The sequence below is a fragment of the Arthrobacter sp. zg-Y1219 genome (genome assembly GCF_030125545.1).
Lineage (GTDB): Bacteria > Actinomycetota > Actinomycetes > Actinomycetales > Micrococcaceae > Arthrobacter_B.
In genome coordinates this window covers 109,878-337,587 of record NZ_JASKLY010000013.1, presented here as the reverse complement: position 1 = coordinate 337,587, position 227,710 = coordinate 109,878, and the positions used below count along the sequence as shown (strand labels likewise).

The following is a 227,710-nucleotide window of genomic DNA, read 5'->3' as shown; positions in this document are numbered from 1 at the left end:
CTCGGTCAGGCCTTCTCCAACGTCGGGAAGGTGGAACGTTCTCTCAGTCATGGCTTCTCAATCTTCGTGTGCGGCAAGCTTCATGGATGGGCCTTCCGGCCGGCTGCCCGATCCGTCAGCGCAGGGAACGGGCTAAAAGGCGAAGGAGCGGTCCAGGGCATCCATCAGTTTGTCGATGTCCGGCAGGTAGTGCTCTTCGACCTTGGCCACGGGATAGGGCATGTGGAACCCGCCGACGCGGATGACCGGCGCCTCCAGCGACAGGAACGCGCGCTCGGTGACGCGGGCTGCAATCTCGCCGCCGATGCCGCCGAAGGTGGGGGCCTCGTGGGTCACAATCAGCCGGCCGGTCTTGCGGACCGACTCCGTTACGGTGTCGAAGTCGATGGGGGAAATCGAGCGCAGGTCCACCACTTCGACGCTCCGCCCGTCTTCCTCGGCGGCCTTCGCGGCGGCCAGGGCCACCGGCACCAGCGGTCCGTAAGCCACGATTGTGGCGTCGGTTCCCTTCCGCAGCACATGGGCAGCGAAGGGGTCTCCGGTGGGCTGTTCGGTGTCCACGTCGCCCTTGAGCCAGTAGCGCCGCTTCGGTTCGAAAACGATCACCGGATCCTGGCACGTCATGGCCTGCTGAATCATCCAGTAGGCGTCCTGCGGGTTCGACGGCGTCAGGATGCGCAGTCCCGCAGTGTGCGCAAACAGTGCTTCGGGGGATTCGGAGTGGTGTTCAATGGAACCGATTCCGCCGCCGTAGGGAATGCGGATGACCACCGGGGCACTGAGGGCGCCTTCGCTGCGCGAGTGCATCTTGGCCAACTGGGTGGTGATCTGGTTGAACCCCGGGAAGACGAACCCGTCGAACTGGATTTCACAGACCGGTCGGTAGCCGCGCAGCGCGAGTCCGATGGCGGTGCCGATGATGCCCGATTCCGCCAACGGCGTGTCCATGACCCTGCTGGCGCCGAAATCCGCCTTCAGCCCTTCGGTGACACGGTACACGCCTCCGAGGTCGCCAATGTCTTCGCCCATGAGCAGGGACTTTGGGTTGGCCGCGAGACCGGCACGCAGCCCGGCGTTGATGGCCTTGGCCATGGTCATGGTGCTCATGCGGTGGGCTCCTGGGAGTCGGCGAAGCCGGCCTCGTACCGGCGGTGGAAGTCCAGTTCCTCCTGGATCAGCGGGTGCGCTTCGGCATACACATCGGTGAAGGCGTCTTCGAATCCGGGTGCCTGCATGGCCAGGACGTCCTCGCGGAGCTTGTCGGCCATCGCCTGTCCGTCCTTGGCCAGCGTGTCGAAGAAGGCATCATCGGCAAGGCCCGCCGCGCGCAGGTGCTTCTCCAGCCTGGTCAGCGGATCGCGCGAAACCCAGGCTTCCTCATCGGCGCTGAGCCGGTACTTGGTGGGGTCATCGGCGGTCGTGTGGGCGCTCATCCGGTAGGTGAAGGCCTCGATCAGCACCGGCCCCTTTCCGGAGCGGGCGTGTTCCAGCGCCCAGCGGGTCACCGCGTGGACAGCGACGACGTCGTTGCCGTCCACGCGGATGCCGGGGAAACCGTAGCCCTTGGCGCGGTTGGCGAGCGGAATCCTGGACTGCACTTCAGTGGGCACCGAAATGGCCCAGTGGTTGTTCTGGCAGAAGAAGACGACAGGGGCGTCATACGAGGCGGCGAAGACCATGGCCTCATGGACATCGCCCTCGGAGCTGGCGCCGTCACCGAAGTAGGCCACTGTGGCTGCCTCGGGGAGCTGCGGTTCCGCTGCCTGGTCCCGGGCCATTCCCATCGCGTAGCCGACGGCGTGCGGCACCTGTGCGGCCAGGACCAGGGTGTAGAGGTGGAAATTGGCCTCGCTGGGGTTCCAGCCGCCGTGCGAAATGCCGCGGAAACGGCGCAGCAGGTGGGACAGTTCCAGGCCGCGGGTCAGCGCGACGCCGTGCTCGCGGTAGGTCGGGAACACATAGTCCTGGGGCTGCAGAGCGCGGCCCGATCCGATCTGCGCACCTTCCTGCCCGGTCATGGGCACCCACATCACGAGTTCGCCCTGCCGCTGGAGCGCCGTGGCTTCCTGGTCAAAGCGGCGAATCGTGAACATGTCCCGATACAGCCCGCGCAGCTCCTCAGCGCCCAGCTCGGCGGCATAGGCGCCGTAGCTGCTGTCGTCCAGCCACTCCCCTTCGGGGGTCAGCAGCTGCACCATGCCGGTGCCGTCGGCAGGGCCGGCGGCGGTCGGTGCAGCGGTGTCCGGGGCGGCGGTGCCGCTCTGGCCACGGCTGGTTACCGGGGCGCCGCCGGCGCTCGAGCCGGCGCCCACGGCGCCGCCGGCGCCGCCGGGCAGGCGGGAGCCATCACCGGCTGCCGTTCGGGCAGGCGAGTGTTTGAGGTCCATGCTTACTCCTCGCCGGGACAGCCACCTGGCCGACCCGTGCTAGATATATGCCCGCCGGGGAATAGATCACCCCGGGGAGCATATATGCGGAACTTACTTCCCTCAGCCTAACGAGCGCACAGGCCCGGACCGCACTTAGGACACGCTAGGAAACGCGTGGTCCCTTTGTATAGGTCGCACAGAGATCCAAGAATCGCGTATTGGCTTCCTCCTCACCGACGGTGACCCGAACCCCTTCCGTGCCGAAAGCCCGGACGGCGATGGCCCTCTGCTCCGCCAACGCTGCAAACTCGGGGGTATTGTCGCCGAGTGCCAGCCAGACAAAGTTTCCCTGCGCGTCCGGAATCCGCCACCCGAGCGCCCTGAGCCCGTTGACCACGCGTGCCCGCTCTTTCACCAGTTCTTGTATTCTTTCCACAAGTTCCCCGTGGTGCCGCAGCGACGTGACCGCTGCGGTTTCGGCGAGCTGGGAGACGGCAAACGGCACGGCAGCCACCCGCAGGTATTGCGTGATCGGCGGGTGTGAGACCGAGTACCCGACCCGAAGTCCGGCCAGTCCCGCCCCCTTCGAGAAGGTCCGCAGCACCACCACGTTGGGGTGCCGGCGGTACATGTCAATGCCGTTCACCGCCTCGGGGTCGCGGACGAAGTCCTCGTAGGCTTCATCGATCACGACAATCACGTCGGAAGGCACCTTGGACAGGAACTCCTCCACCTGGCGGGCCGTCAGTGCCGGGCCGGTGGGGTTGTTGGGAGTGCAAAGCAGGACCACGCGGGTCCGCGGAGTGACGGCGGCGGCCATCGCCTCGAGATCATGCGTGCCGTCCTCCCGGAGCGGCACCTGGACGCTCTCGGCGCCGGACAGCCCCACGCTGATGGGATACGCCTCAAAGGAACGCCACGGGTAGATGACCTGGTCCTGCACGCCGTTTTCGTCTTGGCCGGCGAAGGTGGCCAGCAGCTGGTTCAGTGCACCAAGGCTTCCGCCGCCGGTGACGATGTCATCAGCCGGGACGTCCAGGAAAGAGGCCAGCTCGGTGCGCAGAGCGGTGGAGAGCGGATCCGGGTAGCGGTTAATGTCCTGCCGGCCGCTGATCGCCTCCAGGACCGCCGGAAGCGGAGGAAAGGGGTTTTCGTTGGAGGAGAGCTTGTAACTTTCCAGTCCGTCGATGACGGCCGGCGGCTTTCCGGCCGTGTAGCGGGGCAGAGCACCCATTACGCTGCGGGGACGGATCTCCGGGGCCGGAACGTCAGCTGCGTTGGTGTCATTCTCGGTAGTCGTCATCCCTCAACCCTAATAGCGTCCGCTTCCCGGCAGAGGCACGGCCGCGGCGTATGACACCACGACGCCACACAGGACCGCGGCCGGCCAGAACGGCAAACGCGGCGGACGGTGTGCCAGCATGTAGGCATGCGCTTTCTGATTCGGATCCTCATCAACGCCCTGGCAGTGTGGGTGGCAGGCCTGCTGCTGCCCGGCATCGCGGTCATCGAAACCGGCGGCGCCCTGACCGGCGATCCCACTGTCGATCTGGTGCTCGCCTACCTTTTCATCGGGTTGCTCTTCGGCCTCGTCAATGCCCTGATCCGTCCGGTCGTCAAGCTGCTGTCGCTGCCGCTGACCATCCTGACCCTGGGCCTCTTCACGATCGTCATCAATGCGGGGATGCTCATGCTCACCTCCTGGCTGAGCAGCTATACGCCGGTGGAACTGGCAGTGGACTCCTTCTTCTGGACGGGCATCCTGGCCTCGATCATTGTCAGCGTGGTGTCCCTGGTGGCGGGCTCACTGACCGGGACCCGCCGGTAACCAGCTTCCCGGCGGCGCGGCTGGACCCACCGGCATCGGCAGCGGCGACACCGGTTTCGGCAGGGGCGGGACCGTTCCTTGCCGGGGCGGGGGCAGCGCCGGGACCGTTCCCTGCCGGGGCGGCCGCTGCGCAGGAGATTGGGAAGCCGGTTTCCTGGAGAGCTTGAACAGGCCCCGCGTGGCAATGGTTCCGGGCGCGATGACCTCGGCCAGGTGCACCAGTGACTCCTTCAGCGAAGGATCACTGCTGGCGTCCGCCTGTGCGGCAAGGTCCAGGTAGACATCGAGCTGATGCGCCGGACCCAGGCCGCCGTCGTCTCCCTCGGGCACCGGCGCAGTGCCCGTGACGGTGATGCGATCGGGGGTATCGGGGTTTGATGCCCCGTCGGCGCCGGTGGCCCAATCCTCGGCATGCTCCAAATGCAACGCCCTGACGCCCGCGGGAAGGTCCCGGCCCCCGCGCGGCGCGGCCGCAGTCAAAACCATTTCCATGGTGAACTCTCCGTCCTGCGCCAGTCGCGCAGCGATGTTGACCGCATGAATTCCGCCCTCGCTGTAGCCCGTCAGAATGACTGAATCCCCGGGTGATGCTCCGGACTGCCGCAGGGCTTGGGCAACGGCTTCGGCCACATACCGGCTGTCCCCGCCCATGCCTTCGACGTTCCCGAGACTATCGAACGGATTCGATATACCCGGTGCTGGATCGTCCTGCGTTCCGGGCAGCGTGACGATCTGCAGCCGCTGACCGCCGCGGACAACCGTGAGAATTTCGATGACGCCGGCGTCCTCCTCCTCCAGGAGGCGGACGCGTTCCAGGAGACTCCGGGCGGTGCCGCCCAGCCGGACCTTCCCGTGGTTTCCGGCCTGTTTGCTGACGGCGATCGGTCCGAGGAACCCGTGGCGGCTGAGCCTGGACTCCAGCTTTTCGGCGGCGCCCTCCGTGTCCGGAAGCATCAGTTCGCTGACTATCCGATCCGGGTATCCCCAGCCGTTGTGGCCCCATAGGTACAACGCCAGCCCCAGGGCGGGGACGCCGCGCTGAAGGGCTTTGAGCTCCTTTTCCACCCGTCCTTCAACCCCGAGATAGTTCTCGCCGGCTTTCCGAAGGCGCCGCGCCGCATCCTCCAGTTCCTCGATGCCCCGGAGGAGACCTTGAACTGCTGCATCCACCGCATCTGCAGCTCGGGCTGCCGCCTCAGGCAACGCGCTGAGCCCGCGCAATCGAAAGCAGAGATCCGTGCCGCGGAACCGCAGGTCCTGCAGCCGTTCGGAGGTGTCCTCCAGCTTTCCTCCGGTTGCTTCGAGCTCGCGGTATTCCACGGCAAGCCCCCTGGACCCGCCCTTGACTATGGGACCGCCGGGATCCTCGGTCGATGCGAGCGCCGGGGCCTTCATTTAGCTGTCCCCCGCGTTCAGCAGCCGCAGTTCGCCCGCATACCGGACGAGCACTTCCGCAGCGGCTTCAAAATCGCGTACGGTTGTGGCCATGCGGCGCACGCACCCGTGCAGAAATTCCGCGAACTCGTCGGCAGCTTCGGAGCGCCATTCCATCCTCTGCAGCTGTGGAAGGTCCCGTTCCAGCGACTCCAGCTCCTCAATCGCGGCCTGCACATATTCGGCTCCGGCTTCTGCTTCCGACATACCCGGCGGATTGTCCCCGTAGACCGGATCCATTTGTTTCCCCTATCCCGACTGCTTGCTCCGTTCCCTGCGCCTCTGTTCTCCCACGTAACCGCACGGGCCAGTGCCGTCCTCGGATCAGTTGTGGATAAAAGCGCGCAGAGGCGGCCGCAGGCGCCGCAGTGGAGGACAGGTCAGCGGACGCACAGCAGCGAAGCTTGAGCAGCTCTCATTGATGAGGAAACAGTGGGAAACACGGACGGGAGCCCGGCTGCCGCGACGCGGCCGGACTCCCGTTTCCGGTGGGGACCGGCCGCGCGGGCCGGTACTCCCGATGCTCCTCAGACCGTCGTTGCTTCTGTCTGGGCTCACCTACTGCTCGAAGGTGGCGGTGAGCACTCCCCTGCCGAGCGTGTGGCCGTACAGGTTGAACGCCAAGAAGGCCGGGGTGGCGTTCTCGGGGAGTCCGAGCGATTCCACATCCAGTGCATGAACCGCTATGTAGTACGTGTGCACTCCGTTTCCGGGAGGAGGAGCGGCACCCAGGAACTGCTTGAGGGAGAGATCGTTGGCCAGCTGCCAGGCGCCGTCGGGCAGGCCGGCTCCCGTTGGCGAGCCGGCACCGGTCTCCAACTCGTTAACCGCGGCGGGGATGTCGGCCACGGCCCAGTGCCAAAACCCGGATCCCGTCGGCGCTTTGGGGTCGTAGACCGTGACGGCGTAGCTCTTGGTGCCCTCCGGGGCTCCGCTCCACGACAATTGGGGCGAGACATCAGCGCCGCCGGCGCCGAGGATGCCGCTGCGCTGAGGAACCGGCCATTCTCCGCCGTCGTCGACATCGGCGGACGTCACGGAGAATTCCGCAACCCCCGGGAGATCGGCAAAGGGATCACGCGGTTCGGTCATTGTTGCTGCCATGATTGCTCCTAAATGAATTGCTGGTGCATTTGGTCGACGATGTATTCCGCCTGCCGCGTCGCCAGGGCAACGATCGTCAGGGTCGGATTGGCCGCCGCGCCGGTGGTGAACACGGAACCGTCCGAGACAAAGAGATTGCTGATTTCATGGGACTGCCCGAAGGCATTGACCACGCCGTCCTCGGGGCGTGAGCTCATTCGGGCCGTGCCGAGGTTGTGGGTCGAGGGGTACGGCGGGGTGTGCGTGGTGTCATCCGAGCCGACGGCCGAGTACAGCAGGTCCGCCTGCTGGTAGGCGTGTTGCCGCATGGCCACGTCATTGGGATGGTCGTCGAAATGCACGTTGGGGACCGGCAGCCCGAGCGGATCCGTGACCGCACTGTTCAGTGTGATCCGGTTGGATTCCTGCGGCATGTCCTCCCCAACAATCCACATTCCGGCGGTGTTCAGGTACTCCGCCATCACATGGGCAAACGTCGGTCCCCAGGTACCCGGATCCACGAAGCTGGCGAGGAAGGCCGGTCCGAGGGAGAGCGTTTCCATGTAGTAGCCGCCGGAAAAACCCCGGCCGGTGTCATGCCGTGATTCATCCGCGATGATCCCGGCCATGGTCTCTCCGCGGTACATCCGGACCGGCTGGTCGAAGCGTGCGTAGACGGATCCGGTGGTGTGGCGCATGTAATTGCGCCCGACCTGGCCGGAATAGTTGCTGAGGCCGTCCGGATGCCTGGAATCGGCGGACATGAGCAGCAGCCGCGGCGTTTCGATGGCGTTGCCGGCCACGCACACGGCCCGGGCCAGCTGGCGCTGCACCTGGCCGTCGGCGTCGATGTAGATGACCCCGTCCGCCTTTCCGAACGCATCCACGGTGATCTGCACGGCCTGCGAGTTCGGCCGCAGGTCCAGCAGCCCGGTTTTTTCCGCCTTGGGGATCTCGCTCACCAGGGTGGACCACTTGGACTTGTTTTTGTCTCCCTGGAAGTTGAAGCCGTCCTGGATGCTGGCGGGCCGGCCGTCGTAGGGTTCGGCATTGGTGGCGTAGGGGCCGGTGGCGTAATGCCGGTACCCGATCTTCTCGGCGCCGTTGGCAAAGACCTTGTAGTTGTTGTTGGCCGGAAGGGCCGGCCGCCCATGGCGGTGCGTGCTGCCCATCTTTTTTTCGGCCGCGTCATAGTACGGCTCAAGATCCGCCAGGGATATCGGCCAGTCTTCGAGGTTGGCCCCCTCGATCCGGCCGTAGGTGGAGCGTGCCGTGAACTCGTGAGCCTTGAACCGCGGTGTGGCGCCGGACCAGTGCGTGGTGCTGCCGCCCACTGCCTTGACGATCCAGGCCGGAAGGTTTGGGAAGTCGCGGGCCACCCGCCAGCTGCCGCTGGTGGTCCGGGGATCCAGCCAGGCCATCTGGTTGAAGGCCTCCCATTCATTGTTGACGTAGTCCTCGTTGAGGATGTGGCCGCCGGCCTCCAACGCCACCACCGGCACCCCGGACTTCGTCAGCTCATACAGGACCGTGCCCCCGCCCGCGCCGGTGCCGATAACCACCACTGCAGATTTGTCGTCAAACTCGATCTTGGCCACTATTCGCCCCTTGCTTCACGCCGGGCGAAGCCCGAACTGGGTCCAACACCTGACAGTTCATCCGGACCCGCCGCTGCGGCGGCAGCCGGAACGGCACCGCCGCCGGCCGCTTGGCCGGCGGCCGCGGGACGGGCTGACGCGACCGGCACCGCGGCCACGCGGTAGGGCAGGGGGCCCTGGTCCGGCACCTGTTCCTCCGACTCGTCGATCCGGGGCTCCGGGAGCCAGTCCAGGTCGTTGAAGCCCCGATGCAGATAGCCGCCCTGGTCAAAGGACGATCCCTCGTAGCCCAGCGCTTCCCAGACTTCGGGATCATCGTAGAAGTTCAGCACCGTGGTCCGCCGGATGAATCCGAAAAACACCGAGTCTTCGATGCGGCGCAGGACGCTCATCGCCTCCTCATCGGAGAGGTCGATGAAGCGGTGCTCGTCAGCGGCGGCGTTTAGGGTGGCCAGCCCCTGGACGAGCTCGATGCGGAACCAGGTGGAGGCGGCGGCTTCGGCAGCGATTTTCGCAGCCGTCCGGGCGTACGGCCCGTCCGGGAACCCGGGATGCGGGAACGCTACCCGGAGGATCCGGATGAGCGTGGACTGGGCCTCCTCCGACAGCTGCGTGGCGTTGAGGGATGGATACTTGGCTGGAAGTTTCATCGGATCTCCTTCGATCAAATGAGTCAAATGCGTTGAAAATCTGGGAACAGATGCCGTGCAAGCTAGTAGATGTTGCTGGGGCGGACCATGCCTTCGGCCAGGTCGCCGAATCCCGGGGCGTAGATCTCCCCCGGATGGTTCAGGACCTCCTCCACCACGAGGGTCTCCGTGGTCAGCAGCAGCGCGGCAATGGACGCGGCGCTCTGCAGGGCCGAACGGGTGACCTTGAGCGGGTCGATCACGCCGGCTGCAAACATGTCCCCGTATTCGCCGGTCATGGCGTTGAAGCCGGTGCCTACGCTCGATTCCTGCACCGTCTTCACCGCCTCTTCACCGTCGTACCCGGCGTTGATGGCGATCCACCGCAGGGGTTCCTCCAGGGCGCTGTGCACAATGTCCCTGCCGATTCCGGCGTCCCCGGCCAGGTTGAGCCCGGCCAGCGCGGGCTGCGCCTGCACCAGCGCGGTGCCGCCCCCGGCCACGATGCCTTCCTCCACCGCCGCCCGGGTGGCGGAGAGTGAGTCTTCGACCCGGTGCTGCTTTTCCTTCAGTTCGACGTCGGTCGCGGCACCGACCCGGATCACGGCCACGCTGCCGGAGAGCCGCGCGATCCGCAGCTGGAGATTGTCCTGGTCGTGATCGTTTTCCGCCCGGGCCAGCTCCCGTTCAATCTGCTGGATGCGGGCGGTTACCTCCTCCTCGGCCCCCGCCCCGCCGACTATCGTGGTGGAATGCTCGGTCACGGTGATCCGCCGCGCCCGGCCAAGGTGCTCAATCCGCACGTTTTCCAGCTTCACGCCGGAATCGGTGCTGACCACGGTGCCGCCCATGACGGCCGCAAGGTCCTCCAGCTCAGCGACCCGGCGGTGACCGAAACCGGGTGCCCGCACGACAGCGGACCGGAACGTGTCATGGACGTTGTTGGTCACCAGCATGCTCAGCGCCGGTCCGTCCATGTTTTCGCAGAGAATCAGCAGCGGCTTGTTGGAGCGCTGGACCTGCTCCAGCACCGGCATCAGGGTTTGGACCGTGGTGATCTTCTGATTGGTCAGCAGGACGTAGGCGTCGTCCAGTACGGCCTCCATGCGGTTCTTGTCCGTGACGAAATACGGGGAGATGTAGCCGTGGTCAAACTCGACGCCGTCCACAAAGCTCAGCCCGAGCCCGAACTGCGGCCACTCCTCCACGGTCACCACCCCGGAGATCCCGACCTGGGCCATGGCGCTGGCCAGGACGTTGCCGATCTCCGGGTCGTTGTTGGCCGAGATGGTGGCAACCTGGCGCAGGTCCTCCTCCCCCGCCACCTTGCGGCTGCGCGCACCAAGGAGCTCGACGACGGCGGCCACCGACGTCTCGATGCCGCGCTTGATCTGCATCGGGTTGGCGCCGTCGTTCACTGCGGCCAGGCCCTCGCGGACCAGGGCCTGCGCGAGCACGGTGGCGGTGGTGGTGCCGTCCCCGGCGACGCCGTTGGTCTTGGTGGCCACCTCCTTGACCAGCTGCGCGCCCATGTTCGAGAACGGGTTGCGCAGCTGGATTTCCTTGGCGATGGTCACGCCGTCGTTGGTGATGGTGGGAGGGCCCGTCAGTTTTTCCAGCATCGCGTTGCGCCCCTTGGGGCCCAGCGTTACCTTGACCGCGTCGGCAAGGGCGTTGACGCCCTCCTCCAGCAGCCGACGGGCTTCCGCATTGAATTTCAGGTCTTTTGCCATGTAGCACGCACCTTCTGTAGTTCGATGACTTCCCGTTGCTCGGTACCTTGGTTGGGCCGTTGTCGCGGCTGCGGATGAATGGGCGGGTTGGCGCTGTGGGCTTACGGGACCAGGATGGCCCTGCCGCGGACCCTCCCCTGGTCCAGGTCAGTCAGCGCCGTGTCGAATTCCGTCAGCGGATAAGTGGAGGTGTGCAGGGTGACCTTTCCGTCCGCCGCCAGGGACATCAGTTCCACGAGGTCGTTGTAGGAGCCGACCAGGTTGCCAATGAAGTTGATTTCGCTGGAAATGATGTCGATCGTGGGCACCTCCAACCGGCCGCCGTAGCCGATCACGAAATAGCTCCCCGCCTGGCGGAGCATCGCGATGCCATCCTCGATGGCACCGCCCTCCCCGACGAAGTCCAGCACCACCTCGGCGCCTTCTCCGCCGGTCAGAGCCAGCAAGGCGTCGACCTGCCCGCCGTCGGCCACCACGGTGTGCCGGGCACCCAGATCCTTGGCCAGCTCCAGGGCCTCCGGGGAACGGTCCACGACGATCATTTCCGCTGCGGACAAAGCCGCCAGGACTTGAATGCCGATGTGGCCGAGCCCGCCGGCTCCGATGATGACGGCCCGATGGCCGGGCCTCAGGATCCGGGCTGCCTTGGCCACCGCGTGGTACGCGGTGAGGCCCGCGTCGGCGAGGGCTGCCACGTCCGCCGGCTGGAGGGACGGATCGAGTTTGACCACGGAACGGGCCGTCGTCTTGAGATACTCGGCGTAGCCGCCGTCGGAATCGATGCCCGGGAATTTGGAGTTGGCGCAGTGCACGTCGTCCCCGGCCCGGCAGGCCCGGCACAGGCCGCAGGTCGCCAGCGGATGCAGGATGACCGGGTCTCCGGGGGCGATGTTAGTGACGGCGCTGCCCACCTCCTCGACCCAGCCCGCGTTCTCGTGGCCGATGGTGTACGGCAGCTGCACACCGGATTTTTCCTCCCACTGGCCCTCGATGATGTGAAGGTCAGTCCGGCATACGCCCGCGCCGCCCACTCTGACAATCACGTCCATCGGCCCGTCGACCGTGGGGCGCGGCACCTCCACCAGTTCCGGCTTGGAGTTGTAGAGCCCCAGCTGCACGGCTTTCACGGCTGGACCGGCATCAGGTCAAAGCCGATGTACTCGGCTGCCTCTTCGGGGTTGGCGAAGAGCATGGTGCGGTCATCGAAATGCACCATGCGCCCGTAGTGCGTGGACATGATTTCCTCGAAATCCGTCTGGTCGAAATCCTGGCCGAGCTCTTCTCCGATCTCGGCGAAATCGAACGTCAGGGTCTCGGTGCTGTCGACCCGGATCATGGAGGGAAATTCCACCAGCTTCACCCCGGGCTTGCGGCCCATGACCTCGGCAACGACATATCCGTTCTGGTTGTTCATGAGGGTGACACCGCACATGTTCGAGGATCCGGCGCCAGATCCAAATACCATTTCGTTCATCAGTTCAGCTCCTTCGGTACGTCGATTCCGAGGTCCTTCAACAACAGGGTGCGGAGGCCGTCCTTTGCCGCCTCGAATGATTCAGCGAACGGCATCACGCGTTCCAGCGGCTGGGACCAGATGGGCTGAAGGTCCTGTGCCGCCTTCAGGCTTCGGGGCACCCAGACCGCCAGCCACTCGGACAGCTTCGCTTTGTTGGCTTCACCGTGCGCTTCATCGCGCACCAGCATGGCGAACAGCGCCCTGGTGTAGGCCTGGTCGCGGCTGTAGTCGTGTTCCCCGGAGCCCACCAGGCTGGGGGTGACGTAGTCACCGTTGCGGGCAGCGATCTGCATGACCAGGTGGCTCCGGAACAGCACGCCGACGAGCTGCTCGTAAACCACGTTGGTGGCGAAGACTGCCTCGGCCCAGTCGCTGGCGGCGGTCAGGAGCTCGACGTTTTCCCGGACACCCTGCCAGACCGGATCGGTCTGCCACACCTCCCGGTGCACGTCGCCGTTGAACCCCTCGACCACCTCGCTCAGGTCAAGGTTGTACAGCGCCAGGTCCTGGGCGAAACGCAGCTTGTGAGCACTGTTGACGGCCACGGCGGTGTTGATCATGTTGGTGGGGCCCGAGCGCTGGACGGCGGTGAACACATGCAGCCCCAGACCGTGCTCTGCGTGCATCCACGCACCGAGGTTCCGTTCCACGAACCGGGTCCAGGCCGGCGTCCAGCTGTCATAGGCCTTGGCCAGCTGGGCGTTGGCCAGGTTCTGCTGCACCTGGCGGACCACATTGGCATTGTTGCGGAAAATGGTCTGTTCCCACTCGCCGTTCGGATCCCGGAACTGGTGCCAGTCACTGGATTTCAGCGCGGTCCATTCCTTGGGATAACCCCCGGGGCCGTCACGGAATCCGTAGATCCAGCCCTGATAAAGGTGTCGTTCCGGATCAGGCTGCACGTCGAGAGTGACGTCTTCATACATGGTGGCCCGCAGCTTTTCGGGAGTGAAATAGCTGTACGACCGGCTGGTGGAGCTCGGGAATTCCAGCGCGCCGGCTTCGGCGTCAGTGAATTGCGGCTTGGGAAAGCTGCGCTCCGGATTTTCGGGCTTGGCCGCTGTGGGTGTGCTCATGGTGATGCTCGCTTTCCTCAGTCTTGCGGAACCGTGGTTGTGAATTTGTCGAAGAAGACCTGCTCGCGCGGGACATTTTGGCTGTCCAGGAAGGCCATGGCGGCGTCGACCATGGGAGTCGGCCCGCACAGGTACAGGTCGGTCCCGGTCAGGTCAGCTTCGCGGCGTTCGAGGACGTCGGTGACCCGGCCGACTTCGACCGCCATCCCCAGGTTGGTCCCGTCCGCCGCACCGCCGTCGGAGAGGCAGGGAATGAACGTGAAGTCAGCGAGCTGGTTGCCCAGCTCGCTGATCTCGGCCAGATAAAAAAGATCCGCGGCGGCGCGGGCGCCAAAGTAGAAATGCACCGGCCGTGGATTCTGCGTCTTCGCCAAATGGCGCAGCAGGGACAGGATCGGCGCCAGCCCGGCGCCGCGGCCCACGCAGACGATGGGGCGCTCCGATTTGTCCCTGATGGTGAAGGATCCGTAGGGGCCGGCCAGGTCGAGTTTGTCGCCGACCTTCAGCTCGGACTCCAGCAGGGCGGAGAACCTTCCGCCCGGATACCTCTTAATGATGAATTCGAGCTCCGGACCGTCGTCGGGAGTCATTGCCATGGAGAAGGAGCGGTGCTCCGGCGTGCCGGGGATCACCAGGTCCGCGTACTGGCCCGGTTTGAACTGGAACCGCGCGGATCCGGCCGGCAGCAGCTTCAGCGACACGATGTCAGCCGTCAGCGCAGTGATCGCCGTGACGGAGGTGGTCAGATTCTGCAGGGGAACCGCGTTGCGCAGCTCGTCCTCGTCAAAATTGATCAGTTCAACTTCGCAGTCACTGTAAACATGCGTCTTGCAGAGCAGGACGTACCCTTCCTCGCTTTCCGACTCGGCCAGCGCGAAAGTGGAATACCGGTCCATCTGGACATCGCCGTCGAGCAGGAAGGACTTGCAGGCGGAGCATTGGCCTTCCCGGCAACCGTGCATCAGGGAAACCCCCTGCCGGAACGCCGCATCCAGGACGGTTTCGTCCTCGTCGACGTCGATCTCAAGTTCAACCGGTTCGAAGCGGACTTTGTGGTTCCTGCCCATTCTTTCTCCTAGCAAGTGTCTTTCTCCCGGCCAATGCGGACGGTGGCGGTGGCCTTGGCCGGCCGGCTGGCCCGGAAGCGGCGCCAGGCGCGTGCAATAACGCCGCTTCCGGGTGATCAAGGGGGTTCTTACCCCGTGGCCGCGAAGCGGCCTCCCGGTCCGCCTGCCTTGTAGGCCGCAATGTGGGCCTCCCTCTCCGAGTCGGACATTTCGTTCAAGGTCACGTTGGGGCTGGGGAAGGGGATGCCCTTGAAGTCGTCGAGTGTCCACAGCTTCTTGGGATCATCAAGGTCGAGGTGCGGTTGCGCGATGAGGGTCTTGCCGTCGTCGCGCACGTAGCCGAGCTTCTTGATGATGTGGGAAACCTCCTCGTTGTGGTTGAGGGTCTCCCATTCCCGGTCTCCGGTGAGCCGGCCCATGTTCGGCGTCGGCCTGCCCTCGTACTCGGGCCGGAAGGCCTTGATGTCGGTCCAGGCGCAGGTTTCGGAACAGTAGGTCCGCCACTGTCCGTCGACCTTTTCCGTCACCATGTCCTCGCGGATCAGGCACGGCACCATGCACGTCCAGCACCGGTGCGGGTACTGGTAGTCGACGTCTTCGAAGGCGATGGCCTTGTGCCCGCCCGGATAGCGCAGCCGGTTGTAGTTTTCCCACCATTTGCCGTACTTGCTGTACCAGCCGGGATACTTCTCCTCGAACCACTCGAAGTCCTGGTCAGTCATCGGATCGATCCGCCAGTAGTTCACCGGCCAGCCGGTGGCGAAGAACTGCGCCACCTCGTGGACGTATCCCTTGTTGACGATGCGGTTCCAGGCCTCTTCGACCAGGTCATGCGGGATTTTCAGGCCGTACTTTTCCAGCGGCAGCAGATAGCTGCGGTAATAGTCGTCGTAGATCCAGCGCCGCCACATTTCGGCGTAGCTGTCCCGGTCCTTCCGGCGGTCCTTGGTGCCGTACTCAATGAACGTGCCGATCGCGGCGTCGACGACGCAGTGGTTGTTCCACCAGGCGTACCGCAGGTCGCGTTCGAGCAGCACCCGGTTGTCCTCATCGGCCAGGGCCATCAGCAGGATGGAGTAGCCGTTGGAGATGTGCCGTGACTCGTCGGACTGGACCGAGTGGAAGACCGTCGGCAGCAGGTAGTCGCCGTTGGCTGCGGCTTCCGCAGGCATGGCGACGAACAAGGTGTTGGTGAACGCTGTTTCGGCCACCACCGTCAGGTAGATGTTGGCCGCGGTGATGGCATCACCGGTGATGAAGCCCTCACCGAACTGGCGGCCGATGGTGCCGGCGTAGTTGTTGGCGAAGGCCTTCTCGCTGATGTCGAACCCTGCCGGGTCGATGTAGTGGTTCATGTACAGCTTTTTCAGGTTCATCTGGATCGTGGAGTGGCGGACCTCGTCGATCATCTGGACGGCCAGCCCGTTGTGCAGGTCCGGATTCGGAACGGCGTCAATGGCCATGGGCATGGCCCGGGCTGCCGAGATCTCCGGGAACGGAATGATGGACAGGAAGAGCTTCTGCCACTCCATCCAGCGCTCCTGCACCTGGCGGAACATGTTGCCGCGGATCGCGCCGTCCATGGCGCCGTACACGCGGTTGTCCTTCTCCTCCTCCATCGGGAAGTAGGAGCGCAGGATCTGCTTCAGCGGATCCTTCTTGGGGGATTTGGTGAAGTTGTAATCGGTGCCAAATCGGGTTGCCGGCGTGGCGAAGGTCGGTTCCCACGACAACTCGCTGATCTTCTTGTGAGCCTTGCTCAAGCTTTGCCTGCTCAACGCTGCCTCCTTGTTAGGGCTGGGGCACCCGCGGGGCCGTCATGGACCCGCGGGTCGGAGGCGGTCCGAAGTGCCGAAGCATCGGTGGCGCATCGGTTGGGTGCCGATTCGATTCGGCCGGCCCGCCTCTGTGATCCAATGACACCGGAACCGGGCTGGGGACGGCGTCTCATTTTGAGATGGGCTTCCGGAGCCGCGCCCGGTAAGCTCCAGAAACGAAGGCGGCCCTCGGCGCGCCCAAACGGACCTGGGGGAGGTCTTTCGGTACTGCAGACTTCAATGCTGAAGGCGGTGTGGCGATGGGATCCCGGCCAACGGGCGCCAGCGAGCGCCAGCTGCATGAGGCAAGAGAACGATTCCTAACGGCTCAGGCGGCGGAGGCGGAAGCCGCGGTGCGGGAACCGATCCGGCAGTCCTGGCTTAGGTCCCGCGCGCTGACGGTGCATCCCCACCGGGCGGAATCCCAATTCATCCGCGAACCCAACACCGAAGCCACGCTGATCCGGGCGGCCGCCCCGATTCTGGCGCAGCTGGCGGAAAACCTCGCCGCCGAACCCGTGGCAGTGATCCTGACAACCGCCGACGGCGTGATCACCCAGCGGATAACGGCTGACCGGACAATCAAGGCAGCCATGGACGATGTCCGGCTGGCCCGGGGGTACAGCTACTCGGAACAGTTTGTCGGCACCAACGGCATTGGCACTGCCGTGGAAATGCGAATGCCGGCCCTGGTGCTGGGCCGGGAACACTACACGGATGATCTGGCGGCCCTGTCCTGTGCCGGCGTGCCGATTCTCCATCCGGTGTCCGGGAAGCTGCTGGGCGTCCTCGACCTCACCACCTGGGCGGCCAACGGCGGCAGTCTCCTCATGACCCTGGCCAAAACCGCGGCCCGGCACATCCAGGACCGGATCCTGAGCCAGGCCCTAGAAGCGGAGACCGCCCCGTTCAACGGTTTCCTGCGAGCATCCAGGCGGACATCGCAGGCAATCCTGGCTCTTGGCGGCGATCAGGTGCTGATGAACCGGAAGCTGCGGTCCTCCCTGGACGGACAGGATCTGGCCTCGCTGGCGGAGTACGCCCTGGAGTCCACGGATCCGGCCGGCCGGAACTTCATTGTGCCGCTGCCCAGCGGGCGGACCGTCCGGCTGTCAACGGAGCCGCCGGATCACGACAGCACAAGCACCGTGTTCACCGTCCAGCTGCTGGAGCCGGCCCGCGCTGCCGCGGCAGGACATCCCGGCCGGCAGACCCTGCCCGGGCTCGTGGGCAGGAGCCCGTCCTGGCGCCGGAGCCAGCAGGAGGTTGACCGCTGCTACCGGGACGGCGGCTGGTTCCTGGTTGCCGGGGAACCCGGCAGCGGCCGCGCCGCACTGCTCCGCTCGGTGGCTGCGCAGTTCCCTTCGGCCGCCCGCTTGGAGGTCCTGGGTCCGGGAGGGCACCGGACCAAGGAGGAATACCTCAATGCCGTGGCGGCGGCGGTGGAGGAGGAGAACTTCGAGCTGCTGCTTCGGGACGTTAATACCCTCCCGACCGAGCTGGTGGAGCCGTTGTCCGGCCTGCTGCAGTCCGCGGAGGGCAGGGGGCGGCTGATGGCAACCGTCGACAGCACCGTGGATGATCCGGATTTCGAGGTCAGCATTCAACCGTTTTTCAAGCACACGGTGGCGGTTTCCGCGCTCCGCCACCGGATCGAGGATCTGGATGAGCTGGTGCCTCATCTGCTCGGCAAGGCGGCGCAGCAGCCCGGCAAGGGGCCCGGTGTCACGCTTTCGCCGGAGGCCCTGCAGCACCTGGCCAAATTCAACTGGCCCGGCAACGTGGCGCAGCTGCGGGGAATCCTCCGCGATGTGACGTTGCGGCAGCGCTCCGGTGTGGCCGGGACTGACCAGCTGCCGGCCGAGGTGCGGGCCCTGAGCAAATACCGCCTCTCACCGTTGGAGGCGCTGCAGCGCGACGCGATTGTGCGGGCGCTGGAGGAGAACGACGGCAATATGACCCGGGCCGCGGCGGCGCTGGGCATGTCCCGCGCCACCATTTACCGGCGCAAACGCTCGTATGGCATCAGGTGACCCGCAAGTCACACAGCAGGGAGCGCGGCCGAGCCGTGAAAGAATTGCGGCATGGCTGACTCCGCTGCTTCCCGCGTCCCTCTTGCTTCCGTCACTCCCGCCATTGCGCTCGGTCCGTTGGACGGCCGTTACCGCGGCGTCACGGCCCCGCTGGTGGACTACCTGTCCGAGGCCGCGCTGAACCGCGACCGCACGCACGTCGAAGTCGAGTGGCTGATCCACCTCACGTCCAATGCTGTGCTTCCCGGCACTTCCCCGCTGAGCGCCGAGCAGCAGGCGCAGCTGCGCGAAATCGTCTCCGGTTTCGACGGCAACTCGATAGCCGAACTGGGTGAAATCGAGCAGGTCACGGTTCACGACGTCAAGGCCGTGGAGTACTACATCGGCCGCCGCCTGGCAGCCATCGGCATCGAAAACCTGACCTCGCTGGTGCACTTCGGCTGCACCTCTGAGGACATCAACAACCTCTCCTACGCCCTGGGCGTCAAGGGCGCCGTGGAGAATGTCTGGCTTCCCGCCGCGCACGACCTGGTCGACCGGATCACAGTCATGGCCGAGGAAACCCGCGCCGTGCCGATGCTCTCCCGGACGCACGGCCAGCCCGCCACCCCCACCACTCTGGGCAAGGAACTGGCCGTGACGGCCCACCGGCTGTCCCGGCAGCTGCGCCGCATTGAGAAGACCGAATACCTGGGCAAAATCAACGGCGCCACCGGCACCTACGCGGCACACTACGCTTCGGTGCCCGACGCCGACTGGCAGCAGGTGGCGCGCAGCTTCGTCGAGGGCCTGGGCCTGCACTGGAATCCGCTGACCACGCAGATCGAATCCCACGACTGGCAGGCCGAGCTGTACGCCGACATGGCCCGGTTCAACCGGATCCTGCACAACTTCTGCACCGACGTGTGGAGCTACATCTCCATCGGCTACTTCAAGCAGATCCCGGTGGCCGGCGCCACGGGTTCCTCCACCATGCCGCACAAGGTCAACCCGATCCGCTTCGAAAACGCCGAAGCCAACCTGGAGATCTCCAACGGCCTGCTGGACACTCTGGCGTCCACCCTGGTGACTTCCCGCTGGCAGCGCGACCTCACGGATTCCTCCTCACAGCGCAACATCGGCGTGGCGTTCGGCCACTCGGTGCTCGCCATCTCCAACGTGGCCAAGGGCCTGGAGCGCCTGGACGTGGCCGACGACGTCCTGGCCGCGGACCTGGACACCAACTGGGAGGTGCTCGGCGAAGCCATCCAGATGGTCATGCGCGCCGAGGCCATCGCCGGCGCCCCCGGCATGGAAAACCCGTACGAACGCCTCAAGGACCTGACCCGCGGGCAGCGCGTGGACGCCGAGCGGATGCGCGAATTCGTCTCCGGCCTGGGCCTGCCGGCCGACGCCGAAGCGCGCCTGCTGGACCTGACCCCGGCCAAGTACATCGGAATCGCCGACTCGCTGGTGGACCACGTCACCAAGTAGCCCTCTAAGCACGACGACGGCGGGAGGTCGGGTTTCGCAACCCGGCCTCCCGCCGTCGTCGTTTTACGGTCCGCCGCCGTTAGTGTTGGCCCATGACCGGTTTCCCGCAGCTGCTCCACACGGTTTTGGACACTACCGATTGCGCTTCGTAGCCCGAAGCGGACACGAGGCCCGCATTTGGGCAGTGGCCCGTTCACAGGCAGACTGGGCGTCATGGGGTTCACGACAAAGATTCAGCGATACCTCGGCGTGGAGCCGGTAAAGGTACTCGACCAGTATGAGAAAGCATTACGCGCAGCACATTTAACGTGCCGGAGGTGCGGGGCTTTTGTCGCAGCTGAGCACCAGATGTTGCACAACAACTGGCACGCGGCCCACGACGGGTAGGGGGCTGATGCCCCTACCCGATTCGGGGTACCGGGTTCCTAGTCCGCAGCGGCCAGCTGCCCGCAGGCGCCGTCGATCTCCTTGCCGCGGGTATCGCGCAGCGTGGTGGGGATGCCGGCATCGATGAGGTGGTTGATGAAGTCGCGGGTCACGTGCGGCTCCGGCGAGGTCCAGATGGAACCCGGCGTGGGGTTCAGTGGAATCGGATTCACGTGCACCCAGCCGCGGCCGCGGGCGTTGAGCTTCTTCGCCAGCAGATCGGCGCGCCACGGATGGTCGTTCATGTCCTTGATCAGCGCATATTCGATGGACACGCGGCGGCCGGTGACGCGGTAGTAGTTGTACGCGGCGTCCAGGGCCTCGTCCACCTTCCAGCGGCTGTTGACCGGAATCAGTTCATCGCGCAGCTCATCATCGGGGGCGTGCAGGCTCAGCGCGAAGGTGACCGGGATGTTCTCTTCGGCCAGCTTGTTGATGGCCGGCACCAGGCCCACGGTGGACACGGTGATGTGCCGGGCGCTCATGCCCAGGCCTTCGGGAACGTCCGCTGCCATGCGGTGCACGGCGTTCATCACGCGCTTGTAGTTGGCCAGCGGCTCGCCCATGCCCATGAAGACAATGTTGGTGACGCGCTCGGCGTCGTGCCCGCCGTCGCGGCGCTTGCCGCCCAGGCCGCCCTCCTTGATCACGCGGTTGGCCTGGACAATCTGGTCCAGGATTTCCGCGGTGGACATGTTCCGGGTCAGGCCGGCCTGGCCGGTGGCGCAGAACGGGCAGTTCATGCCGCAGCCGCACTGGCTGGACACGCACAGGGTGATGCGGCCGGGGTAGCGCATCAGCACCGACTCCACGAGGGAACCGTCGAAGAGACGCCAGAGGAACTTGATGGTGTCGCCGTTGTCGGTGGTCAGGCGCTTGACCTCGGTCAGCAGCGTCGGGAACATCTCCTGCACCAGGTCATCGCGGCGCTCCTTGGGGAGGTCGCTCATGGTTTCCGGGTCCGTGGTGTAGTGCTGGAAGTAGTGCACCGAGAGCTGCTTGGCGCGGAACGCGGGCAGGCCCAGCTCCTTGAGCTTCGCCTGGCGCTCGGGCAGGGTCAGGTCGGCCAGGTGCACCGGCGGCTGCGACACACGCGGGGACTTGAACTGCAGCAGCGGGCGGCCGTCCGGTTCCTTGGCCTGTTCCCAGCCCTCGGTGGCAGGGCGGACCTGCGCCTTCCGCGCCTGCAGCTGCGCCTTGGAGGTGCCGACCGGCTTGGACGGGGTTGCGGGGGAAGTATCGAGGGAAGTCATCCCTTCCATTTTTGCACGCATCCGCTATCTCTGCTTCCTGTTAGCCAACTGGCCACAGCACTGAAACACGGTTGAAACCGCCGGCGCCTAAGTTGGGGGAAAGCCCGCTCGGGTGCCCGCACAGGAGGTCTCACATGCTTGCCGACCAACCACCGCACCTCACCATCCGGGAAGTTCCCTGGACCAACCCGGTGGGTGCCGATTTGCGCGCGGCCCAGCAGTCGGAGCTGGACTTCCGGTTTGGCAGCGCGGACCGCGAGCCCTCACCTCCCACCGCGGAGGACACGGCCGTGTTCCTGGTGGCCTATGAAAAGAGCTCCGGACAGCCGCTGGGGTGCGGCGGGCTGCGAAGGATCGGCGACACCACGGCGGAGGTCAAACGGATTTACGTCCTGCCCTATGCCCGCGGCTCCGGGGTTGCCACGGCCATCCTCACCGCACTGGAGTACCGGGCCCGGGCCGCAGGCTACGACGTCATCACTGCCGAAGCAGGATCAGCACAGCCGGACGGGCGCCGGTTCTACCAGCACGGCGGATACACCGTGGTGCCCAACTTCGGTCCGTACGCCGGACGGGAGGACTCGGTCTGCTTTGCCAAGACCATCGGTCCGGTCCGCGTGAAAACGTGGGCCGGATATCAGTAGTCGGTGCGGCGTTCCGCGGCGTTCCAGGCGTCGAAGGGTGCCATGGCCGGACTGCCCTCAACAGCCAGCTGCTCCACGGGGAGGGTCCGGCGGCCGGTCGGGGTCTCGAAGTACTCATAGAAGGCGGCGTCGTCGAACCCTGCGCCGGCGGCATCGTGCCGGTCGGCGGCGAACACCACCCGGCCCACGCGGGCCCAGAGCGACGCCGCAAGGCACATCGGGCAGGGTTCGCAGCTGGTGTAGAGAACCGCTCCGCTGAGGTCGAAGGTGCCCAGCGCCGCACAGGCATTGCGGATGGCACTCACTTCCGCGTGTGCGGTCGGGTCGTTGGCCGCGGTGACCCGGTTGACGCCCTCAAACGCCTGGCCGTCCGCGGTGACGATAACTGCCCCGAACGGGCCGCCGCTGTCGGCAACGTTGGCGGTGGCCAGGCTGACCGCCCGGCTGAGGAATTCGGCTTCGCTGGTAATCATGGGCGTCTCCTTGGAGCTTCGATTCCGGCGGCGCCCCGGAGGGAGCGGTTTGCCGGAACAATCGGAAGGGTCTGCCAGGTAGATAACGCACGCAGGCGCCCGCCTTCGGCAGCATGACACTAGCACCAATCCGCGGACGGCCGAAGCCGTGTTCGCCCTCCGGGGCGGGGATTGCCAGTGCCTGCCGCCGAATGGCAATCTGAACAGCGTTGGACATTCTGTGTCGCAGGCCTCGCGCCGCCCCGGTGTGGAGGTGGAACAGCCGCCCAGGAGGTCGACACCCTGCCGGCCAGCTGCCTGGGCACGCAACGGAGAATCAGATGCACTGGCCACGGCGGACAGTGCAAGGGATGGAGACGCAGCATGGCGACAGGTACCGAGACCCCTGCAACGGCGCAGCACGCGGCGGACCAGCAGGATGCCATCCGGGTTCAGGGTGCCCGCGGCAACAACCTTAAAGACATCAGCATCGAGATCCCGAAGCGCCGCCTCACCGCCTTCACCGGCGTCTCCGGATCCGGCAAGAGTTCGCTGGTCTTCGGAACCATTGCGGCGGAATCCCAGCGGCTGATCAACGAGACCTACAGCGCCTTTGTGCAGGGCTTCATGCCGAACCTGGCCCGTCCGGACGTGGACCGGCTCGAGGGCCTGACCACGGCGATCATCGTTGACCAGGAGCGGATGGGCGCCAATCCCCGCTCCACGGTGGGCACCGCCACGGACGCCAACGCCATGCTGCGCATCGTTTTCAGCCGGCTCGGGGAGCCCCGCATCGGCTCCCCCAACGCCTACTCCTTCAACGTGCCCTCGGTGAAGGCCAGCGGCGCCATCACGGTTGAGCGCGGCGGCAAGACCAAGGCCGAAAAGGCAACGTTCAACCGGCTCGGCGGCATGTGCCCGCGCTGCGAGGGCATGGGCTCGGTCACCGACTTCGACTTGTCAGCGCTGTACGACGACGACAAGACGCTGAGTGAGGGCGCCCTCACGATCCCCGGCTACAGCATGGACGGCTGGTACGGGCGGATCTACACCGGCACCGGCTTCCTCGATCCGGACAAACCGATAGCCAAATTCACCAAGCGGGAACTGCACGACCTGCTGTACAAGGAGCCCACCAAGATCAAGGTCGAGGGCATCAACATCACCTACGAAGGCCTGATACCGAAGATCCAGAAGTCGATGCTCGCCAAGGACCCGGAGGCGATGCAGCCGCACATCCGCGCCTTCGTGGAGCGCGCCATCACCTTCACCACCTGCCCCGAGTGCGCGGGCACCCGGCTCAGCCCGGAGGCCCGCTCCTCGAAGATCAACGGCAAGAGCATTGCCGACGCCTGCTCGATGCAGATCACCGACCTGGCCGAGTGGGTCCGCGGCCTGGAGGAGCCGTCGGTGGCGCCCCTGCTGGCCGGGCTCCAGCACCTGCTGGACTCGTTTGCCGCCATCGGGCTCGGCTACCTGAGCCTGGACCGGCCCTCGGGCACCCTCTCGGGCGGTGAATCCCAGCGCACCAAGATGATCCGGCACCTCGGCTCCTCCCTCACCGACGTCACGTATGTGTTTGACGAGCCGACGATCGGCCTGCATCCGCACGACATTGAACGGATGAACGGACTGCTCCTGCAGCTGCGCGACAAGGGCAACACGGTGCTCGTCGTCGAGCACAAACCCGAGACCATCGCCATTGCCGACCACGTGATCGACCTGGGTCCCGGGGCCGGCATCGACGGCGGTGCCGTGTGCTTCCAGGGCACCGTGGAAGACCTGCGGACCAGCGGAACCATCACCGGGCGGCACCTCGACGACCGGGCGCGGCTGAAGGACACGGTCCGGTCACCCTCCGGCACTCTGGAGGTCCGCGGCGCCGCAACAAACAACCTGCAGGACGTCGACGTCGACCTGCCCCTTGGCGTGTTCTGCGTGCTCACGGGCGTGGCCGGCTCCGGAAAGAGCTCCCTCATCCATGGCTCGGTGGCGCGGCGGGACGGCGTGGTGGTGATCGACCAGGGCGCGATCAAGGGTTCCCGGCGCAGCAACCCGGCCACGTACACCGGAATGCTGGAGCCGATCCGCAAGGCGTTCGCCAAGGCCAACGGGGTCAAGCCGGCGCTGTTCAGTTCCAATTCGGAGGGCGCCTGCCCGGCCTGCAACGGAGCCGGCGTGATCTTCACGGATCTGGGCGTCATGGCCACCGTGGAGTCCACCTGCGAGGAGTGCGAGGGCCGGCGGTTCCAGGCCGCGGTGCTGGAATACACCCTGGGCGGGCGGAACATCGCCGAGGTGCTGGGAATGTCGGTGACGGAGGCCGAGGCGTTTTTCGCCGGCGCCGCCGCGGGCGCCGCCGGCAAGGGGACCGCCGAAGAGCTGACCGACGGCTCCGCCCTGCCGGCCGCCCACAAGATCCTGGGCCGGCTGGCCGACGTCGGGCTCGGTTACCTTCACCTTGGCCAGCCGCTCACCACGCTGTCCGGCGGCGAGCGGCAGCGCCTGAAGCTGGCCACGCAAATGGCCGAAAAGGGCGGCGTCTACGTCCTGGACGAACCCACCACGGGACTGCACCTGGCCGATGTGGCGCAGCTGCTGGGGCTTCTGGACCGGCTGGTGGACTCCGGCAAGTCGGTCATTGTCATCGAGCACCATCAGGCAGTGATGGCGCACGCCGACTGGATCATCGACCTGGGTCCGGGGGCAGGGCACGACGGCGGCCGGATCGTTTTCGAGGGCACCCCGGCGGACCTGGTGGCCGGCCGCTCCACGCTGACCGGCGAGCATCTCGCCGCATACGTGGGCGCCTGACCGGCTATCCGGCGGGCTGCACGCAGATGGTGTCCATGGTCAGGGTCACCGCACCCTCGCCCGCGGCGGCGGTCAGCGTGACCTGAATGCCGCCGGCTTCCTTGAGGGATCCCACGTGGGTGCCGCCGCAGGGAATGGAAACCGTCCCGTCGGGCAGGTCCACGCTCCACCGCCGCAGGTCGGTCAGCCGATCGCCGTCGCACTCAATGCGCACGTCGGCTCCGCTGGCGGTCCAGTCGGCCAGGGTCGCGTTGATGCCCGCTTCCACGGCGGGCAGGTCCTCCAGCACCTCCGGCGAAAAGCCCTTGCGGCGCAGCGACTTTCCGAGCCGGTACACGTCGGTGGAGCCGTGTTCGGTGATCGTGGAGGTTTCGATCGCCAGGGCGTCAAAGTTGGGGTTCCCGGCGGCGTCGGGCAGGACCTCCTTCTTCCAGGCACCGGCCAGCTGCCGGTTCAGTGCCAGCGAGGCCAAGTGGCAGGCGGTGTGCCCGGCGGAGAGCGCGGCCCGGTACGCGGAGTCCACCTCGACCTGCACGGAGTCGCCCTCCTGCACCGAGGCATCCCCGGGCAGCACATGGGCAACGGTGAAAACCCATCCCTCGGTGCCCTTCTTCACCGGAATATCGGCGCCGAGGCAGAGCGCTGTTCCGTCGGTGGCGGCGACGACGGCGTCCAGCACGTCATGCGCGGTGCCGGCGGCGGTCCTCAGCACCGCCCGGTCGGCCCCCTGGTCGGGCCAGCCGGCATCCACCGGATGGACGGCGGTGGTGTCCAGCAGGACGGCCCGGGTGCCGTCGGCCAGATCCTGGACATGCAGGACCGTGCCGGCGGATTCCACGGCGCCGGAGGGATAAGTGACTGTTGCATCTACGGTGGGAAGGCTCACAAGGCCACCTTACCGAGGAAAATCGGGCCCGCATCGTGACGGCCGTCACTGGATTCTTCATCCGGGCTGACATGGGGGTACAGTTCTAAGTACGACGCGGGGTGGAGCAGTTCGGTAGCTCGCTGGGCTCATAACCCAGAGGTCGCAAGTTCAAATCTTGCCCCCGCAACCAAGAAGATGGTCCTGACCGGTGAAAACCGGTCGGGGCCGTTTTTGTTTAACCCCGCCCTCTTTCTCCGAAGTTACCCGGAACATGGTTGTCTCCCTGCATGGCCTCCGGTAGGTTTCAGCACCAATGGCATTAGGCAGAGGGCGGCCGGCACATGGAAGCTGAAATAACCCTGCAGGTGGACGGCGCTGAACGGACACTGAGGGTTGACACCCGCACCACAGTGCTGGACGCGCTGAGGGACAGGCTCGGGGTGACCTCCCCCAAGAAGGGCTGCGACCACGGCCAGTGCGGCGCCTGCACGGTGCTGCTCGACGGGCGGCGCACCAATTCCTGCCTCACCCTCGCGGTGGCGCACGACGGCGCTGAGGTCGTCACTGCCGAAGGCCTGGCCGGCGGCACCCCGGACGGCGGACTGCACCCCATCCAGCGTGCCTTCCTGGATCAGGACGCCTTCCAGTGCGGCTACTGCACCCCCGGACAGATCTGCTCCGCTGCAGGGGCCATCGAAGAGGCGGCCGCCGGCCACCCTTCCACGGCAACCGCCAACCTGCAGACCGACGGCGCCGTCGACCTCACCGACGCCGAAATCCGTGAGCGGCTGAGCGGCAACCTCTGCCGCTGCGGTGCCTACGTGAACATCGTTGCAGCCGTACGCCAGGCCGCCGAAGCCGCCCAGGACCGGCCATGATCCCTTTCGAATACCGGCGCGCCGACGACGCCGCGTCCGCCGTCGCGCTGGTCAGCGGCAACCCGAACGCCGCGTTCCTGGCCGGCGGCACCAACCTCGTGGACCGGATGAAGCTGGGTGTGGACAACCCGGGCATGCTGGTGGATGTCAGCAGGCTCCCGCTGGACGCCGTGGCTGTCCTCGAGGACGGCAGGGTGCGAATCGGCACGAATGTGCGCAACGCGGATCTGGCGGCCAACGCGGTGATCCGCCGCCGTTATCCGGTCCTGGCGCAGGCGTTGCTCTCCGGGGCGTCCGGCCAGCTGCGGAACATGGCCACGACCGGAGGAAACCTGCTCCAACGCACCCGCTGCGTGTATTTCCAGGATCCCAGTACGCCATGCAACAAGCGCGAGCCCGGCACGGGCTGCTCCGCCGTGGGCGGCTACACCCGCTACCACGCCATCCTCGGCGCCTCGGAACACTGTGTCGCCACCCACCCCTCCGACATGGCCGTGGCGCTGGCCGCGCTCGATGCGGCGGTGGTGGTGCTGGGAAGCGACGGCGAGCGGACCATAGAGGTCAGCGAATTCCACCGACTGCCCGGCGACGAGCCGGAGAAGGACACCGTCCTTGGCCACGGGGAGCTGGTCACCGCCGTTGAGCTGCCCCCGGCGCCGCAGCGGTCCGCCTACCGCAAGGTCCGGGACCGCGCGTCGTACGCCTTTGCCCTGGTGTCGGTGGCCGTTGCGCTGGAGTTGGAAGACGACGACGCCGTCACGCCGGTGATCCGTGACCTGCGGATCGCCCTGGGCGGCGTGGCCCACAAGCCATGGCGGGCGCTGCAGGCCGAGGCCGTGCTGCGCGGAGCCCCTGCTACCGAAGAGAATTTCCGCGCCGCAGCCGATGCCGAACTGGCCGCCGCCGAACCGCTGCACGATAACGGCTTCAAACTGCCGATGACTCGAAATGCCCTGGCCGCGGTCCTGAGGGAGCTGACCGGCGCACCGGCCCCGGAGGCGGCAGCAGCGGGGACCGATCACCCCGAGGGGCCCGAGGGCCCCGTGGACGCCGGCTGGGAAGAGATGGGCTCATGAGCAGACTGCTGCCGACTTCGGCCATCGGAGAATCCCTTGAGCGGCTTGACGGTGAGCTTAAGGTTACGGGGCGGGCCCCCTATGCCTATGAACAGCCGGTGAAAGACCCCGTTCACCTCTATCCGGTGCTTTCCACCATTGCCCGGGGCCGGGTGGAACGGGTGGAAACCGCGGCAGCCGAGGCCGTCGACGGCGTGCTGACCATCCTTACCTCGGAAACCGCGCCGCGCCTGGCGGATACATCCGACCGGGAACTGGCCGTCCTTCAGGATCCCGGCGTGGGCTATCGGGGCTGCATTGTCGCCGCAGTGCTGGCCGAAACCCCGGAGATTGCCCGGGAAGCAGCAGCAATGGTGTCAGTGAAATATGCCGAAGAGCCCTTCAACGCAGAACTGCGCAGCGACGACCCGGCACTCTATGCACCAGAGGAACTGAACGCCGGCACGCCTACGGACAGCAGCCAGGGCAATGTGGACGCCGCCTTGGAAACCGCTGTCCTTACTGTTGATGCCACCTATTCCACCCCTGCCGAGCACAACAACCCGCTGGAACCGCACACTACGGTGGCCCAGTGGGACGGACGGATCCTGACCCTGTGGGATTCCACCCAGGGCGTGCATTCGGTGAAGGACACGCTGGCACAAGTACTGGGGCTGGAGCAGGACCAGATCCGGGTCATCGCTCCGCATGTGGGCGGCGGATTCGGTTCCAAGGGAATGCCTCATGTGCACGTGGTGATGGCTGCCCTGGCCGCACAGTGCACCGACGGACGTCCGGTGAAGTTTCCGGTCAGCCGACAGCAGATGTATTCGCTCACCAGCCACCGCACCCCCACCGTTGCGCACATCCGGCTGGGCGCCGCCGACGACGGCCGCCTCACGGCGATGTCCATGGATATCCACGAGCACACCTCCAGGATCAAGGAATTCGCGGAGCAGACACCGGCACCGTTCCGGATGATGTATGCCTGTCCCAACCGCCGCACCACCACCCGCCTGGCTCCGCTGGATATCCCCGTGCCGTCCTGGATGCGCGCGCCGGGTGAGTGCCCGGGCATGTTCGGGCCGGAGGTGGCCATGGATGAACTGGCCGCCGCGGCAGGCTTGGATCCCCTCGAGCTGCGCCGGCGGAACGAGCCGGACGTCGATCCGGAAACCGGCAATCCGTTTTCCAGCCGACATCTGCTGGAATGCTTCGATCTCGGGGCCGAGCGGTTCGGCTGGGAGAACAGGGTCACCCGCCCCCGCTCGGTGGTGGAGGACGGCTGGCTGGTGGGCATGGGCACGGCCAGTGCGGTATATCCGTTTATGCGCCAGCCCGCCAACACCGCCCGAATCGGCTACGAGCAGGACGGAATCTATTCCGTGCAGATCGGTGCCGCGGATATCGGCACCGGCAGCTGGACCGCCCTGACGCAGATTGCCGCCGATGCCCTGCGGGTTCCGGTGGACCGGATCCGGCTCGGGATCGGTGACACACGGTTCCCCCCGGCCAGCGTCGCCGGCGGATCTTCGGGCACGGCGAGTTGGGGCGGCACCATCGTGGCCGCAGCACAGGTGTTCCGGGCCGACCATGGCGAGCACCCCTCGCCAGGGGCACAGACCGAGGCCGGGCCGCCCGCCGACCCCGAGGCGCAGAACCTCGCCCTCTATTCCTTCGGGGCGCACTTCGCGGAAGTGCGGATTTCGACCGATACCGGCGAAGTCCGGGTCAGCCGGATGCTGGGAGTTTTCTCTGCAGGGCGGATCATCAATCCCAGGACCGCCCGGTCCCAGCTCCTCGGGGGGATGACCATGGGCCTGGGCATGGCGCTGCACGAGCACAGCGTGCTGGATCCGCGGTTCGGTATTTTCGTCAATCACGACCTCGCCGAATACCACGTTCCCACGAATGCCGATGTGCTGGACATGGACGCGCTCTGGATCGAAGACCGGGACGAACATGCCGGTCCGCTGGGTGCGCGCGGACTCGGGGAGATAGGCATCGTGGGCAGCGCGGCGGCCATAACAAACGCCGCCTACAACGCCTCCGGCGTCCGCGTCAGGGACCTGCCGCTCACGCCGGATAAGTTTCTGGCCTAGGAGCACGGCCCCGGAGCACCTGGGGTTCAGCCTTGGGGAAAGCCGTCCCGGGGCCACCACGCCGGCAGCAGGTTCGGCAGCGACGCCAGCCAGGCTTCGACGTCGTCGTCGTCCCCCGCAACCCACTGCTCAATCCAGGAGGCGTAGGCGCCGCCCAGGAACGCCGCGGCCACCTCGCAGTCAAGGTCCGGCACCAGTCCGTAGCCCTCCCAGGCGTACACGGCCAACAGGAACCGCGGACGCAGCCCCTCGGCGAGCACCTCCTGGAAGGTGCCGGTGGAAAACAGCAGCCGATAGGTCCGCCGCTCCGACCGGGTGTGCTCCAGGATTCGCCGGAGGGCGTCGGCATACAGGACGCCGACTTCCGCTTGTGTCCGGCCGGTGCCCCGCTGGTCGACGTCCACGGCACCGAGCCGATTCACCACGTCGACGTAGACCGAGGCGGCGAAATCGAAAATATTGCGGTGATGCCCATAGAACGTGGTGCGGTGCACGCCGGCCTGCCGGCATAACCCGGCAACACTGATTTCCGCCAGGTCAGAGTCCCGCAGCAGCTCCCAGAGCCCGTTCTCAAGCGCCTCCCGGGTGCGGGCGCTCCGCGGCTCGTCCGGGACGGGTCGCCGAGGGGGAAGGGGTGTTTCCGGTCCGGGCATGGACTTATCTTCTCAGATATACGGAAGGGTCTTCTCGGATACACGGAAGGGCCCGCCGAAGCGAGGCCCTTTCATGCCGCCGCGCTGGGGGACGCGGCGAGGATGGTGTCCTAGTTATTCAACACCTGTAGAACAGACTCTAGCCGAGAGAAGGCCGTACAGCCGAACGGGCCGGGCGCGGCGTGTCGGATTGGCCGGCCGCGGTGGCCGGATTCCGGCGGTTAGCGCGGAACCGGACCGAAACCCTGTGGGCGCGGTCAGCTGGCTTCCGCGGGCCGCACCCGGTGGCGCGGCGGGAGCGGAATGACCGCAGAGGTCCGGCGCTGATACTGCACATAATCCGGATGCCGGGACCGGGAGATGCTCTCGGTGAAAAGCGTGGACCCCGCAAAGAGCAGGGTCAGCAGCGCCGCGCCCAGCACGGTCCAGTGCAGCCAGGCGCCGGTGGCCGCCACGGCGAAGCCGTAAAACAGCCACCACTGCACCTGCTCGAAGAAGAAATTGGGGTGACGCGAGAAGCGGAAGAGGCCGGTTTGCAGGAAGTCCGGCCGGGGCGTCCGGCCGGCGCGCCGTTCGGCGGCCTTCCACTGGTGAAAGTTCCACTGCTGCTGGTCGGCGACCGTCTCGCCGGCCAGCGCAGCGACAAACAGCACCGCCAGGGCCCAGTCTCCGGCGGTCAGCTGACCGGGATGCCGGTACACCGTGAGGGCCGGCAGCGTCATCGCGAAGATGATGACGTTCTGGTAGATGCTGATGAAGAGGAGGTTGAAGACGGCGAACTGCCACGGTTTCATGCGGTTTCTCAGAATGGCCCACCGGTAGTCTTCGCCGCCGGGCGCATATCCGCCCTTGCGCGCGAAGTTGAACGTCAGCCGGGCTCCCCACAGGCTCACCAGCGCAGCCATCAGCAGCAGGCGTCCCTCGAAGCCCGATGCCGCCGCGAAGACCCAGACGTAGGCGAGGGGAACCACCGACCAGATGCGGTCGGTCCAGGAATACTCCCGGGTGAGCAGGGAGAGCACCCACGTCCCGGCACAGACAGCGGTGAGGATCCACAGGTTGACCAGAACCGGATTCATCCTCGGAGCGTACGCGCGCGGCTCCCTGGGCGGAAGACGGACGACGGCGGCTGGTAGCCTCGGCGCATGACCTCGCTTTTACTGCGGCCCTGGCAGGCGGCCGACGCCGGCGCTCTGGCCAGTATTTACCGCGGCAGTCCCGACCTGGCGCGGCAGCTCGGTCCGGAGGCCGGCTCAGCCGCCGGAGCGCAGCGGATCATCCGGGAGGACCTCGGCTGGGATCCTGCGAACGCGTGCAACCTGGCCCTCGAAGCCGGCGGCACCGCCGTGGGCAACGCCGGCATCAGCAGCATCGACTTCCGCCACGGGACGGCCTGGACGTACTACTGGCTGGCCGCTCCGGTGCGCGGCAAAGGCCTGGCGGCGCGTGCGCTGGCCACGCTGAGCCGCTGGGCCCTGGAGGAACTGCACCTGCACCGGCTCGAGCTGGGCCACCGGACCAACAACCCTGCTTCCTGCCGGGTGGCGTTGGCCGCGGGCTTTGCGCCCGAGGGAATCCAGCGCGCAAAGCTGCGTTACGGCGTCGACCGCTTCGATGTGGAAACGCACGCTCGGCTGGCGACGGACCCTGCTCCGGGACTGCCGCCGATCGAGTTGCGCCTGCCCTAAGTTGACGGGGCGGGCCACAACCCCGCCAATCCGTTAGCGGCTGGTGGTGTTCCGGGCGGCTTGGGCATTGAAGAGCGATGCCGCAGTGGCCGCGTCCTGGATTGTCACCGTGAGGCTTCGCCCGCCGGGACCATGGACACGCAGCGCTTCGCCATTGCGGAAGATCAGCCCGACCGAACCCGCTCCGCCGAACCGGATCCCCCACCCCAGGAACTCCGTGAGGCCGCGGACAGTGACCACCTCCGCTGTTGTGCCGTCGGCAGCCGGAATACGGAACCGACCCAGGCCTAACAGTGAGCTGCAGGTCAGCCCGCGGTGATCGACGGTGACGGTCCACCGTCCGGCGACAACGCCGAGCGCCAGCAGAACCGTTCCCACAATGGTGAGGAACCACAGCGGGCTAACCAGGCCGACGACGATCAGGGCCAGCCCGGCAATCCCCCCGCCGAGCAGGCAGACCCAGGCGGTGGTGACTTTGCTCCAGGCAGCAATTTCGCCCGGCGCAAGGTTCAGGCCCGGGGTAGGGACGCCGGCAGCATCGGGTGACGCGAGAGGACGACTGCCGGCGACGACGGCAGCGAGAATCCCATACCCACCGCTCAGGAGCGCGGTTATCACCATCGAGGCACGCGGATCCGGAGCCAGCAATGGATCCGAGAGGCCAACCTGGCCGCTAAGCAGCACGGGAAGCGCTGAGGCCAGGAAGACTTCGATGCCGGCCAAGAGAGCAACGGACAGCCGGCGACCCCATCCGGTCAGTTTCCCGGACCACTTCATGAACGCCAGGACGGCCAACCCTGCGGCGGCCGGCGCCGCAAAGGACAGCACGATGAGCGACAACGGACCGACGGTGGTAACTTCTTGCGTGGACCAGCTCCATTGCTGGGCAACCTCCGCGGGAAGCCGCCCGCTCCATCCGGTGACAAGTGCGAGGGATCCCAGCAGAACCGCCGCCGCTGGAAGGAAGACCCCCAGCCAGAAGCGAGGGTCCGGATCCGACGGTGTGCGGCGAGCGGGCAGATTCGTCGTCATGAGGAAGTTTCCTTGTCGAGGCGTTGGCGGAAGAGCGCGAGGATCGATTCGGTGGACAGACCGAGCCCGGCCAGCTGCGAGGCGGCGTCGTCAAGGATGCGCAGGACGTGCTCGCGTGCGGCCGGTGCCGGAGCAATAACCACCGCTCCACGCCCGCGCCGCAACTCAATGAGTCCCTGATCGCGCAGGTCCTGATAGGCGTGCAGGACGGTGTGCAGGCTGACACCCAGAGACTGTCCCAGCACCTTCGCGGCGGGAAGGCGCTCCCCGTCGGGCAGCGAACCGTCCAGGATGCCCTGCCGAACCGCTCCTGCAATCTGTTCGTGCAGGGGCGAGTCATTGGCGGGGGTCAGGCGAATCAGCATTTGTTCATTCTATTGTTATAGGTGAAGCATAACAATAGGCTCGGACCCGACCCGTTCGTCTGCAGTTTGGGGCCGAGGGCTTGGCGGCCCGTCGGAAGGGTCGGGGCTAGGCGCTCTGCTCCGGGAGCGGATTGCTGTCCCGGTCGTGGAGAAGGTCAACACCCAGCGACGCGAGCGCCGTAGCCGCGGCCATCCAGAGACGGGGTGCTGCCACTCCGCGCCGGGACAACCAGTCTTCGGTTCCCGCATCCAGGCGAAGCGAGAGCGCCTGCATGCCGGCTACCGCCGCTCCGGCGCCGGCCGCCACCGCCGCACGCACCGCCGCTGGCCGTGCCCGGCCCGGAAACAGCACCACCGCCACCCCGGCAGCAGTCAGGAGTCCGGGCGCGAGGACATAGGCACGGCGGAGCGCGACCGGCCAGTCGGTCGGTCGCCGGAGCGTGAACGCTCCGGCGAGTGCGGAAACGCCCAGTGACAGGGGAAGATTCTTCATGCCCCCACGCTACTGGACCCCGCTGCCGGGGCCGATGGCGGAAGCGATCTCAACATCCCGGCACACCGCCAGCCGACCCGCTGCGGCGGCAGCCCCGATGCTGAGCGCCAGCACTCCCCCGAAAGGGTCGAATCCGAACACCGCCCACAACACCATGGAGGGCACCGCGAAGAACGCAACCACGTGAATCCACTGCCGGCGCACGGGACGCAGCAACAGTCCCAGCACCAGGCCCACCGGAACACCCACCAGCAGGCAAAGCCCGCCAAAGATCGCCATCATAAACAGCCACATGCCGAAGGGGTTAAAATCCGATCCCGGCTGCACCGGCTCCTGAAAAGCAGAACAACGTACAGCACCGTCCAGGCCGCCAGCCATAGTCCGGTGGCCACGGCTATCCCCTTGATCAAGCCGTAATTGCCCAGCACCACTCTGCCGTTCTGCGGTGAAAGTTTTGGTTTCCGCATGCATCCTCCCCTCGTCCTGGTGTGATCCTACCGGGACTGTTCTCCCGCGGACGGAGTCGAGGAAGCCGGATGCGAAGTCACTATGACCTGGACTGCAGCGGAACCGGCTACTCCTCGGAGCCGGTCAGGTTTACTTCCAGCTGGCCACCGCGGACCCGGGTGTGGAACACCGGCTGCGGAGCGGTCGCCGGGCCGCGCAGCACCTCGCCGCTCCTGAGTGAAAAGGTGCAGCCGTGCCAGGGGCAGACCACGCCCAACTCACCGCGGACTTCCTCCAGATGCCCCTCAAACAGCGGCCCGCCGAGGTGGGAGCAGGCGCCGGCGAGCACCGACACGCCGTCGTCGCCCGCGCCGTCCCGCCGCAGCACCACCAGCGGAACGCTGCCCAGGGTCGCCGCGCGCAGCTGCCCGACGGCAAACCCCTGGATCAGACCCAGCGAGTGCCAGCCGCTGGGGACTTCCTCGGGCAGGTCCTCGTTGCGGTTCACACCCGCGCCCTGGCGGTAGGCCAGATGTGCTCCCAGGTACGCGCCGAAACCGGAAAGGCCATACCCGCTGAACGACAGCAGCTTTCCGAGCCGATGGTTGCCGCGGATCCGGACCACCCAGGAGGCGGCATAGAACCCGACGGCGATGCCGTTGGCGACCTCGTGCACAATACCGGTTCGCTGCTGCCGCGTTTCGAGCTGGGAAAAATCGGTCACTCCCGAGACGGCTGCGGGCACTGCCGCTAACACACCCACTCCCACCAGGATTTGGGCCGCCTGCTCGTTGCCGGGCAGCAGATCCAGCACGGCGGCGGAAGACCAGGCGCCCAGCGGCACGCTCACCAGCGCCGGATGCAGCGGATGGCCCAGCGGCACACCATGCAGGACATCCGTTACCGCCGGCCACGGCAGGACTTTCTTGACGATGCCGGACACCGTGCCGGCAAGGGGGTCCAGCCAGGCGGCCCCTTCGAGTTTGTCGGCAGTGTCGGCCAACGGCAGACGTGGCATGTCGCTCTCCTTCGACGGTGCGGGCCGGGAATCCGGCCGCGAAACCGGTGGACGGTCAACAGGGTAGTCAGGGTGCCGTGAGCCGCACCACCCGCAACCGGCATATCCGCGCCCGAGGCGGTTATACGCCGGTTGCGGTCGTCGGTTAGTACCGGCCGCCCTCCGGCAAGGGAGCATTGTCCAGCATGGCCAGGTCCTCGCCGCTGAGCTGCAGCTCACCGGCCATCACATTGTCCCGCAGGTACTTCGGTGATTTGGTTCCGGGAATCGGGATCACCCGCCGGCCCTGGGCCACCACCCACGCCAGTGCCACCTGCGCCGGCGTAGCGCCCACCCGTTCGGCGACGTCGCGCACCCGCTGCACAATCGCCAGGTTGGCTTTCAGGTTGTCCTGCTGAAAGCGCGGGAGCCGGCGCCGCATGTCGTCGGCCGGTAAATCGTCAAACGAGGTGAAGCGGCCGGTCAGAAAACCGCGGCCCAGCGGGGAGAAGGGAAGGAAAGCCATCCCCTGTTCCTCGCAGTAGGGCACGACGTCGGACAGCCGGTCGCGGGTCCACAGCGACAGCTCGGACTGCACGGCGGTGACGGGGTGCACGGTCTGGGCCAGCCGGATCTGCTCCACGCTGGCCTCGGACAGGCCAATGGCACGGGCCTTGCCGTCCTGGACGGCCTGAGCCATCGCGCCCCAGGACTCCTCCAGCGGCACCTGCGGATCGACCCGGTGCAGCAGATACAGGTCCACGTGGTCGGTTCCCAACCGTTGAAGGCTGCCGTCGATGGACTCCCGGATGTGCCCGGGGCGGCCGTTGACCGTCAGGCCGGGCAGCGTGCCGCTTCCCCTGGACGCGGTGCTGACTTCCAGTCCCACCTTGGTGGAGAGCACCGCCCGGTCCCGGTAGCCGTCCTGCAGCGCCCGGCCCACGAGTTCCTCGTTGGTGTAGGGGCCATAGACGTCCGCCGTGTCGATCAGGGTTGCCCCGAGTTCGATGGCTCCGCGGATGACCGCGACGGAGGTTGCGTCGTCGCGCTCCGCATCCATGTCATAGGCATAGCTCATACCCATGCAGCCCAGCCCTATGACACCGACGTCAGGCCCGTTGGTTCCCAGCGTGGTTGTGCGCATGTTGGCTCCTCCTGGTTGCTCTGAAGCATCTCTGCGGAAACCGGAAGCGGGCCTCCATTAGTCAAGGCTAGAAGGAGGGCCGCCCAAGCGGGAGGTGCGGCAGACTGGTGGGTATGACTTCGGGGGAAGAAAACCAAGCAGCCACATTCCGCACAGCCATGCCGGCCCGCTACCGGGGAATCCTGGGCGGTCTGGGGTTCGCAACCGTAGCGGGAACCGTCATCGCCGCACTGGAGGAGGGACCCCTCGCCTTAGGGGCCGGCCTGTTCATCGCGGTCATTTTTGTGCCCGTGCTGCTGATGACCGCCCGGATTTCGATTTCTGAGCAGGGCATCAGGATTCGGGTCGCCGCCGTCTTTGCGACGGAGATCCCCTACCGGGAGATCACGGGCGTCTCGGTGGGCCCGGTTACGGGGCTGCGCGAGGGCATGGGGCTGCGCATCCTTCCGGACGGCACCGGCTACTTGGTGGGCGGTCCGTCCGTCCGGATCGAGTGCGGCAGGACGGCGGTCCTGGTGTCTTGCCGCAGCCCGGACCGGCTGCTGGACGCCCTCGCCCCGCATCTGAGCGCAGCATCCGGGAGTTAACCGACGGTGCCGCCCTCCTCCCTTGCGGGAGCAGAGCGGCACCTTTCAGTTAGCGGGACGTCAGCGCGTGGCGGCGCCGTCGTGCACGGTATCCCCGGGCGCTGTGCCCTTGGACGCGGTGCCCGCCGGGCCGGTTTCGCCGTCGACGGCCGGCTGGTCGGTGTGCGGATGGCGGCGCTCCAGGGAAGCGCCCTCGACGTCGACGTCGGGCAGGATCTTGTTCAGCCACTTCGGCAGCCACCAGGCCTTGTCGCCGGCCAGGTGCATCAGCGCCGGGATCAGCAGCATGCGCACCACGAAGGCGTCCAGGAGGACACCGAAGGCCAGCGCGAAGCCAATGGGCCGAATCATCGTGCTGTGCGAGAAGATGAATCCGCCGAACACTGCGGCCATGATGATCGCTGCCGCCGTGACCACCGAGCGGCCGGCGCGGACACCCTGCGCGACGGCGTCGCGTGCCGTCGCTCCGTGGGCATAGGCTTCGCGCATGCCGGAGCCCAGGAAGAGCATGTAGTCCATGGCCAGGCCGAACAGGATGCCCACGAGGATGGTCGGCAGGAAGCTCAGGATCGGACCAGGCGTCTCCACGCCGAAGACGCCGGAGAGCCAGCCCCACTGGTAGATGGCCACCACGCCGCCAAGGGCCGCGAAGTAGGACAGGATGAAGCCGAGCGTGGCGATGACCGGAACATAGATGGACCGGAACACCAGGATCAGGATCAGCAGCGAGAGCCCGACAACCACACTCAGGTAGATCGGCAGCGCCTCGGACAGCTTGTCCGAGATGTCGATGTTGCCGCTGGCGGAGCCGGCCACGCCGATCTCGTATTCGCCGTTCAGCGGCGACATGTCGCGCAGCGTGTGCACGAGGGTTTCAGTGGATTCACTGGTGGGGCCTTCGGTCGGAATGACCTGGAAGGCTGCCACGGTCCGGTCCTCGGAGGAGCCGATGGGGGCAACGGCCGCCACGTCCTCCTGGTCGAAGATGGTCCGGGCGATCTCGGTCTGAGCTGTCAGGGCTTCCTCCTCGGAAGGCTCCCCGGGCAGCTCGGCGACCACCAGCAGCGAGCCGTTCTGGCCCTCGCCGAACTTTTCCGACACCGCTGAGTAAGCCTGGTACTGGCTCGAGTCATGGGCCTCGGCTGAGCCGTCCGGCAGGTTCTGCCGCAGGTCCAGCGCCGGGATGGCGATCAGCAGCAGGCCGGCGATTGCCGCAACCACGGTGAGCACGGCACGGCCGGTTCCCATGGCCATGACCGGCGCGGTCTCCGGGCGGCCGTTGCCGGCCGCAGCGGTGGCGGCAGCGCCGTGCGCATCAAGGGCCGCACGTTCCTTGCGGCTGAGGACGCGCCTGCCGGCGATCTTCAGCAGCGCCGGAGTCAGCGTGACAGCGATCAGCACGGCAACGGCCACGCAGGCGGCGCCCACGGTGCCCATCAGGCCCAGGAAGGGGATGCCCGTAACGTTCAGGGCCAGCAGGGCGATGAACACGGTGGCACCGGCGAACACCACGGCGTTGCCGGAGGTGCCGTTGGCCAGCGCGATGGATTCCTCGAGGGCGTAACCGGCCTTCAGCTGGCGCCGGTGCCGGTTGACGATGAACAGCGCGTAGTCAATGCCAACGGCGAGGCCCAGCATCAGTCCAAGGATGGGGGTGATCGAGGCCATTTCGACGACGCCGGAGAAGGCCAGCGCGCCCAGGGCGCCGATGCCGACGCCGATCAGCGCGGTCAGCAGGGGCAGACCGGCAGCGATCAGGCTGCCGAGCATGACGACCAGCACGACGGCGGCGACCACCAGGCCGACCACTTCACCGACACCGAAGAGGCTGGGGACGGCGGCGGAGATTTCCGCTGAGTAGTTGACCTTGACGCCGTCGACCCGGGAGTCCTCAAAGACGGCCACGACGGCGTCCTTCGTCTCCTGGGTGATTTCCATCTGCGTGTCGGAGAAGACCACGTTCAGTACAGCCGCGCTGCCGTCTTCGGAGACGGTGCGGATTCCCTCGGCCATCTCCAGCAGCTCGGCGCCCTGCTCGGCCGGCTGTGCCTGTGCTTCAAGTTCGGCGGCCTGGGTGTCCAGTTCGTCGCGGCCGGCGTCCAGTTCTGCCTGCTGCGTTTCCAGGCCGGCGAGCATTTCTGCCGGGGCTCCGGCGGCTTCAGCCTGCGCACGCGCGGCATCGAGCTGTTCCTGCCCGGCGTCGAGCTGTGCCCGGGCCTCCTCAAGCTGGGCGCGGCCGGCCTCAATCTGGGCCTGCCCCTCGGCCAGCTGCTGCCCCTGCGCCGCACGCTCGGCCTCGGTGGCAAAGGGATCAACAACGTTTTCCACGCCGTCGATCTCGGCGGCCTCGGTCACCAGCGCGGAGATCTCCTGCTGCTGCTCCGGGGTGAAGCGGGAGCCGTCCTCGGTCTGGACAATAACCGAACCCGATCCCCCGGATGCCTGCGGGAGCTTCTCCTGCAGACGCTCGGTGACCTGAGTGGTGGGGGTGTTGGGGATGGAAAATGCGGTGGCGAGCGTGCCGCCGAAGAGCGCGAACGCTATTCCGGCAACCGCAAGCACGGCAATCCAGACCGCGAGCACGGTGCGCGCCCGGCGCGCTGCCGCCCGACCTAGTCGGTAGAGGAATTCAGCCATGAGAGTCCTAACAGGGGTGGGTAAGGAAAATTTTGGAGGAAGCGGGTCTAGGCCGGAGCTCTTGCCGATGGTTCGGTGCCGTGGCCGTCCCGGACTGCTTCGATGAGGCGTTCCAGATGCCGCGCCCAGATCTGCCGCGACTCGGGGGTGTCAACGGCACCGGTTTCTGCGGCCCAGTGGTGGTAGAGCACACCAATGCCGCCGGCGAGGGACCCGACCAGCAGGTGAAGGGCGAGCTTGTCCGCGTCCGGCCGGCGGCGGAGCATGGCGTCAAGGAGCCGGTCGCTCACATCGGTGAAAACGCGCAGCGTCATCAGGGCCTGATGCGGGGACGGGTCCTGATCAGGGCAGCCCAGCACCCGGGTCAGGTAAGACATGGGCCCCACGAGGTCGGCTGACCGGAACGCGGCGGCCATTTCCTCCATCATGGAGGCCTCGGGGCCGTCGCCGGCCGGCACTGCGGCAAGACTCTCGACGACGGAGCTCAGGACATTGCCGCACGCTTCGGTAACGACGTCGTCCACTGAGGCGAAATGGTTGAACACGGTGCGCCGGGACACATCGGCGCGTGCGGCGAGCTCGTCGACAGTGAAATCCGTGCCTGCACGCTCGCTCATGAGAGTTGCCGCGGCATCAACGATTGCCTGCCGGTGGCGGGATTTCAGCGCCGTGCGGCGGTCGGCGGGGTTACTGGTTAACACGTCATTACACTAAGTGCAGTGATGCACTAAGTGCAATTTGAAAGGCTGCACGCAGCCCCACCTCCCCCAGGAGGCAGCAGCTAGGTGCTGGGAACAATTAGGTACTGGGAACGATGTTGTGGTTCCGCCGGAACAGGTTCTGCGGATCGTACGCATTCTTCAGCGCCGTGAGGCGGGCCAGCTTGTCCGTCCCGTAGACGGACGGGGCGGTGCCCTGTGCCACCGGATCCTCGGCGCCCATAAAGTTCACGTACTGCGCGCCGGAGGAAAACGGTTCCACGGCCTTCGCCACCCCTCGGACAAAGGCCGTCCGGGCGGCATCGTCCGCCGGGTCCTGCCAGAAGCCGTAAATGTTCAGCCAGTAGGGGGCATCCCGGGTGGGAAAGGCGGTGGCGTCCTCCGACACACGGCCGTAGGCGCCGCCCAGATGGTGAATGTCGAAACCGGTCCCGCGCCAGGTCTGCTCACAGCCGGCGCGCACCAGGGCATCTATGGCGGCGTCATCAAGTCGGTCGATGTTGGCGTTTTTCCAGTAGGCGCGCGAACCCGGCGGAAACGTCGAGTCCATGGCCGTCTGCCATTCGGACCAGGGCACCGCTTCCACTACCTCCATGTCAGGGGGAGCTGCCGCGGTAAGCTGCCGGATCAGCGCTGCCCCGGCCTCCTGATCCGGGTCCGCCCAGGCGAGTCCGATCACCAGCAGCGGCTGGTCCCCCATGTCCCATTCCTCGATCGGCACCAGGCAGCTGATGATGGTGGTCATCTCATCGGGCAGCCCGGCCGTCCACGCGTCATAGGCGTGCAGCGCCGAGTGCCAGTGCATGTTGCCGTACACCAGGTTCCCGGTGAGGACCTGCGCGGGCAGCGGATGTGCCGAAAACGTAAAAGAGGTCACCACGCCGAAGTTCCCGCCCCCGCCGCGCAGCCCCCAGAACAGCTCGGGGTGCTGGTCCGCGTCCGCGCGCACCTCCTCACCGTCGGAGGTGACGACGTCGGCTCCCAGCAGGTTGTCGATGCTCAGCCCGCCGGTTCGGGTGAGCCAGCCGACGCCGCCGCCGAGCGTCAGCCCGGCGACTCCCGTGCCTGAGACCACACCCAGGGGAACCGCGAGCCCGTAAGGGGCGGTGGCGAGGTCCACGTTTCCGATGGTTGCCCCCGCCTGCACGGTGACCGTACCGGCGCCGGCGTCCACGCTGACGTCGTTCAGCGCACCCATGTCCAGGACCACGCCGTCGGCGACCGTGCCATTGCCGGCCACGTTGTGCCCTCCGCCGCGCACCGCCAGCGGCAGCCCCCACAGCTGGGCGAAGTCCAGCACGGGTGCAATGTCCTTTGCGGACCCGGCCCGGACAATCAGTGCCGGCCGGACATCGATCATCCCGTTCCAGACGTTGCGTGCCGTCTCGTAGGTTTCTTCATCCGGGAGAATAACGGTTCCGGCCACGGCTGTGCGCAAGTCTTCCACGGCGTCCGGAGGCAGCTCAGGGAACATCGGGTTCACCACCTTGTGGGCGGCTACCGCCGGGCCCGCGGATGGTGCCCGAATCCATACGGCTCCTGCCGCTCTCGCTAAAAATTGTTCGCCGCGGCGCCGGGACAGTCAAGAGACGGAGGGGCGCCTCGCCCGCAGGACACGCCGCCGGAGCGGGCCCCTGCTCCACATCCGGCAGCGCAGCGGTGAAGACCGTACCTTTCCCCGGCGAACCTTTGAACGTCAGGGATCCACCGTGAAGTCTCGTCGCTGTGCCGTTCAGCGGACATGGGTGGAGCGTGAGCGCACGCCCGGGCCCGGAGATAAGGAGCGGCGCTGCGGAGCTGCATCGAAATCCAGCAGGAAAAGGAAGAAGCCGACGCCGGCCGGGCCCGCCACGGTTGGCAAGCCGGCTGCGCCGCCGGCACTGCATATGCAAGGCTGGGGAAGTACCGAACGCCCATTCGCTTCCCGGAGAAGTTTCCACACCGGGCGTTACGCCAAGGACAGGAGCAGCACATGAGCGACCAGGATCAGAGCATCAACCCCGGAGCCGACGCCACGGACAACAATCTGGCCGGCACCCGGGATGAGTTCAACGACGAAGTAACTGCCCGCCTCGTCCAGGAGGCAAAGACGCAGGAGCACGAGGAGGAAGCCGGGAACGACGGCGAAGCCGAGCGGGAAGATCAGCCAGCCCTCGAAGTGGACGAGGACAGCCCCGCCTCGGAAGCAAAACCCTCGTCCTGATTTCTTCCTGATACCCAGTCCCCTTCACGGCACGCAGGCCGCCCCTGTAGGATTAGTAAGCACACTGTCTATTACGGTTCGTTCTTCAGATCCTAAATTGGTAAAGGGAGAATCCGATGAGCACGAGCGCAGGAGCGGCCGGAGAGCCGGCCCGCAAGCCAAACCCTGCGGGCACCGGCCAGCCAAGCCGGAATGCCGGCAGCACCAACCGCCGCCACGACGCCGCTGAAAGCCGCGAGCAGATTGTTGGACGGGAAAAAGATGAGTTTGGCGGCGTCAAGATCGGCTCCGCCTTCTTCGGCTGGTTGGCTGCCGCCGGAACCACAGTGCTGTTGAGCGCTATCGCCACTGCTTTCGGCGCGGCCTTGATCGCCAACAATAACGACGTCGCCGGCGAGGCCACAGCCAACCCCGAGGGCGCCGGGATCACCGGAATCATTATTCTCATGGTGATCCTGTTTGTTGCCTACTTCTGCGGCGGATACGTTGCCGGACGGATGGCACGGTTCAGCGGCATCAAGCAGGGCGTGGCGGTCTGGGCCTGGGGCATCGTCATCGCCGTCGTACTGGCCCTTATCGGAGCCATTGCCGGGAGCGAGCTGAACATCAACGCCCAGCTGAACACCTATCCGCAGCTCTCCGGAGACAATACGGGCGCCGCCATCATCTCAATCATCATTGCAGCCTTGGTTGCGCTCGCCGGAGCCATCTTGGGGGGTCTGGCCGGCATGCGCTTCCACCGCCGAGTGGACAAGGCCGGACTCGGAAACTGAGCGGCGTGCGAACCGCCTCGACCAGGCTCCGCGATTTCCCCTTAGCCCTCATCCCGTCGATCGAGTTCCTGCACCAGTTCCTCGTGCCGAAATTCGGTCTCCGGATGGATTTCACCATCCCGGAGGATCTCCACGTCCCGCTCCCGATGCACCTTGCTGTTGAGGATTTCCACGTCCGACAGTTCCAGGTCCTGCAAATCCTCGGGGTACGGATCGTCGGGGGTCAGCATGGTTTTCATGTTCACTCTCTTCATGTCAGTGGAACCTCTGCCTACATATATTACGGCCGCGCACCCACAGTGCGTCCCAGTCGGGAGCATATCCGGCTGCCGCACCGAAGCGACACCGTGCCGTCCCTGGACTGGTGCCGATGAAGGCCTTACCGCGGTGGTTGCGCCGCGTGGGTATCGAGGTTGCCGGATGGGCGCTGATTGTCCTGGGACTGGCCGCCTTGGTCCTGCCCGGCCCCGGCCTCCTGGCCATTGTGGCCGGCCTGGCCTTGCTCTCCCTGCGCTATCGGTGGGCCAACCGCTTCCTCCGCCCGGTCAAGGCCAAGGCCTTTGAAGCGGCCGAAAAGGGAGTGCAAACCTGGCCACGCATCGGCTTCAGTGCGAGCGGCGCCGTGTCAGTCATGGCAGCAGGTATTCTCTGGGGCGCCTGGGGCAAGACTCCGCCGTGGTGGCCCTACGGTGATGCCCTCTGGCTGCCCGGCGGCTGGGGCACCGGAACCGGACTCATCATCTCCGGGCTTATCGCCCTGGGGCTGATTGTTTACAGCTGCCGCAAATTCCGCGGACGGGCCACGCGCAATTCCGGCGCCGTGGAGACGGCCGATTCCCGACGGGCCCCGGGCAATCAGGCTTAGGCGGTCTGGTCGGACCGCAGCCGGGCATTGAGTGCCTGCAGCGCCTCGGCAGCAGCCGCGAGGGCTGCCGCTTCCTCGTCGCTCAGGCCGGCCAGGCCGTTTCGGATTGGTCCGTCCCATGCATCTTCGATGCCCTCATCCTCGGCCAGCGCCTGTTCAGTTGTGGCAGCCGCGTCCTGCCTGACCCTGACCCGCGATTCCGGCACCGCCGCCGCCGAAGAGGGCGAGCTGCTGAACGACGACGCCGCACTGCCGGCTTCCCGGGCATAGCCGCCGCCAAACGTCGGCATAGCGGTTCAGGGGACAAAACCAGCAAGCCGCCGGTAACGGCCCGGTCTGCTTCCGGACGCTCCGGCGTCCGGAAGCAGACCTCGTTAAGGAAGCGGACGCCCCCGTGAGCCAGGCTCACGGACCGCTACGCACACAGGGTGCATCTGCACAGAAGCCCGCCCGGTTCGCGGCCACCTGCGTCCGGTTCCGCCGCATTCAATTCCGCGTCAGCAAAACTGGTGGCTTCAAACAGCATGTCCAGGAACTCCCGAACCGTGCCTTTTTCGGCGGAGTACCGCACTGAACCGAGGACGGGAGGCAGCGGATGGACCATTTCCATGTCGACCTGTCCGGCGTCCATCCCCATCTCGGAAGCCAGCACCTTCAGCAGCCTCTCCTCAACGGATGGACTCATCATTCGCCGCTTGGAAATCCTGTCAATTCTTAACTTGCAGGGCGTGCCCCAGGAGTCCAGGTGAGCGCGCAGCACGAAGTCCAGTGCCACCTCATCCACTTCCTGCAGCGACGGCCCGTCAGTCCAGGCCACGTCCAGGGTCGTGATCTCGTACGCGGCCAGGGGGACAATTTGAAACCGCACACCGGTGAAGGCAGCGGCCAGGAGCTCACTCAGCCGCCCGGATACGTCAGTCGGCCACAGAAGTTCTGTCATTCGCCCTTCCTTGACCGCGGGCGGCCATGCGGAAACAGGAACTGCCCAAGTCGGCCTGCTCCTGCAGGGCTAAGGGTAATTGCCGTCGGCAACAAACTAGACTCTAAGGTCACGGACAACCGCTCCACCAGAGTGCACGCCCAAAGTTACGGAAACTTTTTCCGTACGCGCCCCCGAACGGCGCCGCACATCGGCTCTTTCGGGCCAGGGGACAACCCCGCCACTCCGCGAAGAATTTATACCCGATATTTCTGTGGGTGCAACTAGTAACTCGGATTCCGAGGGGTTTTTAAGATACCTCTAGAAAACGCGGCGTGTCTGCTGGAAGTATATGAGCCTGACGGCACCGCACACGCCGACAGGGAGCATCTGCACCATTATCCTCATCTGCCCCCAATCCTCCTCCGGCCTCCAGCGGCCGGACCGGCAGCAAAGGAAGCCGCGTTTCCGCGGAAGTCGAGATCCTAGGCTCCCCACCGGCCGCCAACCCAAAACTGCAGAGGGCAGCACAGCACATCAGTCCTACTTCTTTGCCTGAAATACTTGCCGGAATTTTTGCCGGTATGACATCAACGGGAGGGCTTCACATGAGCCAGTTAGCTGCGGCACAGCCAGTCAAGCCGTTAACCACAGGAGCCGAGTGGTGGTCATTGACCATCCAGCCCAATGAAAAGGATGTCTGTGACGCCGTAATCGGGGATGTCGTTACTCCGCTGGCCGCCCAAGCCCGATCATGGGGCGCACAGCGGTGGTTCCACACACGCTGCATGGACCCGGCCCGTCCGTCCATCCAGGTCCGCATACTCGGTGCACCCCGGGTTCTGGACCGCTTGGAATCCCTGATGCGCGCGCTGGTGGATCAAGCCGTTCCCAACTTGGGGGAGCTGCAGACGTCGGAGTACCGGGAGGATGCCATCCCGAGCCGCTGGGACTATGGGCCGGTGTCGCCGAGGGCCGAGTCCGACCTGGCGAAATACGGCGGAGCGGACGGGCTCTCACTGGCGGAAGAAGTTTTCGAGCTGTCGTCCGATCTGGCTGCTTGGGCCACTTCACGCTTCCCCAAGCCGAACAGCCGCTCGTCGCTGGCCGCGTTGCTCCTTTTCGATGCCAGCTACAGCATGATGCGCGGCCCGCGCTCCCCCGTCTGGGCAGACCGGCGGGCCATTTCCTGGGACTATTACTGGGACAGTCACCTGCGCAGCTGCACTGCCGGTTCGGGGCCCCAGGCCGCGCACGTGCGAAACGCGCTGACCTCGCAGCTGGCGCCGCGAATTGTGCCGGCCCACCGGCTAATGGCTGCCACAGCCTCGGAGCCGGCCGTGGATAACTGGCGCAAGCGCTGGTCCCGGGCCATTGACACCTATTTGTACCGCGCGGACAAGGTGCGGGCCAGCCGCAGCGCCCAGCAGTTGACCGTCTACCAAAGCCGGCTGATGCTGAACCGCCTCGGCATCTCCGTCCGCGACGAGGCCGGGCTTGGACTCTACGCGCGGTCCTGGAGCAAGGAACGGGAAGCCGACTTCCTCAAGATGGCCCCGTAGGCGGCCCGCGGAGGGGTCCGCTGCCAGCATCCTTTCAGGTCGATTGGTCCTGCTAATGGGGCAACGAGAGGGGCGCTTCCGGAAGTGAGACCACTGGAGGCGCCCCGCCTCATGTACCGGATTTCCGCTCAGCGTTTTTTGCCTTCCGCCGCTTCTTGACACAATATGAGCACAAGTACGACGGCGCTGCCGGACCTGCGTCGGTAGCGCAGCGCGTGCCGCGGCACACGCATTGAGCGGAATTCGGAAAGGCGGCTTCGGCGTGCAGTTTTCCTGTACCTGCATTTACCATCCCCATCCGGTTACTGCCCGGTTGGAGGTTGCGGTCCACGACCCCTTCTGCGGCCTGCGGGTACACCGCCTCACCGCGTCCACCAAATACGAGCCGAGCTACACTTTTCACCGCTAGGCCCCGAGAGGCCGCTGCCGGCCGGCTAGGCGGTATCCGCCGAAGCCTTGGCTGCAGCGGAAACGGGCTGGGGCAGTTCCTGATCATTGCTTGGCTCCGGAACGAATCCGCTGTCTGCTTCCGGCACCTTTCCGGACACGGCCGCGTTGGCCGAGGTCAGTGACTGGTCGCGCAGGTACCGCAGCACCACAATGGTGACGGCGGTTGCGGGGACCGCCAGGAACGCACCCACAATCCCGAAAAGAGTGCTGCCAACGGTAACGGATCCCAGCACCACCGCGGGGTGGAGTTTCAGAGTCTTGCCCACCAGCAGGGGCTGCAGGATGTTTGACTCGAGCTGCTGAACCACCAGCACGATGCCCAGGACAATCAGGGCCGTCACCCAGCCGTGGGCGACCAGCGTCACCATGGTGGCCAGGACTCCGGTAGCCACTGCTCCAACAATGGGAATGAAGCTGGCGAAGAAAATCAGGACCATCAGTGCCAGAGCCAGCGGAACGTCCAGCAGCAGCAGGGCCACCCCGATGAGTACGGCGTCGACCAGCGCGACGGCGGCCTGGGACAGGATGTAGGCGGACAGTGTCTGCCAGGCCTGTTCGGAGACCTTGACGGAGTGGACAAAGGCCCGGTTATTGGTCCAGCGGCTGGCCCAGGGCAGGAATTTGTCGCCGTCCTTGAGACAGAAAAAGGTGAACACCAGGGTAAGCAGGAACACCACGGTGACCGACGTGACCGTCCCGAGTCCGGCGGTGATGCCGGAGACAATGTCGCTGCTGTGTGCGCGCAGCTGGGCCACACCGGCGTCGAGCAGTTCATTGAAGTCGATTTCCGAAACAGCGAACGGCAGCCCGGCGACAAAATCGCTCAGGTCCTGCAGGTTCCGCCCGGCCATCTTGACCAGTTCCTTCGAACCGGAGGAAATGGAGGGCAGGACCAGCATGGCGACCGCGGCGATGGCGGCGAGCAGTCCCACGAGGGTGAGCAACGCGGCCAGGGCCTTGGGCAGCGCCTTGCGGAGCACCCGGTTGACCGGCCACAGGATGGACGACAGCAGCAGGGCGAGCAGGCCCGGAAGGGCGATCGACCAGAGCGACCGGATACCGAACCAGATGACCACGAGGCCCGCCAGGACTATCAGCGCCCGGGCAACCCAGACGGATGAAGCAGCCAGTCCGCGGGCAAAGGTCCCGCGCGGCTTGAGGCCGGAGGTTGTCCTTGGGCGTTTCCTGGCACCGCGGTCATCCGCGGGCGACTGGTCGCTGCGTTCGGGGGTTGCCGTCGAGGATGCGGATTCGGTCGTCTTCACCGCTCCATTTTGCCTCAAGAGCGAGGGCAGCTATTCCGCGAACTGCGGCTGCGCTTCGATGAACACCCAGTCCCGCTCCTCAAGGATGGGCTCCATCACAGGTCCGCCCGCCTCCGCGATGCGGTCCTGAACCTTTCCCGGAATCCCCTCGTCGCGGAGGTTTTCCCGAAGCCATGCCTTGGCCGAGCCGTCGAGATACGGCCACCAGCGCTCAATTTGTATGGGTTGCATAACGCCCCCTTCAAAGTGCGGTAGGTCAACGGTGCCACCGCTGTCCGGACCGCGCAAGGGGGCTCCGCCCGTACCGGCTTCGGTTATCAGGGCATCGTGGTGATGCCGTCTATGGCCGTGCGGGCCTGTTCCGCGAGGGACGCCGGGATCGGCGCGCTCTTGGCGGCATCCTCCGAGGCTGCCTGCCCCTCATCGCTGACAACATACAGCCCGAACTCCTTCACCAGTTCCACCGTCTCCGGATCCTCGTACGCGCTGCAGAAGATCTGGTACGACACCAGCACGAGGGGGTAGGCGCCGGGAGCAGTGGTCGTGCGATCCAGATGGAGGGCAATGTCGTCGGCGCTGCGGTCCGGAACACGGCTTGCCTGTTCGACGGCGATCGAGGCGCCGTCGGCGCTGATCGGCACGTACTGGTCACCGACGCGCAGGTTTACGGTGCCCATGGAGTCGTCGATGACCGAATCGTCGGCGTACGTAACGGCTCCCTCGGTGCGTGTCACGGTGCTGACGACCCCGGAGTTGCCCTGCGCGTTTTCGCCGGCCAACCCTCCGGGCCAAGTTCCCGACGGGCCATCCGGCCAGGCCGCCGGAGCGGCATCATGCAGGTATTCGGTGAAGTTCTCCGTGGTGCCGGAATCATCGGCGCGGCTGACCGGTGTGACGGGAGTGGCCGGAAGCTGGATGCCGGGGTTCTGCGCGGCTATCGCCGGATCATTCCACGTCGTGATCTCGCCCCGGAAGACGGCGGCGATCGTTGCCGCGTCCATATTGAGGGAGTCAATGCCCGGCAGGTTGAAGGCAACAGCAATCGGCGAAATGTAGGCCGGGATATCCATGGCTCCGCCGGGACCGCACACTTCCTTGGCCTCGGCAATCTCCTCGTCCTGAAGGTAGGCGTCGGAGCCGGCAAAGTTCACGGCGCCCGCCAGCAGGGCATTGCGCCCGGCGCCGGATCCATCCGGGGAGTACTGGAGCTGAACGTCCGGATGCCGGATCCCGAAACCGGCAATCCACGCATCCATCGCCGGGCCCTGCGCGCTGGAGCCGGAGCCTGACAGGATGCCGGACAGCGTGGAGGTGCTGTTTTCCGCTGCCTCGCGCTGTTCATCGCCGAGCGGATAGTCGGAGCCGCAGGCAGACAACGCCAGGGCAGCTGCGGCAACCAAGGCAAGCGTGCGGGCGGAACGGGGTTTCGGCACGGAGGCGGTCCTTCCGGGGACTGTGGCTGTGGGCATCGAGCAGCCCGTGAGGCTCCGGCAATAGACCGGACACCTCTTCAAGGCTAGCCGCCGTTCCGGGTCCATCGCCAACTCGAAAGGCCTGCCCGTCCTTGGCGGGACCACACACCAGGTGCAACGATTGTGTCCCCGGCAACGCCGCTTCCCCGGCGGCCGCCCATCTGCCGCAGACGGAGCAACTCTTTCCGCGGCGGCGGGCCCGCGGGGATTCAGGCGGAAGGAGTTCTTGTGCTCATTACCGCAGCCGTTTTTGCCGTCTTAGCGGCGGCCGTTCACCTGTACATCTTTGTCCTGGAATCCCTGCGCTGGACGGCGCCGGCCACGATGGCCATCTTTCGTGTCTCCACCCCGCAGGAAGCCGCCTCCACGCAGACGCTGGCCTACAACCAGGGTTTTTACAACCTGTTCCTGGCGGTTGGGATTGTGCTCGGGGTCGTTCTGCTCGGCGCCGGCAGCAGGGTGGCCGGGCTGACCCTGATGAGTTTTTCCTCAGCCTCCATGGTGCTTGCAGCGCTGGTCCTGGTGGTCAGCAACCGGAGCATGATCCGGCCGGCACTGATTCAGGGCGGGCCACCCGCCGTCTGCCTCGCATTCACACTGCTCGGCGCCTGAGGGCACCGTTTCCATCCATCTGCCCTCCGGACGGGTTAGGCCAGGCCCGTCATCCGCAGAGTGATGTTGATCCGGCCGCCGGCCAGCCCGGTTTCCGGATCCGCCGTGCCGGGCAGGGTCTTCGGGACGCCGTGGTAAGCGAACCGCGACGGGCCGCCGAAGACGAACAAATCCCCGGAGTTCAGCTCAATATCGGTGTACGGCTTGGTCCTCGCGGATGTATTCCCGAAGCGGAATATGCAGGTGTCGCCGATGCTCAGGGAAACCACCGGGGCGCTGGACCGTTCATCCTTGTCCTGGTGCATGCCCATGTGGGCCCCATGCGCGTAGTAGTTGATCAGCGCGGTGTCCGGCGTGTAGTCCTCGGGCTTCCAAATGTCCGGAGCGTAGCCGGGCTGGCCGGGCTGCAGATACGCCGCGGCCAGGGCCCGCCGGCCCAGCTGCACCAGCCAGTCCGGAACGTCGGCCACCCGGCCGCCGCCGGCGTCGTCGGCCGTTCGGGTGTATTTGTACGGCTGCCAATGCCAGCCCAGGCAAACGGTCTGCACCGACATGGGATGCCCTCCGGGCAGGACCGCAGCCCGCATCGGCACCGGTCCGATGGCCCACTGTCGGCAGGCGGCGACAATGTCGCGCTGGGCCGCCGGGTCGAGCCACCCGGGAACATGGACGGCGCCGGGGCCCAGCGCGGCGCGGTTCGGAGGAAAGAGCGTGCCGGTCATGCCGCCGCCTCCAGCTTCAGGAGAAGACGCTTCGCGTCCGGACCCCCGCGGTAACCGCCGGTGGCGCCGTCCGAGCGCACCACCCGGTGGCAGGGCACGACCACGGGCAGCGGGTTCAGGGCGCAGGCGGTCCCGACGGCGCGCACCGCCCCGGGGCTGCCGGCCAGCGCGGCCACGGCGGCGTAGGTTGCGGTGGTTCCGTAGCCGATGCCGGAAAGGTGCTCCACGACCGAGCGGCGGAAGCCGGCGGTCAGCCGCAGGTCCAGCGGCAGGTCAAAGGAGCGGCGGATGCCGGCGAAGTACTCGGTGATCTGGGCAGCCGCGGCCCGCAGCCGGTCGGGGGCCTCGAGGATCCGGGGGCTGATGCGTTCCGCGAGGGTGGCGAGCACGGCATCGTGATCCTCGCGGGCAAAGGACACCCGGACCAGGCCGACGGGAGTCGCGGCCAGGAGCAGTTCTCCCAGCGGGGTCTCGAGCACGGTGTACGCCACATCAAGCACGCCGGTTTCCACGGCGGCGGCGGTGAGGCGGGAATGCAGCCGCAACAGGGCGGCGTCGTCGGCGGTTTCCTGCCCGGGCGGCAGCCGCAGTTCCGGGGGCAGCTGTTCCAGCGGCTGTGTCATCGGGAGTCCTCCAGATTCAGGATGCGGAGTTTCTTCAGGCCGTCGGCGGCCGATCGGCGGCATGCGGCCGCGGTGCCGCCGAGCAGCACGGCCACCTCGGCATAGGGCAGTCCGGCGAGGTGGTGATAGGCGAGGGCTTCGCGCTGGCGCCGCGGCAGGGTTTTCAGCGCGGCCCAGAGCGGATCGGATCCGTCATCCCCGGGACGCCGCGGCGCCCCGGGTTCCGTGGCGGAGGGCGCCCCTCGGTCCGGTGTCTCGGGAAGCTCCTCGACCGGAACCGGCCGGCGGGCGGCCGCGCGGTGGGAGTCGATGGCCTTGTGCTTGGCGATGGTCACCAGCCAGGCCTCGATGTTGGCGCCGGGAGCAAGCGCAGGGTAGGCGCGCAGGGCGGCCAGGAAGGTCTCCGACCAGGCGTCCTCGGCGTCCTGCGGCCCCAGCACCGCGCGGCAGACCCGCAGCACGGCCGGACCGTGTTCCCTGACGATGGCTTCGAACGGTTTCACTTCCACACCCGGTAGACGTTTCCGGGAGCGGCTTTGTGAGCTCCCGGTTTACGATCCCATGCTCTCACCCGAAGCTGCCAGCCACCCGGTCCCCGGACCGGAGTCTTCGGCACCGGCGGCCGCCCCGAGCAGGCTGCGCGTGAGCTCTTCGCCCTGCCCCATCAGCTCCTCCGCTGCCAGGAGCAGGTGGGCATCGCCGGGCTCCTCTCCTGCGGTCAAGGCACTGAGGATGGCCCGGCGCACCAGTTCACGGGCAAAGGATGCGGTGGCGCCCTCGCTCTGCTCCGCTGCCTGGCTCAGTGCCTGCGGCGAGAACATGCCGTCCGGTGAGTAGAGGGCCAGCAGCCGGGCGCGGCTGCCGGTGTCCGGCATGGGAATTTCGACGGCGAGATCCACGCGGCCGGGCCGCTGGGCCAGGGCACGCTCCAGTACATCCACCCGGTTGGTGGTCATGATGAAGGCCACGTCAGCATCGGAGTCCAGCCCGTCGAGAGCGTCAAGCACTTCAAAGAGCAGCGGCTGGGGTCCGTGGCCGAAGCTTCGGTCCTCGGCCACGAGGTCGATATCTTCGAGAATCACCAGGGATGGCGCCATGGCACGCGCCAACTTGGCTGCCTCGGAAACGGCGGCCAGGGAGCCGCCGGAGAGGAGCACCGCCGTCGTCCCTTCACTCGCACTGAGCAGTCGCCGGACGGTGTGCGTTTTTCCAGTGCCGGGAGGCCCGTACAGCAGCACCCCGCGTTTGAGGTGCTGGCCCCGGCTCTGCAGCTCGCTCCGGTGCCCTGCGATCCCCAGCACGTGGGCGGAGACCTTCCCCAGCACCCCCGGGGGCAGGATGACGTCCTTTTCGGCCAGCTGCGGCCGGACCAGGAAAGACACACCGGCGGCCTCCTGGCCGTAGGGATTGTGCGTGAAGGACACCACCTGTCCGCGCAGAATGCTGTTGCGGCTCAGCTCCGTCTGGATTTCCGCGAGGAAGGCGGCCGCAACTGCGCGGTCGGCCGTAAGCACGGAGAGCGAGGGAGTGTTCCGGCCGGACTGGGGATCGGCGGCGCGCTGCATGACAGCCATTGGGCTGCCCTGGTAGCGGAAAAGCCGAATTCCCAGGGTCAACGCCTGACGGTAACTGTCCGGCCCGGTGGGGAGATTGACATAGTCGGGCTGGCCGACCGGAATATACGAATACCCCTCATGGAAGATGTCCGCGAGGTCAACATGGTGCCGCTGCTGCCCGCCGCCCATTCCGAGCAGGGTTGCCTCAGGATCGGAGCCGGCGAGTTTTTCCAGTGCTATGTCCAGATCGGCGAAGCGGTGCGCCGGAAAATTCTCGGCCACCACGGGCAGCTCGCCGCCCGGCTGACTCATAAAGCCGGACAGGGCCGTGGCGATCCTTCGATGCTCGTCAGCGTGGCCCCTGTACTCCTGGGCAAGCGTCACTGCAGTGTTGAAGCTCGTGAGGAATTCCCCCAGTTTTTCATCCATGCGGGCAGAGCCTACCAGCGCTCTCCCGGCATCGGACCCAGGGGTCGGAACCTGCTCAGAACAGGGTTGCCTGCACCCGGCGCGGATCCTCCAGGCCGAGCAGGAACTGCTTGCGGTCCAGTCCCCCGGCGTATCCGGTGAGAGCTCCGGCCGCTCCAATCACCCGGTGGCAGGGAATGATGATGGAGGCCGGCTTGCGGCCGTTGGCCGAGGCTCCACCCGCGCACCGAGCAGCTCGGCTGCCGGAGCGCGTTTGTGGTTCTGCATGTAGACCGCGGTGAGGGCACCGCCGTCGGCCACCAGGGTAAGGGGCGATCGGCGGGGACACTACGGCATGCACGGCAGTCACAGACCCGAGCGTAACCCGATCAGCCGCCCAGTTGCCCGCTGAGCCGGGAGCGGATGCTTTCGGAGGAATCGTTCAGGCCGGTAATCCGCGCCGTCTTGCCGTGTGTGCGGTATTTCTCGGTGATTGAATCCAGCGCCGCCACGGTGGAGGCGTCCCAGACATGGGAGCCGCTCATGTCAATCAGCACGCGTTCGGGGTCCAGTGCGTAGTCGAACTGGGTGTAGAGGTCATTGGAGGAGGCGAAGAACAGCTCGCCCTGCACCGTATAGGTGACGGCGGTGCCGTCGTCGTCCACCGTGCGCTGAACCGTGACGAAGTGCGCCACCCGGCGGGCGAAGAGCACCATCGCCGCCAGCACGCCCGCTGCGACGCCGATCGCCAGGTTGGAGGTCAGGACCACCACGGCAATGGTGATGGCCATGACCGCGGTCTCGGATTTGGGCATCCGCTTCAGTGTGGCCGGCCGGATGCTGTGCCAGTCGAAGGTCGCCACGGACACGTAGATCATCACGGCCACCAGCGCGGCCATCGGAATCAGCGCCACCACATCGCCAAGCACCACCACCAGCAGCAGCAGGAACACCCCGGCCAGGAAGGTGGAGATCCGGGTGCGGGCGCCGGAGGCCTTCACATTCATCATGGTCTGCCCGACGACGGCGCAGCCGCCCATGCCGCCGAAGAACCCGGTGATGATGTTGGCCACGCCCTGGCCCCAGGACTCGCGGACCTTTGAGGAGCGGGTATCGGTGATGTCATCCACGAGCTTGGCGGTCAGCAGGGATTCCAGCAGGCCCACAAACGCCATCGCCACCGCATACGGGGCAATGATCTTCAGGGTGTCCAGGGTCAGCGGAATGTCGGGGAACAGCAGGGACGGCAGGGAGGCGGGCAGATCGCCCTTGTCCCCCACCGTCGGCACGTCCCAGGCCAGCAGGATGGTCGCGGCGGTGAGCACCACGATGGCCACCAGCGACGCGGGCACCGCCGTCGTCAGCTTCGGCAGGCCGAAAACGATGGCCAGGCCGACGGCGGTGATCGGATACACCAGCCAGGGCACACCCAGCAGCTCCGGCACCTGGGAGGAAAAGACCAGGATGGCCAGGGCGTTCACGAAACCGACCATGACCGAGCGTGGAATGAAGCGCATCAGCTTCGCGACGCCGGCTCCCGCCAGCAGGATCTGGAAGAGGCCCGCCAGGATCACCGTCGGCACCAGGTATTGGGCGCCGTGTTCAGCCACCACCGGGGCGATGACCAGGGCGACGGCGCCGGTGGCGGCGGAGATCATCGCCGGGCGTCCGCCCACGAAGGAGATGGTGACGGCCATCGTGAAGGACGCGAAGAGTCCCACGCGCGGATCAACGCCGGCAATGACTGAGAAGGCGATGGCTTCGGGGATCAGTGCCAGCGCCACGACCAGACCGGCAAGGGCCTCGGTCTTGAGCAGGCGCGGAGACTTCAGGGTGGTCAGCACCGACTGCCGGGCGGCCGGCGTGAGGGCGGGTGCCGCGGAGGAGGGCATGGGAGTTCCTTACAAGCAACGGCTATGGGACGGACCGCGGCGCCGGCCGGAACCGGCCGAAGCTCCGTCGGATCCAATTCCAGAGTACCCGCGGCAAAAAAGTACCGCGTTCCCGCCCACAGCCGGGTTGCCGGCGCTAGACTGCCGCATACCGCGCGGTATGTGACGGGTGTCGTGTGCCGTGCCGCCGCCGGTTACCGCACTGTCTGCTTATTGTCTGCTGCCTGATCAAAGGAGATCTTCATGCAAAATCTTGCCGGCATCCTTACCGCTGCTGCGGCCCGGGTTCCGAACCGGACCGTCCTCAAGCTCGACGACGCCATCATTCCCTACGCGGCTCTCGACGCCATGAGCGCCAAGGTGGCCGGTGTTCTCGCGGACCGCGGCATCGTCCCGGGCGACCGGGTGGCGCTGATCATGCCCAACATTCCGCAGATGGCCTTCGTGTACTACGGTGTGCTGCGCTACGGCGCAGTGGTGGTGCCGATGAATCCGCTGCTGAAGGGCCGCGAGGTGGCGTATCACCTCTCCGATTCGGGGTCACGGCTGGTGTTCGCCTGGGAGGGCGTCGTGTCCGAAGCCCTGGCCGGCGCCGAGGAGGCCGGCGGCGTGCCGGTCATCCCGGTGGATTCCGGTGGATTCCTGCAGTTGCTGGCCGAAGCGGATCCGCTGACCGAGGTGCGCGAGGTCGACGGCGAGGATGTCGCCGTCATCCTCTACACCTCCGGCACCACCGGACGGCCCAAGGGCGCAGCGCTGACCCACAACAACCTGCGCAGCAACGCGGATATCTCCCGGAACCTGCTGCACACGGTGGAATCCGACGTGATCTTCGGCGGGCTGCCGTTCTTCCACGTGTTCGGCCAGACCTCGGCACTCAATTCGGCGGTGATGGCCGGAGCCTCCATCAGCCTGCTGCCGCGCTTTGACGCAGGCAAGGCCCTGGAAATCATCGAGCGCGACGGCGTGACCATCTTCGAAGGCGTGCCCACCATGTACGTGGGCATGCTGCGCCATCCGAACCTGGCGACCACCGACGTGTCCACTCTGCGCGGCGCGATCACCGGGGGCTCGGCGATGCCGCTGGAGGTGCTGCATGAGTTTGAGCGCGTTTTCGGCACCCAGCTGCTGGAGGGCTACGGCCTGTCCGAAACCTCCCCCGTGGTTTCGTTCAACCTGCCGGGCCCGGACCGCCGGGCCGGATCGATCGGCAAGCCGGTGGAGGGCATGCAGGTGCGCGTTGTGGATCCGGACGGCAAGGACGTGCCGGTGGGTGATGTAGGCGAGCTGGCCGTGCGCGGCACCGGGGTGATGAAGGAGTACTGGCACAATCCCGAAGCGACGCAGGCGGCTATTCCGGACGGCTGGTTCCGCACCGGCGACCTGGGCAGGTCCGACGACGACGGCAACCTCTACATCGTGGACCGGAAGAAGGATGTGATCCTGCGCGGCGGCTACAACGTCTATCCGCGCGAGGTCGAAGAAGTGCTGTACGAGCATCCGGCCGTTGCCGAGGCGGCGGTCATCGGGGTGGCCGATGACCTCCAGGGCCAGGAAATCGTGGCCGTGGTGGGACTGAAGGAGGACATGCAGCCCGCGGACGCCGCGGCCCGGGAGGCCCTGCTGGGCGAGATCCGGGACTTCGCCAAGGAGCGGCTGGCCGCTTACAAGTATCCGCGCCGGATCCTGCTGACCGATGCCCTGCCCAAGGGGCCGACGGGAAAGATCCTCAAGCGGGAAATCCGCGTGGATGCTGCCGCGGCGGATCCGGTAACTGCCCCTCCGGTGGAGCAGGTCGAGCCGCAGGGCTAGTCCGGGGGTCTTGGGCTAAGCGAACGGTTCGGGCTGCTCCGGGGCCTCGCCGGGCAGGCCGGCACGCTGGTCCGCGCGCACCAGCACCACACCCAGCACGATGAGCGCCCCGCCGAACAGCTGGACCGGGCGTGGCAGCTCCGCCAGGAGCAGCCACGCCCAGAGGACCGCAAAGAGCACCTCGGTCAGCGATACGAAGGAGGCAACCCGGGAGCCCAGTGTCCGGGCCGCGACGATCCCGGTGACGTAGGCCAGCACCGTGGAGAACAGCACGAGTCCGGCCAGCGGCACCCACCAGGACAGGGTCCGGCCGGCCAGGACGACGTCGTCGGTTGCAAAACCGGTGGGCAGCACCCCGGTGAGACCGAGCAGCAGCATCGTGGCTGCCCCCACGAACATGCCGCCGGTGGCCAGCACCAGCGGCGGCAGCGAATCATTCTGCTTGGCGGTGATAAAGAAGTAGATCGCCAGGCACACCGCCGCGGCCAACCCCCACAGGACACCGATGGGGTCAACCCGGACGTCGCCGGTGATGTCCAGGACAAGCACCAGGCCAGCGATCGCGGCCAGCGCTCCGCCGACGGTTTTCAGCCCGGGCCGGCGCCGGGTGGCGGCCCAAATCCACAGCACCATGAGCACCGGGGCCAGAAACTCCAGCAGCAGCGCCACACCAACGGACAGGCGTTCCACCGCATTAAAGAAGAAGAACTGGCATCCGGCGACTCCAATAAAGCCGAAGGCGACGATTGTTTTCCAGTTGTCGAGCACCTGATGCCAGCGGCCGCGCAGCGTGACCATGGCGGGAATCAGCAGCACCAGGGCAGCACCGCCCATCCGCACGGCGACGGCGGTGGTGGACGTCCATCCCGTTTCCAGCAGGGACTTGGCAAAGGAGCCGGACAGCCCGAAAACCGCCGAAGACAGCAGAGCCACGGCCAACGCCGCGCTGGTGTCCGGACCCGTGCGGTGAAAGCTGTTGAGGGTTCGGAAACGGGTCGGCATGAAGCGGGTCACGGGACCTCCTGGCATACAGTCTGGCTGTCCCGGCGGGACCTGTCATGACCATTATGGGCTGTAGCACCTTACACTGGGAAGACCACGCAATATATGTCAGGGGCAACATGGCTTTTACAGATGACACAGCAGTTGCACTGCAGACGGTGGCTGCACTGATCAACACGGGCGTTGACAGCCCGGACACGTTGCGAACTCCCGGGGACCTTGACGAGTTTCTTGCCGGACAGGGATTCAGCGGCTCCCGCACCCACACGGTCGGCGAGCTGAGGGCGGTCCGCCACTTGCGCAGCCGTTTGCTGCAACTCTGGACGGCTGACGAAAACACGCTGGCTTCCGGCGTCAATCAGTTGCTGCGAAACGCGCGGGCCCTGCCCCAGGTGGTGCGCCACGACAGCTGGGGCTGGCACCTGCACTGCACCTCACCGGCGGCTCCGCTGGAAGACCGGATGGCCACCGAGGCCGCCATGGCGCTGGCGGACGCCCTCCGTGCCGGCGAGCTGGACCGGCTGGGGCGGTGCGCCGCACCGGACTGTTCAGCGGTCCTGCTGGACCTGACACGGAACCGGTCCAAGCGCTACTGCGACACCGGCAACTGCGGGAACAGGGAACATGTCCGCTCCTACCGGAACCGGCAGCTGGGTTTGGCGTAACAAATCCGGAACTGGCTCATGAAAACTAGTAAGGCCTCTTGTTAGATTCCTCACCTGCCGCTATGCTCTGGTTGAGCTTCGTCTGCCCTCTGGGCGGACGGCCATTCCACTCAGTCTCGACTTCGCATTTTCTCTTGGCCAGGTACTACTCCTGTGCCCGATGCGGGGATGGGGTCTGTGCCAGTACATAAATGGGGGTTTCAATGCAGGACAACTCGAGCGCGTTTTACAAACGCGTTGGCGCCTTAGGCGCCGCAACAGCACTGGCGGTGAGCGGAGCATTCATTGCTTCCCCGGCCATGGCTTCACCCACAGGAGAGCCGGATACCACGTCCACCGATGCTCCCGTCACCACCGTCACAGAGGCGCCGGCCAGTGAAACCACCGTTGACGAAGCTGTCACCGAGGAAACCGCCCCGGAAGAAGCCGTCAACGACGGGGCTGAAGTTTCCGAAGAAGCCGGAACGCTTCCTCCCGGCCTGGCAGAAGCCCTCCTCCGCGACCTGGGTATGACGGTCGAAGAGTTTGAGGCCGCCGGCGAGCTCGGTCAGAAGGCCGCTGATGCCCTTCCCGAGCTCCAGGCCGCCGAAGGCTTCGTGAGCGTTGCCATCGAGGACAACAAGATTGTCATCACCGGTTCCGGTGAGGCCCTTGAAGCCTTGGCCCTTGAGCTGGACGCCACCCTGGTGGCTCCCGCCGGAGAAGTCACCGACGAGGCTGAGGCCACGGAGGCCCCCGCTGAGGAAACAGCCGAGGCTCCGGCAGCCGAGGCCACCGAAGCCGCTGAAGAACCCGCCGCCGAGGCCACCGAAGCCGCCGAAGAGCCTGCCGCCAAGATCAGCCTCTCGGGCGATTACCGTGCCGAAATTTCCAAAATCCGGTCCGACTACATCTCCAGCGTTGGCGTGCAGGGCCTGCAGTCCATCCTGCTGACCGCCGACGGCTACGTCATCAGCGTGGACAAGTCCGCCATCGTCGACGACTCGGTCCTTGCCCGGAGCATGGCCGAGGTAGCCGGTACTCCGGCCGACGCCTTCGCTGAGCGATATTCCAACGTCACAATTTCCGATTCCTCGGGACCGGCCACACCGCTTGAGGAAGTCGTGAACGGGCAGGGCTACGCCATTGATGGAGCGTTCCTTTGCTCCGTCGGCTTCAACGGCTTTGACCCGACCGGCAAGCCCGCAGTCATCACTGCAGGCCACTGCAACGACGACGGCAACCTTAAAGAAGCCGACCTGACGGACCCGGTAAACGACGAGGCAAACGGCGGAACTCAGCCCAGCCTCGGATCACATCTCGGCACCTTCGGCTTCTCGCAGTTTGGCGGAAAGGGCAACTCGCCTATCGCTGACCCTGTGACCGGCGGAAACATTGGCACCGACATCGCCGCCATCGACGACATCAACGGCGAGCTGGATCTGTTGCCCGAAACCACTCAGTGGAAAAACGCCTCGGATCTTACTGCAGACACCGTGACGATCACCGGAACCGTGGAAGCAGTCAACGGCGCCCCGGTCTGCAAGTCGGGCCGCACCACCGGCTGGAGCTGCGGCGAGGTCACCGGCCTTGGCGAGTTCTACGTCGTGGGTCACAACGGTGCTGATGACATTCGCGGCGTCCTGGGATTCGAATCCACTCTTGAGGTGAACGCTGCACCGGGTGATTCCGGCGGATCCGTCATCTCCGGTTCCAATGCCATGGGCATCACCAGCGCCGGCGTCGTCCGCGAGGGCGTAGAGCGCCTGTCATCCACTTCCCTGGTCGACGGTCTTAACAACTACCTGGGCGGCTACTCTGTTGCCGTCTTCGTTGACGCTCCTAACCTGACCTCGCACGAGAACAAGGGCACCGTCCTCACGGAGGAAACCATCAGCGGAACCACCACCGGCACTTCCGTCAAGCTCACCCGCGACGGTGCGACCGTTGACCTGCCGGTTGCCGAGGGCAAGTGGAGCTTCCCCGCTCCGTCCACCGTTCCCGAAGGCGGAACGCTGGAATTCAAGGTTCAGGCGATCAACGGCTTCAACAAGTCCAAGGCTGTTTCCTACGAGCTCACCGTCGAGGAGGCCCCGCTGGCCGCCCCTGCCATCACGAACCCGGCCAACGGAACAGCCATTGTCGATTCAGTAGACACGATCAGTGGTACAGGCACCGAAGGTGCCGAGGTCACCGTAAAGCTCACTGGCACCGACGTCCGCGATGACGAAGAGACCGCAAACAGCTTTGCTGCCGTCGAAGCCACCGTTACGGTTGGAGCCAAGGGAAAGTGGGAATGGAAGCTGAACGAGGCACTCACCTACGGTGAGTACTCTGTGACCGCTACTCAGGACGGCGTCGCCAACAAGGCGAAGTCCCCCGAGACAACCTCAAAGTTCTCGGTCATCCTCGAGAAGGCCGCCATCACCTCGATCACCGAGGGGCAGGACTTCGCTGAAGGCGAGAACCCGGCAGATATCTCCGGTACCGGCACAGCCGGCGCCAAGGTGGACGTCACCATCGGCGAGAACACCCTTTCCGCAACCGTGGGCGACAACGGCGACTGGAAGGTCACGGGCTTCCCGGTCCTGGTTCCGGGCAGCTACACGGTCTCGGCCGTACAGACCTTGGAGGGCGCGACCTCCGCACCCGCTGAGGTCACCTTCACGGTTACCGAGGTAGTCGTTGAAGAGGCGGCTCCGCCCGTTGTACCCCCGGCCCCTGCCCCGGACAACAACGGTGACGGCCTGCCCGACACCGGTGCTGCCGGCATGGGTCTGTTCGCCGGAGCAGGTCTTCTGCTCACCGCCGGTGGAATCAGCGCCCTGCTGATCAACCGCCGCCGCCAGCTGCAGGATGCATAATCTGCAACTAGCGTGACAACACCAAAGCGGGTCCCGGCCTTGTGCCGGGGCCCGCTTTGGTATTACGTGCATATTGGATCGATTCCAGGAGGCTCCATGTCCCCGCAACTCCGACCAACCGGCCGTGCCGCTTCACCACACTTCTCTTTCCGGCCCCCGACCTTCGCGCACCGCGCCACGCCTCCGGTCCTTGCCCTGGCCACGGCCGCCCTGCTGGTCCTCAGCGGCTGCGGGCCGGACCCGCAGTCGAAGGACACTGCTCCCTCGGCCTCCACCGAGTCGCCGGCGCCGGCAGCGTCGAGCAGTGCCTCCGGCGACGTCATCGGACCCCCCGGCAACGAGCCCCCGGAGACCGTCGCCGCAACACCCTCGGACCCGGATCCAGCAACCTTAGCGGAGGACCGAATGACAGACCTTCTGCAGCTTCATGCCCGGCTCAAGACCGAGCTGGGCACCGCCTATTCCGATGCGTGGATCGAGGACAACCAGCTCCACGTCGCAGTCACCACACCGGAAGCAGAGGCACTCGTCTACGGTGCCGGAGCCCTTCCCTCCCGCACCGAGTTCACCGAGCAGCAGCTGCGCGAGGCCGCTGACGCCTTTAAGGCATGGCTCGCCACGGACGCCGCTCCATCCGTCCAGCTGCACTGGCTGGGGACGAGCGGGCGAACCGGCAGCATCACCGTCCGTGTTCCGGCTGAACAGGTCCAGCCGCTGGCCAATGCCGTGGCCGAGCAGAGTCCTGCCGGACCAGTCAAAATCATTGTGGAGGAGTCCAGCGGCCCGGCCACGCCGTTCGCCACAAACGCCCCCTAGAAGGGTGTCGAGCGGTCAAGGGCTGTCTGGCCGATGGACGGCTGCCTAGACTGGAGGGCGTCGAGCAAACGGCATTCCGGCCTCTTCCCAGGACCCCCACATGGAACAGAAGCTGCAGAGACTCCTGTATTCCCTTCCAACCCGGACCGCCTGGATCATCATCGGCTGCTGCGCCGCCTTCTGGCTCGTTTGCCTCACGGGGATCCTCACCCCGCCGGTGTCCATACCGCCTCATTTCACGCTCTTGTGGTTTTACGCCATGCTCATGCTGATACTGGCTTCCGGCATCGCAGTCATCGGCAGCACCGCTGTCCTGGTAGTGAAACGCGGCGGCCGGGCCCTGCCCGCCCGCCCGGTGCCCGAGTCGGCGGTGCCGTCGCCGGCAGCGGCACCGCCGCCGGCACCGGCAGAACCGGACGATGCCGCAGCAGACCAGCTGGCGGGATTGGGCCGGATGATGGACGATCCCGACAACCTGGATCCGCGGGACGCCGCGTCTGCCGAGGGTGCACGGCCGGAACCTGCGCAGTTGCGCAAGGCCTCAAAGCCCAAGCCCCGCAAGCCGCGGCGCTAGGATCTTCCGGGCGGCGCTAGTTCCGGGGGGTTGCTTGCCCATCGGACCGGAGAAGCGCCGTATACCTTCTGCTCCAGCGAGAAGTAAAGTCCCTTTTTCACATTCCCCTATAACGCTCTTGAAAAGCAAAGGTGCTTCTGTTTTCCTGAGGTAGCGGTCCAGCAGGGGGCCAAGCAGTCACTACTGAAGAGCTGCCCATGACGCCTCCTGAGTCCGATGCCCTCATCCACTTTGCCGAAGCCCGCAGCGCGTGCGGCGACCTGCAGCAGGCCCTCCACAACGAGCTCGTCCTCCGGCACCGCAACCTGGCGGACAGCGTGGCCGGCGCCTACAGCGGACCGGGACGCGACCGGGCCGACCTCCGGCAAGTGGCCTACATCGGACTCATCAAGGCAGTGAAACGGTTCGATCCCGCCGTGGGACATCATTTTCCGGCGTTTGCCATTCCCACCATGCACGGCGAGATCAAGCGCTATCTGCGGGACCAGTCGTGGATGGTGCGCCCGCCGCGGGAAGTGCAGGACCTGCGCACCACCATCGCGAAGGTCTATCCGTCCCTGGTCCAGCGGCTGGTGCGCGAACCGTCCCTGCCGGAGTTGGCGCAGGAGCTGGGACAGGACGAAAAGATGGTGGCGGAGGCACTGAACTGCCAGAGCAGCCTCCAGCCCGACTCCCTCGATGCCCCCTTTGAAGGCGGCTATCTCGCTGACATCCACGGAAGCATCGACAGCAGGCTGGAACAGGCAGAAAACCTGGCGGTGTTGGCATTGGCTCTCCGGAAGCTGGAGGACAGCGAAAAGGACCTGCTCTTCCGCCGCTACTTTCACGAGGAGCCGCAGCACGTCATCGGCGAGCGCCTGGGCATGACCCAAATGCAGGTCTCGCGCAAGCTGGCCAAAATCCTGGTCAAACTTCAGCACGAAATCCTCGGCAGCCCGGGCGCGGGGTCGGCAGGCCGGGTGCCCGGTTCCGGCGCGGGGGCCGGTCCGGCTGCGGGGGCCGGTCCGGCTGCGGGGGCCGGTCCGGCTGCGGAAAGCGCAAGCGCCTAAGTCCGGGCGCCGCCCCCGGCCTGGAGGATCTCCAGTTTTTCGGCAGCCGCCAGCACATCCTGCACGGTCACCGCCAGCAGCGCGGGATCCGGCTCGGCGGCGAAGGTGTCCCCCACCCGCTGCGTCTCGTCGGTCAGGGCGATGTGCGGACCCGGGGGCGGGCCCCATTCCGCGACGGGTGCCGGACCGAAAATCACCACCGACGGCCGGGCATAGGCCGAGGCCAGATGGGCGGCCCCGGTATCGGCGGACACCACCAGCGACGCCGCGGCGACGGCGGCCGCAAACTCATCCAGTCCCAGTTCCCCGGCGACGACGGCACTTTGCCGGAGCCCGGCCAGCTCCGCTGCCGCGAGCGCCCGGGGGCGTTCACTCCGGCTCCCGGTGAACAGGATCTCCCGGCCGGTGCGGTGAAGTTCGGCGGCAACTGCGGCGAAGCGTTCCACCGGCCAAAGACGGCTGCCGTACGCCGCCCCCACATGAATGACCGCCGCACCCGGTGCCGGGCTGGCAGACCGCGGCGGCAGCAGGAGATAGTCCAGCGGATCGGCCGGAATCCCGTGCCAGCTCATCAGGCCCGCCCAGCGCTCCCGTTCATGGAGACCGTCCCGCCACTTCGGACCCGCCAGTCCCGGTCCGGCGTGCCCGAGCAGCCGGCGCGGGGCCAGAGCCTCCAGCCTTCCGGTGCTTTCCGGACCGCTGCCGTGCAGGTTCACCGCCACGTCAATGCGCCCGGGCTCCAGCGGAATGGGAACATCCAGCCCGTGCAGCGGCAGGAGCCCATCCACGCTGCCCACCAGTGCCACCACCGGAGCCAGCCATTCCTGCGCCGCATAGGAGATGCGATGGTCCGGAAACGCCCGGCGCAGAGCCCGCAGGGCCGGAACCGCCACCAGCAGGTCCCCCAGTTTCAGGGCCCGCAGGGCCAGGAGCTCAGGCTGTTCGCTGTTGCCGGTGCGTTTCATTCCAGTCCCTCCGCCGCCGAGCCGTCCGCTGCGGCGGAACGAGTGGTCCTCATCCTGCCAGAGAGGCGTCTGCGGGCTAAGCAACGGAAGAAGAGCGAGAAGAAGTGGCGGCAAAACTGTTTAGGTGCGATACGGATGGGGAACAAGTTCGGTATGGGAGAACTGACCTTCGAAACGCCGCGCGCGGTGCTCTTCGACCGTGACGGCACACTGGTGCGCGATGTCCCGTACAACGGCAATCCGGACCTGGTGCAGCCCTTTCCCCAGGCCGCCGGGATCCTGCGGCAGCTGCGGCGGGAGGGCATCCGGACCGGTGTCATCAGCAATCAGTCCGGCGTGGCCCGCGGCCTGCTGACGCCCTCCCAGGTGGCGGCCGTCAACGCCCGGATCCAGTATCTGCTCGGCCGGTTCGACGTCTGGGAGGTCTGCCCGCACGGACCGGAGGACGGATGCGGGTGCCGCAAACCGCAGCCGGGCATGATCCACAGTGCCTGCGCCCGGCTGGGCCTGCGACCCGCAGAGGTGGCGGTGATCGGCGACATCGGCGCTGACATGGCGGCCGCCCAAGCCGCCGGTGCCCGGGCCGTCCTGGTGCCCACCGCCGTCACGCTGCCCGAGGAAACCGCCGCCGCCCCGCTGGTGGCCCGGGATCTGGCCGGCGCCGTCGCACTGCTGTTGGGCCGCCCGTGACGCGCCGCGTGCTGGTGGCCCGGCTGGACAGTGCCGGAGATGTGCTGCTCGCGGGGCCGGCCGTCCGTGCGGTCGCGGCCGGGCCGCAGACCCGGGTCACCCTGCTGTGCGGACCGCAGGGGGCCGACGCTGGCCGCCTCCTGCCCGGCGCCGAGAGCGTACTCACCTGGACCGCCGCCTGGATCACCGATCCGGCGCCGCCGGCAACCGCCGCCTCCCTTACCCGCCTGGAGGAGGAGGTGCGCCGGGCAGGCATCGAGGAAGCGGTGATCCTGACCTCGTTCCACCAATCCCCGCTGCCGCTGGCCCTGGTGCTGCGCCTGGCCGGCGTTGCCCGGATCACCGGGGCGTCGGTGGATTACGCCGGTTCGCTCCTGGACATCCGGCTGCGGCCCGGCGAGGACTTCCCCGAGGACCAGCCCGAAGCGGAGCGGGCGCTGCGGATCGCCGGGGCGGCCGGCTACCGGCTGCCGGCGGACGACGACGGACGCCTGCGCCTGCGCGAAACCCCCGACGTTGGGCATCTGGTGGGCAGCGGCCCCTACGTGGTGGTTCACCCGGGCGCGGCGGTTCCGGCCCGCGCCTGGCCGGCCCTGCACCACGCGGCGGTGGTGGAACTGCTGACCGCCGCCGGGCACCGGGTGGTCGTCACGGGCGGTCCCGGGGAAACCCGGCTGACCGCCACGGTGGCCGGCGTGGCAGGCCTGGATCTGGGCGGGCGCACCGACCTGCGGTCCCTGGCCGGCGTGCTGACCGGAGCGTCGGCCGTCGTCGTCGGCAACACCGGTCCGGCCCATCTGGCCGCAGCCGTCGGAACGCCCGTGGTGAGCCTGTTCGCCCCCGTGGTGCCGGCCGTCCGGTGGGCGCCGTACCGGGTGCCCCTGGAACTGCTGGGGAACCAAAATGCTCCCTGCCGGCTGAGCCGGGCCCGGGACTGCCCGGTCCCGGGGCACCCCTGCCTTTCCGACATCATGCCGGAAGAGGTGGTGGAGGCAGTGCACCGCTTAACCGCCGGAGTGACCTCTTTGGGAACGCGCAGAGAAACGAGGACTGCATGAGGATCCTGCTGTGGCACGTGCACGGCGGCTGGATGGAAGCCTTCGTCCGCGGACCGCACGAGTACATCCTGCCGGCCACTGCGGAAGGCGGCCCGTGGGGCTTGGGCCGGGGCGGCCGGAACTGGCCGGCGTCAGCGCTCGAATGCGCCCCCGGCGACCTGCGGGATGCGGAGATCGACGCCGTCGTGCTCCAGCGGCCGGAGGAGCTTGATGCCTGCGAGCGCCTGCTGGGCCGGCGCCCCGGAAGGGACCTTCCGGCCGTGTACCTGGAACACAACACCCCCCGGAACGGCGTCCCCGGCGGCAGCCATCCGCTCGCCGACCAGAGCAGCATCCCCATCATTCACGTCACGCACTTCAACAGCCTGTTCTGGGACAGCGGCCGGGCACCCACCCGGGTCATCGAACACGGCATTCCGGATCCCGGCTACCGGTACACCGGGGAGCGGGAACACCTGGGGGTGGTGATCAATGATCCGGTCCGCCGCTGGCGGGTCACCGGCACCGATCTGCTGCCGCGCTTCGCCCGCGCCGCCCGGCTGGAGGTTTTCGGCATGGGCGGCGAGGGGCTGGCCGCCGCCACCGGCCTGGGCCCGGATGACCTCAGCGTCCGCGGCGACCTGGCCACCGAAGCGCTGCATGCGGAACTGGCCGGATGCCGGGCCTACGTCCATCCCATGCGCTGGACGTCCCTGGGCCTGTCCCTGCTCGAAGCGATGCACCTGGGCCTGCCGGTGCTGGCACTGGCTACCACCGAAGCCGTCCGCGCCGTCCCCCCGGAGGCCGGAGGGATTTCCGCCGACGTCGGGGAACTGGTCCAGCGGGCAGCGGACCTGGTCCGCGAGCCCGAGGAGGCACGGATGCGGGGCCGGGCCGCCCGGAACTTTGCCCTGCAGCACTACGGCCTGGCCGCGTTCCTGGCGGCCTGGGACACCACGCTGTCGGACGTGGCAACCCGGGGCGGCGGACGGCCGCCGGACCCGGGGTGCAGGGGAAACGCCGCGGAAACGCCGCCGAATCAGCGGCTCACGGAAGTGTCGGCAGCGGCCGGAGGGGGCAGGCAGTGAAAATCTCAATGGTGTCCGAACACGCCAGTCCGCTGGCGGCCCTGGGCGGAGTGGATGCCGGCGGGCAGAACGTGCACGTTGCGGCGCTGTCGGTGGCGCTGGCCCGCCGCGGGCATTCCGTGCGCGTCTACACCCGCCGCGACGATCCCGCCCTGCCCGCGGTGGTTCCGGTGTGCAGCGGCCTGGACGTGGTGCACGTGGACGCCGGCCCCGCACGGGTGCTGCCCAAGGATGCCCTGCTGCCCTATATGCATGAGCTGGCCGACGGCATCGCGGCGGACTGGGGCGGGACTCCGCCGGACGTGGTGCACGCGCACTTCTGGATGTCCGGAGTGGCCGCACTGGAGGCCGCCCGCCGATTCGAGGCGCCGGGCTATCCCGTTCCGGTGGTGCAGACCTTCCATGCCCTGGGCACCGTGAAAAAACGGCATCAGGGCACCTCAGACACCAGCCCGCCGGAGCGCGCCTGGCTTGAGCCCTCCGTTGGACGCAGCGCCGACCGGGTGATTGCCACCTGTTCGGACGAGGTCTTCGAACTGAAGGCGATGGGCATCCCTGGCGGCCGGATCTCCGTGGCGCCCTGCGGCGTGGATCTGGAGCTCTTTGGTGCCGGCGGACCCGCGGAGCCGCGCGGCCGGCGGCGGCGGATTGCCGCCGTCGGCCGGCTGGTTCCGCGCAAGGGCGTGGATCTGGCGGTGCAGGCACTGGCGCTGCTGGCGGAGGACGGAATCGACGACGTCGAACTTCTGATCGTGGGCGGCGCCTCCGACTCCGCCGGGCTGGCATCCGATCCGGAGGCCCAGCGGCTGCTGGGCCTGGCCAGGGCCCTCGGCGTCGCGGACCGCGTACTGCTGCGCGGTCAGGTGCCGCGGGAACAGATGCCCGCGGTGCTGCGAAGTGCCGATGCCGTGGTCTGCGCCCCCTGGTACGAGCCGTTCGGCATTGTTCCGCTGGAGGCCATGGCCTGCGGGGTTCCGGTGGTGGTATCGGCCGTCGGCGGGCTGATCGACACCGTGGTGCACGGAAAAACCGGACTGCATGTGCCGCCCCGCGATGCCCGGGCCCTGGCCGCGGCGCTGGCCCAGCTGCTGCGCAATCCCGAGTTGGGCCGCCGCCTCGGTGCTGCAGGCCGGCAGCGTGCCCGGGCGCGCTACTCCTGGGACCGGGTGGCCGCCGACACCGAAAAGGCCTACCAGGTAACCGCGGACGGCACGGCAGCGGCCCGGCAGGGCAGCCTGCAGCCATTGGGGGGCAAGGCCCTGTGAAGCCCGAATCCGCAACCCCGGCCGCCGGCACACTGCTGGCCGACACCCTGCTGCCCGGCATCCAGACCGCCCACCGGGCCGTCCTGCAGCACCTGTCCGACCTGCGGCCGGCGGTCGCATCGGTCGAAGCGCAGGCCCTGCGGCTCACCGGCTGGGGCGTGGAGCTCGCCGGCCGGCTGCTGGCCGGGCAGCGCCTGCTTGCCGCCGGCAACGGCGGGTCGGCGGCGGAGGCCCAGCACCTGACCGCGGAACTGGTGGGCAGGTTCGACGGCGAACGGCGGCCGTTCTCCGCCCTCGCCCTGCATGCCGAAACATCAGCCGTGACCGCGATCGCCAACGACTACGGCTTCGACCAGCTGTACGCCCGGCAGGTCCTGGCCCACGGCCGCCGCGGCGACGTGCTGATCCTGCTCTCCACCAGCGGCCGGAGCCCCAATCTGCTGCGCGCCGCCGAGGCTGCGCGGCACACCGGCATCACCACCTGGGCGCTGACCGGCCGCGGACCGAATCCGCTCAGCGAAGCCTGCGACGACTCAGTCAGCATCGAGGCCCGGGCCGCCAACGCGCAGGAAGCCCATCTGATTGCCCTGCACGCCCTGTGCCGGGCCTTTGACGCCGAGGTTTCCCGCCGCGGCGGAGAGGAGCAGCCGTGAGGATCGTAGTGGTTGGCGACGTCCTGCTGGACACCGACATCACCGGCAGCGCCCAGCGGTTGTCCCCCGACGCGCCGGTTCCGGTGGTGGACGTGGACAGCATCCGCAAGCGCGCCGGCGGAGCGGGCCTGGTGGCCCGGCTCCTGGCCCGCGACGGCCATGCCGTGCGCCTGGTCACTGCCCTGTCCGACGACGGCGCCGCCGCTGACCTGCGCGCCGCCCTCAGCGGCGTCGACGTCGTTGCCGGAGCTTCCGGGGCACCCACTCCGGTCAAGACCCGCATCCGCGCCGGAGCCCAGGCGGTGGTGCGTTTCGACGAGGCCTGCGGACCGCCGCCGGCGCCAGACGTCACGGACGAAATGCTCTCGGTGCTGTTCGCCGCCGACGCGGTGGTCGTGGCTGATTACGGGCGCGGGCTGACCGCCGATCCCCGCCTGCGCGACGTCTTGGAGACCGTGGCGGCACGGGCGCCGGTGGTCTGGGACCCGCATCCGGCCGGCAGCGACCCGGTGCCCGGCGTGGCCGCCGTGACACCGAACCTGCCCGAAGCCCTGCGCAGCGCCGGCGGAACCGGCAGCGGAACCGGGGGCATTCCTGCGGCCCTGCACGCCGCCGAGCAGCTGCTCGACAGGTGGCAGAGCCGAGCCGTGGTGGTGACCCTCGGCGCCCTGGGAGCCCTGGTGCTGCCCGCCGCCGGACTGCCTCAAGTGATTCCGGCGCCGGAGGTGCACGCCGGGGACACCTGCGGGGCCGGAGACCGGTTCTCCGCCACCCTGATCCTGGCCCTGGCCCGGGGAACGGCGCTGGAACCCGCCGCGGAACAGGCGGTGCAGGCCGCCGCCGGGTTCCTGGCCGCCGGCGGCGTGGCCGCCCTGCAGCGGGAAAAAGGGCCGGCCCAGCTGCGCAGCAGCAGCCTGGATGCCCTGGCCGCCGCCAAGGCGGTGCAGGAACGCGGCGGAACGGTGGTTGCCACCGGCGGCTGCTTCGACCTGCTCCATGCCGGTCACGCCAGGACCCTGTCAGCGGCCCGCCGACTGGGCGACTGCCTGATCGTGGTCCTGAATTCCGACAGCTCGGTCCGCCGACTCAAAGGTGAGCAGCGCCCGATCATCGGCCAGGAGGACCGCACCGAGCTGCTGCTGTCCCTGGGCTGCGTGGACGGGGTGCTGGTGTTTGAGGAAGACACCCCGGAAGCGGCACTGGACCGGCTGCGACCGGATATCTGGGTCAAGGGCGGAGACTACCGCGAGGACCAACTGCCCGAAGCCCGGCTGATCAAGGCGTGGGGCGGCGAAACCGTGACCGTGCCGTATCACCCGGCCCGCTCCACCACAGCCCTGGCCTCGGCCCTGGCCAGGGTCGGCTAAAGCGCATCTCATTCGGTTTGATCCCGGCACATTTGAAGCGCGGGACCCATGATGAAAGGAAAAACGCATGTCACTGCAACTCTCCAACCCCGGACGGGTGCTCGTTACCGGCGGCGGGTCAGGCCTGGGCGCCGCCGTAGTGCAGGCCGTGACCGCGGCCGGCGGAACCGCCGTCGTCCTCGACCGGGACATCAGCACGGTGGGCGCGGCAAAGGCCATCGAGGTGGACGTCGCGGACCGGGCCGCCGTTGAGGCCGCCGTCCGGGACGCTGCGGAATCCCTCGGCGGCCTGGATGCGGTGGTGACCGCCGCCGGCATCGACCGCTGCGGACGCCTCGAGGATGTTGCCGCCGAGGAATGGGAGAAGGTCATCGGCGTGAACCTGCTCGGCACCGTCTCGGTGGTCCGCGCCGCGCTTCCCTATCTGCTGGAAAGCCACGGCCGAGCCGTCACGGTGGCCTCCAGTCTGGGGATCAAAGCCGTCTCGGACGCCACGGCGTACTGCGCCTCGAAGTTCGCCGTGGTGGGCTTCAGCCGCGCGCTGGCCGCAGAAACCCGGGGCCGGATGGGTGTGACCACCATGATCCCCTCCGGCATGAAAACCTCCTTCTTCGACGACCGCACGGAGCAGTACAAGCCGCAGGACGATTCCCGGCTCAATGATCCGCTGCGCGTGGCCGAGGCGATCCTCTTCGCCCTGCACCAGCCGCGCGGATGCGAAATCCGGGAAATGGTCATCTGCCACGAGGAGGAGGACTCCTGGCCCTGACCGGCGGCCCGGCCTAGGTGTAACTCCTAGGCCGGCGGTGCCGTCCGCAGCTCGGCCACGTCGGCGTACACCGCCGCCGCGTCCACCGCGGCCACGAAGGAATCGTCGTGGGCGCAGCGTTCGGCGGTCCAGCCGACCTGGGTGACGTTGATCCCGCAGACCGGACAGGCGGACACCCAGGACATGTGCACCCGGTGCCGGGTGCGGCCCATGGCGCCGGCATTGATCACGTTTCCGAACCAGTAGATGCCCACCGTGGGGGTGCCAACGGCCTGCGCCAGGTGGCGGGGGCCGCTGTCGTTGCCGACCATCACGGTGCTGGCCTTCAGCAGGGCCGCCAGGGTGCCGATGTCCAGTTGTCCGGCCACGGAGGCGACGTCGGTTTCCGGCCCGGATTCGGCCAGGCTCAGCGCGACGATCTGCTCGGCGAGGCGCCGGTCGCCGTCGTCGTCCCCCACCACCAGGACCCGGCAGCCGTCGGCGGCCGCACGCACCGCGACGGCGGCGAAGGCCGACGCCGGCCAGCGGCGCCGCGGATCGGTCGCCCCGGGATGGAGGGTGACCAGGTCCCGGCCGGGCGCCAGGTACGCCTCGGCTTTCTCCTCCTCCACCGGAAGGACTTCCAGCTGCGGCTCCAGCGTGAGCGGAACGGCCCCCGCCAGGCCCGCCACCTCCAGCGCCCGCAGCACCTCATGCTGGTAGTAGATGTAGGGAATGGTGCGTTCCAGGGGTGCGGCGTCCGGCGTCCGGGTGCCAACCGTGTGCGCGGCGCCGAGCTGAAGCAGGAACGGATTGGAGTTGCGGCCGCCGCCGTGGACCTGCACGGCCAGATCGAAGCTGCGGGCCCGCATGGCGGCGTGGAACGCGGCCGCCGCCGCCGGATCGTCGGGGCCGGGCCGTATCCCCGATGCAAAGGGCAGCACTTCCACGCGGTGCACCGGACCGGGCCGGCCCGCCAACAGCGCCGCGTGCAGGGGCGCCCCCAGAAGAGTGATCTCGGCGTCCGGATACGCGGCGGCGAGGGCCTCGATGGCCGGCAGGGCAAACATCAGGTCCCCCAGGCCACCGCCGCGCAGAACAGCGATCCGGGACACCCCCGGGAACGGCGCCAGGACCGGCCCCACCCCGCGGCGCAGGGCCGGCGCCGCCTCCCTTGCCTGCGCTGCCTCCCCTGCCTGCCCCGGATCGCCTGCCTGCCCGATGTTCCCTGCTGCTGCCATGCCCTCTTTCCTTCCGGACCGCTCCGAAGCCGCACCGCCTGGGTCGCCGCGGGGTCTGCACCGCTGCCGGCGCGGGCCGCCGCACGCGTCGCGGATGTTTGCTGGCCCCACCCTAGGGCCTGGGAGCGCCGATCCCAACCGTTGCGGACGCAGAAAATCTTCCGCTGCCAAACCGTGTAAACCCGCGCCAAACGGGTAGGAAACCTAGACACGAGTTGCCACTGAGTTCCGATTCCGAGGAGTTCCATGTCAGCCAGCGCCGCTTCAGCCCCCGCCTCCGCTGCCGCCGGCTCCCCCACAGGCTCCCCCATGGGCTCCCCCGCCGGCATTCCGGGGGCGGCGTGAACACCGTGGCGGACCTGAGCGGGTTGCGCAGTTTGACCCCCTGGCTGCCCGGCCGGCTGGCAGCTGCGGCGCCGCGGATTGCCGTCATCGGGGACGTCATGCTGGACGGCTGGTGGTCAGGCACGACTGACCGGTTCTGCCGCGAAGCACCGGCACCCGTGGTCGATATCGCCCGCCGGGACTATTTCCCGGGCGGTGCCGCCAACACCGCAATGAATCTTCAGGCCCTGGGAGCCCGGGTCCGGCTGGCGGGGCTGGCGGGTGAGGACGACGCCGGCCGGCGGCTGCGCGTCCTGCTGGGGGCGGCAGGCGTGGACCAGCAGCAGTTGCTCGCCCATCCCGCCGCCCGGACGGCCACGAAATTCCGCGTCCTGGCCGGCGAGCAGGTGATGCTGCGGATGGACGACGGCGGCAGCCCGGTTCCGGCCGAGGCTGAGGAGCAGCTAGCCGCCTCGCTGGATGCGTGGCTCAGGGACGCGGACGCCGTGGTGGTGTGCGACTACGGCTCCGGGCTGCTGCACGGCCGGGTGCGCGACGCACTGATTGCTTCCCGCGGCAGCAGGCTCACCGTGGTTGATGCCCACGATCCGGGACTGTGGGCCGGACTGGCGGCCGACCTCGTCACCCCCAATTCGCAGGAAGCGGCACGCCTGCTGGGCGTCAGGCTGCGGCCGGGGACGGACCGCGCCGGGCAGATCGGCGGACTGGGCCCGGACCTGCTGCGCGCTTCGGGTGCCGCCTCCGCCGTCGTCACCCTGGACCGGGAGGGCACCGTACTGTTGACCGCCGACGGCGCAATGCACCGGACCTGGGCCCGCCCTGCCGCCGAGAAGCAGGCCTCCGGCGCCGGAGACACCTTCGTGGCGTGCCTGACCCTCGCCCGGGCCGCCGGGCTGCCGCTGAGCACGGCGGCGGACCTGGCGCAGAACGCCGCCGACGTCGTCGTTCAACGGGCCGGTACCTCCGTCTGCACGGCAGCGGATCTGGAGCTGCACCTGACGGCGTTGGCCGACACGGCGCTGTCGCCCGGGGACCTGGCGGCACGCGTGGCCGCCGACCGGGCCGCGGGGAAGCGGATAGTGCTCACCAACGGGTGCTTCGATGTGCTGCACCGCGGTCATACCCGCTATCTCCAGCAGGCGAAGGCGCTTGGCGACATCCTGGTGGTGGCGCTCAACGGCGATGCCTCGGTGACCCGCCTCAAGGGTCCGGGCCGGCCGATCAATCCGGTGCATGACCGCGCCGGGGTGATTGCGGCCCTGAGCTGTGTTGACTACGTGACCATCTTCGACACCGACACGCCAATACCGCTGATCGAGGCGCTGCGGCCGGACGTCTACGCGAAGGGCGGGGACTACTCCCCCGAGATGCTGCAGGAAACCCGGGTGGTTCGGGCCTGCGGCGGGCAGGTGCGGATTCTGGACTATGTCGCGGACCATTCCACCACCGCCGTCGTGGAGCGGATCCAGGCCGCATCGCTGCGGCCGGGGCAGGCGGAGGGTCGGCGGGAGGACGGCCGGCAGGCTGACGACCGGCAGCCGGCCGGGTCCGGGCCGGAGGATGAGGCCGGGGCCGGGCAGTGAAGCCGCTGCTGCTCCGCGGAGCGGGCGGCTAGGCTGTCGGGTCAGTGGGGCGGCCGCCGTCGGCCGCATCGGGGGCGGCCGCGTTCGCGGCCGGTCCGCCCGCCGCCGGCGCGGGGCCGGCACCGCCGCGGTTGGCACCGCGGCCCTGGCCGCCGACGCTGCCTGCGCCGCCGGGAATCTTCGCCGAGCTGCGGTTGACGCCGGAGCCCTCGCTGAGGTGGTCCGGGTTGGGCTTTTCCGTCATCAGCAGCAGCGAGCAGATCAGCAGCGAGGCGATGAAGGCAATGCCGGCAGCAATGAAGGCGAGATCCAACCGCAGTTCCTTGTCAACGCCGCCGGTGGCGAAGATCATGGTGGCGACGCCCGCAACCACGGCCAGCACGGCCGAAAAAATGAGCGGGGCCTTCACGGAGTTCCGCTTCTGCGGCCCACCGGATGAGCTGTTCGCCACTGTTTTTCCTCCTGCTGTTGATGAGTGCACCGGTTCTACAGTAGGTAGAACCCGGAGTTGTTCAGTTTACGGGGTTTCCCGGCCTGCCGCTGCCGGATGTGACCGGCCCTGCGACCGGGCGTCCCAGCGGGCTCCCAGTCCGGAGATGGCCAGGACAACCGCGAGGATGATCGCCGACCCGCCGGAAACTCCCAGCATGGCGTGCGCGCCCAGGCCCATGGCCAGAACCGCGACCAGGATGGCTGCCGTTCCTAGGCTCACCACGCCCGTGATCAGCCAGTCGCGCGCCGGCAGGAACGCTCCGCGGGCCTTGGCCCAGAGGTAGAGTTCCACGGCGCCGCCGATCAGCAGCGCTGCACCTGCCGCCGCGCAGAAGGCCTCCACGGATCGGAGCGCGAGGACGGCGAGGCCGGCCACGGCGTACACCGCTGCCTCAAGCAGCTGCAGGCTGCGGACCTGCGCCAGCCCCTGCCCGCCTGCCAGGCTGGACACCCGCCAGACTGTGACGGCGGTGAGCAGGAGGTACAGTCCGCCGGCGATCGACAGCACGTTCACTCCCGGGGACTGCCAGAAGACGGTCAGAATCCCGAAGGCAGCCGCCGTGACGGAACGCAGGAGGATGGGTACCCACGGGGTGCCGTGGTTCGAATCTCCCACTGCTGAGCCTCCGCTTTCGTCATAACGAATCATCTGGCCGGTTGGCCACCCACCAGCTTAGTCGCTTGCGGTGCCCGGTGCCGCCCCGGTGACCATCCAGGCGTCCTGCCGGATGCGCCAGGTAAGCGTGGCAGCGCGTGCACTCATGTATCCCAAGGCAAAGGCGGCCCACAGCCAGGCGATCCCGCCGGGGCCTTCCAGACCCGCGGCGTGGACCCACCACAGCAGCGGCAGGTACGCCAGCAGGTTCAGCACACCGGTGACGGCAAGGTAGCGGGCATCGCCGGCACCGATGAGGACACCGTCAAGCACGAACACCAGTCCGCAGATCGGCTGGGAGGCGGCCAGCACCCACAGTCCGGCGGTCAGCGCTGACTGGACCCCGGCGTCGGGCGTAAAAATCCAGCCGGCGAAGGGCGCAGCGGCGGCCAGCAGCAGGCCGGTGACCACGCCGAATCCGACCCCCCAGCGGATCATCCGCCGGGTCAGTTCCCGGGCCAATGACCGGTTGCCCGCCCCCAGCTCCTTGCCGATGAGCGCCTGCGCGGCGATCGCCAGGGCGTCGAGGGCAAAGGCCAGGAAGGTGAAGACCGTCATCACCAGCTGATGGGCGGCCAGGGACTGCGGTCCCTGCGCGGTGGCCACCAACACGGCGGCCAGCACGGCCAGGCGCAGGCTCAGCGTGCGCAGCATCAGCCATGACCCCACATGCGCGGTGGCCAGGATCCCCGCGGGTGATGGCCGCAGGGAGACCCCGGCCTGCCGCGCCATCCGGCCGACCAGCACCAGGTAGACCGCCGCCATGCCCCACTGCGTGATGCTGGTGCCCAGAGCTGACCCGGCCACCGACAGGTCAAAGCCGTAGACCAGCAGGTAGTTCAGGCCAATGTTCACTCCGAAACCGATGCCGGCCACGGCGAGCGGCGTGCGGGTGTCCTGCAGTCCGCGCAGTACGCCGGTGGCGGCAAGCACCACCAGCATGGCGGTCAGCCCGGGCATTGAATACTGCAGATAGTCCACCGCGAACCGGTGCACCTCCCCGGTGGCGCCCAGTGCGGAGGCCAGCCGCGGCGCGGCCAGGATGCCGACGGTGGAAAGCACGACGCCGAGGATCAGTGCCAGCCCCATCCCGTCGCGGCCGGCGGCCACGGCGTCGCGGTGGCGGTCTCCGCCCAGATAGCGTGCCACGGTCCCCGTGGTGGAATACGCCAGGAAAACCATGAGGCCGACGGCGGTCTGCAGCACGGTGGACGCCAGGCCCACCCCGGCGAGCTCGTTGACGCCCAGGTGCCCCACGATGGCGGAATCGGCGATCAGGAACAGCGGTTCGGCGATCAGCGCGCCCAGCGCCGGCACGGCCAGGGCCAGGATGCGCCGGCCCAGGACCGGGTTGGAAGTCTGCGACGAAGAAGTGCCCACGGGAACAGCCTACGGTTTTTTCAGGGCCGGATTGGCCGGCGCCGCCAGGGGCTCGGGGGCGAGCGCCGCCGCAGCCACGGCGGCCGACACGGCCAGCAGCGTTGCCACGAAGGCACTGAGCCCGGACCAGCCCCAGGCCTGGAAGAACAAGCCGCCGGCCCAGCCGAGCACGCTGGAGCCGGCGTAGTAGAACAGGTTGTACAGGGACGAGGCCTGGGCCCGTCCGGAGGTGGCCAGGAAGGGCGTCCAGCCGGAGGCAATGGAGTGAGCGGCGAAGAAGCCGGCGGTGAACACGACCAGGCCGGCAATCACCGCGGGCAGCCAGGCGGCCAGCGTGAGCGCCAATCCGCCGGCCATGACCGCTATCGAGGCCAGCAGGACGGTTTTGCGCCCGCCGTGCCCGGCGAGCCTGCCGGCCAGGGTTCCGGCGGCACGGGAGGACCAGGTGCCGGCCAGATAGGCGAGGAACAGGAAACTGGCAACACCCTGCGGCAACGAAAACGGTGCCTCACCCAGCCGAAAGCCCAAATAGTTGTAGACCGCGACGAATCCGCCCATCAGCAGGAACCCCTGCAGATACAGGCTCAGCTGCCGCGGATTGCGCAGATTCAGGAGCAGCCGCCCGCCGAGGCCCGGCCCGGGATCGGTCCGCCGCAGCGGCGAGAATCCCTGCTGCTTCGGTGCGGTGAGCATAAACACCACGGCTGCCACGGCAGCCAGCAGGCTGACGGCGCCGACGCCGACCCGCCAGTTCGCGGCGTCGCTCAGCGGAGCGGCCACGATGCGGCCGGCCAGCCCGCCGATCGTGGTGCCCGACACGTAGCTGCCGGCGGCAACGGCAGCGTGCACCCGGGACACCTCTTCGCTCAGGTAGGCCAGGGCGACGGCGGGAATTCCCCCCATCGCCGCACCTTCGGCGAAGCGCAGCACCAGCAGGACGGGCAGGTTGGGGCTGAAGGGCACCGCCAGGCCCAGCACGACGGCGGCGAGGATGGCCAGCCGCATCACCGGCAGCCGGCCGAAGCGGTCGGCAGCGGCGGACCACGGGATCACTGCCGCGGCCAGGCCCAGGGTTGCCGCGGAAACCGTGAGGGCTGCGGAAGAGGCGGAGATGTCCAGGTCCGCCGCCAGCCCGGGCAGGACGCCCTGCACCGAATACAGCTGGGCGAAAGTGGCCACGCCTGCCGCGGTCAGGCCGATGAGCACGCCGCGGTACCCCCGGCTGCCCTTGGCATGCCCCGCCCACGGCTTCCGGTTGCCGTTCACGCTCGTGTTTCCCTGGTCACACTAGAACTCTAGGGCTTTTTCGCCGCCCGCCCCTTCGTCAGCGCTGATCCCGGGCGCCAATTCGGACAACAGGTTCCGGCGTGCCTGCTCCGCCCAGCGGTGCCGCGCAGCGGAGGTGCGAAAGAGCGGCTCCAGGGCCAGCAGCCCGCGGACCACCCGCCCGCGGCCGTCCGCGAAGGCCGCATCATCCAGGTGCCGATGCTCACTCCGCACGTCGGCAAGGTAACGGCGGTAGGCCTCCGGCTCCCGGCCCAGCACCGAGAGGTCGGCGTCGCAGAGCACCTGCCCCGCGAGGTCTCCGGGGGCGGGATCGTGTCCGGCGGTCAGCCGGACCAGTCGTGAGGTTTCACGGATCTCCTGCGCCGGAAGGTTCGCCTCGGCCAGCAGGTCCTCGGCCAGGCGGGCGGACTGTTCCTCGTCGTCAGCGGCGCCCCGGTAGACGGCGTCATGGAACCAGGCGGCCAGGAGGACCGTCCGCGGCGGCCGGCCGCCGCAGAGCAGCTCTGCGGCTTCCAGGACTGCGAGCAGATGGCGGCGGTCGTGGTAGCGGCGGTGCGGTTCGCCCCAGCGGTTCAGCAGCTCCGCCCCCAGCTCACGGCGGCCCGGCAGCAGGGCCTCCCAGCGGGCGAGCAGCGGATGCACCAGGGAGGCGCTGCGCTCCCGGGCCTTGATCCGCAGCCCGCTGCCGATGAGCAGGCGCACCAGGGTGCCGCCGTCGACCTCCACCGCTCCCCGCGCCACCAGGTCGCGGTAGCGGCCGGCCGGCACGTCGTAGTGGTCCAGGTCGAAGGCCCGGACGGCGATGGACGCGTCAGCGGCAAAGCTGTGCAGCTCGGCCAGCGAGGTGTCGGAAACCAAATGGGAGAACAGTGTGTTGTGCGCGGGCCACAGCGGCGGGTCAATGTAAATCACCGGAACGGCCCCTCATGCAAGAAGGACATCCTTCATACCTACCGGACGGAGGGCAGTATTTCCATGCGGGCCCTGCGGCCCGCCCTTGTCCGGGGCCCCGCCGCGTGGTCGAATACTGGCATGAAAAACGGGGACACCGCCGTCCTGGCCATCGGCACCAAAAAGGGCCTGTGGCTGGCCACCAGCACCGACCGGCATGCCTGGACAGTGGCCGGCCCGCACTTCCTGATGGACGAAGTCGCCTCGCTGGCGGTTGATACGCGCGGCGGAACACCCCGCATCCTCGCGGGCATCATGAACTGGCACTGGGGGCCGTGCGTCGTCCACTCCGATGACCTCGGCGCAACGTGGAGCGAACCCGAAGACGGTGCCGTCCGGTTCCCGGAGGAGACCGGCGAGGCACTGGCGCGGGTGTGGCAGCTGCAGCCGGACAGCGATGCGCGCCCGGGCGTGGTGTGGGCCGGCGCCGAGCCCATTTCCGTATGGAAGTCCACCGACGGCGGTGAGCACTTCGAGATTAACCAGCCGTTTTGGGATCATCCCCACCGCAGCGAGTGGGGCGCCGGGTTCGGCGGCGCGGCCGCGCACACGGTTCTGCCCAGCCCGGCCGATGACACCGTTCATGTGGCCATCAGCACGGCCGGGGTGTACCGGACGGACGACGGCGGTGCGTCCTGGGTTCCGCGCAACAACGGCATCAGCGCCTATTTCCTGCCGGATCCGAATCCTGAGTTCGGCCAGTGCGTGCACAAGGCGGCCCGCGACGCCGGTGATCCGCAGCGGCTCTACGTGCAGAACCACCACGGCGTGTACCGCTCCGACGACGGCGGGGACTCGTGGATCTCGATTGCCGGCGGGCTGCCGGCCGATTTCGGTTTTGTCATGCTGTCCCATCCCACCCGGCCGGGCACCATCTGGACCGTGCCGCTGAAGGCCGACGGCGAGCGGATTCCGCCGGACGGCCGCCTCGCCGTGTACCGCAGCACCGACGCCGGGGAAAGCTGGACCCGGCTCGACGACGGCTTGCCCGAAACCGACTACAACGCGGTCCTCCGCGACGCCGCAGCCGTGGACACTGCCGAACCCGCCGGAATCTATTTCGGCACGCGCGGCGGCCAGGTGTTCGGCAGCGCGGACGAGGGAGACACCTTCTCGCTCGTGGCCGGCAACCTTCCCGATGTGCTGTGCGTGCGGGCCGGCATCGTGCCGGCAGGATTCGGCGCATGATCCCGGAGCCGGTTCATCTGGTCCTGCCGGCAGGGCTGTTCGCCGCCGCCGGAGGGAACCGAGAGCTGGAGCGGGCCGCCGGGGCCGGACTGACTGCCGCTCAGCTCCTGGACGGCTTGGCGGTTGACTACCCCAGGCTGGAACGCCGGATCCGGGATGAGGCCGGCCGGCTGCGGCGCTACGTGAACGTCTATATCGACGGCGAGGAGCTGCGGGCGCTGGACGGGCTGGCCAGCCGGGTGCGTCCGGGCGCGGAGGTCCTGATCCTGCAATCCGTGGCAGGCGGTTAGCTCACGGCCGGGCCTTGGCTTAACGCAGCAGGCGCCCCGCCTTTCGGCGGAGCGCCTGCTGCTTTTGGGTCCCGCGGTTCTGCGGATCCCCGGCTGTTCTGCCCGGTTGTTAGGCCGGGAGCTGCAGCACCTGGCCGGTGAAGATCAGGTCTGCGTGGATGATGGTGTCGGCGTTGGCGTTGTACAGTGCCGGCCAGCCACCTTCGATACCCAGCTTCTCGGCAATGGCGGAGAGCGTGTCGCCGGACTGGACGGTGTAGGTTTCACCGCTCAGGGCCGGGGCCGGGGTCTGCACCGGAGCCGGTGCAGGGGCCGGAGCCTCAGGCAGGACCTGTACCGGGGTCTGCGGCACTGCGGCCTCCGGTACCACCGGGGTCTCGGGGACGGCGTAGGTCTCCACCGGAACAGTTTCCTGAACCGGCGCCTCGGCGACGTACTCAGTGGTCTGTTCGGGGGCAACATACTGCTGCGTGGTCTGCTCCGGGGCCACGTATTCCGGCGTGGCCGGGGCAACGGCCTGGCTCTCGGTGCTCACCGAACCGGTGGCACCGCCGGACAGACCGAGCTTGGCGGAGCAGGCGGGCCATGCGCCCCAGCCCTGGCCGGCGAGAACACGCTCGGCCACGGCAATCTGCTGTTCCCGGCTAGCGGAGGACGGATCACCGGTGCCGCCGAAGGCAGCCCAGGTGCTCGGCGTGAACTGAAGTCCGCCGGAGAATCCGTTGCCGGTGTTGATGCTCCAGTCACCGCCGCTTTCGCACTGTGCCAGTGCATCCCATGTGCTCGCGTCAGCAGCCTGAGACGGTACTGCGGTCAGGGCGAGGCCTGCACCTGAGATGGCTGCAACAGCGAGTCCCCGGCGCACGTTTCGGCTGATCTTAGACTTGGTCATTAGTAGTGGCTGCTCCCAAGGGCCCACCTGCGTTCCACCCTTCCCAGGGCTTCTCTACGCTGCCGCCAGCCCCATGTGAAAATAGAGGGCATGGATACGGTGCCTGACGAAGTGGCGACATCTGGTGGCTCGAGGCACCGAGCGTGCGGCTGCACCTGGAACGGTGCCAGCCTGATCGCCGGACACCATGGGTCCGACTGCGGTCCGGACCTTTGCCGAACCGTTAACTACCGTAAGACATGTTGGCTCCGAGTCCAACTGATTCCAAAATGGTATCGATCACAGCGGATCGTTATGCTTCTGATACCCGTATCAACACGCGGATCGGGTATGGGACGCCGCGTCAGCTGTGCCGAAGCTCATAGAGCGTGCACCCTTGCGCTGTGGACAGCCAAGGGTCCCGGGTCTAGGGTTTGACCACGTGCTCACCTTCCTCAATGCGTTGAAACGCATTCTTGTCGGGCGTCCCTACGGCAACGAACAGCTCTCGCGCACGCTTCTTCCCAAGCGCATTGCCCTTCCCGTGTATGCATCCGACGCCCTCTCGTCCGCGGCCTACGCCCCGGACGAAATCCTGCTGACCCTGGCCCTGGCCGGAGTAACCGCCGTCACCCTTTCGCCCTGGGTCGGGCTGGCCGTCATCGTGGTCCTCCTGACCGTCGTCGCGTCCTATCGGCAGAACGTGCACGCCTATCCTTCCGGCGGGGGAGACTACGAGATCGCCAACGCCAACCTCGGCAAACCCGCGGGGATGACGGTCGCCTCCGCCCTGCTGGTGGACTACGTGCTCACGGTCGCAGTTTCCATGTCGTCGGCCTCCCACTATCTGGTGACGGCCGCGCCGGCGCTCAACGGGCTTCAGGCTCCGATAGCCGCCGTTGGCGTGGCCACTTTGGTCCTGGTCAACCTGCGCGGCATCCGGGAAGCGGGCACCCTCTTCGCGGTTCCCACCTACCTCTTCATGGCATCGGTGCTGGGCATGTGTGCCTACGGCGCGTTCCAGGCAGCCGCGGGAAACCTGGCCGATGCTCCGTCCGCGGCGTTTGACCTGGTCCCGGAGTCGGGGCTGGACAGCGGACTGGTGGGCCTGGCCGGAGCCTTTCTGCTGCTGAGGGCCTTCTCCTCGGGGGCCGCCGCCCTGACCGGTGTGGAGGCCATCAGCAACGGGGTGCCGAACTTCCGCAAGCCCAAGAGCACCAACGCCGCCACCACCCTGCTCCTGCTGGGCGTGGTGAGTGCGTCCATGCTGGCCGGCATCCTGGCCCTGGCCAGCGCCACCGAGGTCCGCGTCGTCCAGGACCCGGCCACCCAGCTGACCCTGAACGGCGCCCCCGTGGGCCCGGATTACGTGCAGCATCCGGTCATCAGCCAACTTGCGGAAACCGTCTTCGGCGACGGCAGCCTCCCGTTCTACATTGTGGTGGCCGCAACCGGCCTGATCCTGGTGTTCGCCTCGAACACTGCGTTCAACGGCTTTCCGGTGCTGGCCTCGATCCTGGCCAAGGACGGCTTCCTGCCCCGGCAGATGCGCACGCGCGGCGACCGGCTCGCCTTCAGCAACGGCATCATCGCCCTTGGCCTCGGCGCCCTGGTGCTGATACTGGTTTTCAACGCCGACGTCACCCGGCTGATCCAGCTGTACATTGTCGGCGTGTTCGTCTCGTTTACCGTCAGCCAGCTGGGCATGATCCGGCATTGGACGGCCAAGCTGCGCACCGAACGGAAAAGGGACGCCCGGCGCCGGATGCAGCGCTCCCGGGTAATCAACGCCGTCGGCTTCGGCATGACCGCGCTGGTGCTGCTGATTGTCCTGATCACCAAGTTCACCCACGGCGCCTGGATTGCCCTGCTGGCAATGGGCGGGCTGTATCTGCTGATGTTCTCCATCCGGACGCACTATGACTCCGTGGCCCGGGAACTCTCGGTGGAGGACAATGTCCAGGGCCTGGCCCTGCCCTCGCGGGTGAACGCCGTCATCCTGGTTTCCAAGGTGCACAAACCGTCCCTGCGGGCACTGGCCTACGCCCGGGCTTCGCGGCCGTCCAGCCTGAACGCGATCGTCGTGGACATTGACTCCGAGGACACCGAGCGCGTCCTGGAGGAGTGGGAGCGCCTGCAGATTCCGGTGCCGCTGACGGTCCTGTCCTCCCCGTACCGGGAGACCGTCTCCCCGGTGCTCGCGTACCTGCGCGAGGCGCGGCGGACCGCCCCGCGGGACCTGTTTGTGGTCTACATCCCCGAGTACGTCGTCGGGCGCTGGTGGGAGCAGCTGGTCCACAACCAAACCGCGCTGCGGATCAAGGCACGGCTGCACTTCGAGCCGGGCATCATGGTGGCCAGCGTTCCCTGGCAGCTCGCCTCCAGCCGGGACCGCAACGCCACGCCGACGCCCGGTTCCGGGCTCTAGCGGCGGAGGCGCCCGGCGCCGCCGTCGTCACCGTCCCGGCGACGACGGCGTCCGGCTAGTCGTCCGGGTTGGTGACGGCGGGAACGGGCAGTCCCCGGCCGGCGAGGACCGAGCGGTAGGCGTACTCCGTCAGCCGCCCTTCGCCATGCGCCTGCTCCACGGCCTCAAATGACCGCGGACCCGGCTCATTGCTGTACGGGAAGTGAATCAGCTCGGCAACGAGCTCCCATTCCTCGGCGATGGTGTCAATGAGCTCACCCGGGGTCTCGTCCTTGCCGGGCCCGCCGCCCAGGACGGTCCAGGATTCTTCCGGAACCCGGTAGGCCTCCAGCCGTTCCAGGTCCGCCTCAAGTTCCTCGAGGGAGGCATACTCGGTCTGGGCCTCGGCCGGAACCGAGCCGTCCGCCGTCGCCAGCTGGCTGACGAATCCGGTTTCCAGGGGATAGACGGAGGTGGGCACAGGCTCGCCCTCTTCCAGGTAGGCGGGAAGCTGCGACGGCATCCAGTACCAGGCGTCGCCCTGGTCTGCCCCGCCGGGCTGGCTCCGCTCGCTGATCCAGCCGCGGGCCGTGAGCAGCGCCTCGCCCTCGTCACTGACGAACGTTGGCGTGTTGCCGAAGAGCAGATTGGTTTCGTGCTCGGTGCGGCGGGCCTGCTTCTTCTTGGCGGCGGCCTTCTTGCGGGGTTTGGACTTGGGCACGGGTACTCCTTGGGAAAGAACTGGTCAGGGGACGGCTGGCGAAGAACCCTCGGGCTGCAGACCGGCAGTACCGATTCTAGTCGCCGGGGCGGTCCCGGCCCGGAGAAGGCTCCGGGCGGCAGGCCTAGAAGCCCGAGCCGCCCTCCACCGCCATGTTGGAGAAGCGGGAGTAATGGCCCTGGAAGCCCACGGTGATGGTCTTGGTGGGACCGTTGCGGTGCTTGGCCACAATCACGTCAGCTTCGCCGGCGCGCGGGGACTCCTTGTCGTAGATGTCCTCGCGGTGCAGCAGGATGACCATGTCGGCGTCCTGCTCGATGGAACCGGATTCACGCAGGTCGGAGATCATCGGCTTCTTGTCGGTGCGCTGCTCGGAACCACGGTTCAGCTGCGACAGGGCGATGACCGGGACTTCCAGTTCCTTGGCCAGCAGCTTCAGGGCACGGGAGAACTCGGAAACTTCCTGCTGGCGTGACTCCACTTTCTTGCCGGAAGACATCAGCTGCAGGTAGTCAAGGACCACGAGCTTCAGGTCGTGGCGCTGCTTCAGGCGCCGGCATTTTGCGCGGATTTCCATCAGCGACATATTGGGGCTGTCGTCGATGAACAGCGGAGCCTCATTCATCCGGCCCATGGTGGTGGCGATCTTGCCCCACTGCTCGTCCTTGATGGTTCCCTTGCGCAGGTCCTGCAGGGCGATCGTGGCCTCCGCGGAGAGCAGGCGCATGGCAATCTCGTTGCGGCCCATTTCCAGCGAGAAGAAGACGGTGGTCATGTTGTTCTTGATGGCGGCCGAGCGGGCGAAGTCCAGGGCGAAGGTTGACTTACCCACGGCGGGGCGGGCGGCGATCACGATCATCTGGCCGGGGTGCAGCCCCTGCGTCAGTTCATCAAGTTCGTAGAAACCGGTCGGCACGCCGGTCATCCCCTCGCCCTTGTGCTGGGCGGCTTCAATTTCGTCCACCGTGCCCTCGATGATGTCCTTCAGGGGCACGTAGTCCTCGGCGGTGCGCCGTTCCGCGACGGCGTAGACCTCGGCCTGGGCGGCGTTGACGATGTCGTCAACCTCCATGCCGTCGCTGGAGTAACCCAGCTGGACGATCTTGGTCCCGGCATCCACAAGGCGGCGCAGGACGGCCCGCTCACGGACAATTTCCGCGTAGAAACCGGCGTTGGCCGCGGTGGGCACCGACTGGATGAGCGTGTGGAGGTACGCCGGGCCGCCGATGCGACCAATCTCGCCGCGCTTGGTGAGCTCATCGGAGATGGTGACGGCGTCGGCCGGTTCGCCCCGGCCGTACAGGTCAATGATGGCTTCAAAAATGGATTCGTGTGCCGGGCGGTAGAAGTCGATGCCGCGGAGCACCTCGACCACGTCAGCAATGGCGTCCTTGGAGAGCATCATGCCGCCCAGAACTGACTGCTCGGCAACCAGATCCTGCGGCGGTGTCCGTGCGAAGTCGGAGCTGGAGCTGGATGCCGGTGCGTCAGTATGCATGAGCGACACTGTGTAACCCTTTCCCAAGGTACTGCTGAGTTGCGATCCCTGCCCGGTGGCAGCTGATTCAGGTCTATCCCGCCGCGGTGACACTTTTGCGGGCGGCGGCCGCCGGTCAAACGGCACCGTCTTCGGTGACGGGGCAAGGAGTCGATTAGAAGGGATTCACCCGCAACCGTAGTCCCGAAAACCCCTGCTCCCAAACGAGTTATCCACAGCCCTTGTGGACAAGATGTTGATAACTGGGCGTGTCTTGTGCACAGGTTGGGCATAAGGGTGTGGATAAACTATTGATTTTGCGGCAAATAGCTCTCTGACTAGGGGAAATACTCGTCCACACCTGTGTATAGCGACTATTTTTTCTCAACATTCACCCCCTGCTTTCAGGTTGACAGATGGCCTCAAGGGGCATATGGCCCGGGTTATCCCCCGATCCGCGGCGATTGTCCACAGCTAATATCCACAGGAGCTCCCTCCGGCCCGTGAGGGGCGCGTGCGGGATGCTCCCGGTGGGTCCGCAGGGTCGTACGCCACTGCCGCTCCGGGGCCCGCAGAAGGCCGTGCACGCCGGAAGGCGGTTGCGACTGCCCCGTTTCCGTGCGTCCGGAGGTTCGCCGGACGCACGGAAACGGACACAAAAGCGCCCCCCGCCACAAGGGCGGAGGGCGCTCGGCACACGCCCGAGGGCGTGCTGGTGGACGTGCTAGCCGGCTACGACGTTGAGGTCGATGACAGCAGCGACGTCGTCGTGCAGACGAACGTTGGCCTGGAAGGAACCAACCGACTTGATGTGAGCCGGCAGTTCAACCTTGCGCTTGTCGATGGTGCCGAGACCGGCAGCTTCGACAGCAGCAGCAACATCGGCAGCCTTGACCGTGCCGAAGAGGCGTCCGGACTCGCCGGCCTTGACGGCCAGAGTGACCGGCTTGGCGGAGAGTGCAGCAGCCTGCTTCTGAGCATCTTCCAGGGAAGCGTGCTCGCGGGCGGCGCGGGCAGCCTTGATGGATTCAACCTGCTTCTCGCCACCCTTGGTCCAGGTCAGAGCGAAGCCGCGGGGCAGAAGGAAGTTACGTGCGTAACCATCCTTTACCTCGATGACGTCGCCGGCAGCGCCGAGACCGGTTACTTCGTGGGTCAGAATGAGCTTTGCCATGAGTTAGGTTCCTTTCCTTAGCCGCGGCCAGCGCCGGAGTACGGCAGGAGAGCAACTTCACGGGCATTCTTGATTGCCTGAGCGATTTTGCGCTGTTCCTGCACGGTTACGCCAGTTACGCGACGGGCGCGGATCTTTCCGCGGTCGGAAATGAACTTGCGCAGCAATGCTACGTCCTTGTAGTCGATGACAGTGATGTCAGCGGCCTTCAAGGGATTGGACTTTGGTTTGGGCTTGCGAAGTTCAGCCTTAGCCATCGTGGAGCTCCTTATGTCTAGTGGAGCCCGTGGATCATTCCACGGGATGGGCTCGACGGCGAGTGCCGTCTGAGGTTGCGCCCGAAGGCGCAGGGGTGAAGAAGGGCAGGCTTCCCGTGAGGGCAGACACCGGTCTTCGGTGGAGATTTAGAAGGGCGGGTCGTTGGAATCCGGTCCGTTGCCCCAGCCGCCGGCGTTGCCGCCGCCTGCGGGAGCACCCCAGGGATCTTCGGCCGGCGCAGCCTGTGGCTGCTGCTGGCCTCCGCCCCATGCGGGGTTGGAATTGCCGCCGAAGCCGCTGTTTCCGGAGTTTCCGCTGTTGCCGCCGAAGTTGCCGCCACCGCCGCCGGAGCGCTGGGTGCGGGTAACCTTCGCGGAAGCGTACCGAAGCGAGGGGCCGATCTCGTCGACCTCAAGCTCCATGACGGTGCGCTTTTCGCCTTCTTTGGTTTCGTACGAACGCGACTTCAGGCGGCCCTGGCAAACAACACGCGTCCCCTTGGTCAGGGATTCGGCCACGTTCTCAGCGGCTTCGCGCCAGACAGATGCCCGAAGGAACAGCGTTTCGCCGTCCTTCCAGTCATTTGACGTGCGGTCGAAGGTCCGCGGAGTCGAGGCAATGGTGAAGTTAGCCACTGCCGAACCTGACGGCGTGAACCGGAGTTCCGGATCATTCGTTAGGTTGCCGACGACGGTAATAGTTGTCTCGCCTGCCATGGTGTCTCCTGATTTCGGTTTGGTTTGCAGAAATTACTCTGCGGAAACCTTTGCAGCTTCAGCCTTTGCGGCCTTCTTGGCATCCTTTTTCGAGATCTTCTGCTCTTCCGGGCGGATGATCTTGGTGCGCATGATGGTTTCGTTCAGGCTCAGCTGGCGGTCAAGCTCAGCAGCAGCTGCAGGCGTCGCGGTGAAGTTAACCACTGCGTAGATGCCTTCAGCCTTCTTCTGGATTTCGTAGGCGAGGCGGCGACGGCCCCAGATGTCGACCTTGTCGATGGTTCCACCATCGTTGCGGACTACATTGAGGAACTTGTCGAGCGAAGGCTCGACTGTACGCTCTTCTACCTCGGGGTCGATGATAACCATCAGTTCATAAGCACGCATTTGTGAACCCACCTCCTTTGGGCTATACGGTCACGGCATTTCCGTAACAGGAGGTTCTTTTGCGTTGTCGTCCTGCCGATCCTGGGTGACCAGGCGGCGGGAAAGCAGTCGGCGTAGCCGATAGCACAGACTTAGCTAGTCTACCGGACGCCGGAAGGTGATCCGGACGGGACGGGACGCTGCACCCGCAGGGCACCCCGCCCGGGCCGCCCCTCCCGGGTCCTTCCACCGGGAGGCTGCCCCGGGTCAGCCGGCGAAAAACACTTCGGTCACCTTCGCCAGGTGGTGCGGATCCTGGACGCCGGCCATCTCGCGGGCCGAATGCATGGACAGGAGCGGAATCCCGACGTCGACGGTGCGGATGCCCAGCCTCGTGGCGGTGAGCGGCCCGATCGTGGAGCCGCAGGGCATCGAGTTGTGCGAGACGAATTCCTGATAGGGAATGCCCGCCCGCCGGCACAGTCCGGCCCAGCGGGCCGCGCCCGGCGCGTCAGTGGTGTACCGCTGGTTCGCATTGATCTTCAGCAGCGGACCGCCGTTGAGCACCGGGTGGTTGGCCGGGTCGTGGCGCTCGGCGTAGTTCGGGTGGACGGCGTGGCCGGCGTCGGCCGAGATGCAGAAGGAGGCCGCGAACGCCCGCTGCCGATCCAGCGCGGATCCGCCGAGGCCGCCGGAAATCCGGTTCAGCACGTCCTCCAGGAACGGCCCGGCAGCCCCGGAACGGCTGCCGCTGCCCACTTCCTCGTGGTCGAAGGCCGCCAGGACGGCGATGGACCCGCCAGTCTTGTTCTCCGACGCGGCGATCAGGGCGGCCAGTCCGGCGTGGACCGAGGACAGGTTGTCCAGCCGTCCGGAGGCAAAGAACTCGTGGTCGGCACCGAAGGTGCGGGGTTCCTGGGTGTCAGCGGCAACGATGTCGTACCCGCCCACCTCGGCGGCGGACAGTCCGGCACGGGCGGCCAGGAGTTCCAGCAGATCCGCGGTGGAGGGATCCCCCAGCCCCCAGACCGGGTTCATGTGCTGCTGTTTGTCCAGTTTCAGGCCCTCATTGACGGACCGGTCCAGGTGAATGGCCAGCTGCGGGAAACGCAGCAGCGGACCGGTTTTCACCAGGTGCTCCTCGCCGTCCAGGGTGACCAGGCGCCCGGCCAGCTGCAGCTCGCGGTCCAGCCAGGAGTTCAGCAGCGGTCCGCCGTAAACTTCGACCCCGGCCTGCAGCCAGCCGAGCCGGCCGGTGGTGGACCGCGGCTTGAGCTTGAAGGACGGGGAATCGGTGTGGCTGCCCAGAATCGAGAATCCGGTCGCGGCGCCGGCGCCCGGCGGAACGATCCAGGCGATCAGGGCGCCGTCGCGCACCACCGAGTATTTTCCGGGCTCCGCCGGCCATTCCAGGCTTTCATCAAGTTCGGTGAAGCCCGCCGCCGCCAGGCGGCGCGCGCCCTCGCGGGCCGCGTGGAAGCTGGAGGGTGAGGCGCTGACAAAAGCACCGAGGTCTTGGATGTGATCCATTGCATCAGACATACACCGATTCAACCAGAGCCTGCTCCCCGTGCGTAATGGCTCCGCCGAATGCGGGAAAACAGGCCGGTTAACGACGGAAACTCCCCGCTGTGGAGGAGTTTCCGGCCCTCGAAAGGGCATCCGGTGGAGACAGCGGCAGCCGTTCATCCGCCGCTGCCGGCACCAAACTTCCTGCGGCCCGCCGTTTCAGCGGGGCCTGTCCCGGACACCGTCCTTAGACGTCCCGGCGCTTGGTCACCAGCAGGGAAGCGAGCAGTAGCACCACTGCCCAGGCGGCCATCACCAGGCCGCCTTCGAGCGGAGTGAGCTGTCCTTCGGTGGTGGACAGCGCCAGCATCATGTCGCCGGCGTTGGTGGGCAGGAAGCGTGCGGCGTCGGGAATCCAGTCCGCCAGGCCCTGGATCAGGTTCACCACGATCACCGGAACCACGAAGAACAGACCGATGGCGGTCACCACGCCGCCGGCGGTGTTGCGCAGCAGGGTGCCGATGGCCATCGAGATCACCGCGATGAGCGCCAGATAGGTTCCGGTGTTCAGGATGGACCGCCACACGCCCTCGTCCGACAGGGCGAACTCCAGGTCTTCGGCGGCCAGAATGGGCTGGGCGATGAAGTAGGAGACCAGCGCTGCGCCGGCACCGAGGACAAACGCGACGACGGCGATCACCAGATTCTTGGCCAGCAGCGCCGGAATGCGCTTGGGCACGGCGACCATGGTGGAGCGGATCATTCCCGTGCCCCATTCCGAGGCGATCAGGACCACGGCCAGGGATGCAATGAGCAGCTGTCCGAAGATGTAGCCGCTGGCGGGTGCAAGCTTGGCGTCCTCCCGCATGTCTTCCATGGTGACGCCACCCATCTGTGCCTGCATTTCGGGCGATGCGTCGGCGATGAAGCCAACGGAGACGGCCATCTGCCAGGCGTACAGGGCGCTGAGCCCCACCATGACCACCAGCGTGATGATCAAAAGGATCACGGTGGAGGGAACGGTGGTGACCTTGATCCATTCCGACCGCAGGACACGGCCGAAGGTGAGGCCGGAGCCGTCTCGGCGGCGGGCCGGGGCAGGTGTGGGTAATGTCTGGCTGCTCATGCTGATTCTCCTCCGCGCGCGGCGTGGACGCCGGCCATGCGGGCCGGCACCGGGTCCTGCTGGATGGACTGTGACTGGTATTCGACCTGATCGCGGGTCAGCTCCATGTAGGCGTCCTCCAGCGATACCTGCCGCGGCGTGAGCTCGTAGATCAGGATCCGACGGTCCAGCGCTGCCTCGGCAATGCTGCGCGGCTCCCGCCCGGTGACCTCCAAAAGGTCCGGTTCCAGTTGCGCGAAGGACGTTTCACGGTTTTCCAGTGCCCGGCGCAGCTCGTCGGGCTGGTCGGTCCGGACCAGGGTGCGCAGCCGGCCACCGCCGTCAATGATGTCGGCTATGGGCGCATCGGCAATGATGCGGCCGCGGCCGATGACGATCAGATGGTCGGCGGTAACTGCCATTTCACTCATCAGGTGCGAGGACAGGAAGACTGTCCGCCCTTCGGCGGCCAGCCCCTTGGCCAGGTTGCGCACCCACAGCACGCCCTCCGGATCGAGGCCGTTGACCGGTTCGTCGAAGATCAGGGTCTGCGGGTCGCCGAGGAGGGCGACGGCGATGCCCAGCCGCTGCCCCATGCCCAGCGAGAAGCCGCCCACCCGGCGCCGGGCGACCGGCCCGAGTCCGGTCAGCTCAATGACATCGTTGACCCGCTTGTTGGAAATCCCGTGCGTGGCGGCCATGGCGCGCAGGTGGTTGTAGGCCGAACGCTTGGTGTGGACGGCTTTCGCGTCAAGGAGTGCCCCCACCTCGTGCAGCGGTGCCTTGTGCTGGGCATAGGGTTTGCCGTTAACCGTGACCCCGCCGGCGGACGGCCGGTCCAGGCCGACAATCATGCGCATGGTGGTGGATTTTCCGGCGCCGTTGGGGCCCAGGAACCCGGTCACCCTGCCGGGCTTGACGGTGAAGGAAATGCCGTCGACGGCATGCTTGCTGCCGAAGGTCTTGGCGAGGCCGTGTGCCTCAATCATGGTGCGTTCCTCACTTTGGAGTGGAAGCGGACAGCCGGGACTTTTCGGTTCCGACGCCCGGTGACGGGCAACTCCGAAGCGTTCAGCTTCCCCAGCTCTCCCTTAGCCTACGGGTCAGCCCCGGCGCTGGCCCGGCACCGAGGGATGATGTTGCGCATAAAAATCTCCGCCTTAGGGATGACACCCGGCGGGAACGGCACACGCGCCGCGTCTCAGGTCCCGGGCGCCGCTGGCCCGTCCCCGGCGGTCCGGGACCGGTCGATCTCCTGCGACTGGTACTCGACCTGTCCGCGGGTCAGCTCCATGTAGGCGTCCTCGAGGGAGAGCTGCTGGGGCGTGAGCTCGGTGAGGAGAATGCCGCGGGACAGCGCCGCCTCCGCAATGCTGCGGGACGACAACCCGAGGATGTCCAGGTGGTCCGCCGCCAATCGGCGCACCTCAACCCCGGCCGAGCCGATCGCCGCCGTCAGGGCATCGGCGTCGTCGGTGCGCACCAGGATGCGTTCCTGTGCACTGCCGGCAAGGACTTCGTCCATCGGCGCGTCAGCCAGGATCCTGCCGCGGCCGATCACGAGCAGGTGGTCGGCGGTCACTGCCATCTCGCTCATCAGGTGCGAGGAGATGAACACGGTGCGGCCCTCGGCGGCGAGGCCGCGGACCAGGTGGCGGACCCACAGCACCCCCGCGGGGTCCAAGCCGTTGACCGGCTCGTCGAAGATCAGGGTCTGCGGGTCCCCCAGCATCGCCGCGGCGATGCCCAGGCGCTGCCCCATTCCCAGCGAAAAGCCGCCCACGCGCTTCCTGGCCACCGGACCGAGGCCGGTCAGCTCAATGACCTCGTTGATCCGGCCGGAGGAAATGCCGTGGGTGGCAGCCAGCGCCCGCAGGTGGTTGTACGCGGTGCGTTTGGGATGCACGGCTTTGGCCTCGAGCAGGGCGCCGACCTCGTGCAGGGGTGCCCGGTGGCTGGCATACGGGCTCCCATTGACAATGACGGTGCCGGCGGTGGGACGGTCCAGGCCCACGATCATGCGCATGGTGGTGGATTTCCCGGCACCGTTGGGACCCAGGAACCCGGTCACCTTTCCCGGCCGGACCGAAAAGGTGATGCCGTCGACGGCGGTCGTGTCACCGAAACGCTTGGCAAGCCGTTGTGCCTCAATCATGATGTGCCCTTCGCTGGAGCGGACAGGGGCTGCACGGGAAACCGGTCCGCTGCCTAGCGGGAGCTTACCGACTCAAACTTCCGCACCGCCAGAGGAACAAAGACCAGCAGCATCGCCGCCGACCCGATCAGGACCGTCGCGGTCGCATGCTGCATGGGCCAGGTGTCCGGCACCGGGGTGTCACCCAGGTTGCCGAACAGCTCCCGCGCGGCCTGCACCAGGGCCGACACCGGATTCCAGTTCGCGAAGACCTCCAGCGGCGCCGGCAGGGTGGAGCTCTGCACAAATGCGTTGGAGATGAACGTGATGGGAAACAGGATCATGAAGGACGCGTTGTTGATGGTCTCCGGTGAGCGGACGCTCATGCCGAGCAGGGCCATCACCCAGCTGAAGGCATAGGAAAAGAGCAGCAGCAGCCCCACCCCGGCCAGGAAGGAGGCGAAGGAGGTGTTGACCCGCCAGCCCACCAGCAGACCGGTCGCCATCATGATGAGCATGGAAATCGCGTTGAGCACCAGGTCCGAGTTGGTCCTCCCGATCAGCACCGCCGAGGGGCTCATCGGGAGGGTGCGGAACCGGTCGACGATTCCCTCCTTCAGGTCCTGGGCCATCGCCGCCCCGGAGAACGTGGAACCGAAAACCACTGTCTGGGCGAAGATTCCCGCCATCAGATACTGCGTGTAGTCGGTGCCGGCCACTGAAATCGAACCGCCGTAGACCTGGCTGAACAGCAGCACGAACATGATGGGCTGCAGGACGGCGAAGATGATCATGTCCGGCGAGCGCTTGATTTTGATCAGGTTGCGCCAGGTGACGGTCCAGCCGTCAGCGGCCCAGTTGGCTGTGGCCGCTTTGCCGCGGGTGGTCACGACGGGCAGTCGGGTTGCTGCGGCACTCATCGGCGGGCTCCTTCCTTGTCATCTGCATCCGCTGCAGCCCCGGCTTCCGGTTCCTCCTCGGCGGGTCGGCCGGTGAGCTGCAGGAAAACGTCGTCCAGCGTGGGCCGGCGGATGCCGGCGTCGTGCAGTCCGATGCCCTGCGCCTGCAAATCCGAGAGCACGAGCTGCAGGGAGGCCGGGCCGTTCTGGACGCTCACTTCCAGGGCGCGCCCGTCGTCGGCCGTGTGCGGCTGGCCGGAGCCGTGGCGGGCGAGAACGGCCTCGGCCGCGGCGGCGTCGTTTCCGTCCACCAGCGCCACGGCGACACTGTGTCCGCCAATCCGGGACTTCAGCTGATCCGAGGTGCCCTCGGCGATCACTGTCCCGTGGTCGATCACGGCCACCGTGTCCGCCAGCTGGTCCGCTTCTTCCAGGTACTGCGTGGTCAGCAGCAGCGTGGTGCCTCCGGCAACGAGGTCCTTGATGACTTGCCACAGCGCGAGGCGGCTGCGCGGGTCAAGGCCGCTGGTCGGTTCGTCCAGGAACAGCACCCGCGGGCTGTTCACCAGGGCTCCGGCCAGGTCCAGGCGCCGCCGCATGCCGCCGGAATAGCCCTTAACCGGGCGGTTGCCGGCCTCGGCGAGGTCGAACATGTCGATCAGTTCGGCTGCGCGGGCCCGGGCCTGCCTGTCCGGAAGGTGGTACAGCCGGCCGACCATCCGCAGGTTTTCCATGCCGGTCAGGTTTTCATCGACCGCGGCGTACTGGCCGGAAACGCCGATGATCCTCCGGACCTCCTTGGGATGGGCGAGCACGTTGATGCCGTCGATGGTGACGGTTCCGGCGTCGGGCTTGATCAGCGTGGTGAGGACCTTGACGGCGGTGGTCTTTCCCGCGCCGTTCGGTCCTAGCAGTGCCATGACGGCGCCTTCGGGCACCGCAATGTCCAGTCCGGCCAGCGCATGGACCGGCCCCGACTTGGACTTATAGGTTTTCGCGACTCCGTGCGCCTCTATCAGCGGAGAGCCAGGGGCGCTCGGTTCTTCAGACGAGGTTGGGGAAATGAACATTGGTCGAAGATAGGCCGGGCACTGCGGGTCCGGCACCCCCATTGCGGACACATGCGGTCCGCTGGTTTTGGTGCCGGTTCGGACCGGGAGCTTTACGGAGCGGCCTCGGAAATTCTGTTCCGTTCCGCCGCGGCGGGGGCGAACAGGATGGAGAGCAGCATGGCCGCGCCCACCAGCAGCAGCGCGTTGCGGATACCCCAGTGCTCGCCCAGGAATCCCAGCACCGGCGGGCCGACAAAGAACGCCAGGTAGCCGATGGTGGACACCACCGACACCCGGCTGGCCGCGTGGGCCGGGTCTTCGCCGGCCGCTGACATGCCCATGGGGAAGCCCAGGGCCGCGCCGATTCCCCACAGGACGGCCCCGATCCCGGCCAGCACCAGGTTGGGGGCCAGGACAAACAGCAGCAGCCCGGCCAGCGACGCGCCCATGCAGATCCGCAGCGCCGGAACCCGTCCCCACTGGTCGATCAGCTGCGCGCCGAACCAGCGGGTGGCGGTCATGGCGGCCACGAAGATGCCGAACATCACCGCGCCGGCGGTTTCACTGGTGCCGAGGCCGTCCACGGTGGCCTTGGCCACCCAGTCGTTGGCGGCGCCCTCGGTCAGTGCGGCGCCCAAAACCACCACGCCGATCAGCAGGGTGCGCCCCTCCTTCCACGCGGCGAACCGCGACCGCGGAGCAGCGGGTGCGCCGTCGTCGTCGTGCGCCGGCACCGGGTCGGGCAGGAAGTTCCGCGGCACGGCCAGCACCAGCACCGTGGCAATCGCCACGATGCCCAGCAGATGCAGGGACAGCGAAATTCCGACGGCCGAGAGCACGGCGCCGATCATGGCGCCCACAAATGCACCGCCGCTGAACGCGGCATGGAACCTGGGCATCACCGTGCGGCCGAGGTGGCGTTCCACCTCGGTGCCCTCCAGGTTCATGGCCACGTCCCAGAGGCCGATGCCGGCGCCGAAGAGCAGCAGGCCGCCTGCGGCCAGCGGCACATTGGGCCAAAACAGGGAGGCGGCGATGATCAGGGAAGCGGCCGACGTCGTCAGACCGCCGGCGCGCACGGCACCGGCGGTGCCGATCCGCTGGGCGATGGATCCGGCCAGCGGCAGTGAACAGATCGAGCCGACGGCGGAAAACAGCAGCAGCAGCCCGACCCCCGCCGCGCCGATCCCGAGGGATTCGGCGGCGGCGGGAATGCGGGCGGCCCAGCTGGCAAAGATGAGGCCGTTGAGGCCAAAGATCACGAAGACGGAAATCAGGGCACGGTCCAGAGAGCTCTTCACGCCTATATTGTGCAGCCAGTCCGCGCCGCGGCGGAAACGGACCTTGCTCACACCGGCGGCAGCCGCAGCCCTGTGAGCCCACGATCTGCACACTGGATGGGCCCTGGCCATCGAGTGTGCAGATATAGCGGGCAGGATTCCCCGAGTGCGCACGTATGGCGGGCTCGGCGGCGCGGAAGTCACCCGATCTGCACACTCGGCGAGCGTGGGCCGACGAAAGCGGCTCGAAGTCGGCAGAGCTGCACACTCGGCATCAGGGGCGGCGGTGAGGCCCCTTGCGCACTAGCCGATTGACTTGCCCGGCCGGCGGCCTGGCACACACAAAGGGGCCGGCCGGCGGTCCGGTCAGCGGGCCCGGACCACGCGTTTCTCGTCCCAGACCGGGGTCTCGGATTCGTAGACTTTGCCGTCGGAGCCGAAGACCAGGAACCGGTCGAAGCTGCGGGCGAACCAGCGGTCGTGAGTGACGGCCAGGACGGTGCCTTCGAACGCGTCGATGGCCTTTTCCAGCGCCTCGGCCGAGTGCAGGTCCAGGTTGTCGGTCGGTTCATCCAGCAGCAGCAGCGTGGCGCCGGAGAGTTCCAGCAGCAGGATCTGCAGCCGGGCCTGCTGCCCGCCGGAGAGCGAATCGTATTTCTGCTCCGAGGACGCCGCCAGCCCGTAGCGGTCCAGTGCGCCGGCCGCAGCCTCGCGGCCCAGCCCGGAGCGGTGGTCGTCGCCGCGGTGCAGGATGTCCAGCAGGGTTTTGCCGAGCAGGTCCGGGCGCATCATGGTCTGCGCGAAGAAGCCGGGCCGGATCCGGGCGCCGAGCTTCACCGATCCCTCGTGCGGCACCGGAGCGATCTCCACCTCGGACACCGGTTCGTGTTCCTTTTCCGGATCGGTGCCGCCGGCGGCCAGCAGCCGCAGGAAGTGCGATTTGCCCGAGCCGTTGGCGCCGAGCACGCCCACCCGGTCGCCGAACCAGATTTCGGTGCTGAAGGGCTTCATCAGGCCGGTGAGTTCCAGCTTTTGCGCGACGACGGCGCGCTTGGCCGTCCGTCCGCCGCGCAGCCGCATCTTCACGTTCTGTTCGATGGGCAGCGCCTCGGGCGGGCCGGCCTCAAGGAATTTGGCCAGCCGGGTCTGCGCGGCCTGGTAGCGGTTGGCCATGTCGGAGCGGAACGCAGCCTTGTTCTTGTACATGTTGACGAGTTCCTTGAGCTTCAGGTGCTCCTCGTCCCAGCGCCGACGCAGTTCCTCGAACCGGGCGTTGCGGTCCTCGCGGGCAGTGACGTAGCTGCTGAACCCGCCGCCGTGGATCCAGGCGGAAGCACCGTTGATGCCGGGCTCCAGGGTGACGATGCGGGTCGCGGCGTTGTCCAGCAGTTCACGGTCGTGGCTGACAAACAGCACTGACTTCTTGGATTCCGCGAGTTTCGCTTCCAGCCAGCGCTTGCCCGGAACGTCGAGGTAGTTGTCCGGTTCATCCAGGAGCAGCAGCTCGTCCGGGCCGGAGAACAGGGCCTCCAGGACCAGGCGCTTCTGCTCGCCGCCGGACAGCGTGGAGGCCTTGCGGTACTGCGCCCGGTCAAACGGCACACCCAGGGCGGCCATGGTGACCTCGTCCCAGACGGTTTCCTGCTCGTAGCCGCCGGCATCTCCCCAGTCGGCGATGGCTGTGGCGTACCGCATCTGGGTGGGTTCGTCGTCGCGCTCCATCATGGCCAGCTCGGCGTCGTCCACTGCCTTGGCGGCGGCGGCGAGCGCCGGCGGGGCGGCCGAGACCAGCAGGTCACGGACGGTGCTGTCGTCGCGGACCTGGCCTACGAACTGGCGCATGATGCCCATGGATCCGGACTTCGCCACGGTGCCTTCGTCGGCCTTGATGTCCTCCGCAATGATCCGCAGCAGCGTGGTCTTGCCGGTGCCGTTGGGGCCGATCAGGGCAGTCTTGTGCCCGTCCCCCACCTTGAAGCTGACGCCGTTGAGGAGCTGCCGGCCGTCGGAGAGGAAATAGTCAATGTTGGATACGTCGAGGTGAGCCACGCTCCTATCCTCCCATCCGGCGCGGGGCCGGCTGCATGGCTGCCGTGCGTGGACAGGCTGCGTGGAGCGGCTACGTGGACAGCGGCTGGCCGGATCTGTCTACGATGAAGCTCCCAACACCGGGGCCGACCAAGGAGCACACGTGATCTTCATAACCGTCAAATTCAACGTCAAGCCCGAATGGACCGACCGCTGGCCGGAACTGACTGCCGACTTCACGGCCGCCACCCGCGCCGAGCCGGGCAATCTGTGGTTCGACTGGTCGCGCAGCCTGGAGAACCCCAACGAGTTTGTCCTGGTCGAAGCCTTCAAGGACGACGCCGCTGCCGCCCACGTCCAGAGCGATCACTTCCAGCAGGCCATGAAGGACATGGTGCAGGCGCTGGTGGAGACTCCGAAGATCATCAACACCGTGATCGACGGCGAAGACTGGTCGCGCATGGGCGAGTTGACGGTCGAGTAATTCGGGCTGGCGGCCCGGCCGGTTCCGCGACCGCCCGGGGCCGCCCCGGGCCGCCCCGCGCCGCCCGGGACTACTTGGTGTCGAGGGTGTATCCGGCGCGGGTCAGCATCTTTCGCAGGTCAACCACTGTCTGCTCGTCGATGTCCTTGCCCCGCGGCGGCTCCAGGAAGTCCGTCTGCCCGCCGAGGGTGACCTCGTACTTGCCGTTGTGCTCCCGGGTGGTGTCGGCCACCGCTTCGAGCAGTGACACGACGTTCTTCCACTCAATGTTTGAGCTGGTGGGATGCCGCAGGATCTGATCCAGCGTGTCCCGGTGGTGATTGTTCAGGTGTTCGGTCATCGGAAACCTCCTGTTTCCAGTTCCCCACGACCGCGCCCGGAGCGCAAGGGACGGCGGCCTCCGCACCCTCCCGGCCACTACGTCCGGCCGCTACTTGGCGGCGGTGCCTGCCAATCGTGCGGCCACCCGCGCCGGTACGAGGTGGGCCACATGGCCCGCCATGGTTCGTGAGCCGAGCTCGATCACCAGTCCCCAGGCGGCCATGACCAGGAAGGTCCACGGCGCTGGCCCCACGGTTCCGAACCCTTGTCCGCCGCCGCTGCCGCCGGCCAGGGTTTGGCCGGCAGCGACGACGCCGAGCACGGATACCGCTGCGCCGGCAAACCCGAAGACCGCCGGCAGGGTCAGCCATCCGGCGCGGCGGCCCAGCGATTCGGGGCGCCGGTCCCGGGCCAGGAACCAGGCCACGGATGCGGCTGCGGACAGCAGCAGGGTCAGCGCACCGGCTGCCGCGCTGGCCCAGACCGGCAGGTCAACAACGGAGCCCGGAAGTTGTGCCGCCGCGGGCAGTCCTTGTTCCGCCACTGCTGAGAGATGACCGGCGGCGTAGGCCCAGGCCGAGGCCGTTGGCAGCCACAACGGCGCGGCAAACATCACGGCCACACCGCCCTTGACCAGGGCGGTGACTGCCAGGGCCGCTCCGGCCACTGCCGTGTAGGCCAGGTAATGGGCTCCGGCCAGGCGAAGCGCTGCGCGGACCCCGGGGAGGGACCGCTCCGCCCGGGTCACCCAGTGCGGTGCCGTTCCGGTCTCGTGCTTTCGCCCCGCCCAGCTGGCTACCGTGCCAAGCAGCACCGCGCCGGCGACCAGGCCCGGGGAGGCTGCGGTCAGGAACATGGCTCCGGTTTCGGTGTCTTCACGCAGCGAGAACGCCAGGCTCAGCAGCACTGAAACGGCGGCCAACGCCAGTCCGGTCAGCGCCGAATACAGCCAGCGCTGGCCCTCGGACGCCGACGGTGAGCTCCGCTCGGCCCGGCGGCCCAGCCGCCACAGCGAGGCGACCGACACCACGGTCAGGAGCAGGGGAAGGGCGCCTGCCCAGAGGCTGACAAGCGGGGCGGGAAGGTCTGCGTACCCGGCGGCGGAGACGGTCAGCACCGGAGTGCCGCCCAGCGCCATCGCGGCGAGGAAAAACGGATAAATCAACAGCGCCGACGGACCGTCCAGCCGGGCGCCCATGTTCCCGGCGGAATCATTCATGCCGTTCAGGGCTCCGGTGCCGCCCACAAAAAATCCCAGGACCAGCAGCGCCATCATCACCAGCGCGGCCCCAAGGGTCAGTCCATAGGCAAACAAGGCTGACTGCAGTGCCAGCCACCACTGCGGGGGCCGGCGGTCGGATTCGGCAGGCAGAGCAAGGGTGTCCGGGTTTCCCGGAATCCCGTTGTCCTGGTTGTCCATTTATCCATTCCCCCTGCAGAGCATGAGCAGCCTTGCGTCGGATTTAAACATACAAGCTTCCGGCGGCATCCCCTGCGGCGTCCCTGTAACGTCCCCGGCGCCGTCCCCCGTGCCATCCCCCGTGACCCGGCACGGCAGCAGCGGCGGCGGTCAGTTGTCCGCACCCAGGTCCGGGACGTCCATTCCGTGGTCCCGGCGCAGGGCCAGCGCCGCCGCGTGCCAGCCGCCCATCCCGTGGACTCCCGGCCCGGGCGGAGTGGAGGCTGAGCACAGGTAAACCCCGGGCAGCGGTGTCTGCCACGGATTCACTGCGGGCACCGGCCGGGCCGCCATCTGCCACAGGTTCACCGCGCCGCCGCCGAAGTCCCCGCCGACATAGTTCTCGTTGTAGCGCTCCAGATCCGCCGCCGTCGTTGCCTGCGAGCGCACGACGACGTCACGGAAGCCGGGTGCGAAGCGCTCGATCTGCGCGGTGACGGCCTCCGTCATGTCCACCGTGGATCCGGCCGGGACGTGGCAGTAGGTCCAGAGGATGTGGCGGTCCGCCGGTGCCCGGGAGGAGTCAAAGCTGCTCGGTTGGGACAGCAGGACGTACGGCCGCTCCGGATGCCGGCCGGCCGCCACCTGCGCCTCGGCCCGGGCCAGCTCTTCACGGCGGCCTCCCACATGCACCGTCCCGGCCCGGCGCACGCCCTCGTTGGCCCACGGAACCGGCCCCGAAAGAATGAAGTCCACCTTGCAGGCAGCGTTGCCGTAGCGGAACCGGGCCAGGGCCCGCGCATACGGCCCCGGCAGCTCCGGGCCGGCCAGATCGAGCAGGGTCGCCGGCGACACATCGAGCAGGACGGTGGGAGAACTCCTTACCTCGTTCAGCGACACCACCCGGTGACCGGTCACCAATTCACCGCCGTGCGCCAACAGGTCACTGACCATGGCATCGGCGATGGCCTGCGATCCTCCCTCCGGAATGGGCCAGCCCACGGTGTGCGCCAGCAGCGACAGCAGCAGCCCTCCTCCGGCCGAGGGCAGCGAAGGCATCCGCCCCACGGGATGCGCGGCGACCCCGGTGAGCAGTGCGGGGGCCTTCGCCTCGGAGAACCGCCGGTTCCACAGCGGAGTGCCCTGCTCCAGGGCCGCCCGTCCAAAGGCCAGCGCCGCCGCCGGCTCGCGGTAACCGCGGAGCAGCGGGGACATCAGCAGGCTGGTGATGTCTTCGCTGCGCCGCACCAGGGGCTGCATCAGGCGGCGGAAGGCGGCGCCGTCGGGCCCCAGGCCCTGAACCGTGCGTTCCAGGTCCCGGTAGGCCAGGCCGGCGTCCCCGCCGTCGAGCGGGTGGGCGTAGGAAATGTCCGGCACGGTGAGCTTGATCCGCTCCGCCAGCTCAAACCGGCGGAAAAAGGGCGAGGCCAAAGCCATGGGATGCACGGCGGAGCAGACGTCGTACCGGTGGCCGGGTTCCAGCAGCTCCTTGGTCCGGCTGCCGCCGCCGGCCGTGGGTCCGGCTTCAAAGACCCGGACCGACAACCCGGCGCGGGCCATGATGACCGCAGCGGCCAGCCCGTTGGGTCCTGCGCCGACCACTGAAACATCGGTCATGGGGTTCCTGCTTCCTGTGCTGTGGGCTGAACCGGGTCCGCACGCCAGGGCCCGCGCGGGAGCCGGAGCCGGAAGCGGTCCGGCGCATGGTCAAAGGGGCCGCCCTGGGGATCGTCGACGTCGAGCCGGCGCACCGGATCACCCGCGGGGTTCAGGATGTCGGCGACAACCCGCGCCACGAGCCAGGCCGTTGCCGCGACATGGCCTCCCACGGCCCAGACGTAGTACGCGGCCTCGATGTTGTTCCGGGGGTCGCCGCCGGAGGTCTGGGCGCCCAGGTACATCCAGACGGCCCACCAGTGCAGCACCTCAAAGAACTGCCACACCAGGAAGTCCCTCCACCGCGGGCGGGCGAGGGCAACCAGCGGGATCAGCCACAGGACAAACTGGGGCGAATAGACCTTGTTGGTCAGGATGAAGGCCGCCACGATCAGGAACGCCAGCTGGGCCAGCCGGGGGCGGCGGGGCGCGGCAAGCGCGAGCAGGGCTATTCCGGCGCACGCGGCGGCGAAGAGGGCGTACGCCCAGACATTGATGAAGGCCGGCTCCGCTTCCGCCAGGCCGAGCCGCCCGGACATCAGGTTCCAGGCAAACCACACCGAGGAATATCCGGCCGGACGCTCCCCGGTGAAGCTGAGGAAGAATTTCCAGCCGGTGAAGTCGGAGACCATGAAGGGAACATTCACCGCGAGCCAGGTGGCGGCGGCCGCGCCCACGGCCGCGAAGGCCGGCCGCAGCCGCAGCGTCCGCAAGGCCAGGACCAGCACCGCGCCCAGGATCAGCACCGGATACAGCTTCAGCGCCGTGCCCAACCCCAGGAACACCCCCGCCAGGACCGGCCGGCTGCGGGCGAAGGCCAGCATGCCCAGGGCGGCCAGCAGCACGGCCCAGATGTCCCAGTTGATGAACACGGACAGGATCATCGCCGGAGCCAGGGCCACCATGGCAGCGTCCCAGGGCCGGCGGTTGGTCATGCGCAGCGTGGCCACCACGGTGGCGATCCAGGCCAGGGCGGCCAGCGCGGCGTTGATGTCGAAGTAGGCCAGCGCCCGCTCCGCCGAGACACCGTCGCCCGGCACGAGCAGGGCGACGGCCCCGGCCAGCAGGCCCAGCAGCACCGGATATTCAAAGCCGACGCCGGGCGTCAGGAAGGGAAAGACGCCCTCGGCCAGCCCGCGCGAGTCAAACAGCACCGGCCAGTCCGAGTAGCAGGCCTGGTAGAAATGGTCCGGAGAGGTCCAGCCGCCGGTCCGGCAGGGCATTTTCACCAGCACGGCCAGGAGGGCGGCGGCAGTGGTGAGCAGGATCAGCACCCGTTCCACCGTGAAAAACCCCGGCGTCACGATCCCCGGCGCGGTGTGTCGGCCCAGCGGCCCGCCGATGACTTCGGTAAGCGTTTTGAGCAGCGGATCGTTGCGGCTGGGGACCACTGTGCGCAGCGGCCGCCGTCGGGGCTTGGGCTCCATGCTTACCAGTATGACGCCGGCAACGGGCCGCATCGGCCTCGAACACCGGCCTCGCGGTGGCCGTCGCGGGCGGTCCGCATGTGATGCTTCACACGGAACTTACGGGCTGAGGCCGTAGACTGGGCCGATCTTGCCGCGTTTGGCGCGGCAACAGTAAAATTTTTGTCTTCAAAGGAGAACCGTGGCAAAGAACCCCATTCGGGTCGCAATCGTCGGTGTTGGAAACTGCGCAGCGTCGCTGGTCCAGGGCGTCCAGTACTACCGTGACGCTGACCCGGACCTGACCGTTCCCGGCCTGATGCACGTGAAGTTCGGCCAGTACCACGTCAACGACGTGCAGTTCGTGGCAGCCTTTGACGTGGACAGCAAGAAGGTCGGCCTGGACCTGGCCGACGCCATTGGGGCCAGCGAGAACAACACCATCAAGATTGCCGACGTCCCGCAGACCGGCATCACCGTCCAGCGCGGCCACACCCTCGACGGCCTGGGCAAGTACTACCGGGAAACGATCGTAGAGTCCGACGCCGAACCGGTGGACATTGTTGCCTCGCTTCGGGAGAACAACGTGGATGTCATGGTCTGCTACCTGCCGGTCGGCTCCGAGCAGGCTGCGAAGTTCTACGCCCAGTGCGCCATTGACGCCGGCGTCGCTTTCGTGAACGCGCTGCCCGTGTTCATTGCCGGGACCAAGGAATGGGCCGACAAGTTCACCGCCGCCGGGGTTCCGATCATCGGCGACGACATCAAGAGCCAGATCGGCGCCACCATCACCCACCGGGTCATGGCCAAGCTGTTCGAGGACCGCGGCGTCATCCTGGACCGCACCTACCAGCTCAACGTCGGCGGAAACATGGACTTCAAGAACATGCTCGAGCGCGAGCGCCTGGAGTCCAAGAAGATTTCCAAGACCCAGGCGGTCACCTCCAACACGTCGGCGGACCTGAAGGCAGACGACGTACACATCGGCCCGTCGGACTACGTGGCCTGGCTCGATGACCGCAAGTGGGCCTTTGTCCGCTTGGAGGGCCGCAACTTCGGCGACGCTCCGGTGTCGCTGGAATACAAGCTTGAGGTCTGGGACTCCCCCAACTCCGCCGGCGTGATCATCGATGCCATCCGTGCCGCCAAGATCGCCCTGGACCGGGGCGTCGGCGGACCCATCCTCTCGGCGTCGAGCTACTTCATGAAGTCTCCGCCGGAGCAGTACAACGATGACGTTGCCAAGGAAAAGGTGGAGCAGTTCATCCGCGGCGAGGTCGAGCGCTAACCTCCCTCCCCCCGCTCAGCCTCCCCGCCGTCCCGCGAGATGGCAGAAGGTGCGCTTCCCAGTGCCGGGAAGGGCACCTTCTGCCATCTCGGCACGGGCCGGGCGCCGCTTAGAACAAACCCTGCGGCGTGCCGTCAGCGGCCACGTCCATGCGCAGCGCCGCGGGGGACTTCGGCAGCCCGGGCATGGTCATCACGGCCCCGGTGAGCGCGACCACGAAGCCGGCGCCGGTCTTGAGGATCAGGTCCCGCACGTGCACGGTGAAACCGGTGGGCGCGCCAAGCAGGGCCGCGTTGTCGGAGAACGAGTACTGCGTCTTGGCCATGCACACCGGCAGCGAATCCCATCCCCCGGCCCGAATCTCCTCCAGCCGGCGCCGCGCCGAAACTGAGAATTCGACGTCGTCGGCCCCGTAAATCTCCCGGGCCACCGTGCGGATTTTCTCCTCCACCGGCAGCTCCAGCGGATACAGGTGCCGGAAAGACGCCGGCTCCGCCAGCGCCGCCCGGACACGCACCGCCAGGGCGTCGCCGCCGGTCCCGCCGCCGCCCTGCGCCCAGACGTCTGCCGCGGCAGCCGGCACGCCCTCGGCTGCGCACCAGCGCAGCAGCCACTCGAGCTCCTCCGGCGTGTCGGTGCTGAACGTATTGATGGCCACCACCGGATTCAGGCCAAACTTCCGGATGTTTCCGATGTGGCGAAGCAGGTTGGGGGTTCCGGCCTCAAGCGCGGCCCGGTCCGCGCGGTCCAGTTCGCTCCGGGGCACGCCGCCCTGCATCTTGAGCGCCCGGATCGTGGCCACCAGAACGACGGCGTCCGGTGCCACGTCCGCGGCCCGCGCCGTGATGTCCATGTACTTTTCGGCGCCCAGGTCCGCTCCGAATCCGGCTTCCGTGACCACCACGTCAGCGACGGTGCGCGCCAGTTCGGTGGCGATCACCGAGTTGCAGCCGTGCGCAATGTTCGCGAACGGCCCGCCGTGGACCAATGCCGGGGTGCCGGCGAGGGTCTGCACCAGGTTCGGTTTGACCGCGTCCTTCAGCAGCAGCGTCAGGGCTCCCTCCGCGCCGAGGTCCCGCACGGTCACCGGCCGCCGGTCGTAGGTGTAGCCCACGGTGATCCGCGCCAGCCGGGCCTTGAGGTCGGCCAGGTCCCGGGCGAGGCAGAACACGGCCATGATTTCGGAGGCGACGGTGATGTCGAAGCCGTCCTGGCGCGGCGTGCCCTGCACCGGTCCGCCCAGTCCGATCACGATGTCGCGCAGCGAGCGGTCATTCATGTCCATGACGCGGCGGAACGTGATGCGCCGCGGATCGATGCCCAGGGTATTGCCCTGGTAAATGGAGTTGTCCAGCAGCGCGGCGAGGGCGTTGTTGGCCGTGGTGATGGCATGGAAGTCCCCGGTGAAGTGCAGGTTGATGTCCTCCATCGGCGCCACCTGGGAGTAGCCGCCGCCGGTGGCGCCGCCCTTCATGCCCAGGACCGGTCCCAGCGAGGGCTCCCGCAGGGCGATGACAGTGCTGACTCCCGCCTTGGCCAGGGCATCCCCGAGCCCCACGGTGACGGTGGACTTTCCCTCACCGGCCGGGGTGGGGCTCATGGCGGTAACCAGCACCACCTTGCCGCGGGTGCCGCGCGGAGGCACCCGCAGCGGGTCGATCTTGGCCTTGTAGCGCCCGTACAGTTCAAGGGCGTCTTCAGGAATGCCGGCGGCGGCGGCAACCTCCGTGACGGGTTTCAGCACCGCCCGGCGGGAGATTTCCAAATCACTGGACATGTCAGCGGCAGTGCGCATCGACGCGTTCCTTCCGTTCCCGACGCCGGCGGCCACCGGCGGTGGTACGGACCAAGCTATCAGCGGACGGACTGCGCCGAGAACTGTTCCGCGGCCTGCAGATAACTCTCGGCCGTAAGCGACGCCGTGCGCTTCCAGCCGAAGGCCGACGCATGCACGGCGGCACCGTAGCCCAGCGCCCGGCGCAGCCCGGCGTCGTCGTGCAGCCGCTCCAGCTCGGCTGACCACCGGCCGCTGTCATGCCCGTCCACCAGCAGGCCGGTGCGGCCGTGTCCGACGGCCTTGGGCAGCCCGCCGACATTGGCCGCCAGCACGGGGGTTCCGCAGGCTTGGGCTTCCAGGGCAACCAGCCCGAAGGACTCGCTGAAGGAGGGGACGGCGACGACGTCGGCGGCACGGAACCAGTCGGCCAGCGCAGCTGCGCCCACGGGCGGATGCAGGGAGACGTAGGCGTGCAGCCCCAGCGAGTCGATCAGCGGTTGCAGGTCCAGCACCTCGGAACCGCTCCCGGCGCCGAGGATGCTGACCTGCAGCGGGATGTCGGGACGGCGGGCATGCAGTTCCGCGGCGGCACGCACCAGTACCTGAGGGCCCTTCATGCGCTGGATGCGGCCGGCAAAGACAACGTGGAACACCTCCCGGGGAACGCCCAGGCGGGCACGGGCGGCGTGGGAGTTCCGGCTGGAGAAGATCTGCAGGTCCACGCCGGGAGCCACCACGTCCACCTCCAGCGGGTCGGCTCCGTACAGCGCTTCCAGCTCGGCGGCTTCGGTGCTCGTATTGGCGATCAGCCGGGTGGCGCCGTCGACGATGTCCTGTTCTCCGTCGATCCGGACCTGGGGCTCGGGCTTCTCTCCGGCCTGGAGGCGCAGGTTCTTCACCCGCGCCATGGTGTGCATGGTGTGCACCAGCGGCAGGTCCCACGCCCTGGCGACGGCCAGCCCGGCCGTGCCGGACACCCAATAGTGCGAGTGGATGACGTCGAACCGGCGGCCCGCCGGGAAGGGATGGATGTCGCTGACGCCCAGTGCCAGGGCGTCGGCCAGTCCGGGCAGTGCTTCCTTCGCGATTTTGCGGCGCGGTCCTGCAGTGATGTGGCGGACAGTGACGCCGGGAACGAGTTCCACGGCCGGCTGCTGACGCGGGTCCGAGGAACGGGTGAAAATATCCACTTCGACGCCGGATCTGGCCAGTTCCACTGCGACCGAGCGGACGTAGACGTTCATTCCGCCGGCATCGCCGGAACCTGGCTGCTCCAGGGGTGACGTATGCAACGAGAGCATGGCCACACGCTTTACCTGAAGCAACAGCACTCCCTTCTTGGCCGGCCGCAGTGCTAATCCCCTAATGACTTTATAACGCCGAGGGGCGGAGCATGGTTTCCGGGACGGTTGCCCTTGTCACTTCTGCTGCGGCGCGTCAAAGCCGGAACCCCATCCGACGGGGAGTCCACGCGGTACAGCGCGGACTCCCCGGGATTTGTTCCCGGTGGGCAGTTCCTACTTGGCGGAACAGATGACGTGAGCCAGCAAATGGCGCTCCGGTCCGTTCCAGCACGCATCAAGCCGCGCCTGGTGGACTGCTTCGGACCGCGCGAAGGAAGCGCGAACGCGGGCAATCAGGGTTAACGCCCTCCGCCAGGCAGGAGCGGGCGCCGCCCCCGGTGTCGGAACGCCCGACGGCGGTCGGTCCGGCGGCAGGGCCGGCGCTGACGGAGGGGGGATGGTTTCCGGGTGCTCCGGGTTTTCCCGGGGGTCGCTGGAGAGGGACGAGGGCAGGTTGAAAGAACGCACAATAAACTCCGAAAGAATGGCACACCTGTTTTTGGGTGCGCGAAAGGTACGTGGGAGAAAAAGGAAAAAATCCCTCAAGGCAGGGAGAATAAAAGGCGGTTAAAAAGGCAGGGTATTCAGAAGGCAGGCTGCCGCAGCAAACAACAGTGCGGTCGAATTACCGGCAGATCATTATCCGATAAAACAATGCCGAGCCAGGGAAGAGTGCCGCAGGGCGTGCCGGGAACGGAGCTCCGCGACCGAAGAAAGGAACAGTGCCAAGAGGGAACCCTGCCGGGAGGAACCATGTCGCCGCTGGGCCGGTGCCCACCGCAGGACGGAGGCAACCGCAGGGAGGTGTCCATCCCAGGACACCGCCCACCCGAGGACGCTGCCCCTCAGAGGCAGGTCGTTCCCGGAACAGAGCCGCCGGGCGGCCGGTGCGAGGCTACCCGCGGCCGCCAAGGCCAAACGGGTAGCGTGAACGCCGTCCGGTTCCGCCCTGCCGGCCTGTTCCGCCGGCCATCCGCCGTCCGGTGGGCCGGAGAGCCGGCCACGCAGTCGAAGGGGTGGACGTGCGGGCCTGCGGGCAGGCATCCGTCGTGGCAGTGAGGAATACATGGATGGTCATTACCCCACCTCCCTTTCATGAGTGCGTGGATTGCCGGAATGGCTGGTGCGGCCCGCTTATCAGAAAGCTGGCCGCAGGAAAAACATACAACAGGTTTCAGTTCCGTGCCAAGCATTTCCTGAAACTTTTTTCATTTCTTTGCTGCTAATAGTTCCAGCGCACTATTGCGGGCGTGTGTTTGTCCCAGCCCAGCAGGCAGACGGCAGCGGTTCCGAGCACGAAATGCCGGCCGTGGTCTGCCGGAAGCCCCAGCCAGCGGGCCGCGAGAATCCGCAGGAAGTGGCCGTGCGCCACAAGGAGGACCTTCTCCACCGGGGTTGCTCCCGGATCCCGGTCCATCGGTGTGCCGCAGCCGGCCTGCACGAGGGAGACGATGCGGTCGGCGCGCTCCGCCACCTGGTCCAGGGTCTCCCCCTGGGGAACGCCGTCGTTCCAGATGAGGTAGCCGGGGTTCTCGGCCCGCACCTGCGTGCTCTTGCGGCCCTCGTTGGCTCCGTAGTCCCACTCGTGCGCATGGGGCAGGATCCGCGGCTCGGGGTATCCCACCAGCTCCGCGGTGCGCCGGGCGCGGATCAGCGGGGAGGACAGCACCAGGTCAAAGTCGACCTGCCCGATCTTCTCCTTCGCGGCGACCGCTTGGGCCTCCCCGGCCGCGGTCAGCGGAATGTCCGTCAGGCCGGTGTAGTTTCCCTCGCGGGACCACTCCGTCTCGCCGTGGCGCAGCAGCCACAGGCGCGGCAGCCGCGTTCCCGCCGGCGTCGTATCCGGAACCGCCGGACCGAAGTCCTCAGCGTCGCTCATTTACTTCCTTCCACTGTTGCCGACGGGTTTGTGCCCGCCTCTGTTTTGTCACCGGCGCCGGCCTCCGGGGCCGCCGCCTGCGGGCCGGGGACGTCCCGGCTTTCGGGCTGCTCGGCCCACCACCCGCGAAGCAGGGCGGCCGCTTCAGCCTCGCCGGAAGGCCCGTTTTCCATGCGCTCTTCGAGTAGGAACCGGTAGGCGCGGCCAACCACGGGGCCCGGGCGGATGCCCAGCAGCGCCATGATTGCCTCTCCGTCCAGATCCGGACGGATGGCCGCGAGCTCCTCCTGCTCGGCCAGCGCGGCGATCCGCAGCTCAAGGTCGTCGTAGGCGAAAGCCAGCCGTTCGGCCTTCCGCCGGTTGCGGGTGGTGACATCCGAGCGGGTGAGCCGGTGCAGCCGCTGCAGCAGCGGGCCGGCGTCGTTGACGTAACGGCGGACGGCGGAGTCCGTCCAGCCGGCATCACCGTAGCCGTAGAAGCGCATGTGCAGCTCCACCAGCCGCGACACCGCCTTGATGGTGTCGTTGTCGAAACGCAGCGCCTTCATCCGCTTCGCGGTCAGCTTCGACCCGACGGCGTCATGGTGCAGGAAGCTGACGGAACCATTGGGCTCGAAGCGGCGGGTGGCGGGCTTTCCGACGTCGTGCATCAGGGCCGCGAACCGCAGGACGAAGTCCGGGGCGGGAACATCGCCGTCGGCGCCGGTCTCATGCCCGCAGGCCTGGCGCAGCACCGTCAGCGAATGCTGGTAGACGTCCTTGTGCCGGTGATGCTCGTCGATTTCCAGTTTCAGGGCGGAGACCTCCGGCAGCACATGCTCGGCCAGTCCGCTTTCCACGAGCAGGTCGATGCCGGTCCACGGCGCCTTGCCGTTGATCAGTTTCACGAGCTCATCGCGGACACGCTCGGCGGAAATAATCGTGATCCGGCCGGCCATGTCCTTCATCGCCTCAAACACATCCGGGGCCACATCCACTTCCAGCTGGGACGCGAACCGGGCGGCGCGCATCATCCGCAGCGGATCGTCGGAGAACGACGTCGACGGGGCGCCCGGGGTGCGGACGAGGCCGGCCTGCAGGTCTTGCGCTCCCCCGAACGGATCCACCAACTCCATGGAGGGCAGCCGCAGCGCCATCGCATTCATGGTGAAATCACGGCGGAACAGATCATCCTCAAGCTTGTCGCCGAAGGCCACGGCCGGCTTCCGCGACTCCGGGTCATAGGCATCGGCCCGGTAAGTGGTGATTTCGATCTGGAACCCGGCCTTGCGCAAACCGATGGTGCCGAACGCCCGGCCGATCTCCCAGTACGTGTCGCACCAGCGGCGGATGACGTTGATGATGTCATCCGGGCGGGCGTTGGTGGTGAAGTCCAGGTCCGGAGACACCCGCCCCAGGAAAAGATCACGCACGGGACCGCCGACGAGGGAAAGCTCGTAGCCGGCGTTCTCGAACAGCGTTCCGAGCTCACCGACAACGGAGGGCAGGGGAGTCTTCAGGGCCGAACTATCAAAAAGGTGCACCATAGTGCTTTAAGCGTGCCAGATAAAAGGTCCGAAGACGCACAGCGGGGTCCCTTCGGTGCCCGGACACGCCGAGCGTTCCCGCGTCCTCCCCGGGCCTCCCCCGGACAGTCATCATCCCCGGACAAAGATCGTTAGAGTGGTCCTATGGCCCATCCTGTACCGAGCGCACCCAAGCGAACCCCATTGACGGCGTCAATGGGCGGGGTCGGTGCGCATCCGGTGCATGCCTCACTGCCCACGGTGGAAGAGGTCTCGGCCGGCGGAATTGTGGTTGACTCCTCATCCTCGGAGCTGCCGGTGGCGATCATTGCCCGGCTGAACCGCGGCGGACGGCTGGAATGGTGCCTGCCCAAAGGCCATCCCGAGAATGATGAAGACAGCCGCGAAGCAGCCATCCGGGAGATCGCCGAGGAGACCGGAATCGACGGGCGCATCCTGACCGCCCTGGGCAGCATCGACTATTGGTTTACGGTCAGCGGCCACCGGGTGCACAAGACGGTCCACCACTTCCTGCTGGCCGCCACCGGCGGAAACCTCACGATCGAGAACGATCCGGACCACGAGGCCGTGGACGTTGCCTGGGTTCCCCTGGCCGAGCTCGGCAAACGGCTCTCCTTTCCCAACGAGCGGCGCATCGCCGACCTCGCCCGGGAAATCCTCCCCCGCTACCTCTGAGCGCCCGGCGAGCGGGTGCACCCGCTTCGCCCGCCACGCCCGGCCCGCCTCAGACCTTCAGGCGCTGCCCCCCCGGTTTAAGCCCTGCCCGGTCGAGGTGAGAGCATAGGGACACCATGGCCGAAAAGAATATTGCTCCCAGCACGGCGCGCTCCAGCGCGGTAATGGCAGCTGGAACCCTGTTATCCCGCGTCCTTGGCCTTGTCCGGACCGCACTCCTGGCCGTGGCAATTGGCAATGCCGGCTTGGTGTCTGACATTTTCAGCAACGCCAACGTGCTGCCCAACTTCATCTATCTGCTGCTGGCCGGCGGCGTGTTCAACGCCGTCCTGGTCCCGCAGATCATCAAGGCCAGCAAACGGCCGGACCGCGGCCGGGAGTATGTCTCCTCGATCATGACCCTGAGCCTGGTCGGGCTGGGCATCCTGACCGTGGCCGCCACCGTCGCGGCACCGTGGATCCTGCCCGTGGTCACCCGGCTGGACGAGTCCCAGCTCCCCCTGGCCACCACGTTTGCCTACTGGCTGTTTCCGCAGATCTTCTTCTACGGCGCCTACGCCATCATTGGCCAGACGCTCAACGCCAACGGTCGGTTCAGCCCCTACATGTGGGCTCCGGTGGTCAACAACCTGGTGGCCATTGCCGGCGTGATCCTGTTCATCACGCTGATGGGAACCGAGGAAGCCAACCAGTTCTCGCCCGAGAACTGGACGTCGTCCGCCACCTTGATCCTGGCCGGCAGCACGACGCTGGGCATTGTCGCGCAGGCAGCCGTGCTGCTTATTCCGCTGAAGAAGCTGGGGCTGGGCCTGCGTCCCACCTTCCGGCTGCGCGGCATCGGCCTGCGGCAGACCGGCAAGGTCGCCAAGTGGACCATCATCACCATGGTGGTGGGCAACGGCGCCTACCTGATTTACAACAACGTTGCCACGATCGCCACGGCCGCGCGTCCTGCCTATGCAGCCATGAATCCGCCGCAGATCATTGCCGGCCAGGTGAACCTGGAAACTGCTTCCATGTTCTACATGATTCCGCACTCGGTGATCACGCTTTCCCTGGCCACGGTGCTGTTCAACCAGATGTCCCATGCCTTCACCGAAGGCAACCTGGCCCAGGTCCGCGACACCATCGCCACCGGGCTGCGGACCATTGGAGTGGCCACCGTCTTCTGCTCTGCTGTGCTGGTGGTGCTCGCAGGCCCCATCAGCATGTGGCTCAGCGGCGGGTCCACTGCCTCGGCCGCCGTCCAGGGACAGGTGCTGGTGCTGCTCTCCGTCAGCGCGCCGTTCCTGAGCGCCACCTTCCTCATGAACCGCGCTTTCTACGCCGATGAAGACAGCAAAACGCCCATGGTCATGCAGATCATGCTCTCCGTCTTCGGCGTTCTGCTTGCCTTCGGCGCCTCCGTCCTGCCCCCCAACCGGGTCATCTTCGGCCTGGCCATTGCCTATTCTCTGGGGAACATTGCCGGCGTGCTGGTCAGCCACATTTTCCTCACCCGCAAACTGGGACACTACGGCGCCGGGGAGGTCTTCGACGTGCATGTCCGCCTGACCGTTGCGGCTCTGGGCTGTGCGGCACTCGGATCCGCGGCACTCGGCATGCTGGGCGGCTACTCGGCGGACGGCTTCGCCTGGCAGTCGCTGACCGGCTCCCTGGTCACCCTGCTGATCTGCGGCTCACTCATGGCCGTGTCCTACTACTTCATGCTGCGCGCCCTGAAGGTCAGGGAACTGGATGCTTTCCTCGGCCCCATCCTCGCAAAGGTCCGGCGGTAGGCGCCCGTTCCAAGCGGTGCAGGTCCCGGCACCCGCAGGGCGCGGCTTTCGCTTGACAGACAGGCGGGCGCCAACTCCGGGTTTGCCAATCCGCGCAGGTAGCATGGGGGAAGAAGCATGCTTTGGAGTCTCTTCGTTACCAGGCAGTGTTGAACCAGCAGTAGTCAAACAAGCGGCAGGCCAGTTCACAGCACTTTGATTATTTGCACTACCTTGAATATTTCGCATTACCTTGAATGCAGTAATTGCCGTTTCCATGGGAGGAACACGTGCCACAGCCGGTAGACGTAGGCTCAACACTGGGGGGCCGCTACAAAGTGACCGCCCAGGTTTTGTCCTCAGCGGAGAACGATCTGGTCCTTGACGGCGTGGACCAGGTACTTAACCGTGCCGTGAGCATCCTCCTCGCAGCTCCCGAGAACACCGCACAGGTCAGTGCCAGCGCCCGTGAGGTTGCCACCGGCGAACGGGCCAGCAACGTGCAGATCCTGGATCTCGGCGTCAGCGATGGCCGCACCTACCTGGTCACCAACAACGCCAACGCGGCCGACCTCCTGGACCTGGTGATCGAACGGGACGCTCCGTTCGTCGAACCCTTCTTCACAGACACGCTCGGCTCCGAGATCTTTGGGATGCCCCGCTCCCGTGAGCCGGAGACCACTGAGGACGACCGGTACGTCGAAGAGCCCGCGGAGCGCGCTCCCCGCAAGCCCCTGATGGCCGGCCGCCCCCTGCCGAGACTGCCCAAGTTTGGGCGTGCGGGTGCTGCCGCCGGCGCCGGCGGCGGTGTGCTCTCGGGGGCCGAGGAAGCTGCTGCTGCCCGTGATCTGGAGTTCGGCGACGCCGCGGATGCTCCTGCCGAAGCAGCCACCGGAGCGGCGAACATGCCGCCTCCCTCCGCCGCCCGGCCCACCAGCGGCGCGGCGCCGGCCACCGGCCCGACGCCCAAGGTCTCCCGCTGGACGGAAACCGATTACGCCTCGGAAGCCGACTCCGTCCCCGAGGAGAACCCGGCCGCCGAAGAGCCCGCGGCTCCTTCCGCGCCCGCGCGCCGGGCTCCCGGCAGCGGTTCCGAGCGGCTTCCCTCCAATTTCCCGAAGTCCGCCGTTGCAGCGACCGCTGCCGCCGAGGACGATTACGAGGGCTACGAGGACGATGACGACGACGCGGCCCCCGGCGGACGCCGCACCTGGGGTCGGGTGCTCGTGGGTGCGGTCCTGACGCTGGTCCTGGTTGTCGCCGTCGTCCTGGCTGTTGGACAGCTGGGCAAGCAGGGCAACGACGCTCCGCAGGCGGCTGATGAGCCCACCGCTGCGGCCAGCGCTCCCGCGGAAGCTCCGCCGGCAGCCGCACCGGTGCAGACCGCAGCCGCACCCGTGCCGGCAGGCATCAGCCGCCTGGTGCCCGGCAACCCCGCCCTCGATGCGGAAAACGACGGGGCGCTGCCGCAGATCCTCGACGGCAACCCGGCCACCTACTGGTCCAGCTATGTCTACGCCAACGACACCTTCGGCGGCTTGGCACCCAACCTCGCCCTCGTCGTCGAGCTGGAAGAGGAATCGGCGATCAACAAGATCGACATCAGCCAGCTCAACGGAACCGGCGGCAGCTTCTCCGTGCTGCTGAATGATTCCCCGAGCCTGGAGGGTGCCTCCTCCGTGGCCGAGAGCGGCTTCACCGGTCCGACCACCAGCATCCAGGTGCCCAAGGTGGAAGGTGAAGCGGCTACGGCCAAGTATGTCATCGTGAACTTCACCCAGTTGCCGCGCCTGAGCGGTGGCCTCCAGGCCACTTATCCGTGGGGCCTGCGCATCGCGGAAATCGGCGTCTCCTAGCATTGGAGCCCGCACCGGACCCGGCATCCGCCGGGTTCGGTGCCGCATCCGCCTGGATCGGTGCGGCGGGATCGGCCCCGACGGCCCCGTACCGGGCCGCTGCCGTGTCCGGTAACGCGCCGCCCGGAATAAGCTTGAGGCTGTAACGGTTGTGCCCAGTGGTCCCGGAGTAAGCAAACGGCATGCCGGTTCACTCGGATTCACCAGCATCACTGCCGGAACGCAAGAGTTTTCAACAGGAAGAGGAACACCTAACCGTGAGCATCGAAACCCCCGCAGCCGCCGACGGCGTCCGCGACGTCATTATTGTCGGTTCCGGTCCGTCCGGTTACACAGCGGCTGTCTACACCGCCCGTGCCAACCTCAAGCCGCTGCTGATCGCCAGCTCAGTCACCGCCGGCGGCGAGCTGATGAACACCACCGACGTGGAGAACTTCCCCGGCTTCCCGGAAGGCGTCATGGGGCCGGATCTCATGGCCCAGTTCGAAAAGCAGGCTGCCCGTTTCGGCACCGAGATCCTCTTCGAAGACGTCACCAGCGTTGAGCTCGACGGCGACATCAAGAAGGTGACCATCGGCACCGGTGAAACCTTCCTGGCGCGTGCGGTCATCATCTCGACGGGCTCCGCCTACCGGGAGCTCGGCCTCGAGGACGAAAAGCGCCTCTCCGGCCGCGGCGTCAGCTGGTGCGCCACCTGCGACGGCTTCTTCTTCAAAGGCCAGGACATCGCGGTCATCGGCGGCGGCGACTCGGCCCTCGAAGAGGCCCTGTTCCTCACCAAGTTCGCTTCCACCGTCACTGTGGTTCACCGCCGCAGCACCCTGCGGGCCTCCAAGATCATGCAGGACCGCGCCCTGTCCCACGACAAGATCCGCTTCGTTTGGGACTCCGAAGTTGCGGGGATCCACGGCGAGGACAAGGTCACCGGCCTGCGCCTGCGCAACACCGTCGACGGCACCGAGTCCGACCTCCCCGTCACCGGCGTCTTTGTCGCCATCGGCAACGATCCGCGCACGGACCTCGTCAAGGGCCAGCTGGAGCTGACCAGCGAAGGCACCATCGCGGTTGCCGGCCGCACCTCCAAGACCTCGCTGCCCGGCGTGTTCGCTGCCGGCGACGTCATCGACCCCACCTACCGCCAGGCGATCACAGCCTCGGGTTCCGGCTGTGTGGCCGCAATCGACGTCGAGCACTATCTTGCCGATCTGGGCGACGCCGCCCAGACCGCCGCCGAGGTTCCGACGCCGCCGGCCGAAGCCGTATCCGAACACTCCGCCCTTTAAGTTCAGAACCTGTTAGGAGCAACACATGAGCAACGCAAAAGATGTAACCGACGCTTCCTTCGGAGCCGATGTCCTCACTGCCGACAAGCCTGTCATTGTCGACTTCTGGGCGGAATGGTGCGGCCCCTGCCGCATGCTCTCCCCCATCCTCGATGACATTGCCGCGCAGTATGCCGACAAGGTCGACGTCGTGAAGGTGAACGTGGACGACAACCCCGCCATCGCGGCCAAGTACGGCATCACGTCCATTCCGGCCGTATACGTCTTCCAGGGCGGCGAGGTGGCTGCCACGTCCATCGGCGCCAAGCCCAAGCAGGTCCTGGAACAGGAATTTGCGGCGTTCCTGAAGTAAAGACACAGACCATGCACTCGGCAGGAGAATCCCTGCGGAGAATGGATGCCGGCCGGCACGTTGTGGCGCTTCGAGAAGCGTTGCTGCGTGCCGGCATCTCCATGTCCTATCTGGCTCCGGACTCCGTTAACGACCCCACCCTTTTCGATGACCACGTAGACGCTGCGGTCCGTTCCTTCCAGCAGAGCCGCGGCCTCATAGTCGACGGCGTTGCCGGCCGGGACACCCAGCGCGCACTGGCCGAAGCGCAGTTCCGGTTCGGTGACCGCACGCTGGCCTTTGTTGAAGGCGAATCTCCGGCGCGCGGCGACGACGTCGCTGAACTTCAGCGGCACCTCTCGCACCTGGGCTTTTACTACGGCCACATCGACGGCGAATTCAGTTTGCGGACACGCTACGCCGTGGCCGAACTGCAGCAGAACCTGGGCATTCCCGGCAGCGGTGTCTGCGATGAAGCCACCATGCGCGCCATGGCCCGGGTGAACCGCGCCATCACTCCGAGCCAGGCCTTCGCGCTGCGGGACTACGAGCGGCTGGACCGCTCCACCGCGGCTCTGCGCGGCCGTATGATCGCCCTCAGTACCGGAGCGTCGGAGCTGGCCTCCCCGCACGCCGTCGAACGCCTCACCTCCCAGCCGCTGACCGAGGCCCTGGTGGCGGCGGACATCGGCCGCCGCGTGGAACGGATCCTGCGGGAATTCGGTGCCGGGGTGGTGTGGCGGTCCTCCACATTTTCAGCATTGAAGGTCACCGGCACGAGCGTGCCCAGCCTCAATCTGGACCTTCACTGTGACTGGCTGGACCAGGAAGCCGCATCCGGCATCGCCGCCTTTTACTGGGGCCTGCCGGGGACCGGAGAGGCGCGCTCCCCCATCGGGCACCGCGCGGCCATTCTCCTGATGAAGGAGCTGGCGGCGCGTACCGGCATGGACAGCCTGGGCGTCCACGGCCGGACCTGGGACACCCTGAAGCTCTCCGGAATCCCCTCGGTCGGTTTGGACCTGGGCTACCTGAGCAACCGCGGCGACGCGGAACGGCTTGCCGATCCGGTGTTCCGCCAGACGGTGGCGGACTCCATCGTGATCGGCATCCAACGCCTCTACCTGCTGGAAGAAGAAGACCAGCCCACCGGAACGCTGGCCCTGGACGACGTCTTCCGGTTCAACCCCATGGAGGAGTCCGGGGAACGGCGCGTAGCCGGCCTCTAGGCATGTCACAAACAACGACGGCGGCACTCCCGGCAACGGGGGTGCCGCCGTCGCGGGTTTAGTTCATAGAACAAGGAGCGCGGTGGCCGCCACCTTTGCGGTCCGGGCACGGGGGGGGTTGTGTAACTACCTCCTTGCTCGCCAGGACGTGAACGCCGGTCAGTCACGCACTCCAACGGCGGCGTCGTGCAGGACGAAGGTTGCAAACCCCAGCTCGCGTCGTGCGCCGCTCAGCCAGGCGTCGCGATTCTCACGTGCAGCGGCGAATGCCTGGTCACGATCCTCGGTCGTCGAGGCCTCCCGCACGGCCCAGTCGACGAGCGACCCGGTCCAGCTGAACTGGTAGTCGTCCCACTCGGCCAACGTGCTGACGTGCCCGTACGACGGCTCGAACCCGTGCTCATGGAAGGCTCGCACGAGGCCGGCGAGGTCGGGATAGGCGTCGGCCGAAACCTCGAGCGCGGCCAGGGCAGAAGCCGACGGGGCGCCCTCCCAGATGCTGTCGCCGATCAGCGCTTGGCCACCGGGGCGCAGATGCCGCCGGACAGCGCCCAGCATGTCCTCCAGCCGGCCGAAGGCGTGGCTCGCACCGACGCACAGCACCACGTCGAAGACCCCGTCGTTCCAGGTGGCGGCATCCGTCTCGATCCAGCGCACCCGGTCGCTCAGTTTCCGCTCGTCGGCACGCCGGGCGGCAGAGGCTGGGACCATTTGGTCGATCCCTACGCCAGTGATTCCGGGGTGGGTGAGTAGCAGCTCCTGCAGCCACTCGCCCTCGCCGCACCCGAGGTCAACGGCGCGGGCGCCGTCGCTTGGGCTCAGCCAGCCGACCAGTTCGCGCAGCCGATCGGGCGCCACCGGCGCCGCGATTGGATGGCGCAGGTGGGCAATGTCGAAGATCTCGGAGCGCTCCATCGCAACGACGCTACAGGATTCAGCCGACGCCGAGGCTGAGACACCCCGGCGTGAGGCGCGCGGTTCCGCCCTCGGCGTCGAGCTGGTCGGCGTGGGTCTGGACGGACGCCGTGGTGGCCTGCTTTTTGGGTTGTTTTGTCAACCGAGTGGTTCCCTTTCAAAGACGGGTATGTGGGTCCGGTGACACCGTCTCTGAGCGAGACCTAGGGTTTCGAGCAGCTCGAGCAATCAGCCTCCGGTCCAGTCTCTTGGTTCTCGGGGTTTCCATGCTGCTATCGCCGTCGTTCCGTGCCCAAAAGGGCGGCTCCCTCGCTGCCGCCGCCATGGCCGCAGCCCTGGTCCTGGGTGTGGCCACCCCCGTCCAGGCCACCCCAGGAATCACGGTGAGTATATAGGCGGATAGGAGTTCCAATGAGCACAAAATGGCCTTACCTGCTCTTGACCCTGATGACTTTGATTCTTCTGGCAGCTGGCATCTTTATCGGATGGAATCATTGGATAACCGTAGTGATAGTCGCGGTTCCCGTCGGCTTCATGATCTCCACGTACAGATCATCAAACCGCCAGCAAATCGCTCGGACCAATAACTCTGAAATTAGCTCCACGGGAGCAGTATCAGAGGGGCAAGTCCGGCTCGATACTCCGATTGGCTCTGTGCCAGCGGTTGTAGAGAGTGCCGTAGCTGGAATGCGCCGGTTCAAACTACGGAGCCTCTCCGCGGACGGAGCGGAAATCAGGGTATCAATAACCTTCAAGACTTGGGGTGAAACCATCACCCTAAAGTTCGAAGATGCAGGTTCCAACATGTCCCGCATAACTGCCACCTGTCGTCCCTTAATGAAATCAACGGCGGTTGACTACGGTCAGGGCAGGCAAGACATTCGTGAACTCTTCCAGGCATGTCAAGACCAGCGGGGATTAAGCAACACATCAAGGAGCAATCCATAGGAGGTAGTTGCACAGCCGCCTCGGCGGCGCTCACCGGCCTCAGTGGGCGCCACTTGCTTTGGGAGAGAATTCCGACATTCATGTCCGGCAGTTCCGAATAGGCTTTGGTTCCATGAGACTCGAAACTAGGGGAAAACGCATCCTGGAGATGAGGACGCGGCGTGGCCGGGTACTGGTGTTCGTTGTTCTGCCCCTGGTACTGGGGCTGCTCACGGCGGTCACCGGCTCCCTTCAACCTATTTTCACGTTGACCATGTTGTTTCTCATGGCACCCTTCCTTCTCCAGCACAGCGGCAGGAGGTTTGATCCGCGAACCGTTGTGCCAGCAACGGGTACCACCCGGCAGGACCGGGTGGCGGGATGGTGGAACCGACGCCGCAGGTTCGGGTTCTACGCATCGCTTTCCGTGCTGTTGATGTGGGCTCTCGCCTTCACCCGATCAGCACTAACCGACACCTGGGGCGGTGGTGACCTTCTGCTGGCCATCGCGCTGGTCATCCCACTCGTGGTGATCTTCCGCCGGCCGCCCCGGACTCTCTCCAGTACCGCGGAAGCGAGATGACTGGAAGCATCCACGCAATCTCCCGTCCCAACCACGGCCAGGAGGCCGAGGACGGCAATTTCCAATTGATGTTGTCAACCGGATCGGTTGAAACGGCCTGGCTCAATGGCCGCGCCAGCAGGTCATCGAGCCGGCTCACGCTTATATTCATTTGGGTGAACCCCTCACCGCCGCATTTAGCGAAAGAAGAGTCCTCTTTGGAAATCATTTACGAATCAAAGGAGACCTTCACTCTTCTTGAACCGGTTCCAGCGGCAATGACCGCCCTCGAGTCAAACTTGAGGAATGCGGGCTACCGACCGCAATCGCGAGGCGGCTCGGTAACAGTAGCTACGGGTTCCGATTTGCTGACCAGACTTTGGGGGATGCTCCTGCCGTGGGGCCGCAAGAGCGTTCCGGTCGGCATGACTGTTTCCTTCACGTCCGGACCCATGGGCACGGTTGCGTCAGTGCACGCTTATGACAGGCTTGGCTGGTACGTCGACGCTAAAACCAACTCAGTCCTCAAAGAAGAAGTAATGCAGAGAATCGATGCCCTGATAGAAGTGGCTCGAAGATCATTGCAGCGATAAGCCATCTACCGGTTGCTCAGGCGGCCAGCAGGCACCGGTGGGCCGGCACAGGCGGTGAGGGTGTGTAGGGCATTTCGTCGCGGAGCATGGCCCAGAGGACGTTGAAGCGGCGTCGTGCAAGACAGATGACGGCTGGGGTATGGGATTTACCTTCGGTGCGTTTGCGGTCATACCTCCTCGACCACACATAAGGACAGCAAAAGACGTCGTAGACACATCGGCCCGGAGTGTCCGGAACTCTGCGACAGCGCGCCCCGGGCCAAAAAGCTGGCCGCGTCACTGTTGCGAGCAGTTCGGCGCCGCAACCGCTGCGCTTGGGCAATCCGTCATTACGGCGTGAGAGCATGCCATGATGCCATGACGCACGCGTACAAACCGAACAGTTCAACAACAAAAGGAGTGACGATGATCGACAATCAGTTGAAAGGCCGGGTGGCATTAGTGACAGGCGCCGGGGACGGGCTCGGGCAAGGAATTGCCCGCCGCTTTGCGCAAGCCGGGGCGGCTGTTCTCATCGCAGAGTTTGACGATGTTAAAGGTCAAGCCGCGGCTGATTCCATTGTCGCCAACGGCGGCCAGGCGGCCTTCGTGCATTGCGACATCACGGAGAAATCACAGATGGATGCCGCAGTCCAAACTGCGGTTGATGAATTTGGATCCATCGACATCCTCGTCAACAACGCTTACCGCAGCTGGGGCATCCACCGGGTGGAAAACAAAACCGACGAAGAGTACGAAGCGAACTTCGCCATGAACGTGCTCGGACCGAACTGGGCCATGAAAAAGGCCTTTCCCGTCATGAAAGCGCAGCAATGGGGACGCATTATCAACATCAGCTCCCTCAACGGGGTCAACGCCCACATGGGCACCGCGGCATACAACGCCAGCAAAGAAGCACTTCGCGCCCTCACCCGCACAGCCGCTCGAGAGTGGGCACAATACGGCATCACCGCGAACATCATGTGCCCCGCGGTGGCCTCAGCGGCCTACCGCAACTTCGCCACGCTCCAACCCGATGCGGCAGCGGCTACTGATGCCGCGATACCCATGGGCCGCATGGGAGACGCAGAAGCCGACCTCGGAGGCGTGGCAGTGTTCCTTGCCAGCGAAGATTCAAGATACCTCACTGGAAATACCCTCTTCGTAGACGGCGGCAGCCACATCAACGGTTCTCCATGGGCTCCCCACCTTCCGGAGAGCTAACCCGCTATTGGGCCGGTGCCGCGGGCCCGGGGTGTCCGGAGCTCTGCGACGGCGAATCCCGGGCCAAAGTGACGACTGCGCAGGGAACGCCCGTCTCCCGGTTGGAGATCCGGCGGAAGCCCAGGAAATCCCCGACAGGCGAGCTGGGCGGGTTTCCCGAGAAGCGTTAGACGTCGTTTCGTGTGATCTGTTGATCCTGAGCAGCGCCTGTGCCACCGTCGTCGCGCACGTTGTTCCCGGACAACTGCTGGTGCTGACCCCCACGACGCAGGTGGGCAGCACCTGGGACCTGCTGGCGCAACTGTTGGAGAGCCGCCGGCGCCCGGGTTTCGAGATCGACTTGGCGTTCCGCCCGGTGCGCTCAACCCCGGAGTGGATGACTTCAGCCAGGAGAAGGTTCCCCGCGCGGCAGTCGGCGACACCGCCGCCTGCGGCCTCCGGGCAGAGCGGCGTTGGCCGCAGCCGTTACGGCCCGATTCAAAATGCGGGACTGTCGGCCTACGACGTCGACAGCTATGTTTTCAGCTGACGCAGGCCTTCTGTATGAAATTCGCGTCCCGCAGCCGACTGCCGCCGCCTGAACTCTTTCGGAACGCCCGGTGACGGTTTTACAGTGAGGCATGGCTGGGACGGAACCCATCTCCCGGGACCGCTTTTCTCAGACGGTAGTCAGCGGAGGGCAAAAATTGAGGAGTCGGCAGCCCGGAGCTGCTCACGTTGCGCCTGCTACGCGGTGACAACCTGTATCAGTGCCGCAGATTCCCGCTAGCCCCCGTCTGCTACCAAGGATGTGAAAACAATGACTGAAACACCAACCACCAATGATGCCGACCGAGAGCTGAAAAGCAAGCTCCGGAAGACGTGGGCGCAGGGCAACTATGCCGCCGTCGCCACTGAGGTCATCCCCACGCTCGGGGCCGTTGTTGTCCAGGCCTGCGGGGTCACAGGCCGGGACCGGGTACTGGATATAGCTGCCGGCACCGGTAACGCTGCGATTCCGGCGGCGGATGTTGGGGCCAATGTGACTGCATCGGATCTGACACCGGAGCTCCTTGACATCGGCAGGACCATCGCCGAGGCCCGTGGCAGCAACCTTGACTGGGTGGTGGCCGACGCCGAGGCCCTGCCGTTTCCGGATGCATCATTCGATGTCGTACTGTCCTGTGTCGGCGTCATGTTCGCCCCGCATCATCAGCAGGCGGCCGATGAGCTGGTGCGGGTCTGCCGTTCGGGCGGGCGGATCGGACTGATCAACTGGACGCCGGAAGGATTCATCGGCCGCATGTTTGCCACCATGAAGCCCTATGCGCCTCCACCCCCGCCGGGCATACAGCCTCCCCCGTTGTGGGGGAAAAAAGAACATGTCGAGACGCTCTTCGCGGGACAGGTCAGCGACCTTCGAGTCGAGCGTCGCGCACTGCGCGTTGACCGATTCCGTTCACCCGAGGAATTCCTTGCCTTCTTCAAGACCAATTACGGGCCCACCATTGCCGTCTATCGATCTTTGGCAGCAGATCCCGGCCGTGCGGCAGAACTCGACTCCGACCTGCTTTCCCTGGTGGGGCAGTTTAGCTCCGATCCGACAAAAACAGTCATGGATTGGGAGTACCTCCTGCTGACCGCCAGGCGCCTCTAAGGCAGCCGCAGAACTGCCATCCGCAACGGCCCGCCAGCGCCCGCAAAACGACCAAGAAGACTGGCGGGGTGGCACTGCGTTTCACGTGAAACACCCACTGCTGGTCAGAGACACCTATGAGCCGCCCACCGATCCAGGTGCCCGCTGACTTGTTTCACGTGAAACGGCCACCCACGGACGGGCAGGCCAGCCAGTTTGTTCTGTTTCACGTGAAACAGACTCGGCTGTACCCCGCGGCCCGGGCTGACGATCACGGGATTTTGTCTTGTGCCCGATACACGGCTGGTCCATCATGAACCGCGCCAGAAGACAGACGTTGCGTCTTCGTACAAAGCCTTTTGCCGCCGGGGAAGGATAATAGGCTTTGAATCGCGGAGCGGCCTTCAAACGCCAAGAATATTGGGCGTGAATGCTCTGCGCAGACAGGTCGTGAACCGCCCAACATTTGACCACACCCCTCTGCTGGGGACGTAAACATTTGCCTATGAAATGCGTGCGGCAAACTGCACCAGCTTGCGAAACTATCAGGTGCACCGCAACGCGATGGTGCTCTCCGCTGCCGTGCTGGATAAGCCGTGTGCCACTCCGGGGCGCGGCACCTCTAACCGAGACACTGCAAATCCAGATGCTCCCCGCCGACCATGACACCGCCGACCCGGACCTACCTACCAGAGGCTCGGTGACCCCATCGTTTCACGTGAAACCCGCCTGTGGCAGAACTTTCCCTGGCCTACCACGGGACACCCCACTGCAGCGCAGAAAGGCAGGGCAACACGTGATTTTCCGCCGGCAGACTCGAGGCCCCATGGTGTCACGAAGGCCAACAGGGAGGGCGCGCCAGCTACCCCACCCAACGCCAGGCGCACCCCATGAGAACCTGATCCCTCGCCGCAGACCCACCCAACGACGCTGATACGAACAATGAAGAGCCCCACCAAGGGCACCCCACAACTAGGCCGCGCAGAAAAATTTTTTAGAATTCGCGAGCCGTGCCGTGATTCAACACCAGGGCACGGATCCGAGGGGCGTTGTTAGCTATCAGGACGGGATGTTTCACGTGAAACCCTGCCAGAAAAGGCTCCGTTTCCCAGCAAACACGGGTACTCATTGCCCGACGAAGTACTTTACCCCTCCTACCGCCGGCCTGTGTGCCCAGTGAATTTCCCCGTGGGCTGCCCTGGATACCTCTTGATGGCCTCAGTCGGCAGGGAGATGCTGCCGGGGGGCACGGGCGCAGTGCCCCCGCTGTCGGACCAGGCGAGCGTTCACCGGCCGACGTGGCGACACCACGGAGGTAATCAGCCGAAACCGAACCAGGCAATGTTCCACGTGAAACAGAAAGCCCGTTGCCCGGTTTAGGTTGCACGGTTTAGCTTTAAGCACCCGTCGATAGTAGTAGCAGGGCGCCGTCGCGGTAACTGCATTAGCCTTCACTCCAGGATGCGAGCGGGATTTCCCCTTCTGGAGATGGATCCACGACTGGAACCCGCAACATAGGGTTTCGTATTTCAGACAATGGGATCTCCGAGTCGGAGTCACACGGTCGGCGGCGGAGTGATCCGTTCAGCGGGCAGTTTCCGCTCGACGACTCAAGCGGGGTGGGGGTGACCCTAACCGGCGTTTCACGTGAAACGCTTCTGGGTCCGGCATGTCCAGGAGTGGTTCGGCTAAATCGCTACAAGTGCGGGGCCGTTTGTAGCGTTCGGCCCCGGATTCACGCGCCCACGGGGGAACAGGTGCGCCCCGGTGCTATGCGGATGACTGGCCTTAACGCCCGCCAATGCCCGTCTGGTACGCCACCTGAGGCTACTGCGTGGTGGGTTGGACGTCGGTCCAACTGCTCTTATGCCGGCACCAAAAAGGCCGTCCGGGCGGTGTTTCACGTGAAACAAAGCCCGAACGGCCGGAACCCAACTGCTCCCAGGACCGGACAACGGTACCCGCGACAGGGGGACACCGCCGGGCTGCCGCCCGGGGAGGGTCAGTTGGAGGGCGGCGCCAGCACTCCCATGATGCGATTCAGGTCATCAACACTGGCAAATTCAATGCTGACCTTTCCCTTGCGGGCACCCAGGGTGATCTTCACGTTGGTATCCAAACGATCCGACAACGACGTCGCCAGGTAATCCAAACGCTCGTGCCGAGCCCCCACCTTGGGCTTGCTTTCCTTGGCCGGACGGCGCAAGCCGTCACTCATAGACACGATTTCCTCCGTCGCTCGGACGGACAACCCCTCAGCGACGATTCGCTGCGCCAGCTTCTCCATCTCGGCGGCATCCGCGAGGCCGAGCAGTGCACGTGAATGTCCTGCCGACAGAATCCCGGCCGCAAGCCTGCGCTGCACCAGCGGAGGCAGTTTCATTAACCGCAAAGTGTTGGACACCTGGGGGCGAGACCTGCCAATGCGGTCCGCCAACTCTTCATGGGAGCAGCCGAAGTCGTCCAGAAGCTGCTGGTATGCAGCCGCCTCTTCCAAGGGATTGAGCTGGCTGCGGTGCAGGTTCTCGAGCAGGGCGTCACGCAGCAGATCAACATCCTGCGTGAACCGGATGATTGCGGGGACAGCCTGGAGTCCGGCTTCGCGGCTTGCCCGCCAGCGCCGCTCACCCATGACAAGCTCGTAGGGGTGGTCGGGGTCGTCCTCCGGGGACGGGCGGACAACAATCGGCTGAAGGACACCGATCTCCCGAATGGAATGCACCAGTTCGGCCATGTCATCTTCATCGAAGACTGACCGGGGCTGTTTCCGGTTCGGGTGGATGGAGTCCACCGGGATCTCGGCGAAGGACGCCCCCGGCACCTCCACGAGCGTTTCACGTGAAACAGCGGCACCGTTGTCGGCTTCTGCTGCCGCGTCAGGGCCGTTTTCGGCGGGTTCCCCCGTGCTGGCCGCACCTGTCGCTGAAGCCGCCCTGGAGGCCGTCTGGCCCCGTTTGGGGCGGGTCTTTGCCGGCTGTGACGGACCAGTGCCGCGGTCAGCGGCGCCGTCCGTGGAAGGCTCTTCGGAACCGACGCCTGATGCCGGTTCCCCAAGCCCCTCATCGAGACCCGGAACTGACATCTGCTGGCTCCGGGGTGAACCCGTGCCTGCCGCTTTCTGTCCGGAACCTCGCAGTGCATCCATGTTGATCCCCGGTCCTCGACGGGCACCTCCGGGAGCCGGACGGGTCGGTGTCACGCTGTCACCGGCGGCCGGGAAAAACACATCAACGGGTCGGCCGGCGCGAGCGGGGGCCGAGGCAGCCACTGAGGCTTCCTCTGATTCTGCGCTGCTGGGAATCAATGCCCCCAGGCCTCGTCCCAAACCACGACGCTTTTCGGTCATGGGTATGTCCTTCCCTTATGCACACAGCAAGCGGCATGGATTGATTGTGACTGTATTCTACGATTCAGGATGTCATTTACTGCGCAGGGCACGGCGGGATGTCTAGCCGCGCTGGGCAATCTCCGAGGCAGCTTCCAGATAGGACAGGGCGCCAGTGGAGGACGGATCATAGGTCATGACCGTCTGCTGATAGCTCGGAGCTTCCGAAATTCGCACGGACCGCGGCACAACGGCTCCAAGCACCTGGTCGGGGAAGTGCTCCCTGACTTCGGCGGCAACCTGAGCCGCCAGATTCGTCCGGCCGTCGTACATGGTGAGGAGAATCGTCGAAACAACCAGGTCGGCGTTGAGATGCTTTTGGATCATCTCAATGTTCTTCAACAGCTGGCTCAGGCCCTCCAACGCATAGTATTCGCACTGGATCGGAATTAGGACTTCCCGGGCAGCAACAAAGGCGTTGACGGTCAGCAGCCCCAGGCTCGGCGGGCAGTCGATAAAGATGTAGTCGAGACGTTCCTCGCCGGTGCGTTCCCGTTCCAGAGCGTAAACATCAATGGCCCGGCGCAGCCGCTGTTCCCGGGCGACCAGGGATACCAGCTCGATTTCCGCTCCCGCCAAATGAATGGTCGCGGGCGCGCAAATAAGGTTGTCAATGTCCGGGCACGGAGCCACGACGTTAGCCAGCGGCAGGTCGTCAATGAGGACATCGTAAATGCTCTCGACTTCGGCACGGTGGTCGATGCCCAGGGCCGTGGAGGCGTTGCCCTGAGGGTCAATGTCGATGACCAGCACGTTCAGCCCGGCACTGGCGAGAGCAGCGGCCAGATTGACGGTCGTGGTCGTTTTGCCGACGCCGCCTTTCTGGTTGCTGACTGTCATGATCCGGGTCTCGACGGGGCGCGGGAGAACCCGGCCGCGGAGCTTTTCCCGACGGCGGCTCTCATGTGCGAGTTCCCTGGCCAGCGGGGTGCTTTCGTCCATTAGGTCCATAACGTCCACCGACGTCGACGGTACGACCGCCTCGTCAGCTACACCACCTTCGATAGCCTCGGGGGCCGCTGCAGATTCAGCCGCGGTTTGCAGGGTGACAACGCTGTGCGCTGTTTCACGTGAAACAAGGTCCATGGAAGCGGCAGGGTCAGCGGCAGCCGGTGCGGGAGAAACCGGCGCCTCCACGGGGTCGGGGGCAACGGCAGCCGAGGCTGCGAGCTCAACCGGCTGCTCCGCTGACTGCGGAGCCGGCTCACGCTCAACGGCGGGCGGCTCCTGATTGTTCACAAACGTTTGGGGTTGAATTCTAGAGAACTGTGCGGAGAGGGCAGAACCCAACGCTGCAAAGGGTGGAATCCGTTTTGCGGCGGAATCACGGCGCGCACTCACCTGGACAGGCTCACTTTCCAAACATAGGCATTAGTTCATCCAGCCTATCCGCTGCCCGGCAAATATCCCGGACCGCGGCCGGTGTGTGCACAAGATCATGCGGCCCCGCTACCCCACGCGGATGCGGACAACCGTCGTGTGTTCCTCGAGGAGGTCTTCTCCGGCGGTCAGAATTGAAGTCTCGCGGCCTCCGAGCTTGCGGATGACCTTCGATGCCTTCTGAATCTCCTCTTCAGCGCTGCGCCCCTTGATCGCCAGCACCACTCCCTTGCCCTTCAGGAGGGGGATCGTCAGGCCGGCCAGGGACCCCAGGGCGGAAACGGCGCGGGCCGTCACGACATCCGCTTCGACCTCGTCGGTCACCTGCTCCGCTCGGCCCCGAATAACCGTGACGTTCTCCAGGCCAAGATCCGCCACGACCTCGTTCAGCCAGATCACGCGGCGTTCCAAGGGTTCAATCAAGGTCAGTTGCAGATCAGGACGGGCGATGGCCAGGCAGAGGCCCGGCAACCCGGCGCCGCTTCCGACGTCGGCCACTCGGGCGTTTTCATCGATCAGGTCAGCAACCACGGCACAGTTCAGCACATGCCGGCTCCACAACCGGGGCACCTCGCGGGGCCCCAGCAACCCGCGTTCCATGCCCGATGTCGCCAGATGCTCGACATAGCGCTCAGCCAGTTCCAGCCGGGTGCCAAAGATTTTTTCCGCCGCCGTGCGCTCTGCGGGCGTTGTTTCAACCACGTGGTAATTCCTTGTCTGCGGTGCAGTTTTCCAGCGATAAAGCCGCCCTAGGAGGCGGGCAGTGACACCACAATGTGGCGTTCTTCCCCTTCGCCCTCGGACTCGCTGACGAGTCCAAGTTCAGCGACGGCGTCATGCACGATCTTGCGTTCGTACGCGCTCATGGGACGCAGGGCAACGTCCTGGCCGCCCTCCTTGGCCTCGCTGACCGCCTGCTCGGCGATGACCTGGAGTTCGGCGCTGCGTTCCTTGCGGTAGCCGGTAATGTCCAGGACGAGCCTGGAGCGGCTGTCCGTGGCGGTGAGGACCGAGAGGCGGGTCAGCTCCTGCAGGGCCTCCAGCACCGCTCCGTCCTCTCCCACGAGGGCGCGCAGGCCGGTGACGTCGCCGTCTTCGGCCACCACTGAGATGTATGTGCGGCCGTGGCGGACCTCAATGTCGATGTCGCCGTCAATGTCGGCAATGTCGAGGAGTTCCTCGAGATAGTCGGCCGCTACGTCGCCCTCTTCTTCGAGGCGCCCGGGGCCGGCGGCTTCAACCGGTTCGCCCGCAGCAGCAGCCACGGTTCCGTCTTCGACTGCCTCGGGTTCGTCGGCTGAAGACTCCGCCACGGGCTCGGTGGTCATCGCTTCTTCCTGTTCTTCCGCTGGGGCTGCTGGCGCTGGGTCCTGGTTGTCACGGGAGCAGGTTCAGCGGCGCCGCCCTTTGCCTCACCGAGCAGCGGGGCCATCGGCAGGCCCTTCTTGGCGCGGCGCTCGGCCAGGGCCTTGGCTGCGGGGGAGCCGGGGGTGGGCATCCGGCGGATCACGAAGAACTGCTGGCCCATGGTCCACAGGTTGGTGGTGGTCCAGTAGATGAGGACACCGATGGGGAAGTTGATGCCGCCGATACCGAAGACCAGGGGCAGGATGTACAGCATCATCTTCTGCTGGCGCATGAAGGGGCTGGCGAGGGCTTCCTCGGACATGTTCTTCGACATGATCTGCTTCTGCGTGATGAACTGCGAAGCGGTCATGGCCAGGATCATGACGATGGAGAGAACGACGACGGCGATCTGGCCGTCACCGCCTCCGCCGTGCAGCAGCGACGAGGACAACGGAGCGCCCAGAATGGTGGCCGCATCAAACTGCTGGATGGCTTCCGCGGACAGTGCGCCGATATGGACGCCGTCGTCGCTGGCCTTCGAAACGCCGTTCAGCACCTGGAACAGCGCAAAGAAGAACGGCATCTGGATCAGCATCGGCAGGCAGGCCGCAAACGGGTTGGTGCCGTGCTTCTTGTAGAGCGCCATCTGCTCCTGCGTCATTGCCTGACGGGAGAGCTGATCGGTCTTGCCCTTGTACTTCTGCTGGAGTTTCTTCAGATCCGGCTGCAGCGACTGCATGCCGCGCTGGGCCTTGATCTGCTTCACGAAGACCGGAATCAGTGCGGCCCGGATCACGATCACGAGGCCGATGATGGACAGGGTCCACGTCCAGCCGGATGCCTCATCCATCCCGAGGAAAACAAAGCCCTCGTGGAAGATCCACATGATCCAGGACACTACCCACTTAAAGGGGAACAGTATCGTATCGAAGAAACCCATTTACTCTCCTAAGCCGCTTCGCGGCTGTCTTCGTCGGCTGGAATCACGGGATGATTCAGCACAATAATCCTCGGAACCTTTTCCTGGTCCCAAATCCTGTGTCCAGGCGGGACATGGTCCACACCGCCGTCGTTCCACGGGTGGCAGCGGACAAGCCGCCGCGCGGCCAGCCACGTGCCGCGAACGGCACCGTGGACAGTCACGGCTTCAAGAGCATATGCGGAACAGGAGGGGAAAAACCTGCAGACCGGTCCGTATAGAGGCGAAATGGTTTTGCGGTAGGCCATTAAAAGGCCCATCAGAACGTAGCGCGGGAGATTCCACACGCCGCGGGCAATCGACTGGACAGCCCTTACCGGATCAGTTCCGGAACGGCTCATCAGCGGATCACCCCTTCTGGCATAGCGAGCGGGCGCGGTCGAGTTTCCCGGCGCACGTACGCAGCGCGCCCAGATAGTCTGTGCGAAGCTCCTGCCAAGACGCCGTTGCCGCCGGCGGCAACGCACGGACGACAATATCGAACCCGGTGGGGTACTCACGCAGACTCTGGGCAGCTGCTTCCCTCAGTCTTCTCTTAACGAGGTTCCGTGTCACGGCGTTCCCGACGCTTTTCGCGACGATGAAGCCTACGCGGGTAGGGCTTGCCCCTGTGTCCACCGCATATAACACGACGTTCCGGCGCCCACTGCGGGCACCGGAACGTACAGTAAAAGAAAAATCCGCCGATGTCCGCACCCGATTCCCTACGGCCAGCATTCAGACCACCTGGAATCGGAGACGGGGCTGCGTTTGGGCAGCATCGACAAACTTGAGGCTATTTAGGCCGACAGTTCGGTACGGCCCTTGGCGCGGCGTGCGGAAAGGATTCCACGGCCGGCACGGGTACGCATGCGAAGGCGGAAGCCGTGCTTCTTGGCACGACGGCGGTTATTCGGCTGAAAAGTCCGCTTGCTCACGGTAGTTACTCCAAGACAATCTGAGTTGCGCTGGCTTGCTACGACAAGGGGGAAGAACAAGCGGCGCTTATTTCATGTGTCTGACTGCTCTCAACCCGGACCTGGACCCTGATTCCCAGAACCCTGATGGGCATGAATGAGTGCAGATAGCAGACACAAAGGACTACTCCACGGTAGGGGCATGACCGCCGCCAGTCAAACCGGGGAGCGCCTCAACGGCCGGCTGCCCTGTTCATACAATTTCATCCACACCTGTGGACAACTGCTTTGATGAAGCCCGAACACACACTGGTGTGAGCCCCGTCCCAGCGTCTGTCCACAGCCGGAATCCAGCTACCACGGGGGTAAATCATCCTCTAGGCTTGGCCACGGGCGTTTTATCCACCAACTGTGTATAAGTCTGTGGATGAACCGCCGGAAACCCGCTCGGGCTTCCATGTTTTCTGAGACCGCTGAGGGCGATCACGAGAGGTTTTTGTGGGCACGGACGAAATCAACGACGTCGGCAGTTCCTGGCGCAAGGTCATTCGGACACTGGAAACCGATGACCGGGTCTCTCCGCGGCAGCGCGGATTCGTGGTCCTGGCCCAGGCCCAGGGCCTGATCGGAACAACTCTGCTGGTGGCCGTTCCGAACGAGCTCACCCGCGAAGTCCTGCAGACGCAGCTCAAGCACATTCTGGACGAGGTGCTCCGCGGAGTCTTCCAGGCCGACATCCAGTGTGCCTTTGTCATTGACGCTGACATGATCCCGGCGGTGAAGGCCGATCCCGAGCCCGAACCCGAGCAGCCGGCTCCCAGCCCGGTTCCCAGCGGAGAGAGCGCGCCGTCGCCGACGCCGCCGAGCACCTCCCAGGAGTTCGGCCGGCTGAATCCCAAGTATGTTTTCGAAACCTTCGTGATCGGTTCTTCCAACCGGTTCGCCCACGCCGCAGCCGTCGCAGTAGCCGAAGCACCGGCCAAGGCCTACAACCCGCTGTTCATCTACGGCGACTCGGGCCTGGGGAAGACCCACCTGCTGCACGCCATCGGACACTACGCACGGCATCTCTACACCGGCATCCGGGTGCGCTACGTGAATTCCGAGGAGTTCACCAACGACTTCATCAACTCCATCCGCTATGACGAGGGCGCCAGCTTCAAGCAGCTCTACCGGAACGTGGACATTCTGCTGATCGATGACATCCAGTTCCTGGCCAACAAGGACGCCACGCAGGAAGAGTTTTTCCACACCTTCAACGCCCTGCACAACCACAACAAGCAGGTCGTCATCACCTCGGACCTCCCGCCGAAGCAGCTCTCCGGCTTCGAGGAGCGCATGCGCTCACGCTTTGAATGGGGCCTGTTGACCGATGTGCAGCCGCCGGAGCTGGAAACCCGGATTGCGATCCTGCGCAAAAAGGCCATCGGCGACAGCCTCAGCGCTCCGGACGACGTCCTGGAGTACATCGCATCCAAAATTTCCACCAACATCCGGGAACTTGAGGGTGCGCTGATCCGCGTGACCGCGTTCGCCAGCCTGAACCGGCAGCAGGTGGACGTCGGCCTGGCCGAAATCGTGCTCAAGGACCTGATCACCGACGACGGCGCACAGGAGATCACCGCCGCATCGATCCTCGGGCAGACGGCAGCGTACTTCCAGATCAGCCTCGAGGAACTTTGCTCGAAATCACGAACCCGCACATTGGTCACGGCCCGGCAGATCGCCATGTACCTCTGCCGGGAACTGACCGACATGTCGCTGCCCAAGATCGGCCAGGAGCTGGGCGGCCGGGACCACACCACAGTCATCCACGCAGACCGTAAAATCCGGGAGCTCATGGCCGAGCGCCGGGCCATCTACAACCAGGTCACGGAACTTACCAACCGAATCAAGCAGCAGCAGCGCGAGGCATAATCCGCGCGCTGGCGGGGATCCGGGGCCCCGCAGGGGCTCAAAATTAACAGATGTGGACAAGGGTGTGGATAACCCGGTGGATAACTCCTCGCAAGCAGCACTTCCCTGTGGATACGCGGAATTACAGAAAAGTTCCCCACAGCCCGGCGAGATCCCCGCAGCGGGGACCCACAGGTTATCCACAGGCTTAAAACGCCATGACGCCCCGATGGGCCGGGTTATCCACAGTATCCACAGGAGTTATTAACACTACGAACCTTAAGAAATTCGGTTCCTCCAAATAACATCTGACCTTTCCGGACCACCCTCGCATCCTGCACGGGACGAACATCTGATGTCTTCCATGAGGAGCCGGTGGCGGATCAGCGGAGACTTGGACGCCGTGCATCAACAGCGGGTCGGAAGCTAAGCTGGCACGGAGTATTGTTGTCATTCGCGGCCCATCCTGAGATGGTGTCTCGAAATGCGGCGCAGCTGCGGCGCCGCAGGGCACGCGACGCTCCCTCACTTGTCATGAAGATTCAGTTGTACTGAAAAGTACGTTGTGAAAGGCGGCACCCTGCAGTGAAGTTCAGAGTTGAGCGGGATGTCCTGGCCGAAGCGGTTACATGGACAGCGCGTTCCCTCTCGCCGCGTCCCCCGGTTCCGGTTCTGTCGGGCCTGCTGATTCGGGCGGAGAGCGGATCACTGAGCATTGCCAGCTTCGACTACGAGATCTCGGCCCGGCTTCAAATCGCCGCCGACATCGCCGAAGAAGGCACCATCTTGGTTTCCGGCCGGCTCCTGGCCGAAATCTGCCGCAGCCTTCCGTCTGCTCCCGTCGAAGTTGAAACGGACGGATCGAAGGTCACGCTGACCTGCCGCAACAGCCGCTTCAACCTGGCGACCATGCCCGTTGCCGAGTATCCGGAGCTGCCGGCGCTTCCGGAGGTCAGCGGCGTCGTCGACGGCGAAGCCTTCGCGCAGGCCGTGTCCCAGGTGATCATCGCCGCCAGCCGCGACGACACCTTGCCGATCCTGACCGGGGTGCGGATGGAGATCGAAGATGATCTCATCACCTTCCTAGCCACCGACCGGTACCGGCTTGCCCTGCGCGAACTATCCTGGAAGCCGGCCACCCCCGGCATCTCCACCAGCGCACTGGTCAAGGCCAAGACCCTCAACGAAGTTGCCAAGACCCTCGGCGGCGGCGGAGACCTGAACATCGCGTTCTCGGATGACAGCGAACTCATCGGGTTTGAAAGCGGCGGACGCCGCACCACCTCGCTGCTGGTGGACGGCGACTACCCGAAAATCCGGTCGCTGTTCCCGGACAACACCCCGATCCACGCCACCGTGGAAACCAGCGCCCTGGTGGAAGCCGTGCGCCGCGTGTCGCTGGTTGCCGAGCGGAACACCCCCGTGCGGCTCGCCTTCACCGACGGCCAGGTCACGCTGGACGCCGGCACGGGAGAAGATGCCCAGGCCTCCGAGGCGCTGGAAGCATCCCTGATTGGCGACGACATCACAGTCGCCTTCAACCCGCATTACCTCAGCGAGGGCCTGGGCGCCTTCCCGAGCAAGTACGTGCGCTTTTCGTTCACCACGCCGCCGAAGCCGGCCGTGATTTCCGCTCAGGAAGAACTCACCGGCGATGACCAGGAAGACTACCGGTACCTGCTGATGCCGGTCCGGCTGCCCAACCAATAGGGCGGGGCCCGCTCCGGCCGCGGACGCAAGGAAGAGGAACCCGAAATGCACATTGGCCTCATCGGACTCGGCAAAATGGGTTTCCACATGCGTGAGCGGCTGCGCCGCAACGGTATCGACGTCACCGGTTTCGACCGGAATCCGGTGGTCAGCGACGTGATGTCGCTGACCGAACTGGTGGCTGAGCTGCCCTCGCCGCGGGTGGTGTGGGTGATGCTTCCGGCCGGAGAAGTCACCGATGCCGTGATCGCTGATCTGGCCGAGGTCCTGGCCGGCGGAGACCTGGTCATCGAGGGCGGCAACTCCCGGTACGACGCCGATCTCGCCAACGCGCAGAAGCTGGCCGCCGCCGGCATCCGGTATGTGGACTGCGGTGTCTCCGGAGGCGTTTGGGGCCAGGAAAACGGCTACGCCCTGATGGTCGGCGGCAACGCGGAAGATGTTGCCCTGGCGATGCCCGTCTTCGACGCCCTGCGACCAGAGGGCCGCCGGGAGCGGAGCTTCGTGCATGCGGGCAGCGTGGGTGCGGGGCACTACGCCAAGATGATTCACAACGGCATCGAGTACGGTCTCATGCAGGCCTACGCCGAGGGATACGAGCTGCTGGCCGGCAAGGACATCATCACGGATGCGCCCGCCGTCATGCACGCCTGGCAGGACGGCACCGTGATCCGCTCCTGGCTGCTTGACCTGGCGCTCAATGCCCTGGATGAAGATCCCGAGCTGAGCCGGATTGCCGGTTACGCGGAGGATTCCGGGGCCGGCAGATGGGCGGTCGAGGAGGCTGTTGCCAGCGGCATCCCGGCGCCGGCCCTTACCGCAGCCCTGTACGCCAGGTTCGCGTCCCGGCAGGACGAATCTCCGGCCATGAAGATGGTGGCGGCACTGCGGAACCAGTTCGGGGGACACCCGGCGAAGCCCGCCGGTGCACCGGCGGAGGCACTGCAGCAGCCCCCGCAACCGCTCCCGGACCTGCCGCCGGCCGCCGTCGACGGCACCGGCAGCCCGGAGTAGTCCGGCGGCAGTAGGCTGGAAGACAGGAACCTGCCGGACGGCTTTCGGCGAAACAGCAGGAACGCAGGACAGCAGGAACAGAAAAACGGCCAAGCGGAAGGCAGGACAAAGGTGGACGGGTTTGTACATTGATTACCTCTCACTGACCGGCTTCCGCAGCTACGCGCAGCTGGATCTGGAGCTCAAACCCGGAGTCACCGTTTTCGTCGGGCCCAACGGGACCGGCAAAACCAACATTGTCGAAGCGATCGGCTACCTGGCGTCCCTGTCCTCGCACCGGGTCAGCACCGATGCCCCGCTGGTCGCCTTCGATGCTGACCAGGCGCTGGTGCGGGCCAGGCTGGTGAAGGGCACCCGGCGCACCAGCGTGGAGCTGGAACTCAATCCCGGCCGGACGAACCGCGCCCGGATCAACCGCGCCAACCCGGTGCGCGCGCGGGAGATCCTGGGGCTGTGCCGGACGGTCCTGTTTGCTCCGGAAGACCTCACCCTGGTCAAGGGCGACCCGTCCAGCCGGCGCAAGTTCATCGACGACCTGATCGTCTCGCTGGTGCCGCACCATGCTGCCACCCGCAGCGACTATGAGCGCGTGCTCAAACAGCGCAACGCCCTGCTGAAATCGGCCCGCGCAGCGGGCCGCTTCACCGCCTCCCACGAAGCGACCCTGGAAGTCTGGGACCAACACATGGCCGTTGTGGGCGCCCGCCTGCTCGCGGCCCGGCTGCAGGCACTGCGCCGGCTGCAGCCGCATCTGCAGAGCGCCTACCGGGACCTGACGGACGGCTCCAAGGCCGCCCGCGCCGTCTACCGCTCAACCCTTCAGGGCGCGGTGAACGACGACGGCGCCGTCGTCGGCGATCCCGACCCGGAGGAGCTGTACGCGCTCACCGAAGCCGAGCTGACCGAGCGTTTCCTGGCGGCCTTCCTGGCCAACCGCCGCCGGGAAATTGAGCGCGGAGTCTCGCTGGTGGGTCCGCACCGGGACGATCTTGAGCTCATTCTGGGTCAGGCACCGGCCAAGGGGTATGCCTCCCACGGTGAGACCTGGTCCTTCGCACTGGCCATGCGGCTGGGAACGTATTACCTGCTCCTCGACGACGACGAGAGCCCGGGAGCCGGACCCATCCTGATCCTGGACGACGTCTTTGCCGAACTCGATGTCCAGCGCCGCAGCCGGCTCGCCGGCATCGTCTCCGGCGCCGAACAGGTGCTCGTCACCGCCGCCGTGGCGGGAGACATTCCCGAAGCCCTGGCCGGGGAACTGATCACAGTGGTTCCCGGAGGCATCAGTGTTCCCGCCGTCTGACGGACAAGGCGGCGAGGGAACCACACCGGATCCCGGAGCCGGGCTGCCGCCCGCAGGCGCCACGGGCCGGCCGGAAACCGACGAGGCGGAAATCCGCCAGGACGCGGCCCAGGCCCAGCTGAACCGGATGCGGCAGGCCGCCCAGGCCCGCGGCAACCAGCGGATCCCGGCCGGCCGGCGCAAGGCCGGACACCGCCGGGCCGCGCTGCCGTTCGTGCCGGGTGAATACACCGGCCGGGATCCACAGGGCGTGGGCAAGGTTTTCAACCGGTTCGTCAGCGAACGCGGCTGGAACTCCCCCGTGGCAGTGGGATCGGTGATTTCACGGTGGGAAGAACTGGTCGGAGCCGATGTCAGCGCGCACTGCAAGCCGGAGTCCTTCTCTGACACCACGGTTCAGGTCCGCTGCGATTCCACCGCCTGGGCCACCCAGCTGCGGCTGCTGCGCAGCGCGCTGATCAGCCGGTTCGATGCGGAGCTCGGCCCCGGCGTCGTCACCAAGATCGAAGTGATCGGTCCGGCCGCGCCCAACTGGCGCAAGGGGCTGCGCACCGTCAAGGGACGCGGCCCGCGGGACACCTACGGATAGCACCGGAACCGCAGAACCGGACCCGCCGCGGCGCGGCCGGCACCCCGGCGGCGGGGCTTTCACCCGGAGCCGAAAGTACTCCCTCTCACAGTTGCTCTGTGGCTTTCAGCGGCTCCGAAACCCCTCCGGCCATATCCGGACCCCGAGTCGGGGGCGATATGGGCTCATAGCCAGCTTTGGTGGCCGCTAGCAGGGTGTTTTGGGCCGTAATGGACCCTGCGGCACGGTAGAATTGGAAGTTGAGATGCCTGTCCTGGGGAGAGGCATCAATTTTTGACCAACACACTGAGGAGTCGACAGCACCTGTGGCTAACGACAATGAGATGGACAACGCTGACGTAACAGCAGAGCACACCAGCGAGCCCGAAAAGGCCACTCCGCACGAATACGGTGCCAACGAAATCACCGTGCTGGAGGGCCTCGAGGCCGTTCGGAAACGCCCGGGCATGTACATCGGTTCCACCGGGCCCCGCGGTCTGCACCACCTGGTCTATGAAGTGGTCGACAACTCGGTGGACGAGGCCCTGGCCGGCTATTGCGACCGGATCAACATCACCCTGCAGGCCGACGGCGGCGTGCGGGTCGAGGACAACGGCCGCGGCATCCCGGTGGACATGCATCCGACCGAAAACATGCCGACGGTCCAGGTTGTCATGACCATCCTGCACGCCGGCGGCAAGTTCGGCGGCGGCGGTTATGCCGTTTCCGGCGGTCTGCACGGCGTGGGCATCTCAGTTGTGAACGCTCTCTCCGCGCGGGTGGAGACCGAAATCCGCCGGCAGGGCTTTGTCTGGCACCAGTCCTTCGCCGACGGCGGCCACCCGGTGGGCGGCCTGCGCAAGGGCGAGGCGACCGACGCCACCGGAACGATTCAGACGTTCTATCCGGACGCCAGCATCTTCGAGTCCACTGAATTCGATTTCGAAACCCTCCGCGCCCGCTTCCAGCAGATGGCGTTCCTGAACAAGGGTCTGCGGATCGTGCTCACTGACGAGCGGACGCTTGAGGAAGGCCCCGAGGAAATCACCGCTGCCCCGGGCGAGGACAGCGAAGACACGGGCCCCAAGCACCGCGTGGTCGACTACATGTACAAGGACGGGCTGCTGGACTACGTCAAGCACCTGAACACGTCCAAGCGGTACGAAGCCATCCACGACGACGTCATTGCCTTCGAGACCGAAGACAATGACAAAAAGATGGCCGTGGAAATGGCCCTGCAGTGGACCACCGCCTACTCGGAGAGCGTCCACACCTACGCCAACACGATCAACACGCACGAGGGCGGCACCCACGAAGAGGGCTTCCGCGCCGCAATGACGTCGTTGATCAACCGCTACGCCCGCGAGAAGAACATCATCAAGGAAAAGGATGACAACCTCACCGGCGACGACATCCGCGAGGGCCTGACGGCCGTCATCTCGGTGAAGCTGGCGGAACCGCAGTTTGAGGGCCAGACGAAGACCAAGCTCGGCAACTCCGAGGTCAAGGGCTTCGTGCAGCGGGTCGTCACCGACCAGCTCGGCGACTGGCTGGAGCGCAACCCCGGCCCGGCCCGCGACGTGATCCGCAAGTCGATCCAGGCCTCCCAGGCCCGCCTCGCGGCCCGCAAGGCCCGCGAATCGACCCGCCGCAAGGGCCTGCTGGAATCCGGCGGCATGCCCGGCAAGCTCAAGGACTGCTCCTCCAAGGACCCGTCCAAGTCCGAAATCTACATTGTGGAGGGTGACTCGGCCGGCGGTTCCGCCGTCCGCGGCCGCAACCCCGAGACCCAGGCCATCCTGCCGCTGCGCGGCAAGATCCTGAACGTGGAGCGCGCACGCCTGGACCGGGCCCTGGGCAACGCCGAGGTCCAGTCCATGATCACCGCGTTCGGCGCGGGCATCGGCGAGGACTTCGACGTGGAGAAGGCCCGCTATCACAAGATCGTGCTGATGGCCGATGCCGACGTCGACGGCCAGCACATCACCACGCTGCTGCTGACGCTGCTCTTCCGCTACATGCGCCCGCTGATTGAGAGCGGCTTCGTGTACCTGGCGCAGCCCCCGCTGTACCGGATCAAGTGGTCCAACCACGCCCACGACTACGTCTACAGCGACCGCGAACGCGACGAGGTCGTGTCCCGCGGGCTGGCGAACAACCAGCGCCTGCCCAAGGACAACGGCATCCAGCGCTACAAGGGCCTGGGCGAGATGGACTACACCGAGCTCTGGGACACCACCATGGATCCCGACCACCGCACGCTGCTGCAGGTCACCATGGACGATGCCGCCGCCGTGGACCAAATCTTCTCCGTCCTGATGGGCGAGGACGTGGAATCACGCCGCAACTTCATCCAGCAGAACGCCAAGGATGTGCGCTTCCTGGACATCTAGGACCACGCCACCCCTCCTCAGCGTCAGCGGATTTACAGAGCTTTTGAAGAACGGAACAACCAATGAGTGAAGAGACCCTCTCAGACCGGGTTGAACAGATCGATCTGCAGACTGAAATGCAGCGGTCCTACCTGGACTACGCCATGGCGGTCATCGTGGGGCGTGCCCTCCCGGATGTTCGCGACGGCCTGAAGCCCGTGCACCGCCGTGTCCTGTACGCGATGTTCGACGGCGGCTACCGCCCGGAGCGCTCGTTCAACAAGTGCGCCCGCGTGGTCGGCGAAGTCATGGGCCAGTACCACCCGCACGGCGACTCGGCCATTTACGACGCCCTGGTCCGCCTGATCCAGGACTGGACCATGCGCTATCCGCTGGCCCTGGGGCAGGGAAACTTCGGCTCCCCCGGCAACGACGGCGCCGCGGCACCCCGGTACACCGAAACCAAGATGGCCCCGCTGGCCATGGAAATGGTCCGTGACATCGACGAGGAAACCGTCGACTTCATGGACAACTACGACGGCCGGAACCAGGAGCCGACGATCCTGCCGGCCCGCTTCCCGAACCTCCTGGTCAACGGCTCCTCCGGCATCGCCGTGGGCATGGCCACCAACATTCCGCCGCACAACCTGCGCGAAGTGGCCGACGGCGTCCAGTGGTACCTGGAAAACCCGGAAGCACCCAACGATGTGCTGCTCGAGGAACTGATCCGCCGCATCAAGGGCCCGGACTTCCCCACCGGCGCACAGATCCTGGGCCACAAGGGCATCGAGGATGCCTACCGCACCGGCCGCGGCTCCATCACCATGCGCGCCGTCGTCAGCGTCGAGGAACTCCAGGGCCGCACCTGCCTGGTGGTCACCGAACTCCCCTACCAGGCCAACCCCGACAACCTGGCGATCAAGATCGCCGAGTTGGTCAAGGACGGCAAGGTCACCGGCATCGCCGACATGCGCGATGAAACCTCGGGCCGCACCGGCCAGCGCCTGGTCATCGTGCTCAAGCGCGACGCCGTGCCCAAGGTGGTGCTGAATAACCTCTACAAGCACACCCAGCTGCAGGAAAACTTCGGCGCCAACATGCTCGCGATCGTGGACGGGGTGCCGCGCACCCTGAGCCTGGACGCCTTCATCCGGCACTGGGTCACCCACCAGCTCGAAGTGATCGTTCGGCGCACCCGCTACCGGCTGCGCAAGGCCGAAGAAGTGGCCCACATCCTGCTGGGCCTGCTCAAGGCCCTGGATGCCCTGGACGACGTCATTGCCCTGATCCGCCGCTCCACCACCGTCGAAGAGGCCCGAACCGGCCTGATGGGCCTGCTGGACATCGACGAGCTGCAGGCCCAGGCCATCCTGGACATGCAGCTGCGCCGACTGGCTGCCCTGGAACGGCAGAAGATCCAGGACCAGTACGCGAAGCTGCAGCTCGAAATCGCCGAATACAACTCGATCCTCGCTTCGGAGGCGCGCCAGCGCCAGATCGTCAGCGACGAGCTGCGCGAAATCACCGACAAGTACGGTGACGACCGCCGCACGCACATCCTCATGGGCTACGACGGCGACATGAGCATGGAAGACCTCATTCCCGAAGAGGAAATGGTGGTCACCATTACCCGCGGCGGCTACGTCAAGCGCACGCGCAGCGACAACTACCGGCAGCAGGCCCGCGGCGGCAAGGGCATCAAGGGCGCGCAGCTGCGCGGCGACGACGTCGTCGAGCACTTCTTCGTCACCACCACGCACCACTGGCTGCTGTTCTTCACCAACCTGGGCCGGGTCTACCGCGCCAAGGCCTATGAGCTGGCCGAAGCCGGCCGCGACGCCAAGGGCCAGCACGTGGCGAACCTGCTGGCCTTCCAGCCGGACGAACACATCGCCCAGGTGCTGGACCTGCCCGGCTACGACGCCGCTCCGTACCTGGTGCTTGCCACTAAGCGCGGCCTGGTGAAGAAGACCCGCCTGGAGGACTACGACACCAACCGCTCCGCCGGCGTCATCGCGATCAATCTGCGCGACGGCGACGAGCTGGTCTCCGCCCAGCTGGTCTCGGAAACCGACGACCTGATGCTGGTTTCCCGCAAGGGCCAGTCGCTGCGCTTCACGGCCACCGACGATGCCCTGCGCCCCATGGGACGCGCCACCTCGGGTGTGACCGGCATGAAGTTCCGCGAGGACGATGAACTGCTGGCCGCCGATGTCGTGACCGAAGATTCCTTCGTGTTCATCGTCACCGAGGGCGGCTACGCCAAGCGCACCGCGGTGGAGGAATACCGCGTGCAGGGCCGCGGCGGACTGGGCATCAAGGTGGCCAAGTACGCCGAGGACCGCGGACACCTGGTCGGCGCCATGATCGTGCAGGAGGAAGACGAAGTCCTGGTGGTCATGCAGGGCGGCAAGGTGGTCCGCTCCTCCGTGGCCGGAGTCCCTGCCAAGGGCCGCGACACCATGGGCGTCATCTTTGCCAAGCCCGACAAGAACGACCGCATCATCGCAGTGGCGCGCAACTCCGAACGCGATCTGGGCATTGAAGAAGCCGACGACGACGAGGGCAACCCCGCCGCCCCGGAAGCCGGAACCACGGCGCCCCAGACCGCAGCAGAGTCTGCTGGCACCGAGGCCGATGAAGTACCGTTGGCTACAGACACAACGGCCGCGCAGGATGCGCAGCCAGCAGAAGATGGAGGTAACGAGTGAGCTCGACCAACTCAAATCCGCGGTCGACGTCGGGCACCGGTCCGCGGGTAAAGACACCCGCGCGTCCGGCCCAGCGCCCCGGGGGTGGTCAGAGCGCTCCGGCCAACCGGCAACCGCTCGTCAAGCCTGCACCGAAGGCCAAGGCCCGCAAGGCACGCCTCCTGGTGAGCAAGATCGATCCCTGGTCCGTGCTGAAGATGGCGTTCCTGCTGTCGGTGGCCCTGGGCGTGGTGACAGTGGTCGCGGCCATCGTGCTGTGGACCGTCCTGGACCTGACGGGGATCTTTGACCGGGTCAACACTCTTCTGGGCGACATTGCCGGCACCGAATCCGGCGGTTTTGACCTCCGCGAGTTCGCATCGCTGGGGCAGGTGGTCTCCTTCGCGACCATCATCGCTGTCGTCAACGTGCTGCTGCTGACGGCGCTGTCCATGCTCGCCTCCGTGCTGTACAACATCGCTTCCACCCTCGTGGGCGGCATCGGTGTCACCCTGACGGACGACTAGGCGGAAAAATCCGCCAAAATTCCGATTATTTTGCCCGGCCGGCTCCGCAAAATCGCCGGCCGGGCAGAAAATCGAACCGAAATGGGATCCGGATTTGGGTTCCCGGCGGAGGTGGGGTAAAGTTTTATCTCGGCCCGAGAAGGTATCGGGGCGCATAGCTCAGGCGGTTAGAGCGCTTCGCTGATAACGAAGAGGTCCCAGGTTCAAGTCCTGGTGCGCCCACGGAACATCACCGCAAGGTGATGCGCCACTAGGCAAGGAGGCACTGTGAAGAAGTTGCTGGCAGCAGCTGCAGCGGCAGTCGCGGGAATCCTTGCGGTAAAAAAATGGCAGGAAACTGCCGCGGAGAAATCCGTCTGGAAGTCCGCAACCGACAAGGTTGATTGATCTTCAGTAAAGAATGAATCGGTTCCACCGCAGGTCCGGGTGGGGTACACTGGATGAGTTCACATTTCGGGGGCATGGCGCAATTGGTAGCGCACCTGCTTTGCAAGCAGGGGGTTCGGGGTTCGAGTCCCCGTGCCTCCACCGAAAGAAAGTCCCGGCCGCTGGCCGGGACTTTCTGCGTTTAACCCTCGAGCTGCCGCGTTCCGTAACTCTCCGCCGGGTCACCTATTGTTGCTCTTGTGACCGTTTTACTCGCCGTGATCGGCGTCCTTGGAGTATCAGCTTCCGGCCCCATCATGGCAGCCACGGCAGCCCCCGCCCTGGCCATAGCCTTTTGGCGCAACGCCCTGGGCGCGGTGGTCATGGGGGCACCGGCGGTGCTGCGCAATCCGGGAGGTTTCGCCCGCCTGACCCGCGCCGAGACCAAATGGACTGCCCTGGCATCAGTTGCCCTGGCCCTGCACTTCGCCTGCTTCATCACCGCACTGCAGCTCACCTCGGTGGCTGCGGCGACGGCCCTGGTCTGCCTGCAGGCGGGATGGATCGCGCTCTTCAACCTGTTCCGGGGCATTCCGGTCGCTCCCCGGGTGCTGGCGGGGCTGGGAGCGGCCCTTGCCGGCGTCATCGTCATCACGGGCTTTGACCTGGCGCTGTCTCGCGATGCGCTCATCGGAGACCTGCTGGCCGTGGCCGGCGGGGCGCTGGCCGGGCTGTACACCATCGCCGGAGGCAAGGCCCGGGCGACCATGAGCACCGGCACCTACACCTCGCTCTGCTATGGGCTGTGCGCAGCACTCCTGCTGGTGCTGTGCGCGGCCTTCGGGCAGCCGCTGGTGTCCTTTGAACCGGCCGCGTGGGCAGGAATCCTGGCCGTGACCGTTGTGGCCCAGCTGCTGGGCCACACCGTGTTCAACCATCTGCTGGCAGTGATCTCGCCGCTGGTGGTTTCCATGATCATCCTGTTGGAGATTCCCGGTGCCGCCATCCTGGCCGCGGTGTTCCTCGGCGAGCAGCTGCCGGCGGGAACCTACGCCGGGCTGGCGCTTATCCTGGCCGGCCTCGCCGTCGTCGTAACCGGGCAGGGGCGCCGCTCCCGGGCCCAAGCGCTTCCGCCGGCGCCGCCCGCCCTGGGCGGAGACATCGGGGACTGAACCGACGCAGCACGCAAAGGAGGGCTCCCGCGAATGCGGGAGCCCTCCTTTGGCTAAGCGAACTGCGGTGAAGCTACCGGGTTATTCGGCGGTCTTCTCCGAGGGCTTGTCGGCGTGTGCACCGGAGGTCTTGGCAGCGTCAGCAGCCTTCGAAGCGGCTTCCTTGCTGTGCTTGGCGGCCTCCGCGCCCTTTTCACCGGACCGTGCAGCGGCGCGCTCCGCGGCCTCCTTGATGCTGGCAACGGTCTCCTTAGTCTCCTTCGCGGATTCCTTGCCGTTGGAAGCAGCCTTGTCGGCATTGCTGACAGCGGGCTTGGGAGCCGGGGTCACGGGAGCCGTCGGTGCGGGAGCCGTCGGTGCGGCGGCGGGCTTGGCAGCGGCGGGCTTGGGCTCGGGAACCGCAATGGTCTCGGGCTTAGCCGGTGCCGGCGTCTTCCACGGATCCTCCACCGGGCGCGAGGCGCGCCACGCGGCGGCGCCTGCAGCCACGGCTGCTGCGATGATGCCGAAGATCAGCCAGCCCTTGCCGCCGCCCTTCTGGCTCTTGCGGGCGGCCTTGGCTGCCTGAGCGGCTGCCTTCCGGGCCTTCTTCAGCGCCTTCTTGTTGCCGGTTGCCTTGGCAACCGCCGTCTGAACCGGAATCGAAGCGGCACCCAGGCTGCGGGTTACCGTAGCCGAGGCATCACCGATGCGGGTGGAGAGGCTGGGAATGTAGTCCTCCACAACCTTGTCCCGCGCTCCGTTGATAGCCGGAGTGGCGCGGTCCAGGGTGTGCTGGATGCGGGGGGTGGCTTCGTCCACGGTTTTGCTGATCCTCGGACCGACCTTCTGGAGGCCTTCCTGGATGCGGGGGGTGACCGTTGCTACTCCAGCGGCAACACCGTCTCCGACCTTCTGGAGGCCTTCCTGGATCTTGGGTGAGGCGGTCTCGATGCCCTTTTCGATGCGGGGCACTGCCCAGTCACGAGCAGCTTCCACCTTCGGTGCAGCCCAGTCACGTGCGGTCTCTACGCCTGCAGTGACATTGGATTCAAAGTCACGGGCCATGCGGTCCTTCTTCTTCAAAACTACCTCCCGGGATAGTGACGGTTCATCCTTACCCTACGTTGACTTGGCGGATGCGTGCTATTGATGCTCCGGGCGGGGCGGACTTTTCACTGTGCGCTGAACCGGGCAATTTCCGCCCGCCGGCGCGTTCGCCGTGGAAGAATGAAATATATGACTGCTATTCCTACCGCACTTGCAACCATCCACACGTCCATGGGCGACATCAAGGTCAACCTCTTCGGCAATCACGCGCCCAAGACGGTTAAGAACTTTGTTGGCCTGGCCACCGGCGAGATCGAGTGGACCGACCCGGCAACAGGAGAGAAGACCAGCCGCCCGCTGTATGACGGCACCATCTTCCACCGCATCATCAAAGACTTCATGATCCAGGGCGGCGATCCCCTGGGCCGCGGCACCGGCGGACCGGGCTACCAGTTCGACGACGAGATCAACCCCGACCTGGATTTCTCCACCCCGTACAAGCTGGCCATGGCCAACGCCGGTGTGCAGATGGGCCGTGGAACCAACGGATCCCAGTTCTTCATCACCTCCGTCCCCACCACCTGGCTGCAGGGCAAGCACACGATCTTCGGCGAAGTAGCCGACGACGAGTCCCGTGCACTGGTTGACCAGCTCAACGCCGTCGCCACCGACATGCGCGACAAGCCGGCCGAAGACGTAGTTATCAACAGCATCACTGTCGAACAGCTCTAACCCGTTCACGGATGCCCCGGTCGGATTTTTCGGCCGGGGCCTTTCGTCCATCTGGCCTCATTTCTCTTTGGGAGTACCGCAATGTCATATGGAGTGCCTGCTGAAACACCGGCCTCACAGGTTCCCGTCTGTCCGCGGCACCCGGACCGGATCAGCTACATCCGCTGCCAGCGCTGCGGCCGCCCGGCCTGCCCGGAGTGCCAGCATGCTGCGCCCGTGGGCATCCAGTGCGAGGACTGCTTCCAGAAGAGCCGCCGGCAGGCCCCCGCGTACCGGACGCCCTACGGCGGAAAGGTCGCCCAGGGCAAGCCCGTCGTCACGATCACGCTGATGGCTGTCTGCGCGGTGTTCTTCATGGTGCAGTTCCTGTATCCGCCCTTCACCTCGCTCCTTTGGTACGCGCCCGTCCTCACCGGCGTTGAACCCTGGCGGATGCTGTCCTCGGCATTCCTGCATTCCCCCGGAGGCGTCCTGCACATCGCCTTCAACCTCTACGCCCTGTGGTTCCTGGGACAGGGGCTCGAGCCGCAACTGGGCCGGCTCCGTTTTGCGCTGCTGTACCTCATCTCGGCGCTGGGAGGATCGGTGGGCGTGCTGGCGCTCAGTCCGCTCTTCCAGGCTGTGGTGGGAGCGTCCGGGGCAATCTTCGGCCTCTTCGGCGCCCTCCTGGTGGTCCTGCTGCAGCGGCGGGCCAGTGTGCGGTCGGTGCTGATCCTGCTGGCCGTCAACTTTGCGCTGGGATTCTTCGTCCCCAACATTGCGTGGCAGGCGCATCTGGGCGGGCTGCTGACCGGCGCCGCGTGCGCCGCCGTCCTGGTTTACGCACCCAAGGGCAAAAACCGGTCGCTGGTGCAGTTTGCCGGCCTCGCCGGGATTGTTGTGGTGCTGTGCGTCATTTCCGCCGTACTGGCCGGGGCCAAGGGCCTGATCTAAGGCTGGCTTAAGCCGGTGCGGCAGTGCGCCGGTTCGGGCGGTTCGGCAGTGGTGCCCTGTTCGGGCCTTGGCCGGGCGCTGCCCTGATCGGTAATCCGCGCCCCTGCCCGGCACCCGCTCAGGAGCCTTGTTCCGCGCCCTGGCCGCCCGCTTCGGTGCCCTGTTCCGCATCTCTGGCCGGGTCCCTGACCAACAGGAGCGTGCCGTTCCAGGGTCCCCGCCCCGCGGAGCTCCGGTGATCCACAGCGGGCCGGGCGTTATCCACAGAGATACCCACAGTGTTAATAACTTGTGGTGATGAGACATGGCCAAACGGGGTTGATCGCCGTCGTCTGTCGGCAAAATCCGCGCCGGTTAAGGGGCCTGGGAGGGATAGGGTACAGCCCGGACCGGATCCCGGCTTCACCGGCGAACCCGGAAGTGGTCGACTCCGGTTCCCTGAGATCACAAGTTATCCACAGGCTGTAGGGCCAATTGTAAACAGGTTATCCAGAGGCAAAACTGAGTTACACACATGTAATTCCACAGCTGTGGATAACTCCTGTGCCTATGATGCCGGTGATTTTGCCCCAACGGGACGAAAAGTTACGCACACCTGTGGATAACTCTGTGCACAGTGTGTGCACAAAGGTTCTGCACAGGGCCCCGGGTCTTGGTGCCGCTGGGTTGCAGCGGCCTCATTTCCGGTTCCGCGGCGGCAACCCCGACCCCGCGGAGGTTTCCCGCACTGGTTCCCACCCTTTGTTACCTGGTGTGGCTGGTGTGATCCCAAGACGGCTCATGTGCCCCAAAGAGTGGGAATCCGTGCTCGGCTTGTGGCCTTCGGGCCGGCCACATGAGGCTGGCGTGTGGCGTGTGGCGTGTGGCGTTGGCCGGGATTTGGGACTGCCGGTGATTGTGGCTGGGACCCTGGGGCTGGGCTCGGGCCTGTGCCAGGGAAGCGGCGGTCGGGTTTGTGCTTGTGACTGGTACTGGGCGGTCGGGCTCGTGCTTCTGACTGGTACTGGGTGACCGGGGCGTGCTTCTGACTGGTACTGGGGGGCCGGGGCGCGCTTCTGGCAGGGGAGCAGCGGCAGGGCTGTGGTTTTTGGTCCCGGCTCCACCCTCGTGCAGGTTTCCCGCACTGGTTCCCAGCCTTTGTTACCTGGTGTGGCTGGTGTGACCCCACGACGACTCATGCGCCCCAAAGAGTGGGAACCTGTGGCGGGGCCGGCTCGGCCTGTGGCTCTGAACCTGTGGCTGGCAACGCTGCTGAATGCAAGCACTTAAAGGGACGGCACCAAACGACGCTCGGCAAAGCTCGAGGGCCTGAGCCCGGTGTAATACCGCGCTCAGGCCCTCGCGGCTTGAACTTCTATTTGGCTGGTGAGACTTCCGGTGCCCTACGCAAAGGCGTCGCCCATGCAAAGGTGTCACCCACGCGAGGCGGACCCCCGGAAAGGGACACCCTGCAAGGTGGTCCGAACCAACGGATGACGCCGGGGATGGTGGCGGGATGTGCCGTCAGCGCCAGCGGGTGGTCATCAGGAAGCCGACAATGGCGATACCGAAGCCCACCAGGATGTTCCCTGCGCCCAGTTCGGGGATGGGGAACCGGCTCTCGGAAATGTAGAACACGATAATCCACAGGAGACCGATGATCATCAGGCCGAACATGACCGGCTTGTACCAAACCGGGTTGGGCTTGGGTGCAGAGCTTGCCTTGGCGGCGGGTGCTGCGGTGGCGGGCTTCTTGCGGGACTTTGACTCGGGCACGGATCCTCCTGGCGGAACCGGCTCTCTGAATGCCGGCGTATACGGTCATGGCGGGGCCGCTGGTGCAGTGCTGCCGCATCGGGCTGCTGCCCGGCTGTATCCTGACTGGGGGCTGCCACCGCACCTGGCTGTTTCCCTTGTACTCATCGTAGCGAATGGCGGAGCTCATCGGTGCCGCCGCACGCCAGTCCGGTCTAGAACGAAAAGGGAACCATGGCGACCTCCAGCAGGGCAACACACGCGCGAAGGAGCTCTGCCGGTTCCCGTTCCCGCGGACGCAGCCGCAGCCAGCAGGTCATCCAGGTGTTCGGAGAACTCCTGATCACTCTCGGACTGCTCCTGGTCCTCTATGTCGTGTGGGAACTCTGGTGGACCAATATCGACGCCAACAACAAGCAGGAACAGGCCGTTGGCAGCTTGTTCTCGGAATTCGATGGACCGGTTGCTCCGGTGCCGGAGGCGGCCGCGGAGGCGGCCGGCCCCGATTACGGCGACCCGGCTGTGTTGCCGGCCATTGAGGAAGAAGGACGCACCTTTGCCGTGGTCTACATTCCACGTTTCGGCGACACCTACTCCCGTCCCGTAACCAGCGGTGTGGGGACAGCGGTGCTGGATTCGCTCGGGCTTGGACACTATCCTTCGACGGCCATGCCCGGAGAAGTGGGAAACTTTGCCCTTGCGGGCCACCGCCAGACGCACGGGCAGGTTCTGGACGCCATCCATACCCTGGTGCCGGGGGACAAAATCTATGTGCAGACCAAGGACGGCTACTACAGCTACGTCTACCGCAACAACCAGATTGTCCTGCCGGACCGCGTGGATGTCATTGCGCCCGTACCAACACAGCCCGCTGCGGTGCCGACCGAGCGCTTTTTGACCCTCACCAGCTGCAACCCCCGCTTCGGGGCGGAGGAACGGATCATTGCCTACGCACTGATGGAGTCCTGGCAACCGCTGTCCGCCGGTCCGCCGGCCGAGATTGCCGCCCAGGTTGCCCACAACGCGGAAGGAGCGCGCTAAAATGTACGCTTGGATCTTTCGGAATCTGCCGGGCCCTCTCTGGGTCCGCATCCTTACCGCGCTCGTGCTGATCGCCGGCGTGGTGCTGCTCCTCATGAACTACGTGTTCCCGTGGTTCTCCGAATACAGCTTCCTTAGCCCCCTCACCGATTCCACGATTGGCGGTTCCTAGACCACATGAGCAGTATTCGAATCCTGGTCGTCGACAACTACGACAGCTTTGTGTACACGCTGGTCGGCTACCTGCAGCAGCTGGGGGCCGAGACCACGGTGGTGCGCAACGACGACGTCACCCTGGCCGAGGCGGTCGAGCTGGCTGCCGCCCGCGACGGAGTGCTGGTCTCCCCGGGGCCCGGAGCCCCGGCCGAGGCGGGTGTGTGCGTTGAGCTGATCCGCTGGTGCGGAGAAAACAACAAGCCGATGCTGGGCATCTGCCTCGGGCATCAGGCACTGGCCGAAGCCTACGGCGGGACTGTGACCCACGCTCCGGAGCTCATGCACGGCAAAACGTCGCTGGTCCGGCACGAAGGCACTGATGTGTTCCAGGGCCTGCCGAGCCCGGTCACCGCCACGCGGTACCACTCGCTGGCAGCAGTTGCCGACACCATCCCGGCGGAACTCGAGGTGACCGCCCGGACCGACAGCGGAATCATCATGGGTCTCCGCCACGCTTCGGCGCCCCTCTCCGGTGTGCAGTTCCACCCCGAATCAGTGCTCACCGAAGGCGGCTACCAGATGCTGGGGAACTGGCTCGAAGGACTGGGCCTGGCTGGAGCGGCAGCACATGCCGCCACCCTCAGCCCGCTCATGTCGACTGCTGCGGACCCCCTGCCGCGCTAGTCGTCCTTCTTCTTCTTCCCCTTCGCCGTCTCCGACGGTTCCGGGGAGGCGCTCGGATCGGGAGTGGGCTCCTCAGTGGGCTCCGGCGGAGCCTTAGCCACTGTCAGGGCGATAGTGCTGCCCTGTTCCACATCCATGCCGCCGGGGATGCTCTGGGCGGTGACCGTTCCGGGGACAGACGCAGCGTCCTCGACCTCGTTGACTGTGACCGGCAGCCCGTAGAGCGGGTCGGCCAGGATTGCCTGCGCATCCTCCCGCGAACGGTCGAGGAGATCCGGAACCGTGACGTTGCCGGTGGACAGCACCAGATCGACGGTGGTCTCCACCGGAACAGCCTCTCCGAGCCCAGGGGTGGTGGAGAGCACCCGGCCCGCCGGAACCACAGAACTGTTCGCCTCGGCTGTGGTTCCGCCCTGCAAGCCCAGGCTGCGGAGGGCATCACGCGCCTCGGGTTCGGTCATGCCCGCCAAATTGGCGGGAATCGTAACGGTTGACGGTCCCTGCGAAATGAAGAGGGTGACGTTGGCATCCAGCGGTGCATCGGTTCCCCCCTCCGGAGAGGTGCCGATGGCAAGGCCGGACTTAACCGTGTCGCTGTATTCCGGTTCGATGGTTGGCGGCCCAAAGCCGGCATCCAGGATGATGTTCAGGGCATCGGTCTGGGTCTTGGACTGGACATCGGGCATCACCGCAGTCACCGGGGCGGTTTCCTTGGGATTAATCAGGTTGAACGCCAAAACGGAACCGGCGCCCAAAAGCAGCAAAAGTCCAATGCAGACTGTGGTGATCCAGGCGCGCCGGCGGGCCTTCTGCTCCGGATCCCGGTCCCCGGTATTGCCGATGGACAGCGAAGCCGGAGCATCGTCGTCGTCGTTTCCGTCCGGAGCGGTGGTGAGCGGGCCGCCGGAACGGACCCGGGCCATGGCCCGGGTGCGGGGTTCGTCCTCGATGGGGCTGACGTCGACGGCGGCGCGGGCCGGAGCCGAAACGGTCAGGGCCTCGGTGGCGGAGGTGTCGGGTGCCGGTTCAACGGCTGCTGCTCCGCTGCGCACGCGGAGCAGCGCGTCGCGGAACGCATGGGCGTCCTGATAGCGGTCCGCGCGGTCCTTCGCCAACCCGTGGTCCAGCACAGCGTCAAGCTCCGCCGCAATCTCGGCGTTAAAGCTGCTGGCCTTGGGCGGAGGTTCCCGGACATGCTGGTACGCCACGGAAACGGGACTGTCGCCGATGAACGGCGGCCGGCCCGCCAGCATTTCGAAGAGCAGGCAGGCGGCTGAATACAGATCGCTGCGGGCATCCACGGTTTCGCCGCGGGCCTGTTCGGGCGAAAGATACTGCGCGGTGCCGATGACGGCCTGGGTTTGGGTCATGGTCGCGGCAGAATCGGCCATCGCCCGGGCAATGCCGAAGTCCATGACCTTCACGCCGCCGTCGGCGGTCACCATGACGTTGGCCGGCTTGATGTCGCGGTGCACAATCCCTGAACGGTGACTGTATTCCAGCGCGGCAAGAACACCGAGCATGTACTCAATGGCCTTGTCGGTGGTGATCTCCCCGGCTTTGACCAGATCGCGCAGGGTCCGCCCGCGCACAAACTCCATCACGATGAACGGCAGGCGGACATCATCCGGCGTGGACCCTGGGGATTCCTGATCGCCGGTGTCGTACACGGACACAATCGCCGGGTGGTTCAGCCCCGCGACAGCCTGTGCCTCGCGCCGGAACCGGGACTGGAACAGCGGATCGCGGGCCAAATCGGGGCGCAGGACCTTGATGGCCACGGAACGGCCCAGCCGAATGTCTCGGCCGAGGTACACATCGGCCATGCCGCCGCGGCCGATCAGCTCGCCGAGTTCGTAACGGCTGTTCAACACCCGCTCGGTATTCAGGGTGGGCTGTCCTTTGAGGAAATCTGCGCTCATGGTTGCTTATCCGGCCGAAGGGTTGACGCCGGTGGGTGATGCCGGAGGAATGACGCTGTTGGGTGTTGCCGGAGTGTTGACGCTGTTGGGTGCTGCCGGAGGAGTGATGCCGTTGGGGGCGGCCGGAACGGTGGCCGCAGTCGACGGCGTCGACGGGGTCGACGGGGTCGACGGGGTCGACGGGGTCGGCTCCGGCACGTTCGTTGGGGCAGGCTCGACCGTAGCCGGGCCCTCGGACGTGAAGTAGGTGACGGTTGATCCTTCCGGAAGGGGTGCACCCTCCGACGGGTTGACGGCCACCACGGTGCCCTCCGGCTGGTTGGAGGCCTGCGTGCCGCCGTTGACCGGGATCAGGCCGGCGGCACTGATCTGCGCCGCAGCGGCGGGTCCGGTCTGGCCCAGCAGTCCGGACGGAACAGTAGTGCTAGTGCTGGTGGGCGCCGGTGCAGGGCCCGTCGAGTAGGTTACGGTCACTGTTGTTCCCCGCGCTACCTGTCCTGTCGGATCCAGTGCAATAATCCGCCCCTCGGGAGCCTCAGACTCCACCGGATTCTCATCAACATTCATACCCAAGCTCTCCAAACGCTCTCGAGCCAAATTGAAGTCCAGATCGCTAAAATCTTCGAGGTCAATAGTGACTAGATCGGTGTCCTCCGATTGCGTGGGGCTGGGGCTGGCCTGAGTAGTGGTGGCCGACGGCGCCGGCTGGGGATCGCCGTCGTTGTCTCCGGTGAGCAGGAAAGCGGCAATAACCCCGGCGATGATCAGCGCCAGCAGCACGGCGACCGGAATGACCCATGGGTTGCGGCGTTTGGCAGGGGCGTCGTCTCCGCCGTCCCCGTCCGAGGTGTCGACGTCGTCGACGTCTTCATCGGTCCACTCACGCGATGCGGCGAGTTCGCCGGTGGCGGCGTTCTCCGCGCCCACGGCCGCGCCCGCGACGGTGGGCAGCGCCGAGGTCGACGGCGCGGTGTTCACGGCGCGCGTGGCTGAGGTGCTGGTGGTGGGAACCGGTGCTGTGACGGCGTCGTTCAGGACAGTGGCGGCGCCGCCGCCGAAGAGGAGCATGCCGGGGACGGCGGCCTCGGCAGCGGGAATGTCACCGCGGCGGATGGCGGCAACGGCCCGTGCCAGCGCTTCGGCGTCGGCCGGGCGGTCGGCCGGATCCTTGGCCAGCATGGACATGATCAGCGCGCGGACCGGCAGCGGAATGCTCTCCGGCAGCGGCGGGGGAGTGTCGTTGACCTGGGCCAGGGCAATGGCAATCTGCGACTCACCGGAGAAGGGCCGGGTTCCGGCCAGCAGTTCGTAGCCGATGACACCGAGGGCGTAAATGTCACTGGAACCGGTGGCCTGCTGGCCGGTGGCCTGCTCGGGTGCAAGATACTGGGCGGTGCCCATGACCTGGCCGGTGGCGGTCAGCGGCACCTGGTCCGCAAGCCGGGCAATGCCGAAGTCGGTGATTTTGACCCTGCCGTCGGGCAGGATCAGCAGGTTTCCGGGCTTGACGTCGCGGTGGACCAGTCCCTGCTTGTGGGCGGCGGCCAGCGCCGTGGCGGTCTGACCGATGATGGACAGCGTGCGGTCCGGCGTCAGGCTCTTGTCGCGCTCAATGATGGAGGACAGCGGCAGGCCAGGAACCAGCTCCATGACCAGGTAGGCCGAACCCTCTTCCTCGCCATAGTCGAAGACGTTGGCAATGCCCTCGTGGTTCAGCAGCGCCGTGTGGCGAGCCTCGGCCCGGAAACGGTTCAGGAAACCAGGATCCCCGGTGTATTCCTCCTTGAGGACCTTGATGGCAACAATGCGGCCCAGGACCAGGTCCCGTGCCTTCCAGACCTCACCCATACCGCCGATGGCGATACGGTCAGTGAGCTGGAATCTGCCGCCTAAGGTGATTCCCGATGTAGGCCTCACTTATTTAACACCGCCTCTAGGAGTTTCTGCGCGCTTGGAGTGGTCAGTTGGGATCCGGTGGTCAGGTCCACGTCTTCCATGACGATGGAGATGACCACTTCGGGGTCGTCGGCCGGAGCGAAACCGGTGAACCAGGCGTTGTCGCCCTTGCCCTCCACTTCCGCTGTGCCGGTCTTGCCGGCCACTTTGAAGCCCGGAACCTGCGCCGCGGAGGCGGTGCCGTTGTCCACGACGCCCACCATCCAGTCGGTGAGCTGGCGGGCGGTTTCCGGACTTACGGAGGTGTTCAGGACTTCCGGCTCCGGCTCGTCGATGATCGACAGGTCGGCGGCACGGACATTCCGGACAAGATTGGGCGTCATCTGCACGCCGTTGTTCGCGATGGCGGACGACATCATGGCGATTTCCAGGGGGGTTGCGGTGACGCTGTACTGGCCGATGGAAGCCTGCGCCAGCTGGGCCTGGTCCATTCCCGTGGGGAAGCCGCTGGGTGCCACTTCGTACATGCCGCGCTCGGGGAGGCTCAGCGCTTCGTTGAACCCGAACTTCTCGGCCTGCGACGCAATTGCCTCTTCACCGAGGTCCCAGGCGATTTGGGCGAAAACGGTGTTGCAGGACTGCTCCAGGGCGAACCCGATGGTTGCCTCGGACCGTACGCTGCAATTGCCGTTGGTGTAGTTCGGCAGGGAGATATTGGTGCCCGGCAACGGCAGCTCGTTCGGGTTGTCGATGAGGGTATCGGCGTTGTACTTGCCGGACTCGAGGGCAGCGGCGGCATCCACCAGCTTGAACACCGAGCCGGGGGCCAGTAACGACTGGGTCGCGGCGTTGCGGTAGGGGGAGAGGCCATCGACGGTGAGCAGTTCCTGCATGTTCTGCTCCACGACCGTGGTGTCGTGCCCGGCCAGAAGGTTGGTGTCATAGCTGGGCTTGGACACCATGGCCAGAATGTTTCCGGTCTTCGGATCCATCATGACGATGGAGCCCTTCTGCCCCTCGGGGATCAGGTCGTAAGCCATTTCCTGCAGCTGGGAATCGATCGTCAGTTCAACGGAGGCGCCCTGCGGCTGGTTGCCGGAAAAGACCTGCACCAGACGATCGAAGAACTGCTGGTCACTGGTTCCGGTCAGTTCCTCGTCCATGACGCTTTCCAGCTGCGTGACTCCGGCCGTCAGGGAGAAGTACCCGGTCAGCTGGGAATACAGCTCCGGCTGGTGATAAACGCGCTGGTAGTTGAACTCGTCGTCAGAGGGCACCGATTCGGCGATCGGAGCCCCATCAACCAAAATCGATCCCCGGTTCTGGCCGAAGTTCTGGTAGATGGTGCGGTTGTTGTTCGGATCGGCGTTGAGCTCTTCGGCAGCAAAAAACTGGACGTAGGTCAGTGACCCAAGAATGAGGACAAACATGGCCAGGGCCACGATCCAGCTGTTGCGGATGGCTTGATTCATGAGCCGCTTACCTCCTGTTCCCTCTTGGACTTGCGCTGGACTGATCCCACCGGTGATTCCTGCATGGCCGGCACCATTGGGCCGGTCAGCGGACCGGTGGCCGCCGGGCGGCGGGCCGCCTCGGAGATCAGCAGCAGCAGCGCCACGATGATCCAGTTGGCCAGCAGCGAGGAGCCGCCCGCGGACATGAACGGCGTGGTCAGGCCGGTGAGCGGAATCAGGCGGGTGACGCCTCCGATCACCACGAAGCACTGCAGGGCAATGGTGAAGGACAGCCCGCAGGCGAGCAGCTTTCCGAATCCGTCGCGGGTGCCCAATGCGGCGCGGAAGCCGCGGGACACCAGCAGGACGTAGAGCAGCACGATCGCGAAGATGCCGATCAGGCCCAGTTCCTCGCCCAGCGCGGCGATGATCATGTCGGAGTTCGCATAGGTGACCAGGTCCGGCCGGCCCTGGCCGAGCCCGGTGCCGATGAGCCCGCCGCTGGCGAGCCCGTACAGGCCCTGCACCACCTGGTAGCTTCCGCCGCCGATTCGGGTGTACACCTCCGGGTCGAAGGCATTCAGCCAGCCGTCGATCCGCAGACCGACGTGGCTGAACAGCTGCATTGCGACATAACCGCCGGCTCCGAGCAGGGCGAGGCCGATCAGCACCCAGCTGACCCGGCTGGTGGCGACATAGATCATCGCCATGAAGAGGCCGAAGAACAGGATGGAGGAGCCGAGGTCGCGCTGGAAGACAAGCACGCCGATGCTGACAATCCAGGCCGCCATCATGGGGCCGAGGTCCTTGAAGCGGGGGAGCTGCAGCGGGCCGACCTTGCGCCCGGCCAGCAGGATCAGGTCACGGTTGGTGGAAAGATACCCCGCGAAGAATATGGCCAGCGTGATCTTGGCGATTTCACCGGGCTGGAAGGTGCCGATGCCGACGTTGATCCAGATCCGGGCGCCGTTGATTTCCAGGCCCAGCGGGGTCAGCGGCAGCAGCAGCAGAATGGCGCTGACGATGAGCGAAATGTACGTGTAGCGGCGCAGGATCCGGTGGTCCTTGATCAGGAACAGGACGGCGACGGCGGCGGCCACGGCCACGGCGCTCCAGAGCAGCTGCCGGTCGGCCGCGTTGTCGTCCATGGCGATGTCCAGCCGGTGAATCATGGCGAGGCCGATGCCGTTGAGTGCCGTCACGATGGGAAGTATTACCGGATCGGCATATTTGGCCCGGAACCGCAGCACGATGTGGAAGACCAGGACCAGGCCCACCAGGGTGGCGCCCTGCGTCCAGAAATCGGAGTCGAAGGCCCGGTCCTGGTCCAGGCCGACCACCATGTTGGCGCCGACACCGACGGCCAGGGCGAGCAGCAGGAGCACGGCTTCGATGTTGCGCCGTGATTTGGGAACTGTCAGTACGTCACTCATTATTTCTGCCCTCCGCAGTCATCCGGAGTGGCAGCAGGCTTCGCGGCCGCCGACGGGCTGGCGGATGCCGTGGGTGTGGAGGCCGCGCCGGCTTTGGCGGGAGTGTTCGGAGCGGGCTCGCAGGCGCTTGCCTGGGCCGTTCCCCTGAGATCCTCGACGATTTGCTCGGCATGGAGCAGGTCCTTGGCTGGAATCGTGCCTTCGACCCGGTTGCGCTGGTATTCGGGCAGGCTGTCGACGGGGATGTCGGTCCGTTCAGTGACGGTGGACAGCCGGATCGGGCCCAGCGACTGCGAGACGCCGTTGTAGATGGCGACGTTGTTGTCGCTCGCTCCAACGTAGTAGCGCGTCTGGGTCCAGGTGTAGCCGACCCAGAGGACGGCTGCCAGCAGGACCGTTATCAGGGCCAGGATGGCGGGGACCAGCCAGCGGCGCTGCTTGGGCGGGTCCTGGTCCGGTGCCGGGTCCGTTTCGGGCGCGGCTTTGTGGGTGAGCAGGCGCGCGGCGCGGCGTTCGGCCGTCCGCTTGGTGACGATGGGGATCTGCCCGGTCTCGGTGGCGAGGGAGGCCGCCCCCACCAGGATGTGCGGGCGGGAGGAAAGGTCCTGCCGGATGAGGTCGGCACGGATCGGTTGATCGCCGAGGGCGTCGTCCAAGCCGTCGTCGTCGCCGGTTCCGGCCGGGAGGTCCCGCGCGTCGCCGGCGTCGGTCGCCCGTTCGTGGACGGCCGCCTGCAGCGACGAGCCGGCGGACAGCGCGCTCCGGGCCGCTGAGGAGGACTCCAGGGGAAGAACGGAATCATCGGGAACCTCGGTGATCTCAACTACCGCCACCGTCACGTTGTCCGGTGACCCGCCCGCGAGGGTGAGTTCGACCAGAATGTCGACGCAGCGCTGGAGGTCCCTGGTCTCCCGGAGCACGGCCTCGATGTCGGAATCCCGCAGGACGGCCGTGAGACCGTCGGAGCACAGGAGCCACTTCTCTCCGGCTTCCACCTCGAAGGTTGCCAGGTCAAGTTCCGGGCTGGCATCCACATCGCCGAGGACGCGCATGAGGACGTTTTTGTGCGGATGGACTTCAGCTTCGTCGGGACGCAGCCGGCCCTCGTCAATCAGTCGTTGGACGAAGGTGTGGTCGATGCTGATCTGCTCGAAGACGCCGTTTTTCAGCCGGTAGGCCCGCGAATCCCCGATATGGGCGAAAGCGAAGCGGTTCTCGTTCAGCAGCAGGGCGGTGACGGTTGTGCCCATTCCGGACAGCTGCGGGCTCGTGGTCACCAGCTCGGAGAGAAGGGAGTTCGCGGCCTGGATTTCATCCGCGAGGACGGTGAGGGGTTCGTCGTCGTGCGTTCCGCTGTCCAGATGGACCAGGTCCAGAACTGTGGAGGCAGACGCAACATTGCCGCCGGCATGACCGCCCATGCCGTCGGCGACGACGGCAAGATAGCGGCCGACATAGGCGGAATCGTCATTCTTCAAACGAACCATGCCCACATCGGACCGTGCTGCGTAGTTGAGCACCAGGGCCACGGCTATGGCCTCAACTCAAGGACCGTCTTACCGATGCGGATGGGAACTCCCGGTTCCACCGGCAGGGCACGCGTCAGCTGGCTGCCGCCGAGGAAGGTGCCGTTGGTGGAGCCGAGGTCCTCGATGAACCAGCGGCTGCCCTGGGGGAACAAGCGGGCGTGGCGGCCGGAGGCATAGTCGTCCTCCAGCACGAGCGTGGCTTCCTGGGCGCGTCCCAGCAGGATCGGGCTGGAGGCCAGTTCCAGGGTGGTGCCGCGCAAGGGTCCCTCGGTCACGACCACCTGGCGCGCGGGGGCCTTTGCCGGAGCGGGAACCTGCTTCTCCAGGGCCGGATTTCGGCGGACCTGCCGCGCGCTGGGCGTACCGGTCCGGTTGCGGCTGCCGACCACCAGATCGCGGCGGATAGCACCGACAACACTGACGACCATCACCCACAGCAGGATCAGGAACCCGTACCGGAGCAGGGTCACAATCAATTCACCGCCCACTAACGTCCCCCGGCCCGAACCGGAAGGAGCCGGAACGTAATTCGGGTGCGACCCATGGCAATAGTGGAACCATCCGTAAGATCTGCTTCCCCTTGTACTTTTTGGCCGTTGACGAAGCTTCCGTTTGTGGAACCGAGGTCGATGGCGCGGCTGACACCGTTTTCGGTGCGGATTTCCAGATGCCGGCGGGAAACGCCGGTGTCATCAACGAGGATATCCGCCTCGGAGGACCGGCCGAGAACAACCGACGGAGCATTCAGTGAATACCGTTGGCCGTCAATGTCCAAAACGGGCTGCAACCGACCCGGGCCCTGGCGCGGGCTGGGCGGGGTTACCTGGCGCGGAGCGGGTGCCCCGGCCTTTTCCGTTGAGGAATCCACCTCGAGGACGCCGGGCTTCAGTGCCGAGTCGCGCGTGAAGGACACGCGGACCGGTCCCTGGAGAGTGTAGGACTGGCTCCTGGCGTGCTTGATGACGACGTCGCACAGCTCCTCGGCCAGCGGTGCGCCCCATTCCTGGGCGCGCTTGAAATCGGCGTCGGACAGCCGGGCAGTAAAGACGTTCGGTGCCAGCGTGCGCCCCTGACCCACGGTGAAGGAGCGTTCATCGAGTTCGCGCCGCATGGCGATGGCCAGCTCCAGGGGTTCCACTCGGCCGGATGAGCCCGAGGAGAAGGCACCGCGCACCACTTTTTCGATTCCGCGTTCGACGTTGTCGAGTAAGCCCATGTTCGCCTCCTTCCCTAGGTCCTGATTCTGTCTTCGATGTCCGGCGGACAACTCCGGTAAATAATTGGGCCAACGTGCGAAGTGGCGGCCCCGGGCGCATCGGAGGTGCCCCTTGGGGCGAATCCGGCGCAGCGGCAAGGCAGGCCAAAAGGTACACAGGTCCTCTTCGATAGTACTGGGGACAGCTGAGAAATGTCTTAACGCGGCTCCGGCGCCGGGAGGGTGTCGGGAGGGTGTCGGCTGGGCGGGCGCCGGCACAGGTTCGACGCCGGAACTGCTTCCCGAGGAAGTTGGGGAGCCTAAAAACCGCGGAATCACAGGGTTTATGGACGGCTGTTCCGGCCGTTTAGGTGTTTGCCCAAAATGTGGGTATGCTTGATTCTGCTGTTCCCGAGGAATCGAGACGCCAACGGTTGTGAGACTGAGGGCACACGCTCCACGGGAAACCATTTAGGCGCGAGTGGCGGAACGGCAGACGCGCTGGCTTCAGGTGCCAGTGTCCGAAAGGGCGTGGGGGTTCAAATCCCCCCTCGCGCACAAAACGAATCACCCCGGTTGAACAGACCGGGGTGATTTTTTTATGCCCGACGGCGGCGGCTGCCCGGCGCGTCCGGCGGCGGTCGGCGGCGGATCAGCCCCATCGTCGGGCCTTAACGCCGGAAGGCCGCCGGTAAACCGGCAGCCTTCACTCCCGGCGCTGTTCCTCGGTTGCCCGTGGAACCGCGCCATCCTTCGTACAGCTAACCCCCGCTGAAACCCTTGGTGAGGTTCTAGCGGCGCTGTTTCGGCGGCTTAGCAGCGATGTGCGCGGCGTCCCTGGCCTTGCGCTCCTTCTTGGCCTCTGCTTCCTTCACACGCTTGGCCTCGTCGCGCACAGCAGCAAAGCTGGCGCGTTCTTCAACCAGCCAGGCCGGCGGTGCGGCCAGCAGTGCAGTGATTTCAGCGGTGGTCAGGGCGTCCGTGATGCCGGAGCGGGTGAGGCCGCCAATGGAAATGTTGAGTTTCTGGGCCACGACGGGACGGGGGTGCGGGCCGTTGCGGCGCAGGTCAATGAGCCACTGCGGGGGATTGGCCTGAAGCTCATCAAACTGGGCCCGGGAAATAGGCCCGTCCTGGAACTCCTGCGGCGCGGCGGGCAGGTAGATGCCCAGTTTCTTGGCTGCCGTGGCAGGTTTCATGGATTGGGATTTCTCGGAAGTCATCTAATAAGGGTATCCGGAGCAGGAGGCCTGGGTATCCCGCTGCGGGTGCTCCGCCGTGGATGCTGCCGAACGGCGGAGAACGCTGGGGGGAACACGGCGGAGAACATGGGGGAGAACATGGGGGAGCACACGGGGGAGAACTCGGGGGAGAACAGAGGGAGCACACGGCGGAGAACACTGCGGAAGGAACGGTGACTCTCCTGGGCTAACCTGAAAAGGTGCCAACAGAAACCCCCCGCCACAAGCCCCGCCCCGCCCGTCCGCTGACGCTGGCCTACGTTCCCGGCGTGACGCCCGGCAAATGGATTGGCCGGTGGAACGAACGGCAGGACCGTGAACTGCAGGCCTACCAGTGCCCGGAAGACGCGGTTCTGGATGAACTGCGGGCCGGACGGGCCGACGTGGTGTTTGTCCGTGTTCCGGACGAGGGCTACATCCGTCCGGCCGACCTGAGCGTTGTCGCCCTCTATGACGAGCGTCCGGTTGTCGCTGCCGCGAAGGACTCCGCGGTCGCCGCGTTCGATGAACTGGATCTGGCGGATCTGGCCGGCGAGAACCTGCTGGATCTGCAGGAAATGGGCGGCGCCGACGTCGGCATGGAAGTGGTGGCCTCGGGCGCGGGCCTGCTGATCCTGCCCATGGCCGTGGCCAAGCTGTACTCGCGCCGCGACGTCGTGTCCCGGCCGGTGTCCGGTGTTCCCGGCACCCGCATCGCTGTTGCCTGGCTGGAGGACACCGAGGACGCGGGGGTCGAGGAGCTGGTGGGCATTGTGCGCGGCCGGACGGCCAACAGCTCGCGCCAGCCCTCGGTCCAGGCGGAGCAGAAGACCACGGCCCGGCAGCGGACCAAGGAGCGACAGAGCAGGAGCGGGGACAAGGCATCGCCCGCGGCGAAGTCCGGCGGCCGCTCCGGTTCGAAGGGCGGCGGCGGTGCGAAGGGCAGCGCCGGCGGCAAGGGAACTGCGGGCGGCAAGGGCAAGGGAAGCCGCAAGAGCGGCAAGCCGCGCCGCTAAACAGCCCCGAGCCGGCCGGACTAGCGCTCGCCCAGCCGCGGTTTCAGCCGGGACTCCTCCAGATCGAGCAGCCGCTGCGCGTCCGCTAGGGTCCGGGACGGGAAATATCCCTCCCTGCGGGCCAGCAGCAGGGCCTCGCGTTCGGCGTCCACAACGGCGCGCCGGAGTTCGCGGTACTGCAGCTGCGGAGTGGGGGACGTGCCGACACCCAGGGCCTTGACCCGCTCCCAGGCCAGTTCGCTGCGCAGGAAGGTGCTTTGCCGCACCCGCTCCACCACGTCCGGGTCCACATCCACGTCCTGCTGCAGACAGGCCTGGGGATCTTCCAGGACCTTCAGTCCGGCGTCGCTGATCTGATCCAGCAGGGTGGCCAGGCTGCGCTGGTCCGCCGCGGCGTTCGCGCCACGGACCCCCAGGATCCGAATCATCCACGGGAGGGTTCCGCCCTGCAGCAGCAGCGTCACCACGGCCACCGTGAACGCGATCAGCACCAGCTGCTCCCGGTACGGGGTGGTTTCCGGAAGGGACTGTGCGGCGGCCAGGGTCACCACGCCCCGCATGCCGGACCAGCCAATGACCATGCCGCCGCGCCAGTCCAGGCCTTCACTGCGCAGCTGCGTGATGTCCGCCCGCCGGCGCCGGTAGAGGTCCTCCGCGCGATCGGCGCGGCGCCGGGAGCGTTCGTTCCCCGGTTCCTGCTCCTTGAGCCGGTCCAGCGCCGCGCGGAACCGGTGGGTGCGCCGTTCCTGGTAGCCGACCTTGGCGCGCAGCAGCAGGATCAGCGGGCCCATCCACGCGAAGCGGAGAAGGATCAGCAGAGCGGTGACAGCCAGGCCGATCCCCACCGACTCGCCCACGGTCAGCAGATCCGGATTGATGTTCTCCACCAGATAGCGCAGTTCCAGGCCCATCAGCAGGAAGACGCCGTTTTCCAGCAGGAACTGGACGGTGTGCCAGTTGACGCTGTCATTGATCCGCGCCTGGGCGCTGAAGGCGGATGCGCTGCGGTGCCCGGTGTACAGCCCGGCCACCACCACGGCCAGCACGCCGGAGGCATGCATTTCCTCGGCCGGAATGAAGGCCAGGAAAGGCACCACGAAGGAAATGGCGGTGTCCAGGGTTGGATCGTTGAGTTTGGAACGGATCCAGACGGTGGCGACGCCCACCAGCAGGCCGACGACGACGGCGGCCGCCACTGCGAACCCGAAGTCCGCCACTCCGGCCCAGATGCTGGACAGGCTGCCGGCGCTGACGGCCAGCGCCGAGCGCAGCAGCACCAGCGCGGTGGCATCGTTGACCAGCCCCTCGCCTTCGAGCACCGTCACCAGCCGCGGCGGCAGGCCGAGTTTCTTGCCGATGGAGGTGGCGGCGACGGCGTCGGGCGGGCTGACCACGGCGCCCAGGGCGATGGCGGCGGCCAGGTCCAGGTCCGGCAGCAGCAGGTAGAGCAGCAGGCCGGTGGCGGCGGCGGAAAACAGGACCAGAAAGACCGACAGGCTGGAAATGGCACCAAAGTTCCGCCGGAAATCGACCACGGGAACGTTTACCGCGGCGGCGTAGAGCAGCGGCGGCAGCACTCCCATCAGGATCACGTCATGCGGAACGGTGAACGTCGGCAGCCCCGGCAGGTAGGACAGTCCGAGTCCGACCACCACCAGGATCAGCGGCGCGGCAATGCCCAGGCGCTTGGAGAAGGCGGCGACGGTGACGATGACGGCCACGCCGATGACAGCAAAGAGAGCTAGTTCCACGGTTCCATTATCCGCCAGAGTCGTTCACAGCTGTGAACGACCCCGTTTTCCTCCGCTGAGCGCTAAACGCTATGCCACTGCCCAGGAGGTCAGCGTCAGGAAGGCGGCATGGACCACCCCGTAAATGGCGTAAACGGTGACCGGAACCATGAGGGCCCATTCGCGCCAGGACCCCGCGGCGCCGATCAGCGGCAGTGACATGCAGCCGCTGCTGCGCCACAGCTTGTTCAGCACGGGCATGCCCGCCAGGGACCGCGGACGCTTGATCCGGAGCGGCCACAGGATCATGACCCCCTGGTGCGTCAGCAGGTCGCCGACGATGTGTACGGCGACACCCAGCCCAACGGCCACGGGCAGCCAGTCGTTGTTTTCCGGTGCGTAAATAGCAATGAAGGCGGACAGCCCCAGCGCCAGCAGCCAGCTGCGGCCCGGGCCGCCGGCTATCTTGAACGCCTTCAGCGCGAACCCCATCAGGAGCACTGACAGCAGTCCGGCACCCACGGCCAAGGAGCCGAAGAAGGGGACGACGGCGGTGACCTTGCCCAGGGCCGTGGCCAGTGCGACGAACACCGCCAGTCCGAGCAGGGAGTGCGTGCCGCGGCGGTGTCCGCCGCTGATGCGCTCGGTGATCCGGGCCAGGATCTTCGTGATCGGCGGCAGGGAATGGGCAATCGTTCCGCTGTGATGGTCGAGGTCCGGAAGCAGGGCGGCCCCGGCGGTGAGGAGTGCCCCGGTGACCACGCCCAGGGGAGTGACCGGATACCAGCCAAGGGCGTGCGGTGCGGTTGAAGCGACGGCAATCCAGGCTGCGGCGCCTGATGCTGCGTGATGACCACCCATCATGGTGCGTGGGGTCCTTCCATAGGGCGGTGTGGAGCACCGAAAATTTCGTAACTTCTTATGCTTTCACGCGGCACTGACACTTCTTTCCCGGCAGTTCCTGCAGTAACTCCGGACGCAGCGACGGCGGGACACCCGTGAAGGTGCCCCGCCGTCGTCGTGCGCTGCTTAGCCCAGCGACGCCAGGCCGAAGATCGCTGCCGCTATGGCAAAGCCCATGACGCCGATCAGGGTTTCCAGCACCGTCCACGTTTTCAGTGTGGTCTTCACATCCATGCCCATGAAGCGGCCCACCAGCCAGAAACCGGAGTCGTTGACGTGGCTCACCACCACCGAGCCGGCGGCCACGGCGATCACCATGGCGGCGGTCTGGATCGTGTTGTAGCCGGCCTCGAGCACGCCGGGCGCAATGAGGGCGGCCGCAGTGGTCAGGGCCACGGTGGCCGAACCCTGGGCGATGCGGAGGATGGCGGCAATCAGGAAGCCGGCCAGGATCAGCGGAACGCCCAGATCGCTGAGCACCGAGCCCAGGGCGTCACCGATGCCGGAGGTGCGCAGGACTCCGCCGAACATGCCGCCGGCGCCGGTGATCAGGATGACTGAGCAGACCGGGCCCAGGGCGGACTCCAGCACTTTTTCAATGGCGGTCTTGGACTCGCCGCGCCGGGTTCCCAGCACCACGCAGGCCACGAGGAGGGAAATCAGCAGCGCCACCGGAGTTTCCCCCAGGGTGCGCAGGAAAGCGAACCAGGGCTGTTCGGCGGCTTCGGCGGAGATTACGCCGGCCGAGGCCAGCGTGTTCAGCCCGGTGTTCAGGAAGATCAGGACCAGGGGCAGCAGCAGGACGGCCACCACGGTGCCGAACTTCGGCGGGTTCTTGATCTCGTCGCCGTCGATCTCGCCCAGGACAGCGGGCACCGGCAGGACGAACTTCTTGCCGGCCCAGAGACCGAACAGGTAGGACGTGACGTACCAGGTGGGCAGCGCTACGACGAGGCCCACAAGGAGGACGACGCCGATGTTGGCCTCGAAGAACCCGGAGGCAGTGACGGGGCCGGGGTGCGGGGGCACGAAGACGTGCATGACGGAGAAGGCGCCGGCGGCGGGAAGGCCGTAGCGCAGGACGCCGCCGCCGAGGCGGCGGGCCACGGAGAAGATCACCGGAAGCATGACCACAAGCCCGGCGTCAAAGAAGATCGGGAAGCCGAAGATCAGGGAGGCGACGCCCAGGGCGAACGGGGCGCGCTTTTCGCCAAAGGCCCGGATGAGGGTCTCGGCCAGCACCTTGGCGCCGCCGCTGGTTTCCACCAGCCGGCCCAGCATGGCGCCGAGGCCCACAAGCAGGGCAACGGTGGCCAGCGTCGAACCGAAGCCGCCGGTCAGCACCGTCACCACGCTGCTGGTCGGGATTCCGGTGGCGAAAGCCGTCAGCAGGCTCACCAGGATCAGCGAAACGAATGCGTGCAGGCGCAGCTTCAGGATCAGGAACAGCAGCAGCGCAATGGCCCCTGCCGCGATCAGGAGGAGAGGGCCCGCACCGAGGGTTTGGGACCAGCCTTCAATTGTCATGGATGTGCTCCGTTGCTAAATGAGGAACTGCTGCTGGGCGTGGGGCTGCGGCGGCGCCGGAGCCTGGGGTCAGTTGCTGGGCAGGTTCAGCCGGGTCAGGATTTCCGCGGCGATTTCCGCCGGAGGTTTGAGAATGTCGACGACGACGCCCGGCTCGTCCTCGGCCAGCGCCTCCAGGGTGCTGATCTGGGACGGAAGCAGGGAGGCGGGCATGAAATGCCCGCTGCGGGTCTTCATCCGTTCGCTCAGCACCGCGGCGTCACCGTTGAGATGGATGAAGTGGACCTCGCCGGAGGCGGTGACCAGGACATCGCGGTAGGCGCGCTTGAGCGCGGAACAGGTGACGATGGTGGATCTTCCGTTGCCGGCCTGGGTGTCCATCCAGTTCCGGATGGAGTCCAGCCACGGCCAGCGGTCGTCGTCGTTGAGGGGTGTTCCGGAGGACATCTTGGAAATGTTGGCCTCGGGGTGGAACTCGTCGGCCTCGGCGGCAATCCAGCCCAGGTGCTCTGACAGCAGCGTGGAGATGGTGGTCTTGCCGGAGCCGGAAACGCCCATGATGACGAGGTGCTGGGGGGTGGGGATCATGTTCTCTCCTGGACGCCGTTGTCGCCGGAAGCCGGGCTGGCCCCCTCCTAAGTGATCTGAGGACAAAGGTATCACCATACATGTGATTGATAACACCAATGCGCGCTAGGCTTGGTTTTCGATCCTGCCGTACGGATCGGCAGTCATCCGGGTCAGTATTTAGGGGAACAGCATGGAGCGCAGCTTGCCGCCGCGGGCGGCGGCAGCCGTCATGAACGGGGCCATCATCGACGCCATCGGCGCAGACATCATTGCCGGCGTACTCCTGCCCGGAGCCCGGCTGACACTGGAGGGCCTGCAAGAGGAATTCGGTGTGTCGCGCACCGTGGTGCGGGACTGCATGCGGATCCTGGAAGCTATGAATCTGGTCTACTCCAAGCGCCGGATCGGCATTGTGGTCCAGGAGCCGTACCACTGGAACTGGTTTGATTCCCGGATCATCCGCTGGCGGCTGAACGGGCCGGGACGGGATGACCAGTACCGGACCCTGACCGAGCTGCGGGTGGCAGTGGAACCGATGGCGGCCTGCGGCGCCGCCCGGCACGCCGGCGAGGAGGACCGCAAGGCCCTGGTGGAGCTTGCCGCGCGCATGCGGCTGCTCGGTGAAGAAGGGCGGTTGGACGACTTCCTCGCCGCGGACATCGCGTTCCATACCCTGCTGCTGCGCACCAGCGGCAACGAAATGTTTGCATCCCTTGACGCCGTGGTGGCGGAAGTGCTGACCGGACGGACCAAGCAGGGCCTGATGCCCGACCATCCCCGCGAAGTGGCGTTGCAGGGCCACGAGCGGGTGGCGCGGGCCGTGGCCGACGGGAACGGCGGCGAGGCAATGTTCCAGATGACGGAGCTGCTCGAAGAAGTCCGCAACGCAGTGGCGTAGGCCAAAACCCGCGCGCCCGCCCAGACGGCAGCGGCCGGCCTTCCCGCAGGGGAAGGCCGGCCGCTGGTCCGACGCTGATGCCGGATGTGCCTATACGGTTGCCTGCGAGTTGGCGTGCTTGGGGGTGACCACCGAGGCGGTGGGCTTGACGTTTTCGGCATTCACCATCCAGGCATACTGTTCCAGCTTGCTGATGAAGCCGTGCAGGATATCCGCGGTGGTGGGATCTTCCTCATCCACCTGGTCGTGGACCTTCCGCATGGTTCCAACAGTGGCTTCCAGCAGCGCGACCGTCAGATCCACGGTGTCCTTGGTGTCCACCAGTCCGGCGGGGAAGGGAGCAAGCGAGGTGCCCGCGGACACGGCAACGCTCCGGCCGTCCGGAACAGCCTCAAGGGCGCGCATGCGCTCGGCCAGCTCATCGGCGAACAGGCGGGCATCTTCGATGATTTCATCGAGCTGCAGGTGAAGGTCGCGGAAGTTCTTGCCCACAACGTTCCAGTGTGCCTGCTTGCCCTGCAGGTGCAGTTCGATGAGGTCCACGAGGACGGCCTGCAGATTGGTGGTCAGTTCTTTAGAAGCCTTCACGTTTCCTCCAATAGTGACGAAAAATGTTGCCGAAAGACGCCTGCGCAGTCCGCTTCCCGGGACCGGGACGAGCCGCCGCAGCCGCCAACCTAAGTAAGCTTACCTTCTGGTTGAACTCCGCGGGCCCGTTGGGTAGCGTGAGGTGCCGGGCCGCAGAATTACGTCCGCCAGGCACAAACCGGGCAACCGCTGTCCGACGTACGCACGATAGCCGAATAATGCAGGATCCGACTACCGGAGGGACCTCCATGACCACCGTAGAAGAATCAGTTGACGTTGCTGTGCCCGTATCCGCTGCGTATAACCAGTGGACGCAGTTTGAATCATTTCCGCAGTTTATGGGCGGCGTTGAATCAATAACCCAGGTTTCCGAAACACGAAACCACTGGATCACTAAAATCGGCGGGGTGGAACGTGTTTTCGACACGGAAATCACCGAACAGCATCCGGACGAGCGCGTCGCCTGGAAGAGCACCGACGGGACCTCCCACGCCGGAGTGGTGACTTTCCACCGGCTGGGGGACTCGGAAACCCGTGTCAGCGTCCAGCTGGACTGGGATCCGGAGACCTTCATCGAGAAGGTGGGGTCCGTCGTCGGGGCAGACGACCGCCAGGTGAAGTCCGACCTCAAGCGTTTCAAGGAGTTCATCGAGGGCCAGGGAGCGGCGACCGGCGCCTGGCGCGGCAACATTGACGCCCCGCCGTCGGCGACTGCGGCAGCCCCGACCTCCACCTCGACGTCCGGGCTGGCAGCGGCGCCCGAGTCTGATCCCGCCATGGATGATCCGGAATCCGGCGGTCCGCGCGCCGGGCTCTAGCCGGCGCGGGACGGATGGCGGTGCCGGACCCCGGTCCGGCCTGACGCACAGCCCGAAAAGCCGTGCATCAGGCCGGATCCAGGCCCCGGACCGCGGGGCCTTCCAGCAGTTTCCCGTCAGCGGCAAAGCGGGAGCCGTGCAGCGGGCAGTCCCATGATGCCTCGGCGTCGTTCCAGGACAGCACTCCGGCCAGGTGCGGGCAGACTGCCGAAACCCGGGAGACTTCGCCGTTGACCGTGCAAACGCCCACCGGCTTCGCCTTTCGGCGCACGACTTTCCCCTGGCCTTCGGGCGGAGCGGCCTGATCCGTGCCGGCCATCGAGGAGGCCCAGCCCGCCACCATCTCCAGCCCCACTTCAGCGTTGTCCCGCGCGGCGCTGAGCACATCCCGGGAGGAGAGCTTCGGCGAATACCAGTTCCCCGTCCGGCTGTCCTCGGCGGCGGGCGCCATTGCCTCGGCCAGGACCAAGGCGGCAGCGACGGCATTTGTCATGCCCCACTTGTTGAAGCCGGTGGCGGCAAAAATGCTGCCGTCCCCGAACGGCACCTGCCCCACATAGGGCAGGCCGGCCGCCGGTTCGTAGTCCTGGGCGGACCAGGAGTAGGCAGGGGATGAGACGGCGAAGTGGTTCCGCGTCCAGCCGGCCAGGTCATCCACCAGCGCCTGCGGGTGCGGATGGCGTCCGACGGCGTGTCCGTTGCCGCCTGAAATGAGGTAATCAGTGCCTTCGACCCGCGCGGTGCGCAGCGAACGGGAGGGTGAATCGATGGACAGATACATTCCCTGCGGAACGTCTCCCGTGACCGGGTGGGCCATCGCGTAGGACCGCAGCGGCAGGAGCCGGGCAAAATATCCGCCGCGGTCCAGGACCGGGATGCCGGTGGCCAGCACCAGATGCTGGGCGGACACCGAGCCGGAGGACGTGATGACGCGGACCCGGTTTCCGGAGGCGGTGCCGGCTCCGGTGACGCGGACACCCTGGACCAGGGTTCCGCCCTGTGCGCGGAACTCCGCGGCGAGCGAAGCCAGTGCCTGGAGCGGATGAATCTGCGCCTGTCCGGCGAGCTCCAGGGCACCGGAGACGGCAAACGGCAGCTCGGTGTCCCGGGTCATCCGCACCGCGAGGCCCGCGGCGGTGGCCGCCGACAGCTCCTTGTCCAAACTTCGCCGGCCGCCGTCGCCCAGCGCATAGGTGTACGCGGTGCGGATGTCGTGGTCGACGTCGTGTTCCCGGCAGAATTCCAGCAGCCAGTCCTGCCCGGCCCGGTTGGCTTCCACGTAGTCCCGGACGCCGTCGGGCCCCTGATGGGAGGCGATGCGTGACAGCTGCAGTCCTTGGAGCAGGGACAGTTTTGCCGTGGTGTTTCCGGAGGTGACGGCTCCGGCCTGCCTGGCCTCCAGCACGGCAACTTTTTGGCCGCGGCGGGCCAGGAGCAGGGCGGTGGTGAGCCCGGTCAGGCCGGCGCCGGCCACCACGGTGTCATAGGACCCGCCGGGCACAAACGCATCGGCGGAGATGGACGGGGCGCTGGCCAGCCACAGCGATTCCATGGTCAGGCTTCCAACCAATCGGTGGAGGTGATGTGCGAGCCGCCCTGCGGTCCCATCTGCAGCATTCCGCCGTCCACAGGCCAGGAAGCGCCGGTGACGTAGCTGGCCGCGGGGGAGGCGAGAAAGGCCACGACGGCGGCGATTTCCCGGGCATCCCCGGGCCGGCCCAGCGGGATGCCGGGGCGGTCGGTCCGGTGCGGATCCTCGTTGTGCTGGCCGGTCATGGGGGTGGCGATCTCGCCGGGGGCCACGGAGTTCACGGTGATGCCGTAGCGGCCCAGTTCCAGCGCCATGACCTTCATCAGGCCGCCCAATCCGTGCTTGGAGGCCGTGTAGGCTGCCGACCCCACCCGCGGCTGTGTTTCGTGGACGCTGGTCACCGCAATCAGCCGTCCCTCCTCACCGGCCTCCACCATTGTCCGGGCGGCGTGCTGCAGGCAGACGAAAGCCCCGTTGAGGTTGGTGTCCAGGGTCTGCATCCAGGTTTTGTAGTCCAGATCCAGAAAGGGCGTCCCGTCCCCGGTGCCGGCATTGTTGACAAACACCTGCAGGGAGCCCAAATCCTGCACCAGCTGGTCGATGACCCGGCCGCAGCCGGGCAGATCTGTGGTGTCCAGCTGGGCCGTGAAGGCCCGCCGGCCGTGCGACCGCACCTCGTCCGCGGTTTCCTTCGCCCCCTCTTCATCCGTGTGCCAGGTGATGCCGACGTCGAGCCCGGCCGCCGCCAGTGCGACGGCTGTGGCCCGGCCGATCCCGGAATCCGAGCCGGTGACGATTGCGGTGCGCGGGGTGAAAACCATGACTGCCTTCCCTTTCAACCAGTGGTACTAAGCATGCTTCCCATGTTCGGACCATTGTGCAATGGTTGAAGAACCATTCCCCGCGGGGAATACTTCCGGAGAATCTATGCCCTGAGCGTCATCGGCCGCGGCCGCAAGGCAAAGGAGACCACCATGTCCTATCCCACCAGCGGCCGGTCACTCCGCCGCACCAACGCCCAGCGGGCGTCCTGGTATTTCGGTTTCATTTTCATCGTTATCGGTGTTTTGGGTTTTGTTCCGGGAATTACCTCCAATTATGAAGCGCTGTATTTCTCCGGGCACACATCGGAGGCGGTCCTGCTCGGCGTTTTCCAGGTTTCCATCCTGCACAACATCGTGCACCTCCTTTTTGGGTTTCTCGGGCTCATTATGGCCAGAACCAACAGCCTGGCCCGGCTCTACCTTCTTGGAGGCGGAGCGGTCTACCTGCTCCTGTTCATCTACGGACTGATCGTTCCCCATCATTCCGAGGCGAACTTCGTACCGCTGAACACGGCGGACAACTGGCTGCACCTGATTCTGGGCGTCGTCATGGTCGGGTTGGGCCTGCTGTTCGGCACGCGTTCGGCGCCGGGCCGAACATCCCCGGCCTGACGTGGCGCGCACACGGCGAGGAAGAGGATTCCGCCCCGGAAAACTGGCAAACTGGGGAGAAAGTTCTCTACAACGCACCTTGGGCAGGCTGTAAACCGATCCTTGGAGTAAGGAAACGGTGGACACCTTCTCTCTCCCGGAGGCTGATTTTGGCGCGCAGGAAGTGCCGGGGCTGCCGGAGCTTTCCCAACGGGCAGCTGCCGTTCGGGGATGCGCGTCCGCAGGGCTGACCCTTGCCGAGGAACTCGCTGCCGCAGCACCGTATCCCGGGCAGGGCCGAACAAAACGGCTGTGGTCCATTCTTGCCACCGTTGCCGCCGCCGACCTGACCGCCGCCCGCAGCGTGGAGCCGCATTTGGACGCCCTGGCCATCCTGGAGCAGGCGGGAACTTCCGCCGATCCCGGAACCTGGGGAGTATTTGCCGCCGAAGGCCCGGGAACCGAGCTCACCGCGACACCGGTGGCCGGCGGCTGGGAGCTCTCCGGCCGCAAGCCCTGGTGCTCCCTCGCCTCCAGCCTCGACCACGCGGTGGTCACCGCGCATACCGGAGCGGGCCGCCGCCGGGCGTTTGCCGTGGACCTGCGCCAGGCTGCCGTAACCCCGGTGCCGGGAACCTGGATCAGCCGCGGGTTGGCCGATGTGGACAGCGGGCCGGTGGACTTCGCCAGCGCCGCTGCCCGTCCGGTTGGCGACGACAACTGGTATCTCAGGCGGCCGGGCTTTGCCTGGGGCGGCATCGGCGTCGCGGCCTGCTGGTACGGCGGGGCGGCGGGGGTGGCGCGGAGGATGTTCTCGGCAGCGCAGGAGCGGGAACCGGATCAGATCGCCCACCTGTTGCTGGGCCGGGCCGATGCGCGGCTGCAGGCGGCGCGGGCTGCCCTGGATTCCGCGGCCGCTGCGGTTGATGCCGGCCGGGCCGAAGGCCGGGACGGAGCCCTGCTCGCCCAGCGGGTGCGGGGCATTGTGGCCGACGCCGCCGCGGAAGTCCTGACGCTGGCCGACCACGGTCTGGGGCCGGGTCCGCTGGCCCTGGAAGAAGACCACGCCCGTCGAACCGCCGACCTGAGGATTTACCTCCGCCAGCACCACGCCGAGCGTGATTTCGCCGCGCTCGGCCGGTCCCTGCTCCAGGGCGGGGGAGCCCCCTGGTGAGCTTCAGCCATTTGGACGACTCAGTGCCCGAAGAGGAATGGGCCCGCGCGCTGGCCGGCCGCAGCAGCCTGGATCTGGACCAGCTCTGTCCGCCCGGCACCGGCCGCCTGGTGGTCCTGGCGGCCCACCCCGACGATGAGACCCTGGGCGCCGGGGGACTCATCGCCGCGTTCGCTGCCCGCGGTGCCGCCGTCGACGTCGTCGTGGCCACCGCAGGGGAGGCCTCCCACCCCGAGTCGCCCACCCATACCCGTGACGACCTGGCCCGCATCCGGCGGGTGGAGCTGCGCGCCGCCGTTGCGCAGCTGGCTCCGAAGGCGGCTGTCCATTTCCTGGACCTGCCCGACGGCGGACTGGCCGCGCACCGGGCCGCACTGGATGCGGCCCTGGCCGCCGTCGTCGGACCGGCCGCTGACACCACCATTCTGGCGGCTCCCTGGCGGACCGACGGCCACACCGACCACGACACCGCCGGACTGGCCGCGGCGGCTCTCGCCCGCACCCTGGGGCTGCCGCTGCTGGAGTATCCGATCTGGCTGTGGCACTGGGGAAGCCCGGAGCAGGTGCCTGCCGACTTGGTCCTGCTGCCCCTCGGCGGGGCCGCCGCCGCGAAGGCCCGGGCGATGGAAACCCATGTGAGCCAGGTCCGGCCGCTCTCGGCCGCGCCGGGTGACGAAGCCCTGCTCAGCCCCGGCGTCCTGGCCCACTTCGAACGCAGCTTTGAGTCCTTTGTCCTGACCCGCCCGCGCCCGCCCCGGGAGGTCTTCGAGGACCTGTATCAAACCTCGTCAGACCCCTGGCAGTTCGAGAGCAGCTTCTACGAACACCGCAAACGCGCCCTGAGCCTGGCCATGCTGCCGCGCCCCCGGTTCGCCTCGGTGTTTGAACCCGGCTGCTCCATCGGCGTGCTCACGCAGGAGCTGGCCGCCCGGGCGCAGGCGGTGGCCGCCACGGACATCAGCGACAGCGCCCTGGATTTGGCCCGCCGGCGGCTGGCCGCGGCACCGCATGTCCGGCTTGCGCAGGGGGCGGTGCCGCAGGACTGGCCGGAGGGCAGCTTTGACCTGGTGGTCGTCTCGGAGATCGGCTACTTCCTCCAGCCCAGCGAACTGCGGGACCTGGCCGCACGCACCGAAGCATCACTGACCGACGACGGCGTGATCCTGCTGTGCCACTGGCGGCATCCCAACGACGGCTGGGAACTGACCGGAGATCAGGTCCATGAGGTCTTCCGGGCACAGGGCGGCCTGCGGGTCCTCGCCGAACACTGCGAGGAGGACTTCCGGATCGATGTGCTGGTTCGGACCGCTGCCGCTTCGGCGGGCCCCGGACCGGACCCGCGGTGATTCGTGCCGGCTCCTGAACACCTGGCCGTTGTTATTCCGGCCCGCAACGAAGAACTGCTGCTGCCTGCCGCACTGTCCTCGGTCTGCGCCGCCGTCGGGGCGCTGGAAGAGGAATGCGCGGTGCGCGCTGCCGTCACCGTGGTGCTCGACTCCTGCACGGACGGTTCCGCCGAGGTGGTGGCCGGGTTGCAGCACCTGTGGGCACCCGAACTGGAGCTGCGCCTGATCGCCGGGTCTTTCGGCACCGTCGGCGCCGCGCGTGCCGCCGGCATCGCCGCCCAGCCGCAGCTGCCCGGGCTGTGGATTGCCAACACCGACGCCGACACGGTGGTGCCGGAGCACTGGCTGGTCCGGCAGTACGGTCTGGCCGCCGCCGGCTACGGCCTCGTGCTGGGCAGCGCGGTTCCGGACCCGGCCGATCTCACGGCGGAGGAGCTCTCCGCCTGGCAGCAGCTGCATCCGCTGGGCGAGGGCCATCCGTTCATCCACGGCGCCAATCTGGGCTTCAGTGCTGCTGACTACCGCCGCGCCGGAGGGTTTGCACCGCTGGCGGCCCACGAAGACGTTGACCTGGTGGCCCGGCTTAAGGCGGCAGGCACGCCCTGGACCGCCACCGACCGCATCCGCGTGATCACCTCCGGGCGCCGGGACGGGCGGGCACCCGAGGGGTTCTCCCGCTTCCTCCGCCAGCTGCTTCCGGGCTGAGTTTCCGGGGTGATCTTCCGGGGGAAGCAGGGGGCCGCGCGGAGGCAAAAGTTCTGGCCACCGGACCGGCGGATCGCTAGCGTAGGGGGATGGACGCTACCGAGATTCAGCACCGGATTTCCGAGCTGGTGGAACAGGAACAGTCCCTGCGGGACAGCTCTGCCGCCGAACACCCCGAAGACCGGATGGAGCAGCTGCGCCGGATCGAGGAGCAGCTGGACCAATGCTGGGACCTGCTGCGGCAGCGCCGGGCGCGACTGCATGCCGGCGAAGACCCGGATGACGCGGCGGTGCGGCCGGCCTCTGAGGTGGAAGGCTACAAGCAGTAGTCAGCGGCCGGGCAAAACTTCCCGGGCCAGGGCGGCTGCGCCCATGGTCCGGCGGAACGGGCTGCGGCCCCGCGCCGTTTCCAACAATGCCCAGATAATCAGTGATCCCCTGCTCAGGTTGCCAAGGAGATCCCGGTACCGCGGAGTCAACGCCATCATGGAGGCCGCGCCGAACCCGGCCCAAGCCAGAACGGGAAGATTGGGTACTTCGAAAATCCGGATCCGTCCGTTGCGGTCCCGAAAGAAGTTGGAGATGGCCATGTCCTAGGCGCCTTTCCTGGTTTTGGCGGCAGTTTTCCGTGCGGCAGGTTTTTTCTCGGCAGGTTCTTTGTCATCGCCCTTGGAACGGGACGAGGATCGGGTGCCGGAGTCCTTGGTGCCGCCGGATTTCTTGTCGCGGTTCTTTTCCACGCTGCGGCGCAGCGCTTCCATCAGGTCGAGGACCTTGCCGCCCTCCTCTTCGGCTTCGGCGCCGCCGAAGGTCTCCTCCGTGTCCAGGGCCTCGCCCTTTTCCAGCTTCGCCTCGATCAGCGTCTTCAGCTGCTCCTGATAGTCATCGGTGAACTCCGCCGGGTTGAAATCCGAGCTGAAGGAGTCCACCAGGGCGGAGGACATTTCCAGTTCCTTCGCGCTGATCCGGACCTTTTCATCCAGGGACGGAAAGGCGGCGTCCCGGACTTCGTCCTCCCACAGCAGGGTCTGCAGGGTCAGGACATCGCCCCGGACCCGCAGGGCGCCCAGCCGGCTTTTCTGGCGCAGCGAGAACTGCACGACGGCGGTGCGTTCGGTGTCCTCCAGCGTGCGGCGCAGCAGCACATAGGACTTGGTGGATTTGGAGTCCGGCTCCAGGTAGTAGGTCCGGTCAAACAGGATGGGGTCAACCTGCTCGCTGGGGACGAATTCAACCACCTCGATTTCCCGGCTTTTTTCGACCGGCAGGGAGGCGAGGTCCTCGTCGGTGAGCACCACTGTCTGCTCGCCGTCGTCGTACGCCTTGGCGATGTCCTTGTACTCCACCACCTCGCCGCAGATCTCGCAGCGGCGCTGGTAGCGGATGCGCCCGCCGTCCTTCTCGTGGACCTGGTGCAGGCTGACGTCGTGGTCCTCCGTGGCGGCATAAACCTTGACCGGCACATTGACCAGCCCAAACGCTATGGCACCCTTCCAAATGGCTCTCATGTAGTCCAGTGAACACTAAAGCCGGGTGTCCGGACCAGAGCTGGGACGGCCGGGGCGGTGGCCCGTTATCGGCTGTTTCGGGCAGAATCGACCGTTTGGGGCATTTCCTGCCGCTGCGGACCGGCAGGATTTGCCCCAAACGGCAGGAAAATCCCAAAACGGGAGCAGAATCCCAAAACGGTAGCAGAATCCCGGACGAGAAGCGGGGCCGGGAAGTGCGGATAATGGAAGGGACGGAGGAGCAAGCGTGGGCGAGCCTTTGGACAGGGACGGGGCAACGGGGGCGGAACGGCCCGAGCTGACGGTGGGCCAGGTGGCCGAGCGCAGCGGCGTGGCGGTGTCAGCCCTGCATTTCTATGAGCGTCAGGGCCTGATTTCCAGCCGTCGGACGGCGGGGAACCAGCGCCGGTTCGACCGCTCAGTGCTGCGCCGGGTTGCCGTCATCCGGGCTGCCCAGCGCGCGGGCATTCCGCTGGCGACCATCTCCCGCGCCCTTGAGGAGCTGCCGAGGAATGCGGTGCCGGACCACAACGACTGGCAGCGCCTGTCGCTGGCCTGGCGCCAGGAACTGGATGCCCGGATCCATTCACTGGAGGCCCTGCGGGACCGGCTCGGAGGGTGCATCGGCTGCGGCTGCCTGACGCTGGCCGAATGCCGGTTCGTGAATCCCGACGACGAATCGGCCGGCCGCAGGACCGGTGCCCCGGTCCTGGACTACTGAGCACCCGAGTGCCGGGCAGCCGGAAGGTGCCGCCGATTTGACCTCAACCATTGTTGAGGTTCTAGCGTGGAAGCATGCTCATCGACCATTTCAAGGACGCCTTCCGGGCCCACCCGGCAGGAGTCGCCGTCATAACCGCCCAGGGCAGGTCCGGTCCGGCGGGGCTCACCGCCTCCTCCGTCTCTTCCGTGTCCGTTGAACCTGCGGTCTTGGTCTTCTCGCTGGCCTCGGCCTCCGGGTCGGCCGGCGAGGTGGCAGCCGCCGACACCGTCGTCGTGCATCTGCTCGGGGCGCGGAACGCGCCGCTGGCCTCGCTGTTTGCGCGCCCCGCCGCGGACCGTTTTTCCTCCGCCCTGGCCTGGGAACGCCTGCCCACCGGCGAGCCGCTGCTGACCGAGGTGCCGCGGGCCCTGCGCGCCCGGGTCCTGAGCCGCACCGCCGTCGGTTCCTCGGTGCTGGTGACCGCCGAGGTGCTGGAGGTTTTGAGCCCGGCCGAACCGGACGAGCCGCTGGTTTACCACAACCGCACCTACCACCGCCTGGGTTCTCATTCAGCGATCTAACGGAAGGCGCCGGGCCGGGAGCTGTCCGGCGGACCTGGCGGTCTGCGGTTTTGCTGGCAGAATCGAGAGCAGGCATCCCATCGAGAGAAACGAGAGCACAGTGGTCAAGAAGAACTCCATCAAGGACCTCACCGCCCAGCAGAAGAAGATGGTGGGTGTTGCTTCGACCGTGCAGGTGCTCCTTGCCGGCCTGGCACTCGCGGACATCTGGCGGCGCCCCGCTGCTGAAGTCCGGGGCTCCAAGGCGCTCTGGTCCGCCGCGTGCGCCGTGAACTTCGTCGGCCCGCTGTCCTACTTCGCCTTCGGCCGGCGCAAGTAGGCGTGGCGCAGGCGTCCCGGCGGCCGGCCGGATCAACCGCAGCCGGACAAAGGGGCACGGGAAAAACGGGAAAAACCAAGCCCCCGCGGCTGGGCCCGATCAGCCTGCACGAGCTGACGGACGCCGCCGCACCGCAGGCCCCCGCAACCTTTGACGGCCTGCGCTTCGACGGCGAATCCTTCGACGGTTTCGACCTGCAGGGCAGCACCTTTTCCGAATGCGAGTTCAGCTCAGCGTCCATGATGGACACGGGCCTGCGGGGTACACGGTTCCTGGACTGCCGCTTCAGCGGCCTGTATGCCCCGGTGTTCCGGGCGCCGCGCACCACCTTCCGGGACGTCGTCCTGGAAGGCAGCAGGCTGGGTTCGGCCGAACTCTACGACGGCGCCTGGGATTCCGTCCACGTCGACGGCGGCAAGCTGGACTTCGTGAACCTGCGCAGCTCCCGGCTCACCGACGTGCTCTTCAGCAACTGCACGATCGAGGAACTGGACCTGAACGGGGTCCAGGCCACCCGGGTGGCCTTCCGGGACTGCCGGATCGGCAGCATGGACCTGTCCGGCGCGGTGCTGCAGGACGTGGACCTGCGGTCCACGGAGCTCCGGTCCATCACGCACGTGCCCGGACTGCAGGGAGCCACCGTGGATGAGGAGCAGCTGAGGATGCTGGCCCCGCTGCTGGCCGCCACCCTGGGCCTCCGGATCGAAGGCTGACTCAGCTCTCCTCGGCCAGCCGGGCGGCGTGCTTGATGATGTTCTTGGCCATGGACGGGAAAATCAGTCCGTGGAAGGGTGCAATCAGCCACCAGTACAGCTTTCCGGCCAGCCCCTTGGGGAAGTAGACGGCGCGCTGCCGGTAGAGGCTGCCGGCGCCGTCGGGATCCACCCGCAGCTCCAGCCAGGCCTTGCCCGGAACCCGCATTTCGGCGCGCAGCCGCAGCAGGCTCCCGCGCTCGATCAGCTCCACCCGCCACCAGTCCACCACGTCACCGGTGAACAGGGTGGTGGGATGGCGCCGGCCGCGGGTCAGGCCGGCGCCGCCCACGGTTTTGTCCAGCACGCCGCGGATGGCCCAGGCCATGGGCAGCGAGTACCAGCCGTTCTTGCCGCCGATCCCCTCGATCACCCGCCAGACGTGCTCCGGAGCCACACCGGAGCGGCGTTGCCGGGAGTCCACGTACACGGTCTGCCCGGCCCAGTTCGGATCACTGGGCAGCGGCGAGGAGGCCTCGTCGGCCGCCGGAGACGCGCCCGCCCACGTGGTTTCCACCTCGCCGCGCTTTTCTTTGCCCAGCGCCCGCTTGACCGCTGCCTGGTAGCCGGTGGGTCCGCCGTCGGGCTCCGGCAGGTACTGGTCGATGTCGTGTTCCTTGGACACCGCGTCGTGCTGGAGGGATTCCACCAGCGGCAAGGCCATGGACCGCGGAATGGGCGTCACCAGGGAGACCCACATTCCGGCCAGCCGGGGCGCGGGCAGCGGCAGCGCGTAGATCCGCCGCCGCGGCAGTCCGGCCTCTTCGGCGTAACCGTTCATGATGTCCGCGTAGGTCAGGACTTCGCGGGCGCCGATGTCGAAGGTGCGGTTGGTGTCGGCGGGCAGGTCGACGGCGCGGACCAGGTAGTGCAGCACGTCGCGGATGGCGATGGGCTCGATTTTCCGGCGCACCCAGCTGGGCGCCGGCATCACGGGCAGGGTTTCGGTCAGGTGGCGGATCATTTCGAACGAGGCCGAGCCGGAACCGATCACCACTCCCGCCTGGTAGACGACGGCGGGAACCTTGCCTTCAAGCAGGATCCGCCCCACCTCGGTGCGGGAGCGCATGTGCGGAGAGAGTTCGCCCTCCGGATGCAGCCCGCCCAGATAGACGATCCGCTGCACGCCTGCCTCTTCGGCCGCCCGGGCAACAAGGTGCGCAATGTCCTGCTCCTGCGCCGCGAACCCCTTGCCGGAGGCCATGGAATGGACCAGGAAATAGACGGTGTCGGTGTCCTGCATGGCGGCCGCCACGGAGTCCTTGTCCGTGAGGTCGCCCTGAACGATCTCGACGTCGTCGTGCCACGGCACGTCGTTGAGCTTTTCCGGAGAGCGCACCAGGACCCGCACCTTGTGACCGTCCGCAATCAGCAGTGGAACCAGCCGCCCGCCGATGTAGCCGGTGGCACCCGTTACCAAAACCCGCCGTGGTTCAGTCATTTTTCCAACATACACAGTTCCGCGTGCCCTGCGGAGGCAGGGCGGAACGCCCGTGGCGTAATGTGCTCAGCAAGCTGACAAATAGTGGAAATCGGCAGGTAATCCCGGTAAGACTAGGGACCATGACGAGCAGCGGAGCGGGTCTGAAGCAGCAGGAAACCGTGAACGTTGACGGTCACCGGTTGCGGCTGACCAACCTTGACAAGGTGCTGTATCCGGAAACCGGAACCACCAAGGCCGACGTCCTGACCTACTACGCCGCCGTCGCGGAGGCGCTGCTGCCGCACTCGCGCGACCGCCCCGCCACCCGGAAACGCTGGGTGCACGGCGTTGGCACTCCGGACGATCCGGGGCAGGTGTTCTTTCAGAAAAACATCGACACCTCGGCCCCCACCTGGGTGAAGCGGTTTGAGATCGAGCACAAGACGTCCACCAACATTTATCCGCTGGTCAACGACCTGGCGACGCTGACCTGGCTGGCGCAGAGCGCAGCCCTGGAGATCCACGTCCCGCAGTGGCGGTTCGGCCCGCGGGGCAAGATCAAGAACCCGGACCGGCTGGTGCTGGATCTGGACCCGGGCGAGGGCGTGGACCTGGCCCAGTGCGCCGAAGTCGCCCGGCTGGCCCGCGACATCCTCTCCGACATGGGCCTGGAGGCCCGCCCGGTCACCAGCGGATCCAAGGGCATCCACCTGTACGCCGCACTGGACGGCCGGCAGAGCTCGTCCGACGTCAGCGCCGTGGCCCACGAGCTGGCCCGCGCCCTGGAAGCGGACCATCCGGACCTGATCGTGTCCGACATGAAAAAGTCGCTGCGGACCGGCAAGGTGCTGCTCGACTGGAGCCAGAACAACGCCAACAAGACCACCATCTGCCCGTACTCCCTGCGGGGCCGGTTCACACCCATGGTTGCCGCGCCCCGGACCTGGGAGGAACTGGAGGATCCGGACCTGGCGCAGCTGGATTACGAGCAGGTGATGCAGCGGCTGGCCGACCACGGCGATCCGCTGGCCGGCATGGACGCCGGGGAACTCGACGCTGACGCGCTGGAGGAGGCGGCGGAGCAGGCCGGCGCCGTGGCGGAGGGCGGCCCGGCGGACCGGCTGAGCAAGTACCGCAGCATGCGCGACGCCGCCAAGACCCCCGAACCGGTGCCCGAGGAACCCGCCGAAACTTCCGAGGGCAACAGCTTTGTCATCCAGGAGCACCACGCGCGGCGGCTGCACTGGGACTTCCGGCTGGAGCACGACGGCGTCCTCGTCTCCTGGGCGCTGCCCAAGGGCCCGCCGGATTCCCCGAACCAGAACCACCTGGCGGTGCAGACCGAAGACCATCCGCTGGACTACGGCAGTTTTGAAGGAACCATCCCCAAGGGGGAGTACGGTGCCGGCGAGGTGCGGATCTGGGATCACGGCACCTACGAGCGGGAAAAGTGGCGGGACGGCAAGGAAGTCATTGCCGTGCTCCACGGCCAGCCCGACGGCGGATTGGCCTCGGAAGGCAGCGCCGTCCGGCGCTTCGCGCTGATCCACACCGGCGGCCAGGGCGGAGCGAACAACTGGCTGATCCACCTGATGAAGCACCAACCGCCGGCGGAGACCGACTCAGCGCCGAAGACTGCGGCCCAAGCGGGAGAACCCGATGCCCCGGATTCTCCCGAGGACTCCGTTGCCGCAGCCGCGGCGGCCCCGGCATCCGGGACGTCCCTGCCGGATGCGGCGGCCGTGGTGAAGGCGGTGGCGGCCGACGCCGCGGAGAACGGCATGCCGTCGGCGGAACCCATGCTCGCGACCCTGGGCACCCGGGCCGACGTCAACAACGAAGACGAGTGGGCGTTCGAAATGAAGTGGGACGGCGTCCGGGCCATCGTGGACGTCACCCCGGAGGGCACCCGGCTGATCAGCCGCAACGGCAACGACATGACAGCCGCCTATCCGGAACTGCAGGAGCTGGGCCGGCACCTGAACGGTGAACGGGCCGTGCTCGACGGCGAAATCGTCGCCATCAGCAAGGCCGGCCGGCCCGACTTCGGACTGCTGCAGCCCCGGATGCACCTGACGAAAAAACGCGAAATCAACGCCGCAGCCGCCCGCACCCCCGTGCACCTGATGCTCTTTGACCTGCTCTGGCTGGACGGAAACTCGCTGATGGACCTGCCCTATGCCCAGCGGCGGGAAATCCTGGCGCAGGCGGTGGAACCGGCGGGGGAGGACGGGCACGTCCAGGTTCCGCCGGCGCTGGAGCTGTCGATGGACGACGCCGTGGAGTCCAGCAGGGAACTCGGCCTGGAAGGCGTCATGGCCAAGCGCCTGAAAAGCACCTACTCGTCCGGCAGCCGGTCCAAGAGCTGGATCAAACTCAAGAATTCCTTCACCCAGGAGGTGGTGATTGTCGGCTGGCGCCCGGGCAAGGGCAACCGCGCCTCCAAGATCGGCTCCCTGCTCGTGGCCGTTCCGGACGGGCATGACCTGACCTACATTGGCCGGGTGGGGTCGGGCCTGAGCGAAAAAGACCTGGCCCTGGTGGGCGGCAAGCTCAAGAAACTGGCCCGCAAAACCGCTCCGCTGGATGATGTGCCGGCGGCCGACGCCTCCGACGCCCAATGGGTGCGCCCCGTCTTGGTGGGTGAAGTGACATTCTCCGAGCGCACCGCCGGCGGCAAGCTGCGCCACCCCGCCTGGCGGGGGCTGCGCCCCGACAAGAAACCTTCGGACGTCGTGGTGGAAGCCCCCTGACAAAGGCCAGGCCGGCTGCCGCCGTCGTCCATTCCCGAAAGAAATTATCCGCCAAGGAGGCACCGCATGACCTCTGCGCCAGTTGCACCCGAACAGCCGCTGAACGAGACCCTGCAGGACGTGGACACCTGGTGGCGCGCCGCCAACTACCTCTCCGTGGGACAGATTTACCTGCGCGACAACCCGCTGCTGCGCCGCCCGCTGGAAAAGAAGGACGTCAAGGCCCGGCTGCTGGGGCACTGGGGCACCACGCCCGGACTGAACTTTTTCTACGCGCACCTGAACCGACTGATCCGTGAACAGCAGCGCGAGGTCCTGTTCATCACCGGCCCCGGCCACGGCGGCCCCGCCAACGTCGCCAACGCCTGGCTGGAGGGCACCTACTCCGAGATCTACAGCCACGTCGGCGAGGACGAGGACGGCCTGCGCACCCTGTTCCGGCAGTTCTCCTATCCCGGCGGCGTGCCCAGCCATGCGGCGCCGGAAACCCCCGGCTCCATCCACGAGGGCGGCGAGCTGGGCTATTCGCTGGCGCATGCGTACGGCGCGGTGTTCGACAACCCGGACCTGATTGCCGCCACCGTGATCGGCGACGGCGAGGCGGAAACCGGCCCGCTCGCCGCCAGCTGGCACTCCAACAGCTTCCTTGATCCGGCAGTGGACGGCGCCGTGCTGCCGATCCTGCACCTGAACGGCTACAAGATTGCCAACCCAACCATCCTGTCCCGGATGCCCGAGGAGCAGCTGGTGAAGCTGATGGAAGGCTACGGCTACCACCCGTACCTTGTCACGGTGGAGGATCCGGCGTCGACGGCGCAGGCGCATGCCGACTTCGCCGCGGCGCTGGAAGCCTGCCTGGCCGAAATTGACGCCATCCAGGCCCCCTACCGCACCGGCGAACGCACCGCCGTCCCCGCCGACGCCCCGGACGCTGCCGGGCAGACTGACCATGCACCGCGCTGGCCGATGATCGTATTCCGCTCACCCAAGGGCTGGACCGGCCCGGCGGTGGTGGACGGCAAACAGGTCGAGGGCACCTGGCGGGCCCACCAGGTGCCGCTGTCCGAAATCTCCGAGAACCCCGAACACCTCGCGCAGCTGGAGCAGTGGCTGGCCTCCTACCGGCCGGAAGAACTGTTCGACGACGCCGGCCGGCTGCGGCCGGAAATCGCAGCCCTGGCGCCGGCCGGGGACCTGCGGATGAGCGCCACCCCGTATGCCAACGGCGGCCGGCTGCTGCGGGACCTGGCGCTGCCCGCCTACGCGGAGCACGCCGTGGACGTGGAGAAACCGGGGGAGCAGCGGGTTTCCCCGATGATCACCGCCGGGGCCTACCTGCGCGACGTGATCACGCGGAATCCCACGAATTTCCGCATCTTCGGGCCGGACGAGACGGCGTCCAACCGGCTGCAGGCCGTCTACGAAGTCACTGACAAGGCCTGGCAGCAGCGCATCGATGAGCTCGACGAGAACCTTGCCCGCAGCGGCCGGGTCGCCGAAGTCCTCAGCGAACACCTCTGCGAGGGCTGGCTGGAGGGCTACCTGCTGACCGGCCGGCACGGGGTCTTCAACTGCTATGAGGCGTTTGTCCACATTGTGGATTCCATGTTCAACCAGCACGCCAAGTGGCTGAAGGTCAGCCGCGGCCTGTCCTGGCGGCAGCCGGTGGCGTCGCTGAACTACCTGCTCTCCAGCCACGTCTGGCAGCAGGACCACAACGGGTTCTCGCATCAGGACCCCGGCTTCATCGACCACGTGGTGAACAAGAAGGCCGACGTGATCCGGGTCTACCTGCCGCCGGACGTCAACACCATGCTTGCCGTCACCGAGCACATCCTGGGCACCCGGGACCGGGTGAACGTGGTGGTTTCCGGCAAGCAGCCCACCCCGGCCTGGCTGAATCCGGAGGAGGCGCTGCTGCATGTGGAGCGCGGGATCGGCATCTGGGACTTCGCCGGCAGCGAAACCGCCGGTCCAGGGACAAAGCCGGATCCCGACGTCGTGCTGGCCTGCGCCGGCGACGTGCCCACCCTGGAAACGGTGGCAGCGGCAGCCCTCCTGAAGGAGCAGCTGCCGGAGCTGAACATCCGGGTGGTCAACGTGGTGGACCTGATGGTGCTGCAGGACCCCGGAGAGCACCCGCACGGGCTTTCCGACCGGGATTTCGACACCCTGTTCACCAAGGACAAGCCGGTCATTTTCGCCTACCACGGCTACCCCTGGCTGATCCACCGGCTGACCTACCGGCGGACCAACCACGCCAACCTGCACGTGCGCGGCTACAAGGAGGAGGGCACCACCACCACGCCGTTCGACATGGCCATGCTCAACCAGATCGACCGTTTCCAGTTGGCCATCGACGTGCTGGACCGGGTAGCGTCGCTGGGATCAACGCAGGCCGGTTTCCGGCAGTGGCTGCAGGACGAACGGGCACGCTGCCGGCAGTACACCCGGGACGAAGGGCAGGACCCGCCGTACATCACGGGCTGGGAACTGCAGGAAGCCCAGGAACAGACCGCCGACTGAGCCGGCGTGCAAAGGTACGTACGATCCATCCATCGAAGGAGAGTTCATTGACCACTGATCAGAGCAGTGTTGTTGTCTCACGAATCATCGACGCTTCAGCAGCAGACATTTTCAACCTCCTGTCCAACCCCGAGCGCCACCCCGAGCTGGACGGTTCCGGCATGGTGGTCTCGGACGAGAAGACCGACCGCATCACCGCCTCCGGGCAGGTCTTCACCATGAACATGCACAACGAGAAAATGGGCGACTACCAGACGGAAAACACCGTCACCGGGTACGACCACAACAAGCTCCTGGCCTGGCAGACGGCTCCGGCCGGCACCGAGCCCAAGGGCTGGCAGTGGGTCTGGGAACTCAACCCGATCGCGCCGGACTCCACCGAAGTCACGCTCACCTATGACTGGTCCCACGTCACCGACAAGGAAACGCTGAAGAAGGTGTCCTTCCCGATGGTGTCCAAGGACGACCTCGAAGAGTCGCTGAACAAGCTGGCCGCCGGAGTTTCCGGAGCCTAGCGCTTCTCGCATCGACTGAAGCACGACCTAAGCACGACGACGGCGGCCGGTACCTTCCCTCGGGGAGGTGCCGGCCGCCGTCGTTCTGCGTGCGTCAGCGGTGCGGCCAGGCCGCCAGGGCCCGCTCGATCTGCCGGCGCGTGGCCGCCGGCACCCGTTCCACGATGTCGAGAACGGGCTCCGCCGCGGAGCGGGAGGGACGCGAGGTGCGCGGCCACCGCCAGGTGCCGACGGCGACGCCGTCTACCAGGACCGCCGGCCGGAAAATCCCGTTGTTGCCCGGCACGAGCGCGGCCAGCATGGCCGGGCTCGCCACCAGGGACCGGTCAGCGTAGCCCAGGATCCATTCGTCGAAGCCCGGCACCAGCGTGACGCCGGACTTCCCGGGAATCTGCGGCTCTCCCATGATCCACGCCGGCCGGCCCTCCACCTGCACCTCGACCAGGTCCCCGGCCAGGGACGCCGCACGCCGCACCGTCCGCTTGGGCAGCTTGGTCCACCACGCCAGGTCCGCCTCCGTCACCGGCCCACGCGCCAGGACGAATCCGCGGACCAGCTCCGCCAGCGCGGCCTCGGGATCCTCGGGTGCCCGGGCATCCGAAAGGGCAAGGTACTGCTGGGTGCCGGACGGGTCGAAGGCACCCCAATGCACCAGCCCTTCCACCGACAGGTGCATCAGCAGGTGGTAGCCGCGTCCGTCGGCGGTGGAAATTCCGGCGGCTTCCCAGAGTTCCAGGGCTTCGGACCGCAGCAGGGGCTGCTCCTGGAGGGCAGTCCGCAGGGTTTCCCTGCCGCTGTCGAGCACCGCCTCATCGAGGCCAAGCTCCGCGCGGCGCCGGGCAGCCGTGGTGCGGATGCGTTCCGCGGTGAAGGCCAAAAGTGCCGCCAGATGCTCCGGCGTGGTGGCGAACAGCGTGCCGCGCATCGGCCAGCCGCGCACCAGCTCGCCGCGGTCAAAGGCGTCCCGGACTTCCTGCACGCCGGTTCCGGGCCGGGAGCGGATGGCGATCGCCTGCAGCACGGCGGGCAGGTCCTGGCCCTGCAGGGCGACGGCGCGGCGCACGACGTCGGCCGGTGCCAGGTCCGAGCCGCCGAGCAGCTGGGACTGCCGCCGCATCCGGCGTGCATCCCGCCCTGAAAGCTCGATGGCCACAGGGAAAAGCTACTACTGCGCTTCGCGGGCCCGGTAGAGCTGCATCTGCCGGTAGCGCCGGCCCAGCGACTCCCGGCGCGGCTTCACCGGGGCGTCCTCCGGCTCGGCGGTCAGGTCGATGTGCTTCTTGCCGTACCGCCACAGCAGCAGGTCATCGAGCAGCCGGTCCGGACCAGGGGAGTAACGGTGGTCCAGCGCCTGCCGGACCTCGGTGATGGCGTCGGCCTGCAGCAGCCCGGCCAGGTCCATGGTGGTTTTCAAACCGTGTGCGGCGAGCAGTTCCGCCGCCCAGCCCCAGTCATCCCCGGTCTTGCGGTTCACGTGCGGCAGCAGGGTCATCCAGATGTCGCGGATCCGGTTCGGCGTCAGCGGTGCACTGCCCTCGCCCTCCTCGTCCCAGAAGCCGGTGACTGTTTCATAGCGTTCGTGGAGCTCGGCGAAGGCGGTTTCCACGGTTTCCAGCATGGCGGCGGTGGCCGTGAACTGGCGGTCGAAGTAGGGGCTCCAGGCCCGCGGATCGCCGGCCTTGAAGCGGATGTCGTGCTCGATCTCGGACCAGGCGTGCGCCAGCACCGTGCGGATCTGCACTTCGAACTGATAGCTGCCGTTGGGCCGCTGCTCCGGGTCCAGCAGCCGGTGGTACTCCCGGACCGTCTCGTTCTGGATGGTGCGCAGGATCAGGTGCCGGCTGGAATAGCCGTAGGTGCCGGACTCGATGGAGCCGATGTCCTTTTCGCGGTCCCCGCGGCAGTCGAACTCGGCGCGCTGGCGCTTGATCAGGTTGGCTGCCTCGTCCACCTCGTGCGGCAGGGTCACGATGACGCGCAGGCCCACCAGGTCGATGAGGTTGCGCAGCGGGTCGGGGAACAGCAGGGTGGGGAGCTCCTCCGGATCCTCGGACGGGAGGGTCCGGGAGGCCTTGTCGCGGAAGGACTCAACGGTTTTGGTCCGGGACGCCACGAACAGCGGACGGACGGGGCTGTCGGTGAAAATGTGGCGGAGGCTCTCCTCCATTTCGCGCGTGAGCTTTTCCAAGGCCGGACGAACCCGGGCGTACTCGTCAATGCTCGCCTGGACCACCGGACGCAGCCGGTCATCAAGGCTGTCCCACGCGCCCATAAGAATATCTCCATTCGTTCACGAACCGGATGTGGCGCCTGCCGCCCGGCACTGCCGGACATTAGGCTCACTACCAGCTTAGGTTCACTGCGTACCAGATTAGGCCAGATGAAGGAGGGCAGCCGATGCCGCCGACCCCGCTGCGGATTCCCTACGGCCCCGGCCCCGAACAATACGCAGAACTTACGCTGCCGGCCCGCGCCGGCAACGGAAGCACGGTGGAGTTCGGCACGGTCGAGTCCGGCGCCTGCGGTGCCGAGGCCCATCCGGGGGTGGTGGTCATCATTCACGGCGGCTACTGGCGCTCCGGGTACACGGCCGAGTTGGGCCGGCCCGGTGCCCGTGACCTTGCCGATCGGGGGTTCACCTGTTGGAACCTGGAGTACCGGCGGGTCGGCAACGGCGGCGGCTGGCCGGAAACCGCCGACGACGTCGCCGCCGGCATCGACGCGCTTCAACCTGCGGCGCAGCACCACGGCTTGGACCTGTCCCGGGTTACCGTGCTGGGGCATTCCGCCGGCGGACAGCTGGCCGTCTGGGCAGCGGCCCGCAGCAGCGCAGCCGTGCCAGTCACCGCCGTCGTGCTCCAAGCCGGTCTCCTGAACCTGGCCCAGGCGCTGGCGCTGGAGCTGAGTGACGGTGCCGTGCGCGACTTCCTGGGCAATTCCCCGGAGGGCAGCGCGCAACGGTACCGCAGCGCCGATCCGCTGCAGCTGCTCCCCCTGCCCGTGCCCGCCGTCGCCCTGCACGGAGACAGTGATGCCGATGTTCCCCTGAGCTCCTCGACGGAGTTTGTGCAGGCCGCGGCCGCCTGCGGATCCCCGGCCGAGCTGCGGCTGGTTCCGGGGGACCACTTCGCCCTGATTACGCCGGGGACGCCCGCTTGGGCCGCCGTCGTCCAGGCCGTGACGGCAGCCGCGCACAAAGACGGGATCTTCGCCCCGGGAGGCGGTCTTCCGGCCCGGACGGACGCTCCGCTCGCGGAAGGAACCGGGTAAAGGAACCGGTGACGGTCCGGGGAACCGGGCAAAGGAGAGGCGAGGCGCGGGCTGCTCTGTTAGGTTGAGGTCGTGCTCACAGTAATCGGCGAAGCCCTCGTGGACGTGGTTCTCAGCGACACCGCTCCCAAACGCTTTCACCCCGGCGGCAGCCCGCTCAATGTTGCCGTGGGGGTGGCCCGGCTGGGCCGCCCGGTCCAGTTTGCGGGCCGCTACGGCACTGACGAGTACGGCCAGCTGATCGAAGCGCACCTGCGCGCCAACTCCGTCCTGACTCCCATGCCCGCGGACGAGCTGCCCACCAGTGTGGCCACGGCCGTTCTGGACCCCGCCGGCGGCGCCCGCTACACCTTTGACCTGGAGTGGCAGCTTCCCTCGCTGGCGGATGCGCTGCCGCGCCTGCTGGACGGGACCTCCGTACTGCACACCGGGTCCATCGCGGCGATGCTCCGGCCCGGTGCCGACGCCGTGCTGCAGGCGGTGGAACGCGCCCGCCCCGCCGCCACGATCAGCTACGATCCCAACTGCCGGCCCACCATCATCACCGACGTGTCCTACGCCCGGGAGCAGGCCGAGAAATTCGTCGCGCTGTCCGACGTCGTCAAGGCCTCCGACGAGGACCTCGCCTGGCTCTATCCGCAGGACTCGCCGCAGGACGCCGCCCGCCGCTGGTTGGGGATGGGGCCGGCGCTGGTAGCGGTGACCAGCGGTTCCAAGGGCGCCTGGGCCGTGACGGCCACGGGCGAAGCCCACGCCTCGGTTCCGCCGATGACCGTGGTGGACACCGTGGGGGCGGGGGACTCGTTCATGTCCGCTCTGCTGGTGTCCCTGATGGACCGGGAACTCGACGGCGGTGCCCGCCGCGCCGAGCTGGCGCGGATCGGGCCCGGTGACCTGGAAGCAGTGCTCGGGTTCGCCGCCCGCGCCGCCGCCGTCACCGTTTCCCGCGCCGGTGCGAACCCGCCGTACCGCAACGAACTCTGACCGCTTTCCAACACCACGCAGGAGAACACATGCAGTCCTACGATCCCTATGACGCCCTGCCGCAGGTACCGGCCTTCACGGTCACCAGCGACGATGTCTCGAACATGGAGCCGATGTCCGCCGCCCAGTACAGCGGGAAAATGGGCATTCCCGGCGGGCAGGACGCATCACCGCAGCTGAGCTGGAGCGGAGCCCCGGAGGGCACCCGGAGCTTCGCCGTGACCATGTTCGACCCCGACGCCCCCACGGGCAGCGGCTTCTGGCACTGGGCCGCATTCAACATTCCGGCAACGGCAACCTCCCTGCCCGGCAACGCGGCGAACCACGGTGACCTGCCGCCGGGCACCGTGCAACTGGCGAACGACGCCGGGTTCCGCGGCTTCGTGGGCGCGGCACCGCCCGCCGGCCACGGCCCGCACCGCTACATGGTGGTGGTCCACGCCGTCGACGTCGAATCACTGGAGGTGCCGGCGGATGCCAGCCCGGCCTCCCTGGGCTTCGCCCTGTTCACCCACACCCTGGCCCGCGCCCGGATCGTCGGCCTGGCGGAGGTCCCCGCCGCCTAGCCGGGCAGCGCCGCGCTGGCCCGGCGCCGCCGCCCCAGGGAGCGGCGCCGGGCCGGTTAGGCTGGAGGCCTGCGCAGGTGCGCAGATCAACCTGCGAGGGAACGAGGTGCCCGGTGCGTCTGGTGGCAAGTGACCTGGACGGGACCATCGTCGGTCCCGACAACCGGATCAGTGACCGGACCGTCCGTGCCTTCCGCGACTGCACGGAGGCCGGCATCGAGGTTGTGTTTGTCACCGGCAGGCCGCCGCGCTGGCTGAGCCCGCTGCAGGATTTCCTCGGGCACGCGGGAACCGTCATCTGCTCCAACGGCGCCATCACCTACGACCTGGGCACCGAACGGGTGCTGAAGGCGCAGGCCCTGTCCCTGCCGGCCATCTTCGCCGCCGCCGGCATTATCCGGGGCCTCTACCCGGGCGCCCGTTTCGCCGCCGAAACCGTTGGCGGCTTTCATCTGGGCCCCGGCTTCCTCGAATCGGAATCCCGGGACCTGCCCGGTGCCGTTGCCCCCGCGCCGCTGGAAGCAACCCTCACCGACACCGACACCGTGGTGAAGTTCCTGGCCCGGGTGGACGGCGCCGCGCCGGACGAAGTCCTGCAGCGTGTCCGCCCCGCGGTGGCGCATCTGGTGTCGACCACTCATTCCGCCCCCTCCATTGCGCTGCTGGAGATGTCGCTGCACGGCTTGGACAAGTCGGTGACGCTGGCCGACTACGCTGCGTCCCGGGACATCGACCCCGCTGATGTGGTGGCCTTTGGCGACATGCCCAACGACGTGCAGATGCTGCAGTGGGCCGGATGCGGCTACGCCATGGCGTCAGGCCACGCCGACGCCCTCGCTGCCGCGGACAAAGTGGCACCGGCGTTCGTCGACGACGGCGTCGCCCAGATCCTGGAGGGGCTGCTGCGCCGGTCGTGAGCCCGGTTCGGTAAGCCCGGTTCGCCGGAGCGGGGGTTCAGTTGCCAAGCAGCGGGGTCAGGCGCCCGCTGCGGCTTCGGATCGGGACATCCGCCGGGAGTGCAGCAGCCGGTGCGCGGTGATGACCACCGCCAGCCAGGCCAGTCCCAGCGTCCAGGCCACCAGCACATCGGTGAACCAGTGGTGGCCCAGGAACACGCGGCTCAGCCCCACGGCTATTGAGAAGCCGGCCGCCAGGAGCACGGTAAGCACCTTGGCGCCGCGGCTGTGCAGGTGCAGCACGATCAGATAGGCCACCACTCCGGCAATGACCACGGCGTTCAGCGAATGGCCGCTGGGAAACGACGCCGAATGCTCAAACGGCGGCACGGCTTCCGTCAGCGGCGGCCGGACACGGCCCACCAGGTCCTTGCCCGCCACCGTCATCAGCAGGGATCCGGCGGCAGCGGCAGCTATCAGCAGCACCGGGGTCCAGGACCGCCACTTCAGCGCCATGATCACCATGGCCGTGCCCGCCAGGATGGGCATGCCGACGGTGCCGGCCAGGTTGGTGAAGGCCGTCACCGCACTGTCGACTTCCGGGGAGCGCAGTGTCAGGGCCGCATCCAGGACCGGCTGGTCGAGTTGGGCCACGCCGTCGGCGTCACTCACCGACTCATAGACCTCGGCCGATCCCAGGGTCAGCAGGACCGCCGGGATCAGTCCCACCGCCAGGGTGATCAGCAGAGCGGCGTGGGGCGATGTCCAGAGGACCAGTCGTTGGAAAACCGCAGCGAGCCAGCCCGGAATCCCCGGCTTCGGCTTCGTCTGCTGCATCGGCTCCCGCGGCTCCGGCTCGGGCCGGGAGTCGTGCGGGCGGGGTTCGGAACTGTTGCGGGTCATGGAACCAGTATGCCCAACCGGTGGCCGAGCCAGTCCAGATTGTCCACCAGGCCCGCCTTCCAGACATGCCAGGAATGGGCGCCGGGCACCTCCTGAAGGGTGACGTCCATGCCGGCGGCACGGGCGGCGGCAGAGACCGACCGCCCCTGCGGGGCGTACACGGAATCGTCAGCGCCCACGACCACGATCCCGGCGGAATCCGGAAAGGACCGGTGCTGCAGCAGGTCCAGGGGATTTTGGGCGGTGAAGGCGGCGGTGTTCCCGCCGAAGTAGGTCTGCACCAGGGCGTCACGGCCCTGCGGAATGCTGGGCTCCGCTTCACCGGCAATGTCGATGAAGGTGGGGTAGGCGGCGGGAAAATTCGCCGCCAGCTGCAGGGCGCAGGTTCCGCCGTAGGAATAGCCGGCAACGGCCCACTGCGGCCCGCCCCGCAGCCCGGAGGCCAGATGCTGCTGCACCCAGGCCGGAAGATCCACGGCCAGGTAGGTGGCTGAGGAGCTGATCGTGGAATCCAGACAGAGCGGCCAGTTCTTGTTGTTGGCGTTCGATGCGTCAGGCATGATCACCACTGGGGCCAATCCGGAATGCGCTGCGGCGAAAGTGTCCATGGCCTCAAGCAGCTGTCCGCCGATCAGCCAGTCGGACGGGCCCCCGGGCTGGCCGTGGATCAGCACCAGCACGGGCAGATTCACGGCAGGAGGCGTCGCCAGATAGGCGGGAGGCAGGTAGATGAGCGCCGGATTGGCGGCATAGTCGGAAACCGTGCCCGGTATGTCGGCCGAATAGACCCTGCCGCCGGCGGGCATGTCCTCCGGCGGCACCCAGTTGGCCTCGGTGGTATCCGGACGCCCGGCGGCGGCGTCCGGACTGCGTTCGGGCAGGTCCGAGGTCTCCACCGCCGGCGGAAACAGCAGCGAACCGAGGGTCGGATACTGTCCGTAGGCTGCATTCGTGGCACCGGCGACCGCCGCCATGACCAGTGCTGCGGCAATGAGTGTCAGGAGCCGCACCCGGACGGCCCGGACGTCCCTCAGCCGCGCCGCCGCAAGGATTATCGCAAGTATGCCAGCACAGGCATATACATACAGCAGGCGCGGCAGTGAGGCGTTCCACCAATGAAAAACGGTCTCGGCCAGGACATACAGGATCAAAGTCAGCAGGGTCGCGAATGCAGCGGCCACCGGCACCACCACCAGCACCTGCCGGCGTCCGCCCCAAACCAGCCACAGCAGTGACAGCGCGCCCAGGACTCCTACCCCAACGGGAAACGCCCCGCTGATCAGCGACAGTGAGTTCACCGTGAGCTGTCCACAATGTGCCGCACGAGGGTGAGCCCCTGGGCCACGGAAAGCCGCGGCAGATAGGCCCGTGCGACGGCGTTCCCAATGGCGGGCAGGGAGGCCGGATCACGGTACGTCAGGTACAGGGGAACGTAACGGGGCTGGAACTTGGCCTTGAACGCCAGCAGGGAGCGGAAGCCGTAGACCGGTTCCAGGGTCGTTCCGAGCAGGTCCAGCACGGAATCCAGAAGGCTTGAGTCGCCCGCCGCCGGGTCCGCCCTCTCCGCCGCTCCGCTCGCAGTTCCGTTACCGGCTCCGTTCCCGTTCCGGGGCCCGGGCCGTGCGGCGCGGGCCAGCGGTGCTCCGGAGAGGCTCAGCAGTTCATACCCTTCCGCCTGCAGCAGGCTTGCGGCGGAGGCAATGAGGAAGTCCATGGCCGGCTTGAAGCCGGCGCCGCGCCGGCGCATGAAGTCCAGCGTCCAACCGATGACGCGGCCGTCCCGATAGATCGGCAGCCAGGAGGTCACCGCATGGACGGTGCCGTCGCCGTCGACGGCGATCAGGCACCGGACCTCGGAATCGTCCAGCTCGTCCAGCCCGCCCAGCGTGAAGCCCATTTCCGGCATCTGTTTGTCCGCCACCCACTCTTCGGAGATGGCGTGCAGCTGGTCCAGCACTGCCAGCGGTGCCGTCGGATAGCTGATCCAGCGCGCTTCGATGCCGGCCTTGCGGGCGTGGTTCAGTGCGGTCCGGAGGTCCTGGAACTTCTTGCCCCGAAATTCCAGGTTTCCCAGCGGCAGAATGGTTTCCTCGGCGACCTGCAGCCGGGAGAACCCCATGCCGGAGGTGATGCCTTCCACCTCCGAGGTCACCGAGTAGAAGCAGGCAGCTGTTCCGTTGGAAGTGCAGAAGGCCGAGAAATCCTCGATCGTCCGGCGCAGCTCCGGACGCGGTCCGACGGGCGGGCCAACGGTTAGTGCAACGCCGGGGGTGGACCGGAAGGCCACATACGAGTTTCCGCCGGGCGAGAACCAGTAGGTGTTCCCGGGCCACAGGGTCATCCAGGCCATGGTTCCGCCGCCGTGGGCCTTCAGCAGGGCCCGGGCCCGGACGATGTCTGCGGAGCCGCGGAGGTAGGGCGGCTCCAGGAAGGACCGCAGCAGCAGGACACACGTAAACACCCAGAACGCCAGCCCGACACCTTCATAGAGCAGGTCCGCCGGCACCGTGAGGGGCAGCGGTCCGGGAGCCGACGCCGGGAGTTCGAGTTCCAGGACGGGCAGGAACCGTTCGGGCAAACCGGTGAGAAGTGCCCGGGCGGTGGCCTGCGGAGTGAAGGAGTTCCGGAGTGCCAGTCCGCCCAGGACGTACGCGGCGCCGAGCAGTACCGCTGCCCCGGACACCCAGGCGGACAGCCGGCGGTACAGGCCCGGTGGCGCCGAGACAGTGAACAGGCGGCGGGTGACGCAGAGCAGGACGAAGACAGCCAGCGGCACCAGCACGGGCAGGATCAGCACCAGTGCGTTTTGCGCCGCTCCCAGCTCAATCCGGCCGGGGGTGTCTCCGCGGAGGTACCGGGCCGCGCGGACTGCGGCCAGCAGCGTCATCAGACCCTGCAGGAGAACGGCGCACCACCAGGCAAAACGGCGACCCCGCCGCAGCCCGTCGGCAAAAACAATCAGCAGGACCTGCGGCAGCGTGGCCAGGAAGAACCCCGCCGGCCCTGCGCGCAGTTGCAGCCGCGCCTCCGTGCAGTCAGCGCTTTGCGCCGGATCGCTGCACAGCGCGGCAAGGGCCTGCGGATCGACGAGCTCAATGTCGGTATTCAGGAACCGCAGGACCGCCAGCGGCCCCACCGCCTGGGAACTGAGCGCGGAAATGACCGGTCCCGCTGCGGAAGCCGCCACCACCAGCGCCACCAGGACGCGGGCTTCACGCCGGCTGGTGACGATCCGGTCCGGAAATGCCGGCCGGCGCCCAGCCAAAAGCGGCCCGGCCAGCGCCCCGGCGACCGCGGCTCCGAGCACCGTGATGCTGTGGAACGAGCCCCCGTACAGGGCCAGGAGCACCAGCAGCGTGAAGAGGCCCACGCGCAGGCGGCGGCGCCAGAGGGTGGAGAACCGGGCATTGGCCGCGGCGGCAACGCCGCAGACGAAGGCCACCGGGCCGACAAAGGACTCCGACTCCAGCGCCCGTGACCATTCGCCGGGCAAGGCATTGGCTGCGTGGGTGAACCCAATGGCCAGCAGTGCGCCGGCGAGCTGCGCCCAGACGGCAGCTGCGGCGAACCGTGCGGAGCCCATCAGGCGCTCGCACGGCAGGCCGACCAGCAGGATCAGAAGGGTGCCGGCAAGGTATCCGGGCAGGCCGGCGGCCCAAAGGCCCGAGAGCAGCAGTGCCGGCCAGTGTTCGGGAAGTGATTCCGCGGAGAGCACGACCCACGCGGCGAGGGGTGCATCGGGACCGGACACCAGGCTCGAGCTTGCAGCACCCGCCATCCAAAAGACCGCCAGGAAGGCCAGCGTTGCCGGAGCCCGCCGTGCCCGGCGGGCGGTCCCGCGCAGCCAATCCGCCAGCCCGCCGGGCAGCCCGGCCGCCGGTCCGTGCGGCGTCGGGCTTCTTCCGGCCGGTCCTTCTGCTCGGGAGTCTGTCGCCAAACCGGGTACCTCCGCACCGCATCGCCCCTCCCGCGCCGCAGCAGCGGCTCCGGGTGCTGCCAGTCTAGGACCGGGCCCGCGGGATGAGGATGTCCGGTGCCGGTGCCGGGGCTCCTGCGGATAAAGTACGCAGGTGAGATATCCCTACTTTGACTCTCCGCCGCCATTGGGGCTTGCCCATCGCGGGTTCTCCCGCGAAGGCCGCGAAAACACCCTGGTGGCGTTCCGCGCCGCCGCCGCGCTGGGCTTCGGCTATTTGGAGACGGACGTGCGCACCACGCGCGACGGCGTACTCCTGGCCTTCCACGACGCGTCGCTGGACCGGGTTGCCGGCGCCGGGGGACCCGTGGGCAGGCTCAGCCTGCGCGAGGTCCGGCGTGCCCGCGTGGGGGGAACCGAGGAAATCCCCACCTTCGAGGAGCTGCTGACGCAGTTGCCCGAAGCGCGCCTGAACGTGGACGTCAAGGACGCCGCAGGAGCTGCCGAACTGGCGCGGCTGCTGGACAAGCATGCCGCCCACGACCGGGTGCTGGTGACCTCGTTTTCGGACCGCCGGCGGCTCGCCTCCCTGCGCCGGCTGGCCCGGCCGGCCGCCAGCTCCGCCGGTGCACCGTTCACGGCCCTGACCGTGCTGCTCGCGCCGCTTGGCCTGGCGGGCGTGCTGGCCAAGCTGGGAAGGTACCAGTGCCTGCAGGTTCCGGAGCGGCAGGGCCCCCTGCGGATCGTCACTCGGCGGTTCGTGAGCCGGTGCCACCGGGCCGGCCTGCAGGTCCATGTCTGGACGGTCAACGACCCCGCCGACATGGAGCGGCTGCTGGACCTGGGGGTGGACGGCCTGGTGTCGGACCGGGCCGACCTGCTGGCCGACGTCCTGTCCCGCCGGGGGATCTGGCCGCAGCGCCGCTCGGAGCAGGCAAAACCCTGACCGGCCGGCCCAGAGCCGCCGGATCCGCCTCCGGGCTGGCAGTATTGGTGCATGCGCGTTCTCATAGCCCCGGACAAGTTCAAAGGTTCCCTTTCGGCGGTTGAAGCCGCCGCAGCGATGGCCGAAGGCGTGCTTGCCGTCTATCCGGAAGCCGACGTGATGCTCGTTCCGGTGGCCGACGGCGGTGAGGGCACCCTGGAAGCGGCGCTGGCCGCCGGCGCGCAGGAGCACACCGCGAGCGTGCGCGGGCCGCTGGGCGGCTATGTCACGGCCCTGTGGGCGATGACCGGAAGCACCGCCGTGATCGAAACCGCCCGTGCCTCCGGGCTGATGCTGGTGGATCCCTCAGTGCAGTCCTCGCTCGCGGCGTCGAGCTACGGCAGCGGTGAACTGATCCGGGAGGCCCTGGACGCGGGTGCCACTGAAATCGTGCTCGGCATCGGCGGCTCGGCCATGACCGACGGCGGCTCCGGAGCGCTCACCGCCCTGGGCCTGCGGATCCTGGATGCCGCCGGAAATCCGGTGCCGCCGGGCGGAGCCGGGCTGTCCCTGGCGGCGGCGATCGACGTGTCCGGGCTGGACGGCCGGTTGCCGGGTGTCCGGGTCCGCATCGCTGCCGACGTCACCAACCCGCTGACCGGCCCGGAGGGGGCGGCGCACGTGTTTGGGGAACAGAAGGGGGCCGACGCCTCGGCGCGCCTGCTGCTGGACGAGGCCCTGGTCCGGTGGGCAGCACTGCTGCGGGAGGTGACCGGCGTGGACGTCGATACCGCCGGCGCCGGCGCGGCCGGCGGCTTCCCGTCGGCGTTCCTGGCGTTTACCGAGGCCTCCCTGGAAAGCGGCTTCGACGTGATTTCCCGGCTCACCGGACTGGACGCCGCCCTCGAGAAGGCGGACCTGGTGCTGACCGGCGAAGGCTCCCTTGACGAACAGTCCCGGTACGGCAAGGCTCCGCTGTCGGTGGCCGAGCGTGCGCGGGACGCCGGCATCCCGGTGGTGGCCCTGGCCGGGCGGATCACGCTGCCGCCGCAGGTGCTGGCGGAATACGGCGTGGTGGCGGCCGTGAGCCTGCTGGACCTGGTGTCGGACCCGCAGGACGCGATGACCTCCGCCCGGCGCTGGCTGACCCGGGCCACCGTGCAGGCCCTCGAGGGTGCTTAGGCCCCGCCCGTAACCGCGGGCTTAGCCAGCCGGTGGGGCCTAGCCCAGCCGGCTCGGCCTCGCTCCCCGGTCCTCCTGCGGATCGTCGGGATCGGTGCCCCGCCAGCGCGCGATCGCCTGCATGCCGTGGAAGGCCAGCAGGGTGGCTCCGGTGCCGAGCGCGATGCCGCCGAACTCCAGTCCGGCCACCACCCAGGTGAAGTTGGCGATGGCGATGATCAGGCCCAGGCCGGCCGTGGAGAGGTTGATCGGGTTGGAGAAGTTCACCCGGTTGTCCACCCAGATGCGCACGCCCAGCATGCCGATCATGCCGTAGAGGATGACGCCGGCGCCGCCCAGCACGCCTTCCGGAACGGTCGCGATCATCGCGCCGAACTTCGGAAACAGGCTCAGCAGGATGGCCACAAGTCCGGCAACCCAGTAGGCGGCCGTGGAGTACACCCGGGAGGCGGCCATGACGCCGATGTTTTCCGCGTAGGTGGTGGTCGCGGAACCGCCGCCGGATCCGGCCAGCACGGTGGCGAGGCCGTCGGCCATCAGAGCGCGGCCGGCATAGGGATCAAGATCACGCCCGGTCATGGCGGCGACTGACTTCACATGGCCGATGTTCTCGGCCACCAGGACCAGGACCACCGGGACGAAGAGGCCGATCACTGAGAAGTGGAACGTCGGGGACATGAACTCGGGCAGCCCGAACCAGGCGGCGTCGCCGATCACCGCGAAGTCCACCTCGCCCCGCAGCATCGCCGTGATGTAGCCGGCGACCACGCCGATCAGGATCGAGAGCCGGCCCAGGAAGCCCTTGAACAGGACTGAGGACAGCAGGATCACCAGCACGGTGACGACGGCGGTGACCGGGCCCGCCTCAAAGTTGGTGCGGGCGGTGCCGGCCAAGTTCAGTCCGATCAGGGCCACGATGGTGCCGGTCACCACCGGGGGCATCAGGATCTGGATCCACTTTGTGCCCGCCACCTGGACGGCCAGGCCGATGAGGAACAGCGCCGCCCCGGCCATGATGATCCCGCCGAGCGCTCCGCCGGGACCGTGCTGGCTGGTGGCCGCCGCAATGGGTGCGATGAACGCGAAGCTGGAGCCGAGGTAACTGGGCACCCGTCCGGCCGTGATGATCAGGAACAGGATGGTGCCGATGCCCGAGAACAACAGTGTGGTGGCGGGCGGAAAACCCGTCAGCAGAGGAACCAGGAACGTGGCTCCGAACATGGCCACGACGTGCTGGGCGCCGATGCCGATGGTGCGCGGCCAGCTGAGCCGTTCGCCGGGGGCCACGTATTCGCCGGGTTTAATCGTCTTGCCGTCACCGTGAATGGTCCAGGCGGTACCGAATTTGCTCATGGATGTGCCTTTCAAAGACCAACGGAGGGTTCGTGCAGAATAGTACCGGGCATCGATGTCCAAGATGTTACGTTGCAGGCGAAGCACTTACCGGGAACAACTCGGGGGCGGACACCGGCGTCACCCGCGAATGGACGGATCAGCATGGGCATATCAGTTTCGGGCCGCACGGTACTCATCACCGGCGCGGCCATGGGCATGGGGCGGCTGTACGCCGAACGGGCCGTGCGCGACGGCGCCGCGCACGTGGTCCTGTGGGACCGCAACACCGATGCCCTGGAGGCCGCGGCGGCGGAGCTGCGGGAGCCGGGCGGCAGTGCTGTCCATTCCTTTGCCCTGGACGTCAGCTCCCAGCCGGAGGTGGCCGCGGCCGCCGAACGGGTTCTGGCAGAGGTGGGGGTTCCCGATGTCCTGATCAACAATGCCGGGATCGTGCGCGGAAAGTACTTCTGGGAGCACACGGCGGCGGACATTGACGCCGTGATGCAGGTGAATGCGGTGGCGCCGATGCAGATCACCCGGGCGTTCCTGCCGCAGATGATCGCCCGCCGCACGCCGGTGCGGATCCTGAACGTCGCTTCGGCGTCGGGCACCCTGTCAGTGCCGAAGATGAGCGTTTACGCCGCCTCCAAGTGGGCAGTGATCGGTTGGAGCGATTCGCTGCGGCTGGAACTCAATGAAGCCGGCAACGGGCACATTCAGGTCACCACCCTGATTCCGAGCTACATCAAAACCGGCATGTTTGCCGGGGCGCGCGGCCCGCTGATGACGCCGCTGATGGAACCGCAGTATGTGGTGGACCGGGCGTGGGCTGCCCTGATGGAGGGCAAGGCCCGGATCCAGCTGCCGTGGACGGTGCCGCTGGGCAGTGCCCTGCGCGGGCTGCTGCCGCAGCCGCTGTGGGACGTGGTGGCCGGACGCGTGTTCAAGGTGTACCAGTCCATGGACCACTTCACCGGCCGCCCCGAAGCTCCGCCGGCGGCGGCACCGGCAGGCGCTCCCGCCGCCGCCGGCTCTCCGAAGAGCCACCGATGAGCGCCGGAGCCCTGGCAGAGGTCAGCGAAACCCTCCCGGAGCGGCAGATCAGCTCCGCGGTGGCAGCGGTGCGCCGGACCTACGACTCGGGCCGGACCCGTCCGCTGTCCTGGCGGCGGGCCCAGCTTCGGGGCCTGATCCGGATGCTGACCGAGCGCGAGGCTGAGTTCGGCGCCGCCCTGGACCGGGACCTCGGCAAGAACCCGCTCGAGGGCTACCTGACCGAAATCTCCATCACCCGCGCCGAGGCCGAATACACGCTGAAGCACCTGGCGCAGTGGACCCGCAGCACCCGCGTTCCGGTGCCGCTGGGCCTGCTGCCCGCCTCGGCCAAGACCGAGCCGCAGCCGCTGGGCGTGGTGCTGGTCATCGCACCGTGGAACTATCCCGTGCAGCTGCTGCTGGCTCCGCTGATCGGCGCCCTGGCGGCCGGCAACGCCGCGGTGCTGAAGCCCTCGGAGCTGGCTCCCGCCACCTCGGCGACACTGGCGGAACTGCTGCCGCAGTACCTGGACCCGGACGCCGTCGTCGTCATCCAGGGCGGGCAGGAAGCCAGCACCGCGCTGCTGGCCGAGCGCTTCGACTCCATCTTTTTCACCGGCGGGGAACGGGTGGGCCGGGTGGTGCTGCAGGCCGCCGCCAAATACCTGACTCCGGTCACGCTGGAACTGGGCGGGAAGTCGCCCGCCGTCGTGCTGGACGGCAATTTCGCCGCCATCGCCCGCCGGCTGGTGTACGGGAAGCTGCTGAATGCCGGACAGACCTGCGTGGCGCCGGATTACGTGCTCGTCACCGAGGCGGCGGCACCCAAACTGCGCAAGCACCTGGTCCGAGCGGTCACCGAGCTGTTCGGGAAGGATCCGGCGCGGAGCCCGGACCTGGGCCGGATCATCAACGAACAGCACTGGGACCGGCTGCACGGTCTGCTGGAGAGCGGAACCGTGCTGGCCGGAGGACGCAGCGACCGGAACTCGCTGTACCTGGAGCCGACCATCCTGACCGATGTTTCCCCGGACTCTCCGGTGATGCAGGAAGAGATTTTTGGTCCCATCCTGCCCGTGCTGACCGTGAAGGACCTCGATGAGGCCATGGCGTTCATCAACGCCCGTCCGGTGCCGCTGGCGTCCTACCTGTACACGCAGTCGGCAGCGGCCCGGAAGGCCTTTGAACGCGGGGTGCGGGCCGGCAGCGTGAACCACAACGTGAGCACGGTGCAGCTGGCCGTGCCCGGCCTGCCGTTCGGCGGCGCCGGCGCCAGCGGCACCGGCGCCTATCACGGCAAGTTCTCGTTCGACACGTTCAGCCAGCTGCGTCCGGTGTTCACCAAGGGCACCGCGCTGGACACGCTGCGGGTGGCCTATCCGCCGTACAACGGGCTCAAGCGGCGTTTGCTGCGCCGCCTGCTCTAATCCCCAAGCCTGACCCCGGCCCCGACCCCGCCTGACACCGCCGAAATGGCAGAAAGTGCGCTTCCCAGGGCTGGGACGCGCACTTTCTGCCATCTCGGCGGGGGACTATACGGAGATTGGGCTAGGAAATGACGCCGTCCACAATGGCCTTGGCCTCGGCCTGGACGGTGCGCAGGTGTTCCACGCCCTTGAAGGATTCGGCGTAGATCTTGTACACGTCCTCGGTGCCCGAGGGGCGGGCGGCAAACCAGGCATTCTCGGTGGTGACCTTCAGGCCGCCGATGGGTGCGCCGTTGCCCGGTGCCTCGGTCAGGCGCGCCGTGATGTCCTCGCCGGCCAGGGTAGTGGCCGTGACGTCCGACGGCGAGAGCTTCGCCAGCGCCGCCTTCTGCTCGCGGCTGGCCGGGGCGTCCACGCGGGCGTACTCGGGATCGCCGAACTTTGCGGTCAGCTCCCGGTACCGCTGTGACGGCGTCTTGCCCGTCACCGCGGTGATCTCCGAGGCCAGCAGGGCCAGCAGGATGCCGTCCTTGTCGGTGGTCCAGGCCTTGCCGTCCAGGCGCAGGAAGGACGCGCCGGCGGATTCTTCGCCGCCGAAGGCCGCTTCACCGGAGAGCAGTCCCGGAACAAACCACTTGAAGCCCACCGGGACCTCCATCAGGGTTCGGCCCAGATCGCCGGTCACGCGGTCGATCATCGAGGAGGACACCAAGGTCTTTCCCACCACCGCATCCTTCGGCCAGCCGGAGCGGTTCCGGTAGAGGTAGTCGATGGCGACGGCGAGGTAGTGGTTGGGGTTCATCAGCCCGGCGTCGGGCGTGACAATCCCGTGGCGGTCGGCGTCGGCGTCATTGCCGGTGGCAATGTCATATTCGTTGGCGCGCGAGATCAGCGAGGCCATCGCATCGGGGGAGGAGCAGTCCATGCGGATCTTCTCGTCCCAGTCCAGGGTCATGAACGCCCACTGCGGGTCCACGTTGGGGTTGACCACGCTCAGGTTCAGCTGGTGCATCTCCGCGATGGCACCCCAGTAGTCCACGGAGGCGCCGCCCAGGGGATCGGCGCCGATGTGCAGGCCTGATTCGCGGATCGCGTCCAGGTTCAGGACCGACGGAAGGTCCTCGACGTAGTTCTGCAGGAAGTCGTAGGTGCCCACCGAGTCGGCCAGCCGCGCCTCGCCGAGCGGAATGCGCCGCACGCCGCGCAGCCCGTCCTCCAGCAGTTCATTGGCGCGGTTGGCGATCCAATTGGTGGCCTCGGAACCGGCGGGGCCGCCGGTGGGCGGGTTGTACTTGAAACCGCCGTCTGCCGGAGGATTGTGCGAGGGCGTGATGATGATGCCGTCGGCCTCCTCGGTGCGGCCGGTGTTGTGCTTCAGGATCGCGTGGCTCAGCGCCGGAGTGGGCGTGAAGCCGTTGCGGGAATCGATCAGCACGTTCACGCCGTTGCCGGCGAGAACCTCCAGGGCGGTGTTCTGCGCCGGCTCCGACAGGGCGTGGGTGTCCTTGCCCATGAACAGCGGACCGGTGATGCCCTGTCCGGTGCGGTACTCGACAATCGCCTGCGTGATGGCAGCGATGTGCGGTTCGTTGAAGGCCCCGTTCAGGGACGAGCCGCGGTGACCCGACGTGCCGAAGACGACCCGCTGCGCGGGGTCCTGCATGTCCGGCGTGACGTCGTAGTAGGCATCCAGGAGTGCCGTCAGGTTCACAAGGTCGGAGGGTTGGGCAACTGTGCCAGCTCGGGTAGACATACCCCTAAGCATGCCAAACAAAAGCCGCCGGTGGCAGATCGGCCGCCCGCGGATGTGGCAGAAGGCAGCTAAGGTGGCCGCCCGCTTAGGCCTTCCGGCCCTCCGGTCCGGAACCGGTGCGGCCCGACGTCTTGCTGTTCGAATTCGATCCTTCGGAAATACTCGCGTGGACCTCCACCCGGTGATCGGTTTTATTGGGATCCCCCGTGCCGTCGGGGATGACGTCAGCCCCGGACTCCACCAGTGCCTCCGCGGGATTTTCAGTACCCTCGTTGGGATCCTTGCCGGTGCCCTTGCTCTTGTCCTCAGCCATGGCGTGTCCTCCTTCTGCGGAAGCGGGAGTCCCGCCCTCCACCATCATCAGGCCTGCGATTTCAGTAGTACCACTCGGGGAACGGCGGATCCAGCGGTTCCGGCGGACAGCCTGCATCGCGGCTTAACCAACGACGACGACGGCGGGAAGCCGTCGTCGTCGCTGGAGAAGCCTGGAAAGGCTTGGCGTAGTGCTTAGCGCACGCCGCTCATCAGCTTCTTGATAGCGGGCGTAGCCACGACCAGGGCGGCGCCCAGGACGATGGCGGTGATGCCGCTGAACGCGAAGTAGCTGACCTCGGTGGCCGGGTCGTAGAACTGTGCCAGCCAGCCGGCCATGGTGGTGCCCAGGGAGACGGACAGGAAGAACAGGGCCACCATCTGGGTCCGGAAGACAGCCGGCGCCAGCTTGGTCGCCACTGACAGGCCGATCGGGGACAGGAACAGCTCGGCGAACGTGAACAGCAGCAGGATGCCGGCCAGGGCCAGCAGCGGCGTGCTGTTCGGGGCGCCGCCGGAGAACGGGATGAAGGCGAGGAACGCCAGGCCCATGACGGCCAGGCCCATGGCGAACTTCAGCGGGGAAGACGGCTGCTTGTCGCCCAGCTTGGTCCAGAGTGCAGCGAAGACCGCGGCGAAAATGATGATGAACACCGGGTTGATGGACTGCACGAAGCTGGGCGGCATTTCCCAGCCGAACAGGGTGCGGTCCAGCGAGGAGTCGGCATAGATGGCCACCACGGTGAACTGCTGCTGGAACAGGGCCCAGAAGGCGGCGCTGGCCACGAACATCGGAATGAAGGAGTAGACGCGGCGGCGCTCGATCCTGTTGACCTTCTTGCTCGTCAGGATCACCACGAAGTAGCCAATGGACGCCAGGATGGCCAGGGTGGCCATGACCGGAGCCAGGTTTTCCGCGGTCAGCAGGCCGAAGAACACGGCCAGGACGATCAGCACGAGCGCGGCCACCGTTCCAGCGATCACCTTGGTGAACAGCGGGCGCGGCAGCGGGTTGCTGACCAGATGGGCGGCCTCGGGCAGGTGCTTGCGGGTCAGGGCGTACTGGGTCAGGCCGATGACCATGCCGACGGCGGCCAGGCCGAAGCCGAAGTGGAAGCCGAACTTGTTCTGGACGAGGCCGGTCAGGATGGGGCCGACGAGGGCGCCGAGGTTGATGCCCATGTAGAAGATGGAGAACCCGGCGTCGCGGCGCTCATCCGTCTCTGTGTAGAGGGTGCCAACAAGCGAGGTTGCGTTGGCCTTCAGGCCGCCGGAACCGAGGGCGATCAGGATCAGGCCGGCGGCCAGTCCCGCCGCGCCCGGAAGCACGGCCAGGGAGATGTGGCCCAGCACGATGATGATCGCCGAGTAGAACAGGACACGTTCCGAGCCCAGCAGGCGGTCCGCAACCCAGGCACCGAGAATGGTGGACAGGTAAACGCCACCGCCGTAGGCGCCGACAAGTCCGGTGGCGACGGCCATGTCGATACCCAGGCCGCCGTCGGCGACTGAGTAGTACATGTAGTACAGCAGGATGCCCTGCATGCCGTAGAAGGAGAACCGTTCCCACAGCTCGACGCTGAAGAGGTTCGCCAACATGCGGGGATGGCCAAAGAAGGACTTTCGGGCCGACGGGGCGGCTGAGGTGCTGGGATTAGAACTCACCCGAACATGTTCGCATCGGCATATGTGTGCGCGGGGCGGCCTCGGGGCGGAATTCTCCGCGCTATCGCTTCAGGAGCCTGCTGGGCAGTGAGAAACATCACCGGCAAATTGGTTCTACGGCACACTGTTACGGCATCCATGGCGACCTCAGGCGGGGTGCGGGGAACTCATGGACTAGTATACGCGTTTTAGGATTCCAACTGCGCGGCGACGGCCAACAGCTGGGCCTCTGCGCCGGGCCGTCCGATCAGTTGAATGCCCATGGACAGGCCGTCCGGCGTTCTCAGGGTCGGTACGGAGATGGCCGGGAGTCCGCACACATTGACCATCGATGTGAAGGGCGAGTAGCGGCACTGCCGGGCGTAGTCCTCCAAGCCCAGTGCCTCTTCGTCCGGAAATCCGGCTTCGGGCGGGTTTTCCCAGTACCAGCCCACCGGGCGCGGAGTTTGGCCCAGCGCCGGAGTGAGGATCATGTCATAGGCGCTGTAGGCGCGGATGGTGTCCTCTTCGAAGCGGCGCAGGACATCCAGCGCCGACGCCAGCTCCCCGGCCGAACGCTGCAGGGCCCGACGGCGGACCGCCGCCGTGAGCGGTGTCAGCCTCCGCTCGGCGCCCTCGGGCAGGACCAAGGTGGCGAGCGAGGCCGTCCACACCGTCTGGAAAGCCTCCGGATAGCGCTCGTCGTAGCTGAGTTCGGCGTCAACCACGTCATGGCCGGCTGCGGTGAGCGCGCGGATGCCGGTGGTGAGTGCCTGCACCGCCTCGGGATCCAGGACGATCTCCAGGCGCGAGGAGAACGGCGAGAGGGTGCTCACTCCGATCCGGAAACGCCCTGCGGCCCGCTGGGCCGCGGCCAGGAAGCTGCCCTCGAAGGGCGCGGCCGACGTCGCATGATGGTTGGGGCCGGCGACCATGGCGTCCAGCAGCAGCCCCGCATCCGCGGCGTTGCGCGCCAGGGGTCCGGCCACCACAAACTGGCCCAGGTCGTTCTGGCCACCTCCAGCCGGCACCCGCCCGCGGTTCGGTTTCAAGCCCACCAGTCCGGTGGCCGCAGCCGGAATGCGCACCGATCCGCCGCCGTCAGTGCCCGGCGCGAATGGAATCATGCCCGCTGCCACGGCCGCGGCGCTGCCGCCGCTGGAGCCGCCCGGGCTTCGCATCGGGTCCAGGGGGTTCCGGGCCGGAGCGCCGATGAAATTCTCGCTGTAGCTGCTGAGCCCGAACTCCGGAACCTGGGTCTTGCCCAGGCTGATGGCCCCGGCGCCGCGCAGGACGGCGGGGAGGGGGCCGTCCTCGGCCGGAACATACGGTTCCAGGGCGGCGGTGCCCAGCGTGGTGGGTATTCCGGCAACATCGGTCAGATCCTTGTGGGCCAGCGGCATGCCGTGAAGCAGCCCCAGGGGCTCGCCGCGGGCAAATCGTTCATCGGCCGCCGCCGCCTCCCGCAGGGCGGGTTCCGGAGTGGGCAGCAGGAAGGCGCCCAGTGCCGGATTTCGTTCCTCGATGCGCCGGAGGAAATAGCCGGTCACCTCGCGGGCGCTGACTTCACCCGAGGCGAGGCGGTCCCGCCACTGCAGGGCAGTGGGCTCAGTCGACGGTGAAGTCGGACCGGGAAGCGGCGGAGCGGACATGTGACCTCCGGGACGGCGGATTATTTTCCGGACTGGGCTCCCACTATAGGCTGGGAGGAAGTTGACACCCGGTCCGGTGTTCCGGCGTGCCGCCGGAGCCCGAAGAGGCCCGGGGCCGCCGCACATGCAAAGACAGGAACCGGAAAATGGAAAACGTATCAGTAGGCGAGATCAGCAGCGATGCCAAGATTCTGGACGTTCGGGAGGACTACGAATGGGAAGCGGGGCACATCGACGGCGCCCTCCACATTCCTCTCGACTCCCTGCCCGAACGCCTCAATGACCTGGACCCGGACCAGGATCTCGCCGTCATCTGCCGGTCCGGCGGCCGCAGCGCGCGAGCCACTGCCTGGCTGGAATCCCACGGCTACTCGGCTGTGAATGTCACCGGCGGCATGGGTGCGTGGCTGGAAGCCGGAAAGCCCATGGTCTCCGACAGCGGGCAGGACCCCACGGTCGTATGAGTGCTTCGCCCAGCACCGGTGCCGGCAGCGAAACCGAGGGCCTGATTTACACCTATTTGGGCCCCGAGGGCACCTTCACGGAGGCCGCCCTGCTGCAGGTTCCGGGTGCGGATGCGTCGGAGCGCATTCCCGCCACCAGCGTGAACACCGCCTTGGAAATGGTCCGCAGCGGCCGCGCCGATGCTGCAGTGGTGCCCATTGAAAACTCGGTGGAGGGCGGCGTCAGTGCCACCCTGGACGCCATTTCGGCCGGCGATGCGCTGCGCATCCGGCGCGAAATCCTGGTTCCCATCACCTTCGTCCTGGCCGCACGGCCCGGACTGGACCTGGCCGGCATCACCACCGTCTCCACGCACTCCCATGCCTGGGCCCAATGCCGGAACTGGGCGGAAATAAACATTCCGCAGGCGGAATATCTCCCCGCGTCGTCGACCGCGGCCGCAGCGACGGGCCTCCTCTCCCCGGGGGCCGGGTACGACGCCGCCATCTGTTCGCCGTTGGTGGCGGAGCGGCTGGGCCTGAACGTGATCCGCACCGACATCGGCGACGTGGCCGACGCCGTGACCCGCTTCGTGCTCCTGAGCCGGCCCGCTGCCCTGCCGGCGCCCACCGGGGCCGACAAGACCACTCTCGTGGTGCCGCTGCCGGAGGACCATCCCGGTGCGCTGATGGAAATCCTGGACCAGTTTTCCGCCCGCGGGGTGAACCTGAGCCGGATTGAGTCGCGGCCCACCGGGCTGTTCCTGGGCGACTACTTCTTCAGCATTGACGCCGACGGCCACATCAATGATGCCCGGATGGCCGACGCCCTGAAGGGCCTGCACCGGATCAGCCCGAACCTGCGGTTCCTGGGCTCCTACCCCCGGGCTGACCACCGCGAGCCCGAAATTCCAAAGCACACCAGCGACGAGGCCTTCCGCTCGGCGGACCGCTGGCTTCAGGGCCTGCTCGACGGCTAATCTCTCCGCAGCGACATTTCGGTGCGACCCTGCTGTCGGACAGGCCCGGTGCACCGGAAACAGCAAAAACGCGAAGGGAAAAACATGCGGCTGCGGCGGAGCAACTGTGAGCATCCGGGATATTCGCGGCTGTGCCGGGGGCGCGGTTTCAGCTACCGCGGGCTGCGCGGCGACGTACTGAAAGACCGGGAAACCCTGGAGCGGATCCGCGCCCTGGCCATTCCTCCTGCCTGGACGGACGTCTGGATCAGCCCTTATGCCAACGGTCACATCCAGGCGACCGGGACGGATGCCGCCGGTCGCCGGCAATACATCTACCACCTGCACTGGCGGGAACTGAAGGACCGGGAGAAGTTTGACCGGTCCCTGGCCTTTGCCCAGGCCCTGCCGGCGGCCAGGCGCCTGATCACCAAGCATCTGCGCACCGACGGTGCCGGTCCGCAGCGCGCTTATGCCGCGGCCCTGCGGATTGTCGACGCCGGAGCCCTGCGCATCGGCGGGGAGCGGTATGCCGAGGTCAACGGCTCCTACGGAACCACCACGCTGCGCGTGGAGCACGTCACGGTGCAGGGGGCCGAGGTGAAGTTCGATTTCCCGGGTAAGAGCGGGCAGGAGTGGCACACCTCGATTGCGGATCCGGACCTGGTGGCTGCCCTGGAGCCCATGCTCGCCCGTCCGAAGCCCGACACCGCGCTGGCCTATCAGGACGGTGACGGAGGATGGCACAGCATCACCGGCGCCTCGCTGAACGCCTTCCTGAAGGAGGTCACCGGCGGGGACTTCACGGCCAAGGATTTCCGCACCTGGCAGGCCACGGTGGTGGCCGCGATGCACCTGGCCCGGGCGTTCCCGGCGGCGTCCACGCAGAAAGCCAAGCAGCAGGCCGCGGCCGCCACGGCACGTAAAGTGGCCGAACACCTCGGCAATACCCCCGCCGTGGCCCGGAAATCCTACATCGACCCGCGGGTGGTGGACCGGTTCTTCGGCGGGGAGGTCATCGACGTGGGCGGGTTCTCCGCCTCCGAAACGGCCGTCCGGCTGATGCTCACCCCCTGACGGGTTTGCGCCGCCGGCTTTTCCCGTTTCCCCGTTCGTAAGTATGCTGATGGTAAGAGTGCGGTGTTTCCGCACACGCGGCACAGGATCGAACGGGTCCTGTCTCAACGTTCAGGAAGGTAAGCAGATGTCTGAATATCCCAATGAGGAAGAACAGCTGACCGACCCCAAGCCCAGCGGACAGTCCACAGCTGACGACAACTACCGCGGTGACGCCGGAGACCAGGGCAACGACATCCGGTTCGCCGAGGAAGAGCAGCTGATCCGCGAACAGGCCTCTCCGAAGTCAGTCAACCGTGACGACGAGGGCGAGTACACGGATGCCGAGGGTGCCGAGGGCGGCAAGTCCGGCAAGGACGAAGGCGGCTACACGGACGCCGAAGGCACGCAGGACTCCTAGTCCCGCCTGCCGGTCCCGTCCGGGTTGGCCGCCGGCGGAAAGGGCGCCTGATTAAGGCTGCCCTGCTTCCGCCTTGCTGCGGCTGCCGAACGGGCGGGGCCGCTGCAGCTCCGGTGCGGGCGCGCGGACCAGCAGCGCCAGGGGATTCACTTGGACCCGAACGCTCGTGGCCGCCCCAGTGACATCACCGTCCAGCTGGGTTCGGGTTGGCTGCCCCACCCGGATTTCCACTGTCCGGGCCCGGCGGTGATCGATGACGGGGATGTCCTTCGGATACTTGGTGACCACCTTGCCCGCCAGCCAGAGCCACCCGGCCAGGCCCCGCGGACTCATGACCACCACATCCAGCAGCCCGTCGTCCATGCGGGCTTCGGGAATGAAGTCGATTCCGGCGGGAAGCCGCCCGATGTTCGCAAAGAGGATGCTGCGCACCTTGCGCACCCGCGGAGGTTCTCCGTCCACGGAGATGCTCATTTTCGTCCGGCGTCCGGGCAGCAGCCGCACGCCGGCTTCGCTGTAGGCCATCCAGCCGACGCGTTTTTTCAGGTCGTCGCGGGTCGCCGCGAGCACTTCGGCATCCAGTCCGATGCCGCCCATCACCAGGAACGCGCTGCTGCTGCCCTGCCCGGTGACGGAATTCTCCAGCGTCATGGTGCCCATGTCGATGCGGCGTTCCTGGCCGTGCAGCGCCGCGCGGACCGAGGCCGGCAGATCCGCGACCGGCAGGCCCAGGTTCCGCGCCAGCAGATTGCCGGTGCCCAGCGGCAGCAGCCCCAGCGCGGCCGGGGCGTTGGCCAGGGCGCGGGCAACTTCCCGGATGGTGCCGTCGCCGCCGGCCGCCACCACGACGTCGGCCCCCAGCTGCAGGGCATGCCGCGCCTGTTCCCAGCCGGGGCTTTCCCTGGTGGTCTCGAGGATCAGGGGAGGATCCCAACCGGCCAGCTCGCACGCCTCCGCCAGCAGCACCCGCGCCGCCGGGGCCTGGACCTTGACCGGGTTGAGCACCATGGCAACTCTCTGGTGCCCCGGGGCCAGCGGTTTGAAGACGGGGCGTTCCGCAGCCAGCCGGCGCCGCCGTCGGACTGCCGCCCAAACCACACCCGCCGTCAGGACGGTTATCAGGAGTGCAAGCAGGAGGATCTCGGGTGTGGGCATAGTGGTTCCCACCCTAACCCGGGCCGGTGCCCGGGCCCGCCAGGGTTTTGGGTACTCTTGAAGCGTGATCGATGTAAATGAGCTCCGCGAAAACCCTGAAAAATTCCGAGCCTCCCAGCGCGCCCGCCAAGCGGACGAGTCCCTGGTGGACGCGATCATTGCTGCCGACGCCGCGCGCCGGGATTCCCGAACCCGCTTCGAGAACCTGCGGGCCGAGCAGAATGCCTTCGGAAAGCGGGTGGCCAAGGCCAAGGGCGAGGAAAAGCAGGCCCTCCTGGCTGAGGTCAAGGAACTTGCCGGTGCGGTCAAGGCTGCCGGCGCCGAAGCCGATGCCGCCCAGGCCGAGTCCGACGCGCTGCTGCGCCGGATTCCCAACCTGGTGCAGGACGGCGCACCCGCCGGCGGCGAGGACGACTTCGAGGTCCTCAAGACGGTCGGCACCCCCCGCGACTTCGAGGCCGAGGGCTTCGCGCCCCGCGACCACCTGGAAATCGGCGAACTCCTGGGCGCCATCGACATGGAACGCGGCGCCAAGGTCTCCGGCTCCCGCTTCTATTTCCTGCGCGGCGTTGGTGCCCGCCTGGAACTGGCGCTGCTGAACATGGCCATGGACCAGGCCGTGCAGGCCGGGTTTGTTCCGATGATCACCCCCACCCTGGTCCGCCCCGAGACCATGCAGGGCACCGGTTTCGACGTGGCGCACGACGCCGAAATCTACCGCCTCGCCGACGACGACCTCTACCTGGTCGGTACGTCCGAGGTGCCGCTGGCCGGCTACCACGCCGACGAAATCCTGGACCTCAACGGCGGACCGGTCCGCTACGCCGGCTGGTCCTCCTGCTACCGCCGGGAAGCCGGCTCGCACGGCAAGGACACCCGCGGGATCATCCGCGTCCACCAGTTCAACAAGGTGGAAATGTTCATCTACACCAAGCCGGAGGACGCCGCCGCAGAGCACCAGCGGCTCCTGGCCTGGGAAGAGGAAATGCTCGCCAAGGTGGAGCTGCCCTACCGGGTGATTGACACCGCCGCGGGCGACCTGGGCATGTCCGCCGCCCGGAAGTTCGACTGCGAAGCCTGGGTTCCCACCCAGAATGCCTACCGCGAGCTGACCTCCACCTCAAACTGCACCACGTTCCAGGCCCGCCGGCTGAACATCCGCGAACGCCAGGACGGCGAGGGCAAGGGCACCCGTGCCGTGGCCACGCTCAACGGAACCCTCGCCACCACCCGGTGGATCGTGGCCATCCTTGAGCACCACCAGAACCCGGACGGGTCCGTCACGGTCCCGGCTGCCCTGCGGCCGTACCTGGGCGGCCTGGAAGTCCTGCCGGTGCTGTAAAGCTCCGGCTGTTGCGCCGGAAATCGGCGCACATGTGAGGCACGTCCTTTCGCGATCCGCCACCTTCTGTTGAAATTGGTCGATGACTACTTTGACGAGCGCCGGCATCGAAGACCGGCAAGACCCCAATTCCACTCCCCACCTTGTAGCGCTGGATGTCGACGGCACCCTCGTGGATCACGACGGGCACATGTCCGCCGGTGTCCGCGAGGCCGCCCAGGCCGCCGTTGCTGCCGGCCACCATCTGGTGGTTGCCACCGGCCGCTCCTACGGTGCGGCCCTGCCCATCCTGGAGAACATCGGCATCACCAAGGGCTACTGCGTCTGCTCCAACGGCGGCGTGACCCTGCGCGTGGACCCCTCGCTTCCCGACGGGTTCGAGGTGCTGGACCGGGTGGTCTTCGATCCCTCGCCGGCGCTTGATGCCCTTCGGGTGAAGCTGCCCACGGCAAAATTCGCCCTGGAGGATGCCCATGGGCACTTCCTGTCCACCGAACGCTTCCAGGACGCCAGTTTTGGCGTTGAGGCGCTGGCTGTGGATTTTGAGCGGCTTCGCAGCGCCGAGGCCGTGCGCGTGGTGGTGTTCAGCACCGACTCAACGGCCGAGGAGTTCGGCGAAGCGGTGCGGGCCATCGGCTTGCACGGCGTGACCTACTCCGTGGGCTGGACCGCCTGGCTGGACATCGCCGCGGAGGGCGTCACCAAGGCCAGTGCACTGGAAAAGGTGCGCAGCATCCTGGACATAGACCGGAAGTACACGCTGGCCATGGGCGACGGCCGAAACGACATCGAAATGCTGGGCTGGGCAGCCCGCGGCGTGGCGATGGGCCAGGCTCCGCAGGAAGTGTTGGAAGCGGCCACCGAAGTCACGGGCACCGTTTATGAAGACGGCGCCGCGACGATTCTCCGCGGCCTCTAAGCCGTCCCGGCGTCAGTACGCCAGTGCTGCGGGCGGTAGGGACGCCGGGCCGTAGCAGAGCGACAGCAGGCGTGCTGCGGCGGGCCGGGTGGCCCACTCCTCCTGCCAGTGGGAACGCACCACCGCCTTGCTGACGGCTTGGGCGGTGATGCCCAGGATTTCCGCCACGTACTTCTGCTGGCCTCGCGCCCCCGGCGTCATCAGGTCCAGGACCTTCCACTCGGCGTCGGTCCGGCTCGCGACGATCTGGCCCAGCAGGCGCAGCACGGCTTGCGCCTCCGCCGCAACGTCCCCGTCCGGGCCGTCCACCGCCAGCGGGATGCGTTCGCCGGTTTTCCGTGCCCGGTCCACGGCGCGGCGGGCATAGACCAGGCCGAAGCCGTCGTTGTCCAGCATGTTCTGCTGCAGGGGCGGGCGCAGTTCGCCGACGCCGATCCCGACGTTCCAGCGCCGCTGCCGGATGGCTGAGAGCGCCGCTTCCACTGCCGTCGGGGCGTCGGCCAGCACCCCCTGCGCCTCGTCGCCGACCGAACGCTGGAACGGGACAGCTGCCGGCAGGTGCCGGAGGGAGCGGATCAGATCCGGGACGAGGTCGCCGGACTCGCGGGAGTCCCGCTGGTTGATGGTCAGCACGTAATGCATGGGATCAGCATGCCAGAGTCCACGTGCAGACAACCGTTTTCGGTTGCTGCGGCGTGCCACATCCCGTCTCGGTGCGGTCCTCCACCGGAACCAACGACGACGGCGGCCGCCCCGGAAAGGGGACGGCCGCCGTCGGGCGCTTGCCGGGCCGGCATCCGCAGGGGTGCCGGCCGGGCAGGAAAGTGCTACTCGTTGATGGGGTTCGCGTCCACGTCGCGGCCCTGGGGCTCGTCCTCTTCGCTGCCTTCGCCGAGCGCCTCGAAGCGTTCCAGGGAGGCCTTGACCTCGGCCTCGGCATCCTCGCGGCCGGCCCAGTCAGCGGCCTCAACCCACTTGCCCGGCTCCAGGTCCTTGTACTTCGTGAAGAAGTGCTTGATCTCGTCGAGCAGGAAGTCGGAGACATCCGAGATGTCCTGGATGTGGTCGAAGCGCGGGTCCACGGGAACGCAGAGAACCTTGGCGTCTCCGCCGCCGTCGTCCACCATGTTGAAAACGCCGATCGGACGGGATTCCACCAGCACGCCGGGCATCAGGTCGAAGTCCTGCAGCATGACCAGTGCGTCCAGCGGGTCGCCGTCCTCACCGAGGGTGTTTTCGAAGTACCCGTAGTGCGTGGGGTAGGCCATGGAGGTGAAGAGGATACGGTCCAGGCGCAGGCGGTGGGTTTCGTGGTCGATTTCGTACTTGACCCGGGATCCCTTGGGGATCTCGATGGTGACGTCGAGCGTGATGGACATGGATACTCCTCTGGCGTGACGCCGCGGGGGCGCCACAAAACGGGTTGACGAACGCGGCGTCGACGAAAAACACTGCCGTGAACGTAGGCTGATAAAGGCACCAGCGACGCGTAAGTGTCCGCGTCCATGCGGGCGGCGGCGCCGGTCTAGTCTTAAAGATATATGTCTTGGTCCCCAATTCCTGTTTCCGGCAGGAGAAGCGGCTAACGGAAAGCAGCGATGAGGCGATGGCTCGGGTGTTTACCGGCCTTCTGCTGACCCTCGTCCTGACGGTTCTTGTGCTGCCGCTGGCCGTCTACGCCGGACCGCCGGTGCTTGCCGCCCTCCGGCACGAGCAGCCGGCCCGGCAGGTTGTGGTGCCGTCCTACCAGCAAACTCCGGTCCGCCTGGCCTCCGGCGGGGACGAGTTCCCGGTCCCGGCCGGTTCGGAAGCTCCGGCACCGGACACCCGGGTGCTGGCGGCACTGCTTGACGCCGAGCTGGCGGTCGACGGAAGCGGAAAATTCTCCGGGGCCGTCCAGGATGCGCTGACGGGGGAGGTCCTCTACGACCTCGACGGCGATGCCCCCGTGACCCCGGCCTCCAGCCTGAAACTCCTGACGGCGGCTGCCGCACTCTCTGACCTGGGGTCGGACACCCGTTTCGAAACCGGCGTCTACGCCGGCACCGCTCCGGGAACGATCATCCTCAAAGGCGGCGGAGACGTTCTCCTGACTGCAGGCGAATCAGACGACGACGAGATCGTGGGCCACGCCGGGCTGCAGACCCTCGCCGACGAAACAGCCGCGGCGCTGGCGGAGCGCGGGACGCCGGGAACCGTGAGCATCCGGCTCGACGACACGCTGTTCACCGGCGCGCCCCTTTCGCCGGCGTGGAGCCGGGAGGACGTGGCGGCAGGGGAAATGGCCGCACTGTATCCGCTGGCCATTAATTCGGCGTGGGCCGCCGAAGGCGTCTCCTCCGGGCCCCGGGCCGGGGACGCCGCGCTCGCGGCTGCCAGCGCCTTCGCCGCCGCCCTGGAAGCCTCCGCCGCCGGGTACGGTTTCACCGTCGACCCGGTCATTGAACGCGGCGCCGCTGCGGAAGGCGCCGACCGGCTGGCCTCCGTGGTTTCGGCTCCCGTCGCCGACCAGGTGCAGCAGATGCTGCTCAGCTCCGACAACTACCTGGCCGAGGCACTGGCCCGGATGAGCGCGCAGGCCACCGGCCGGGAAGCCACCTTCGAGGGTGGAACAGCCGCGGTTCTGTCAGCGGTTTCCCGGCTCGGAGTGGACACCGGCGGCCTGGTGCTGGCGGACGTCTCCGGACTGGGCAGCGGAACTGAAATCTCCGCGAGGCAGCTCGCCGCAACGGTGCAGGCGGCGCTGACTTCCACGAAAAACGACGTGAGGGCACTGCCCTACTCCCTGCCGGTGGCGGGGCTGAGCGGAACCCTCTCCTCCCGGTTGACCGGCACTACAGGCACCGGCGGCACCGATGGCGCCGGTCCTTCCCCCGCCGGCGTCGTCCGGGGAAAGACCGGATCCCTGTTTGCCGTGACGTCGCTGAGCGGGTTCGTGACTGACGCCGACGGCCGGCTGCTGTCCTTTGCCTTCGTCGCCAACGGCCTGGAGGGCAACACGGCTCAGGCCCGCGCCGCCGTGGATGCGGCAGCCACCGTTCTGGCCGGGTGCGGCTGCCGCTGACGGCGTTTGGCGTACAGCGAACCCCTCACCAATTCCGGGTGCCGTGTGGTCTGATGGACGGATGGAGAGCTATCAGCAGGACCGTTCCTCAGCCGCCCCCGATCTGGTGAACTGGGATCTGGCCGCCGGAACGGCTGCCACCCTGGTGCCCGCGGGTCCCAAGATGTCTGCCCGTGAGATCCGCGAGGCGGTGGCGGACCTGCGCACCCTGGCCGACGAGGCAGTGGCGCATGTCCACCGCATCACCGGGCTGGAGGCTGCCCGGGACCTGCGGGATTCCGAGGTGCTCGTGGTGGACCGTGCCTCCTGGGCCAAGGCCAATTCGCGCAGCTTTGCCGTACTCATGACCCCGGCCCTCGACCATTTGGCCAGCACCCACCCGGAAGAGTTGAAAAACGCCAACACCGCGTTCAGCGGCACCGTCACCGGCGCCCAGCTCGGCGCGGTCCTGGCCTTCCTGTCCTCAAAGGTGCTCGGCCAGTACGATCCCTTCGCCGCGAAGACACCCGGCGGACCCTCCGGCGGCAGGCTTCTGCTGGTGGCGCCGAACATCATCACGCTGGAGCGCGACCTGAACGTGGTTCCTGCGGATTTCCGGCTGTGGGTGTGCCTGCACGAGCAGACCCACCGGGTGCAGTTCGCCGCCGCTCCCTGGCTGCGCGACCACATGCTGGAACAGATCGGCCTGCTGACAAACGGCCTGATGGACAAGGCCCAGACCTTGTCCGAACGCCTGGGCCAGGCGGCCAGGACGCTCGCAACACCGGCCGGGCGCGAGGCCCTGACGGGCGGAACCGGCGACGACGGCGTTCCCAAGCGTCCGATGGACGTCATGTCCCTGCTGCAGGACCCCGAGGACAAGGAGCGGATGTCCCACCTGACCGCAGTGATGTCCCTGCTCGAGGGCCATGCCAACGTAGTGATGGACGCCGTCGACGCCCAGATCGTTCCCAGCGTCAAGACCATCCGGCAGCGCTTCAACGACCGCGGCAGGAGCCACGGCTGGCTGGACCGGTTCTTCCGCCAGATCCTGGGACTGGACGCAAAAATGCGCCAGTACAAGGACGGCTCAAAATTTGTCCGGGCCGTGGTGGACAGCGCCGGCATGGAGGGGTTCAACCGGGTCTGGGAAGGCCCGGAGAACCTTCCGACCGAAGCGGAGATCCACGCGCCTTCCCTGTGGATGACCCGGATGGGGCTGTAACCGCACGTGCCGATGCAACCTGACCTGTCAGCAACAGACCCCTCCGGCTCCGGGTTTTCCGTCCCTGCTTCCGGGAACCGCCCCCGCAAGCGGCTGAACCCGACGCTCGGCAAGGCCCGCAACATGATCCGTGACGCCCTTGACGCCGCGGGCCTGCCGCCCCGCGGCACCGCGTCCACGCCGCCGCCGCTGCTGCTGGTCGCGTGCAGCGGCGGACCGGACTCGCTGGCCCTGGCTGAAGCGGCATCCTTCTTCGCCCGGCGCGGAGACTACCGGGTGGGCGCCGTCGTCGTCGACCACGTCCTGCAGCCCGGATCCGCGGAAGTTGCCGCTTCGGCGGCGGAGAAGCTCCGCGGCATGGGCCTGGATCCGGTCCAGGTCCGGACCGTCTCGGTGCCGGCCACCGGCATGGGGCCCGAGGCCGCCGCCCGGACCGTCCGCTACGCGGCCCTTGACGCCGCCGTGGAAGAGACCGGCGCCGACGCCGTGCTGCTGGGCCACACCCTGGACGACCAGGCCGAACAGGTGCTCCTGGGCCTGGCCCGCGGTTCCGGCACCCGGTCCCTGGCAGGGATGCGCGCCGTCCGCGGCAAGTACCTGCGGCCGCTGCTTGGCCTGCGCCGCAGCGAGACGGAGGAAATCTGCGAAAGCGAGGGCCTGGACCCCTGGTTCGATCCCTCCAACTCGGATCCGGCTTTTGCCCGGTCGCGGGTGCGGGCGGAAGTCCTGCCCTTCCTGGAAGAGAAACTGGGCCCGGGAATCGCCGAGGCACTGTTCCGTTCCTCACGTATCCTGGCGAACGACGCCGACTACCTTGACGCGGTGAGCGCCGAAACCTTCGACCGGCTGCGGGTTCCGCAAGCGGCCGAAACCGATGCGCAGAAACCGGATCCCGACACGATTCTGCTGCCCGAAGCGCCGCTGCGGAAACTGGCTCCCGCCATACGCCAGCGCGTCCTGGCTCTGGCCGCGGTGGAACTGGGCGGCGCCCAGCCCAGCTACGAGCGGCTGCGTTCGGTCGAGGCGCTGCTTCGGCGCGTCGGCTCCGCCGGGCCGGTGGAACTGGTGGGCAAAGTCAGCGTCTACCGGCAGGTGCGCACTAATCCGGTTCCCCAAGGCGGCTCCGGCTATGGCAATCTTGTCTTTAGGAAAAAGAGCAGCACCTAAAATACAGCTGCAACATCTCGTACCCGGGAGCCATTCGTGGATTCACACGACGTCCAGTCAGACCTCAAGCACGTTCTCTACACGAAGGAACAGATCCAAACGCGGGTTGCCGAACTCGCAGCAGAGATTGACCGCGACTACGCAGGACGCGACGTCCTGCTGGTTGGTGTGCTGAAGGGCGCCGTGATGGTCATGGCTGACCTCTCCCGTGCCCTGCACAGCCACGTCACCATGGACTGGATGGCCGTGTCCTCTTACGGTTCCGGCACTCAGTCCTCCGGCGTCGTCCGCATCCTCAAGGACCTGGAAACGGACCTGCTGGGCAAGCACGTGCTGATCGTCGAAGACATCATCGACTCCGGGCTGACCCTGTCCTGGCTGCGCACCAACCTGCAGTCCCGCGGACCGGCCAGCGTTGAGATCTGCACCCTGCTGCGCAAGCCCACCGCCGCGAAGGTGGAAATCGACGTTAAGTACGTGGGCTACGAGATCCCCAACGAGTTTGTTGTCGGCTACGGCTTGGACTTTGCCGAGCGGTACCGCAACCTCGATTTCATTGGAACCCTGGCGCCGCACGTTTACGAGTAAACAGCACCGCTGGAGCGCACCGGACGGCGGCCCGCGGGCTGCCGTCCGGTTTTGCGTCAGCGATCAGCATCACGCCGACGTGCTACGCCCAGAGGGAACTTTCCGGGTATTCGGGACGTGTTCTTTCAGGTAACGGTGTATAGCTAGTTGAAGTATATTTCGCGCATTATCAGCGTTGTTGATCAGGAGGGACGGGGCTTGCGCCCTGACGACGAATGAAATCTAAGAACTTCTTCAAGGGGCCGGTCTTTTGGATAATCCTGGCAGTGGCCCTTCTTGTACTCATTCTTCCCAGCCTTTCCACGAGCGGGGCAACCCAGGTGGACACCAGCGTGGGCCTGCAGCTGCTCAAGGACCAGAAGGTGGAGCAGGCCAAGATTTACGACGGCGAGCAGCGGGTCGACCTGACGCTTAAAGACGAGTACAAGGACAGCAGCGGCCAGGACCAGGGCGAGAACGTGCAGTTCTACTTTGGCACCGCCCGCGGCCAGGACATTGTCGAAGCCGTGAACGAATCCGGCGCCGAAGGTTTCACCGACCAGCCGGTGCAGACCAACTGGTTCACCAGTTTCCTGGGCCTGTTCCTGCCGTTCATTATCCTCGGCGTCATCTTCTGGTTCCTGCTCTCCCGCATGCAGGGCGGCGGCTCCCAGGTCATGAAGTTCGGCAAGTCCAAGGCCAAGCTGACCAACAAGGACATGCCGCAGGTTACCTTCGCCGACGTCGCCGGAGCTGACGAGGCCGTGGAGGAACTGCACGAAATCAAGGAATTCCTGCAGGATCCGGCCAAGTTCCAGGCCGTGGGCGCCAAAATCCCCAAGGGCGTGCTGCTGTACGGCCCTCCCGGCACCGGTAAGACCCTGCTGGCCCGCGCCGTCGCCGGCGAGGCCGGAGTTCCGTTCTACTCCATCTCCGGTTCCGACTTTGTCGAGATGTTCGTGGGTGTGGGCGCGTCCCGCGTCCGCGACCTCTTCGAGCAGGCCAAGAACAATTCCCCGGCCATCATCTTCGTCGACGAGATCGACGCCGTCGGCCGTCACCGCGGTGCCGGCGTCGGCGGCGGCAACGACGAACGCGAGCAGACCCTGAACCAGCTGCTGGTGGAAATGGACGGATTCGACGGCAACACGAACGTCATCCTGATTGCCGCCACCAACCGCCCCGACGTGCTGGATCCGGCGCTGCTGCGCCCGGGCCGCTTTGACCGGCAGATCGGCGTGGACGCTCCGGACATGCAGGGCCGCCTGCACATCCTGCAGGTGCACGCCAAGGGCAAGCCGATGGCTGAAGGCGTCGATCTGGAAATCGTGGCCCGCAAGACGCCGGGCTTCACCGGTGCTGACCTCGCCAACGTCCTGAACGAGGCAGCCCTGCTGACCGCCCGCTCCAACGCCCAGCTCATTGATGACCGGGCACTGGATGAGGCCATCGACCGCGTGATCGCCGGACCGCAGAAGCGCAGCCGGGTGATGAAGGAACTCGAGCGCAAGATCACCGCCTACCACGAGGGCGGCCACGCCCTGGTGGCTGCTGCCCTGCGCAACACCGACCCCGTCACCAAGGTGACCATCCTGCCCCGCGGCCGCGCCCTGGGCTACACGATGGTGCTGCCGCAGGACGACAAGTACTCGATCACGCGCAACGAACTGCTTGACCAGCTCGCCTACGCCATGGGCGGCCGGGTGGCCGAAGAGATCGTCTTCCACGATCCGTCCACTGGCGCGTCCAACGACATCGAAAAGGCCACCGCCACGGCCCGGAAGATGGTCACGCAATACGGCATGAGCGAGCGGATCGGTTCCGTGAAGCTCGGCAGCGGCGGAGGCGAACCGTTCCTGGGCCGCGACATGGGGCAGGAACGCAACTACTCCGACCAGGTGGCGTACGTGGTGGATGAGGAAATCCGGCGCCTGCTGGACAACGCCCACGACGAGGCCTACCAGATCCTGACGGAAAACCGGGACGTCCTGGACCGGCTGGCCCTGGAGCTGCTGGAGCGCGAGACCCTGAACCAGGCCGAAATTGCCGAGGTCTTCTCGGACGTGCGCAAGCGGGACGTCCGCGAAGTGTGGCTCTCCAAGCCCACCCGCCAGGTCCACACCCTGCCTCCCGTGGTGTCCGCCAAGGAGCGGCGCGAGGCCGCGGCCAACGGCCAGCCGAATCCGGACACCGTTTCCCCGCAGGACCAGATTGCCGACGCCGATCTGCCGCAGGACTTCGATGTGTCCAGCAACGGGCTGACGCATCCCGAGGGCAGCGGATCCGGCCACGCCGGGCCGGGCGGCACCGCCAACCGGACCGACGGCACTAACGGTTCGGCGCAGAACGACCGCTGAAATAACGACCGATGAAACAAGGTGGCCCGGCATGATGCCGGGCCACTTTTGCGTCGGGCTCCCTGTGCGTCGGTCCCGGAAGGAACCGGGGATCCGCCCGGGCACCGGGGCGCCGGGGCGGCCGCCGGGACAGTCACGGTAGGATCGACCAGTGACGGATTTCGACGATGAACTGACCGCGGAGGACATCTCCGATTCCCTGGCCCCGGTGGACCAGCCCAGGATTGCAAAGGCGGTCCGCGAGATCCTCCTGGCAATCGGGGAGGACCCGGACCGGGAGGGGCTGCAGGACACCCCCAAACGGGTCGCCAAATCCTACGCCGAAATCTTCGCCGGCCTGCACCAGAGTCCGGTTGACCTGCTGGCCACCACCTTCTCCCTTGAACACGAGGAGATGGTGCTGGTGAAAGACATCCCGTTCTTCTCCACCTGCGAACACCACCTGGTGCCCTTCCACGGCACCGCGCACATTGGTTACATTCCGTCCAAGGACGGCAAGGTCACCGGTTTGAGCAAGTTGGCGCGGCTGGTGGACGTGTACGCGCGGCGCCCGCAGGTTCAGGAGCGGCTGACGACGCAGATCGTGGACGCACTGATGGACAACCTTGACCCCCGCGGTGCCATAGTTGTCATTGAATGCGAACACCTTTGCATGTCAATGCGCGGAGTGCGCAAGCCCGGAGCCAAGACCGTCACCTCGGCCGTCCGCGGCCAGCTGCGGGAAACCGCAACCCGCGCAGAAGCAATGAGCCTCATTCTCGGACGATAGGACGCCCCCACCCCATGGATTCACTAGCCGCCGCTCCCGGAACCGGGCCTGCGACGTCACCGCTGCCGCTGGTGCGTTCCGCCCGGGCCCGCCGGTTCGAAGACCTGCCGACCGACCGCACCCTGGTGATGGGGATCCTCAATGTCACCCCGGATTCCTTCAGCGACGGCGGACAGTTTGCGCAGGCCGACTCCGCCATCCAGGCCGGATTGAAAATGCACTGCGACGGCGCCGACATTATCGATGTGGGCGGGGAGTCCACCCGGCCCGACTCGGTGCGGGTGACCGCCGAGGAGGAACAGCAGCGGATCCTGCCCGTGGTGGAAGCGCTCGTGAAGGCCGGTGCGCTGGTCAGCGTCGACACGATGAACGCCTCAACG

At 66.8% G+C, this 227,710-nt stretch carries 212 protein-coding genes, 4 tRNA genes and 3 pseudogenes (2 of these 219 only partly in view); 102 read left to right on the top strand and 117 right to left on the bottom strand.

What is annotated here, in order from left to right; all coding sequences use genetic code 11:
• The 4 genes from QNO00_RS10815 to QNO00_RS10800 form a co-directional block, all read right to left on the bottom strand.
• Positions 1-51 carry the 5' portion of a dihydrolipoamide acetyltransferase family protein gene (locus QNO00_RS10815; RefSeq protein ID WP_284024515.1) on the bottom strand. The gene continues 1,410 nt to the left of window position 1, outside the view, so 51 of the gene's 1,461 nt are visible here — the first part of the coding sequence; it begins with the start codon at positions 49-51; its stop codon lies off the left edge, out of view.
• A gap of 81 nt (positions 52-132) precedes the next feature.
• Positions 133-1,107, bottom strand: coding sequence for an alpha-ketoacid dehydrogenase subunit beta (locus QNO00_RS10810; protein WP_284024514.1), 975 nt, complete (start codon positions 1,105-1,107; stop codon positions 133-135).
• Positions 1,104-2,387 (bottom strand): pyruvate dehydrogenase (acetyl-transferring) E1 component subunit alpha, encoded by a 1,284-nt coding sequence (gene pdhA / locus QNO00_RS10805; protein ID WP_284024513.1) that lies wholly within the window; start codon positions 2,385-2,387, stop codon positions 1,104-1,106. Before pdhA ends, QNO00_RS10810 begins: the two co-directional genes overlap by 4 nt.
• A 145-nt stretch (positions 2,388-2,532) precedes the next feature.
• Positions 2,533-3,672 (bottom strand): histidinol-phosphate transaminase, encoded by a 1,140-nt coding sequence (locus QNO00_RS10800; protein ID WP_284024512.1) that lies wholly within the window; start codon positions 3,670-3,672, stop codon positions 2,533-2,535.
• A gap of 126 nt (positions 3,673-3,798) precedes the next feature.
• Here QNO00_RS10800 and QNO00_RS10795 point away from each other — a divergent pair, with 126 nt between their 5' ends.
• Entirely contained in the window at positions 3,799-4,197 is a 399-nt protein-coding gene (locus QNO00_RS10795) for a phage holin family protein (protein WP_229966363.1), read from the top strand.
• Here QNO00_RS10795 and QNO00_RS10790 read toward each other — a convergent pair.
• The 11 genes from QNO00_RS10790 to QNO00_RS10740 all read right to left on the bottom strand — a co-directional run bounded on the left by QNO00_RS10790 (position 4,174) and on the right by QNO00_RS10740 (position 16,111).
• Entirely contained in the window at positions 4,174-5,592 is a 1,419-nt protein-coding gene (locus tag QNO00_RS10790) for an alpha/beta hydrolase (RefSeq protein ID WP_284024511.1), read from the bottom strand. The two genes, QNO00_RS10795 and QNO00_RS10790, sit on opposite strands and share 24 nt — an antisense overlap.
• Positions 5,593-5,871 (bottom strand): hypothetical protein, encoded by a 279-nt coding sequence (locus QNO00_RS10785; RefSeq protein WP_284024510.1) that lies wholly within the window; start codon positions 5,869-5,871, stop codon positions 5,593-5,595.
• A 318-nt stretch (positions 5,872-6,189) separates the two neighbouring features.
• A complete protein-coding gene (locus QNO00_RS10780) occupies positions 6,190-6,735 on the bottom strand; it encodes a YbhB/YbcL family Raf kinase inhibitor-like protein (protein WP_284024509.1) in 546 nt (181 codons plus the stop codon).
• An 8-nt stretch (positions 6,736-6,743) separates the two neighbouring features.
• Complete coding sequence (locus QNO00_RS10775) at positions 6,744-8,312, bottom strand: GMC family oxidoreductase (RefSeq protein WP_284024508.1); 1,569 nt, start codon at positions 8,310-8,312, stop codon at positions 6,744-6,746.
• The gene (locus QNO00_RS10770) at positions 8,312-8,962 is read right to left on the bottom strand and encodes a gluconate 2-dehydrogenase subunit 3 family protein (protein WP_229966368.1); all 651 of its coding nucleotides are present in this window, start codon (positions 8,960-8,962) and stop codon (positions 8,312-8,314) included. Before QNO00_RS10770 ends, QNO00_RS10775 begins: the two co-directional genes overlap by 1 nt.
• A 62-nt stretch (positions 8,963-9,024) precedes the next feature.
• Entirely contained in the window at positions 9,025-10,674 is a 1,650-nt protein-coding gene (gene groL, locus QNO00_RS10765) for a chaperonin GroEL (protein ID WP_284024507.1), read from the bottom strand.
• A 101-nt stretch (positions 10,675-10,775) separates the two neighbouring features.
• Positions 10,776-11,801, bottom strand: a complete 1,026-nt coding sequence (locus tag QNO00_RS10760) for an NAD(P)-dependent alcohol dehydrogenase (RefSeq protein WP_284024506.1) — start codon at positions 11,799-11,801, stop codon at positions 10,776-10,778.
• On the bottom strand, positions 11,798-12,148 hold the full coding sequence (gene mimD, locus QNO00_RS10755) for a propane 2-monooxygenase effector subunit MimD (protein ID WP_284024505.1): 351 nt from the start codon (positions 12,146-12,148) through the stop codon (positions 11,798-11,800). Before mimD ends, QNO00_RS10760 begins: the two co-directional genes overlap by 4 nt.
• Entirely contained in the window at positions 12,148-13,266 is a 1,119-nt protein-coding gene (locus QNO00_RS10750; protein WP_229966372.1) for an aromatic/alkene monooxygenase hydroxylase subunit beta, read from the bottom strand. The genes mimD and QNO00_RS10750 overlap by 1 nt, the downstream gene beginning before the upstream one ends.
• Positions 13,267-13,283: 17 nt before the next feature.
• Positions 13,284-14,333: a 2Fe-2S iron-sulfur cluster-binding protein gene (locus QNO00_RS10745; RefSeq protein WP_284024504.1), complete on the bottom strand. Its 1,050-nt coding sequence runs from the start codon at positions 14,331-14,333 to the stop codon at positions 13,284-13,286.
• Positions 14,334-14,461: 128 nt separating this feature from the next.
• Positions 14,462-16,111, bottom strand: coding sequence for a ferritin family protein (locus tag QNO00_RS10740; RefSeq protein ID WP_229966374.1), 1,650 nt, complete (start codon positions 16,109-16,111; stop codon positions 14,462-14,464).
• 299 nt (positions 16,112-16,410) lie between these two features.
• Here QNO00_RS10740 and QNO00_RS10735 point away from each other — a divergent pair, with 299 nt between their 5' ends.
• Positions 16,411-18,183: a sigma-54-dependent Fis family transcriptional regulator gene (locus QNO00_RS10735; protein WP_284024503.1), complete on the top strand. Its 1,773-nt coding sequence runs from the start codon at positions 16,411-16,413 to the stop codon at positions 18,181-18,183.
• 51 nt (positions 18,184-18,234) lie between these two features.
• Positions 18,235-19,656, top strand: coding sequence for an adenylosuccinate lyase (purB, locus tag QNO00_RS10730; RefSeq protein WP_229966376.1), 1,422 nt, complete (start codon positions 18,235-18,237; stop codon positions 19,654-19,656).
• A gap of 425 nt (positions 19,657-20,081) precedes the next feature.
• On the opposite strand, the gene rlmN is transcribed toward purB, so the two are convergent.
• Positions 20,082-21,335: a dual-specificity RNA methyltransferase RlmN gene (rlmN, locus tag QNO00_RS10725; protein ID WP_284024502.1), complete on the bottom strand. Its 1,254-nt coding sequence runs from the start codon at positions 21,333-21,335 to the stop codon at positions 20,082-20,084.
• Positions 21,336-21,469: 134 nt separating this feature from the next.
• On the opposite strand from rlmN, the gene QNO00_RS10720 reads away from it, so the two are divergent.
• Positions 21,470-21,979, top strand: coding sequence for a GNAT family N-acetyltransferase (locus QNO00_RS10720; protein WP_284024501.1), 510 nt, complete (start codon positions 21,470-21,472; stop codon positions 21,977-21,979).
• On the opposite strand, the gene QNO00_RS10715 is transcribed toward QNO00_RS10720, so the two are convergent.
• Positions 21,973-22,452 carry a nucleoside deaminase gene (locus QNO00_RS10715; protein WP_229966379.1) on the bottom strand — a complete coding sequence of 160 codons (480 nt, stop codon included), beginning with the start codon at positions 22,450-22,452 and terminating at the stop codon, positions 21,973-21,975. The genes QNO00_RS10720 and QNO00_RS10715 overlap by 7 nt on opposite strands.
• A 363-nt stretch (positions 22,453-22,815) precedes the next feature.
• Between QNO00_RS10715 and QNO00_RS10710 the strand changes: the two genes are divergently transcribed.
• Positions 22,816-25,245 (top strand): ATP-binding cassette domain-containing protein, encoded by a 2,430-nt coding sequence (locus QNO00_RS10710; RefSeq protein ID WP_284024500.1) that lies wholly within the window; start codon positions 22,816-22,818, stop codon positions 25,243-25,245.
• A gap of 4 nt (positions 25,246-25,249) precedes the next feature.
• Here the strand turns inward: QNO00_RS10710 and QNO00_RS10705 are convergent, their stop codons facing one another.
• Complete coding sequence (locus QNO00_RS10705) at positions 25,250-26,131, bottom strand: alanyl-tRNA editing protein (RefSeq protein ID WP_229966381.1); 882 nt, start codon at positions 26,129-26,131, stop codon at positions 25,250-25,252.
• A 95-nt stretch (positions 26,132-26,226) separates the two neighbouring features.
• Between QNO00_RS10705 and QNO00_RS10700 the strand changes: the two genes are divergently transcribed.
• From QNO00_RS10700 to QNO00_RS10685, 4 genes are all read left to right on the top strand, one after another.
• A tRNA-Met gene (locus QNO00_RS10700) sits at positions 26,227-26,303 on the top strand.
• Between the two features lie 151 nt (positions 26,304-26,454).
• On the top strand, positions 26,455-26,991 hold the full coding sequence (locus tag QNO00_RS10695) for a (2Fe-2S)-binding protein (RefSeq protein ID WP_229966382.1): 537 nt from the start codon (positions 26,455-26,457) through the stop codon (positions 26,989-26,991).
• Positions 26,988-28,067, top strand: a complete 1,080-nt coding sequence (locus QNO00_RS10690) for an FAD binding domain-containing protein (protein WP_284024499.1) — start codon at positions 26,988-26,990, stop codon at positions 28,065-28,067. Before QNO00_RS10695 ends, QNO00_RS10690 begins: the two co-directional genes overlap by 4 nt.
• A complete protein-coding gene (locus QNO00_RS10685) occupies positions 28,064-30,148 on the top strand; it encodes a xanthine dehydrogenase family protein molybdopterin-binding subunit (protein ID WP_284024498.1) in 2,085 nt (694 codons plus the stop codon). The genes QNO00_RS10690 and QNO00_RS10685 overlap by 4 nt, the downstream gene beginning before the upstream one ends.
• A gap of 26 nt (positions 30,149-30,174) precedes the next feature.
• Here QNO00_RS10685 and QNO00_RS10680 read toward each other — a convergent pair whose 3' ends face one another.
• Entirely contained in the window at positions 30,175-30,801 is a 627-nt protein-coding gene (locus tag QNO00_RS10680; RefSeq protein WP_229966385.1) for a TetR/AcrR family transcriptional regulator, read from the bottom strand.
• A gap of 257 nt (positions 30,802-31,058) precedes the next feature.
• Entirely contained in the window at positions 31,059-31,880 is an 822-nt protein-coding gene (locus QNO00_RS10675; RefSeq protein ID WP_284024497.1) for a DUF1295 domain-containing protein, read from the bottom strand.
• Positions 31,881-31,946: 66 nt separating this feature from the next.
• Between QNO00_RS10675 and QNO00_RS10670 the strand changes: the two genes are divergently transcribed.
• On the top strand, positions 31,947-32,489 hold the full coding sequence (locus QNO00_RS10670) for a GNAT family N-acetyltransferase (protein WP_284024496.1): 543 nt from the start codon (positions 31,947-31,949) through the stop codon (positions 32,487-32,489).
• Between the two features lie 33 nt (positions 32,490-32,522).
• Here the strand turns inward: QNO00_RS10670 and QNO00_RS10665 are convergent, their stop codons facing one another.
• The 6 genes from QNO00_RS10665 to QNO00_RS10640 all read right to left on the bottom strand — a co-directional run bounded on the left by QNO00_RS10665 (position 32,523) and on the right by QNO00_RS10640 (position 36,967).
• On the bottom strand, positions 32,523-33,521 hold the full coding sequence (locus QNO00_RS10665; RefSeq protein WP_229966388.1) for a hypothetical protein: 999 nt from the start codon (positions 33,519-33,521) through the stop codon (positions 32,523-32,525).
• Positions 33,518-33,886: a GntR family transcriptional regulator gene (locus tag QNO00_RS10660; RefSeq protein ID WP_284024495.1), complete on the bottom strand. Its 369-nt coding sequence runs from the start codon at positions 33,884-33,886 to the stop codon at positions 33,518-33,520. Before QNO00_RS10660 ends, QNO00_RS10665 begins: the two co-directional genes overlap by 4 nt.
• Before the next feature lie 106 nt (positions 33,887-33,992).
• Complete coding sequence (locus QNO00_RS10655; protein ID WP_284024494.1) at positions 33,993-34,379, bottom strand: hypothetical protein; 387 nt, start codon at positions 34,377-34,379, stop codon at positions 33,993-33,995.
• Positions 34,380-34,388: 9 nt separating this feature from the next.
• Positions 34,389-34,673: a hypothetical protein gene (locus QNO00_RS10650; RefSeq protein WP_284024493.1), complete on the bottom strand. Its 285-nt coding sequence runs from the start codon at positions 34,671-34,673 to the stop codon at positions 34,389-34,391.
• Positions 34,674-34,953: 280 nt separating this feature from the next.
• The gene (locus QNO00_RS10645; RefSeq protein WP_284024492.1) at positions 34,954-35,844 is read right to left on the bottom strand and encodes a Rieske (2Fe-2S) protein; all 891 of its coding nucleotides are present in this window, start codon (positions 35,842-35,844) and stop codon (positions 34,954-34,956) included.
• Between the two features lie 145 nt (positions 35,845-35,989).
• Positions 35,990-36,967 carry an aldo/keto reductase gene (locus QNO00_RS10640; RefSeq protein WP_284024491.1) on the bottom strand — a complete coding sequence of 326 codons (978 nt, stop codon included), beginning with the start codon at positions 36,965-36,967 and terminating at the stop codon, positions 35,990-35,992.
• Between the two features lie 113 nt (positions 36,968-37,080).
• Here QNO00_RS10640 and QNO00_RS10635 point away from each other — a divergent pair, with 113 nt between their 5' ends.
• A complete protein-coding gene (locus QNO00_RS10635; RefSeq protein WP_284024489.1) occupies positions 37,081-37,554 on the top strand; it encodes a hypothetical protein in 474 nt (157 codons plus the stop codon).
• Between the two features lie 60 nt (positions 37,555-37,614).
• On the opposite strand, the gene QNO00_RS10630 is transcribed toward QNO00_RS10635, so the two are convergent.
• From QNO00_RS10630 to QNO00_RS10620, 3 genes are all read right to left on the bottom strand, one after another.
• Entirely contained in the window at positions 37,615-40,191 is a 2,577-nt protein-coding gene (locus tag QNO00_RS10630) for an MMPL family transporter (RefSeq protein ID WP_284024488.1), read from the bottom strand.
• 47 nt (positions 40,192-40,238) lie between these two features.
• Positions 40,239-40,892, bottom strand: coding sequence for a TetR/AcrR family transcriptional regulator (locus QNO00_RS10625; RefSeq protein ID WP_284024487.1), 654 nt, complete (start codon positions 40,890-40,892; stop codon positions 40,239-40,241).
• Positions 40,893-40,989: 97 nt separating this feature from the next.
• Positions 40,990-42,384 (bottom strand): FAD-binding oxidoreductase, encoded by a 1,395-nt coding sequence (locus QNO00_RS10620; protein WP_284024486.1) that lies wholly within the window; start codon positions 42,382-42,384, stop codon positions 40,990-40,992.
• A 498-nt stretch (positions 42,385-42,882) separates the two neighbouring features.
• Here QNO00_RS10620 and QNO00_RS10615 point away from each other — a divergent pair, with 498 nt between their 5' ends.
• Together QNO00_RS10615 and QNO00_RS10610 are read left to right on the top strand one after the other, a co-directional pair.
• On the top strand, positions 42,883-43,113 hold the full coding sequence (locus QNO00_RS10615; protein ID WP_229966399.1) for a hypothetical protein: 231 nt from the start codon (positions 42,883-42,885) through the stop codon (positions 43,111-43,113).
• 116 nt (positions 43,114-43,229) lie between these two features.
• Positions 43,230-43,886, top strand: coding sequence for a hypothetical protein (locus tag QNO00_RS10610; RefSeq protein WP_229966400.1), 657 nt, complete (start codon positions 43,230-43,232; stop codon positions 43,884-43,886).
• Between the two features lie 41 nt (positions 43,887-43,927).
• Here the strand turns inward: QNO00_RS10610 and QNO00_RS10605 are convergent, their stop codons facing one another.
• Complete coding sequence (locus tag QNO00_RS10605) at positions 43,928-44,140, bottom strand: hypothetical protein (RefSeq protein WP_284024485.1); 213 nt, start codon at positions 44,138-44,140, stop codon at positions 43,928-43,930.
• Positions 44,141-44,256: 116 nt separating this feature from the next.
• Here QNO00_RS10605 and QNO00_RS10600 point away from each other — a divergent pair, with 116 nt between their 5' ends.
• Positions 44,257-44,751, top strand: coding sequence for a PGPGW domain-containing protein (locus tag QNO00_RS10600; RefSeq protein ID WP_284024484.1), 495 nt, complete (start codon positions 44,257-44,259; stop codon positions 44,749-44,751).
• On the opposite strand, the gene QNO00_RS10595 is transcribed toward QNO00_RS10600, so the two are convergent.
• The gene (locus QNO00_RS10595; protein WP_284024483.1) at positions 44,748-45,041 is read right to left on the bottom strand and encodes a hypothetical protein; all 294 of its coding nucleotides are present in this window, start codon (positions 45,039-45,041) and stop codon (positions 44,748-44,750) included. The genes QNO00_RS10600 and QNO00_RS10595 overlap by 4 nt on opposite strands.
• 125 nt (positions 45,042-45,166) lie before the next feature.
• Positions 45,167-45,691 (bottom strand): VOC family protein, encoded by a 525-nt coding sequence (locus QNO00_RS10590; RefSeq protein WP_284024482.1) that lies wholly within the window; start codon positions 45,689-45,691, stop codon positions 45,167-45,169.
• A 563-nt stretch (positions 45,692-46,254) separates the two neighbouring features.
• Here QNO00_RS10590 and QNO00_RS10585 point away from each other — a divergent pair.
• Positions 46,255-47,232, top strand: coding sequence for a lantibiotic dehydratase C-terminal domain-containing protein (locus QNO00_RS10585; RefSeq protein WP_349643480.1), 978 nt, complete (start codon positions 46,255-46,257; stop codon positions 47,230-47,232).
• Positions 47,233-47,666: 434 nt separating this feature from the next.
• On the opposite strand, the gene QNO00_RS10580 is transcribed toward QNO00_RS10585, so the two are convergent.
• The 3 genes from QNO00_RS10580 to pstS all read right to left on the bottom strand — a co-directional run bounded on the left by QNO00_RS10580 (position 47,667) and on the right by pstS (position 50,416).
• A complete protein-coding gene (locus tag QNO00_RS10580; RefSeq protein WP_284024480.1) occupies positions 47,667-48,947 on the bottom strand; it encodes an AI-2E family transporter in 1,281 nt (426 codons plus the stop codon).
• A 30-nt stretch (positions 48,948-48,977) separates the two neighbouring features.
• Positions 48,978-49,178, bottom strand: a complete 201-nt coding sequence (locus QNO00_RS10575; protein ID WP_229966407.1) for a hypothetical protein — start codon at positions 49,176-49,178, stop codon at positions 48,978-48,980.
• An 86-nt stretch (positions 49,179-49,264) separates the two neighbouring features.
• On the bottom strand, positions 49,265-50,416 hold the full coding sequence (pstS, locus tag QNO00_RS10570) for a phosphate ABC transporter substrate-binding protein PstS (RefSeq protein WP_442860512.1): 1,152 nt from the start codon (positions 50,414-50,416) through the stop codon (positions 49,265-49,267).
• 231 nt (positions 50,417-50,647) lie between these two features.
• Here pstS and QNO00_RS10565 point away from each other — a divergent pair, with 231 nt between their 5' ends.
• Entirely contained in the window at positions 50,648-51,031 is a 384-nt protein-coding gene (locus QNO00_RS10565) for a DUF1304 domain-containing protein (RefSeq protein WP_229966409.1), read from the top strand.
• Positions 51,032-51,066: 35 nt separating this feature from the next.
• Here the strand turns inward: QNO00_RS10565 and QNO00_RS10560 are convergent, their stop codons facing one another.
• The 6 genes and pseudogenes from QNO00_RS10560 to QNO00_RS10535 all read right to left on the bottom strand — a co-directional run bounded on the left by QNO00_RS10560 (position 51,067) and on the right by QNO00_RS10535 (position 56,232).
• Positions 51,067-51,753 carry an alpha-ketoglutarate-dependent dioxygenase AlkB family protein gene (locus tag QNO00_RS10560; RefSeq protein ID WP_284024479.1) on the bottom strand — a complete coding sequence of 229 codons (687 nt, stop codon included), beginning with the start codon at positions 51,751-51,753 and terminating at the stop codon, positions 51,067-51,069.
• On the bottom strand, positions 51,750-52,376 hold the full coding sequence (locus QNO00_RS10555; RefSeq protein ID WP_284024478.1) for a methylated-DNA--[protein]-cysteine S-methyltransferase: 627 nt from the start codon (positions 52,374-52,376) through the stop codon (positions 51,750-51,752). Before QNO00_RS10555 ends, QNO00_RS10560 begins: the two co-directional genes overlap by 4 nt.
• Positions 52,373-52,879, bottom strand: coding sequence for an RNA polymerase sigma factor (locus QNO00_RS10550; RefSeq protein WP_284024477.1), 507 nt, complete (start codon positions 52,877-52,879; stop codon positions 52,373-52,375). The genes QNO00_RS10555 and QNO00_RS10550 overlap by 4 nt, the downstream gene beginning before the upstream one ends.
• A 48-nt stretch (positions 52,880-52,927) precedes the next feature.
• Positions 52,928-54,361 carry an AAA family ATPase gene (locus tag QNO00_RS10545; protein ID WP_284024476.1) on the bottom strand — a complete coding sequence of 478 codons (1,434 nt, stop codon included), beginning with the start codon at positions 54,359-54,361 and terminating at the stop codon, positions 52,928-52,930.
• 55 nt (positions 54,362-54,416) lie between these two features.
• Positions 54,417-54,599: pseudogene (locus QNO00_RS10540) on the bottom strand (methylated-DNA--[protein]-cysteine S-methyltransferase); the annotation flags it as partial.
• 130 nt (positions 54,600-54,729) lie between these two features.
• Positions 54,730-56,232 carry a SulP family inorganic anion transporter gene (locus QNO00_RS10535; RefSeq protein WP_284024475.1) on the bottom strand — a complete coding sequence of 501 codons (1,503 nt, stop codon included), beginning with the start codon at positions 56,230-56,232 and terminating at the stop codon, positions 54,730-54,732.
• Positions 56,233-56,475: 243 nt separating this feature from the next.
• Here QNO00_RS10535 and QNO00_RS10530 point away from each other — a divergent pair, with 243 nt between their 5' ends.
• The gene (locus QNO00_RS10530) at positions 56,476-58,044 is read left to right on the top strand and encodes a long-chain-fatty-acid--CoA ligase (protein WP_284024474.1); all 1,569 of its coding nucleotides are present in this window, start codon (positions 56,476-56,478) and stop codon (positions 58,042-58,044) included.
• Between the two features lie 15 nt (positions 58,045-58,059).
• Here QNO00_RS10530 and QNO00_RS10525 read toward each other — a convergent pair whose 3' ends face one another.
• A complete protein-coding gene (locus tag QNO00_RS10525) occupies positions 58,060-59,058 on the bottom strand; it encodes an EamA family transporter (protein ID WP_284024473.1) in 999 nt (332 codons plus the stop codon).
• A 107-nt stretch (positions 59,059-59,165) separates the two neighbouring features.
• Between QNO00_RS10525 and QNO00_RS10520 the strand changes: the two genes are divergently transcribed.
• The 5 genes from QNO00_RS10520 (at position 59,166) to QNO00_RS10500 (ending at position 64,993) form a co-directional block, all read left to right on the top strand.
• Complete coding sequence (locus QNO00_RS10520) at positions 59,166-59,711, top strand: CGNR zinc finger domain-containing protein (RefSeq protein WP_229966418.1); 546 nt, start codon at positions 59,166-59,168, stop codon at positions 59,709-59,711.
• 299 nt (positions 59,712-60,010) lie between these two features.
• Positions 60,011-62,554, top strand: coding sequence for an LPXTG cell wall anchor domain-containing protein (locus QNO00_RS10515; RefSeq protein ID WP_284024472.1), 2,544 nt, complete (start codon positions 60,011-60,013; stop codon positions 62,552-62,554).
• Between the two features lie 96 nt (positions 62,555-62,650).
• Positions 62,651-63,370 (top strand): hypothetical protein, encoded by a 720-nt coding sequence (locus tag QNO00_RS10510; protein ID WP_284024471.1) that lies wholly within the window; start codon positions 62,651-62,653, stop codon positions 63,368-63,370.
• 100 nt (positions 63,371-63,470) lie between these two features.
• Positions 63,471-63,944 (top strand): hypothetical protein, encoded by a 474-nt coding sequence (locus QNO00_RS10505; protein WP_284024470.1) that lies wholly within the window; start codon positions 63,471-63,473, stop codon positions 63,942-63,944.
• Between the two features lie 197 nt (positions 63,945-64,141).
• Positions 64,142-64,993 (top strand): sigma-70 family RNA polymerase sigma factor, encoded by an 852-nt coding sequence (locus QNO00_RS10500; protein WP_284024469.1) that lies wholly within the window; start codon positions 64,142-64,144, stop codon positions 64,991-64,993.
• Here QNO00_RS10500 and QNO00_RS10495 read toward each other — a convergent pair.
• Positions 64,990-65,958, bottom strand: coding sequence for a glycosyltransferase family 9 protein (locus tag QNO00_RS10495; protein WP_284024468.1), 969 nt, complete (start codon positions 65,956-65,958; stop codon positions 64,990-64,992). The genes QNO00_RS10500 and QNO00_RS10495 overlap by 4 nt on opposite strands.
• A gap of 153 nt (positions 65,959-66,111) precedes the next feature.
• Between QNO00_RS10495 and QNO00_RS10490 the strand changes: the two genes are divergently transcribed.
• The 7 genes from QNO00_RS10490 to QNO00_RS10460 all read left to right on the top strand — a co-directional run bounded on the left by QNO00_RS10490 (position 66,112) and on the right by QNO00_RS10460 (position 72,827).
• On the top strand, positions 66,112-66,648 hold the full coding sequence (locus QNO00_RS10490) for a D-glycero-alpha-D-manno-heptose-1,7-bisphosphate 7-phosphatase (RefSeq protein ID WP_284024467.1): 537 nt from the start codon (positions 66,112-66,114) through the stop codon (positions 66,646-66,648).
• Positions 66,645-67,706, top strand: coding sequence for a glycosyltransferase family 9 protein (locus tag QNO00_RS10485; RefSeq protein WP_284024466.1), 1,062 nt, complete (start codon positions 66,645-66,647; stop codon positions 67,704-67,706). Before QNO00_RS10490 ends, QNO00_RS10485 begins: the two co-directional genes overlap by 4 nt.
• Positions 67,703-68,773, top strand: a complete 1,071-nt coding sequence (locus tag QNO00_RS10480; protein WP_284024465.1) for a glycosyltransferase — start codon at positions 67,703-67,705, stop codon at positions 68,771-68,773. The genes QNO00_RS10485 and QNO00_RS10480 overlap by 4 nt, the downstream gene beginning before the upstream one ends.
• Positions 68,770-70,038: a glycosyltransferase gene (locus tag QNO00_RS10475; protein WP_284024464.1), complete on the top strand. Its 1,269-nt coding sequence runs from the start codon at positions 68,770-68,772 to the stop codon at positions 70,036-70,038. Before QNO00_RS10480 ends, QNO00_RS10475 begins: the two co-directional genes overlap by 4 nt.
• 32 nt (positions 70,039-70,070) lie before the next feature.
• Positions 70,071-70,691: a D-sedoheptulose-7-phosphate isomerase gene (locus QNO00_RS10470; protein WP_229966679.1), complete on the top strand. Its 621-nt coding sequence runs from the start codon at positions 70,071-70,073 to the stop codon at positions 70,689-70,691.
• Positions 70,688-72,058 (top strand): PfkB family carbohydrate kinase, encoded by a 1,371-nt coding sequence (locus QNO00_RS10465; RefSeq protein ID WP_284024463.1) that lies wholly within the window; start codon positions 70,688-70,690, stop codon positions 72,056-72,058. The genes QNO00_RS10470 and QNO00_RS10465 overlap by 4 nt, the downstream gene beginning before the upstream one ends.
• A 67-nt stretch (positions 72,059-72,125) precedes the next feature.
• Positions 72,126-72,827, top strand: a complete 702-nt coding sequence (locus QNO00_RS10460; RefSeq protein WP_229966429.1) for an SDR family oxidoreductase — start codon at positions 72,126-72,128, stop codon at positions 72,825-72,827.
• 26 nt (positions 72,828-72,853) lie between these two features.
• Here QNO00_RS10460 and QNO00_RS10455 read toward each other — a convergent pair whose 3' ends face one another.
• Positions 72,854-74,047, bottom strand: coding sequence for a glycosyltransferase family 9 protein (locus tag QNO00_RS10455; protein ID WP_284024462.1), 1,194 nt, complete (start codon positions 74,045-74,047; stop codon positions 72,854-72,856).
• 368 nt (positions 74,048-74,415) lie between these two features.
• Here QNO00_RS10455 and rfaE2 point away from each other — a divergent pair, with 368 nt between their 5' ends.
• A complete protein-coding gene (gene rfaE2, locus QNO00_RS10450) occupies positions 74,416-75,975 on the top strand; it encodes a D-glycero-beta-D-manno-heptose 1-phosphate adenylyltransferase (protein ID WP_284024461.1) in 1,560 nt (519 codons plus the stop codon).
• 28 nt (positions 75,976-76,003) lie between these two features.
• On the opposite strand, the gene QNO00_RS10445 is transcribed toward rfaE2, so the two are convergent.
• The 5 genes from QNO00_RS10445 to QNO00_RS10425 form a co-directional block, all read right to left on the bottom strand.
• Positions 76,004-76,426: a hypothetical protein gene (locus QNO00_RS10445; RefSeq protein ID WP_229966432.1), complete on the bottom strand. Its 423-nt coding sequence runs from the start codon at positions 76,424-76,426 to the stop codon at positions 76,004-76,006.
• A 66-nt stretch (positions 76,427-76,492) separates the two neighbouring features.
• Positions 76,493-77,083: a hypothetical protein gene (locus QNO00_RS10440; RefSeq protein ID WP_284024460.1), complete on the bottom strand. Its 591-nt coding sequence runs from the start codon at positions 77,081-77,083 to the stop codon at positions 76,493-76,495.
• A gap of 57 nt (positions 77,084-77,140) precedes the next feature.
• Positions 77,141-78,502, bottom strand: a complete 1,362-nt coding sequence (locus QNO00_RS10435) for an MATE family efflux transporter (protein WP_284024459.1) — start codon at positions 78,500-78,502, stop codon at positions 77,141-77,143.
• A 9-nt stretch (positions 78,503-78,511) separates the two neighbouring features.
• A complete protein-coding gene (locus tag QNO00_RS10430) occupies positions 78,512-79,768 on the bottom strand; it encodes an MFS transporter (protein WP_284024458.1) in 1,257 nt (418 codons plus the stop codon).
• A gap of 21 nt (positions 79,769-79,789) precedes the next feature.
• Positions 79,790-80,701: a DUF4031 domain-containing protein gene (locus QNO00_RS10425; RefSeq protein ID WP_284024457.1), complete on the bottom strand. Its 912-nt coding sequence runs from the start codon at positions 80,699-80,701 to the stop codon at positions 79,790-79,792.
• A gap of 120 nt (positions 80,702-80,821) precedes the next feature.
• Between QNO00_RS10425 and QNO00_RS10420 the strand changes: the two genes are divergently transcribed.
• Both QNO00_RS10420 and QNO00_RS10415 read left to right on the top strand, forming a co-directional pair.
• Entirely contained in the window at positions 80,822-81,928 is a 1,107-nt protein-coding gene (locus QNO00_RS10420; protein WP_284024456.1) for a WD40/YVTN/BNR-like repeat-containing protein, read from the top strand.
• Entirely contained in the window at positions 81,925-82,218 is a 294-nt protein-coding gene (locus QNO00_RS10415; RefSeq protein WP_284024455.1) for a MoaD/ThiS family protein, read from the top strand. Before QNO00_RS10420 ends, QNO00_RS10415 begins: the two co-directional genes overlap by 4 nt.
• A gap of 109 nt (positions 82,219-82,327) precedes the next feature.
• On the opposite strand, the gene QNO00_RS10410 is transcribed toward QNO00_RS10415, so the two are convergent.
• Positions 82,328-83,110 carry a transglycosylase family protein gene (locus QNO00_RS10410; protein ID WP_229966439.1) on the bottom strand — a complete coding sequence of 261 codons (783 nt, stop codon included), beginning with the start codon at positions 83,108-83,110 and terminating at the stop codon, positions 82,328-82,330.
• 421 nt (positions 83,111-83,531) lie between these two features.
• Here QNO00_RS10410 and QNO00_RS10405 point away from each other — a divergent pair, with 421 nt between their 5' ends.
• Positions 83,532-85,517 (top strand): APC family permease, encoded by a 1,986-nt coding sequence (locus tag QNO00_RS10405; protein WP_284024454.1) that lies wholly within the window; start codon positions 83,532-83,534, stop codon positions 85,515-85,517.
• A gap of 55 nt (positions 85,518-85,572) precedes the next feature.
• Here QNO00_RS10405 and QNO00_RS10400 read toward each other — a convergent pair whose 3' ends face one another.
• From QNO00_RS10400 to QNO00_RS10335, 14 genes are all read right to left on the bottom strand, one after another.
• Entirely contained in the window at positions 85,573-86,217 is a 645-nt protein-coding gene (locus tag QNO00_RS10400; protein ID WP_229966441.1) for a hypothetical protein, read from the bottom strand.
• Between the two features lie 124 nt (positions 86,218-86,341).
• The gene (gene dnaB / locus QNO00_RS10395) at positions 86,342-87,715 is read right to left on the bottom strand and encodes a replicative DNA helicase (RefSeq protein ID WP_229966442.1); all 1,374 of its coding nucleotides are present in this window, start codon (positions 87,713-87,715) and stop codon (positions 86,342-86,344) included.
• Positions 87,716-88,418: 703 nt separating this feature from the next.
• Positions 88,419-88,868: a 50S ribosomal protein L9 gene (rplI, locus tag QNO00_RS10390; protein ID WP_229966443.1), complete on the bottom strand. Its 450-nt coding sequence runs from the start codon at positions 88,866-88,868 to the stop codon at positions 88,419-88,421.
• A 17-nt stretch (positions 88,869-88,885) separates the two neighbouring features.
• Positions 88,886-89,125 carry a 30S ribosomal protein S18 gene (gene rpsR / locus QNO00_RS10385; protein WP_003800144.1) on the bottom strand — a complete coding sequence of 80 codons (240 nt, stop codon included), beginning with the start codon at positions 89,123-89,125 and terminating at the stop codon, positions 88,886-88,888.
• A gap of 147 nt (positions 89,126-89,272) precedes the next feature.
• The gene (locus tag QNO00_RS10380; RefSeq protein WP_229966444.1) at positions 89,273-89,842 is read right to left on the bottom strand and encodes a single-stranded DNA-binding protein; all 570 of its coding nucleotides are present in this window, start codon (positions 89,840-89,842) and stop codon (positions 89,273-89,275) included.
• A 33-nt stretch (positions 89,843-89,875) separates the two neighbouring features.
• A complete protein-coding gene (gene rpsF, locus QNO00_RS10375) occupies positions 89,876-90,229 on the bottom strand; it encodes a 30S ribosomal protein S6 (RefSeq protein WP_152220935.1) in 354 nt (117 codons plus the stop codon).
• Positions 90,230-90,475: 246 nt separating this feature from the next.
• Complete coding sequence (locus QNO00_RS10370) at positions 90,476-91,750, bottom strand: M18 family aminopeptidase (protein WP_229966445.1); 1,275 nt, start codon at positions 91,748-91,750, stop codon at positions 90,476-90,478.
• Between the two features lie 214 nt (positions 91,751-91,964).
• Positions 91,965-92,843 carry an ABC transporter permease gene (locus QNO00_RS10365; RefSeq protein WP_229966446.1) on the bottom strand — a complete coding sequence of 293 codons (879 nt, stop codon included), beginning with the start codon at positions 92,841-92,843 and terminating at the stop codon, positions 91,965-91,967.
• Entirely contained in the window at positions 92,840-93,811 is a 972-nt protein-coding gene (locus QNO00_RS10360) for an ABC transporter ATP-binding protein (RefSeq protein ID WP_284024453.1), read from the bottom strand. The genes QNO00_RS10365 and QNO00_RS10360 overlap by 4 nt, the downstream gene beginning before the upstream one ends.
• 212 nt (positions 93,812-94,023) lie before the next feature.
• A complete protein-coding gene (locus tag QNO00_RS10355; protein ID WP_229966448.1) occupies positions 94,024-94,977 on the bottom strand; it encodes an ABC transporter ATP-binding protein in 954 nt (317 codons plus the stop codon).
• Between the two features lie 53 nt (positions 94,978-95,030).
• Positions 95,031-95,876, bottom strand: a complete 846-nt coding sequence (locus tag QNO00_RS10350; protein ID WP_229966449.1) for an ABC transporter permease — start codon at positions 95,874-95,876, stop codon at positions 95,031-95,033.
• Entirely contained in the window at positions 95,873-96,925 is a 1,053-nt protein-coding gene (locus QNO00_RS10345; RefSeq protein WP_229966450.1) for an ATP-binding cassette domain-containing protein, read from the bottom strand. Before QNO00_RS10345 ends, QNO00_RS10350 begins: the two co-directional genes overlap by 4 nt.
• Positions 96,926-97,017: 92 nt before the next feature.
• Positions 97,018-98,208 carry an MFS transporter gene (locus QNO00_RS10340; RefSeq protein WP_229966451.1) on the bottom strand — a complete coding sequence of 397 codons (1,191 nt, stop codon included), beginning with the start codon at positions 98,206-98,208 and terminating at the stop codon, positions 97,018-97,020.
• 345 nt (positions 98,209-98,553) lie between these two features.
• Entirely contained in the window at positions 98,554-100,236 is a 1,683-nt protein-coding gene (locus QNO00_RS10335) for an ABC-F family ATP-binding cassette domain-containing protein (protein WP_229966452.1), read from the bottom strand.
• A gap of 142 nt (positions 100,237-100,378) precedes the next feature.
• Between QNO00_RS10335 and QNO00_RS10330 the strand changes: the two genes are divergently transcribed.
• On the top strand, positions 100,379-100,699 hold the full coding sequence (locus QNO00_RS10330; protein WP_284024452.1) for a putative quinol monooxygenase: 321 nt from the start codon (positions 100,379-100,381) through the stop codon (positions 100,697-100,699).
• Between the two features lie 70 nt (positions 100,700-100,769).
• Here the strand turns inward: QNO00_RS10330 and QNO00_RS10325 are convergent, their stop codons facing one another.
• From QNO00_RS10325 to QNO00_RS10310, 4 genes are all read right to left on the bottom strand, one after another.
• Positions 100,770-101,039, bottom strand: a complete 270-nt coding sequence (locus QNO00_RS10325; protein WP_229966454.1) for a hypothetical protein — start codon at positions 101,037-101,039, stop codon at positions 100,770-100,772.
• Positions 101,040-101,129: 90 nt separating this feature from the next.
• Complete coding sequence (locus QNO00_RS10320) at positions 101,130-102,440, bottom strand: hypothetical protein (protein WP_284024451.1); 1,311 nt, start codon at positions 102,438-102,440, stop codon at positions 101,130-101,132.
• A gap of 150 nt (positions 102,441-102,590) precedes the next feature.
• Entirely contained in the window at positions 102,591-104,036 is a 1,446-nt protein-coding gene (locus QNO00_RS10315) for a phytoene desaturase family protein (RefSeq protein ID WP_284024450.1), read from the bottom strand.
• Entirely contained in the window at positions 104,033-105,511 is a 1,479-nt protein-coding gene (locus QNO00_RS10310) for a glycosyltransferase family 87 protein (RefSeq protein WP_502863349.1), read from the bottom strand. The genes QNO00_RS10315 and QNO00_RS10310 overlap by 4 nt, the downstream gene beginning before the upstream one ends.
• A 172-nt stretch (positions 105,512-105,683) precedes the next feature.
• Here QNO00_RS10310 and QNO00_RS10305 point away from each other — a divergent pair, with 172 nt between their 5' ends.
• A complete protein-coding gene (locus QNO00_RS10305; RefSeq protein ID WP_284024448.1) occupies positions 105,684-106,769 on the top strand; it encodes an inositol-3-phosphate synthase in 1,086 nt (361 codons plus the stop codon).
• A gap of 109 nt (positions 106,770-106,878) precedes the next feature.
• Here QNO00_RS10305 and QNO00_RS10300 read toward each other — a convergent pair whose 3' ends face one another.
• From QNO00_RS10300 to QNO00_RS10280, 5 genes are all read right to left on the bottom strand, one after another.
• Complete coding sequence (locus QNO00_RS10300) at positions 106,879-108,564, bottom strand: formate--tetrahydrofolate ligase (protein ID WP_284024447.1); 1,686 nt, start codon at positions 108,562-108,564, stop codon at positions 106,879-106,881.
• Positions 108,565-108,623: 59 nt separating this feature from the next.
• Positions 108,624-109,871, bottom strand: coding sequence for a D-inositol-3-phosphate glycosyltransferase (gene mshA, locus QNO00_RS10295; RefSeq protein WP_284024446.1), 1,248 nt, complete (start codon positions 109,869-109,871; stop codon positions 108,624-108,626).
• Positions 109,872-110,784: 913 nt separating this feature from the next.
• Entirely contained in the window at positions 110,785-110,967 is a 183-nt protein-coding gene (locus QNO00_RS10290; RefSeq protein WP_229966461.1) for a hypothetical protein, read from the bottom strand.
• A gap of 144 nt (positions 110,968-111,111) precedes the next feature.
• Positions 111,112-111,768: a histidine phosphatase family protein gene (locus QNO00_RS10285; RefSeq protein ID WP_229966462.1), complete on the bottom strand. Its 657-nt coding sequence runs from the start codon at positions 111,766-111,768 to the stop codon at positions 111,112-111,114.
• The gene (locus tag QNO00_RS10280; RefSeq protein ID WP_284024445.1) at positions 111,765-113,294 is read right to left on the bottom strand and encodes a CCA tRNA nucleotidyltransferase; all 1,530 of its coding nucleotides are present in this window, start codon (positions 113,292-113,294) and stop codon (positions 111,765-111,767) included. Before QNO00_RS10280 ends, QNO00_RS10285 begins: the two co-directional genes overlap by 4 nt.
• Positions 113,295-113,438: 144 nt before the next feature.
• On the opposite strand from QNO00_RS10280, the gene QNO00_RS10275 reads away from it, so the two are divergent.
• From QNO00_RS10275 to QNO00_RS10250, 6 genes are all read left to right on the top strand, one after another.
• Positions 113,439-113,969: an NUDIX hydrolase gene (locus tag QNO00_RS10275; protein WP_229966464.1), complete on the top strand. Its 531-nt coding sequence runs from the start codon at positions 113,439-113,441 to the stop codon at positions 113,967-113,969.
• A gap of 116 nt (positions 113,970-114,085) precedes the next feature.
• Positions 114,086-115,747 carry a murein biosynthesis integral membrane protein MurJ gene (gene murJ, locus QNO00_RS10270; protein ID WP_284024444.1) on the top strand — a complete coding sequence of 554 codons (1,662 nt, stop codon included), beginning with the start codon at positions 114,086-114,088 and terminating at the stop codon, positions 115,745-115,747.
• 269 nt (positions 115,748-116,016) lie between these two features.
• Positions 116,017-117,582: an ABC transporter substrate-binding protein gene (locus tag QNO00_RS10265; protein WP_284024443.1), complete on the top strand. Its 1,566-nt coding sequence runs from the start codon at positions 116,017-116,019 to the stop codon at positions 117,580-117,582.
• Between the two features lie 257 nt (positions 117,583-117,839).
• Positions 117,840-118,865: a thioredoxin-disulfide reductase gene (trxB, locus tag QNO00_RS10260; protein WP_284024442.1), complete on the top strand. Its 1,026-nt coding sequence runs from the start codon at positions 117,840-117,842 to the stop codon at positions 118,863-118,865.
• 25 nt (positions 118,866-118,890) lie between these two features.
• The gene (gene trxA / locus QNO00_RS10255; RefSeq protein ID WP_104053463.1) at positions 118,891-119,217 is read left to right on the top strand and encodes a thioredoxin; all 327 of its coding nucleotides are present in this window, start codon (positions 118,891-118,893) and stop codon (positions 119,215-119,217) included.
• Positions 119,218-119,228: 11 nt separating this feature from the next.
• On the top strand, positions 119,229-120,425 hold the full coding sequence (locus QNO00_RS10250) for a peptidoglycan-binding protein (protein ID WP_229966467.1): 1,197 nt from the start codon (positions 119,229-119,231) through the stop codon (positions 120,423-120,425).
• A 159-nt stretch (positions 120,426-120,584) separates the two neighbouring features.
• On the opposite strand, the gene QNO00_RS10245 is transcribed toward QNO00_RS10250, so the two are convergent.
• Positions 120,585-121,340 (bottom strand): SAM-dependent methyltransferase, encoded by a 756-nt coding sequence (locus tag QNO00_RS10245; protein ID WP_284024441.1) that lies wholly within the window; start codon positions 121,338-121,340, stop codon positions 120,585-120,587.
• Positions 121,341-121,359: 19 nt separating this feature from the next.
• Complete coding sequence (locus QNO00_RS10240) at positions 121,360-121,482, bottom strand: hypothetical protein (protein WP_269439197.1); 123 nt, start codon at positions 121,480-121,482, stop codon at positions 121,360-121,362.
• Positions 121,483-121,606: 124 nt separating this feature from the next.
• Between QNO00_RS10240 and QNO00_RS10235 the strand changes: the two genes are divergently transcribed.
• The 4 genes from QNO00_RS10235 (at position 121,607) to QNO00_RS10220 (ending at position 123,422) form a co-directional block, all read left to right on the top strand.
• Positions 121,607-121,735, top strand: coding sequence for a hypothetical protein (locus QNO00_RS10235; protein WP_284024440.1), 129 nt, complete (start codon positions 121,607-121,609; stop codon positions 121,733-121,735).
• A gap of 16 nt (positions 121,736-121,751) precedes the next feature.
• Positions 121,752-122,288, top strand: a complete 537-nt coding sequence (locus QNO00_RS10230; protein ID WP_229966469.1) for a hypothetical protein — start codon at positions 121,752-121,754, stop codon at positions 122,286-122,288.
• Positions 122,289-122,400: 112 nt separating this feature from the next.
• Complete coding sequence (locus QNO00_RS10225) at positions 122,401-122,850, top strand: hypothetical protein (RefSeq protein ID WP_284024439.1); 450 nt, start codon at positions 122,401-122,403, stop codon at positions 122,848-122,850.
• Positions 122,847-123,422 carry a hypothetical protein gene (locus tag QNO00_RS10220; RefSeq protein WP_284024438.1) on the top strand — a complete coding sequence of 192 codons (576 nt, stop codon included), beginning with the start codon at positions 122,847-122,849 and terminating at the stop codon, positions 123,420-123,422. Before QNO00_RS10225 ends, QNO00_RS10220 begins: the two co-directional genes overlap by 4 nt.
• 16 nt (positions 123,423-123,438) lie before the next feature.
• On the opposite strand, the pseudogene QNO00_RS10215 reads toward QNO00_RS10220, so the two are convergent.
• Positions 123,439-123,594 (bottom strand): annotated as a pseudogene (locus tag QNO00_RS10215) (IS110 family transposase); the annotation flags it as partial.
• Positions 123,595-123,779: 185 nt separating this feature from the next.
• Between QNO00_RS10215 and QNO00_RS10210 the strand changes: the two are divergent.
• The 3 genes from QNO00_RS10210 to QNO00_RS10200 all read left to right on the top strand — a co-directional run bounded on the left by QNO00_RS10210 (position 123,780) and on the right by QNO00_RS10200 (position 126,261).
• Complete coding sequence (locus tag QNO00_RS10210; RefSeq protein WP_284024437.1) at positions 123,780-124,625, top strand: SDR family NAD(P)-dependent oxidoreductase; 846 nt, start codon at positions 123,780-123,782, stop codon at positions 124,623-124,625.
• Positions 124,626-124,815: 190 nt separating this feature from the next.
• Positions 124,816-125,154 (top strand): hypothetical protein, encoded by a 339-nt coding sequence (locus QNO00_RS10205; RefSeq protein WP_284024436.1) that lies wholly within the window; start codon positions 124,816-124,818, stop codon positions 125,152-125,154.
• Between the two features lie 270 nt (positions 125,155-125,424).
• Positions 125,425-126,261, top strand: coding sequence for a class I SAM-dependent methyltransferase (locus QNO00_RS10200; protein ID WP_284024588.1), 837 nt, complete (start codon positions 125,425-125,427; stop codon positions 126,259-126,261).
• Positions 126,262-128,242: 1,981 nt separating this feature from the next.
• Here QNO00_RS10200 and QNO00_RS10195 read toward each other — a convergent pair.
• The 8 genes from QNO00_RS10195 to rpmH form a co-directional block, all read right to left on the bottom strand.
• Positions 128,243-129,586 carry a ParB/RepB/Spo0J family partition protein gene (locus QNO00_RS10195; protein ID WP_284024435.1) on the bottom strand — a complete coding sequence of 448 codons (1,344 nt, stop codon included), beginning with the start codon at positions 129,584-129,586 and terminating at the stop codon, positions 128,243-128,245.
• A gap of 102 nt (positions 129,587-129,688) precedes the next feature.
• Complete coding sequence (locus tag QNO00_RS10190; RefSeq protein WP_284015825.1) at positions 129,689-130,864, bottom strand: ParA family protein; 1,176 nt, start codon at positions 130,862-130,864, stop codon at positions 129,689-129,691.
• Between the two features lie 210 nt (positions 130,865-131,074).
• A complete protein-coding gene (gene rsmG, locus QNO00_RS10185) occupies positions 131,075-131,707 on the bottom strand; it encodes a 16S rRNA (guanine(527)-N(7))-methyltransferase RsmG (protein ID WP_284024434.1) in 633 nt (210 codons plus the stop codon).
• 47 nt (positions 131,708-131,754) lie between these two features.
• Positions 131,755-132,333: a Jag family protein gene (locus QNO00_RS10180; RefSeq protein WP_229966477.1), complete on the bottom strand. Its 579-nt coding sequence runs from the start codon at positions 132,331-132,333 to the stop codon at positions 131,755-131,757.
• Positions 132,330-133,292 (bottom strand): membrane protein insertase YidC, encoded by a 963-nt coding sequence (gene yidC, locus QNO00_RS10175; protein WP_229966478.1) that lies wholly within the window; start codon positions 133,290-133,292, stop codon positions 132,330-132,332. Before yidC ends, QNO00_RS10180 begins: the two co-directional genes overlap by 4 nt.
• An 8-nt stretch (positions 133,293-133,300) precedes the next feature.
• Positions 133,301-133,672, bottom strand: coding sequence for a membrane protein insertion efficiency factor YidD (gene yidD / locus QNO00_RS10170; RefSeq protein WP_229966479.1), 372 nt, complete (start codon positions 133,670-133,672; stop codon positions 133,301-133,303).
• A gap of 7 nt (positions 133,673-133,679) precedes the next feature.
• Positions 133,680-134,048, bottom strand: coding sequence for a ribonuclease P protein component (rnpA, locus tag QNO00_RS10165; RefSeq protein WP_229966480.1), 369 nt, complete (start codon positions 134,046-134,048; stop codon positions 133,680-133,682).
• A gap of 62 nt (positions 134,049-134,110) precedes the next feature.
• On the bottom strand, positions 134,111-134,248 hold the full coding sequence (rpmH, locus tag QNO00_RS10160; RefSeq protein WP_056010217.1) for a 50S ribosomal protein L34: 138 nt from the start codon (positions 134,246-134,248) through the stop codon (positions 134,111-134,113).
• A gap of 477 nt (positions 134,249-134,725) precedes the next feature.
• Between rpmH and dnaA the strand changes: the two genes are divergently transcribed.
• The 12 genes from dnaA to QNO00_RS10100 all read left to right on the top strand — a co-directional run bounded on the left by dnaA (position 134,726) and on the right by QNO00_RS10100 (position 147,848).
• A complete protein-coding gene (gene dnaA, locus QNO00_RS10155; RefSeq protein WP_284024433.1) occupies positions 134,726-136,144 on the top strand; it encodes a chromosomal replication initiator protein DnaA in 1,419 nt (472 codons plus the stop codon).
• A 564-nt stretch (positions 136,145-136,708) separates the two neighbouring features.
• Positions 136,709-137,833: a DNA polymerase III subunit beta gene (gene dnaN / locus QNO00_RS10150; protein WP_229966482.1), complete on the top strand. Its 1,125-nt coding sequence runs from the start codon at positions 136,709-136,711 to the stop codon at positions 137,831-137,833.
• 45 nt (positions 137,834-137,878) lie between these two features.
• On the top strand, positions 137,879-138,847 hold the full coding sequence (gnd, locus tag QNO00_RS10145; RefSeq protein ID WP_284024432.1) for a phosphogluconate dehydrogenase (NAD(+)-dependent, decarboxylating): 969 nt from the start codon (positions 137,879-137,881) through the stop codon (positions 138,845-138,847).
• A gap of 121 nt (positions 138,848-138,968) precedes the next feature.
• Entirely contained in the window at positions 138,969-140,153 is a 1,185-nt protein-coding gene (gene recF / locus QNO00_RS10140) for a DNA replication/repair protein RecF (protein WP_284024431.1), read from the top strand.
• Complete coding sequence (locus QNO00_RS10135; RefSeq protein WP_442860513.1) at positions 140,137-140,742, top strand: DciA family protein; 606 nt, start codon at positions 140,137-140,139, stop codon at positions 140,740-140,742. Before recF ends, QNO00_RS10135 begins: the two co-directional genes overlap by 17 nt.
• Before the next feature lie 305 nt (positions 140,743-141,047).
• The gene (gyrB, locus tag QNO00_RS10130) at positions 141,048-143,114 is read left to right on the top strand and encodes a DNA topoisomerase (ATP-hydrolyzing) subunit B (protein ID WP_442860514.1); all 2,067 of its coding nucleotides are present in this window, start codon (positions 141,048-141,050) and stop codon (positions 143,112-143,114) included.
• 62 nt (positions 143,115-143,176) lie between these two features.
• Positions 143,177-145,804: a DNA gyrase subunit A gene (gene gyrA, locus QNO00_RS10125; RefSeq protein WP_229966485.1), complete on the top strand. Its 2,628-nt coding sequence runs from the start codon at positions 143,177-143,179 to the stop codon at positions 145,802-145,804.
• The gene (locus QNO00_RS10120; RefSeq protein ID WP_229966486.1) at positions 145,801-146,310 is read left to right on the top strand and encodes a DUF3566 domain-containing protein; all 510 of its coding nucleotides are present in this window, start codon (positions 145,801-145,803) and stop codon (positions 146,308-146,310) included. Before gyrA ends, QNO00_RS10120 begins: the two co-directional genes overlap by 4 nt.
• Before the next feature lie 148 nt (positions 146,311-146,458).
• Positions 146,459-146,532: transfer RNA gene (locus QNO00_RS10115), tRNA-Ile, on the top strand.
• A 45-nt stretch (positions 146,533-146,577) separates the two neighbouring features.
• Positions 146,578-146,697 (top strand): DLW-39 family protein, encoded by a 120-nt coding sequence (locus QNO00_RS10110; protein WP_284024430.1) that lies wholly within the window; start codon positions 146,578-146,580, stop codon positions 146,695-146,697.
• A 68-nt stretch (positions 146,698-146,765) separates the two neighbouring features.
• A tRNA-Ala gene (locus QNO00_RS10105) sits at positions 146,766-146,838 on the top strand.
• A 98-nt stretch (positions 146,839-146,936) separates the two neighbouring features.
• The gene (locus QNO00_RS10100) at positions 146,937-147,848 is read left to right on the top strand and encodes a DMT family transporter (protein WP_229966488.1); all 912 of its coding nucleotides are present in this window, start codon (positions 146,937-146,939) and stop codon (positions 147,846-147,848) included.
• Between the two features lie 81 nt (positions 147,849-147,929).
• Here QNO00_RS10100 and QNO00_RS10095 read toward each other — a convergent pair whose 3' ends face one another.
• Positions 147,930-148,895, bottom strand: coding sequence for a hypothetical protein (locus QNO00_RS10095; protein WP_229966489.1), 966 nt, complete (start codon positions 148,893-148,895; stop codon positions 147,930-147,932).
• 171 nt (positions 148,896-149,066) lie between these two features.
• On the opposite strand from QNO00_RS10095, the gene QNO00_RS10090 reads away from it, so the two are divergent.
• Both QNO00_RS10090 and QNO00_RS10085 read left to right on the top strand, forming a co-directional pair.
• On the top strand, positions 149,067-149,609 hold the full coding sequence (locus tag QNO00_RS10090; RefSeq protein ID WP_229966490.1) for a peptidylprolyl isomerase: 543 nt from the start codon (positions 149,067-149,069) through the stop codon (positions 149,607-149,609).
• Between the two features lie 216 nt (positions 149,610-149,825).
• Positions 149,826-150,542, top strand: coding sequence for a rhomboid family intramembrane serine protease (locus QNO00_RS10085; protein ID WP_349643479.1), 717 nt, complete (start codon positions 149,826-149,828; stop codon positions 150,540-150,542).
• A gap of 1,503 nt (positions 150,543-152,045) precedes the next feature.
• On the opposite strand, the gene QNO00_RS10080 is transcribed toward QNO00_RS10085, so the two are convergent.
• On the bottom strand, positions 152,046-152,297 hold the full coding sequence (locus tag QNO00_RS10080) for a cell division protein CrgA (RefSeq protein WP_229966492.1): 252 nt from the start codon (positions 152,295-152,297) through the stop codon (positions 152,046-152,048).
• A gap of 213 nt (positions 152,298-152,510) precedes the next feature.
• On the opposite strand from QNO00_RS10080, the gene QNO00_RS10075 reads away from it, so the two are divergent.
• From QNO00_RS10075 to QNO00_RS10065, 3 genes are read left to right on the top strand one after another with little or no spacing between them, the layout of a single operon-like run.
• Positions 152,511-153,317, top strand: coding sequence for a class E sortase (locus tag QNO00_RS10075; RefSeq protein WP_229966493.1), 807 nt, complete (start codon positions 152,511-152,513; stop codon positions 153,315-153,317).
• A 1-nt stretch (position 153,318) separates the two neighbouring features.
• Complete coding sequence (locus tag QNO00_RS10070) at positions 153,319-153,489, top strand: hypothetical protein (protein ID WP_229966494.1); 171 nt, start codon at positions 153,319-153,321, stop codon at positions 153,487-153,489.
• A gap of 5 nt (positions 153,490-153,494) precedes the next feature.
• On the top strand, positions 153,495-154,157 hold the full coding sequence (locus QNO00_RS10065; RefSeq protein ID WP_229966495.1) for an aminodeoxychorismate/anthranilate synthase component II: 663 nt from the start codon (positions 153,495-153,497) through the stop codon (positions 154,155-154,157).
• Here QNO00_RS10065 and pknB read toward each other — a convergent pair.
• Genes pknB through QNO00_RS10030 form a run of 7 tightly spaced genes read right to left on the bottom strand, consistent with a single transcriptional unit; the run spans position 154,154 to position 163,607 of the window.
• Positions 154,154-156,079 carry a Stk1 family PASTA domain-containing Ser/Thr kinase gene (gene pknB / locus QNO00_RS10060; RefSeq protein ID WP_284024428.1) on the bottom strand — a complete coding sequence of 642 codons (1,926 nt, stop codon included), beginning with the start codon at positions 156,077-156,079 and terminating at the stop codon, positions 154,154-154,156. The two genes, QNO00_RS10065 and pknB, sit on opposite strands and share 4 nt — an antisense overlap.
• Positions 156,080-156,085: 6 nt before the next feature.
• Positions 156,086-157,996: a protein kinase domain-containing protein gene (locus QNO00_RS10055; RefSeq protein WP_284024427.1), complete on the bottom strand. Its 1,911-nt coding sequence runs from the start codon at positions 157,994-157,996 to the stop codon at positions 156,086-156,088.
• Positions 157,993-159,447, bottom strand: coding sequence for a peptidoglycan D,D-transpeptidase FtsI family protein (locus QNO00_RS10050; protein WP_229966498.1), 1,455 nt, complete (start codon positions 159,445-159,447; stop codon positions 157,993-157,995). The genes QNO00_RS10055 and QNO00_RS10050 overlap by 4 nt, the downstream gene beginning before the upstream one ends.
• Positions 159,444-160,862: an FtsW/RodA/SpoVE family cell cycle protein gene (locus QNO00_RS10045; protein WP_229966499.1), complete on the bottom strand. Its 1,419-nt coding sequence runs from the start codon at positions 160,860-160,862 to the stop codon at positions 159,444-159,446. The genes QNO00_RS10050 and QNO00_RS10045 overlap by 4 nt, the downstream gene beginning before the upstream one ends.
• Entirely contained in the window at positions 160,862-162,349 is a 1,488-nt protein-coding gene (locus QNO00_RS10040; RefSeq protein ID WP_229966684.1) for a PP2C family protein-serine/threonine phosphatase, read from the bottom strand. Before QNO00_RS10040 ends, QNO00_RS10045 begins: the two co-directional genes overlap by 1 nt.
• A gap of 44 nt (positions 162,350-162,393) precedes the next feature.
• Positions 162,394-162,879 carry an FHA domain-containing protein FhaB/FipA gene (locus QNO00_RS10035; protein ID WP_442860515.1) on the bottom strand — a complete coding sequence of 162 codons (486 nt, stop codon included), beginning with the start codon at positions 162,877-162,879 and terminating at the stop codon, positions 162,394-162,396.
• The gene (locus QNO00_RS10030; RefSeq protein ID WP_284024426.1) at positions 162,879-163,607 is read right to left on the bottom strand and encodes an FHA domain-containing protein; all 729 of its coding nucleotides are present in this window, start codon (positions 163,605-163,607) and stop codon (positions 162,879-162,881) included. The genes QNO00_RS10035 and QNO00_RS10030 overlap by 1 nt, the downstream gene beginning before the upstream one ends.
• A 454-nt stretch (positions 163,608-164,061) precedes the next feature.
• Between QNO00_RS10030 and QNO00_RS10025 the strand changes: the two genes are divergently transcribed.
• Positions 164,062-164,144: transfer RNA gene (locus QNO00_RS10025), tRNA-Leu, on the top strand.
• 233 nt (positions 164,145-164,377) lie between these two features.
• Here QNO00_RS10025 and QNO00_RS10020 read toward each other — a convergent pair.
• The gene (locus QNO00_RS10020) at positions 164,378-164,809 is read right to left on the bottom strand and encodes a DUF5997 family protein (protein WP_229966501.1); all 432 of its coding nucleotides are present in this window, start codon (positions 164,807-164,809) and stop codon (positions 164,378-164,380) included.
• A 218-nt stretch (positions 164,810-165,027) separates the two neighbouring features.
• Between QNO00_RS10020 and QNO00_RS10015 the strand changes: the two genes are divergently transcribed.
• Positions 165,028-165,822: a LysR substrate-binding domain-containing protein gene (locus tag QNO00_RS10015; RefSeq protein WP_284024425.1), complete on the top strand. Its 795-nt coding sequence runs from the start codon at positions 165,028-165,030 to the stop codon at positions 165,820-165,822.
• A 20-nt stretch (positions 165,823-165,842) separates the two neighbouring features.
• Here the strand turns inward: QNO00_RS10015 and QNO00_RS10010 are convergent, their stop codons facing one another.
• The 4 genes from QNO00_RS10010 to QNO00_RS09995 all read right to left on the bottom strand — a co-directional run bounded on the left by QNO00_RS10010 (position 165,843) and on the right by QNO00_RS09995 (position 170,570).
• Positions 165,843-167,573, bottom strand: coding sequence for a cation:proton antiporter (locus QNO00_RS10010; RefSeq protein ID WP_229966503.1), 1,731 nt, complete (start codon positions 167,571-167,573; stop codon positions 165,843-165,845).
• Between the two features lie 69 nt (positions 167,574-167,642).
• Positions 167,643-168,416 carry a metal-dependent hydrolase gene (locus QNO00_RS10005; RefSeq protein WP_284024424.1) on the bottom strand — a complete coding sequence of 258 codons (774 nt, stop codon included), beginning with the start codon at positions 168,414-168,416 and terminating at the stop codon, positions 167,643-167,645.
• 165 nt (positions 168,417-168,581) lie between these two features.
• Positions 168,582-169,982 (bottom strand): GntP family permease, encoded by a 1,401-nt coding sequence (locus QNO00_RS10000; protein ID WP_284024423.1) that lies wholly within the window; start codon positions 169,980-169,982, stop codon positions 168,582-168,584.
• 69 nt (positions 169,983-170,051) lie between these two features.
• On the bottom strand, positions 170,052-170,570 hold the full coding sequence (locus QNO00_RS09995; protein ID WP_229966506.1) for a gluconokinase: 519 nt from the start codon (positions 170,568-170,570) through the stop codon (positions 170,052-170,054).
• A 172-nt stretch (positions 170,571-170,742) separates the two neighbouring features.
• On the opposite strand from QNO00_RS09995, the gene QNO00_RS09990 reads away from it, so the two are divergent.
• Positions 170,743-171,450, top strand: coding sequence for a FadR/GntR family transcriptional regulator (locus tag QNO00_RS09990; RefSeq protein WP_284024422.1), 708 nt, complete (start codon positions 170,743-170,745; stop codon positions 171,448-171,450).
• A gap of 90 nt (positions 171,451-171,540) precedes the next feature.
• Here the strand turns inward: QNO00_RS09990 and QNO00_RS09985 are convergent, their stop codons facing one another.
• Positions 171,541-172,038 (bottom strand): Dps family protein, encoded by a 498-nt coding sequence (locus QNO00_RS09985; RefSeq protein WP_229966508.1) that lies wholly within the window; start codon positions 172,036-172,038, stop codon positions 171,541-171,543.
• A gap of 248 nt (positions 172,039-172,286) precedes the next feature.
• Here QNO00_RS09985 and QNO00_RS09980 point away from each other — a divergent pair.
• A pseudogene (locus QNO00_RS09980) lies at positions 172,287-172,730 on the top strand (SRPBCC family protein); the annotation flags it as partial.
• Between the two features lie 193 nt (positions 172,731-172,923).
• Here the strand turns inward: QNO00_RS09980 and QNO00_RS09975 are convergent.
• Positions 172,924-174,408 (bottom strand): FAD-dependent oxidoreductase, encoded by a 1,485-nt coding sequence (locus QNO00_RS09975; protein ID WP_284024421.1) that lies wholly within the window; start codon positions 174,406-174,408, stop codon positions 172,924-172,926.
• A gap of 2 nt (positions 174,409-174,410) precedes the next feature.
• Entirely contained in the window at positions 174,411-175,208 is a 798-nt protein-coding gene (locus tag QNO00_RS09970; RefSeq protein ID WP_284024420.1) for an SDR family oxidoreductase, read from the bottom strand.
• A 153-nt stretch (positions 175,209-175,361) separates the two neighbouring features.
• On the opposite strand from QNO00_RS09970, the gene QNO00_RS09965 reads away from it, so the two are divergent.
• From QNO00_RS09965 to QNO00_RS09945, 5 genes are all read left to right on the top strand, one after another.
• Positions 175,362-175,823, top strand: a complete 462-nt coding sequence (locus QNO00_RS09965; RefSeq protein ID WP_284024419.1) for a DUF4383 domain-containing protein — start codon at positions 175,362-175,364, stop codon at positions 175,821-175,823.
• Between the two features lie 118 nt (positions 175,824-175,941).
• Positions 175,942-176,976 (top strand): acyl-CoA dehydrogenase family protein, encoded by a 1,035-nt coding sequence (locus tag QNO00_RS09960; RefSeq protein ID WP_284024418.1) that lies wholly within the window; start codon positions 175,942-175,944, stop codon positions 176,974-176,976.
• The gene (locus QNO00_RS09955) at positions 176,973-178,322 is read left to right on the top strand and encodes a PIG-L family deacetylase (RefSeq protein WP_284024417.1); all 1,350 of its coding nucleotides are present in this window, start codon (positions 176,973-176,975) and stop codon (positions 178,320-178,322) included. Before QNO00_RS09960 ends, QNO00_RS09955 begins: the two co-directional genes overlap by 4 nt.
• Positions 178,323-178,325: 3 nt before the next feature.
• On the top strand, positions 178,326-179,027 hold the full coding sequence (locus QNO00_RS09950) for a glycosyltransferase family 2 protein (RefSeq protein WP_229966514.1): 702 nt from the start codon (positions 178,326-178,328) through the stop codon (positions 179,025-179,027).
• 89 nt (positions 179,028-179,116) lie between these two features.
• The gene (locus tag QNO00_RS09945) at positions 179,117-179,356 is read left to right on the top strand and encodes a DUF2630 family protein (RefSeq protein WP_229966515.1); all 240 of its coding nucleotides are present in this window, start codon (positions 179,117-179,119) and stop codon (positions 179,354-179,356) included.
• Here QNO00_RS09945 and QNO00_RS09940 read toward each other — a convergent pair whose 3' ends face one another.
• Both QNO00_RS09940 and ku read right to left on the bottom strand, forming a co-directional pair.
• Positions 179,357-179,617, bottom strand: a complete 261-nt coding sequence (locus tag QNO00_RS09940) for a hypothetical protein (protein ID WP_284024416.1) — start codon at positions 179,615-179,617, stop codon at positions 179,357-179,359.
• 3 nt (positions 179,618-179,620) lie between these two features.
• On the bottom strand, positions 179,621-180,535 hold the full coding sequence (gene ku, locus QNO00_RS09935) for a non-homologous end joining protein Ku (RefSeq protein WP_229966517.1): 915 nt from the start codon (positions 180,533-180,535) through the stop codon (positions 179,621-179,623).
• Positions 180,536-180,782: 247 nt separating this feature from the next.
• On the opposite strand from ku, the gene soxR reads away from it, so the two are divergent.
• The 4 genes from soxR (at position 180,783) to QNO00_RS09915 (ending at position 182,851) form a co-directional block, all read left to right on the top strand.
• Complete coding sequence (gene soxR, locus QNO00_RS09930) at positions 180,783-181,256, top strand: redox-sensitive transcriptional activator SoxR (RefSeq protein WP_284024415.1); 474 nt, start codon at positions 180,783-180,785, stop codon at positions 181,254-181,256.
• A gap of 74 nt (positions 181,257-181,330) precedes the next feature.
• Positions 181,331-181,819: a flavin reductase family protein gene (locus QNO00_RS09925; RefSeq protein ID WP_284024414.1), complete on the top strand. Its 489-nt coding sequence runs from the start codon at positions 181,331-181,333 to the stop codon at positions 181,817-181,819.
• A gap of 100 nt (positions 181,820-181,919) precedes the next feature.
• Entirely contained in the window at positions 181,920-182,138 is a 219-nt protein-coding gene (locus tag QNO00_RS09920) for a PLDc N-terminal domain-containing protein (RefSeq protein ID WP_284024413.1), read from the top strand.
• 2 nt (positions 182,139-182,140) lie between these two features.
• Positions 182,141-182,851 (top strand): pentapeptide repeat-containing protein, encoded by a 711-nt coding sequence (locus QNO00_RS09915; RefSeq protein ID WP_284024412.1) that lies wholly within the window; start codon positions 182,141-182,143, stop codon positions 182,849-182,851.
• Position 182,852: 1 nt separating this feature from the next.
• On the opposite strand, the gene QNO00_RS09910 is transcribed toward QNO00_RS09915, so the two are convergent.
• Complete coding sequence (locus QNO00_RS09910; RefSeq protein ID WP_284024411.1) at positions 182,853-184,331, bottom strand: SDR family oxidoreductase; 1,479 nt, start codon at positions 184,329-184,331, stop codon at positions 182,853-182,855.
• Positions 184,332-184,453: 122 nt separating this feature from the next.
• Between QNO00_RS09910 and QNO00_RS09905 the strand changes: the two genes are divergently transcribed.
• The 3 genes from QNO00_RS09905 to QNO00_RS09895 all read left to right on the top strand — a co-directional run bounded on the left by QNO00_RS09905 (position 184,454) and on the right by QNO00_RS09895 (position 190,107).
• Positions 184,454-187,066: an ATP-dependent DNA ligase gene (locus QNO00_RS09905; protein WP_284024410.1), complete on the top strand. Its 2,613-nt coding sequence runs from the start codon at positions 184,454-184,456 to the stop codon at positions 187,064-187,066.
• A 66-nt stretch (positions 187,067-187,132) separates the two neighbouring features.
• Positions 187,133-189,592, top strand: a complete 2,460-nt coding sequence (locus tag QNO00_RS09900; protein WP_284024409.1) for a phosphoketolase family protein — start codon at positions 187,133-187,135, stop codon at positions 189,590-189,592.
• A gap of 47 nt (positions 189,593-189,639) precedes the next feature.
• Positions 189,640-190,107, top strand: a complete 468-nt coding sequence (locus tag QNO00_RS09895) for an SRPBCC family protein (protein WP_229966524.1) — start codon at positions 189,640-189,642, stop codon at positions 190,105-190,107.
• Between the two features lie 94 nt (positions 190,108-190,201).
• Here QNO00_RS09895 and QNO00_RS09890 read toward each other — a convergent pair whose 3' ends face one another.
• Positions 190,202-191,260, bottom strand: a complete 1,059-nt coding sequence (locus QNO00_RS09890; protein ID WP_284024408.1) for a winged helix DNA-binding domain-containing protein — start codon at positions 191,258-191,260, stop codon at positions 190,202-190,204.
• Between the two features lie 12 nt (positions 191,261-191,272).
• On the bottom strand, positions 191,273-192,379 hold the full coding sequence (locus QNO00_RS09885) for a GTP pyrophosphokinase (protein WP_229966526.1): 1,107 nt from the start codon (positions 192,377-192,379) through the stop codon (positions 191,273-191,275).
• 125 nt (positions 192,380-192,504) lie between these two features.
• On the opposite strand from QNO00_RS09885, the gene QNO00_RS09880 reads away from it, so the two are divergent.
• The 4 genes from QNO00_RS09880 (at position 192,505) to QNO00_RS09865 (ending at position 195,844) form a co-directional block, all read left to right on the top strand.
• Positions 192,505-193,377, top strand: a complete 873-nt coding sequence (locus QNO00_RS09880; protein ID WP_284024407.1) for an alpha/beta hydrolase — start codon at positions 192,505-192,507, stop codon at positions 193,375-193,377.
• A gap of 72 nt (positions 193,378-193,449) precedes the next feature.
• Positions 193,450-194,361, top strand: coding sequence for a carbohydrate kinase family protein (locus QNO00_RS09875; RefSeq protein WP_284024406.1), 912 nt, complete (start codon positions 193,450-193,452; stop codon positions 194,359-194,361).
• 29 nt (positions 194,362-194,390) lie between these two features.
• Positions 194,391-194,927 carry a YbhB/YbcL family Raf kinase inhibitor-like protein gene (locus QNO00_RS09870; RefSeq protein WP_229966529.1) on the top strand — a complete coding sequence of 179 codons (537 nt, stop codon included), beginning with the start codon at positions 194,391-194,393 and terminating at the stop codon, positions 194,925-194,927.
• A gap of 113 nt (positions 194,928-195,040) precedes the next feature.
• A complete protein-coding gene (locus QNO00_RS09865; protein ID WP_229966530.1) occupies positions 195,041-195,844 on the top strand; it encodes an HAD family hydrolase in 804 nt (267 codons plus the stop codon).
• 57 nt (positions 195,845-195,901) lie between these two features.
• Here the strand turns inward: QNO00_RS09865 and QNO00_RS09860 are convergent, their stop codons facing one another.
• The 3 genes from QNO00_RS09860 to QNO00_RS09850 are packed head-to-tail and all read right to left on the bottom strand — an operon-like array spanning position 195,902 to position 200,663.
• Positions 195,902-196,726, bottom strand: a complete 825-nt coding sequence (locus QNO00_RS09860; protein ID WP_284024405.1) for a phosphatase PAP2 family protein — start codon at positions 196,724-196,726, stop codon at positions 195,902-195,904.
• The gene (locus QNO00_RS09855; protein WP_284024404.1) at positions 196,723-198,024 is read right to left on the bottom strand and encodes an alpha/beta hydrolase; all 1,302 of its coding nucleotides are present in this window, start codon (positions 198,022-198,024) and stop codon (positions 196,723-196,725) included. Before QNO00_RS09855 ends, QNO00_RS09860 begins: the two co-directional genes overlap by 4 nt.
• On the bottom strand, positions 198,021-200,663 hold the full coding sequence (locus QNO00_RS09850) for a bifunctional lysylphosphatidylglycerol flippase/synthetase MprF (RefSeq protein WP_284024403.1): 2,643 nt from the start codon (positions 200,661-200,663) through the stop codon (positions 198,021-198,023). Before QNO00_RS09850 ends, QNO00_RS09855 begins: the two co-directional genes overlap by 4 nt.
• 133 nt (positions 200,664-200,796) lie before the next feature.
• Here QNO00_RS09850 and QNO00_RS09845 point away from each other — a divergent pair, with 133 nt between their 5' ends.
• Both QNO00_RS09845 and QNO00_RS09840 read left to right on the top strand, forming a co-directional pair.
• Positions 200,797-201,588 carry a glycerophosphodiester phosphodiesterase family protein gene (locus QNO00_RS09845; protein WP_284024402.1) on the top strand — a complete coding sequence of 264 codons (792 nt, stop codon included), beginning with the start codon at positions 200,797-200,799 and terminating at the stop codon, positions 201,586-201,588.
• Positions 201,589-201,639: 51 nt separating this feature from the next.
• Positions 201,640-202,749 carry a glycerate kinase gene (locus QNO00_RS09840; RefSeq protein WP_284024401.1) on the top strand — a complete coding sequence of 370 codons (1,110 nt, stop codon included), beginning with the start codon at positions 201,640-201,642 and terminating at the stop codon, positions 202,747-202,749.
• Positions 202,750-202,788: 39 nt separating this feature from the next.
• Here QNO00_RS09840 and QNO00_RS09835 read toward each other — a convergent pair whose 3' ends face one another.
• Positions 202,789-204,102, bottom strand: a complete 1,314-nt coding sequence (locus QNO00_RS09835; RefSeq protein ID WP_229966536.1) for a uracil-xanthine permease family protein — start codon at positions 204,100-204,102, stop codon at positions 202,789-202,791.
• A 144-nt stretch (positions 204,103-204,246) separates the two neighbouring features.
• Between QNO00_RS09835 and QNO00_RS09830 the strand changes: the two genes are divergently transcribed.
• Together QNO00_RS09830 and QNO00_RS09825 are read left to right on the top strand one after the other, a co-directional pair.
• Entirely contained in the window at positions 204,247-205,137 is an 891-nt protein-coding gene (locus QNO00_RS09830; protein ID WP_284024399.1) for an SDR family NAD(P)-dependent oxidoreductase, read from the top strand.
• A complete protein-coding gene (locus QNO00_RS09825; RefSeq protein ID WP_284024398.1) occupies positions 205,134-206,546 on the top strand; it encodes an aldehyde dehydrogenase family protein in 1,413 nt (470 codons plus the stop codon). Before QNO00_RS09830 ends, QNO00_RS09825 begins: the two co-directional genes overlap by 4 nt.
• 121 nt (positions 206,547-206,667) lie before the next feature.
• Here the strand turns inward: QNO00_RS09825 and pgm are convergent, their stop codons facing one another.
• From pgm to QNO00_RS09805, 4 genes are all read right to left on the bottom strand, one after another.
• Complete coding sequence (gene pgm / locus QNO00_RS09820) at positions 206,668-208,299, bottom strand: phosphoglucomutase (alpha-D-glucose-1,6-bisphosphate-dependent) (protein WP_229966539.1); 1,632 nt, start codon at positions 208,297-208,299, stop codon at positions 206,668-206,670.
• An 85-nt stretch (positions 208,300-208,384) separates the two neighbouring features.
• A complete protein-coding gene (locus QNO00_RS09815; protein WP_284024397.1) occupies positions 208,385-208,612 on the bottom strand; it encodes a hypothetical protein in 228 nt (75 codons plus the stop codon).
• A 194-nt stretch (positions 208,613-208,806) separates the two neighbouring features.
• Complete coding sequence (locus QNO00_RS09810) at positions 208,807-210,276, bottom strand: peptide MFS transporter (RefSeq protein WP_284015847.1); 1,470 nt, start codon at positions 210,274-210,276, stop codon at positions 208,807-208,809.
• 188 nt (positions 210,277-210,464) lie between these two features.
• On the bottom strand, positions 210,465-211,907 hold the full coding sequence (locus QNO00_RS09805) for an amidase (protein ID WP_229966541.1): 1,443 nt from the start codon (positions 211,905-211,907) through the stop codon (positions 210,465-210,467).
• Positions 211,908-212,053: 146 nt separating this feature from the next.
• Between QNO00_RS09805 and QNO00_RS09800 the strand changes: the two genes are divergently transcribed.
• The 4 genes from QNO00_RS09800 to QNO00_RS09785 all read left to right on the top strand — a co-directional run bounded on the left by QNO00_RS09800 (position 212,054) and on the right by QNO00_RS09785 (position 214,786).
• A complete protein-coding gene (locus QNO00_RS09800; RefSeq protein ID WP_284024396.1) occupies positions 212,054-212,371 on the top strand; it encodes a rhodanese-like domain-containing protein in 318 nt (105 codons plus the stop codon).
• On the top strand, positions 212,368-213,330 hold the full coding sequence (gene pheA, locus QNO00_RS09795; RefSeq protein WP_229966543.1) for a prephenate dehydratase: 963 nt from the start codon (positions 212,368-212,370) through the stop codon (positions 213,328-213,330). Before QNO00_RS09800 ends, pheA begins: the two co-directional genes overlap by 4 nt.
• Before the next feature lie 84 nt (positions 213,331-213,414).
• A complete protein-coding gene (locus QNO00_RS09790; RefSeq protein ID WP_284024395.1) occupies positions 213,415-214,386 on the top strand; it encodes a DNA topoisomerase IB in 972 nt (323 codons plus the stop codon).
• Between the two features lie 127 nt (positions 214,387-214,513).
• Positions 214,514-214,786, top strand: coding sequence for a hypothetical protein (locus QNO00_RS09785; RefSeq protein ID WP_229966545.1), 273 nt, complete (start codon positions 214,514-214,516; stop codon positions 214,784-214,786).
• A 51-nt stretch (positions 214,787-214,837) separates the two neighbouring features.
• On the opposite strand, the gene QNO00_RS09780 is transcribed toward QNO00_RS09785, so the two are convergent.
• Positions 214,838-215,941, bottom strand: coding sequence for a diacylglycerol/lipid kinase family protein (locus QNO00_RS09780; RefSeq protein ID WP_284024394.1), 1,104 nt, complete (start codon positions 215,939-215,941; stop codon positions 214,838-214,840).
• Between the two features lie 64 nt (positions 215,942-216,005).
• Between QNO00_RS09780 and serS the strand changes: the two genes are divergently transcribed.
• The gene (gene serS, locus QNO00_RS09775) at positions 216,006-217,283 is read left to right on the top strand and encodes a serine--tRNA ligase (RefSeq protein WP_284024393.1); all 1,278 of its coding nucleotides are present in this window, start codon (positions 216,006-216,008) and stop codon (positions 217,281-217,283) included.
• 82 nt (positions 217,284-217,365) lie between these two features.
• Positions 217,366-218,202 (top strand): HAD family hydrolase, encoded by an 837-nt coding sequence (locus tag QNO00_RS09770; RefSeq protein ID WP_284024392.1) that lies wholly within the window; start codon positions 217,366-217,368, stop codon positions 218,200-218,202.
• Between the two features lie 12 nt (positions 218,203-218,214).
• Here the strand turns inward: QNO00_RS09770 and QNO00_RS09765 are convergent, their stop codons facing one another.
• Both QNO00_RS09765 and QNO00_RS09760 read right to left on the bottom strand, forming a co-directional pair.
• On the bottom strand, positions 218,215-218,844 hold the full coding sequence (locus tag QNO00_RS09765; RefSeq protein WP_284024391.1) for a hypothetical protein: 630 nt from the start codon (positions 218,842-218,844) through the stop codon (positions 218,215-218,217).
• Positions 218,845-219,029: 185 nt separating this feature from the next.
• The gene (locus QNO00_RS09760) at positions 219,030-219,581 is read right to left on the bottom strand and encodes an inorganic diphosphatase (RefSeq protein ID WP_231712770.1); all 552 of its coding nucleotides are present in this window, start codon (positions 219,579-219,581) and stop codon (positions 219,030-219,032) included.
• Positions 219,582-219,817: 236 nt separating this feature from the next.
• Here QNO00_RS09760 and dacB point away from each other — a divergent pair, with 236 nt between their 5' ends.
• From dacB to folP, 7 genes are all read left to right on the top strand, one after another.
• The gene (dacB, locus tag QNO00_RS09755) at positions 219,818-221,266 is read left to right on the top strand and encodes a D-alanyl-D-alanine carboxypeptidase/D-alanyl-D-alanine endopeptidase (protein ID WP_284024390.1); all 1,449 of its coding nucleotides are present in this window, start codon (positions 219,818-219,820) and stop codon (positions 221,264-221,266) included.
• Positions 221,267-221,327: 61 nt separating this feature from the next.
• Positions 221,328-222,470, top strand: coding sequence for an Rv3626c family coenzyme F420 biosynthesis-associated protein (locus tag QNO00_RS09750; protein ID WP_229966551.1), 1,143 nt, complete (start codon positions 221,328-221,330; stop codon positions 222,468-222,470).
• A 12-nt stretch (positions 222,471-222,482) separates the two neighbouring features.
• On the top strand, positions 222,483-223,637 hold the full coding sequence (gene tilS, locus QNO00_RS09745) for a tRNA lysidine(34) synthetase TilS (protein WP_284024389.1): 1,155 nt from the start codon (positions 222,483-222,485) through the stop codon (positions 223,635-223,637).
• Positions 223,638-223,673: 36 nt separating this feature from the next.
• Positions 223,674-224,225, top strand: coding sequence for a hypoxanthine phosphoribosyltransferase (gene hpt / locus QNO00_RS09740; protein ID WP_229966552.1), 552 nt, complete (start codon positions 223,674-223,676; stop codon positions 224,223-224,225).
• A 215-nt stretch (positions 224,226-224,440) separates the two neighbouring features.
• Positions 224,441-226,561, top strand: coding sequence for an ATP-dependent zinc metalloprotease FtsH (ftsH, locus tag QNO00_RS09735; protein WP_229966553.1), 2,121 nt, complete (start codon positions 224,441-224,443; stop codon positions 226,559-226,561).
• A gap of 151 nt (positions 226,562-226,712) precedes the next feature.
• Positions 226,713-227,330 carry a GTP cyclohydrolase I FolE gene (gene folE / locus QNO00_RS09730; protein ID WP_284024388.1) on the top strand — a complete coding sequence of 206 codons (618 nt, stop codon included), beginning with the start codon at positions 226,713-226,715 and terminating at the stop codon, positions 227,328-227,330.
• A gap of 14 nt (positions 227,331-227,344) precedes the next feature.
• Positions 227,345-227,710, top strand: the beginning of a protein-coding gene (gene folP / locus QNO00_RS09725; RefSeq protein WP_284024387.1) for a dihydropteroate synthase. 537 nt of this gene lie beyond the right edge of the window; only the first 366 of its 903 coding nucleotides appear in the window; the start codon lies at positions 227,345-227,347; its stop codon lies off the right edge, out of view.

Excerpts from the sequence above, each read along its gene's own strand:
- QNO00_RS10810 (WP_284024514.1), bottom strand. The coding sequence starts at position 1,107 with ATGAGCACCATGACCATGGCCAAGGCCATCAACGCCGGGCTGCGTGCC.
- pdhA (WP_284024513.1), bottom strand. The coding sequence starts at position 2,387 with ATGGACCTCAAACACTCGCCTGCCCGAACGGCAGCCGGTGATGGCTCC.
- QNO00_RS10800 (WP_284024512.1), bottom strand. The coding sequence starts at position 3,672 with ATGACGACTACCGAGAATGACACCAACGCAGCTGACGTTCCGGCCCCG.
- QNO00_RS10795 (WP_229966363.1), top strand. The coding sequence starts at position 3,799 with ATGCGCTTTCTGATTCGGATCCTCATCAACGCCCTGGCAGTGTGGGTG.
- QNO00_RS10790 (WP_284024511.1), bottom strand. The coding sequence starts at position 5,592 with ATGAAGGCCCCGGCGCTCGCATCGACCGAGGATCCCGGCGGTCCCATA.
- QNO00_RS10785 (WP_284024510.1), bottom strand. The coding sequence starts at position 5,871 with ATGGATCCGGTCTACGGGGACAATCCGCCGGGTATGTCGGAAGCAGAA.
- QNO00_RS10780 (WP_284024509.1), bottom strand. The coding sequence starts at position 6,735 with ATGGCAGCAACAATGACCGAACCGCGTGATCCCTTTGCCGATCTCCCG.
- QNO00_RS10770 (WP_229966368.1), bottom strand. The coding sequence starts at position 8,962 with ATGAAACTTCCAGCCAAGTATCCATCCCTCAACGCCACGCAGCTGTCG.
- groL (WP_284024507.1), bottom strand. The coding sequence starts at position 10,674 with ATGGCAAAAGACCTGAAATTCAATGCGGAAGCCCGTCGGCTGCTGGAG.
- mimD (WP_284024505.1), bottom strand. The coding sequence starts at position 12,148 with ATGAACGAAATGGTATTTGGATCTGGCGCCGGATCCTCGAACATGTGC.
- QNO00_RS10750 (WP_229966372.1), bottom strand. The coding sequence starts at position 13,266 with ATGAGCACACCCACAGCGGCCAAGCCCGAAAATCCGGAGCGCAGCTTT.
- QNO00_RS10745 (WP_284024504.1), bottom strand. The coding sequence starts at position 14,333 with ATGGGCAGGAACCACAAAGTCCGCTTCGAACCGGTTGAACTTGAGATC.
- QNO00_RS10735 (WP_284024503.1), top strand. The coding sequence starts at position 16,411 with ATGGGATCCCGGCCAACGGGCGCCAGCGAGCGCCAGCTGCATGAGGCA.
- purB (WP_229966376.1), top strand. The coding sequence starts at position 18,235 with ATGGCTGACTCCGCTGCTTCCCGCGTCCCTCTTGCTTCCGTCACTCCC.
- rlmN (WP_284024502.1), bottom strand. The coding sequence starts at position 21,335 with ATGACTTCCCTCGATACTTCCCCCGCAACCCCGTCCAAGCCGGTCGGC.
- QNO00_RS10720 (WP_284024501.1), top strand. The coding sequence starts at position 21,470 with ATGCTTGCCGACCAACCACCGCACCTCACCATCCGGGAAGTTCCCTGG.
- QNO00_RS10715 (WP_229966379.1), bottom strand. The coding sequence starts at position 22,452 with ATGATTACCAGCGAAGCCGAATTCCTCAGCCGGGCGGTCAGCCTGGCC.
- QNO00_RS10710 (WP_284024500.1), top strand. The coding sequence starts at position 22,816 with ATGGCGACAGGTACCGAGACCCCTGCAACGGCGCAGCACGCGGCGGAC.
- QNO00_RS10695 (WP_229966382.1), top strand. The coding sequence starts at position 26,455 with ATGGAAGCTGAAATAACCCTGCAGGTGGACGGCGCTGAACGGACACTG.
- QNO00_RS10690 (WP_284024499.1), top strand. The coding sequence starts at position 26,988 with ATGATCCCTTTCGAATACCGGCGCGCCGACGACGCCGCGTCCGCCGTC.
- QNO00_RS10685 (WP_284024498.1), top strand. The coding sequence starts at position 28,064 with ATGAGCAGACTGCTGCCGACTTCGGCCATCGGAGAATCCCTTGAGCGG.
- QNO00_RS10680 (WP_229966385.1), bottom strand. The coding sequence starts at position 30,801 with ATGCCCGGACCGGAAACACCCCTTCCCCCTCGGCGACCCGTCCCGGAC.
- QNO00_RS10675 (WP_284024497.1), bottom strand. The coding sequence starts at position 31,880 with ATGAATCCGGTTCTGGTCAACCTGTGGATCCTCACCGCTGTCTGTGCC.
- QNO00_RS10670 (WP_284024496.1), top strand. The coding sequence starts at position 31,947 with ATGACCTCGCTTTTACTGCGGCCCTGGCAGGCGGCCGACGCCGGCGCT.
- QNO00_RS10665 (WP_229966388.1), bottom strand. The coding sequence starts at position 33,521 with ATGACGACGAATCTGCCCGCTCGCCGCACACCGTCGGATCCGGACCCT.
- QNO00_RS10660 (WP_284024495.1), bottom strand. The coding sequence starts at position 33,886 with ATGCTGATTCGCCTGACCCCCGCCAATGACTCGCCCCTGCACGAACAG.
- QNO00_RS10655 (WP_284024494.1), bottom strand. The coding sequence starts at position 34,379 with ATGAAGAATCTTCCCCTGTCACTGGGCGTTTCCGCACTCGCCGGAGCG.
- QNO00_RS10650 (WP_284024493.1), bottom strand. The coding sequence starts at position 34,673 with ATGTGGCTGTTTATGATGGCGATCTTTGGCGGGCTTTGCCTGCTGGTG.
- QNO00_RS10645 (WP_284024492.1), bottom strand. The coding sequence starts at position 35,844 with ATGCCACGTCTGCCGTTGGCCGACACTGCCGACAAACTCGAAGGGGCC.
- QNO00_RS10640 (WP_284024491.1), bottom strand. The coding sequence starts at position 36,967 with ATGCGCACAACCACGCTGGGAACCAACGGGCCTGACGTCGGTGTCATA.
- QNO00_RS10635 (WP_284024489.1), top strand. The coding sequence starts at position 37,081 with ATGACTTCGGGGGAAGAAAACCAAGCAGCCACATTCCGCACAGCCATG.
- QNO00_RS10630 (WP_284024488.1), bottom strand. The coding sequence starts at position 40,191 with ATGGCTGAATTCCTCTACCGACTAGGTCGGGCGGCAGCGCGCCGGGCG.
- QNO00_RS10620 (WP_284024486.1), bottom strand. The coding sequence starts at position 42,384 with ATGTTCCCTGAGCTGCCTCCGGACGCCGTGGAAGACTTGCGCACAGCC.
- QNO00_RS10615 (WP_229966399.1), top strand. The coding sequence starts at position 42,883 with ATGAGCGACCAGGATCAGAGCATCAACCCCGGAGCCGACGCCACGGAC.
- QNO00_RS10610 (WP_229966400.1), top strand. The coding sequence starts at position 43,230 with ATGAGCACGAGCGCAGGAGCGGCCGGAGAGCCGGCCCGCAAGCCAAAC.
- QNO00_RS10605 (WP_284024485.1), bottom strand. The coding sequence starts at position 44,140 with ATGAAGAGAGTGAACATGAAAACCATGCTGACCCCCGACGATCCGTAC.
- QNO00_RS10600 (WP_284024484.1), top strand. The coding sequence starts at position 44,257 with ATGAAGGCCTTACCGCGGTGGTTGCGCCGCGTGGGTATCGAGGTTGCC.
- QNO00_RS10595 (WP_284024483.1), bottom strand. The coding sequence starts at position 45,041 with ATGCCGACGTTTGGCGGCGGCTATGCCCGGGAAGCCGGCAGTGCGGCG.
- QNO00_RS10590 (WP_284024482.1), bottom strand. The coding sequence starts at position 45,691 with ATGACAGAACTTCTGTGGCCGACTGACGTATCCGGGCGGCTGAGTGAG.
- QNO00_RS10585 (WP_349643480.1), top strand. The coding sequence starts at position 46,255 with ATGACATCAACGGGAGGGCTTCACATGAGCCAGTTAGCTGCGGCACAG.
- QNO00_RS10575 (WP_229966407.1), bottom strand. The coding sequence starts at position 49,178 with ATGCAACCCATACAAATTGAGCGCTGGTGGCCGTATCTCGACGGCTCG.
- pstS (WP_442860512.1), bottom strand. The coding sequence starts at position 50,416 with ATGCCCACAGCCACAGTCCCCGGAAGGACCGCCTCCGTGCCGAAACCC.
- QNO00_RS10560 (WP_284024479.1), bottom strand. The coding sequence starts at position 51,753 with ATGACCGGCACGCTCTTTCCTCCGAACCGCGCCGCGCTGGGCCCCGGC.
- QNO00_RS10555 (WP_284024478.1), bottom strand. The coding sequence starts at position 52,376 with ATGACACAGCCGCTGGAACAGCTGCCCCCGGAACTGCGGCTGCCGCCC.
- QNO00_RS10545 (WP_284024476.1), bottom strand. The coding sequence starts at position 54,361 with ATGGATGAAAAACTGGGGGAATTCCTCACGAGCTTCAACACTGCAGTG.
- QNO00_RS10535 (WP_284024475.1), bottom strand. The coding sequence starts at position 56,232 with ATGCCCTCCTCCGCGGCACCCGCCCTCACGCCGGCCGCCCGGCAGTCG.
- QNO00_RS10530 (WP_284024474.1), top strand. The coding sequence starts at position 56,476 with ATGCAAAATCTTGCCGGCATCCTTACCGCTGCTGCGGCCCGGGTTCCG.
- QNO00_RS10520 (WP_229966418.1), top strand. The coding sequence starts at position 59,166 with ATGGCTTTTACAGATGACACAGCAGTTGCACTGCAGACGGTGGCTGCA.
- QNO00_RS10515 (WP_284024472.1), top strand. The coding sequence starts at position 60,011 with ATGGCTTCACCCACAGGAGAGCCGGATACCACGTCCACCGATGCTCCC.
- QNO00_RS10510 (WP_284024471.1), top strand. The coding sequence starts at position 62,651 with ATGTCCCCGCAACTCCGACCAACCGGCCGTGCCGCTTCACCACACTTC.
- QNO00_RS10505 (WP_284024470.1), top strand. The coding sequence starts at position 63,471 with ATGGAACAGAAGCTGCAGAGACTCCTGTATTCCCTTCCAACCCGGACC.
- QNO00_RS10500 (WP_284024469.1), top strand. The coding sequence starts at position 64,142 with ATGACGCCTCCTGAGTCCGATGCCCTCATCCACTTTGCCGAAGCCCGC.
- QNO00_RS10495 (WP_284024468.1), bottom strand. The coding sequence starts at position 65,958 with ATGAAACGCACCGGCAACAGCGAACAGCCTGAGCTCCTGGCCCTGCGG.
- QNO00_RS10490 (WP_284024467.1), top strand. The coding sequence starts at position 66,112 with ATGGGAGAACTGACCTTCGAAACGCCGCGCGCGGTGCTCTTCGACCGT.
- QNO00_RS10480 (WP_284024465.1), top strand. The coding sequence starts at position 67,703 with ATGAGGATCCTGCTGTGGCACGTGCACGGCGGCTGGATGGAAGCCTTC.
- QNO00_RS10460 (WP_229966429.1), top strand. The coding sequence starts at position 72,126 with ATGTCACTGCAACTCTCCAACCCCGGACGGGTGCTCGTTACCGGCGGC.
- QNO00_RS10455 (WP_284024462.1), bottom strand. The coding sequence starts at position 74,047 with ATGGCAGCAGCAGGGAACATCGGGCAGGCAGGCGATCCGGGGCAGGCA.
- QNO00_RS10420 (WP_284024456.1), top strand. The coding sequence starts at position 80,822 with ATGAAAAACGGGGACACCGCCGTCCTGGCCATCGGCACCAAAAAGGGC.
- QNO00_RS10415 (WP_284024455.1), top strand. The coding sequence starts at position 81,925 with ATGATCCCGGAGCCGGTTCATCTGGTCCTGCCGGCAGGGCTGTTCGCC.
- QNO00_RS10410 (WP_229966439.1), bottom strand. The coding sequence starts at position 83,110 with ATGACCAAGTCTAAGATCAGCCGAAACGTGCGCCGGGGACTCGCTGTT.
- dnaB (WP_229966442.1), bottom strand. The coding sequence starts at position 87,715 with ATGCATACTGACGCACCGGCATCCAGCTCCAGCTCCGACTTCGCACGG.
- rplI (WP_229966443.1), bottom strand. The coding sequence starts at position 88,868 with ATGGCAAAGCTCATTCTGACCCACGAAGTAACCGGTCTCGGCGCTGCC.
- rpsR (WP_003800144.1), bottom strand. The coding sequence starts at position 89,125 with ATGGCTAAGGCTGAACTTCGCAAGCCCAAACCAAAGTCCAATCCCTTG.
- QNO00_RS10380 (WP_229966444.1), bottom strand. The coding sequence starts at position 89,842 with ATGGCAGGCGAGACAACTATTACCGTCGTCGGCAACCTAACGAATGAT.
- rpsF (WP_152220935.1), bottom strand. The coding sequence starts at position 90,229 with ATGCGTGCTTATGAACTGATGGTTATCATCGACCCCGAGGTAGAAGAG.
- QNO00_RS10370 (WP_229966445.1), bottom strand. The coding sequence starts at position 91,750 with ATGTCTGATGCAATGGATCACATCCAAGACCTCGGTGCTTTTGTCAGC.
- QNO00_RS10365 (WP_229966446.1), bottom strand. The coding sequence starts at position 92,843 with ATGAGCAGCCAGACATTACCCACACCTGCCCCGGCCCGCCGCCGAGAC.
- QNO00_RS10360 (WP_284024453.1), bottom strand. The coding sequence starts at position 93,811 with ATGATTGAGGCACACGGCCTCGCCAAGACCTTCGGCAGCAAGCATGCC.
- QNO00_RS10355 (WP_229966448.1), bottom strand. The coding sequence starts at position 94,977 with ATGATTGAGGCACAACGGCTTGCCAAGCGTTTCGGTGACACGACCGCC.
- QNO00_RS10350 (WP_229966449.1), bottom strand. The coding sequence starts at position 95,876 with ATGAGTGCCGCAGCAACCCGACTGCCCGTCGTGACCACCCGCGGCAAA.
- QNO00_RS10345 (WP_229966450.1), bottom strand. The coding sequence starts at position 96,925 with ATGTTCATTTCCCCAACCTCGTCTGAAGAACCGAGCGCCCCTGGCTCT.
- QNO00_RS10325 (WP_229966454.1), bottom strand. The coding sequence starts at position 101,039 with ATGACCGAACACCTGAACAATCACCACCGGGACACGCTGGATCAGATC.
- QNO00_RS10320 (WP_284024451.1), bottom strand. The coding sequence starts at position 102,440 with ATGGACAACCAGGACAACGGGATTCCGGGAAACCCGGACACCCTTGCT.
- QNO00_RS10315 (WP_284024450.1), bottom strand. The coding sequence starts at position 104,036 with ATGACCGATGTTTCAGTGGTCGGCGCAGGACCCAACGGGCTGGCCGCT.
- QNO00_RS10300 (WP_284024447.1), bottom strand. The coding sequence starts at position 108,564 with ATGCGCACTGCCGCTGACATGTCCAGTGATTTGGAAATCTCCCGCCGG.
- QNO00_RS10290 (WP_229966461.1), bottom strand. The coding sequence starts at position 110,967 with ATGACCATCCATGTATTCCTCACTGCCACGACGGATGCCTGCCCGCAG.
- QNO00_RS10285 (WP_229966462.1), bottom strand. The coding sequence starts at position 111,768 with ATGAGCGACGCTGAGGACTTCGGTCCGGCGGTTCCGGATACGACGCCG.
- QNO00_RS10280 (WP_284024445.1), bottom strand. The coding sequence starts at position 113,294 with ATGGTGCACCTTTTTGATAGTTCGGCCCTGAAGACTCCCCTGCCCTCC.
- QNO00_RS10275 (WP_229966464.1), top strand. The coding sequence starts at position 113,439 with ATGGCCCATCCTGTACCGAGCGCACCCAAGCGAACCCCATTGACGGCG.
- murJ (WP_284024444.1), top strand. The coding sequence starts at position 114,086 with ATGGCCGAAAAGAATATTGCTCCCAGCACGGCGCGCTCCAGCGCGGTA.
- trxA (WP_104053463.1), top strand. The coding sequence starts at position 118,891 with ATGAGCAACGCAAAAGATGTAACCGACGCTTCCTTCGGAGCCGATGTC.
- QNO00_RS10250 (WP_229966467.1), top strand. The coding sequence starts at position 119,229 with ATGCACTCGGCAGGAGAATCCCTGCGGAGAATGGATGCCGGCCGGCAC.
- QNO00_RS10245 (WP_284024441.1), bottom strand. The coding sequence starts at position 121,340 with ATGGAGCGCTCCGAGATCTTCGACATTGCCCACCTGCGCCATCCAATC.
- QNO00_RS10235 (WP_284024440.1), top strand. The coding sequence starts at position 121,607 with ATGCTGCTATCGCCGTCGTTCCGTGCCCAAAAGGGCGGCTCCCTCGCT.
- QNO00_RS10230 (WP_229966469.1), top strand. The coding sequence starts at position 121,752 with ATGAGCACAAAATGGCCTTACCTGCTCTTGACCCTGATGACTTTGATT.
- QNO00_RS10225 (WP_284024439.1), top strand. The coding sequence starts at position 122,401 with ATGAGACTCGAAACTAGGGGAAAACGCATCCTGGAGATGAGGACGCGG.
- QNO00_RS10220 (WP_284024438.1), top strand. The coding sequence starts at position 122,847 with ATGACTGGAAGCATCCACGCAATCTCCCGTCCCAACCACGGCCAGGAG.
- QNO00_RS10210 (WP_284024437.1), top strand. The coding sequence starts at position 123,780 with ATGACGCACGCGTACAAACCGAACAGTTCAACAACAAAAGGAGTGACG.
- QNO00_RS10200 (WP_284024588.1), top strand. The coding sequence starts at position 125,425 with ATGACTGAAACACCAACCACCAATGATGCCGACCGAGAGCTGAAAAGC.
- QNO00_RS10195 (WP_284024435.1), bottom strand. The coding sequence starts at position 129,586 with ATGACCGAAAAGCGTCGTGGTTTGGGACGAGGCCTGGGGGCATTGATT.
- QNO00_RS10180 (WP_229966477.1), bottom strand. The coding sequence starts at position 132,333 with ATGACCACCGAGCCCGTGGCGGAGTCTTCAGCCGACGAACCCGAGGCA.
- yidC (WP_229966478.1), bottom strand. The coding sequence starts at position 133,292 with ATGGGTTTCTTCGATACGATACTGTTCCCCTTTAAGTGGGTAGTGTCC.
- yidD (WP_229966479.1), bottom strand. The coding sequence starts at position 133,672 with ATGAGCCGTTCCGGAACTGATCCGGTAAGGGCTGTCCAGTCGATTGCC.
- rnpA (WP_229966480.1), bottom strand. The coding sequence starts at position 134,048 with ATGCTGGCCGTAGGGAATCGGGTGCGGACATCGGCGGATTTTTCTTTT.
- gnd (WP_284024432.1), top strand. The coding sequence starts at position 137,879 with ATGCACATTGGCCTCATCGGACTCGGCAAAATGGGTTTCCACATGCGT.
- gyrA (WP_229966485.1), top strand. The coding sequence starts at position 143,177 with ATGAGTGAAGAGACCCTCTCAGACCGGGTTGAACAGATCGATCTGCAG.
- QNO00_RS10095 (WP_229966489.1), bottom strand. The coding sequence starts at position 148,895 with ATGGCCCGTGACTTTGAATCCAATGTCACTGCAGGCGTAGAGACCGCA.
- QNO00_RS10090 (WP_229966490.1), top strand. The coding sequence starts at position 149,067 with ATGACTGCTATTCCTACCGCACTTGCAACCATCCACACGTCCATGGGC.
- QNO00_RS10075 (WP_229966493.1), top strand. The coding sequence starts at position 152,511 with ATGGCGACCTCCAGCAGGGCAACACACGCGCGAAGGAGCTCTGCCGGT.
- QNO00_RS10070 (WP_229966494.1), top strand. The coding sequence starts at position 153,319 with ATGTACGCTTGGATCTTTCGGAATCTGCCGGGCCCTCTCTGGGTCCGC.
- QNO00_RS10065 (WP_229966495.1), top strand. The coding sequence starts at position 153,495 with ATGAGCAGTATTCGAATCCTGGTCGTCGACAACTACGACAGCTTTGTG.
- pknB (WP_284024428.1), bottom strand. The coding sequence starts at position 156,079 with ATGAGCGCAGATTTCCTCAAAGGACAGCCCACCCTGAATACCGAGCGG.
- QNO00_RS10050 (WP_229966498.1), bottom strand. The coding sequence starts at position 159,447 with ATGAATCAAGCCATCCGCAACAGCTGGATCGTGGCCCTGGCCATGTTT.
- QNO00_RS10045 (WP_229966499.1), bottom strand. The coding sequence starts at position 160,862 with ATGAGTGACGTACTGACAGTTCCCAAATCACGGCGCAACATCGAAGCC.
- QNO00_RS10040 (WP_229966684.1), bottom strand. The coding sequence starts at position 162,349 with ATGGTTCGTTTGAAGAATGACGATTCCGCCTATGTCGGCCGCTATCTT.
- QNO00_RS10030 (WP_284024426.1), bottom strand. The coding sequence starts at position 163,607 with ATGGGCTTACTCGACAACGTCGAACGCGGAATCGAAAAAGTGGTGCGC.
- QNO00_RS10020 (WP_229966501.1), bottom strand. The coding sequence starts at position 164,809 with ATGACTTCCGAGAAATCCCAATCCATGAAACCTGCCACGGCAGCCAAG.
- QNO00_RS10005 (WP_284024424.1), bottom strand. The coding sequence starts at position 168,416 with ATGATGGGTGGTCATCACGCAGCATCAGGCGCCGCAGCCTGGATTGCC.
- QNO00_RS10000 (WP_284024423.1), bottom strand. The coding sequence starts at position 169,982 with ATGACAATTGAAGGCTGGTCCCAAACCCTCGGTGCGGGCCCTCTCCTC.
- QNO00_RS09995 (WP_229966506.1), bottom strand. The coding sequence starts at position 170,570 with ATGATCCCCACCCCCCAGCACCTCGTCATCATGGGCGTTTCCGGCTCC.
- QNO00_RS09990 (WP_284024422.1), top strand. The coding sequence starts at position 170,743 with ATGGAGCGCAGCTTGCCGCCGCGGGCGGCGGCAGCCGTCATGAACGGG.
- QNO00_RS09975 (WP_284024421.1), bottom strand. The coding sequence starts at position 174,408 with ATGGAATCGCTGTGGCTGGCCAGCGCCCCGTCCATCTCCGCCGATGCG.
- QNO00_RS09970 (WP_284024420.1), bottom strand. The coding sequence starts at position 175,208 with ATGGTTTTCACCCCGCGCACCGCAATCGTCACCGGCTCGGATTCCGGG.
- QNO00_RS09965 (WP_284024419.1), top strand. The coding sequence starts at position 175,362 with ATGTCCTATCCCACCAGCGGCCGGTCACTCCGCCGCACCAACGCCCAG.
- QNO00_RS09945 (WP_229966515.1), top strand. The coding sequence starts at position 179,117 with ATGGACGCTACCGAGATTCAGCACCGGATTTCCGAGCTGGTGGAACAG.
- QNO00_RS09940 (WP_284024416.1), bottom strand. The coding sequence starts at position 179,617 with ATGGCCATCTCCAACTTCTTTCGGGACCGCAACGGACGGATCCGGATT.
- ku (WP_229966517.1), bottom strand. The coding sequence starts at position 180,535 with ATGAGAGCCATTTGGAAGGGTGCCATAGCGTTTGGGCTGGTCAATGTG.
- QNO00_RS09925 (WP_284024414.1), top strand. The coding sequence starts at position 181,331 with ATGCTCATCGACCATTTCAAGGACGCCTTCCGGGCCCACCCGGCAGGA.
- QNO00_RS09910 (WP_284024411.1), bottom strand. The coding sequence starts at position 184,331 with ATGACTGAACCACGGCGGGTTTTGGTAACGGGTGCCACCGGCTACATC.
- QNO00_RS09905 (WP_284024410.1), top strand. The coding sequence starts at position 184,454 with ATGACGAGCAGCGGAGCGGGTCTGAAGCAGCAGGAAACCGTGAACGTT.
- QNO00_RS09900 (WP_284024409.1), top strand. The coding sequence starts at position 187,133 with ATGACCTCTGCGCCAGTTGCACCCGAACAGCCGCTGAACGAGACCCTG.
- QNO00_RS09885 (WP_229966526.1), bottom strand. The coding sequence starts at position 192,379 with ATGGGCGCGTGGGACAGCCTTGATGACCGGCTGCGTCCGGTGGTCCAG.
- QNO00_RS09880 (WP_284024407.1), top strand. The coding sequence starts at position 192,505 with ATGCCGCCGACCCCGCTGCGGATTCCCTACGGCCCCGGCCCCGAACAA.
- QNO00_RS09870 (WP_229966529.1), top strand. The coding sequence starts at position 194,391 with ATGCAGTCCTACGATCCCTATGACGCCCTGCCGCAGGTACCGGCCTTC.
- QNO00_RS09860 (WP_284024405.1), bottom strand. The coding sequence starts at position 196,726 with ATGACCCGCAACAGTTCCGAACCCCGCCCGCACGACTCCCGGCCCGAG.
- QNO00_RS09840 (WP_284024401.1), top strand. The coding sequence starts at position 201,640 with ATGCGCGTTCTCATAGCCCCGGACAAGTTCAAAGGTTCCCTTTCGGCG.
- QNO00_RS09835 (WP_229966536.1), bottom strand. The coding sequence starts at position 204,102 with ATGAGCAAATTCGGTACCGCCTGGACCATTCACGGTGACGGCAAGACG.
- QNO00_RS09830 (WP_284024399.1), top strand. The coding sequence starts at position 204,247 with ATGGGCATATCAGTTTCGGGCCGCACGGTACTCATCACCGGCGCGGCC.
- QNO00_RS09825 (WP_284024398.1), top strand. The coding sequence starts at position 205,134 with ATGAGCGCCGGAGCCCTGGCAGAGGTCAGCGAAACCCTCCCGGAGCGG.
- pgm (WP_229966539.1), bottom strand. The coding sequence starts at position 208,299 with ATGTCTACCCGAGCTGGCACAGTTGCCCAACCCTCCGACCTTGTGAAC.
- QNO00_RS09815 (WP_284024397.1), bottom strand. The coding sequence starts at position 208,612 with ATGGCTGAGGACAAGAGCAAGGGCACCGGCAAGGATCCCAACGAGGGT.
- QNO00_RS09805 (WP_229966541.1), bottom strand. The coding sequence starts at position 211,907 with ATGTCCGCTCCGCCGCTTCCCGGTCCGACTTCACCGTCGACTGAGCCC.
- QNO00_RS09800 (WP_284024396.1), top strand. The coding sequence starts at position 212,054 with ATGGAAAACGTATCAGTAGGCGAGATCAGCAGCGATGCCAAGATTCTG.
- pheA (WP_229966543.1), top strand. The coding sequence starts at position 212,368 with ATGAGTGCTTCGCCCAGCACCGGTGCCGGCAGCGAAACCGAGGGCCTG.
- QNO00_RS09790 (WP_284024395.1), top strand. The coding sequence starts at position 213,415 with ATGCGGCTGCGGCGGAGCAACTGTGAGCATCCGGGATATTCGCGGCTG.
- QNO00_RS09785 (WP_229966545.1), top strand. The coding sequence starts at position 214,514 with ATGTCTGAATATCCCAATGAGGAAGAACAGCTGACCGACCCCAAGCCC.
- QNO00_RS09780 (WP_284024394.1), bottom strand. The coding sequence starts at position 215,941 with ATGCCCACACCCGAGATCCTCCTGCTTGCACTCCTGATAACCGTCCTG.
- QNO00_RS09770 (WP_284024392.1), top strand. The coding sequence starts at position 217,366 with ATGACTACTTTGACGAGCGCCGGCATCGAAGACCGGCAAGACCCCAAT.
- QNO00_RS09765 (WP_284024391.1), bottom strand. The coding sequence starts at position 218,844 with ATGCATTACGTGCTGACCATCAACCAGCGGGACTCCCGCGAGTCCGGC.
- QNO00_RS09760 (WP_231712770.1), bottom strand. The coding sequence starts at position 219,581 with ATGTCCATCACGCTCGACGTCACCATCGAGATCCCCAAGGGATCCCGG.
- QNO00_RS09750 (WP_229966551.1), top strand. The coding sequence starts at position 221,328 with ATGGAGAGCTATCAGCAGGACCGTTCCTCAGCCGCCCCCGATCTGGTG.
- tilS (WP_284024389.1), top strand. The coding sequence starts at position 222,483 with ATGCAACCTGACCTGTCAGCAACAGACCCCTCCGGCTCCGGGTTTTCC.
- ftsH (WP_229966553.1), top strand. The coding sequence starts at position 224,441 with ATGAAATCTAAGAACTTCTTCAAGGGGCCGGTCTTTTGGATAATCCTG.